This is a genomic window from Streptomyces wuyuanensis (genome assembly GCF_900103455.1).
Lineage (GTDB): Bacteria > Actinomycetota > Actinomycetes > Streptomycetales > Streptomycetaceae > Streptomyces > Streptomyces wuyuanensis.
The window spans coordinates 113966-342020 of the sequence record NZ_FNHI01000005.1 but is presented as its reverse complement, the minus strand read 5'-3'; the positions used below and the strand labels follow the sequence as shown (position 1 = coordinate 342020).

The window sequence follows — 228055 nt, the reverse complement described above, 5'->3', positions numbered from 1 at the left end:
CTCGGCCACGATCGGGCGGACGACGGAGCGTTTCTCCTTCAACGAACGAACGTCGCCGAGGAGCAGGTCGAAGGACAACGTCCCCACATACATGTATGTCCGGATGTCCCGCCGGTACGGGTTCGGTCTGCGTCCTGCCCGCTCTTGGCAGGTACATCAAGAACCGTACACGCACGGCCGGGGCCGATCGACGGGATTACCTCCCGCCGACCGGCCCCGAGCACCGGTGTGCGTGTCAGCCGCGGGGCTTCTCGCGCATCTCGTACGTCGCGATGACGTCGTCGACCTTGATGTCGTTGAAGTTTCCGAGGTTGATACCGCCCTCGAAGCCTTCGCGGATCTCGGTGACGTCGTCCTTGAAGCGACGCAGACCCTCGATGTTGAGGTTCTCCGCGACGACCTTGCCGTCACGGATGAGGCGCGCCTTGGTGTTGCGCCGGACCTCGCCGGAGCGGATGAGAACACCCGCGATGTTGCCCAGCTTGGACGAGCGGAAGACCTCGCGGATCTCCGCCGTGCCGAGCTCGACCTCTTCGTACTCCGGCTTGAGCATGCCCTTGAGGGCCGCCTCGATCTCCTCGATCGCCTGGTAGATGACCGAGTAGTAGCGGACGTCCACACCCTCGCGCTCGGCCATCTGCGTGGCACGCCCGGCGGCGCGCACGTTGAAGCCGATCACGATGGCGTCGGAGCCGGTCGCCAGGTCGATGTCCGACTCGGTGACCGCACCGACACCGCGGTGCAGCACGCGGATGTCGACCTCCTCGCCGACGTCCAGCTGGAGCAGCGAGGACTCGAGGGCCTCGACCGAACCGGACGCGTCGCCCTTGATGATGAGGTTGAGCTGCTGGACCTCGCCCGCCTTGAGCACCTTGTCGAGGTCCTCGAGGGACACCCGGCGGGTGCGCTTGGCGAACGCGGCGTTGCGCTCACGGGCGGCACGCTTCTCGGCGATCTGACGGGCCGTGCGGTCCTCGTCGACGACCAGGAAGTTGTCGCCGGCGCCCGGGACGTTGGTGAGACCCAGGACCAGGACGGGAGTCGACGGGGTCGCCTCCTCCACGTTGTTGCCCTTGTCGTCGAGCATCGCGCGGACACGGCCGTACGCGTCGCCGACGACCATCGTGTCGCCGATGCGCAGGGTGCCTCGCTGGACCAGGACGGTCGAGACGGCGCCACGGCCGCGGTCGAGGTGGGACTCGATCGCGATGCCCTGCGCGTCCTGCTCCGGGTTGGCCCGCAGGTCCAGGGCGGCGTCAGCCGTCAGGACCACGGCCTCCAGCAGGTTCTCGATGTTCAGACCCTGCTTGGCGGAGATGTCGACGAACATGGTGTCGCCGCCGTACTCCTCTGCCACCAGGCCGTACTCGGTCAGCTGACCGCGCACCTTCGTCGGGTCCGCGCCCTCGACGTCGATCTTGTTGACCGCGACCACGATCGGCACGTCGGCCGCCTTGGCGTGGTTCAGCGCCTCGATCGTCTGGGGCATCACACCGTCGTTGGCCGCCACCACGAGGATCGCGATGTCGGTCGACTTGGCACCACGGGCACGCATGGCGGTGAACGCCTCGTGACCCGGGGTGTCGATGAAGGTGATGCGGCGCTCTTCCTCGTTGACCTCGGTCGAGACCTGGTACGCACCGATGTGCTGCGTGATGCCGCCGGCCTCGCCCGCGACGACGTTCGTCTTGCGGATGGCGTCCAGCAGCCGCGTCTTACCGTGGTCGACGTGACCCATGACGGTCACCACCGGCGGACGCGCGACCAGGAACTCCTCGCCGCCCTCGTCCTCGCCGAACTCGATGTCGAAGGACTCGAGCAGCTCGCGGTCCTCCTCCTCCGGGCTGACGATCTGAACCGTGTAGTTCATCTCGCCGGCAAGGATCTGGAGCGTCTCGTCGGAGACGGACTGCGTGGCCGTGACCATCTCGCCGAGGTTCATCATCACGGCGACGAGCGACGCCGGGTTGGCGTTGATCTTCTCCGCGAAGTCGGTGAGGGAGGCACCGCGCGACAGACGGACGGTCTCGCCGTTGCCGCGAGGCAGCATCACACCGCCGACCGACGGGGCCTGCATGGCCTCGTACTCCTGGCGCCTCTGCCGCTTCGACTTGCGGCCACGACGGGCCGGGCCGCCGGGACGGCCGAACGCGCCCTGCGTGCCACCACGGCCGCCGGGACCACCCGGACGTCCGCCGAAGCCGGGACGGCCACCGCCGCCACCGAAGCCGCCACCGCCGCCACCGGGACGCGGGCCGCCGAAGCCGCCACCGCCGCCACCGGGACGACCGCCGCCGCCACCGCCGCCACCGGGACGACCGGCGAAGCCGGGACGACCGGCACCGCCGCCGCCACCGGGACGGCCGCCGGGACCACCGGGGCCTCGGCCGCCGGGACCGGGACGCGGGCCGGCAGCGGGACGCTGCGGCATCATGCCCGGGTTGGGACGGTTGCCACCGGGGCCGCCGCCGGGGCCACCGGCTCCACGCGGAGCCTGCGGACGCGGCATGCCGCCCGGGGTGGGACGGGAACCACCGGGAGCCTGCGGACGGGGACCGCCCTGGCCGGCGCCCTGCGGACGCGGGCCACCGGGGGCACCCTGACCGCCGGGACGCGGCGCACCGCCCGGACGGGGCGCCTGCGGGCGCGCCATACCGGTCGAGCCGCCGGAGGTGAAGGGGTTGTTGCCCGGACGCGGGCCCGCGGGACGGGCACCGGGACGCGGGGCCTGGCGCTCGCCACCGGGGCGCGCGGCACCGGGACGGGCACCGCCGCCCTGTCCCTGGCCGGGACGGGCGGCCGGACGCGGGCCGGGAGTGGCACCGGGCCGGGGACCGGCAGCCGGAGCGGCCGGGGGCGCGGTGAACTCCGGCGCGGCCGGAGCGGCCGGGGCGGGCTTCGGGGCCGCCGCGGGCTTGGGGCCCGGGGTCGGCCGCGGGCCGGGAGCCGGGGCCGCGGGAACGCTCTTGGGAGCCTCGGCAGCGGCCGGCTTGGGGGCCGGTGCGCCGGGCTTGGGGGCAGCGGGACGCGCCGCCTGCGCCGGGGAGGGCCCGGCGGGCGTGGGGGCGCCACCCGCACGGCTTGCCGCCGCGGGGGAGGGCGCGGACTTGCGCGGTGCCGCGGGCTTCCCGGCAGAGCGCTTCGCGGGGGCAGCCCCGGAACCCTGCTGGAAAGCATCAGTCAGTTTGCGTACAACCGGCGCCTCGATCGTCGAGGACGCCGAACGGACGAATTCACCGAGTTCTTGGAGCTTGGCCATGACGACCTTGCTCTCGACGCCGAACTCCTTGGCGAGTTCGTATACCCGGACCTTAGCCACTTCGCTCCTTTTAGGTCCGGGTTGTCCGCCGGACCGTCGCTACTTCATGGGCGTACTCATCGCGTACTCATCGAGTGCTCATCGCAATCTCGACCTACTTCCGACTCGCGAGGTACCTGACCGCACGGGGATCCGTGCGGTGCTGCTTCCTTCTTCTTACGGTGCTGCCTGCGCCGCCGTCGCCTCGACGGCTCGTCGTACATCCGCCGTGTCGAGCGGCCCCTGGACCCTGAGGGCCCTCGGGAACGCCCGGCGGCGGACCGCCAGGTCGAGACAGACCGAGGCGGGGTGCACGTAAGCACCCCGGCCGGGCAGCGTACCGCGATGATCGGGGACACATACGCCCTCGACCGCCACGATGCGCAACAGATCGTGCTTGGCCGCTCGCTCCCGGCACCCCACGCAGGTTCGCTCAGGGCATGCGCAGGCATGCGTCCGACCAGACATGACCTAGTCTACCTCCCCGTACCGACCTCACCCCTTTGGGGCAAGAATCGAACAGTTGATGGCTCAAAACTCTTGGCGATCTCGTGGTTACACAACGAGCATGCGCCGTGTTCCATTCCCCGGCACCCCGACGCCCCCCACCCCGGCATCCCGCCGTCCCGGGCCCGGGGCGGCGCGCCGGTGGCGCCGCCCGGGCAGGGGTCAGCTCTGCTCGGCGGGCTGCTCCGTGTCCGGGCGGATGTCGATCCTCCAGCCGGTGAGCCGTGCGGCGAGACGGGCGTTCTGCCCCTCCTTGCCGATGGCCAGTGACAGCTGGTAGTCGGGCACCGTCACCCGGGCCGACCTGGCGCCGAGGTCGACGACCTCGACCTTGGACACCCGGGCCGGGGACAGCGCGTTGGCGACCATCTCCGCAGGGTCGTCCGACCAGTCCACGATGTCGATCTTCTCGCCGTGCAGTTCGGCCATGACATTGCGCACCCGGCCGCCCATCGGGCCGATGCAGGCGCCCTTGGCGTTCAGGCCGCTGCGCGTGGAACGCACGGCGATCTTGGTCCGGTGGCCGGCCTCGCGGGCGATGGCCGCGATCTCCACCGAACCGTCGGCGATCTCCGGCACCTCGAGAGCGAAGAGCTTTTTCACCAGATTGGGGTGGGTCCTCGACAGGGTGACGGAAGGACCGCGCACTCCCTTGGCCACCCGTACGACGTAGGTGCGCAGCCGCAGGCCGTGCGAGTACTCCTCGCCCGGCACCTGCTCCTGCACCGGCAGGATGGCCTCCAGCTTGTCGTCCAGCTTCACCAGCACGTTCTTCGGGTCCTTGCCCTGCTGGACCTGGCCGGCCACGATGTCGCCCTCGCGGCGGGCGTACTCGCCGAAGGTGACGTCGTTCTCGGCGTCGCGCAGCCGCTGCTGGATGACCTGGCGGGCGGTGGACGCCGCGATCCGGCCGAAGTCGTGCGGGGTGTCGTCGAACTCGCGGGGCTCCTGGCCCTCTTCGAGGTCCGACGGGTCCTCCTTCGCCCACACCGTCACGTGCCCGGTCTGGCGGTTCAGCTCGACCCGGGCATGCCGGCGGCTTCCCTCGGTACGGTGGTACGCGATGAGGAGGGCCGACTCGATGGCGTCGACCAGCAGGTCGAAGGCAATCTCCTTCTCCTGTGCCAAGCCCCTCAGGAGCTTCACGTCGATGTCCACGGCTACGCCTCCTCTTCTTTCTGAATGCCGTTCTTGTCCTTGCGGTTGAACTCGAGCTCCACCCGTGCCCGGGCGATCTCGCCGAAGGCGAGTCTGCGGGCGGTGGGCTTGCGCCCCTTCACGCCCGGCACCTCCAGGTCGAGGCCGTCGTCGTCCACGCCGAGGATCCGCGCGACCAGTTCCTCGCCGGGCTTGCCCTCCGGGCCGGTCAGCTGGAACCGGGCGAGTCTGCCCTTGGCGCGCACGTAGTGGCGGGGCTCCTTGAGCGGGCGCTCCGCTCCGGGGGAGGTCACTTCGAGCTGGTACTCGCCCTCGCCCATGGCGTCGCTCTCGTCGAGCCGGTCCGAGATGACACGGCTGAGCTCGGCGCAGGCGTCGAGATCGACGCCTTCCTCTGAATCCACGACGACGCGGAGCACACGGCGACGGCCGGCCCGGGACAGTTCGATCTCTTCCAGATCCAGGTCCGCGGCGCTGACGAGCGGTTCGAGCAGTCCGCGCAGCCTCTCGCTCTGGGTGGTGCTCATCCGGGTGACTCCTCGGCCGCGTGTGCTGTTGTGGGTTTCGTCGTGTGTCAGCACAAAGGGTATCCGGTCGCGGGGGGTGTTGCCGTCCACCCACCGATGACCCGCAGGTACGCTCGCCTGCGGTGATCACATCAAGGCGTCGTCCACCCGATCGGGTGAACGCGTCACAGGGCCCGAGGAGAGACCAGGTGGAGCGCACGGGAACGACGCGCAGACGTGCGCTCTTCGCCGGCGGGGCGGCCGCCGCCGCGGTGCTGACCGGGTGTTCCTCGGACGAGACCGGCCCACGGCGCGCCACGACCCGCAGCGAGTCGGCGGAGACCTTGCTGCGTCGCCGCAGCGCCGAACTGAGCGCTGCCCTCTTGCGGCGGTACGACGCGGTGCTGACGGCGCATCCGGCGCTCGCGGCCCGGCTGTCACCGCTGCGGGCCGAGGTCGTACGGCACGTCGAGGCGCTCGCGCCCACCGGCTCGCGGCCCCTGCCGGGAACCTCGCCGGCCCCTTCGGCGTCCAGTCCCCCGTCGTCCCCCGCCTCGCCCGCTCCGGCCGCGTCCGGTCCGGCGCGCCCCGGCCCGTCGTCAGCGGCGAGCCCCGCCGCGCCCCCGGTGCCCGCCGACGCCGGGGCGGCCGTGCGCGAACTCGCCGCGGCCGAGCGGACCACCGCGGACGCGCACACCGCCGCACTGAGCAGCGCCCCGCCGGAGTACGCACGGCTGTTGGCCTCGGTCGCCGCGGCCGGTGCGGTCCACGCCTATCTGCTGACGGAAGGGTCCCGTTGATGAGCGACACCCTGGCCGCGGCGCAGGCCGCTCTCGCGGCCGAGCACGCCGCCGTCTACGCCTACGGCGTGGTCGGCGGCCGGGTCGGCGAGGCCCGCCGCGCCGAGGCGGCGGCCGCGTACGCGGCGCACCGGGCCCGACGGGACGCCCTGGAGCGCATGGTCCGCGATCTCGGCGGGAGGCCCGTCGCCGCACAGGCCGCCTACACGCTGCCGTTCGCGGTACCCGACACGGCGGCCGCGGTACGGCTCGCCGCGGTGCTGGAGGACCGGGTCGCGGGCGTCTACTCCGACCTCGTGCGGGCCGCGCGGGGCCCGCAGCGCCACGACGCCGCGGTGGCGTTGCGCGAGGCGGCGGTGCGGGCGGTGCGGTGGCGCGGCACCGGCGTAGCCTTTCCGGGACTTGCCGAGCGAGCCGCGGCGCGGTGAAGGGGAACAACGCACGCATGGATTTCGAACCGCCCCAGCGTCTGGTGCGGGCGCTCGGCGACGACGAATGGATCGGGCAGCTGCCGAAGCTCGTCGAGGAGACGGCAGCCCGCGGCGGTCTGGAGATCGAACGGGTGCTGGCGCCCGGTGGCCGGAGCAGCCTGATCGTCCTCGTGCGGCGGCAGGACGGCACGGCCGCCGCGCTCAAGCTGGTGCCGCCGTCCGCGGCACCGGAGCCGGAGCGCGCGGCTCTCGCGCACTGGAACGGATTCGGTGCGGTTCGGCTGCTGGGCGGCTCCGGGGGCGCACTGCTGCTGGAACGTCTGCACCCCGAGCTGTCCGTGCGCTCGCTCCCGGAGGCCAAGGCGCTGCTCGAGGCTGCGGGCACGGCGCGGCGGCTGTGGGTGGAGCCGCCGTCCGGCCATGCCTTCGAGACGGTTGCCGAGCGCACGGCTCGTCAGGTGTCCGCGCTGTCGGACCGCGCCGGCACGGCGCCGCAGGCGCTGGTGGACGACGCGCTGGCCGCGCGTGAGGAACTGCTCGCCCACTGCCCCGAGTCGCTGCTGCTGCACGGGAACTTCCGTCAGAGCAAGGTGCTCGCGGGCGACCGCACGCCTTGGCTGGCGGTCGGGCCGGAGCCGCTGGTGGGCGAGCGCGCGTACGACCTCGCGCGACTGGCCCGGGACCGGGTCGAGGATCTGATCGCCACCACCTCCGGTGCCTCCGCGGCCCGTCGCCGGGTGAACAGGCTCGCCGACTCGCTGGACGTCGACCGGGAGCGGCTGCGCGGCTGGACGCTCTTCCGCGCGGTGGAGTCGGGCACGAGGGCGATCGCCGAGGGGCGGCGCGCCGAGGGCGAGGTGTCGCTGGAGTTCGCCGGCTGGCTGTGACCCGCCGGAGTGCGCACGGCCGCCTCGCCCGGTCGCCGTGGTCCGACGGGGCCCAGGACGGTACGCCGGGAACACAAACGCCCATGGGAGCGGGGCGGCCCGGTGCGCACCGGGCCGCCCCGCGTCCCGTCGCGGCCCGGGGCCGCAGCGCTCAGGCGGTGAGGCGCGCCAGGGCCTCCTCGACCGTCAGCTCCTCGCGCTCGCCCGTGCGGCGGTCCTTGAGCTCGAGGACGCCCTCGGCGGAGCGGCGGCCCGCCACGAGGATCTTCGGGACGCCGATCAGCTCGGCGTCGGTGAACTTCACGCCCGGGGAGACACCGGCCCGGTCGTCCACGAGCACCCGCGCGCCCGCCGCGCCGAGCTTCTCCGCGACGTCGAGCGCGAGCTCGGTCTGCAGCGCCTTGCCCGCGGCGACGACGTGGACGTCGGCCGGGGCGACCTCGCCGGGCCAGCACAGGCCCTGCTCGTCCGCGTGCTGCTCGGCCAGGGCGGCCACCGCGCGGGAGACGCCGATGCCGTACGAGCCCATGGTCACGCGGACCGGCTTGCCGTTCTGGCCCAGGACATCGAGCTGGAAGGCGTCGGTGTACTTGCGGCCCAGCTGGAAGATGTGGCCGATCTCGATGGCGCGGTCGAGCTTCAGTCCGGTGCCGCAGGTGGGGCACGGGTCGCCGTCCTCGACGACGACCACGTCCAGGTAGTCGTCGACCTCGAAGTCGCGGCCCGCGACGACGTTCCGCGCGTGCTTGTCCTGCTTGTTGGCGCCGGTGATCCAGGCGGTGCCCGGGGCGACGCGCGGGTCGGCGATGTAGCGGACCTTCTCCAGCCCCTGCGGGCCGACGTATCCGCGCACCAGGTCGGGGCGGCCGACGAAGTCCTCGGCGGTGACCAGCTCGACGGCCGCCGGGGCCAGATGGTCCGTGAGCTTGCCCAGGTCGACCTCGCGGTCACCGGGCACGCCGACGGCGACGATCTCGCCGTCGACCTTCACCAGCAGGTTCTTGAGCGTGGCGGACGCCGGCACCCCGAGGTGGTCGGCGAGCGTCTCGATGGTCGGGGTGTCGGGGGTGTCCAGCTCCTCGACGGGCCCGTGCTCGCCGGAGACCGGCTTCAGCTCGAAGGTGACGGCCTCGGTGTTGGCCGCGTAGTCGCAGGAGGGGCAGTAGACGAAGGTGTCCTCGCCGGCGGCGGCCGGGGCGAGGAACTCCTCGGAGGCCGAGCCGCCCATGGCGCCGGAGACGGCGGAGACGATGCGGTGCTCCAGGCCGAGGCGCTGGAAGATCTTGACGTAGGCCTCGCGGTGCAGCCGGTATGACTCCGCCAGACCCTCGTCGGTGGTGTCGAAGGAGTACGAGTCCTTCATCTGGAACTCGCGGCCGCGCAGGATGCCGGAGCGCGGACGGGCCTCGTCGCGGTACTTCGTCTGGATCTGGTACAGGATGACCGGGAGGTCCTTGTACGAGGTGCACTGGTCCTTCACCAGCTGGGTGAAGATCTCCTCGTGCGTAGGCCCGAGCAGGTAGTCCGCGCCCTTGCGGTCCTGGAGCCGGAACAGCTCGGCGCCGTACTCGTCCCAGCGCCCGGTCAGCTCGTACGGCTCCTTGGGCAGCAGCGCGGGCAGCAGGACCTCCTGGGCGCCGATGGCGTCCATCTCCTCGCGGACGACCCGGGCGACGTTCTCCAGGACCCGCATGCCGAGGGGCAGCCAGCTCCAGATGCCCGCCGCGTTCCGGCGGACGTAGCCGGCGCGGACCAGCAGCTTGTGGCTGAGCGTCTCGGCGTCCGCCGGGTCGTCGCGCAGTGTCTTGACCATCAGACGGGACATGCGCTGGACCTGGGCTGCCATGGATTGTCTCCTGCGTACAAGTGCGTACAAGAAAGGGTGATGTCCAGGAGGTTAGCCGGGCGGTGCCAGCGGGCGGAAATCAGTTCCGCTCCTTACGCCCCTCGCGCGTCCGTGCGGCAGGCCCTGACGCGCCGCGCAGCAGGGGCAGCGGTGCCCCCATCACCGCGTACGGCTTCGGGGCGCTGGGGAAGAGGACCTGGCGTGCGAGGTCCTGGTAGCCGAGGGCCCGGTACAGCCCGCGGGCCGGGCTCTCCGTGTCGATCGCGGACAGGATCGAGCGGGGCTGGTCGGCCCCGTCGGTGATCGTGGTGATCAGCCGGCGGCCGATGCCTCGTCCCTGGTAGGCGGGGTGCACATGGAGTTCGGTGATCACGAACGAATCGTCCAGCCAGTCGTCGGAGCCGTTGCCGCGCAGGTACGGCTCCACGACCGTGGACCACCAGTGGGTGCGGTCGTTCGGCATCCCGTACACGAACCCCACGAGACGGCCGCCGCGGGTGGTGGCGCCGAGTGCGTGGGCGCCGGGGCAGAGCAGGTGCCGGAGCACGATGTGGCGGCGGATGCCGATCTCTTCCTCGGTGAGGCCGAAGGCGAGGGCCTGCACGGAGAGGGCGTCGTCCACGCGCGCGGCGAGGTTGACCGGCGCGACCTCGACATCGTGTTCCATGCGGGAACCCTACTTCTCCGCCGGCCGCTCAGAACAGCACGCTCATGAACGCACCGACCTCGCGGAACCCCACCCGCCGGTACGCCGCGCGGGCGGCGGTGTTGTAGTCGTTCACGTACAGGCTGACGACCGGTGCGACATCGGCGAGGGCATAGCGGATCACGGCCGCCATCCCGGTTTCGGACAACCCCCGGCCGCGGTACTCGGGAGCGACCCAGACGCCCTGGATCTGGCAGGCCAGCGGGGTGGCGGCGCCGATCTCGGCCTTGAAGACGACCTTGCCGTCGTCGATACGGGCGAAGGAGCGGCCCGTGCCGACGAGTTCGGCGATCCGGGCCTGGTAGAGCAGTCCGCCGTCGCCGGCCATCGGGGAGACGCCGACCTCCTCGGTGAACATGGCCACGCACGCCGGCATGATCACGTCCATCTCGTCCTTGCGGATGCGCCGCACGTACGGGTCGGGCTCGATGTCCGGGGGCATGGACTCGGTGACCATGAGCGGCTGGTGGGCGCGGACTTCGCGGGCGGGCCCCCAGCTGGGCTCCAGCAGCTTCCACAGCATGGACGCGGTCTCCGCCGGGCCCACGATCGACGAGCAGCGGCGGCCCGCTCTGCGGGCGCGGTCGGCGAAGGCGCGCACGGCCTCGGGGGTGGCGCAGATGGGGACCAGATTGGCGCCCGAGTAGCAGAGCGAGCGGAGCCGTCCGTCCGCGTACCAGCCCCACATCTCGCCACCCAGGCGCCACGGGTCGAGTCCGGCGACCTGGACGCGGGCCGTGACGAAGGCGTTGGTGACGGGTTCGCTCTCCAGGAGCGCGAGGGCCGCCCCGAGGTCTTCGGGGTCGAGGACCCGGGTGGTCGTCTGCGTCAACACGAGAGGGCCCTCCATCACTCCTTGCGGGCAACGACAGGTGCCGCTCGGTCGGCCGGCCCCTGCGCGTACCCGTGATGGTGTACGGCCTGCCGGTCTGTGCACTGTACCCGGATACCCGGGACCGGGCCCCTCACGCGAAAGGGCCGGGCCGCCTGCGCGGACCCGGCCCCGACGGCGGGTGGTCAGCTGACGGAGACCTCGGGCTCCCCGGAGGCCACGCCGTCCTTCTCCATCTGCTCGGCGATCTTCAGCGCCTCCTCGATGAGGGTCTCGACGATCTTCGACTCGGGCACCGTCTTGATGACCTCGCCCTTGACGAAGATCTGGCCCTTGCCGTTGCCGGAGGCGACACCCAGGTCGGCCTCGCGGGCCTCGCCGGGACCGTTCACGACGCAGCCCATGACGGCGACGCGCAGGGGCACCTCCATGCCCTCGAGGCCCGCGGTGACCTGGTCGGCCAGCTTGTAGACGTCGACCTGGGCGCGGCCGCAGGACGGGCAGGAGACGATCTCGAGCCGGCGCTGGCGCAGGTTCAGCGACTCCAGGATCTGGATGCCGACCTTGACCTCCTCCGCCGGGGGCGCGGACAGCGACACACGGATGGTGTCGCCGATGCCCTCGCTGAGCAGTGCGCCGAAGGCGACCGCGGACTTGATGGTGCCCTGGAAGGCGGGGCCGGCCTCGGTCACGCCCAGGTGGAGCGGGTAGTCGCACTGGGCGGCCAGCTGCCGGTAGGCGTTGACCATGACGACCGGGTCGTTGTGCTTGACCGAGATCTTGATGTCGCGGAAGTCGTGCTCCTCGAAGAGGGAGGCCTCCCACAGCGCCGACTCGACGAGCGCCTCGGGGGTGGCCTTGCCGTACTTCTGGAGCAGCCGCCGGTCGAGCGAGCCCGCGTTCACACCGATGCGGATGGGAGTGCCGGCGTCCTTGGCCGCCTTGGCGATCTCCTTGACCTTGTCGTCGAACTGCTTGATGTTGCCGGGGTTGACGCGGACCGCGGCACAGCCCGCGTCGATGGCCGCGAAGACGTACTTCGGCTGGAAGTGGATGTCCGCGATCACCGGGATCTGCGACTTCCGGGCGATGGTGGAGAGCGCGTCGGCGTCGTCCTGCGTGGGGCACGCGACGCGGACGATCTGGCAGCCGGACGCGGTGAGCTCGGCGATCTGCTGCAGCGTGGCGCCGACGTCGGAGGTCCGCGTCGTCGTCATCGACTGCACCGACACGGGCGCGTCGCCACCGACGGCGACCGTGCCGACCTGGATCTTGCGGCTGATCCTCCGGTCGGCGAGCTTGGTCGGAACGGACGGCATTCCGAGAGAAATCGCGGTCATCTGCTGTGCAACCCCAAGGTGTGGATCGAGGCCCTGACAGGGCGGGCTCCAGGCTTCGACATTACGCCACGGGCCCGGAGCCCAGCACACCGCGGCGGCAAACCACCCGAAGAGACGCGGCCGGACGCCACACGGTGTCCGGCCGCGGTTTCCACCCGGGATCCGGGCGGCTTCCTCCGGGGAAACACGCTCCCTGGGAGATCCCTAGGAGATCTTGACCGGGTTCACGATGTCCGCCACCAGCACGAGGAGCGTGAAGCAGATGAAGATCCCTGCGACCACGTAGGCCACGGGCATCAGCTTCGCCACGTCGAAGGGGCCGGGGTCGGGCCGGCGGAACAGCCGGGCGACGTTGCGGCGCACCGATTCCCAGAGCGCCCCCGCGATGTGCCCGCCGTCGAGCGGCAGCAGCGGCAGCATGTTGAACAGGAAGAGCGAGAGGTTGAAACCGGCGAGCAGCATCAGGAACGTCGCGACGATGTTCTGGGTGGGGGCGTCGAGGTTGAGCACCTCTCCGCTGATCCGGGCAGCGCCGACCACCCCGACCGGGGAGTCGTCCTTGCGCTCGCCGTCGGCGAAGGCGGCGTCCCACAGGTCCGGCACCTTGGCGGGGAGCGAGATGATCGACTGGACGCCGTTCTCGAACATGTCGCCCATGCGGTCCAGGGACTGCCCGAAGGTCTGCGGCACGATCTCCGTCCTCGCCGCGAAACCGAGGTAGCCGGCCGGCACGAACTCGCCGGGGACGACCTGCCCGTCGGCGTCCTTCTTGGCCACCATGTTCTTCAGCAGGGTCGCCTCGAGGACCTTCTCCTCGCCGCCGCGGTCGACCGTGATGGTGGCCGGGCCGATGGTGTCGCGGATACGGCTGGACAGGTCGCCCCAGTCGTTCACCGGCACCCCGTTGAAGGCGACGATCCGGTCGTCCTTGAGCAGTCCGGCGGCGGCCGCCGGGGACTCGGGGTCGGAGGACTTGCAGGTGCTGCGTTCCTCGCTCTGCGGAATGACGCACTGCTGCACACCGGCGACCTGGGTGGTCTGGGTCGCGAAGCCGAACGACATCGAGATGCCCAGGAAGATCGCGACGGCGAGCACCAGGTTCATGAACGGGCCCGCGAACATCACGATGACGCGCTTCCACGGCTTGCGCGTGTAGAAGAGCCGGGTCTCGTCTCCGGGCTTGAGCTCCTCGAAGGCCGCGGTGCGGGCGTCCTCGATCATGCCCCGCCACGGGGAGGTGGACCGGGCCTCCACCCGGCCGTCCGGGCCGGGCGGGAACATCCCGATCATGCGGATGTAGCCACCGGCCGGGATGGCCTTGATCCCGTACTCGGTCTCGCCCTTGTGCCGCGACCAGATGGTGGGGCCGAAGCCGACCATGTACTGGGGCACGCGGATACCGAAGAGCTTGGCGGTCGAGAGATGGCCGAGCTCGTGCCAGGCGATGGAGAAGAGCAGTCCGACGGCGAAGAGCGCTATGCCGAGGACCGTCAACAGAATCGTCATGCGCGAGCCTCCGCTGTCGCCTTCTCTGCCAGTGCGGCCAGTTCCCGGGCGCGGGCGCGCGCCCAGGTCTCCGCTTCCAGGACGTCCGGGACCGTCAGCGAGGTTCCCCGGCCGGGGGTGCCGTGTTCGCCGACGACTGCAGTGACCGTATCCATGATTCCGTTGAACGGCAGCCGTCCCCCGAGGAATGCGTCGACGCATTCCTCGTTCGCGGCGTTGAACACCGCCGGGGCGGTGCCGCCCAGCTCGCCTACGTGCCGGGCCAGTGCCACGGACGGGAAGGCCTCGTCGTCGAGCGGGAAGAACTCCCAGGTGGAGGCCGTCGACCAGTCGAAGGCGGGGGCGGCGTCCGGCACCCGCTCGGGCCAGCCGATGCCGATGGCGATGGGGCCCCGCATGTCCGGCGGCGTCGCCTGGGCGAGTGTGGAGCCGTCGGTGAACTCCACCATCGAGTGAACGTAGGACTGGGGGTGGACCACGACCTCGATGCGGTCGAACGGGATGTCGTAGAGCAGGTGCGCCTCGATGACCTCCAGGCCCTTGTTCACCAGGGTGGCGCTGTTGACCGTGATCACCGGGCCCATCGCCCAGGTGGGATGGGCCAGGGCGTCCTCGGGGGTGACCCGGGAGAGCTCGGCCCTGGTGCGCCCGCGGAACGGGCCGCCGGAGGCGGTGACGACGAGCTTGCGGACGTCGGCGCGGGTACCGGCGGCGAGCGCCTGGAACAGCGCGGCGTGCTCGGAGTCGACGGGGATAATCTGGCCGGGCTTCGCCAGGGCCTTCACCAGCGGGCCGCCGACGATGAGCGACTCCTTGTTCGCGAGCGCGAGGGTGCGGCCCGCTTCGAGCGCGGCGAGGGTGGGGGCGAGGCCGATGGATCCGGTGATGCCGTTGAGGACGGTGTGGCAGTCGGAGGCGGCGAGCTGGGTCGCCGCGTCGGGCCCGGCCAGGATCTCGGGGAGCTGCTCGCCCGTTCCGTACCGCGCCCGCAGGGCCTCGCGGAGCTCGGGGACGGCCTCCTCGCGGGCGACGGCGACCGACCGCACCCGGAGCCGGTGCGCCTGCTCGGCGAGCAGGGCGATCCGCCCGCCGGCGGCGGAGAGTGCGGTGACGCGGAAGCGGTCGGGATTGCGCAGGACCAGGTCGATGGCCTGCGTGCCGATGGACCCGGTGGAGCCGAGGACGACGATGTCCCGGCGGCCTTCGGAGGGATCGAAGGCGATGTGCGGATCGGCGAGAGGGGCTGGGCTGTCGCTCATGCCCCCATTGTGGCCGCTGCCGCCGCGGGCCCCGACAGTGCGTCCCCTGCGCGCCGCCGGTGCGGGCGCCGCCCGGAGGCGACGGCTCGCACCGGCGGCCGCGCGCCCGTACGTCAGCGGAACGGGCGGTGGACGTTCTCCCGCATCGACGGGCCGGGGGTCGCGTCCGCGATCCAGGGGCCGTCGCCGCTCGGGTCGAGTACGCCCTCCTCGAGCCAGGTGTAGGAGCCGGCGAGGACGTCCTTCACCACCGAGCGGTCGAGGTCGTCGGTGTTGGTCCACAGACGTCCGAAGAGTTCCTCGACCCGGATGCGGGACTGCCGGCAGAAGGCGTCGGCCAGCCGGTAGGCCTCCCGGCCGTGCTCCCCGGTCCTGCGCAGCAGTTCGGCCCGTACGCAGGCGGCGCTCATCGCGAACAGCTCCGCGCCGATGTCGACGACACGGCCGAGGAAGCCCTGCTTGGTCTCCATCCGGCCCTGCCAGCGCGACATGGCGTAGAACGTGGAGCGCGCGAGCTTGCGCGAGGTGCGCTCCACGTACCGCAGGTGCACGGAGAGGTCCGTGTGCCCGCGCGGGTGGAACTCGGCGTACGAGCGGGGCAGCTGGCCCGGCCCCGCGACCAGCTTGGGCAGCCAGCGGGCGTAGAACGCCGTGGCCGCAGCACCCGCCCTGGCCTTGTCGCCCAGCGACTTGTCGGGGTCGATGATGTCGCCGGCCACGGAGAGGTGCGCGTCCACCGCCTCGCGCGCGATCAGCAGATGCATGATCTCGGTGGAACCCTCGAAGATGCGGTTGATGCGCAGGTCGCGCAGCAACTGCTCGGTGGGTACGGCCCGTTCGCCGCGAGCGGCGAGGGACTCCGCCGTCTCGAAGCCGCGTCCGCCGCGGATCTGGACCAGCTCGTCGGCGATGAGCCAGGACATCTCGGAACCGTAGAGCTTGGCGAGGGCCGCCTCGATGCGGATGTCGTTGCGGTCCTCGTCGGCCATCTGGGATGCCAGGTCGACGACGGCCTCCATGGCGAAGGTGGTCGCCGCGATGAAGGAGATCTTCGCGCCGACGGCCTCGTGCTTGGCGACCGGCTTGCCCCACTGCTCGCGGACGGCGGACCATTCGCGGGCGATCTTCAGGCACCACTTGCCCGCGCCCACGCACATCGCCGGCAAGGACAGACGGCCGGTGTTCAGCGTGGTCAGGGCGATCTTCAGCCCGGCGCCCTCGGGGCCGATGCGGTTCGCGGCGGGCACCCGGACCTGGTGGAAGCGGGTCACGCCGTTCTCGATGCCGCGCAGGCCCATGAAGGCGTTGCGGTTCTCGACGGTGATGCCCTCGTCGCCCGCCTCGACGACGAAGGCGGTGATGCCGCCCTTGTGGCCCTCGGACTTGGGGACGCGGGCCATGACGACGAGGAGGTCGGCGACGACACCGTTGGTCGTCCACAGCTTCACGCCGTCGAGCACGTAGTCGTCGCCGTCCGGCACGGCCGTGGTGGCCAGGCGCGCCGGGTCGGAACCGACGTCGGGCTCGGTCAGCAGGAACGCCGAGATGTCGGTGCGGGCCAGGCGCGGGAGGAACTTCTCCTTCTGCTCCTGGGTACCGAAGATCTTCAGCGGCTGCGGTACGCCGATCGACTGATGCGCGGACAGCAGCGCTCCGATGGCGGGGCTCACGGAGCCGACCAGGGCCAGGGCCTTGTTGTAGTACACCTGGGTGAGGCCGAGGCCGCCGTACTTCGTGTCGATCTTCATGCCGAGCGCGCCGAGTTCCTTGAGGCCCTCGATCACCTCGTCGGGGATCCTGGCCTGGCGTTCGATCAGCGCCCCGTCGATCTTCGTCTCGCAGAAGTCGCGCAGTTTGGCGAGGAACTCCTCGCCGCGCTGCACGTCCTCGGAGGCCGGCAGCGGATGGGGGTGGATCAGGTCGAGCCGGAAACGGCCGAGGAACAGCTCCTTGGCGAAGCTCGGCTTGCGCCAGCTCTGCTCGCGCGCGGCCTCGGCGACCTGGCGTGCCTCACGCTCGGTGACCTTTGGTGCCCCTGTGGCCTCGGGGGACACGGAGACCTTCGGGGCGTCCTGCGGAGTGGATGGTGCGGACATGAGGGACTCACCTCGCCGCTGTCGGAGGGCGGCCGGACCGGAATTACCGTCCGGTGCTACTCGTCCGTATCTACCCGAATACCGGCCGCCTCACCAGTCCTGCGGGGCAGCCGGGTGGATCCCGTCCGGCTACCACAGAAGGGCCGTCGGAGCCTCCGCGCGGGAGGACGCAGGGCAACGACAAGGGCTCCGGCTCCGGCTCCGGCTCCGGCTCCGGCTCCGGCTCCGGCTCCGGCTCCGGCTCCGGCTCCGGCTTCGGCTTCGGCTTCGGCTTCGGCTTCGGCTTCGGCTTCGGGGGCACGCTTCCGCAGCGGGGCCCGGAGGCGGTAACCCCGCCCCCACGACCGGATCGATGCCCTCGGCATCCGCAGCCTGATCGACCGCATCGACAGGATTCCGAAGCACTCAAATGAGACATCAATGTCCCAAACCAAGATGGCAAGCTCTTGAATTGGATGAGCATTTGCTAGCTTCGGTGCATGGATGGCGCTGTTATGGAGTCCGGAACGCGTAGTCGCACACGCCGCGCCATCCTGGGCGCGGCCGCCGAGGTGCTGGCCCGGGACCGGGCCGCGACGCTCGCCGACATCGCCAGGGCCGCCCAGGTCGGTCGCAGCACGCTGCACCGCTACTTCCCGGACCGGGACGTGCTGGTCGAGGCAGCCGTGGCCGACGCCTATCTGGTGATCCAGCAGTCGATCCAGGACGCGGCGGTGGACGAGGGGCCTCCTCTGGCGGCCCTGCGCCGACTGGTCACGGCCATGGTCGACGCCGGCGACCGACTGCTGTTCCTGTACGGCGACTCCAGCGTCCTCGAAGGCTACGAGGCGGGCGACGAACCGGACTCCGTGGCACAGATGATGGCCGACCTGATCAAGCGCGGACAGGCGGAGGGGGTCTTCGACCCCGACCTCGCCGTGCAGTGGATCCAGGACACGCTGTGGGCACTCGTCTACACCGGCTGCGACTCGGCCGGCCGCGGCGTCCTGCCGCGGCACGGCGTCGCGACCGCGGTCATCCGCATGCTCGAGAACGGCATCCGAGTGCAGAGTCGAGGGGACGTGGAGTCCAAGTGACGATCTTGGTGACCGGAGCGACCGGGAACGTGGGCCGGCATGTGGTGGCCGAGCTGCTGAAGGCCGGTGAGAGCGTGCGGGCCCTGACGCGCCGGCCGGACACCGCCCGGCTGCCCGCCGGCACACAGGTCGTCCCGGGTGACCTGGAGCGGCCCGGGACGCTGCCGGACGCTCTGGCCGGGGTGGAGAGGATGTTCCTCTTCCCGGTCCTCGAAGCGGCCGAGGAGGTCGTGGACCTGGCGGTGAGGGCGGGGGTGCGCCGGATCGTGCTCCTCTCGTCCGCCGCCGTCACCGCCGGCTGGGACACCGAGTACCACCTCCCGGTCGAACGGGCCGTGGAGGCCTCGGGCCTGGAGTGGACCCATGTCCGGCCCGGCGAGTTCGCCGTCAACTCCCTGTACATGTGGGGTCCGTCGATCCGCGCCGACCGCACCGTCGTCGAGCCGTTCCCCGAACGTACCGGCGCCCCGGTCCACGAGTGGGACATCGCCGAGGTCGTCGCCACCGCGCTCGTCGAGGACGGGCACGTCGGCACCGCCCCCACCCTGTCCGGTCCGCAGACACTCACCGCCCGGGAGCAGGTGGCGGCCATCGCCGAGGCCCTCGGTGAGGAGATCCGCCTCGACCACACCACCGTCGACCGGGCCCGCGCCTTCTACCGCGCACAGGGCGGATGGGCCGCGGCGAACGCCGACTTCCTCCTCGGATACGAGGACTACTCCGGGGCGGAGTCCGTCCCCGACGAGGACCACTCCGGAGCGGAGTTTGTCCCCGAGCCGTCGGGCGAGGAGCGGACCGGACCCCAGGACGCCCCGGGGCCGGTCACCGCCGACGCGGTCACCGGCCGGCCGCCGCGCCCGTACGCCATCTGGGCTCGCGACCACGCGGCCGACTTCCGCTGACCCGTTCCCCCCGCCTTCGCGGAGCCTCCTGCTCGACCGGGCCGAGGACACGGTGGTCGACGAACGCAAAAGGACGGCCGGAGCCCCCGCACAGTGGGCTCCGGCCGTCGGTCCCGGACCTACGGCTTCCGTCGGTCCGGGTGGTTCTACAGGGCGAGTCCGGTGAGGACCAGCACCCGCTCGTACGTGTAGTCGTCCATGGCGAACTTCACGCCCTCGCGGCCCACGCCGGACTGCTTGGCGCCGCCGTAGGGCATCTGGTCGGCACGGTAGGACGGAACATCGCCGACGATCACTCCACCGACCTCCAGCGCCCGGTGGGCGCGGAAGGCGGCCTGCAGATCGTGGGTGAACACGCCTGCCTGGAGGCCGTACTTGGAGTCGTTGACCGCAGCGAAGGCCTCGGCCTCGCCGTCGACGCTCGTCACGGTGAGGACCGGCCCGAAGACCTCCTCGCAGGCGAGCGTGGTGTCCGCGGGCACGCCGGTGAGCACGGTCGGGGCGTAGGAGGCGCCGTCGCGCTTGCCGCCGGCGTGGAGCCGGGCACCGGCCGCGACCGCCTCGTCGACCCAGGACTCGACGCGCTTGGCGGCGTCCTCGCTGACCAGCGGGCCGACGTCGGTGGTCGGGTCGGACGGGTCGCCGGTGCGCTGCGCCTCGACCGCGGCGACGATCTTCGGCAGCAGCCGGTCGTACACGGAGGCGTCGGCGATCACGCGCTGCACGGAGATGCAGGACTGGCCGCCCTGGTAGTTGGAGAAGGTGGCGATACGGGTCGCCGCCCAGTCCAGGTCCTCCTCGGAGGCGAAGTCGGCGAGCACGACGGCCGCGCCGTTGCCGCCGAGCTCCAGGGTGCAGTGCTTGCGCGGCACCGAGTCCATGATCGCGTAGCCGACCTTGTCGGAGCCCGTGAAGGAGATGACCGGGAGGCGCTCGTCCTGGACGAGGGCGGGCATCTTGTCGTTCGGAACCGGAAGCACCGACCAGGAGCCGGCGGGCAGCTCGGTCTCGGCGAGCAGCTCACCGAGGATCAGACCGGACAGCGGGGTGGCCGGAGCGGGCTTGAGGATGATCGGCGCGCCGACGGCGATGGCCGGGGCGATCTTGTGGGCGCACAGGTTCAGCGGGAAGTTGAACGGCGCGATGCCGAGGACGACGCCCTTCGGGAAACGGCGGGTCAGGGCGAGGCGGCCCTGGCCGCCGGCGTCCGTGTCGAGGCGCTGCGCCTCGCCCCCGTTGAAGCGGCGGGCCTCCTCGGCGGCGAAGCGGAATACGGAGACCGCGCGGCCGACCTCGCCGCGGGCCCACTTGAGCGGCTTGCCGTTCTCGGCGGAGATCAGCTGGGCGATCTCCTCGGTGCGCTCGACGAGACGCCGGGAGACGTGGTCGAGAGCGGCGGCGCGGACGTGGGCCGGGGTCGCCGCGAAATCGTCCACGACCGCGTGGGCCGCGGCAACGGCCTCCTCGACCTGTGCATCGGTCGGGACGGAGACCGTGCCGACGAGACGGCCGTCCCAGGGGGACGTCACGTCGAAGGTCGTCTCGCCGGTGGCCTGGCGGCCGGCGAGCCAGAAGGCGTGGGTGGAAGTCATATGGGGTCCCGGCCCTTCCGAAGTAGTGGGTTCCTCTCCTCACACGGTAGGGCGGCCGGGCCGGATCGTGGGTTGTCCGCCTTGGAGTGGTCGGCCGGGTCGCTCTGCCGCTTTGGCGAGTGCACCGAACGCCGCCGCCGTCAGCGGCGGCGTTCGGTGCTGACGATCAGACAGACGCCGGCGACGACGACCGCACCGCCGACGGCGATCGGCCAGGTCAGCTGCTCGCCGAGGACCAGCGCGCCGAGGAGTACGGCGACGACGGGGTTGACGTAGGCGTAGGTGGCCACGAGTGACAGCGGGGCCGAGTGCAGCAGCCAGGCGTAGGCCGTGAACGCGATCAGCGAGCCGAAGACGACGAGATACGCGAGGGCGGTCCAGGAGCGGCCGGACACCTCGGCGAGCACGAAACCCTGCTGTTCACCGCGGCCCAGTCCGACGAGCAGACAGCCGATGCCGCCCGCGACCATCTCGAAGGCGCTCGCGGCGAACGGGTTGCCGGGCATGGGGATGCGGGAGGAGGAGAAGGAGCCCACCGACCACATGACGGTCGCGGCGACCACGGTCAGCACACCCCAGAGGCGGACGTCGCCGCTCAGGCCCGGCAGGGTCAGCACGGCGAGTCCCGCGAGCCCGAGGAGGACTCCGCCGTACGCACCGACGCCCGGGCGCTCGCCCGACGCACGCCGCAGGACGACGACCCAGGCCGGGACGACCGCGACCAGGAGCGCGGCGAGTCCGGAGGGAACGGCGGTCTCGGCGAGGACGACGAGTCCGTTGCCGCCGAGGAGCAGCAGCAGTCCGACGACGGCGGCGGAGACCAACTGCGCGCGGGTGGCGCGGAGGGCGGACGGCCCCTGCCGCCAGGCGACGATCGCGGCGAGGATCAGCCCTGCGGTGACGAAGCGCGCTCCGGCCGACAGGAACGGCGGCATGGTCTCCACGACCACGCGGATGCCGAGGTACGTGGAGCCCCACACGACGTAGACGATGGCGAGCGCGGCCCAGACCGGGCCCGATATCCGGCGGCCGGGCGCGGCGGCCACCTCGTCCTCCACGGCGGACGCGGCACCGGGTACGGCGGTGAGGGCTGAGCCTGGTTCGGCGCCGGCGTCGGTGCCGGGCGGGGTGCCGGGTTCCGGTCCGCTCGCGCCGGGTGTGCCGGGAGCGGGTGTGCCGGCACCTGCTGCGGGTGGTGTCATCGGTCCTTCTCGTCTTGTGGACGGCCGGGCGGGAGCCTCCCCGCCCGACTGGTGATCACGAGGCAGGACCCTAAGGAGTCCAGCAGCCGAATGCCATGCTTTCTGCCCGAGTTCGGGCAGCAGGACGAGAATTCCCCGGCCGGATCAGCCTGAAGCGCGGCTTTGCGTGACGACGGCCCCGGCCCGGGTGCCGTCGCGGCCGTATGCCGTGGTCCGGGTTTCCCGGGGCCGGGAACGGGCCGGGGATCGGGCCGGGACCGGAGGCCGGGGCCCGACGCCCGAGGCCGGGCCGGGGCTCACGGGCGGGGCGCCGGCCGCACGGCCGGGAATGGGGCGCCTACTCCGACTCCGCCACCGGGCCCGTGACCGGGAGCGGGCTCTCCGTCGCCTTGAGCGCCAGCCAGAGCTCCATGCGCACGTCCGGGTCGTCCAGCGAGCGGCCGAGGATCTCCTCGACGCGCCGCATCCGGTAGCGCAGGGTGTGGCGGTGGACACCCAGGTCGGCGGCGGCGGCGTCCCACTGGCCGTGGCGGGAGAGCCAGGCGCGCAGCGATGCCACGAGGTCTCCGCGACCGGTCGCGTCGTGCTCCCGCAGGGCTCGCAGCATCCCGTCGGCGAAGGCGCGCACCGCGTCGTCGGCGAGCAGCGGCAGTACGGAGCCGGCCGCGAGCTCCTCGTGCTCGACGAGCGCCCTGCCCCGCCTGCGGGCGACGGAGAGCGCCTGTTCGGCCTGCTTGTACGCCGAGGCGGCCGCGATCGGCCCGGCCGGGGCCGACATGCCGACGACGACCCCCGCCTCCTCCGTCTCGCGTTCGGTGTACGGCTCGCAGGCGAGCGCGACCGCTCCCCCGTCGGCTGCGAGCACCACGAGCCGGTCGTCGCTCTCCGACACGGTCAGCACGGACTCGCCGGCCCGGGCGGCGGCGGACTCCAGCACTTCGGCGAGGGCGTGCAGGGGGTGTTCGGCCGCCGGGTCGGGCTCCCCGGCCGGTTCGCCGATGAGCAGCCGGAACGGGGCGTCCAGCAGACCTCCGTACAGGTCCCCGGCGACCGTTCTGGCGTGGTCCGGCTGGCCGGAGAGCATCATCCTCAGCACCGCGGCGCCGAGCCGCTGCTCGGCGGCCTGCAGCGAACGCGACCGTTCGGTCGTCAGCGTCAGCAGGGCCACCGCGGAGTGCACGGCGTAGCGCTCGGCCGTGCCGAGCGTCGCGCCCGTGCCGACCGCGAGCGCGCCCCGGACCCTGCGCCCCGTGCCCAGCGACTGGAGTTCGACGCGGTCCTCCGTCCCACCGACGACCGCGCTGGCGGGTGCCGGCCGCTCCCGGAGGCGCTCCACGTCCCCCGTGAGCCGGGCCGCGCGCCGGGTGGCCCACTCGGGAGCGGCGGCGACGACGGCACCGGAGGCGTCGTAGAGCGCGGCCCAGCCGTCGACGTGCGAGGCGAGCCTGGCGAGCAGGGCCGCGGGGCCCTCGGCGAGCGCGGCGCGCGTCAGCTCCCGCTGGGCCTCGAAGCCCGCGGTGACGGCCCGGTACTGATCGGCCGCGATGGCCGCCGAGACCGCCTTGCTGATGGCCAGGAAGGGCGTGCGCCGGGGCACTTCCAGGAGGGGGAAGTCCTCGGACTCGGCCGCCTCCAGCAGCGCGTCGGGGATGTCGTCGTAGTTGACCCCGACGGCGAAGCCCAGCCCCACGACGCCCGCGCCCGCGAGCCGCCGCACATAGCGGCGCATCGCCTCGCGGTCGGCGGCGTCGAGCGTCATCGCGGTGACGAGCAGCAGCTCGCCGCCCTCCATGTACGGCACGGGGTCCGCCAGCTCGCTGGCGTGCACCCAGCGCACGGGCGTCCCCAGCCGGTCCTCCCCCGCGCGCACGGTCAGCTTGAGCGCGGAGTGCTGGACGAGGGACGCGAGGGTGACCGGCATGTGACCGCGGACTTTCGGCAGAGGATGAGGGCTTCTGGGGCCATTTCGCCGTCCCGTATGAACGGCGCACCTCGATTCTGCCACCGCGTACGGTTGCCCGGCTCGGTTCCGCGGAACCGCGGAGCCACGCCAGCCTCAGTTCCGCAGATCCACCAGGAGCGGAGGGGTGTGCTCGCCCCGCACCGACGTCAACGAGAGGACGGCGTGCCCGGCCGGCACGGCGTGTGCCAACTCGGACGCCGACCAGCGCTCCCGCTCGACCTCGCGGACCGTCACCGCCTCGGCCGTGGCGGCCTTGCCCGTGACGACCCGCCGCATGAAGTGCAGCGCCTTGGTCAGCGGCTCGTCGGAGACGATCTGCCGGTTGGTCACGTCCTTGGTCTGCACCCACTCCTTGCCCCAGGACTCGGCGAACCGGCCGCCGTCCCACGGGCCGATGCCGGCGAACGCCATCCGGCAGCCGACCGCGCCCAGCAGCGGCCCGCGCAACGGCTCCGGCACGTCCTCCAGGGTGCGCAGCGCGAGCACCACCCCCGCGTGCGCGGAGCGCAGCCGCTGCACGGCCCTGATCGAGTCGGGCGTCACCGTATGGGTGGCGTCGTCCAGCACCAGGCAGGCGAACAGCGAGCGGTCCGAGCGGGCGAGTACGGCCTCCGTGAACTGGGCCAGCACGAGGCGGGCGATGATCCGCGACGCCTCGGCGTGGCCCCGCTCCGGGAGGTCGATCCTGACTCGCAGCGGGTGCTCGACGGCCCGGAGCGAGAACGGCCGGGCCGACTCTCCGGTGCGGAAGAACCGCGCGAACGCCGGCCGGTCGAGGAACGCGATCCGTTCCGCGAGCAGCACCCCGATGTCGTCGGAGCGCTCGGCCTGCCGTGCCCGCGCGTCGAGTTCCCTCAGCTGCGACGTCTCGCCCGCGGCCTGCAGGAGGGTGCGCAGCCCGTCCAGCGCGCCGGGCGCACCGCCGAGGAGGTCGCGCAGCTCGGGCACGGCCGGGAAGTGGCCGTGGGCGCCGCGGTAGGGCCCGATGAGCTGCGCGAGGGCGGTGGCGGCCCGCCGGCCGTCGGCCGTGAGGTCGCCGGCGAGCGCCTCGGCGACGATCCGGGCGGCCTCGTCGGGGTCGTCGCTGCCGCCGTAGAGGTCCAGATCGTGCGTGGAATCGGGCCGCCCCGGGGCGATGACCAGGTCGAACGCGTCGTCGGGGGCGAGCCCGGTGCCGTGCGCCGTGACCGCCACGACGGCGGCCCGGTTCGCGAGGGCCTGCAGGCACATGGCCTCGACCACGGGCCGCACGAGCCGCACGGTCTTGCCCGACCCGGACGGCCCGACGGCGAGCAGCGACGTGCCGAGCAGTGCGGGTTCGAGGGCCACTCCGGTGGTGCGGCGGGCGTAGGGGTTGCGGGGGTGGTCGGCGGCGGTGCCGATCCTGACCTGGTTCGCGGCGAGGTCGTGCACGGCGGTCCGGACCGGCAGATCCCGTTCTCCGGAAGGGTGCGCGCAGGCCGCCGCGCCCTCCGCGCGCACCACGTCGGTGAAGGCCGCGAGCCGCTCGGGCCTGGTCCGCACCCCCTGCCAGGCGCGGCGGATCCGCGCGTAGTCGACATCGCCGAGCGAACCCTTGCGCGTCGCCTCGGCCAGGGTGCGGGCCGTGTCGTCCAGTCCGGCGCTGCGCAGGTCGGGCCAGTCCGCGGGGTCCTCCTTCGGCGGGGGCGGCGGAGCGGGCACGGCCTTCCTGCGGGAGTAGCGATGCCAGATCTCCGGCACGTGGCCGATCCGGGCGAAGAGGACGAGGAGCCCGCCGCCGACGAGGGCGTAGTACACGTAACTCGCCGTGGCCCACATCGCGGGGTCGGTGCGCCAGGAGTCCGGGGTCAGCACGAGCAGCGGCCAGAGCCAGTAGCGGCCGAGGTAGCCGTTCCACAGCAGGGACCAGAGCAGCCAGCCCGCGAGCAGGGCGACCAGTGCACCCGTGAACAGCCTTCTCGCCGGGACGAGGTCCGGCTCCTCCTCGGGGCGCGGCCGGTGTCCCAGCCGCCAGACGCCCGGTTCGGCGTCGGGCCGGGGCGTACGGAGCCAGTCGGCGACGGAGACCCCGGCGGCCGCCGGGGCGTGCGACGGGACGGGCGGGGCTGCGGGCGGCAGCGGCGGGGGGCCCGCGGGGCGCGGGACGGGCCGCGCGCTCCCGGTGCCGCCGGATCGGCCGCCGCGTGCGTCGTACGTGCCTTCGGTCTCCATGAACCCCTGCCCCCTGACCAGCCAGGTCCGCGCGTCTGTGCCACCGTCAATCTAGTGCCCGGCGCCGGGGAGTTCAGCGATCCCGCACCGATCCCGCGGGCGGGAGTACGGCACGTGCCGGCCTGCCGCCCCACCGCCGGTCCGGGCCGGCACGGACCGGGGCCGCGAACCGGCCGGCGCGGGCCGGGAGGCACCGCCGCGGGGCCGCCCCGGCCCGGGACGGGGGCCTACGGAAAACCGGCCGCGGCCCGGCCGGCGCGCACGGCCCGGGACCCGGGCGCCCCGGCTGCGGGGCCGCCCGGCCCCGCCGTCGCTCCGCCATCCGCGCGCCTATGTCCTTCGCGGACAAGGACACGCCCCCACCACTACCGAACGGAGCATGCCGGACCCCCCGGCCCGGACCTAGCCTGCGAAGAAAGAAGAAGTGCGTCCGGAAACACCCCCAGGAGCCCTCATGAGCGCAATTCCGCAGGAGCGCCGCGTCGTCACCGCCATCCCCGGCCCCAAGTCGCAGGAGCTGCAGGCCCGCCGTCTCTCCGCGGTCGCGGCCGGCGTGGGCTCCGTGCTGCCGGTGTTCACCGCCCGCGCCGGCGGCGGCATCATCGAGGACGTCGACGGCAACCGCCTGATCGACTTCGGTTCCGGCATCGCCGTGACCACCGTGGGCGCCTCCGCCGAGGCCGTCGTACGCCGCGCCTCCGCGCAGCTCGCGGACTTCACCCACACCTGTTTCATGGTCACGCCCTACGAGGGCTACGTCGAGGTCTGCGAGGCCCTGGCCGAGCTCACGCCGGGCGACCACGCCAAGAAGTCGGCGCTGTTCAACTCCGGCGCCGAGGCCGTCGAGAACGCCGTCAAGATCGCGCGTGCGTACACCAAGCGCCAGGCCGTCGTCGTCTTCGACCACGGCTACCACGGCCGCACCAACCTCACCATGGCGCTGACCGCGAAGAACATGCCGTACAAGAACGGCTTCGGCCCGTTCGCCCCCGAGGTCTACCGCGTCCCGGTCGCCTACGGCTACCGCTGGCCCACCGGCCCGGACAACTGCGGCCCCGAGGCCGCCGCCCAGGCCATCGACCAGATCAGCAAGCAGATCGGCGCCGACAACGTCGCCGCGGTCATCATCGAGCCGGTCCTCGGCGAGGGCGGCTTCATCGAGCCCGCCAAGGGCTTCCTCCCGGCGATCGCGCAGTTCGCCAAGGACAACGGCATCGTCTTCGTCGCCGACGAGATCCAGTCCGGCTTCTGCCGCACCGGCCAGTGGTTCGCCTGCGAGGACGAGGGCATCGTCCCGGACCTGATCACCACCGCCAAGGGCATCGCCGGCGGTCTGCCGCTGTCCGCGGTCACGGGCCGCGCCGAGATCATGGACGCCGCGCACGCCGGCGGCCTCGGCGGAACCTACGGCGGCAACCCCGTCGCCTGCGCCGGTGCGCTCGGCGCCATCGAGACCATGCGCGAGCAGGACCTCAACGGCAAGGCCAAGCGCATCGAGGAGGTCATGAAGGGCCGCCTGTCCGCGATGGCCGAGAAGTTCGACATCATCGGCGACATCCGCGGCCGCGGCGCCATGATCGCCATCGAGCTGGTCAAGGACCGCGCCACCAAGGAGCCGAACCCGGAGGCCGCCGGCGCGCTCGCCAAGGCCTGCCACGCCGAGGGCGTCCTCGTCCTCACCTGCGGCACCTACGGCAACGTGCTGCGCTTCCTGCCCCCGCTGGTGATCGGCGAGGACCTGCTCAACGAGGGCCTGGACATCATCGAGACGGCGCTCGCGGGCGTCTGAGCCGGAGGCGCGGGGTGTAACCGCCCGTAATCGCGCGCTCTCTGTGAAGAACGTGTGGGGGGCCAATGGCGGGATGGCATTCCCGCTGTCGGTCCCCCCTGCCACTGCCGTACGGTTTCCGCAGATGAGAGAAACACCCCGCCCGCAGGGGACTGCGGGCGACTCCATGGCGTGGCCTCCCCAGCCCCGCCCTGGCCGTGCCCTCGCGCACACCACCGGAGCTTCGCGCTCCGGATCTCCTCTCCGATCGGATGGCCGCCCGCCCCAAACCCCCCGGGGCGCGCGGCAAACCGGTCCTCACGGCCGCCCCGGAACCACCCCCCCTGTTCCGGGGCGGCCGACCTCCTTCCCGGGCCCGCTCCGCGGCCCCGCCGCCGTCGCGGCCGCGTGCGCCGTCCTCTTCGCGCTGATCACCTGGCAGGTCGTGGACCACGGGCCGCTGCGCGCCCTGGACGAGCGCGTCGACCGGGCCGTCGTGGGCGGCGGCCCCGCGGGCCTCACCGAGTTCCTCGCCGACCTCGGCAACCCTCAGGTCGCGCTGCCGGTGCTGGCAGCGGCCGTCGGCCTGGCACTGTACCGGCGCCGGCGAATCCCCGCGGCGGCCCTCGTCGTCGCCATGGCCCTCGTGCCGGCGCTCGTGGCACCGCTGAAGGCGCTGACCGGCAGGCCCGGTCCGCTGACCCCTGAGACGGGGTACTTCCCGTCGGGCCACGCCGCGACCGCGATGGTTGCGTACGCCGGGGCCGCCCTCCTCGTCGGACGGTGGCTGATGCCCGTCGCCGTGCTGCTCACGGCGGCGACGGGCATCGGCCTGGTGCTGCGCGGCTACCACTGGCCGCTTGACGTTCTCGGCAGCTGGTCCCTCTGCGGGGTGCTGCTGGCCGGAGCGGTCCTGGTCAGCTCCAGGGATACGCGTCGAAGTTGCGCTGGAACTCCCAGCCGCCGAACCGGTCCCAGTTGATCGACCAGGTCATCAGCCCGCGCAGCGCGGGCCAGGTGCCGTGGGTCTGGTAGGAGCCGCAGTTCGTCTTCCTGGTCAGGCAGTCCAGGGCCTTGGTGACCTCGGCGGGCGGGGTGTGCCCGTTCCCGGCGGTGGTGGTGGCCGGCAGGCCGATGGCCACCTGGTCGGGGCGGAGGGCGGGGAAGAACCGCTCGGGGTTGCCGGCGACGGGGAATCCCGTGAGCAGCATGTCCGTCATGGAGATGTGGAAGTCGGCGTTCCCCATGGTGTGGTACTGGTTGTCGAGGCCCATGATCGGGCCCGAGTTGTAGTGCTGGACGTGCAGCAGCGTCAGGTCGTCGCGCAGGGCGTGGATGACGGGCAGATAGGCGCCGGCGCGCGGGTCCTGGCCGCCGAACGGGCCCGAGCCGTAGTACTGGTAGCCCAGCTGGACGAAGAAGGTCTCCGGCGCCATCGTCAGCACGAAGTCGCTGCCGTACCGGGCCTTGAGGGTCTTCAGGGCGGAGATCAGGTTGACGACGACCGGCGAGGTCGGGTTGCGGAAGTCGGTGTCACCGGTGTTCAGCGACAGCGAGTGGCCTTCGAAGTCGATGTCGAGACCGTCCAGGCCGTACTCGTCGATGATCTTCGAGACGGACGAGACGAAGGTGTCCCGGGCGGCGGTCGTGGAGAGCTGGACCTGGCCGTTCTGGCCGCCGATGGAGATCAGGACCTTCTTGCCCGCGGCCTGCTTGGCCCTGATGGCGGCCTTGAAGTCGGCCGCGGACTCGACGTTCGGGCACTCGGCCGCCGGGCACAGGCCGAAGCGGATGTCGCCGGAGGTCACCGAGGTGGGTTCGCCGAAGGCGAGGTTGATGACGTCCCAGGAGTCGGGGACGTCGGCCATGCGGGTGTAGCCGGAGCCGTTGGCGAAGCTCGCGTGCAGATAGCCGACCAGGGCGTGGGCGGGCAGACCCGGCCCCGGGCCGGTTCCCGCGCTCGTCGTGGCGGTGACGGCCGCGGACTTCGGGGACTCGCCGGCGCTGTTGGCGGCCGTGACCTGGAAGCTGTGGGAGGTGGCCGGAGCCAGCCCGGTGACGGTGGCCGAGGTCCCGGTCACCGAGAGGACCTTCGTGCCACCGCGGTAGACGTGGTAGCCGGTGGCGCCGGACACCTGCGACCAGGACAGCGGCACGGTGGAGGACGTGGGCGTGCCCGCGGCGAGTCCGGTGGGCGCGGCGGGCACCTGGACCGGGGTGCCGCCCGGGCCGTACAGGGACAGGTCGTCGGCCTGGTAGGCGCCGGTCCCGTACCAGCCGTGGATGTGGATCGTGACCGACGTGGTGCCGGCGCCGGTGCGGAACGTCGTCGTCAGCTTCTGCCAGTCGGGCGCCGACTGGGTCCAGGTCGAGACGTCGGTCGCACCGGTGCCGCTGGCGCCAAGGTACACATAGCTGCCGCGCACCCAACCACTCAGCGTGTACGAGGAGTTCGGCTGCACGCCGACGGTCTGGGAGCACTTGGCGTTGTCGCTGCCGGCCGGGGTCGCCTGCAGCGCCTTCGTGCCGCCGTGCACGGGCAAGGAGACGACCGCGCCGCTGCCGGCCGTACAACTCCAGCCGTCCAGGCCGGACTCGAAGCCGCCGTTGCGGGCGAGTTCGGCGTCCGCGGCCGCGGCGCCGCCGGCCGTGGCGACGAGCGCGCCCGCCGCGAGCACGGCCGCGACGGCGACGGCGAGGGGTCTGGTGCAGTCCACAACTGCCTCCGGGGAGTGGGGGGATGAGGAGTGGAGCGGGCACAACATGGTCCAGACCAATCAGGTTGTCAAGACCTCTGGCAGACCCTCGACGCCCCTTTCCTCACTCCTCCTCCGTACCGGCGGCGACGGCGGCCGCCTCGTGCATCGACAGCTCCAGCAGCGCGGGGTCGGTGAGGGTTCCCGACCCGTCCGGGAGAAGCAGCCAGCGCACGCCCCCGGCGGTACGGCCGGGGTACGGCAGCACGACCCAGGCGCCGGCCCCCGCGGCGTGCGTGCCGGTGCCGACCCAGCGCTCCGACGTGCCCGGCGGGACGAAGAAGCCCATGCGCGGCGCCGGATTGCGGCCGTGCGGTGTGGGGCCGAAGTCCGCGAGCACCGGTCCCGGCCGGTCCGTCAACCGCGTCAGCACGTCCAGCGTCGGCCCGGCGATCTCGCCGGGCAGGACGAGCACGTCCCAGTGCCTGCCCGTCGGGAGCAGCGCCAGCCCCCGGGGATGGCTCTCCCACCGCCGGCGCCAGTCGTCCGGGTCGGGCGCCACCGACACCAGCCAGTCCACCGCCGCGCCGGCCATCCGGCCCCCGGTTCCCTTCATGTCCCCTGCCTCCGTTCCCTGCGCCTCGCCGCGTGCGCGGTCCGTGCGTCACCCGGGGAGAGCGGGAACGGCCCGCGCTATGACGCGGGTTCGGGCAGCCGGTGGAAAAAGTTGACCGGCACGCGGGCCGGCGGGTGGCGGGCCGGCGGGCACGCGGGCCGGCGGGAGGCACCGGAACCGGGAAACCGTGGTCCGTGAAGCCGTGAAGGGGAGACACGGCACGGCCGGGCTCCCGGGAGCCCGGCCGTGCGGCGGAGGTGGGGCGGCGTCAGCTGTCGAAGCCGAGCCCGAGGCGGTCCATCGTCCTCAGCCACAGATTGCGCCGCCCTCCGCGTGCGTCGGCGCGGGCCAGCGACCACTTGGTGATGCCGATCCCTGCCCAGGCCACCGGTTCCGGCGGGAAGGGCAGCGGCTTCTTGCGGACCATCTCCAGCTCGGTCCGCTCGGTCCGCTCGCCGGCGAGCAGATCGAGCATGACGTCGGCGCCGAAGCGGGTGGCGCCGACGCCGAGTCCGGTGTACCCGGCGGCGTAGGCCACCTTGCCGCCGTGCGCGGTGCCGAAGAACGCCGAGAAGCGCGAGCAGGTGTCGATGGCTCCGCCCCAGGCGTGGGTGAAGCGCAGACCCTCCAGTTGCGGGAAGCACTCGAAGAACTGCCCCGCCAGCTTCAGATAGGTCTCCGGCCGGTGGTCCAGCTCGGCGGTGACCTTCCCGCCGTACGGGTAGATCGCGTCGTAACCGCCCCACAGGATCCGGTCGTCGGCGGTGATCCGGAAGTAGTGGAACTGGTTGGCGCTGTCGCCGAGGCCCTGTCGGTTGCGCCAGCCGATCGCGTCCCGCTGCCCGGGCGAGAGCGGTTCGGTCATCAGCGCGTAGTCGTACACCGGCACCGTGTACGGGCGGATCCGCTTGACCAGCGACGGGAAGACGTTCGTGCCGAGCGCGACCCGGCGGGCGTAGACCCGGCCGTAGGACGTGCGCACGGCCATGCCGGCGCCCGCCGGGGACAGGTCCAGCGCCCTGGTGTTCTCGTAGATCCGTACGCCGAGGCCGAGGCAGGCCCGCTTGAGGCCCCAGGCCAGCCTGGCCGGGTTGAGCATGGCAACGCCCTTCCGGTCCCACAGCCCGCCCAGGAAGGTCGGCGAGTCGACCTCCGCGCGCACGGCGTCCCGGTCCATCAGTTCCAGCCCGCCGAAGCCGAGCCGGCCCGCCTCCTCGTGCATCTCCCGGAGTTCCTCGAGCTGGTGGGGCTCAGTGGCCACGTCGATCTCGCCGGTGCGCTCGAAGTCGCAGTCGATGCCGTGGCGGGCGACGGCGTCCTCGATGGCGTCGAGGTTCCGCGCGCCGAGCTCCTCCAGCCTGGCCATGTCGCCCGGCCAGCGGGCCAGGCCGTTGGCGAGGCCGTGGGTCAGGGAGGCGGCGCAGAAGCCGCCGTTGCGGCCCGAGGCGGCCCAGCCCACCTCGCGGCCCTCGATGAGGACGACGTCCCGCCGCGGGTCGCGCTCCTTGGCGAGGAGCGCGGTCCACAGTCCGCTGTAGCCGCCGCCGACGACGAGCAGATCGGTCTTCTCGTCACCGGTGAGGGCGGGCAGGGCGGCGGGCTTGCCGGGGTCTTCCAGCCAGAAGGGGACGGGCTGGGCGTCGGAGAGCGATGAGGCAAAGGTCATGGCTGCTGGGGCCATGGTTTCCACTCCTTCGGGGTGCTACTTGGGCAGTGCGGACTTCCTGCGCCGGCCGCTGATGATCTGGCCTGCGACGACGACGATGACCGCGAGGGCGAACATGGCCGTACCGATGACGTTGATCTGGACGGGTGTGCCGCGCTGGGCCGAGCCCCAGACGAACATCGGGAAGGTGACGGTGTTGCCCGAGTTGAAGTTGGTGATGATGAAGTCGTCGAACGAGAGCGCGAAGGCGAGCATGGCGCCGGCGGCGATGCCGGGCGCCGCGATCGGCAGCGTGACTCGCAGGAAGGTCTGCACCGGTCCCGCGTAGAGGTCCTTGGCGGCCTCCTCCAGCCTCGGGTCCATCGACATGACCCTGGCCTTCACCGCCACCACGACGAAGCTGAGGCAGAACATGGTGTGCGCGATGAGGATCGTCGTCGGGCCCAACTCAGCCCCCAGGTTGAGGAAGAGCGTCAGCAGCGAGGCCGCCATGACGACCTCGGGCATCGCCATCGGCAGGAAGATCAGGGAGTTGATCGCCCCGCGGGCCCGGAAGCGGTAGCGGACGAGCGCGAAGGCGATCATCGAGCCGAGGAGCGTGGCGCCGATCGTCGCCCAGAGCGCGATCCACAGCGACAGGCTGAGCGAGTCGCACATGTCGGCGACACCGCACGGGTCCTGCCACGCGTCGGTGGAGAACTCCCGCCAGGAGTAGTTGAAGCGCCCGGCCGGCTTGTTGAAGGAGAACACCATCACGATGATGTTCGGCAGCACCAGGTACGCGAGGGTGAGCAGGCCCGCGATCACGACCAGGTTGCGTCGTATCCACGTCGTTGTGAGTCGCAGCATCAGACCAGATCCTCCGTACCGGCCCGGCGGATGTAGACCGTCACCATGATCAGCACGACGGCCATGAGAATGAACGACAGCGCGGCCGCGGTCGGATAGTCGAGCACCCGCAGGAACTGCGACTGGATGACGTTGCCGACCATCCGGGTGTCGGTGGAGCCGAGCAGCTCGGCGTTGACGTAGTCGCCGCTCGCCGGGATGAAGGTCAGCAGCGTCCCGGAGACGACACCCGGCATCGACAGCGGGAAGGTCACCCTGCGGAAGACGGTCGACGGCCTGGCGTAGAGGTCTCCCGCCGCCTCGTGGAGCCGCGGGTCGATCCGCTCCAGCGAGGTGTACAGGGGCAGGATCATGAACGGCAGGAAGTTGTACGTCAGACCGGTGACGACCGCGAGCGGAGTGGCCAGCACACGGTTGCCCTCGGTCATCCCGAGCCAGCCGGTGACGTCGAGGAAGCCGACGGTGTTGAGGACGTCCACCACCGGTCCGCCGTCCGCGAGGATCGTCTTCCACGCGAGCGTCCGGATCAGGAAGCTGGTGAAGAACGGTGCGATGACCAGCACCAGCAGCAGATTGCGCCAGCGTCCCGCCTTGAACGCGATCAGGTACGCCAGCGGGTAGCCGAGCAGCAGGCACAGGATCGTGGCCGTGCCTGCGTACAGCAGCGACCGCAGGAACTGCGGGTAGTACTCGCTCAGCGCGTCCCAGTAGGTCTGGAAGTGCCAGGTGACCTGGAAGCCCTTCTCCAGGGAGCCGGTCTGCACGGAGGTCGATGCCTGGTAGACCATCGGCAGGGCGAAGAAGACCAGCAGCCACAGGATGCCGGGCAGGAGCAGCCAGTAGGGCACCAGCTTCCGGCGCACCGGCTGCTTGCGCAGGACCGGCTCGGGGGCGGCCGGCGCCGGCGAGGCGGGGGGTGCCTCGGTGACGGTCATGCGGTCTCCTCCACCGTCTCCACGCCCGCGTCTATGTCCTGAGCGGCGTCGAGGCCGAACGTGTGCTCGGGATTCCAGTGCAGGACGACCTCGGCGCCGGGTACCAGGCGCGGGTCCCGCTCGATGTTCTGCACGTACACCTCCAGCTCCGGGCAGACCGGGCTGTCGATGACGAACTGGGTGGAGACACCGATGAAGCTGGAGTCCGCGATCTTCCCGGTGAACCGGTTGCGGCCGTCGGCGATGTCACCGGCGTCGTCGGCGTGGGCCAGGGATATCTTCTCGGGCCGGACTCCGACCAGGAGCTTGCCTCCGGTTCGGGGCTGGGTGGCACAGCGCGCGGCCGGAAGCCGCAGCTTGGCGCCGGCTGCGGTGACGACGACCTGACCTCCGGCGGCCTCCGCGACCTCGGCCTCGATGAGGTTGGAGGTGCCGAGGAAGTTGGCGACGAACGTCGTCTGGGGGTTCTCGTAGAGCTCGGACGGGGCGCCGAGCTGCTCCACCCGGCCCCCGTTCATCACCGCGACCGTGTCGGCCATGGTCATGGCCTCCTCCTGGTCGTGGGTGACGTGGACGAAGGTGATGCCGACCTCGGTCTGGATGCGCTTGAGCTCGAGCTGCATCTGGCGGCGCAGCTTGAGGTCGAGGGCGCCGAGCGGCTCGTCCAGCAGCAGCACCTGCGGGTGGTTGATCAGCGCGCGGGCGACGGCGACGCGCTGCTGCTGGCCGCCGGAGAGCTGGTGCGGCTTGTGCTTCGCCTTGTCGCCGAGCTGGACGAGTTCCAGCATGTCGTCGACCTGCTTCTTCACGGACCTGATGCCGCGACGGCGCAGCCCGAAGGCGACGTTCTCGTAGATGGTCAGGTGTGGGAAGAGGGCGTAGCTCTGGAAGACGGTGTTCACCGGGCGCTTGTACGGCGGCAGGTCGGTGACGTCCTTGTCGCCGAGGAACACGGAGCCGGTGGTCGGGTCCTCCAGACCGGCGATCATCCGCAGCGTGGTGGTCTTGCCGCAGCCGGAAGCGCCGAGCAGGGCGAAGAACGAGCCCTCGGGCACGGTCAGGTCCAGCGGGTGCACGGCGGTGAACGAGCCGTAGGTCTTGCTGATCCCGGTGAGGCGGACGTCCCCGCCTGCTTTCTTGTCAGTCATGGATCGCGGTCCCAGGTGTCGAGAGGGGAGCAGGAAGCAGGAACGGTCAGGCGCCGATGAGCTTGGCGAACTTCTCCTCGTACGCCGTCTCTTCCTCGCTGCTGAGCGAGCGGAAGGCATGGGACTTCGCGGCCATGGCCTTGTCCGGGAGGATCAGTGTGTTCTTGGCGAGCGCCGGGTCGATCTTGGCGAGCTCGGGGCCGACGCCCTCGACCGGGCAGACGTAGTTGATGTAGGCGGCGAGCTGGGCCGCGACCGGGAGCTCGTAGTAGTAGTCGATGAGCTTCTCGGCGTTGGTCTTGTGCCGGGCCTTGGCCGGGACCATCAGGTTGTCGCTGGAGGTCATGTAGCCGGCGTCGGGGATCACGAACTGGATGTCGGGGTTGTCCACGCGGAGCTGGACGAGGTCGCCGGCCCAGGCCAGACACGCGGCGATGTCGCCCTTGTCCAGGTCGGAGGTGTAGTCGTTGCCGGTGAAGCGGCGGATCTGCTTGGTGTCCACCGCCCTCTGGACCTTCGCGATCGCCGCGTTGTAGTCGTCGTCGGTGACCTTGCCCGGGTCCTTGCCCATGTCGAGCAGGGTCATCCCGATGGTGTCGCGCATCTCGGACAGGCAGGCGACCCGGCCCCGCAGCGACTTGTCCTCGAGCAGCTGGGAGACGCTCTCGATCTTCCGGCCGCCGGTCGCCTTGGAGTTGTAGGCGATCACGGTGGAGATACCGGTCCAGGGGTACGAGTAGGCCCGCCCGGGGTCCCAGTCGGGGCTGCGGAACTGCGGCGACAGATGGGCGTACGCGTGCGGCAGGTTGGCGGGGTCGAGCTTCTGCGCCCAGCCGAGGCGGATGATGCGGGCCGCGAGCCAGTCGGTCACGTTGATCAGGTCGCGGCCGGTCTCCTGGCCGGCGGCGAGCTGCGGCCGGATCTTGCCGAAGAACTCGACGTTGTCGTTGATGTCCTCGGTGTACTTGACGCTGATCCCGGTGCGCTTGGTGAACGCGTCGAGCGTCGGGTGGCTCTTCTCGTCCTCGCTGATGTCGATGTACTGCGTCCAGTTGGAGAAGGCGATCTGCTTCTCCTCGGCCGAGTGGTCGTCGGAGGCCGCCGCCCCTTCGCCCTCGCGCTTGGCGGGCGGGATTCCGCACGCGTTCAGCGCGCCCATGCCACCTATGGTGAGCGCTCCTACGCCCGTCGCTCGCAGCAGGGAGCGGCGGGAGAGTGCGCCCCGGCCGTTCCTCAAGCTCCGCCGCATAGCGGCCAGCTGGGCCTCCGAGAGGCGCTCGGGCTGGTACTGCTTCATGCGCTGTGTTGCCTTTCGGGATGGGTCGCCGTCGGTCGTACGGCTGTGGCTGCTATCGGTCCCCGAAGATCGTGCGGTGCCAGTCCTTCCTGACCACCGCGGTGTTGTCGTGCATCACGTGCTTGACCTGCGTGTACTCCTCGAAGGAGTACGCCGACATGTCCTTTCCGAACCCGCTGGCCTTGTAGCCGCCGTGGGGCATCTCGCTGATGATCGGGATGTGGTCGTTGACCCATACGCAGCCCGCCTTGATCTCGCGGGTGGCACGGCCCGTCCGGTACACGTCACGGCTCCAGGCGGAGGCGGCGAGCCCGTACGGGGTGTCGTTGGCGAGCGCGATGCCCTCGTCGTCCGAGTCGAAGGGCAGGACCACCAGGACGGGTCCGAAGATCTCGGACTGGACGACCTCGCTGTCCTGGGCGGCGCCGGAGATCAGCGTGGGGAGGTAGTAGGCGCCCTTCGCCAGGTCGCCGCCGGGTGCCTTGCCGCCGGTGACGACGGTGGCGTATGAGCGGGCCCGGTCGACGAAGCCGGCGACCCGGTCGCGCTGGGTGTGCGAGACGAGCGGGCCGAGGTCGGTGGACGGGTCGAAGGGGTCGCCGAGCCGCACCGTCGCCATCAGGTCGGCGACTGCGGAGACGAACGCGTCGTAGAGGGGGCGCTGGACATAGGCGCGGGTGGCCGCGGTGCAGTCCTGACCGCTGTTGATCAGCGCGCCGGCGACCGCCCCGTGCACGGCCGCGTCGAGGTCCGCGTCGTCGAACACGACGAACGGGGCCTTGCCGCCGAGCTCCAGGTGGAGGCGCTTGACGGTGGCCGTGGCCACCTCGGCGACCCGCTTGCCCACGGGGGTCGACCCGGTGAACGAGGTCATGGCCACGTCGGGGTGCCCGACCAGGTGCTCGCCGGCCTCCCTGCCGGTTCCGGCGACGACGTTGAGGACGCCGTCGGGGATGCCCGCCTCGGTGGCGGCCCGGGCGAACATCAGCGAGGTCAGCGGGGTGATCTCGGCGGGCTTGAGGACGATCGTGTTGCCCGCGGCGATGGCCGGGAGGACCTTCCAGGCGGCCATCTGGAGCGGGTAGTTCCAGGGGGCGATGGAGCCGACGACGCCGATCGGTTCCCGGCGTACGTACGACGTGTGGTCTCCGCTGTACTCGCCCGCGGACTGGCCCTGCAGATGGCGTGCGGCCCCCGCGAAGAAGGCGGTGTTGTCGACGGTCCCGGGGACGTCGAACTCCCGGCTGAGCTTGATCGGCTTCCCGCACTGGAGCGATTCCGCCTGGGCGAAGTCCTCTGCCTGCTCGGCGAGCACGGACGCGAAGCGGTGCAGGGCGTCGGAGCGCTCCCCCGGCGTCGCGCCCGCCCAGCCGGGGAACGCCGCTCGGGCCGCGGCGACGGCCGCGTCGACGTCGTCGCTGCCCGCCAGGTCGTACGCGAGCACCTGCTCCCCGGTTGCGGGGTCTACGATTGCGTGGTTACGTCCCGATGTGCCGGGGCGCAGCTCTCCGTCGATGTACTGTGCGCCGTCCTTGAAACGGTCCTGCACCTGGAAGCGGTTGCCCATGACGCTCTCCGTAGTTCCAGCTCGAAGTGAGTGCCGATCCTGACAGAGGCGAACTTCGTCAACAAGTGATTCCGTAGTTGCCTTTTGGTTACGCGACGGAATCGGTCGACCATGTGTCGCGTCAGGACGGAAATCCCCGTACGGAGTGTCAGTGGTGGATGCCAGACTCGCGTGCATGGGAATCACCGGCGTATCGGCCGAGGCTCTGACAGAGCAGGTCAGGAACGGTAGACGGGTCAGATATCTGCACTTCTGGGGCCATCGGCCGCGGCCCGACGGTGCCGTCGGCGCCAGTTGCCTGAGCCAGTGGTGGCCCGCGCCGTTCACGGTGGACGGAATCGAGTACGCGACGGCCGAGCACTGGATGATGGCCCGCAAGGCGCGCCTCTTCGGTGACGAGGAGGCGGAGGGCAGGGCCGTGGCGGCCGCGAGCCCGGCCCAGGCGAAGAAGGAAGGCCGGCTGGTGCGCGGCTTCAGTGACGTGACGTGGGAGCGCGAGCGCTTCGGCATCGTCGTCGAGGGCAACGTCCACAAGTTCTCGCAGCACCCCGAACTGTCCGCGTTCCTGCTCGGCACGGGCGAGCGGGTGCTGGTGGAGGCGAGCCCGATGGACCGCATATGGGGCATCGGCCTCGCGGCCGACGACGAGCGGGCGCACGACCCGGCGCGCTGGCGCGGGCTGAACCTGCTGGGCTTCGCGCTGATGGAGGTGCGGGAGCGGCTGAGGACGGGCCGCACGGAGTGAGGCGCCCCGGGTCCCGGGACGCGTGTCCCTCGGGGCCGACGGCCTCTGTTCCGGCGGTCGGCGGGACCGGGCGGCGCGGGGGGCCGCCCGGTTCAGCGCCTCGCCGTGGCCACGGTCGTCGTCGTCGACCAGAGGTCCTCTTCGCTCCCGTCGCGGAACCGCTCCTCGTTGGCGATCGCCCAGATCAGAAAGCCGAGGAACGCGGCGCTGACCACGATGCCGATCGCGCCGAGGATGATCCCGGCGAGCGCCATCCCGCCGTTGTTCGCCTCGCCGCGCCGGGCACGGGCGCGCCCGATGAAGCCGAAGATCAGCGCCAGCACGCCGAGGACGATCCCGAGGCCGTACAGGCAGAACCCCACGACGGCGATGATGCCGAGCACCAGCGCCGTGATGCCCATGCCGTTCGCCGGGGCAGGCGCCCAGCCGCCGGCACCGTGGCCGGGATAGCCCGGGTAGCCGGCGTGCGCGCCGTAGGGCGAGCCGCCGAACGTACCGCCCGGCGCTCCGGCCTGGTAGCCGTACGGGCCCGGCGCGGTCTGACCGGGCCCGCCGGGGGCGATCGGCGGCGGGGGCACGGCGCCCCCGTCGCTTCCGGCGCCCGCCCCGGCACCTGGAGCCGCGAAGGGATCACCCGCCGGCATGGAGGTGATCGTCGGCTGGTCGTGCACGCCGGGCGGGCCGCTCGGCGGCGTGCCGCCGGGCCCGTCCTGCTTGCCCAGCTCCACCTTGTCCTGCGGGGCGCGGCGCTCCGGCGGAGCCCACGGATCCTCGGGCCCGTCCCCGCCCGGCCGCTGGTCGCTCTGGTCTGACATGAGCCTCCCCCATCATGGATTGTCATGCTACGGGCACCGCTCCGTGCGGAACCCGCCCCGCCTACGATGATCCCTGACCGGCACGGCCAGCACACACGGAGGACCCGGTGACCGATCTGCTTCCCTTCATCGAGGGCCTTCCCAAGGCCGAGCTCCACGTCCACCACGTGGGCTCGGCGTCACCGCGCATCGTGTCCGAGCTGGCGGCCCGGCACCCGGACTCCAAGGTCCCCCTCGACCCCGGGGCGCTCGCCGAGTACTTCACCTTCACCGACTTCGCGCACTTCATCGAGGTCTACCTCTCGGTCGTGGACCTGGTCCGCACCCCCGACGACGTCCGCCTGCTGACGTTCGAGGTGGCCCGGGACATGGCCCGGCAGAACATCCGTTACGCGGAACTCACCGTGACCCCGTTCAGCTCGACCCGCCGCGGCATTCCCGAGCAGGGGTTCATGGAGGCGATCGAGGACGCCCGCAAGGCCGCCGAGACCGAACTCGGCGTCGTGCTGCGCTGGTGCTTCGACATCCCGGGCGAGGCGGGCCTCGACGCCGCCGAGGAGACCGCCCGGCTCGCCGTCGACCTGCGCCCCGAGGGCCTGGTGTCGTTCGGTCTCGGCGGGCCCGAGGTCGGCGTGCCCCGGCCGCAGTTCAAGCCGTACTTCGACCGCGCTCTGGCGGCCGGGCTGCGGTCCGTTCCGCACGCCGGCGAGACCACGGGCCCGCAGACCGTGTGGGACGCGCTCCACGACCTGCGGGCCGAGCGCATCGGCCACGGCACCAGCGCCCCGAAGGACCCGGAGCTGCTCGCGTACCTCGCCGAGCACCGGATCCCGCTGGAGGTCTGCCCGACCTCCAACATCGCCACCCGGGCCGTCGCCACGCTCGACGAGCACCCCATCAAGGAGATGGTCGCGGCCGGCGTGCTCGTCACCGTCAACAGCGACGACCCGCCGATGTTCGGGACCGATCTGAACAACGAGTACGCGGTGGCCGCCCGGCTGCTGGAGCTCGACGAGCGGGGCGTCGCCGGCCTCGCGAAGAACGCCGTGGAGGCGTCGTTCCTCGACCCGGCCGGAAAGGCCAGGATCGCGGGCGAGATCGACGCGTACACCGAGCAGTGGCTCGCGAAGTGAGGCCCGGCGCATGCGCCCCGTCACGGTCGTAGGACATCGCGGCGACCCGTACGCCGCGCGGGAGAACACCCTGCCGTCGCTGCGGTCCGCGATCGGCCGGGGCGCGGACGCCGTCGAGGTGGACGTCCGGCTGACCCGCGACGGTGTGCCGGTGCTGCTCCACGACGACACTCTCCGGCGCCTGTGGGGCCACGACCGGCCACTGGCCCTGCTCACCCACGCGCAGGTCACCGAGGTGACCTCGGGCGGGGTGCCGACCCTCGAGGAGGCGCTGGTGGCGGTCGGCGCCCATCGGCTCATGCTGGACCTGCCGGGCGCGGACGAGGCGGCCGTGCGCACGATCGTCGGCACGGTCCACGAAGGCGGCGCCGCCGACCGGGTCTACTACACGGGCGGTCCCGTCGGCATGCTGGCGGTCCGGGACGCCGACCCGGACGCGGAGATCGCGCTGACCTGGACGTCGCTCGCCCCACCGCGTCCCCTGCTGCTCGCGTCGCTGCGGCCGCGCTGGCTCAACTACCGCTTCGGCCTGGTGAGCCGGGAGCTCGCGGACCGGGTCCACGCGAGCGGTTATCTGCTTTCCGTGTGGACGGCGGACACGCGTGGGACGATGCGCAGACTCGTGGGTCGCGGAGTCGACTCCATCACCACGAACCGCGTGGACGCGCTGACCCGCGTGCTGCGCGGTTCCCGGACCGGGAGAGGACGCACGTCGTGACAGGGCCCGAGGACACCGGCCAGGGCAGGATCCGCACGGACATCGCCCACAACGCCCGCGTCTGGAACTACTGGCTGGGCGGCAAGGACAACTACCTGATCGACCGTCAGGTGGGCGACATGGTCACCGGGATGTACCCGAGCATCGGCCATGTCGCCCGCGCGGACCGGGCGTTCCTCGGCCGCGTCGTGAACCACCTCGCCGGCCCCGCCGGAGTGCGCCAGTTCCTCGACATCGGGACCGGGCTGCCGACCGTGGACAACACCCACGAGGTCGCCCAGCGCGTCGCCCCCGCCTCTCGGATCGTCTACGTCGACAACGACCCGATCGTGCTGACCCATGCGCGAGCCCTGCTCACCAGCACCCCCGAGGGCCGTACCGAGTACATCGACGCGGACGCCCACCGCCCCGACGACATCCTGCGCGCCGTGGAGCGGACGCTCGACCTGTCGCAGCCGGTGGCGGTGATGATGCTCGGCATCCTGAACTTCGTCCTCGACACGGACCAGGCCCGCTCGATCGTCCGGCGGGTCATGGACGCCGTCCCGTCCGGCAGTTACCTCGCGCTCACCCACCCGACGCTGGAACTCGGCGGCGAGGGCAACGCGGAGGCGATGGCGTTCTGGAACGAGAACGCGACGCCGCCGATCACTGCCCGCACCCGTGCCGAGTTCGCCGGCTTCTTCGAGGGGCTGGACCTGCTGGAGCCGGGCATCGTCTCCTGCGCCCGCTGGCGCGACGGCGGGGCGACCACCGTGGAGGTGGCCCAGTTCGGCGCCGTCGGACGCAAGCGCTGACGACGGTGCCGGCCGCTCGGCCGGCACCGCGCACCGCCGCTCAGACGGCGGCCGGCTCCACCGCCCGGGCCGCCGGGGCGCCCTCCGTGAGCGCCTCCAGCCGCTTGATCATCCGCCGTACGACGAGCAGCGGGATCACCCCGAACACCCCGAAGGACATGTCGATGACGGTCCAGCCGAACGGGATGCCGCGGATGGGCCCGCAGATCAGCGCCAGCGGGATGATCCCGGCGCAGGCGATCATGCCGAACTCGACGACCCAGATGTTGCGCACGGGGTCCCGGTACGGACCGTAGAAGGCGACCGCGATGACGAGATGGGCGAAGGCCAGCCAGTCGGTGCCGTAGAGGAGGAAGGGATGGCTCCCGTCGGCGGTCTCCAGTCCCTCCCGCACCCGCTCCGTCCACGCGAGCAGACCGGGGAACGCGTCGGCGACCGGTGTCGCCCAGGACGTCAACGCCTCCTGCAGCAGGCGCACTTCGGTGACGAGCGGAAACGCGGTCAGCCCGCTCAGCACCAGACACACGATGAAGACGGCCAGCCACACCCGTATGCGCCGCAACAGCGCTCTGCCCTCGCTCATGGCCGCAGCGTACGCCGGGCTCCGCAGCGCCCCGACGGCAGGTGGGGCGGCGGTCGGCGCGCAGGACGCAGGGGGCGCCGGAGGGAGAGTTCCGGTCCGGGACGCGCCCGGGCCCGTCCCGTTCACACGTGGGCGACCGCGGCTACAGCCCCACGATTCCGTTCCATCGCTTCGTGAACTCCCGCCGCTCCGCGGACGTGATGTCCCGGGCGATCGCCAGCCGCCGGCGCATCGCGTCGTCGGGGAAGACCAGCGGGTCCTCGGCCAGCACGGCGAGTTCCGCGTCGCCCGAATCGGCGAGGACGTCGCGGGCCGCGGGTACCGGGCAGACGTAGTTGACCCACGCCGCGAGCTCGGCCGCGACCTCGGGATCGTAGTAGTGGTCGACGAGCACTTCGGCGTTGCGCTTGTGGCGGGCGAGGTTGGGGATCATCAGGGACTCCGCCCAGAGTTCCGCGCCCTCCTCCGGCACCACGAACTCGATGGCGGGGTTGTCGGCCTGGAGCTGGATGACGTCGCCCGAGTAGGCCTGGCAGGCGAGGACGTCGCCGGTGGAGAGGTCCTTGATGTAGTCGTTGCCGGTGAAACGGCGGATGTGCCTGCGGTGCACGAGCTCCTCCACCTGGTCGCACACGGTGTGGAAGTCCTCGGAGGTCCAGCGCGTGACGTCCACGCCGTTGCCCTGCATCAGGAGCGCGAAGGACTCGTCGAGCCCCGACAGGAGGGTGATCCTCCCCCGGAGGTCGGCGGCCCACAGGTCCTCGGTGCTCCGGATCTCGCGGCCGAGCCGGGCGCGGTTGTAGGCGATGCCGGTGATCCCGGACTGCCAGGGGACGCTGTGCCGCCGGCCCTCGTCGAAGGCGGGTGAGCGCAGCTGGGGGTCCAGATGCTCGGTGACGTTCGGCTGACGGTCCCGGTCCATCTCCTGCACCCAGCCGAGGCGTACGAAGCGGGCGGCCATCCAGTCGCTGACGACGACGAGGTCCCGCCCGGTCACCTGATGGTTCATCAGCGCCGGGCTGATCTTGCCGAAGAACTCGTCGTTGTCGTTGATCTCCTCGGTGTAGCGGACGGAGATCCCGGTGCGCTCGGTGAAGGCGTCGAGGGTCGGGCGGCGGGAGGTGTCCTCCCCGTCGGTGTCGATGTAGAGCGGCCAGTTGGCGAAGTCGAGGGTGCGGTCGCGGCCGGAAAGGTCGCGAGCGGCGCGGTCGCCGGGCGGGACGTAGGCCGGGGGCACTCCGCAGCCGGTGAGGGAGAGGCCCGCGGCTCCGGCGCCCGCGGTACCCAGGGCGCGCAGCACGGAACGGCGGGACAGGAGGGATGTACCGGGCATCGGGGAACGCTTCGGCTTGGCGGGCACGGTCGGCAGGATGCCGGGCGCGGGGAGCGGGCGGCAATGGACGGTGCGTCGAGCGGGCGCCCGGAGCACGGACACCCTGTCGACCACAGACAGCTGTCTATAATCTCTGGACACATGTCCAAGTGTTTGGGAAAACGGAGGAGCGCGCCGTGACAGCGACCGCTCATGTCCTCGTGGCACTCGTGGCCGTCCTGCACCTGTATTTCCTGGTGCTGGAGATGTTCCTGTGGCAACGGCCGCCGGGGCGGCGGCTGTCGGGCTTCGACGCGGAGACCGCACGGGCCACGGCCCCCCTGGCCGCCAACCAGGGGCTCTACAACGGCTTCCTGGCCGCGGGGCTGGCCTGGGGCCTGGTCGCAGCGCCCCCGACGGGCCATCGGGTCCAGGTGTTCTTCCTGGTGTGCGTCCTGATCGCCGGGCTGTACGGCGGCGCCACCGCGAACCGCCGCATCTACGCCGCCCAGGCGCTCCCCGGCGCCCTGGCACTGGCGGCCGTACTGGCGGCCGGATGAGCGGGCCCCCCGGGGCCGGGACGGGCGGGGCCTCCGGCACCGGGGCGGGCGGGGACCCGCGGGCCGTGCGCACCCGGGACCGGTTGCGCCGCGCGCTCCTGGACGAGTGCCGGAAGCGGCCGCTGGCCGAGGTGAGCGTGGCGGGGCTGGTCCGGCGGGCCGGAGTCGGCCGGGCCACGTTCTATCTGCACTACCCGGACCTGGGCGCGCTCGCGGTCGACGCGTGCGCGGAGATCGTCCGGGACGCCGTGGAGGCGCTGCACGCCTGGCGCGGGGTGCCGGACCCCGCAGCGCCGCCGGCCTCGCTGACGGACTTCTTCACGGGTGTCGTCCCGCACGCCGCCCTGTACCGCGCTCTCCTTCGCGAGGGCGGCGGCGGCCCGCTCGGCGACCTCCTGCACCGCGAGTTGAGGGAACGGAGCCGCCGTGAACGGGAACTGGTGGGCGCGGCCGCCCCCGACCTGGTCGCCTCGGCAGTCGCCGCCGCGTTCACCGGCCTCCTCGCGGACTGGCTGCACGGCATTGTCGACTCCGGCCCGGAGGACATGGCGGCCCGGGTCTGGCGCCTGCTGCTGGCACTGCACACGACGCCGCTGGAGCCGCCGCCCCGCACGACGCCGCCGGAGTGACGGCCCGGTCGGGCGCCGGGTGAGGACATGCACGAGGCCACCGGGGCTGCTGCTCCGGTGGCCTCGTGCGGTGCCGCGGCAGGCGCGGCGCGCCCCGCGGGGTTCGCTACGCGTCCAGGGACGTCATCACGTGCTTGATGCGCGTGTAGTCGTCGAAGCCGTACGCCGACAGGTCCTTGCCGTAGCCGGACTTCTTGAAGCCGCCGTGCGGCATCTCGGCAACCAGCGGGATGTGGGTGTTGATCCACACACAGCCGAAGTCCAGCACCTTGGACATGCGCATCGCACGGGAGTGGTCCTTCGTCCACACCGAGGACGCGAGCGCGTACTCCACGCCGTTCGCGTACTCGACGGCCTGTGCCTCGTCGGTGAAGGACTGGACCGTGATGACCGGGCCGAAGACCTCGTTCTGGATGATCTCGTCGTCCTGCTTGAGGCCGGAGACGACGGTCGGGGCGTAGAAGTAGCCCTTGTCGCCGACGCGCTGACCGCCGGCCTCGACCTTCGCGTGGGCCGGGAGGCGGTCGATGAAGCCGGAGACCTGCTTCAGCTGGTTCTCGTTGTTGAGCGGGCCGAAGAGCACGTCCTCGTCGTCGGGCATGCCCGTCTTGGTGTCCTGCGCGGCCTTGGCCAGCGCGCTCACGAACTCGTCGTGGATGGACTCGTGCACGAGCACCCGGGTCGCGGCCGTGCAGTCCTGGCCCGCGTTGAAGAAGCCGGCGACCGAGATGTCCTCGACGGCCTTCGCGATGTCGGTGTCCTCGAACACGACGACCGGCGCCTTGCCGCCCAGCTCCAGGTGCACGCGCTTGAGGTCCTTCGACGCCGACTCGGCGACCTGCATGCCGGCCCGTACGGAGCCGGTGATGGAGGCCATCGCCGGGACCGGGTGCTCGACCATCGCCCGGCCGGTGTCGCGGTCGCCGCAGATGACGTTGAAGACGCCCTTCGGCACGATCGAGCCGATGATCTCGGCGATCAGCACGGTGGAGGCCGGGGTGGTGTCCGACGGCTTCAGCACCACGGTGTTGCCGGCGGCGAGGGCCGGGGCGAACTTCCACACCGCCATCATCATCGGGTAGTTCCACGGGGCGACCTGTGCGCAGACGCCGACCGGCTCACGGCGGACGATGGAGGTCAGCCCCTCCATGTACTCGCCCGCCGAGCGCCCCTCGAGCATCCGGGCCGCGCCGGCGAAGAAGCGGATCTGGTCGACCATGGGCGGGATCTCTTCGCTGCGGGTGAGTCCGAGGGGCTTGCCCGTGTTCTCCGACTCGGCCGCGATCAGCTCCTCGGCCCGCTCCTCGAAGGCGTCCGCGATCTTCAGCAGGGCCTTCTGGCGCTCGGCCGGCGTGGTGTCGCGCCAGGCCGGGAAGGCCGCGGCCGCGGCCGCCATGGCGGCGTCCACGTCCGCCTGGCCGGACAGCGGGGAGGTCGCGTACGCCTCGCCTGTGGCCGGGTTGACCACCTCGATGGTCCGCCCGTCAGCGGCGTCCCGGAACTCTCCGTCGATGTAATTGCGCAGACGACGCAGTTCGGTGGTCACAGCCACCCCTCCTCAGATGTCCGATGGGTGAGACACCCCCACACTACGCGGCCCAGGCTAGCCCGACGAGTGACGCTTTCGACAGACCCAACACCGTTCCACTTCGAAATCGGTGACTTTTCAGTCACTTAACAACGAATTTCATCGCTCACAGGTTGCGGAATCTACGACTCCGGTGCACAGTGTGCTCGTGGCCAGTCGAAGCACAGACTCCAGGACCGGGGGCGGTACCTCCCCCACGATCGATGCCGTCTCCCTGGCGATCATCGAGCAGCTGCAGGAGGACGGGCGCCGTCCTTACGCCGCGATAGGCAAGGCCGTGGGCCTTTCCGAGGCGGCGGTCCGGCAGCGCGTCCAGAAGCTGCTCGACCAAGGCGTGATGCAGATCGTCGCCGTCACGGACCCGCTCACCGTGGGCCTGCGGCGCCAGGCGATGGTCGGGATCAACGTCGAGGGCGACCTGGACCCGGTGGCAGATGCGCTGACCGCGATGTCCGAATGCGAGTACGTCGTCATGACGGCGGGCTCGTTCGACCTGATGGTGGAGATCGTCTGCGAGGACGACGACCACCTGCTTGAAGTGATCAACCGGCGCATCCGCACCCTCCCCGGTGTGCGCTCCACCGAGAGCTTCGTCTACCTCAAGCTCAAGAAGCAGACCTACATGTGGGGAACCCGATAGCCGTGAGCAAGGACCGCAGCGACCTCTCCAAGTCCGCCTACGACCACCTGTGGATGCACTTCACCCGCATGTCGTCGTACGAGAACTCCCCCGTGCCCACCATCGTCCGCGGTGAAGGCACGTACATCTACGACGACAAGGGCAAGCGCTACATCGACGGCCTCGCCGGCCTGTTCGTGGTCCAGGCGGGCCACGGCCGCAGGGAGCTGGCCGAGGTGGCCGCGAGGCAGGCCGAGGAGCTCGCTTTCTTCCCGGTGTGGTCCTACGCCCACCCGATGGCGGTCGAACTGGCCGAGCGCCTGGCCAACGAGGCCCCCGGCGACCTCAACAAGGTCTTCTTCACCACCGGCGGCGGCGAGGCGGTCGAGACCGCGTGGAAGCTCGCCAAGCAGTACTTCAAGCTCACCGGCAAGCCGACCAAGTACAAGGTGATCTCCCGCGCGGTCGCCTACCACGGCACCCCGCAGGGCGCCCTGTCCATCACGGGTCTGCCGGGTCTGAAGGCCCCGTTCGAGCCGCTGGTGCCGGGTGCGCACAAGGTCCCGAACACCAACATCTACCGCGCGCCGCTGTACGGCGACGACCCCGAGGCCTTCGGCCGCTGGGCCGCCGACCAGATCGAACAGCAGATCCTCTTCGAGGGTCCCGACACCGTCGCCGCGGTCTTCCTCGAGCCGGTGCAGAACGCCGGCGGCTGCTTCCCGCCGCCGCCCGGGTACTTCCAGCGGGTCCGCGAGATCTGCGACCAGTACGACGTACTGCTCGTCTCCGACGAGGTCATCTGCGCCTTCGGCCGCCTCGGCAAGACCTTCGCCTGCGACAAGTTCGGCTACGTGCCGGACATGATCACCTGCGCCAAGGGCATGACCTCGGGCTACTCCCCGATCGGCGCCTGCATCGTCTCCGACCGGCTCGCCGAGCCGTTCTACAAGGGTGACAACACCTTCCTGCACGGCTACACCTTCGGCGGCCACCCGGTCTCCGCGGCCGTCGGCCTCGCCAACCTCGACCTGTTCGAGCGCGAGAAGCTCAACCAGCACGTCCTGGACAACGAGGGCGCGTTCCTCTCGACGCTGCAGAAGCTGCACGACCTGCCGATCGTCGGCGACGTCCGCGGCAACGGCTACTTCTACGGCATCGAGCTCGTGAAGGACAAGAACACCAAGGAGTCCTTCAACGAGGAGGAGACCGAGCGGGTCCTCTACGGCTTCCTCTCCAAGGCGCTGTTCGACGCCGGCCTCTACTGCCGTGCCGACGACCGCGGCGACCCGGTCGTCCAGCTCGCCCCGCCGCTGATCTCCACCCAGGAGACCTTCGACGAGATCGAGCAGATCCTGCGCGGCGTCCTCACCGAGGCCTGGTCGAAGCTGTAGGACCGAGTCCGGCCGAAGCCCTCTCGCGGCCCGGACGCCTCCCTTCGGGTGAGAAGGAAGGCGTCCGGGCCGCGTGCTGTGCGTACACCCGGCTCCGAGTCCCTACGGTGCTGTGACCGATCGGCCTCGGGGTCGTTCGCCCGTGCGGGGGAACGGAACCCACGGATCTGAACCGAGGTGTACGCCATGGTGGTCCCGCCGGACAACGATGTGCTCTGGGCACGGTCCCTGAACCACGCCTTCGGCGGCTCGCCCGCCCTCTGCGGAGTCTCCCTCGGGGTGCGTGAGGGCGAGATCCTCGCCGTGAACGGCCCCCGCGGCAGCGGGAAGACGACCCTGCTGCGCTGTCTGTCGGGCCAGATCGTGCCGCAGCAGGGCGAGGTGTGGTTCAACAGCACACCCGTACACACCATGGGAGCGCTGAACCGCGAGCGGCTGCGGCGCGAGCGCTTCGGCTGGATCGGACCGGACCCCCAGCTGGTGCCCGAACTGACCGCCTGGGAGAACGCGGCGTTGCCGCTGCTGCTGCGCGGCTCCTCGCACCGCAAGGCCAGGGCCGCCGCACTGGAGTGGATGGAGCGGCTCGACATCGGCCGCTGCGCCCGCAAGCGCCCCCGCGCGCTGCTGCAGTCGCAGCGGCAGCGGATCGCCCTCGCCCGCGCCCTGGTCACCACCCCCGCGGTGCTGTTCGCCGACGAGCCGACCGCGACGCTGCACACCGCCGACCGGGCCCAGGTGCTGCGGACCCTCACCACCGCCGCCAGGTCCCACCGCATCACCCTCGTGCTGGCGAGCCATGACGAGGAGGTCGCGACGCTCGCCGACCGTGGTGTGTCGCTGGTCGACGGCCGGCGCATCACCTCGGTGCACGACGCGGAGACGGAAGGCCGGGCCGAGTGCTCGCTCTCCGTCTGAGCCGCGGCTCCCACCCCCTGGTCCTGCTGCGCCGCCTCCTGGTGGCGACGGCCTCGGCGGGGGTGGGCTTCCTGCTGCTGTGCACGCTGGCCTACGCGGTGTCCGGCCCGCACCCCTCCGATCCGGCGCTGCAGCGGCTGGCGTGGTGTCTCGCCCCACTGGCCGCCACCGTCCAGTTCGCCGTGGCGGTGGCCCGTACCGACCCGGCCACGCGGCCCCGCCAGGGCCTGTCCGCCGTCGGGCTCGGGCCGGTGCGCATGAGCGCGCTGGCCGCCGCGTCCACCGCGGTGTCCTGCGCCCTCGGCAGCACGGTTGCCCTGCTGTTCTTCATGCATCTGCGCGGAGATCTGAGCGGAATGCCGTTCGACGGCGACGCGGCGGAACTGCTCGCCGCGGGCGAGCCGTTGCCCCTGGGCGCGGTGGTCCTGCTCCTCGCGCTCGTCCCGGTCGTCGGGGCCGGGGCGGCGGCAGTGGCCCTCCGCCCACGCCGCCGGAGGGACGGCGAACTCCTCGACGACGAGCCCGAATACGCGGCGGCGCCCCCCGGCGGCCTTCCCTGGGGCGTAGCGCTCACGGCCGTGGGCGTCGCGATCGAGGCGTACACGGGCCGGAGCACGGAGGGCCCGGGCGGCACCCCCGGCGGCGTGCTCGCCGGCTGGACGCTCACCGCGGTGGGGCTCGCGATGGCCGGCCCCGGCATCGTCCACGTGTGCGGGCGGGTACTGCAGTCCCTACGGCCCGGAGCCATGCGGCTGCTCGCCGGGCGGGCGCTCATGGACGACGCACGCCGGATCGGGCGCCCCCTCGGAGTCGTGTGCGCCGTGGTGTCCGCCCTGATCGCGGCCTCCGCGCTCGCCGGGGAACGCCCCGAGCCCTTCGGCCCGCTGACCGCCCTCGGGGCGACGCTCGTCGTGGCCTGCACCGTGGCGACGCTGCTCACCTCGGCCGTGGAGGCGCGGCAGGCCCGCACGGCCACGCGGGCGGGCCTGCTCGAACTGGGCGCCTCCGCCGCCCTGCTCCAGGCCACCGCGATGCTCCGGGCCGTGGTCCTGCTCGCCGTACTCGCTCCGCTCACCTGGGCGGTGGCGGAACTGGCGGCCCTGCCGCTGCGGCGCTGACCCGGGCACGGGGGCCGCCGACCCGGGGCATATCGTGGCGGCCATGGGTAACGGACAGAGGCCGCTGCTGGGTTCGTCGTTCGACGACGACCGGGAGATCGAGACGCTCGAGGAGTTCGACCAGGTCGTCGCACGGCGGGGCAGCCTCGCTGGGCACCGCGTCCAGTCCGTCGACCTGACAGGGCGCACCCTCGCCCTGCTCTCGTCCGACGCGACGGCCGCCGCCTTCCTCGGCTGCGCCATGGAACCGGACGCCACGGCCAAGGTCCGCGCGGACGGCGCGCTCGTCTTCCCGCCCATACCGGACCTGCCGTTCGACCCGTACCGGGGGCTCCTCTACACCCCCGATGAGCTCTTCGACGGCCTCGACGACGGCGGCTACGAGAACACACCCGACGCACTCGCGTACGACTGGTTCCAGCTGACCAAGGCGGACCGGGACATCTACGCCTCGATGCTGCGGGCCCTGCACGACGACGCGGTCTCCGACGCCCTGGACGAACTCCTCGACGGCGTGCCGGTCGTCGGCGTGATGGGCGGCCACGCCATGAGCCGGGGCACCGACGAGTACGCCGGAGCGGCCCGGCTCGGTCGGGCCCTCGCCCGGACGGGTCTGACCGTGGCCACCGGCGGGGGTCCCGGTGCGATGGAGGCGGCGAACCTGGGCGCCTACGCGGCCCCCCACCCCGACGAGATGCTGGACGAGGCCCTCGAACTCCTGGCCAAGACGCCGTCGTTCACCCCCTCCGTCACCGACTGGGCGGCCGCCGCCTTCGAGGTCCGCTCCCGCTGGCCGCGGGGCGGCGACTCGGTCGGCATCCCCACCTGGTTCTACGGGCACGAGCCGCCGAACCCGTTCGCCGGGCACATCGCCAAGTACTTCGCCAACGCCACCCGCGAGGACGGGCTGCTCGCCCGCTGCACCGCCGGGGTAGTCTTCCTCCCCGGTGCCGCGGGCACGCTGCAGGAGATCTTCGACAACGCGACGCCGAACTACTACGAGTCGCGGGGCGAGCCCACGCCGATGGTCCTCGTCGACCGCGCCCACTGGACGGAGAGGCTGCCGGCCTGGCCGCTGCTCCGGTCCCTGGCCGAGGGCCGGGCCATGGAGACGCGCATCGCCCTGGTCGACTCGGTGGACGAAGCCCCCGGAGCACTGGCCCGGCTGACGGCCGCCGCACGGCCGGCCGGCTGAGACCCGGCGGCCGGCGGCCCCGGCCGGATCAGTCCCCGGCGTCCGGACGCAGGACCACCACGTCCTCCGCGGCGAAGGCGGCCCCCACCTCCGCTCCCGCTTCGGGCGCGTCCCTCAGCCCGCACTCGGCCTCCAGCGGCGGCGCGCCGTCCGGCCGCAGCCGTACGGCGACGTGGTGTCCGCGGAAGGTCAGCGACTCGACCACGCACGGCAGCCCCACGTCACGCGGGCCCAGCCGTACCGCGGACGGCCGCACCAGCAGCCGGCACGCGCCCTGGGGGGAGCCGGCGGGGACCGGGACGCCGCCCCAGGGTGTGTCGGCGGTGCCGCCGGTGACCGTCGCGGGCACCACATTGGCGAAGCCCAGGAACCGGGCGACGAATTCCGAGGCGGGGCGCTGCCACACGTCCCGGGGCGTGCCCGACTGCGCGACGCCTCCGTCCCGCATGACCACGACGCGGTCGGCGAGCGCGAAGGCCTCCCCCTGGTCGTGCGTCACGGCCAGCACCGTCGTGCCCAGCCGGCGGAACACCGCACGCAGTTCGACGACGAGCCGCTCCCTGAGGGTGCGGTCGAGCTGGCCCAGCGGTTCGTCGAGCATCAGCAGCCGGGGGCTGGGCGCGAGTGCCCGGGCGAGGGCGACGCGCTGCTGCTCACCGCCGGAGAGAGCACCGACGGCCCGCCTCGCGGCGCCGGGGAGCCCGACCAGTTCCAGCAACTCCTCCACCCGGCTCCGCTGTTCGCCCTTGGGCACGCCGTGCATCCGCAGCCCGAAGGCGACGTTGCCCCCCACGTCGCGCTGCGGGAAGAGCTGGTGGTCCTGGAACATCAGCCCCACACCACGCCGGTGCACCGGCACTCCGGCCTGGTCGGCGCCGCCGAGCAGCACCCGGCCGCCGTCCAGGGGCTGAAGCCCGGCGACGGCCCTCAGCAGGGTCGACTTGCCGCTGCCACTCGGTCCGAGCACGCACACGATCTCGTGGTCGGCTACCTCCAGATCCACCGCGTCCAGCGCCGCCCGCCGCCCGAAGCGTACGGTCGCGTTCTCCAGCGCCAGCATCAGAACTCCCCTGCGGAACGGTCGGGACGGAGCCGGTCGAGGAGCAGCAGGGCAGCCGCGCAGACCAGCATGAGAATCGTCGAAAGCGCCATCGCCTGGCCGTAGTTGAGCTCGCCCGGGCGGCCGAGGAGCCGGGCCACGGCGACCGGGAGCGTCGGGTTGTCCGGGCGGGCGATGAAGACGGTGGCGCCGAACTCGCCGAGGGAGACCGCGAAGGCGAAACCGGCGGCCACGAGCAGCGCCCTGCGCACCAGCGGCAGGTCGACCTCGCGCCATGCGCGCAGCGGCGAGGCGCCCAGCACGGCCGCCGCCTCCCGCAGCCGCTCGTCGACCGCCCGCAGCACTGGCAGCATCGTCCGCACCACGAACGGCACTCCGACGAGGGCCTGGGCCAGCGGTACGAGGATCCAGGAGGTACGCAGTTCCAGGGGTGGCTCGTCGAGGGTGATGAGGAAACCGAAACCCACGGTGACGGCGGAGACCCCGAGGGGCAGCATCAGCAGCGCGTCGAAGCCGCGGACGAGCCGGCCGGCCCTGGGGGCCCCTCCGGACGAAGTCCGGGGAAGGGTGAGCGCCGCGGCCGCGAGACCGCCGATGACGAGCGCGATCGCGGTGGCGGCGAACGCGTACTGGAGGGAGTTCCACACGGCCTCGACCGGCGGGACGAGGAAGGTGCCACCGCTCGCCTCGGCGGACTGCAGCGCCTCGTAGAAGGTGAGACCGTACCCGCCGGGTCCGTCGACCGACCGCTCGATCAGCACCGCGAGCGGTGCCACGATCAGCAGGACGACCGTGGCGAGCACCGCGCCGAGAAGGGCCCATTGTCCGGCGCCGCTCGGGCGGTGCGCGGTGTGTGCGGGATCGACGAGGCGCAGCGCGCTCTCCCGGCGCCGCACGGTCCAGGCGTGCACGGCGAGGATCGCGCCCACGGCGGCGAACTGCACCAGGGTGAGCACGGCGGCCGTGGAAAGGTCCAGCACCTGGGCGGTCTGCCGGTAGATCTCCACCTCGAGCGTGGAGTACGCCGGGCCGCCGAGGATCTGCACGACACCGAACGAGGTGAAGGTGAAGAGGAACACCATCAGCGCGGCCGCGGCCACCGCCGGGGTCAGCGCGGGCAGGGTGACGCGCCGCCAGGCCGTGAAGCGGCCTGCTCCGAGGACCCGTGCCGCCTCTTCCTGGCGCGGGTCCAGCTGGGACCACAGACCGCCCACGGTCCGCACCACCACGGCGTAGTTGAAGAACACGTGGGCGAGGAGGATCGCCCAGACCGTCGTGTCGAGCCGTACGCCCCACAGGTCGTCGAGGAGCCCGCCGCGGCCCAGGAGGGCGAGGAAGGCGGTGCCGACGACGACGGTGGGCAGGACGAACGGCACGGTGACGACCGCCCGCAGGACCTGCTTCCCGGGGAAGTCGTAGCGGGCGAAGACATAGGCGCCCGGCAGCGCGATCAGCAGGGTCAGTCCCGTCGAGGCGAGCGCCTGCCAGAGGGTGAACCAGAGCACCTGCAGGATGTCGGGACGGCCGACGACCTCGGCGATCCCGCCGAGTTGCCAGGAGTCGCCCACCCGCAGCCCGCGGCCCACGATCGAGGCCACGGGGTAGGCGAAGAAGAGGGCGAAGAACGCGACGGGCAGCGCCATCAGCGCGAACCGCACCGCGGAGCCGCGACGGGACGCCGGTCCGCGCACGGGGTTCCTCCCGTGCGGGCCGGCGCTCCCGCCGGAGGGCCCGGTTACTTCAGGACGAGCGAGGACCACGACTGGATCCACTGGTCACGGTTCTCGGCGATCTTCTCCGGAGCCATCGTCCGCGGCTCGGCGATCACCTCGCCGAACTCGGTGAACAGCGGGGGCAGCTTGGCGTCCTCGGCCACCGGGTTCACGAACATGTTGAGGGGCATGTCCTCCTGGAACTTCCGGCTGATGAGGAAGTCCAGCAGGGCCTTGCCACCGGCCTCGTTCCGCGCGCCCTTGAGCAGGCCCGCGGCCTCGGTCTGTCGGAAGCAGGTACCGGTGGAGACGCCGGTCGGCGCCACCTTCGGCTGCGGCTTGGCGTACAGCACCTCGACCGGCGGGCTGGAGGCGTACGAGACGACCAGCGGCCGGTCGCCCTTGGCCGCCCTGCCGCCGGCGGACCCGGAGAACTCCTGGTTGTAGGCGATCTCCCAACTGTCGACGACCTTCACGCCGTTCGCCCGCAGCTTCTTCCAGTAGTCCTGCCAGCCCCCGTCCCCGTACGCGGCCGCGGTGCCGAGGAGGAAGCCGAGGCCGGGCGAGGACCGCTCGGCGTTCTCGACGACGAGGAGGTTCCGGTACGCGGGCTCGGCGAGGTCGTCGAAGCTCTGCGGCGGAGCGAGCTTCCTGTCGGCGAAGTACTTCTTGTCGTAGTTGACGCAGATGTCGCCGCTGTCGATCGGCGTGACCCGGTGCTCGTCCTTGTCGAGCCGGACGGCTTCGGGGACCCGCTCCAGGCCCTTGGCCTCGTACGGGGTGAAGAGGTCGTTGTCGAGGGCCCGGGACAGCGTGGTGTTGTCGACCCCGAAGAACACGTCGCCCTGCGGGGAGCCCTTGGTGAGGATCTCCTTGTTGAGCGCCTCGACGGCGTCGCCGCTCTTCAACACCTTGACCGTGTACCCGGTCTGCTTGGTGAACTCCTTGAGCACGGCCGGCGAGGCGTTGAAGGAGTCGTGGCTGACGAGCGTCACGGTCTTGGAGCCGCCGCCGTCCGCTCCGGCGGAGTCGTCCCCGGACGACCCGCCGCAGGCCGCGAGCGTGCTCGCGCCGAGGGCCGCGGCGAGCGCGGTGAGGGTGATCTTCTTGGTGGTGCTCACTGATTCCTCCTGGGCATGACCAGGAAGAGACGCGGCCCTGCCCGGCTGCGGAATCTCGCGATCCGGTGGCCGGGCAGGGCGCAACAGCTTGAGTCTCGTCCGAACTTCCTACCCGGAATGACCCGGGCGAGGTTCAGAGGGTCTGCGGTCTGACGGTCACCGCACTCTCAGCGCTGTGGCGCTCCCCTGTCGGAATATGCAGATGTTCGGGCCAGCGTACAGGGACCCTTCGGGCCCCCGGTGTGGGCCTTGCCGGTCCCCTGCCGGCCCGGGGCTAACGCTCGGAGGCGGCGAGCTGGCCGCAGGCGCCGTCGATCTCCTGACCCCGGGTGTCGCGGACGGTGACCGGGACGCCATGGGCGGCGATGGCCTCGATGAAGGCCTTCTCGTCCTCGGGCCGGGAGGCCGTCCACTTGGAGCCCGGAGTCGGGTTCAGCGGGATCAGGTTGACGTGCACCCGCTTGCCCTTGAGGAGACGCCCGAGCAGGTCACCGCGCCATGCCTGGTCGTTGATGTCACGGATGAGGGCGTACTCGATCGAGATCCGGCGGCCGGACTTCTCCGCGTACTCCCAGGCCGCGTCCAGGACCTCCCGCACCTTCCAGCGCGTGTTGACGGGGACGAGGGTGTCGCGCAGCTCGTCGTCCGGGGCGTGCAGGGAGACGGCGAGGCGGCACTTGAAGCCCTCGTCGGCGAAGCGCAGCATCGCCGGGACGAGGCCCACGGTGGAGACGGTGATCCCGCGCTGCGACAGGCCGAGGCCGTCCGGCTCGGGATCGGTGAGCCGGCGAACGGCCCCGACCACCCGGTTGTAGTTGGCCAGCGGCTCGCCCATGCCCATGAACACGATGTTGGACAGCCGCGCGGGGCCCCCGGGGACCTCGCCGTCGCGCAGGGCCCGCATGCCGTCCACGATCTGGTGCACGATCTCGGCGGTGGACAGGTTCCGGTCGAGGCCGGCCTGGCCCGTGGCGCAGAACGGGCAGTTCATCCCGCAGCCGGCCTGCGAGGAGATGCACATCGTCACCCGGTCCGGGTAGCGCATCAGCACCGACTCGACGAGCGTGCCGTCGTGGAGCCGCCACAGCGTCTTGCGGGTGGTGTCGTCGTCACAGGACACGTGCCGGACGACGGACATCAGGTCGGGCAGCAGCTCCGACGCGAGCCGCTCGCGCGCGGCGGCGGGGATGTCGGTCCACTGCTCCGGGTCGTGCGCATAGCGCGCGAAGTAGTGCTGCGACAGCTGCTTCGCCCGGAACGGCTTCTCGCCGATCGCGGCGACGGCGTCCTTCCGCTCGGCGGGCGTGAGGTCGGCGAGGTGCCGCGGGGGCTTCTTGGCTCCGCGGGGGGCGACGAAAGTGAGTTCTCCGGGCTTAGGCATGGCCGTACCAGTGTCGCAGATCCAACCGGGTGCCCCGGGGGCTGTCACTCGCCACGGCTGCCGTCGGTGGTCGTCACCGGTCGCCACCGAGCGGCCCCGGACGGCCCGGCTGCGATCACCCACCGGCGGCCCGCCACTCGCCGAGCCGGACCCCGACCTGGTGGTTGTGGCGTCGTGCCAAACTCCGCTGCGCCGGAAGCCCACGGGGTCCCGATGCCCTACCGGACCTGAGCACTGAGCCCGGGCCCCGGCGCCCCGGGTCCAGCCGGCAGTCGCCTGCCGTCGTTCCGGGGCCTCCGGGGCGGGTGCCCCGGAACCGGTCGGACGCGCCGGCAGTCTCTTTGTGCGGAAGCACCGGACCTTTTGCCGGAGGACCGACCGAGCCGTACGGCGCGACCGGACCGCCTCGTACGGGCCACCGGTACGGCACCAGGGCCGGACAGACATCGGGCAGTGGGCGGACGCACGGGTCCGGACCGCTCGCCGAACGACCGAGGGGAACCAGCCGTATGGGCGTCACGCTGGCCGAGGAGATCATGCTGCTGTCGCTGGACGACGAGTCCGGTGCGGCGAAGGAACGCCAGGCGGCCGGCTGGGCGGTGGCCGGAGGGATCCTGCTGGAGCTCGTGATGGCTGGGCGCGTCACCGTCGCGGACGGCCGCCTGGAGGTGACCCGCGCCGCGCCCACCGGAGTCGCGCTGCTCGACGGGCGGCTGGAGCAGCTCGCCGCATGGGCGAGGGACGGACGCAGGCGCAAGGTGTCCGACTGGCTGACCAAGGACCAGCCCAGGGCCGTGGCCGCGACCGTCGAGAGCCTGTGCGCGCGCGGTGTCGTCACCGAGGAGCGGCACAGGGCACTCGGAGTCTTCCCCGTGCGCCGCTACCCGGAGGCCGACGGGTCGGTCGAGCGGGAGCTGCGGGCCCGCCTGAGGTCGGCGGTCGTCGACGGCGCCGACCCGGACGGCCGCACCTCCGGGCTGGTCGCGCTTCTGCACGGCGCGGGGCTGCACCGGCAGGCCTTCCCCGATGTGCCCCGGAAGCAGGTGGAGCCCCGGATGGCGAAGATCGCCGAGGGTCACTGGGCCGGTGCCGGCGTCCGCGACGCCATCCGGAACATGCAGGCGGCGATGGCCGCGATCACGACGGCCGTGGTGGTGACCACGGTGATGTGACGCGCGGCGGCAGGGGCGGCCGGTCGCCTGCGCGTGGGCGAACAGGCGGCGGCGGACGTACGGGCGCTGCCCGGCGCCCCGGCCCGCGTCAAGTGAGAGGCGGCAGCGCGTCGTACACCGCGGCGAGGTCCGCGGGGATGTCCGTGCCGTCGTCGACGGAGGTGTGGCCGTCGTGGACCAGCACTCGGGTCAGGCCGTCCATGATCGGCGGTCCGGTGGGCCGGGTCGGCAGACGGGAGAAGTCGACGCCGTCGAGCGCCTTCCGCAGCTTCGCGAGGGCGGCCGGGGTCATCCGGCCGGGACGGTCCTTCCTCCCCGGTGCGACCCGCAGGTACGTTCCGTCGTCGTACACGACGACGGAGTCGTGCCGCCCGTCGATGCCGCCGCTCTCGGTGAGGGTCACGAGCGCGGACACCTCGTCGGGCGTCGTCGCGGAGGGGGTGGCGGCCGGCGGGGTGCCGGTCGCCGTCGGCTCGGTGGTGGGGCTCGGCGACGGCGGCTGCGAGCGCGTCGGCTCGGCCGAAGGTCCGGGCCCGTTCCCGGACGGACCGGTGTCCGTCGCCCCCTCGCCTCCCCCGCACCCGGTGACGCACACGAGCACCAGCAGCAGAGCCGCTCCGACGACCTTCGGCCTCATGTTCCCCCCTGCCCCGGTCCCGACGTCCCGCCCAGCATGCAGTGTCCGGGGCCCGACAGACAGACCGCGGGCACCGACTCGTACCCCGGTCCGGCCCGAACACGGCGGAAGGGCCGCCGTCCCGTGGGACGGCGGCCCTTCCGACCGCGACTCTCCGGACGTCAGCCTGCGCCGACGAACACCACGAAGAGCAGCCACACCACCGGTGCGGTCGGCAGCAGCGAGTCCAGCCGGTCCATGATGCCCCCATGGCCCGGCAGCAGCGTGCCCATGTCCTTGATGCCGAGGTCGCGCTTGATCATCGACTCCCCGAGGTCCCCCAGCGTCGCACTGACCGCGACCGCGAGGCCGAGGATCAGGCCCTGCCACCAGGTGCCGCCGTCGATCAGCAGCGGCATGCAGACGGCTCCCGCCACCATGCCGAACGCCACCGCCCCGAACAGGCCCTCGCGGGTCTTGCCGGGGCTGATGCGCGGCGCGAGCTTGTGCTTGCCGAAGCGCCAGCCGATCGCGTAGGCGCCGGTGTCGCTCACGACCGTCAGCAGGAGGAACGCGAAGACCCGCTGCGGGCCGTCGTCCGCGGTGAGCATCATCGCGACGAACGTGGCGAGGAACGGCACGTAGAAGGTGGCGAAGAGCCCGGCGGTGACGTCCTTGAGGTACCCCTCGGGCGGTTCGGTCATCCGCCAGACCAGTACCGCCAGGCCGGTGAGGGCGGTGGCGACCCAGGCCCCCTCGGCACCCCGTACGTAGCCGGCCACGACCATCGCCGCGCCGCCCACCGCGAGAGGCACCAGGGGCGCCTTGATGCCCTTGCGTTCCTGGAGTCGGGAGGTGAGCTCCCACAGACCGACGACCACGGCGACGGCGATCACACCGACGAACACGGCCTTGACGACGAACAGCGCCGCGACGATCACCGCACCGAGCCCGACGCCGACCCCTATGGCAGCACGGAGATCGCGGCCTGCGCGCTTCTTCGGCGGCGGCTGCGGCTCCGACGGCTCGGAGGCCGCAGGCGGCGGAGGGGTGGGCATGGGCTCCTGCGGCATCTCGTCGCGGAACGGGGGGCCGCTCAGCCGAGCGGCCCCCCGGTCACGGTCTTCGCGGCCGACTGCGTCTCTACCTGCGTCGGGATCGTCCGGCACGATGGGCATGGGCCGAGTCTGCTGGGCGTCAAGCTCATCGTATGCGGGACCCGCCGGGGCAGCCCCCTGGTCGGGCGGGCCCCAGTAGCCGGCACTCGTCGGGGCCCCCCAGGAAGAGTCGTTCATCAGACCTCGAGCAGCTCGGCTTCCTTGTGCTTGAGCAGCTCGTCCACCTGCGCGACGTGCTTCGCGGTGGTGTCGTCGAGCTCCTTCTCCGCACGACGGCCCTCGTCCTCGCCGACCTCGCCGTCCTTGATCAGCTTGTCGATGGCCTCCTTGGCCTTGCGGCGCACGGAGCGGATCGAGATCCGGGAGTCCTCCGCCTTGCCCTTGGCGACCTTGATGAACTCGCGGCGGCGCTCCTCGGTGAGCTCGGGGAACACCACCCGGATGATGTTTCCGTCGTTGCTGGGGTTGACGCCCAGGTCGGAGTCGCGGATCGCCTGCTCGATGTTGCGCAGCGCGCTCTTGTCGAACGGGGTCACCACGGCCATGCGCGGCTCCGGCACCGAGAACGAGGCCAGCTGGTTGATCGGCGTCAGCGCACCGTAGTAGTCGGCCACGATCTTGTTGAACATCGCCGGGTGCGCACGCCCGGTGCGGATCGCGGCGAAGTCCTCCTTGGCGACCACGACGGCCTTCTCCATCTTCTCCTCGGCCTCGAGGAGGGTCTCTTCGATCACCACTTGCTCCTGCGTGTCTTGGTAGTCCCGGCGTGTACGAGTGGCGGCCCGGCCCGCCGAACCCGTGGTGCGGGTCCGCGGACCGGTCCGTGTCACGCGTACGAGACCGGCGAAACTTGGCGGCGTCTTCCCTGCACGGTGTCCGACCGGCAGGGCTTTGTCCATCCCGGGGCAGTGCCCCCGGGTCAGGCCCGGGTGCCCTGGTCGCTCACGAGCGTGCCGATCTTCTCACCCCGGACGGCCCGCGCGATATTGCCCGCGGCGAGCAGTTCGAAGACGAGGATCGGCAGGGAGTTGTCGCGGCAGAGGGTGATCGCGGTGGCGTCGGCGACCTTGAGGTCGCGGGCGAGCACCTCGCCGTACTCCAGCGCGTCGAACTTCACCGCGTCCGGGTTGGTCTTGGGGTCGGAGTCGTAGACGCCGTCGACACCGTTCTTGCCCATGAGCAGGGCCTCGGCATCGATCTCCAGGGCACGCTGGGCCGCGGTGGTGTCGGTGGAGAAGTACGGCATGCCCATACCGGCGCCGAAGATCACGACGCGCCCCTTCTCGAGGTGGCGCACCGCTCGCAGCGGAATGTAGGGCTCCGCGACCTGGCCCATGGTGATGGCGGTCTGGACGCGGGAGTCGATCCCCTCCTTCTCCAGGAAGTCCTGGAGGGCGAGGCAGTTCATGACCGTGCCGAGCATGCCCATGTAGTCGGAGCGCGCCCGGTCCATGCCGCGCACCTGGAGCTCGGCTCCACGGAAGAAGTTGCCGCCGCCGATGACCACCGCGATCTGTGCGCCGTCACGGACGACCGCGGCGATCTCGCGTGCGATGGCGTGTACGACGTCGGGATCGACGCCCAGGCCGGTGCCGCCGGAGAAGGCTTCCCCGGACAGCTTCAGCATGAAGCGGCCGGCTTTCGTGCCGGTGTGGTCGCTCTTGTCGTCGGCAGCCGGATTGGCGTCCGCGCCCTTGTTCATGGAGATCTCCTCGTGCACATACGAAGAAGGCCATTGCCGGTGGGTGCTGGTGTCCCTGCGGCAATGGCCTCCTCGTCAGATCTGCGGTCGTCCGGCGTTTCACGCGGCCGACGACTGCTGGAAAACCCTATCGGGCTCCCGTGTCGATCGCGTACCGGCTCAGATGCCGACCTTGATGCGCGAGAAGCGCTTCAGGGCGACACCGGCCTCGTCCAGGATCTGCTGGACGGACTTCTTGTTGTCCAGCGCGTACGGCTGGCCCAGGAGGGTGGCGTCCTTGAAGAAGCCGTTGAGGCGGCCCTCGACGATCTTCGGCAGGGCGGCCTCGGGCTTGCCCTCGGCGCGGGTGGTCTCCTCGGCGACGCGGCGCTCGGACTCGACGACCTCGGCCGGAACGTCCTCGCGGGACAGGTACTTCGGCGCGAAGGCGGCGATGTGCTGGGCGACGCCCTTGGCGACCTCGGCGTTGGGCTTGTCGAGCTCGACGAGGACACCGATCTGCGGGGGCAGGTCGGGCATCGTGCGGTGCATGTACGCGGTCACGTAGGCACCGGAGAACTGCGCGAAGCGGTCCAGGACGATCTTCTCACCGAGGTTGGCGTTGGCCTCGTCGACGTACGCCTGCACGGTCTTGCCGGGCTCGATCTCCGAGGCGAGCAGGGCCTCGATGTCGGCCGGGCCCGTGGCGGCGACGTGGGCGGCGAGCGCGTTGGCGACGGCCTGGAACTTGTCGCCCTTGGCGACGAAGTCCGTCTCGCACTTCAGCTCGACGATGACACCGGAGGTGTTGTCGTCGGCGATGAGGGAGACGACGGCGCCGTTCTCGGCGGAGCGGCCCTCGCGCTTGGCGACGCCCTTCTGGCCCTTGATGCGCAGGGCCTCGACGGCCTTGTCGACGTTGCCGTCGGCCTCGTCGAGCGCCTTCTTGCAGTCCATCATGCCCGCGCCGGTGAGCTCGCGGAGCTTCTTAACGTCAGCGGCGGTGTAGTTCGCCATGTCTGTGAATCTCTCTGAAGTCGAAGAGCTGAGGTCGAACGATCTACGGGCCGACGGCGGGGGCTTCATGGGCCCCCGCCGTCGGCTACCGAAACCTGGGCGTCAGGCCTTGTCGGCGTCCGCGGCCGGGGCCTCGGCGGCGTCGGCCGCCTTCTCGGCCTCGGCCGGCTTCTCGGCCTCGGCCGGCTTCTCGGCCTCGGCGGCCGGGGTCTCGTCGGCCTTCTTCTCGCCCTCGAGCAGGTCGCGCTCCCACTCGGCCAGCGGCTCGCCGGCGGCCTTGTCGCCCGGCTTCGAGTCACCGGTGGCGACGCCGGAGCGGGCGATGAGGCCCTCGGCGACGGCGTCGGCGATCACGCGGGTGAGCAGGGTGACGGAGCGGATCGCGTCGTCGTTGCCCGGGATCTTGTAGTCGACCTCGTCCGGGTCGCAGTTGGTGTCGAGGATCGCGACGACCGGGATGCGGAGCTTGCGCGCCTCACCGACGGCGATGTGCTCCTTCTTGGTGTCGACGATCCAGACGGCGCTCGGCACCTTCTGCATCTCGCGGATACCACCGAGCGTCTTCTCCAGCTTGGCCTTCTCGCGGGAGAGGACCAGGAGCTCCTTCTTGGTGAGACCGGAGGCGGCCACGTCCTCGAAGTCGATCGCCTCGAGCTCCTTCAGACGCTGAAGGCGCTTGTAGACGGTGGAGAAGTTGGTGAGCATGCCGCCGAGCCAGCGCTGGTTGACGTAGGGCATGCCGACGCGGGTCGCCTGCTCGGCGATGGCCTCCTGCGCCTGCTTCTTGGTACCGACGAACATGATGGAGCCGCCGTGGGCGACGGTCTCCTTGACGAACTCGTAGGCGCGGTCGATGTACGACAGCGACTGGAGCAGGTCGATGATGTAGATGCCGTTGCGCTCGGTGAAGATGAAGCGCTTCATCTTCGGGTTCCAGCGACGGGTCTGGTGACCGAAGTGGACGCCGCTCTCCAGCAGCTCCCGCATCGTGACGACGGCCATGGCCGTATCTCCTTGAGTTTTCTCGGTTGTGTCCTGACGCCCCGACGCGCCGTGCCGCAAGGGACCGAGAGGCGCGGCCACCGACCGAGGAAGAGGGTGGTGGCGGGGCGTGCGAAGTCGACCCGGGTGACCCGGATCGCCAGAAGAAGTGTACGGGACCGCCGAGGTGCCGGGTGACGGCGATGTCCACAACGGGCCGGTCGTCCACAGATCCGGACCATGATCAGCGCGGAGGCGGGTGGCTGAGGGACCGTCGGCGTCATGAATCGCGGACGACGAGTGGTGACGACGGCGCTGGTGGCGGCGCTGCTGGTCCTGGTGTGCCCGGTCGCTGCACGGGCGGCGGCCTGGCCCGTGGGACCGCCCCGCCCGGCGGTGGTGCGGGGCTGGGAGCCGCCGCCCTCCCCGTACGGCCGGGGCCACCGCGGGGCGGATCTGGCCGCGCCCCCGGGCACCGAGGTGCGCGCGGCGGCGCCGGGCCGGGTGTCCTTCGCGGGGCCGGTGGCCGGACGCGGGGTCCTCTCGATCGAGCTGGCGGATACGGGCGACCCACCGCTGCGCACGACCTACGAGCCGGTGCGCCCGCTGGTCGCCCCTGGCGCGCTGGTCAGCGAGGGTGAGGTCGTGGCGGTGGTGGCGGAGGGGTCCGCGCACTGTCCGCGGGGGTGCCTGCACTGGGGGCTGCGGCGCGGCGCGGAGTACCTGGACCCGCTCTCCCTCCTGCCCGCTTCGGCCTTGCGCCGCGGCCCGTCCCGGCTGCTTCCGGTCTTCGGGGTGCCCCGGCCGGCGGCGGCTCCGGAGGCATCCGCCCGACGGCTCGCCGACGCGACGGCCTCCCCCTCCCGGGCGGGCGCGGACGCGGTCCAGGCGCTGATCCTCGCGACGGCAGCAGTCCTCTCCCGCCGGGCCCTGCGCCCCCGGCGGGAGGGAGCGCTCCGGCGAAGCGGACGACGGTGGGCCGTGTGCGGCGGCGCCCGGCGCGGGGCGGCGGCACCCATGGGCCGGCGCTGGGGCCGGACGCGGGCACCGGCGGACCCGGCACGGCAGAGCCGGGCACGGCCCGGGCCCGGTGCCGGGCGGGGGCGCGCGGCGCGGGCATCGGGCGCGAGGCTCGGGGCACGGGCGGTCCCGACACGACAGAGCCAGGCGCAGGGAGGAGGCGCCGGGGCGCGGGGGAGGCGGAGGAACCGGACGTGGGGGCGGGGGCGGGTGGCGAGCGGAGGCGATGGGCAGGGACGTCCTGCACGACTCGGCCGGGCACGGGCAGACCCGGGCGGGGCGCGGGGCGGCGCCGGGCAGAGTCTGACTCTGCACATCAGAGCCGCATGGCGGATCCCCGCGCCGCACGGCAGGCCCCGGCTCCGGACGGGAGAGGCCGCATGCCACGCACGATCCGGCCGAGGGTCGTGGGCGCAGGCTCGTGGTGTGGGTGAGGAGGGATGGCCCGTCTCGGTCAGCGGGTAGGGCCCGATGCTCGCGGGCCGGATCGGCCCGGGGCCCGGTCGGGCCGGGGACGAAGCACGGGATCGGGCGGGCGGAGCCGGCGCCCGCTCAGTCGCCCAGGACTCCGCGGAGCGCCATGGAGACCGCGGCCTCCGCAATGGAAGAGGGGTCCTCGGCGGCGCCCAGCTCGATGCGGCGCACCGCCGCGTCCACGACCCCCTGGAGGAGCATGGCCGCCAGACGGGGCTGCTGGTGCCCCAGTTCCCCGAGCGCCTCCACGATCATGGCGATCAGCCCGCCGTGCGCCGCACGGATCTTCTCCCGGGCTCCGTCGTCCAGCTCGCTCGCGGAGATCGCGACGACGGCCCGGTGCCGCCGGTCGCCGACGAGTTCCAGCTGACGGCGCACATACGCCTCGACCTTGCCCTCGGGGGTGTCCGAGCCCGCCATGGCGGTCTCGACCTCCGCGGCCCACACCGGGAAGTCGACCGCACACAGCTCCTCGACGACCGCGGCACGGGAGCGGAAGTACTCGTACACGGAGGACCTGGCCAGGCCGGTGCGTTCGGCGAGGGCGGGGAAGGTCAGCGCGTCCGTCCCGCCTTCGGACAACAGGGAGCGCGCAGCGTCCAGCAGGGCGGCACGCTGCATGGTCCGGTGCTCGGCCACGGAGGCCGCTCGAATCCTTGGCACGGGACCACTTTACGGCGACGGCGGCACGCACGGGCGGGACAGTGACGGTTCCTCCCCGGCCGCTGCCGGCTCCCCGTGTCCTGCCGCCCGCCGGGCCGCCTCACCGTGCGACGTCGGCCAGCTTCGCCCTGAGCTGCAGCACTGACTTGGTGTGGATCTGGCTGACCCGGCTCTCGGTGACGCCCAGGACGTTGCCGATCTCGGCCAGAGTCAGGCCCTCGTAGTAGTAGAGCGTGACGACGGTCTTCTCCCGGTCGGGGAGGGTGTTGATCGCGCGGGCGAGAAGGCGCCGCAGCTCGCGGTCCTCGGCCACCTCCACCGGGTTGTCGGCGGCGGTGTCCTCCAGCGTGTCCATGAGGCTGAGCCGGTCGCCGCCCTCGCCCCCGACGTGGAGCAGTTCCTCCAGTGCGACGACGTTGGCCAGGGACAACTGGCTGAAGACGGAGTGCAGTTCCTCGAGCGAGATGCCCATCTCAGCGGCGACCTCGCTCTCCGAGGGGGTGCGCCGCAGTTGCGCCTCCAGCGTGGCGTACGCGCGCTCGACGTTGCGAGCCTTCTGCCGCACTGAGCGCGGAATCCAGTCCAGTGCCCGCAACTCGTCGATCATGGCGCCGCGGATCCGGGTGATCGCGTACGTCTCGAACTTGATCGAGCGCTCGATGTCGAACTTCTCGATCGCGTCGATGAGTCCGAAGACCCCGGAGGAGACGAAGTCGGCCTGCTCGACATTGGACGGCAGCCCGACGCTCACCCGTCCCGCGACGTACTTCACCAGCGGTGAGTAGTGCAGGATCAGCTGCTCCCGCAGCCGGTCGTCGCCGGTTGCCTTGTACGACCGCCACAGCTCTTCGAGCGACGAGGGCGCGGACGGCCGCACGGAACCACGGGCAGCGGGGGGAACTGCCGCGTGGTCAGACCCGGAGGTGTGCTGGGGCATGCGTTGCCTTTGAGCCGTTCTGCTGTGGGGCGTGACGGGACGGGTTGGGCCGGTGGCTGGGCGGTGAACCTGGTGAGCGTAGCGTGACTGGGGGATTGCGGTGCGCGAACGACGGCGGATCGCGCCTCGGTGGGTGTGTACCGTCGGCCACATCTTCGAACGGGGGCCGGAGCTGCGGGCACCGGCCCCCAAGGTGTCGCGGAAGTGCCGCCGGGGCCACCGGGCTCACCCTTTCACCCGAATGCCCCTGGTCAAGCACCGCCTCGCCGTGCGTTCGAGCCCGTTGTGGCGGCTGTGGCCAACTGCCAGCGGTCCCCGTGGCGTTCGACGAAGCCCAGGGAGTGCAGTTCGTACAGCCTCGCGAGGGCGTCGTCGGGCGTGGTGCCGGCGCGATCCGCGATGTCCCGGCCGTCGAGGGCACCGCTGACCGGGAGAGACTCCAGGACACGCGCGCATCCGGGGCCGAGGAGGTCCCGTGGGACGACCGGCCCACGGCGCGCAGGGGCCAGATCGCCGATGTCGCCGACCAGTTCGACCACTTCGTCGGCGTCGGTGACCAGCACCGCGCCGCTGCGCAGGAGTTCGTGCACCCCTGCGGAGAGCCCGCTGGTGACAGGGCCGGGAACGCCCATGGTGAACCGGCCGAGGCGCTCGGCGGCACGGGCCGTGGCGAGTGAACCGCTCCGGTACTCGGCCTCCACGACGACCGTGCCGCGGGACAGGGCCGCGATGACCCGGTTACGCAGCACGAACCTGCTGCGGGTGGGGTGGGATCCGGGCGGCAACTCGGCGACGATCAGGCCCTGTTCCACCACTCGGCGGATCAACTCCGCGTGACCCCGGGGATAGACGGCGTCCACTCCGCACGCGAGCACGGCGACCGTGGCGCCCTCCGCGGACAGAGCACCTCGGTGGGCGGCGGCGTCGACTCCGTACGCCGCGCCGGAGACGACCACCCAGCCGCGCTCGGCGAGGCCCGAGGCGAGGTTTCCCGCCACATGCGCCCCGTACGGTGTACAGGCTCTCGCGCCCACCAAGGCGACCGAGCGCAGGGCCCATATCCGCAGGTCGGGACGGCCTCGGACCCAGAGCCCGACCGGCCGTGCGTCTCCGAGGTCGTCCAGCTGCCCCGGCCACTCGGGATCCCCCGGGCACAGGAAGCGGCCGCCCAGCTCGGCCACCCGCTCGAGATCGTGTTCGGGGCGGACCACCGCGGCACGCATCCGGTAGCCCTGGATCCTCCGCTCCCCCGCGCCGGGGAGGTCGCCCTCGGTCGGGACGGGTGCGGAGAGACGGGCCAGGAGTTCCACCGGGCCGTGCCGGCGCAGCCACCTCCCCGCACGTTCATCACCCGGTTCGACGACCCTCGTCAACGCGGCACGCGCCCTGCGCTCCTCGTCACTGGCGCCGGCACTCATGTCCGCGCTCCGTTCGCCGCGCTCGGGAGCCTGTCCGGGAGCCCGCTCGGGAGCCCGTCCGGGAGCCGGCTCGGCGCGGCCGTGCCCGCCGCGCTCACCGTTCGGCTCCGAAGCCCGCCGGGATGCCCCGGGCGATGCCCGTGCGCAGTTGGAGTGCGAGGTCCACGTCTGCGGCGTCGGGTCGGCCGTGCCCGGCGAGATCGGCGATCGTCCAGGCGACCCGGAGCACACGGTCCATGCCACGGGCCGTGAGCAGACCGCGCTCCATGTCGCGCTCGGCCGCGGCGAGCGCGCCGGGAGCGGAGTGCCAGCGGGTGCGCAGCTCGTGCCCCGGCACCTCGCTGTTGGCGCGCCACGGGGTGCCGTCCAGCCGGGCCGCTGCTCTGTCCCGGGCCTCCCCCACCCGGGCCGCGACGGACGCGGAGCTCTCTCCCCGGGCGCCCCGGCCCAGCAGGTCGGCCCGGCTGACCGGTTCCACCTCGACACGCAGGTCGACCCGGTCGAGCAGAGGGCCCGAGAGCCGCGCCTGGTACCGCCGGATCAGCGAGGCGGGGCAGTCGCATCCCGCGCCGTGCAGGGTGTGGCGCCCGCACGGACAGGGGTTGGCCGCCAGCACCATGAGGAAGCGGGCGGGGAGCCGCACGACCCCCGCACTCCGCGCGACGATCACATGGCCCGATTCCAGTGGCTGGCGGAGGGCGTCGAGAGCCTTGCCGGAGAACTCCGGGGCCTCGTCGAGGAACAGGACACCCCTGTGCGCCAGGGAGACGGCTCCGGGTCTCGGCATGCCCTGTCCGCCTCCCACGAGGGACTGCATCGTCGCCGAGTGGTGCGGGGCGCAGTAGGGCGGTGTGCGCACCAGCGGCTCACCGGGCGGCAGGACGCCGGCGACCGAATGGACGGCGGTGACCTCGAGGGACTCCTTGCGGGTGAGCGGCGGAAGCACGGACGGGAGCCGCTCCGCCAGCATCGTCTTGCCCGCGCCCGGAGGCCCCTGGAGCAGCAGGTGGTGGCCCCCGGCCGCGGCCACCTCGACGGCGGTGCGCGCACCGTGCTGCCCGGCCACGTCCGCCAGGTCGGGGAGGGCGCCCTCGTCCAGGCCCGTGCCGGCGGCGATCCCCGTGCCCACCCCGGCGCCGGGCACCGTCAGCCCGGCGAGCATGGCGTCGGGCCGGCCGTCGCCGTCGGGTTCCTCCTGCGGCACCGGCTCGTCGCCCAGCACGGCGATCAGCTGACGGAGACTGCGCACCCCGAGGACCGAGACGCCGGGCACGAGGGATGCCTCTCCCGCGGTCCGCTCGGGCACCACGACCTGCCGGTAGCCCGCCTCAGCCGCGGCGAGGACCGCGGGCAGGACTCCCCGTACGGGCCGCACCCTGCCGTCGAGACCCAGCTCGCCGAGGATCACGAGGTCCGCGATCGCCCTGGGATCGATGCGCTCCGCCGCGCCCAGGACCGCACAGGCGACGGCGAGGTCGAACCCGCTGCCGCTCTTGGGCACGGAGGCCGGACTGAGCCCGACCGTGAGCTTCTTCTGCGGCCACTCGGCGCCGGAGTTGACGACGGCCGCCCGGACCCGGTCACGGCTCTCCACGAGGCTCTTGTCCGGCAGCCCGACCAGTGCGAAGGCCGCGACCCCCGGTTCCAGGTCCGCCTGGACCTCCACGACCACGCCCTCGACGCCCACCAGTGCCACCGAGCACGTGCGCGCGAACCCCATCAGGCCACCCCCGTCACGTGCTCGACCCGGGGCGCGCCCCGCCGGGGCACGACCACCCCGACGAGATCGATCCGGACCCCGCCCGGGGGCGGTGGTCCGCCGTGCCGCTCCAGCCAGCAGGCGGCCAGGTGTCTGAGCCGGTCCGCCTTGGCGGGTGTGATCGCGGCCATCGGATGCTCGAAGGGCGTCCGCCCGTCCGGGCCGCCCCTGCGGGTCTTGACCTCGCAGACGACGATCGCGTCCCCGTCCCGGGCCACGATGTCGATCTCGCCGGCGCGTCCGCATCGCCAGTTCCGGGCGAGCAGGTCCATCCCGGCCGCGGCGAGCCGCCTGGCCGCCAGCTCCTCGCCGTACCGCCCCAGTGCCCCCGTCGTGTTCATCTCGGCACCACCTCCGGCACCGACTCTGCCGCCTTCGGCACCGGCGAGTGGATCTTGGTGGACAACCGCCTCGCTGTGGAAAAGCGGGCCACCCGTTCGGGTGAGGGTCAGCTCTGGGGGAGCTCCAGATCGCTCTTGTTCAGCTCCTCGATGTTCACGTCCTTGAACGTGAGGACCCGGACCTGCTTGACGAACCTGGCCGGCCGGTACATGTCCCACACCCAGGCATCCGCCATGGAGACCTCGAAGAAGACCTCACCCTGCACCGAGTGCACCTGCATCTCGTAGTCGTTGGTGAGGTAGAAACGACGCTCGGTCTCGATCACGTATTTGAACAGACCGACGACGTCGCGGTACTCCCGGTAGAGCTTCAGCTCCATCTCGGTCTCGTACTTCTCGAGGTCCTCGGCGCTCATGGCATGTTCCCCTTCAGCCGTGCGTCCCCCTATTGTGCGCCAGCCCCCTGCGTCCCTAGGCGATTTCCCGGGCCAGGACCACAGGCGCATTCGGAGGCCCCTCGTCGAGCAGCGTGCGAAGCAGCTCGGCGAGCCTGGTCGGATACACCGTCTCACGCGCCGCCGACAGTTCGGCGGAGGTCCACCACCTCAGCCCCGCGACACTGCGCCGCTCCAGCCGGGTCAGGCCGGCCAGGCTGGTCGCCGTCTGCCGGGTACGTGCCAGGTAGTACCACTCGTCCTGGTCCCAGCGCCGCCCGTCGAACGGGAAAGAGCACTCCCGCTGCCAGATCACCGGCCCCAGCTCGACGTCTGTGATTCCCGTCTCCTCGGCCAGCTCGCGCAGTGCGGCCTCCTCGCGGGACTCCGCGCCCTCGACCCCGCCCCCGGGTGTGAACCACCAGTCGTCGTCGGGATCGTCCGGCTCGAAGCCGTGCAGGAGCAGGACGCGGTCGTCGGGATCCAACAGGATCACCCGGGAGACGCGGCGCAGCGCACCCCCGGGCCGCTCCGCGGCCCTCTCCGGTGCCGGACCGTCCGCCGGATCCTCAGACATCCGCGGTGGCACTGCTCCGCGCGGCGGGCTGCTTCCGCCGGCCCGCGAGCTTCGCGAGCGGCCCGTACGCGGCACCGCCCAGGATCAGCGCGGCGCCGAGCGCCACCGACGCGAGCACCGGCCGGATGGGCCCCGGCTCCGAGATCCCGCCCGGCAGGGCGGCGAAGCTCCGCGGCCGTTCCAGGAACCCGCCCAGAGGCCAGGCGACGGCGTCCAGCCGGGCGCTCACGGCCCCCCTCGGCACGGTGCCCTGGCCGGCCTCCTGAAGGTGCGAGCGGGAGTCGACGGAGGTCCTGCGCTCGTCGCCGAGGAGGAAGAGCTTCCCCTCGGGCACGGACACGGTGAAGCCCATGGGGGAAGCGGGCTCCTCACCGCGCAGATACGGTTCCTCGACGGCCTCGCCGTTGACGGTCATCCGGCCTTCGGTGTCGCAGCAGACGACCTTGTCCCCGCCGATCCCGACCACGCGCTTCACCATCGGGGCGTCGGCCCACACCTTGTCGGTGAAGACGACGACGTCCCCGCGCCGGACCTCGGAGCCGTCGATCCGCTGCGCCAGTACCCGGTCCCCCGGCTCCACGGTCGGGGACATCGAGTCCGTCGGCACCGTGTATGGCTGGTAGAGCAGGGCCCCCCAGACGAAGCCGCCGAGGAAGAGCACACAGCCGACGGCCACGGCGAGCCCCGACAGCACACTGCCGAGGCGGCCGTGGCCGCTGCCTGTACGTCCTGTTCCGCTCATCGCAGCGCTCCCTGTCTTCAGGACCGTCGATCGCTGATCCGAGCGGCACCCTACCCGTCGGTTCGCCCGCGGGTCAGCCTCCTCCGGCGGACGAGCACGATCGGCAACGCGCCGGCCACGGCCAGTGCGCCCGGCGCGACGGTTCCGCCGATCAGGGCCGCGGAGTTCAGTCCGGGCTGGTCGAAGGTGTCCGGAACGGGCAGCGTGGACCAGCGGTTGAACGGCCAGGCCACCACCACGGCACGCCCGACGACGTCCTCGTTGCTGACCGTGCCGTTGTAGGGCAGCTCCTGGTGGTAGCGGGAGTCCAGGGAGTTGTCCCGGTTGTCACCCATCACCCAGATCCGGCCCTCGGGCACCCGGATCGGACCGAACGGCTTGTCGTCGCAGGGCGTACTGCCCGGGCGGATGTAAGACGTCTCGTCCAAGGCCTTGCCGTTGACCATGACCTTGCCTCCCTTCTTGCAGGAGACGGTGTCACCGCCGACCGCGATGACGCGCTTGATCAGGTCCTTCTCCTCCGACGACGGCATCAGGCCGATGAAGCTCAGGAACTGCTGCACCGCGTTGGGCTCGGGAGAGTGGGTGTCGTCCAGCCAGCCGCCCGGGTCGTGGAAGACCACGACCTCGCCGCGCTCGGGCTCGGAGCCGAACCACGGCGTCAGCTTGTCGACGAGCACCCGGTCGCCCCGCTGCAGCGTGTTCATCATCGAGTCCGACGGAATCGAGAACGCCTGTACCAGGAACGTCTTGATCAGCAGCGCCAGGACCAGCGCGATACCGACCAGCAGCGGCAGTTCCTTCCAGAAGGAGCGCTGCTTGCTCCCCCCGTGACCGGACGAACCGTCGCCGTCCGCCGGGTCACCGTCTCCCGAACCGCCGTCGCCCTGGGGGGGAAGGCCGCCGGAGCCACTGGAACCGGGGGAGGGCTTCACGTACCGCTCGGGCCGCTCCTCGGGCTCGTCGTGTCCGGATCGTGCGCCTACCGCCAAATCCCCCACATCCACTCCTCACTCCGTGCGACGGCCGGCGCCCGAGACGGCGCAGGCCCACTACTCCCATAACGAGCGGGAGTTCCGCAGGGCTCGGGAGCAGGACCAGTCCTTTGTGATCCTGGGAGGACACACTATGCGACGGTCCGGATGCGGTGGCCGTCCCGGCGCGCGCATCGGGGACCGAGGCGTACGTTCCCCTCTCCTCCAGTTTGCTCCAGTGGTCGAACGGCCAGGCGATGACCACGGCGCGTCCGACGACCTCCTCCTCCGAGACGGTTCCGCTGTACTCCTCGTCGAGATGGAAGCGGGAGTCCGCCGAGTTCGAGCGGTGGTCGCCCATCACGAAGTAGCGGCCCTCGGGGACCTGTACGTCGAACCTCAGTTTCGAGGGGGCGTTGCCGGGGTGCAGATAGGGCTCGTTCAGCGGGACGTCGTTGACCGTGACCTTGCCGTTCCGGTCGCAGCACTTGACCGTGTCGCCGCCGACGGCGACGACCCGCTTGATGAGGTCCTGCTCGTCGTCGGACGGCAGCAGACCGATGAAGCTCAGCACGTCCTTGACCTGCTTGACGACCACCGGGTCGTCCTTGCGCGGCGTCTGCTCCTCCTGGAGCCAGCCACCGGGGTCCTTGAAGACGACGACGTCGCCCCGCTCGGGCTTGGAGCCGAACCACGGTGTCAGCTTGTCGACCAGCACCCGGTCGTCGATCTGGATCGTCTGCTCCATCGAGCCGGAGGGGATGACGAACGCCTGCACGAGGAAGGTCTTGAGGACGAGGGCGATCATCAGCGCCACCGTGACGAGGAGGGGGATCTCCTTGACGGCGGAGCGCTGGCGCCGTCTCTTCACCTTCTTCGCGAGCCTGCGACGCTCGGCGCGCCCGGGAAGGGTCCGGCCGCCGTCGGTGGGCCGGGTGCCGGTGGGCAGCCTGGTATCGGCCCGGTGGCTCGCCCGCCGTCCGCGGCTACCCATGGGCACCGTCCGGCGCGGTCACGCGGTCGAACGCGCCGGTCGCCGGCAGCGTGGACCAGCGGTCCAACGGCCAGCCGATCCAGTCCGCGCGTCCGATCACCCGGTCGAGGGGCACGGTGCCCCCGCCGGGCTCGCCCAAGTGGTCGCGGGAATCACGCGACTTGCTGCGGTGGTCGCCCATGACCCACAGGGTGCCCTGCGGGACGACGATGTCGAAGGGCACGTGGGACGGGGCGTCACCGGCGTACAGATAGCTCTCGTCGACCGGTACGCCGTTCACCTGGAGTCTTCCCCTCTTGTCGCAGCAGACCACGCGGTCGCCGCCCACGCCCACCACACGTTTGACGAAATCGGTGTCGGACGGTTCCGCGAGCCCGAGAGCGGCCAGCCCTTCCCGGGCGGCGGCGCTGACCGGGTTCTCCACCACGTCCTCCGGTACGAAGGATCCGGTGCCGTCGAACACGACCACGTCCCCGCGCCGCGGCTCGGACCCGAAACGGTACGCCAGCTTGTTCACCAGCACGCGGTCGCCGACCTCGAGGGCGGGCTGCATGGAGGTGCTGGGGATCTGGAACGGCTGCATCACGAACTGGCTGAGGAGCAGCAGGAAGACGGCGCAGACGCCGCCCAGCACACCGGCTCGCCGCCAGGACATCCGCCGGGGAACACGCACGGAGCGCGACCGCTCTCCGGTGCCGGACCCATCGGTCTCGGGGGCGGAGGAGCGGTCGCGCTCCGTGTGCAGTGCTTCGGTGTCCATCGGGGCCAGATGCTATCCGGCCGCCATAAGAACCGTATGAGGCCTCTGCAGTGCGCGGGTGTGAGCCGTGGCTCAGTTGTCGCGCTTCTCCTTGATCTTCGCGGCCTTGCCGCGCAGCTCACGCAGGTAGTAGAGCTTGGCGCGGCGGACGTCACCGCGGGTGACGAGCTCGATCTTCTCGAAGATCGGGCTGTGCACCGGGAAGGTGCGCTCGACGCCGACGGAGAAGGAGACCTTGCGGACCGTGAAGGTCTCGCTGACGCCCGAACCCTGGCGGCGGATGACGACACCCTTGAACTGCTGGATACGGGAGCGGTTGCCCTCGATGACGCGAACGTGGACGTTCACGGTGTCACCGGGGCGGAAGGCGGGGAGGTCGGTCCGCAGCGAGGCGGCGTTGACGGCGTCGAGCACGTGCGACATGTTCGTCTGCTTTCTTCGCCGATGCCACAGGTCATCGACGGTATTCGGAGAGATGATCGAGGAGCCGCGGCGTCGAGGCGGGCGTCGTGTCCCCCTGTGGCAGGGGCGCACGCCGGACGTACGGCAGCGGCCTATTCTTCCACGGCCTCCGGCCTGCGCCAAAATCGGCCGTCGGGCGAGGGGGCCCAGCCCAGAATGGAGAGGATCTCCCGGTCCTTCTTGTCGAACGCGGACGGGTCGCAGCGCTCGATGAGGTCCGGCCGGTGCAGGGCCGTCCGGCGGAACGCCTCGTCCCGCCGCCAGCGGGCGATCTTGCCGTGGTGCCCGCTGAGCAGCACGTCCGGGACGCCGCGGCCGCGCCAGAGCGGCGGCTTGGTGTAGACGGGCCCCTCCAGGAGGTTGGCCATGGCACCGGGGGCGAAGGAGTCGTCGCGGTGCGACTCGGCGTTGCCGAGGACGCCGGGCAGCAGCCGTGCGACGGCCTCCGTCATGACGAGGACGGCCGCTTCTCCGCCGGCCAGCACGTAGTCGCCGATCGAGACCTCGTGGACCGGCATGCGGGCCGCGTACTCGTCGATGACACGGCGGTCGATGCCCTCGTACCGGGCCGGGGTGAAGATCAGCCAGGGCCGCTCGGAGAGCTCGACGGCGAGTTCCTGGGTGAACGGGCGGCCGCTGGGGGTCGGCACGACCAGCGCCGGCGCGTGGGCGCCCGCCTCGTAGCCGGAGGCGAGGATCTCGTCGAGCGCTTCGCCCCACGGCTCGGTCTTCATCACCATGCCGGGGCCGCCGCCGTACGGGGTGTCGTCGACCGTGCTGTGCCGGTCGTACGTCCACTCCCGCAGGTCGTGGACGTGGACGCCGAGCTGCCCGCGGGCCCGGGCCTTGCCGACCAGCGAGACGTTCAGCGGCTCCAGGTACTCGGGGAAGATCGTGACGACGTCGAGCCGCATCAGTTCCCGTCCTCGGCGTCCGCGTCCCGCTGCGACGCGACCTCCGCGCGGTCGTCGACGAGACCGGGGGGCGGGTCGATGACGGCCTTCTGCTCGTCCAGGTCGATCTCGGTGACGATCTCCTCGACGAACGGGATCATGACCTCGCTGCCGTCGGGCCGCTCGACGATGAAGAGGTCCTGCGACGGCAGATGGGAGATCTCCGTGATCCGCCCGATCTCCGTGCCGTCCGCGAGCACCACGTCCAGGTCCATGAGCTGGTGGTCGTAGTACTCGTCGGGCTCTTCCGGCCGCTCCTCCGGATCGACCTCGGCGATCAGCAGGGTGTTGCGCAGGGCCTCGGCGCCGTTGCGGTCCCGGACGCCCTCGAAGCGCAGCAGCAGACGTCCGCTGTGCACCCGGCCGGTCTCGATGGTCAGCGGGCCCGTGGAGGCCGGCTCGGTGGCCAGTACGGCTCCGGGGGCGAGCCGAAGTTCCGGCTCGTCGGTACGTACCTCGACGGTGACCTCGCCCTTGATGCCGTGGGCGCGGCCGATCCGTGCGACTACCAACTGCACGCTCAAAGCTCCTGTCGTACGACGACGGGCCGGGGCGGGCCGGTAAGCCCTCCCCGGCCCGCGCCGGTGATCAACTGTTCAGCGGACCTGGTCCACGTCGACGAGGTCGACACGGATACCACGACCGCCGATGGCGCCCACGACAGTGCGCAGGGCGCGCGCGGTGCGGCCGTTGCGGCCGATCACCTTACCGAGATCGTCGGGGTGCACCCGGACCTCGAGCACCCGGCCGCGACGCAGATTGCGCGAGGCGACCTGCACGTCCTCGGGGTTGTCGACGATGCCCTTCACGAGGTGCTCGAGAGCCTCCTCGAGCATGCTCAGGCCTCGGTGGACTCGGCGGGAGCCTCAGCCTCGTCCGCCTTCTTCTCGGTTTTCTTCGACTTCTGGGTGATGGCCTCACCCTTGCCCTCTTCGCCCTCGAGAGCCTTGGCGAACTCGTCGAAGGAGCGGCGCTTCTCTTCCTTCGTCGCCGGGGCGAGGAGCGGCTTCTCCGGGGCGGGCAGGCCCTTGTGCTTCTGCCAGTCGCCGGTGAGCTTCAGGATCGCGAGGACCGGCTCGGTCGGCTGGGCGCCGACGGACAGCCAGTACTGGGCGCGCTCCGAGTCGACCTCGATGCGCGACGGGTTGTACGTCGGGTGGTACAGACCGATCTCCTCGATGGCCCGGCCGTCACGGCGGGTACGGGAGTCGGCGACGACGATGCGGTAGTGAGGCGAACGGATCTTGCCCAGACGCTTCAGCTTGATCTTGACTGCCACGGGAGTGGAATCTCCTGGTTTTGACGTGGTTGGGCACAACGAGATGCCGCGTGGGGTTGCGGTACCCGATCGCCCGATGGACGCGTCAGCCGGAGGAGAGAGGGGTCCTGTGCGACTGTCGAGTACAGCTAGACATTGTGCCACACGGATCCCGGCCGGCTGACCCGAGGCCGTCGGGCCCCGGGCCGGACCGGTCGGTCACTCCGCGGTGCTGTCGCGGGCGACGGCCCGGTCAGCTCGCCGCGGCCACCGGTTCCGGGATGCGGAACGGTTTCCCGCAGCCGCCGCAGACGATCGGTGCCTGGGCGAGGACCGAGGGGACGACCCGGACGTTTCTCCCGCAGTCGCAGACCGCCTTGACCCGGACGCCGCCCCCGGACGAGCCGTGGCGGGCCGCCGGGCCGCGGAAGGTCCGCTTGGTGTCGGATGCCGTGGCGACCGTGTGCGCGGCGAGGGCGCGCTGGAGCCGCTCGATGGTCGGCCGGTACCGCCGCTTCGCCTCGGGGGTGAGCGTGACCAGGGAGAAGCCGCTGCTGGGGTGCGGCTCCTCCGGGTGGTCCAGGCCCATCTCCTCGGCGATCGCCAGGAACCGGCGGTTGTGGTACCGGCCGGCGCGCGAGGTGTCGCGGACTCCCCGGGCGGCGGCAATACCGTGGACTGCCTCGTGGAGCAGTCGCTCGAAGGAGAGTTCGTGCCCGCAGGCCGACGAGGACTCTCCGATCAGTGACTCTGGCGCGGCAAGATCGGGCAGCTCGGGGTGGTGCCGCTGAATGTCGGCCCACGCCTGTGCCAGCTCTGCGGCGAGAACAGGTGGTGTCGTGCTCACGTCGTGACAACGAGCCGGACACCCCTCGGGTTCCATTCCGGGGCATCCCAAATAATTTGCACGTACCCGTCAGTTGCCATTGATGCGTCCTGACGAGGGCGGGTGCGCTGATCTGCGGAGAAGCCTCGCAGCTCACAACAAGCCGGTACGTAGCCACGCGTCTAGGCAGCAATGCCGACGCCGGGCGAGCCGATGCGCGGTCTCGGACCGCACGCCGGGGCCGCGCGCCGGAGCGGGGGGCGCTCGGCGAGGCGTGACCGCTCCGAAGGGCGCCCGGCGCGGCTCCGCGCGCTGCGCGCCGCACCCGACGGGCTCAGGGAACGGTGCCCTTCAGCGGGCGCGGGCGACGATCGCGAGCGTACCGGGAGCGTCCTCGGACCCGGGCACCGACCCGTCCTCGGCCACGAGGCGCCGCACCGGCACCGACCGGTCGGCCGGTCTCGTCCCGCCCCGGTACCAGCGGGGGAAGTCCTCCGCCTCCGGTGTGACGACGGGCGGCTTTGCCATGGCGGGAATCGTGAGCGGGCTGCAATCTGGATGCGGAACGGTTCCGGGCGCGGGGGCGCACGACCGGGGCATCCGAGGCATTGCGGTGCGACCTCTGGACGTACCGAGCGAAGCGCAGTTCCCTGGCATACGGGGGGCGCGAGCGATACGACACGGGGGCTGTCCATCTGGGCAAGGCTGACCTCTTGGCGGATTGGGGCGCTTTTCGATGACACCTACGCTCGTCCCGCACCACCCTCGTACGTCCTCAGCGCCCCCGGCCGATGCCGGGAGGCGCGCCCGCGACTGGGCCGAGATCCAGGAACGGATGCTGGTGCCGCTCTACGAGGCGGTGTACGAGCATCTGGAGGTCGGCGCGGGCACTCGTGTGCTGGGCCTCGGCTGCGGCTCGGGCCTCGCCCTGCTGATGGCCTCGGCCCGCGGCGCGAGCGTCACCGGCGTCGACACGGACCCGTCGAGGATGGCGCTGGCGCGCGAGCGACTCGCACCAGAGCCGGAGCGCGCCGGTTCCGGGGACGCACCCGGGGCACGCCTGGTCGAGGGAGGGCCGGCGGAGGCCGCCGATCCCCGGCGCCCCCGGTTCAACATGATCACGGTCTTTCAGCCAATCGGTTGTACGGCCGGCGACTCCGACGGATTGGTGCCCGCGCTGGAGGCCGTGGTTCCGCTCGCCGAGCGCGGCAGCCCCGTGGTGCTGGCGGGCTGGGGCCCGCCCGAGCGGTGTGCCACCTCGGCGGTGCTGCGGGTGGCGAGCAGGCTCACCGAGCGGCTGCGCTCGGACGGAGGCTGGCGGCAGACGCTCCGGGACGACCTGGAGGACGTGGCGACCAGGGCGGGGATACGGCCCGACGGTTCGGGCCGGGTGTCGTGCCCCTTCGGGTACGCGGACCTGGACAGTGCCGTGCGCGGCCTGCTGTCGACCGGCCTGTTCGACGCGGCGGTACGGGCGACGGACCCGGCGCAGGTGGAGAAGGAGGTCAAGGAGGCGCTCCATCCGCATCTGCGGGCGGACGGGACGGTGTGGATGCCGAACGTCTTCCGGTATCTGATAGCCCGTATCCCCTGACCTCAGGCATCGTGAGTGAAGCGCCCGGAGCCCCGTCGCGGGCACCGGGCGCACCCGCGCCAGGGGCCCGCGCTCCCGGCTCAGTGGCTGTTCGTCTCCTTCTCGAACCGCCCGCTGCCCGGCCCATTGGCCCCGCGCTCCCGGCTCAGTGGCCGTTCGTCTCCTTCTTGAGCCGGGGGACGCCGGCGGCGCGGTAGGCCTCCTCCTCGTCCAGCGTCTCGCTGGCGAGCAGTGCCTCCGCCAGCGCGTCCAGCCGGTCGCGGTTCTCGCGGAGCTGCCGGCAGGCGCTCTCGTAGCACTCCTCGGCGATACGGCGCATCTCGTGGTCCACCGCGTCCAGCGTCGCCGGAGCGGCGCTGAGTCCGTACGGCTCCTGTCCGTCGCCCGACACCGCGGTGAAGCGGCCGACGCGCTCGCTCATGCCCCAGCGTCCGACCATGCCCCGCACCAGCCGGGTGACCTGCTCCAGGTCGTTCTCCGAGCCGGTGGTGATGATGCCGAAGACCACGTGCTCCGCCGCCATGCCGCCGAGCGCGCCGATGATCCTTCCGCGCAGGTACTCCTCGGTGTACGCGTATTTGTCGGCGTCGGGAGTGGAGAGGGTGACGCCGAGCGCCCGGCCGCGCGGGACGATCGTGACCTTGCGGACGGGGTCGGCGCCCGGCTGGAGCATGCCGAGCAGGGCGTGGCCGCTCTCGTGGTACGCGGTCCTGCGGCGCTCGCCCTCGGGCATCACGAGCGCGCGCTCCGCGCCGAGCTGGACCTTCTCCAGCGCGTCGGAGAGGTCCCGCTGGGTCACCTGGTCCTGCCGCCGCTTGACCGCGAGCAGCGCGGCCTCGTTGGCGAGGTTGGCGAGTTCGGCGCCGGTCATGCCCGGTGTCGTACGGGCCACCTGCACCAGGTCGACGCTCGGTGCCAGCGGGATGTCCCGGGTGTGGATCCTGAGGATCGCCTCCCGGCCCGCCCGGTCGGGCGGGCTGACGTGCACGATCCGGTCGAAGCGGCCGGGCCGCGTGAGAGCCGGGTCGAGGACGTCGGCGCGGTTGGTGGCGGCGATGACGACGACGCCCTCCGAGCCGCTGAAGCCGTCCATCTCGGTCAGGATCTGGTTGAGGGTCTGCTCGCGCTCGTCATGGCCCCCGATGCTCGCGCCGCCGCCGCGCACCCGTCCGATGGTGTCGATCTCGTCGATGAAGACGATGGCCGGGGCGACCTTGCGGGCCTCGGCGAAGAGTTCGCGGACGCGGGATGCCCCGACGCCCACGATCATCTCGATGAACTCCGACGCGGACGCCGAGAAGAACGGCACTCCCGCCTCGCCCGCCACGGCCCGTGCGAGCAGCGTCTTGCCCGTGCCGGGCGGACCGGCGAGCAGCACGCCGCCGGGCATCCGCGCGCCCATGGCCCGGTAGACCTGGGGGTTCTTCAGGAAGTCGACGACGTCGTCGAGCTCGCCCTGGACCTCGTCGATCCCCGCCACGTCGGCGAAGGTGGTGCGTCTGTGGGGTTCCAGCTCCACGGGGCGGGGCGGCGCCTTGCGGCCCAGAGGGCCGCCCAGGCGTGGCCCCAGGCGTCTCGCGAGGGCCACCCAGAGCAGCACGAGGATCACGATCGGCGCGAGGGAGAGCAGCAGATTGGTCAGCAGGCTGCGCTGGACGACGACCGGTTCGGCCGTGACGGTCACGCCCTTCTGGCTCAGCTGCTGCCAGAGGTTGTCCTCCGCGAACTCCGGCCGCTGGGTCCGGAAGGTGGTGTAGTCGCCCCCGCCGCCGGGGATCGGCTGCCCCGTCCTCAGCTCGCCCTCGATCGTGTCGCCCTTGGCGTAGATCTTGGTGACGTTGCCGGCCTCGACCTGCCTGCTGAACTCGGTGTACGAGATCGTCGGCTCGTCGCCCTTGGTGAAGTACGACAGGATCCCGTAGGCGACGAGGAAGAGGACCACGGCGGTCGCGACGAGCCCGATCCAGCCGCCGGGCGGCTTCTTGCGCGGCGGCGTGGGTGGCGGTGCCCCCTCCGATCGCCAGGGCTGGTCGGTGCGATCGCGCGGGGGTACGGGATTGGCCACTGCCTGCCCTCCGGTCCCTCGGCTGCTCCCAGATCTCTGCCCATGACCGCACAGAACGGGCCGCGCTGCCACCCGGGAGCACGGCTGCGGCGATGTGAGCGGCCCCGGCCGCCGGAGGTCCGGCACGGGCGAGGGCCCCGCGATCGGGGGCGATCGCGGGGCCCTCGGCCGTGCTCGGGGCCGACTCGTCAGCCCATGAACTTCTTGAACTCGTCCGGGAGCTCGAAGTCCTGGGCGCCCTGGCCGCCGGCCGGCAGCCCGAACGGGCTCCCCTGGCCGGCCTGCTCGCGGCGGGCCTGGGCGGCCTGCTCCTCGGCCTTGCGCTTCATCGGGTTGCCGGAGCGCTGCTTGCCCTTGGCCTGCTTCTGCTTCTTCTTCTGACGGCCGGGGCCACCGCCCATGCCGGGGATGCCCGGCATCCCCGGCATGCCGCCGCCCTGCGCCATGCGCGACATCATCTTGCGGGCCTCGAAGAACCGCTCGACCAGGTTCTTCACCGCGCTGACGTCGACCCCGGAACCGCGGGCGATACGGGCCCGACGCGAGCCGTTGATGATCGTCGGGTCGGTGCGCTCGCCGGGCGTCATCGACTTGATGATCGCCGCCGTGCGGTCGACGTCGCGCTCGTCGATGTTGTTGATCTGGTCCTTGATCTGGCCCATGCCCGGCAGCATCCCGAGCAGCTTGGAGATGGAGCCCATCTTCCTGACCTGCTCCATCTGGGCCAGGAAGTCGTCGAGCGTGAACTCCTTGGGGCCCTTCGCCAGCTTGGCCGCCATCTTCTCGGCCTCGGCCTGGCTGAAGGTCTGCTCGGCCTTCTCGATCAGCGACAGCATGTCGCCCATGCCGAGGATGCGGGACGCCATGCGGTCCGGGTGGAACGCGTCGAACTCGTCCAGCTTCTCGCCGTTCGAGGCGAACATGATCTGCTTGCCGGTGACGTGCGCGATGGAGAGCGCGGCACCGCCGCGGGCGTCGCCGTCCAGCTTGGACAGCACCACACCGTCGAAGCCGACGCCGTCGCGGAAGGCCTCGGCGGTGTTGACCGCGTCCTGACCGATCATCGCGTCGACGACGAAGAGGACCTCGTCGGGGCTGACCGCGTCACGGATGTCCGCGGCCTGCTGCATCATCTCCCGGTCGATGCCGAGCCGGCCCGCGGTGTCGACGATGACGATGTCGTGGACCTTCGACTTCGCGTACTCGATCGACTCCTTGGCGACCTGGACGGGGTCGCCCACACCGTTTCCGGGCTGGGGCGCGAAGACGCCCACGCCGGCGCGCTCGGCGACGACGGCCAGCTGGTTCACGGCGTTGGGGCGCTGCAGGTCACAGGCGACGAGCAGCGGGGAGTGGCCCTGGGTCTTGAGCCAGAGACCGAGCTTGCCGGCCAGGGTGGTCTTACCGGCACCCTGGAGACCCGCGAGCATGATCACGGTGGGCGGCTGCTTGGCGAAGCGCAGCCGGCGGGTCTCGCCGCCGAGGATGCCGATGAGCTCCTCGTTGACGATCTTGATGACCTGCTGGGCGGGGTTCAGCGCCTGGGACACCTCGGCGCCGAGCGCGCGCTCCTTGACCTGCTTGATGAAGGCGCGCACGACGGGCAGCGCCACATCGGCCTCGAGCAGCGCGATGCGGATCTCACGTGCCGTGGCGTCGATGTCGGCCTCGGACAGGCGGCCCTTGCCCCGGAGGTTCTTGAATGTCGCTGCAAGGCGGTCGGAGAGGGTGTCGAACACGGTGGTCGCGGATCCTCAGGTCTCGGGGGCGGGCGGACAGATGTCACCCAAGGGTATCCGGCCGCGTGGGATGGGGTCTGCCCCCTGGGCACGCGGCCGGACGGAGTCCCCGGGTCCGGGCGGTCACGCGGTGCGCAGCGCGGCCTCCAGCGCCCGGGCGACGTCCACGGCCTCCTCGGGCGGCAGCGGGGCTCCCTCGGGTCCTGTGACGTAGAACGCGTCCACGGCGTTCGCGCCGAGCGTCGACACCCGTGCGCTGCGCACGCTGACCTCCGCGGACTCCAGGGCGTGGCCGATCCGGTGCAGCAGCCCCGGGGCGTCCTGGGCCCGGACCTCGATGACCGTGGCCAGCCGGGAGGCCGCCGGGGCGACGGTGACCCTCGGCGGCGGTGCCTTGACCCCGCGCCTTCGCGGATGGGCGGCATCGCGCTCGGCGAGCCGGGCGGCCACGTCCAGGGACCCGTCGAGCGCCCGCACGAGATCGGAGCGCAGCCGGGCGGCCTGCGGGAGCGAGCCGTAGGCGGCGGCGACCCGCCAGTTCAGTACGAGGACGGTGCCCGGGCCCACCTCCTGCGGAAGCTCCACGGCGCGCAGGTCGGCGGCCCGGACGGTGAGCCGGTGCAGGGCGAGCACGCCGGCGACGGCGGGCAGCACGGCGGGCTGGTCGGGCACGGCGATGAGGAGCTCCACACCGACGGGCTCGGGTTCGCCGTCCGGCTGCGAGGTCTCGGCCTGCGCGGCGTGCAGGGCCAGGACCGGCCCGCCGGTGCGCAGCGCCTCGACGGCGAGCCGCTCCTGCTCGGCGCTCGGTGCGACCGGCTCCGGTTCCCCGGGGCTCTCCCCCGCGAGGACGCCCGCGACCCGCTTGACCAGGTCGGCGACGAGCGAGCCCCGCCAGGCGGACCAGGCCGCCGGCCCGGTCGCGAGGGCGTCGGCCTCGGTGAGGGCGTGCAGCAGTTCCAGCGTGCCGGGCGTGCCGACGACGTCCGCGACCGCCCGCACGGTCGCGGGGTCCTCCAGGTCGCGGCGGGTGGCGGTCTCGATGAGCAGCAGATGGTGGCGTACGAGGGTGGCGATCACGCCCACGTCCTGCTTGTCGAAGCCGATGCGGGTGGCGACGTCGCGCGCGATGGTCTCGCCGGCCACGGAGTGGTCGCCGGGCCAGCCCTTGCCGATGTCGTGGAGCAGGGCCGCGACGAGGAGCAGGTCGGGGCGGCCGACGCGGCGGGTGAGTGCGGAGGCGCGGACCGCGGCCTCGACGAGATGGCGGTCGACGGTCCAGGTGTGCACGGGGTTGCGCTGGGGCCGGCAGCGGACCCGCTCCCAGTCGGGGAGCAGCCGGGTGATCAGGCCCTCGGCCTCCAGCGCCTCCCACACGGCAACGGTCGGTTCGCCCGCGCCGAGCAGGGTGACGAGTTCCTCCCGCGCCTCGGCCGGCCAGGGCACGGGGAGCGGCTTGGTGGCGGCGGCCAGGTGGCGTACGGCGTGAAGGGAGAGCGGCACTCCGGACTGGGCCGCTGCCGCCGCGGCGCGCAGGGGCAGCACCGGGTCGCGCTCCGGCCTGGCGGTGCGGGCGATGACGGCCTCGCCGTCCATCTCGACGACGCCCTCGGCCAGAGGGGTGCGCTCGGGCTCGGGGCGGCGGCCGCCCCAGATGTTCCGCAGCCGGGGGCGCGCCGACCGGGCCTTGAGCACCCGGTTCACCTCGCGCCAGGTGACGTCGGCGGCGTACGAGACGGTCCGGGCGGCCTCGTACACCTGGCGCAGCAGCGCGTCGGCGTCCAGCAGGCCGAGGGCCCCGGCCACCTGGTCCTGTTCCTGGAGGGCGAGGCGGTCGGTGGCCCGTCCGGTGGTCAGATGGAGGGCGTCGCGGGTGTCGAGGAGGGTGCGGCGTGCCTCGGCGAGGCCCTCGCGCGGGGCGTCCGCGAGCCAGGACGCGGCGACGGCGCGCAGGGCGGTGGCGTCGCGCAGGCCGCCCCGGGCCTCCTTGAGGTCGGGTTCCAGCAGGAACTGCAGCTCGCCCTGGCGTTCGGCGCGCTCGCGGCAGAGCTCGTCGAGTTCGGGGAGCCGTTTGGGCGCCTGGTTGCGCCAGTCGGCGAGGACGGCCGTGCGCAGCCCGGCGACCATCCCGAGGTCTCCGGCGACGGCGCGGGCGTCGAGCAGCCCGAGCTGCACCTTGATGTCCTCGCCGGCGGTCCGGCGTGCCTCGGCCGGGGTCCGGACCGAGTGGTCGAGCGCCAGCCCGAGATCCCACACCGGGTACCAGAGCCGGTCGGCGAGGGAGGCGAGCGCGTCGGCGTCGGCGCTGCCGTCGTGCAGCAGGAGGAGGTCGAGGTCGCTGCGCGGCGAGAGCTCGCCGCGCCCGTAGCCGCCGACGGCGACGAGGGCGGCGCCGCCCACCCCGGTGTCCTCCTTGGCGGCGGCGAACAGCGCCGCGAGCCAGTCGTCGGTGAGCCGGGCCAGCGCGGCACGGCGCGGCGGCCCGGACCGCGCCTTCTCCTGGAGAAGGCGCAGCCGGGCCGCCGCATAGCCGCTGGGTCCCGAGCCCTCGGTTTCCGTGGTCAGATCGATGCTCGTCACCCAGAACTCCCGTCTACAGCGCGTCCGGGCCGCGTTCGCCGGTCCGGACGCGGACCGCGGTGTCGACCGGCACGCTCCACACCTTGCCGTCACCGATCTTGCCGGTGCGGGCGGCCTTCACCACCACGTCGATGAGCTGTTCGGCGTCGTCGTCCTCGGCCAGGACCTCGATCCGGATCTTGGGGACGAGGTCCACGGTGTACTCGGCACCCCGGTAGACCTCGGTGTGGCCGCGCTGCCGTCCGTAGCCGCTCGCCTCGGTGACCGTGAGCCCCTGGACTCCGAAGGCCTGCAGGGCCTCCTTGATCTCGTCCAGCCGGTGCGGCTTCACGACTGCGGTGATGAGCTTCATGCGTCCACCTTCTTGTTCTGCGGTGCGGCTGCCACGGTCTCGGCGGGTGCGGAGGCGGTCTTGCGGGAGCCGGCGCCGCCGCCCGCCCCGCTGAAGTCGTACGCGGTCTCGGCGTGCTCGACCTGGTCGATGCCCGAGATCTCGTCGTCCTCGCTGACCCTCATGCCGATCGTCTTGTCGAGGACGAAGGCGAGGATCGCGGAGACGATCAGAGAGTAGGCCAGGACCGCGAAGACACCGACGGCCTGCTTGCCGAGCTGGTCGAATCCGCCGCCGTAGAAGAGGCCCTTGGCGTCGGACTGCACGCCGCCGGTGGCGAAGAAGCCCACGAGCAGCGAGCCGACGACACCGCCGACGAGGTGGACGCCGACGACGTCCAGGGAGTCGTCGTAGCCGAACCGGTACTTCAGGCCGACGGCCATGGCGCAGAGCAGACCGGCCACGGCGCCGATGCCGATGGCGCCGAGCGGGGAGCAGGAGCCGCCGGAGGGAGTGATGGCGACGAGGCCCGCGACCGCGCCGGAGGCGGCACCGAGGGTGGTGAAGGAGCCGTGGCGGATCTTCTCGTAGGCGAGCCAGGCGAGCATCGCGGCGGCCGTGGCGACCTGGGTGTTGACGAACATGACCGCGCCCACGCCGTCGTCGTTGCCGAGCCACGAGCCGGCGTTGAAGCCGAACCAGCCGAACCACAGCAGACCGGCGCCCAGCATGACCAGGGGGAGGCTGTGCGGCCGCATCGGGTCCTTCTTGAAGCCGACGCGCTTGCCGATGACGAGGATGACGCCGAGGGCGGCGGCACCGGCGTTGATGTGGACCGCCGTACCGCCGGCGAAGTCGATGACGCCCATCTCGAACAGCCAGCCGCCCGCGCCCCAGACCCAGTGCGCGACCGGGAAGTACACGACGGTGGCCCACAGGGTGATGAACAGGGCCCAGGCGGTGAACTTCACGCGGTCCGCGAGGGCGCCGCTGATCAGAGCGGGCGTGATGATCGCGAACATCAGCTGGAAGACGGCGAATACGTACACCGGGATGGTGTATCCGTCCCAGAGCTGGGTGATCCCGATGCCGCTCAGGCCGACGTAGTCGGAGGACCAGCCGATGAGGGAACCGGAGTCGGTGCCGAAGGCGAGGCTGAAGCCGTAGAGCACCCACAGGATGGTGACGATCCCGAGGCTGATGAAGCTCATCATCAGCATGTTCAGGGTGCTCTTGACGCGGACCATGCCTCCGTAGAAGAAGGCCAGGCCGGGCGTCATGAGCATCACCAGCGCGGAGCAGATGAGCATGAAACCGGTGTTGGCGGCAGACAGCTCGGGGGCGTCTGCGGCAAGTGTGATGCCTGGGGGCATCGGCGTCTCCTCGTCGTCGTGCGGCCTGTGCGGGGCGGGAGCCTGGGCTGCCGGCAGCCGGTCCGGCTGGATCCGGTACGGCTGCCTGGGGAGTCGGCCCGTTATGGGGCATGAGGTTGGCGCGCCGCGGTTTCCGCCGATGCCGCACGATGTTTCGCCGCAGTGACGAAGAGGTCGGGCGTGTTACGCGCCCATGAACTGAAGGGTCACGGGTACATCACGCGCGTACCCTCCGCGGGCAGCGCGACCGGCGCGACGGCCGCCCGGTTGACCTGGCGTGGGGAGCCGAGTCGGGCAGTAGGGGCGGCCGTCGCGCCGGAGTCCTGGGACGGGCTGCTCAGACCGCTTCCGCGGTCTCGGGCAGCTGTGCGGTGATGAGGTCCGTGAGGTGGGCGACCTCGGGCACGTCCCCGAAGTCCCTGGCCGCCGTGTCGACGGTCTTGCGCAGCCGGGTGTTGACCCGCTCCGAGCGCACCCGCCTGGCGACGTGGAGCGCCTGCTCGGCGAGCCGGGTGGACTGCTCGGGCTCCCGCTTCAGCAGGTGCACCGTCGCCATGCCGACGAGGTTGAGTGCATACGAGCGCTGGTGCTCGGCGTCCTCGCCGAAGAGATGGACGGCGCGCTCCATGACGGGCTCGGCGAGCGAGGCGTACATGGGGCTGCGGCCGGCGACGTAGGCGAGGTCCCGGTACGAGTGGGCGTTCTCGCCGTTGAGCTCGGCCTCGGAGAAGAAGCGGATCCAGTCGGGCTCGGGCTCCCGGTCCTCCATCGCGTCCGCGAAGGTGTCCTCGGCCATGCGGACGGCGCGCTTGGTCTTGCTGGGCTGGCCCATGTTGGCGTAGGCGCGGGCCTCCATCGCATACAGCATCGCCTGCGTGCGCGGGGTGGCGCAGTCACGGCTGCCGTACTGGGCGAGGTGGATGAGCTCCAGCGCGTCCTCGGGACGGCCGAGGTGGATCATCTGCCGGCTCATGGAGGAGAGGATGTACGAGCCGAGGGGCTTGTCCCCCGCTTCCTTGGCGGCGTGCAGGGCGAGCACGAAGTACTTCTGCGCCGTGGGCTGGAGCCCGACGTCGTAGCTCATCCAGCCGGCCAGCTCGGCCAGTTCGGCGGCGCAGGTGAACAGCCTTCTGGAGGTGGCCGCGGGCTGCGGCTCCTGGAGCAGGTCCGTCACCTCGTGGAGCTGGCCGACGACGGCCTTGCGGCGCAGCCCGCCGCCGCACTGGGCGTCCCACTGGCGGAACATGGCGGTCGTGGACTCGAGGAGGTCCAGCTCCGGCTTGGAGAGCCGGGCGGGGCGCCGGACGCTCGCTGAGTCCGCGGGTCCGGGGTCGGAGGGCGGGGTGGGCACCAGCCAGCGCTGCATCGGTTCGATGAGCGCCGGCCCGGCGGAGAGCGCGAGCGACGTCCCGAGGAACCCCCGGCGGGCCAGCATCAGGTCGCTGCGCGAGAACTCGCTGAGGAGCGCCACGGTCTGCGGGCCGGCCCAGGGGAGGTCGACCCCGGACACCGAGGGCGACTGGTGCGCCGTGCGCAGGCCCAGGTCCTCGACGGCGACGACGGTTCCGAACCGCTCGGAGAACAGTTCGCTGAGGATCCGCGGGATGGGCTCGCGGGGCTGCTCGCCGTCGAGCCATCTGCGGACCCGTGAGGTGTCCGTGCTGATGTGGTGCGCGCCGATCTGCCGCGCCCGCCGGTTGACCTGGCGGGCGAGCTCCCCCTTCGACCAGCCGCTGCGCACGAACCACGAGCCCAGCTGCTCGTTCGGGCGCTTGCCGGTGCCCGAGCCGTCCGCGCTGCCGCCGCTCACAGGAACGCCCCCATCCGCAAGATGTCCTTGCATGCCTTGCCACGAAGTCCCGCCGCAAAGCCTTGCCCGGCGGAACGATGTCCGAACCCCTAGCAGAATGCCGTGAGTTACGGCCCTCCGTCCGGCGGTCGCCCCCCTTCGAACAGGAAACCGACTTGCCTCCGGCATACCCGCGGAAGCAGCGCCTCCCCAGGGTTCGTGTACCGAAAGTAATCCTACGATCACTGGTCCCGCCATGGCGATTCCAGAAACGCCACCATTCGCCACCCCTTCGAATGAACTCGCCTGCGGCCAGGCGCGATTCACTTGACACACGACGACCGGAAGCAGGCGGAGCGTTGCGCGGCGGGGCGCGCGGAGCGGGACGCGCCACCCCTAACGACACTCCGCACCGGCGAGCCGGGGCGACTGCGACACAGCGTCACAGCGAGACTCCTGGTCGTAACCACCGGCGAGTTCGACCCGTTGGAGGAGGCATGGGCTTCACGATCGGCGGCTCCCGGGTCCGGGAGATCCGGCCCGGCGCACGACGCCGCGGCCGCGCGACGGAGTGCACGGCCGTGGCCGAGTGCACAGGACTGTGGGGCTGGGACGTCGCCCCGGGCGCACGGGCCGCGGCGGGCCGCTGCTCCTGCGGGGACGCCGGCTGTCCGGCCCCGGGGGCGCACCCCCTGGACTTCGCACCCGAGGTCCCGGCCGGTGCGACCCTCGACGAGGTGGCGAAGGCGTGGGCCGAGGTGCCCGGAGCCTCGATCCTGCTCCCCGTGGGCCGCACGTTCGACGTGCTGGAGGTCTCGGAGGCGGCCGGGCGCCGCGCCCTGGTGCGGCTCGAGCGGATGGGTGTGCCACTGGGGCCCGTGTCGGCGACGCCGACGGGCCGCGCCCAGTTCTTCGTGGCCCCCGGCGCGGCCCCGGAGCTGCCGCACCTGCTGTACCGGATGGGCTGGGACGACGCCGATCTGGACCTGCGGTGCCTGGGCGCGGGCCACTACGTGACGGCCCCGCCCTCCGACCACGCCGGTCTCGGCCCGTCCCGCTGGCTCCGGCCGCCGGCCCTCGGCTCGTCCGGGACTCCGCCGCAGGCCCGGCTGCTCCTGGGGACACTCGCGTACATCTGCCACCGCTCCACGGCCCCCTGAGCACCGCCGGGAGCGGGCCTCCCGCCCCTCCGCGCGCGGTTCCGCCCGCGGCGAGCGCGCCGCGGACGCTGTTCCCGGCGCATCCGGCTCGTCGCTGCCGCGGCTGAGGGCCGGCCCGGGAAACGCGTCCGCCGCGCCGCGGAGGACGCGGCGCGGCGGAAAGCCGGACGGAGGGAGCGCCGGAGGGTTAGTCGCCGATCAGGGCGTCGACGAAGGCTTCCGGCTCGAAGGGGGCCAGGTCGTCCGGCCCCTCGCCGAGGCCGACCAGCTTGACCGGCACACCGAGCTCACGCTGGACGGAGATGACGATGCCGCCCTTGGCCGTGCCGTCGAGCTTGGTGAGGACGATGCCGGTGATGTCGACGACCTCGGCGAACACCCGGGCCTGGACCAGGCCGTTCTGCCCCGTCGTGGCGTCGAGGACGAGCAGCACCTCGTCCAGCGGGCCGTGCTTCTCGACCACGCGCTTGACCTTGCCGAGCTCGTCCATGAGCCCGGTCTTGGTGTGCAGTCGGCCCGCCGTGTCGATGAGGACGACGTCGGCACCCTCGGCGATGCCCTCCTTGACCGCGTCGTAGGCGATCGAGGCCGGGTCGCCTCCCTCGGGTCCGCGCACGGTGCGGGCGCCGACACGCTCGCCCCAGGTCTGCAGCTGGTCGGCGGCTGCGGCGCGGAAGGTGTCCGCCGCGCCCAGGACGACGCTGCGCCCGTCCGCGACCAGCACCCGGGCCAGCTTGCCGGTGGTCGTGGTCTTGCCGGTGCCGTTGACGCCGACAACCATCACGACGCCCGGGGTGTCCAGGCCGCTCTCGGTCTGCACCGCGCGGTCCGCGTCCGTACCGATGAGCCGGAGCAGTTCCTCGCGGAGCAGCCCCCTCAGCTCGTCCGGGGTGCGGGTGCCGAGGACCTTCACCCGCTCGCGCAGGTGGTCGACCAGCTCCTGCGTCGCCGAGACGCCGACGTCGGCGGTCAGGAGGGTGTCCTCGATCTCCTCCCACGTCTCCTCGTCGAGGTGCTCGCGGGACAGCAGGGTGAGCAGGCCCTTGCCCAGGGTGTTCTGGGAGCGGGCCAGGCGGGCGCGCAGCCGTACGAGACGGCCCGCGGTGGGTTCGGGGATCTCGATCGCGGGAGCCTCGGGCTCGGCGACGACCGGGTCCTCGACGGCGGAGGGCTCGGCGACCGCCTCCTCCGCGGTCGGGAGGTCGACCTCCTCGATCGTGCGGCGGGGTTCTTCCCGCGGGGTCTCCGCCTCCTCGCCGACGTGCGGCTCGGCAGGCGGAGCGGTGATGGTCGGCGTGCTCGACGGCGCCGAGGGCGGCAGCTGCTTCTTCCTGCGGCTGCTGACCACGAGCCCGCTGATCGCGCCGACCGCGACCAGGGCGATGACTACAGCAAGGATGACGATTTCCATAACGCCACCCAGTATCGGCCAAGGGCACCGGGGTCCAGCCCTCTCAGAGGATCACACGAGGGGTCGCGCCCATTTTTGGACCTTTTGCCGGAGACGTTACGATGTCTCCTCCGGCCTGACGACGCCCCATACCGCCGCGGTCGGCGCTCTCCCGGGGCCCGCATCCCCGGACTCCCCCCATCATCCCTGTACGGAGTCTTCTTCATGCCGCACGCCTCCGAGTCCGAAGGCGCGATAGAGACCCGTGGCCTCGAGCCCGTCCCCGACGGTGAACGCACAGGCCACGTCCGAGAGCTCTTCCCGACCTGGGTCGCCGCGAACATCAGCGTCCTGCTGCTGACCATGGGCGCGGGCCTGATCGTCTTCAACGGCCTCAACATCTGGCAGGTGCTGGTCGTCGGCGTCACGGCCCCCGTCGTCTCCTACGGGCTCGTCGGCCTCATCTCACTCGCCGGCAAACGCGGGGGCGCGCCCGGCATGGCGCTGTCCCGTGCGGTGTTCGGCCAGCGTGGGAACCTCCTCCCCGGCTCCCTCATCTGGGTGGCCCGCTGGGGCTGGGAGACCATCAACGCGGTGACCGGCGCGTACGCCCTGCTGACGGTGCTCGACCTGCTCTTCGACATCGAGCCGAACACCGCGCTGATCGTCGTCACGCTCGTGCTGTTCGTAGCGGCGACCTTCCTCGTCTCCGGTCTCGGCATCAACGCGCTGCGGGTGTGCAGCAAGTGGTCCACATATCTGTTCGGCGGGTTCTCCGTCCTGGTCCTCGGCCATTTGGTGGCCAACACCGACTGGCCGGCCGTACTGGCCAGGCCGGCCGGTTCGACGGCGATGCTGATCGCGGGCATCGGCACCATCGCCGCGGGCGGAATCAGCTGGGTTCCGTCGGGACCGGACTTCACGCGGTATCTGCCGCGCACTGCCTCCGGCCGCGCCGTGGTCGGCTCGACGGTCGGCGGCGCCGGGATCGTCGTACTGCCCATGGTGCTGATGGGTGCGGTGATGGCAGTGGCGACGCCGGACCTGGCATCCGCCCAGGACCCGGTGTCGTTCATCGGCGAGCTGCTGCCCGCCTGGATCTCGGTGCCGTACCTGCTCATCGCGCTGGTGGGCATGCTGCTGATCAACTCGATGTCGATGTACTCGGCGGGCTTCACCGCCCAGACGCTGGGCATCGACGTGCCGCGCGCCTGGGCCGTCAGCGTGAACGCGGCCATCTCGCTGGTGTTCGGCTTCCTGCTGATGGTGGTGGCGACGAGCTTCATCGGATCGTTCATCTCGTTCCTGACCCTGCTCGCCGTCGCGTTCTCCGCGTGGATCGGGGTGTTCGGCGCCGACATGCTGCGCGGGCGCGCCTATGACGCAGAGGCACTGATGGACACGGGCCGCAGCAGCGCCTACTGGTACCGGGGCGGGTTCGCCTGGCAGGCCATGACGGCATGGGGGGTCGCCCTTCCGGTGGGACTGCTGTTCACCAAGGTCGACTGGTTCGGCGGCCCGCTGGCCGGATCCTGGATCGGCAGGAACGGGCTGGGCTGGGCGGTGACGATCGTCGTGGCGGCCGCGCTGTACGCGGTACTTCCGCGGACGGCCGGCCCGGTGGCCGCCGAGCCGTCCGAGGACACGGCGGAAGAGCCGGTGCGCACGACTGTTTCCATCTGACGCAACGTCAGCTAGCGTCCCCCTTCGCCACTCCCACACCCCGGCGGAGGGGGACGTTCGTCATGGCCTTCACAGTCGTACGGTTCAACCTCGTCGATCCCGCGGCGACGCCCGAATCCCTCTCCTCGCGCTACCGGGTCGCCCTGGAGCTGGCGTCGTACGCGGACGGGCACGGGGTCGACACGGTCCAGACCGAGGAGCACCACGGCGTCGCCGACAACTGGCTCCCCTCCCCCTTCACCTTCGCCGGGGCCGTGTTCGGCGCGACGCGCAGGATCGCGGTGACCGTGTCGGCCGTCATCGGCCCGCTGCACGATCCGCTGCGGCTGGCCGAGGACATCGCAGTGCTGGACCTGCTGAGCGGGGGACGGCTGATCACCGTGGCCGGCATCGGCTACCGGCCGGAGGAGTACGCCGCCCACGGCGTGGACTGGCGGCGGCGGGGCGCGCTCCAGGACGAGCTGCTGGAGACCCTGTCGGCGGCCTGGACGGGCGAGGAGTTCACCTACCGCGGACGGCGGGTGCGCGTCACCCCCCGTCCGTACACGCAGCCGCATCCGCTGCTGCTCGTGGGCGGCTCGTCGATGGCCGCCGCCCGGCGTGCCGCCCGCTTCGGGCTGCCGTTCTTCCCCAGCGCCCATCTGCCCGAACTGGAGGCGTACTACCACCGGATGCGCGAGGAGTACGGGACCGAGGGGTACTGCATGATGCCGGCGGCAGAGACCCCGCTGCTGCACATCTCCGAGGACCCGGACCGGACGTGGGCCGAGTACGGCGAGCACTTCCTGCACGAGGCCCGCACCTACGCCTCGTGGCAGTCCTCCGGCATCCGCTCCGCGGTGAGGTCGTCGGCGACGACGGTGGACGAGCTTCGGGCGGAGGGCGTCTACCGGGTGCTGACCCCGGACGAGTGCGCCGGGCTCGGGGCGGAGAGCCTCGTGCTCCATCCCCTGTGCGGTGGCATGCCGCCCGACGAGGGCCGGCGGAGCGTCGAACTCTTCTGCGAACGGGTACTGCCCCGGCTCAAGGGCTGAACCGGGGCAGTGCCATGGCCGTGGGGCCGAGAGGAGAGGGGCAGCGGGGTTTTAGCCCATCTCCTCCAACGCCTTGCCCTTCGTCTCCGGCACCCATTTGAGGATGAACGGGATCGAGAGCACGGCGAAGACCGTGTAGATGACGTACGCGCCCGAGAGGTTCCAGTCCGAGAGGGTCGGGAACGTCACGGTGATCAGCCAGTTGGCGATCCACTGGGCCGAGGCTGCGACGCCCAGCGCGGCGGCGCGGATCTTGCCGGGGAACATCTCGCCGAGCAGCACCCACACCACCACGCCCCACGAGAGTGCGAAGAAGAGCACGAAGAAGTTGGCGGCGAAGAGGGCGACGGTGCCCTGGAGACTGGGCAGCGACACCTGGTCGCCGACCTCCGTCTTGTACGAGAACGCCCAGGCGGCGAGCCCCAGCGAGAGCGCCATGCCGACGGAGCCGATGAGCACGAGCGGCTTCCGGCCGATCCGGTCGACGAAGAGCATCGCGATCACCGTGCCGATGATGTTCACGATCGACGTCTCGAAGGAGTAGAGGAACGAGCTCTCCGGGTTCACGCCGACCGACTGCCACAGCGACGAGCTGTAGTAGAAGATCACGTTGATGCCGACGAGCTGCTGGAAGACGGACAGCCCGATACCAATCCAAACGATCGGCAGGAAGAGGAACCTGCCGCCGAGCAGGTCCTTGAAGGAGGGCTTGCGCTCGTGGCGCATGTTCTCCTCGATCTCGACGACCCGCTTGTCCAGGTCCACGGCCTTGCCCTCGACGTCGCGGAGCACCGTGCGCGCCTGGGCGTACTGGCCGATCGAGATCAGGTAACGGGGCGACTCGGGGATGACGAAGGAGACCAGCCCGTAGATCACGGCCGGGACGGCCTCGACGCCGAGCATCCACTGCCAGGCCTCCAGCCCGCCGATCTCACCGCGCTGGTCTCCGTCCGCGATGGTCAGGATGCTCCAGTTGACCAGCTGTGACACGGCGATGCCGGTGACGATGGCGGCCTGCTGGAAGGAGGCGAGCCGGCCGCGGTAGACGGACGGGGAGACCTCGGCGATGTAGGCGGGGGCGATGACCGAGGCCATGCCGATGGCGACACCGCCGACGATGCGCCACATGGCCAGGTCCCAGAGGGCGAACGGCAGTGCGGAGCCGATCCCGCTGGCGGTGAACAGCACGGCGGCGATCTGCATGACCCGGATGCGGCCGATGCGGTCGGCGATCCGGCCGGCGGTGGCCGCGCCGATCGCGCAGCCAATGAGGGCGGCGGCGATGACCTGCGCGAGCAATTCGGGGCCCACCTCGAAGCGGTCGCGGATGCCCACGACGGCTCCGTTGATCACTGCGCTGTCGTAGCCGAAGAGGAAGCCTCCCATCGCGGCCGACGCCGCGATGAAGATGACATGGCTGAGGTGCTCCGGCCTGGCCTTGCGGCCTTCGGACGCCTGCGCCTGCGGTGTGCCTGTCACGGTGTACTCCTGGGGCCACCCGGCGACGGTGCCGGGGGTGGGGGGGCGAGCTCTTCCAGTGGCGCACAACATGACGCCGCCCACCACTTGAAGGTAATAGCAACGTTGCAGAGACTATGCGTTCAAGTTTCGAAGTCAAGAGGCGTCAGGAAGTCACAGGAACCCCACGGTGGGCACGATTGTGTACAAGTATTGAAGATCGGAGGGCTGACCTCGCCTCAAAGGCGACAGACGATCCGGAGAGCCCGCCCGCCTCCGCGGATGAACCGGGCTCAGCGGAGCCGCTGGCTGATGACCTTCGACACGCCGTCACCCTGCATGGAGACGCCGTAGAGCGCGTCGGCGACCTCCATCGTCCGCTTCTGATGGGTGATCACGATCAGCTGGGAGCTCTCCTGGAGCTCCTGCATGATGCGGATCAGTCGCTGGAGGTTGGTGTCGTCGAGCGCGGCCTCGACCTCGTCCATCACGTAGAACGGGCTGGGCCGGGCCTTGAAGATGGACACGAGCATCGCCACGGCGGTCAGCGAGCGCTCGCCGCCGGAGAGCAGCGACAGCCGCTTGACCTTCTTGCCCGGGGGCCGGGCCTCCACGTCCACGCCCGTGGTGAGCATGTTGTCGGGATCGGTCAGGATGAGCCGTCCCTCACCGCCCGGAAAGAGCCGCGAGAACACGCCCTCGAACTCCCTCGCGGTGTCCCGGTACGCCTCTGTGAACACCTGCTCGACGCGCTCGTCTACCTCCTTCACGACCTGGAGGAGGTCCGCGCGGGTCTTCTTCAGGTCTTCGAGCTGTTCGGACAGGAACTTGTGCCGCTCCTCCAGGGCCGCGAACTCCTCCAGGGCGAGCGGATTCACCTTTCCGAGTTGCTGGTACGCCCGTTCGGCGGACCGGAGCCGCTTCTCCTGCTCGGCGCGGACGAAGGGCCGCGGCTGGTTGCGCGGGTGCCCGGGGTCCTCCGGGAGCTCCTCCCCCTCGGCCGGCGGCGACGGCGGTACGAGCTGGTCGGGACCGTACTCGGACACCAGCCCGGCCGGTTCGACGCCCAGCTCCTCCAGCGCCCTGGTCTCCAGCTGCTCGATGCGCAGCCGCTTCTCGGCCCCGAGAACCTCACCGCGGTGGACGGAGTCGGTGAGCTTGTCGAGCTCGCTCTTGAGGTCGCGGCCCGCCGCACGGGCGGCGGTGAGCTCACGCTCGCGCTCCGCCTTGGCCGCCTCGGCGGCGGCACGTTCCCGCTCCGCTCGGACGACGGACACCTCGACATGCGCCAGGAGCTGACGGGCACCGGCCGCCACCGCCTCCGCCACGGCGGCCTCGTGGCGGAGCCTGGCACGGCGCCGCTCGGCGCGCGCCCGGGCCTCGCGCTCGGCGCGTGCGCCGCGATCCAGCGCGTCGGCACGCCCCGCGAGCGCCTTCACCCGCTCCTCGTGCGTCCGCACCTGGAGCCGAGCCTCCATCTCGGTCTGCCGGGCGTTGGCGCCGTCGGCGGCGAGCCGGTCGCGGGCCGAGGTGTCCGGCTCCTCGTCGACGGGGGTCTCCTCGGCGACCGCCAGCCTCTCCGCCAGTTCCTCCGCCTCGTACAGGGCCTTCTCGAGCGCCTCCTGGGCGCGCTCGGCCGCAGCCGTCGTGCGCTCGGCCTCCCCGGCTGCGCCGCGGGCCTGGCCGGCGAGCCGGCCCAGCTGCTGGGCGACGCCGGCCTTCTCCTTCTCGGCGGCCCGTCTCCGCTCGCCCAACTCCTCGACGAGGGAGGCACAGGCCGTGCGCCGCTCGGCGGCCTCGCGCTGACCCGCGGCGAGTTCGTCGCACCGCACGGCCAGCTCCTCCAGCTCGGCGGCGGCCTCGTCGACCGACGCCTGCACCTCGAGGAGACTCGGCACGCCTGCCGAACCCCCGTGGGCGAAGTGGGCGCCGAGGACATCGCCCTCGGCGGTCACGGCGACGAGCCCGGGCTCCGCACGGACCAGGTCCTCGGCGTCCTCCAGGGTCCCGACGACCACCATGTCCCGTACGAGCCTCGCCACGGCGGGCATCAGCTCCTGCGGCCCGCCCACCAGGTCCACGATCCGGGGCGGCCGCGTCCCCCCTTCGCCGCCGTCGGCGGGCGGCCGGGCGGTGGCCGGGGCCGCGGCCGCGGGCGGGCCGCTCTCCGGTACAGCGCCGTCGTCGTCAGCGGGGCGGGCGCCGCCCTGTCCGGGCACGGAGAGGAGCAGGGACGCACGGCCCGCGTCCTGCTTGCGGAGCAGCCGGATGGCGTCGGCCGCCGTCGAAGGGTCCGCGACCGCGACCGCGTCGGCCGCCGCCCCGAGCGCCGCCGCGACGGGGAGTTCGTGGCCGGGAGCCACCGTCAGCAGCTCGGCGGCGGGGCCCAGCAGGCCGGAGAGCCGGTCCCGGGCGGACAGCAGCGCCCCGGTGCCGTCCTTGCGGCGAAGCCCCTGGGCCAAGGCGTCGTGGCGGGCGGCGACGGCGGCCCGCTTGCGTTCGGCGGCCGTGGCCTCCTCACGGGCGGACGACAGGGCCGCCTCCGCCTCGGACAGTTCCCGCCTCGCCGCGTCGTGCCGGTCCGCGAGCGCGGTGTCGTCCGCGTCCAGCCCGTCGACCTCCGACTTGAGCTGCTCGTACTCCTCCTGCGCCGAGGCGGCTCGCTCGCGCGCCTCGTCACGGGCGGCCGCCAGCCGGTCGATCTCGGCCTGGGCCGAGGCGGCGCGCGAACGGGCGGCGTTGACCTGGCCGTTCAGCCGTGCCAGCCCTTCGCGGCGGTCGGCGATCGCCCTGGCCACGTCCTTCAGCCGGCGCTCCTCGACCGCCAGTTCGCGCTCCAGTTCGGCACGGTGGGCGACCGTGTCCTCGAGCGCGCGCTGGGCCGCCTCCAGCGCGGCCTCCAGTTCCGCCTCCTGCTCGCGGATCCGCGCCGCCTCGCGCTCCATGTCCTCGGGGTCACGACCGCGCCGTTCCTCGGCGGGGACCGAGGTGGCGCTCTTCACCCGCGCCTCGGCCAGTGACACCGTGCCGCGCACCCGTTCGGCCAGCTGCGAGAGCTCGTACCAGGTCTGCTGGGCCCGCTGGAGCCGCGGCGCCAGCCGGCGCACCTCGTCCTCGAGGTCCGCCTCACGGGCCAGGGCCGCCTTGAGTTCCGCATCCGCGCTCTCCTTGCGCTCCTTGAGGGCGGCCTCGTCGGCCACCTCGGTCCGGAGCGCCTCACGCATGCGTACGAGGTCGTCGGCGAGGAGGCGGAGACGGGCGTCGCGCAGATCCGCCTGGATGACCGCGGCCCTCCGGGCCACGGCGGCCTGCCGTCCCAGCGGCTTGAGCTGCCGCCGCAGTTCGTCGGTGAGGTCCTGGACACGGGCGAGGTTCGCCTGCATCGCATCGAGCTTCCGCAGCGCCTTCTCCTTGCGCTTGCGGTGCTTGAGGACTCCCGCGGCCTCCTCGATGAACGCCCGGCGTCCCATCGGGTCCGCGTGCAGGACGGAGTCGAGCTGGCCCTGCCCGACGATGACGTGCATCTCCCGCCCGATACCCGAGTCGGAGAGCAGTTCCTGAATGTCCAGCAGACGGCAGGTGTCGCCGTTGATCTGGTATTCGCTGCCGCCGTTGCGGAACATGATCCGCGTGATCGTGACTTCGGCGTAGTCGATGGGCAGTGCCCCGTCGGAATTGTCGATGGTGAGCGAGACTTCCGCGCGGCCGAGCGGTGGGCGCCCGGTCGTCCCGGCGAAGATGACGTCCTCCATCTTTCCGCCGCGCAGGGACTTCGCCCCCTGTTCACCCATGACCCAGGACAGCGCGTCCACGACATTGGACTTGCCGGAGCCGTTCGGCCCCACGACGCAGGTGATGCCGGGCTCGAAGCGCAGCGTCGTCGCCGAGGCGAAGGATTTGAACCCGCGGAGGGTCAGGGCCTTGAGGTGCACGCCGCCGGACTCTACCTCCAGGTGCCCGGAGATCGCCGCCTGCGCAGGGCTTCCGGCCCGCCACGACATGGGCGCGCTGCGGTTTCATCCCTGAATATGCAGGGCACATCAGACGGTAAGCAGTGCGCTACAGAGGGGGAAACAAAGAAAGAAGGGACGCCGAAGCGTCCCTTGCATACATACCTGCCGTGCGAGAGAGTTTCTCACCGGATCCCCACAGGATCTGGGATCAGGTGAGCGCCGGCTCGCCCTTGGGTACGTCGATGTCGATGCCTTCGAGCAACGACTCGCCATGGTGCTGTGCGGCGGCAGCGCTCAGCGCGTCATTCTCGGACTGGATCCGTACGAGCTCGGACTCCAGGTCCTGGACGCGCTGCTGAAGCCGTCGCATCTCGGCGAGGAGTCGCGGGTCGGAACCGCCGACGTAACCGAGAAGCGCCTTTGCCATGATGGATGGTCCTCCACACTGAGTGACCGACCGATGCGGTTGGGTCGTGAGGGATTTCGCACCCGCGGTGCTCGGCAGCGCTTGTGCTCACTGCGATTTTTGCTGCCAAACAGCTAGGGTGCGCGGGGCTTCCAGCGTCTCACCAAAAAGTTTGACGGTCAACACGATCACGCCCCGTATCGGGGGCTGGCCGCGGGCTCACGGCCGTGGAACACACGGCGGTGGCTCTCCTGCGGGCCCCGGGGCTCGGAGATCATCGTTACTGGCGCAGCCTGGCACGGCGGGACCGTTATTGGCAACCACCAGCACGTTTCTTTCGAACACGCATGCTGTGGGCAGTCGGATGAACACATCGTGTGCCCGTGTTCCGGGTCTTCCGATCAGCGGATCGCGAATCCCTCGTAGACCCCTCGCGGATCACCCCAGATTTCGGTGACACCGAGGACGGCACCGGGCGTGTCGGACGACCTCAGCCACTCCAGGAGACGGTGGCAATTCTCACGTGGACCTTCCGCCACGATCTGCACCCTGCCGTCGTCGAGATTGAGCGCGAAGCCGCGAAGACCGCCGATCTCCAGAGCGTTTTCCCTGGTGAACCAGCGGAATCCCACTCCCTGTACGCGACCGCGTACCCATGCGGTCATACGTGCGTGCTCATGCATGCGCGAAACCTACACGGACACGCATCGGTCAATGCCAGTCGGGTCACATCGCCCGATCCCGACATCGCGTACAGTCGCGACGCAACGGACTTCGCCCGTTCGGGCGAGTCCTTCCACTTATCCAGCTGAAGTCGAGACCGGAAGGGCGAGCGGATGGGACGCCACCGCCGGAAGAAGCGGGTTCCCGGGCCCGTACGCACCGGACTGCTCGGGATCGCCGCCGCCGCCGCGGTGGGCACCGTCGCCGTCGCGGCCGGGCTGCTGCCCGGCGGGGACGTGTTCACCGCCGGAAGCGAGAAGACCGCCGCGCAGCACGTGCGCCAGGCGGCTCCCGGTGACCTCGCCGCCCAGGGCGGCGCCTCGGTGACCCCGTCGGAGCGCACCACGGCCGAGGCGGCACCCCGCCCGTCGAAGGGCATGTCCTCCACGACGGAGAAGTCGAAGCAGGGGTCACCGTCGGCGAGCGCGCCGAAGCCGAAGCCGCCGGTGAAGAAGGCGCCCGCGGCCAAGCCCCCGGCCGCGCCCCGGAGCGCCGAGGCTTCCGGGGACAAGGCGGCGGAGCGGAAGACGGCACCCACGCGCCGTGCCGTACCCGCCCCGGCAGAGCCGCGGCCCAAGGCACCGTCGGGCGAGACCGCGGCAGAGGCCGAGGTGCTGGCCCTGGTCAACAAGGAGCGCGCCAAGGTGGGCTGCGCCCCGGTACGCCCGGACTCCTCGCTGGCCCGTCTCGCCGGCAGGTTCAGCTCCGACATGGCGGCGCGCGACTTCTTCGACCACACCGACCCGGAGGGCGACGGCCCCTGGGACCGGGCCGCGCAGGCCGGCGTCGGCGGACTGGGCGGCGAGAACATCGCCCGCGGTCAGGCCGATGCCCGGACCGTCATGAACGCCTGGATGAACAGCGACGGCCACCGCGCCAACATCCTCAACTGCGATTACCGGACGCTGGGCGTGGGGGTCTCCTTCGCCCAGGGCGGTCCCTGGTGGACGCAGGACTTCGGCTTCTGAGAGCACCTCGCGGGTCGGCGACCCGCACACCCTCCGGGCCGCCCCGGGGCCGTCTTCGGCCACCGGGGCGGCCCGGACGGCGTCCACTGGGGTGCCGCGTGAGCCCGGCCGGCAGGCACCGGGGGCGTACCGTCCACGGCGTGGAACCCGCGTCGGCCCCGGACCGTCGGGACACCGCCGAACCCGCCCCACCGGCCTGAGTCGTCAGTGGCAGTCGAAACGCCAGTCCCAGGGCAGGCCGGGGCACCGGCGGCAGTGGAAGAAGTAGACGCCGCCGCAGTCGCCCAGCTGGATGTCGCCGGTGATGGTCAGCAAGTGCTCCATGCGGTGTCCGCACTCGCAGTCCGGCCAGTCGGCGGGCTGCGTCCAGGCCGGCCACCCGCCGACCTTCGTCCCGATGATGTTGGCGTCGGGCGGCCGGACGATGCCGCCCGTCGGCTCCCGAAGCCGGAGTTCCCATGCCTCCCGCATGTCGTCGGGCAGATCGTGCCACCGCGGACAGTCCTCAGCGGTCGTCGGGGACAACGTGGACGGTTCCGGCATGTTGTCCTCGTCGTACTCCCCCTCGCTCACCCCGGGCATCTCGGACAGCAGCCCTCCGGCCAGGATCTCCGCCTCGTTGCGCCAGTACAGCTGCGGCATCACCGGCCCGGGGTCCTGTTCGTGGATCAGCGCGCACCACACCAGCTGCAGCAGGTCCTTCCCCTCCGGGAAGTCCAGCCCCGGCACGTCCTTGGCGAACAGCTGGAGGATCGGCACCATCGGTACCGCACCCGGGACGATCTCGGTGCGGTTGCGCCAGTCGGACCCGTACGTCCAGTGGTCCTCCTGCGCGCAGTACGGCCACGACTCGTCCGCAGGCCACAGCAACTCGCCTCCCAGCGAGCTCTCCCGCACGCCGGGTTCGCCGGGCTCCGGGTTGAGGAGGGTGGTCTCCCGGGCAAGACCCGCGTACTCCGGTATCAGGGAACGCAGATCCGTCGCGGGCGGCTCGGGGGTATGTCCGGGCATCGTGGCTCCTCCGGTGTACGAAGATCGACGGACGGTGTCGGGCACGCTAGTACGCGTCACCGACAGCCCCGTACAGCCGCGGCCGTCCCTGCTTTGCGGGGCACAGCGCTCCCTGTGGGTGAGCGCTTCCCGGGCGTAGGGTGGCGGGCATGGACGACGCCCTCGCCTTCGACGTGTTCGACCGGCAGTGCCCGTCGCGCGGCACTCTGGAGCATGTGACCGGGCGTTGGGGCAGCCTGACGCTGGGCGCGCTGTACGAGAGCGGGTCCCGCTTCAACGAACTGCGGCGGCGCGTCGACGGCGTCAGCGAGAAGATGCTCTCGCAGACGCTGCACGCGCTGGAGCGGGACGGGCTCGTCCACCGCGAGGCGCAGCCCACCAACCCGCCGCGGGTCGACTACGAACTCACCCCGCTCGGCCGGGAGGTCGCCGAGCGGCTCCTCGGTCTGATCCGTCTCGTGGAGGGGCGGATGCCCGAGGTGCTGGATGCGCGCGGACGCTACGACGCGACGCGCGGCAGCGAGCGGGGCGGCCGCGGCGGGCGCTGACAGCGCGGGCAGAAGTAGCTGGAGCGGTTCATCCAGGGACGCCGGCGCATGGCCGTACCGCAGCGGCGGCAGGGCTCGTCCTCGCGCCCGTACGCGTCGAGCGACCGGTCGAAGTACCCCGACTCGCCGTTCACATTGACGTAGAGGCTGTCGAAACTGGTGCCGCCGACGGCGAGGGCGGCGTTCATCACGTCCCGTACGTGGCCGAGGAGTTCGGCGGACCGCGGGCGGGTCAGACCGGCCGTGGGGCGGTCGTAGTGGAGCCTGGCGCGCCACAGGGCCTCGTCGGCGTAGATGTTGCCCACACCGCTGATCAGGGACTGGTCGAGCAGGGCGCGCTTGATCGTCGTCCGGCGCAGCCGGAGTGCCGTGTGGAAGGCCGCGTCGCCGAAGTCGGGGTCGAGAGGGTCCCGGGCGATGTGCGCGATCGCGTCCGGCAGTCCGTCCGGGGTGGTGTCGTGGAGCGAGAGACCGCCGAAGGTGCGCTGGTCGACGAAGCGGAGTTCGGTGCCGAGGTCGTCCTCGAAGCGGATCCGGATCCGCAGGTGCTTCTCGTCCGCGGCCGCCTCCGGCTGGACGAGCAGTTGCCCGCTCATGCCGAGATGACCGAGGACGGCGCTCCCGCCGTCCTCCAGCGGCAGCCAGAGGTACTTCCCGCGCCGCCGGGCGGTTCCGATCCGGTGCCCCCGGAGCCTCGCCGCGAAGTCCGTCCCGCCGCCCAGGTGCCGGCGCACGGCCCGCGGGTGCAGGACCTCCACACCGGCGACGGTCCGCCCGGAGACCCACTGCTCGAGTCCCCGCCGCACCACTTCCACCTCGGGCAACTCGGGCACGTATCTCCTCCGGATCTCGACCGACTCGACGTTCGCAGCGTACCTCCGCGCCGCCTTGGCCCGGGCTGCGGGCCCGGCCGCCGGAAGGACGGCCGCCCGCCCGGAACACGGGCCCTCGTACGCACGGCACGTAGGCCGCGGAGCACGCCGGAGGAGGCGTGTGCCGTCGGCGGTAAAGGCCGCGGGAAAGAAAGGACCCCGCCGCGCGAGGCGCGGCGGGGTCCGGAAGCGAACCGTCAGGCGGTGGCGCGGGGTGAAGGGGTGTCGGCGGCCCCTTCGGCCTCCGCGGCCTCCTCGGCCCCGGCGGCTTCGGCGGCCTTCGCCGCCGCCGCGCGCTCGTCCGCGGCGGCGCGGATCGCGCGCCACGCGGACTCCGCCGCCTGCTGTTCCGCTTCCTTCTTGCTGCGGCCGGTGCCGGTGCCGTACGAGACACCACCGACGCGGGCGGCAGCAGTGAAGGTCTTCTCGTGGTCCGGACCCGTCTCGGAGACCAGGTACTCGGGCACTCCGAGCCCTTCGGCGGCCGTGAGTTCCTGGAGACTGGTCTTCCAGTCCAGGCCGGCACCGAGGTTCGAGGACTTCTCGATCAGCGGGTCGAAGAGCCGGTGCACCAGCTCGGACGCCGCGTCGAGGCCCTGGTCGAGATAGACCGCGCCGATCACCGCTTCCAGGGTGTCGGCGAGGATGGACGCCTTGTCCCGCCCGCCCGTGCCCTCTTCACCCCGGCCGAGGCGGATGAAGGACCCGAGTTCGAGGCCACGGCCGACCTCCGCCAGCGCACGCGAATTGACCACCGCGGCCCGCAGCTTGGCCAGTTGGCCTTCGGGCAGGTCGGGGTGGGTGCGGTACAGCGTGTCCGTGACCACCAGGCCGAGCACCGAGTCCCCGAGGAACTCCAGCCGCTCGTTGGTGGGCAGACCGCCGTTCTCGTACGCGTACGAACGATGGGTCAGCGCACGTACCAGAAGGGCGGACTCGAGGTGATACCCGAGCCGCCCTTCCAGAAGCGTGTGGGACGAGGCAGAACTGATGCTGTCGGACATCGTGCCTCTCACCAGCCGCTCAGACCTCGAGGACCTGGCGCTTGTTGTAGGTGCCGCAGCTCGGGCACGCGATGTGCTGCAGCTTCGGCTCCTGGCAACGCTCACACGAAACCAGGGTGGGGACCGCAGCCTTCCACTGCGACCGGCGGTGGCGCGTGTTGCTGCGCGACATCTTCCGCTTCGGAACAGCCACGGCTACTTCTCCTGCTTCTCGTCGACGCGTGCTGATCGAGGCGCGTCGCCGCTCTTCTTGTCCTTCTCACCGGTTCCGAGTGAATCGGCGAGTCCCTGCAGTGCCGCCCAACGAATGTCGACGGCGTCGTGGTGGTGGTCCGGGTCGTCGTTCAGGTTGGCCCCGCAGTCGGAGCACAGCCCTGCACAGTCCTCCCGGCACACCGGCTGCATCGGCAGTGCGAGCACCACCGCGTCACGCAGCACGGGCTCGAGGTCGAACAGTCCGTCCTCGAGGAAGATCATGTCCTCGTCCTCGGCGTCGTCGCCGGGCTCCGGCGCCTTGGCGCGGCCCCGGTCGTCGGCGTCGGGGTACGAGAACATCTCCTGGAAGTCCGCCACGGCCTCATGGCGCAGCGGCTCCAGACACCTTACGCACTCCCCCTCGGCCGTGGCACGGGCGGTGCCTGTGACGAGCACCCCTTCCATGACGGACTCGAGGCGGAGCTCAAGCTCCACAGGCGCGCCCTCGGGAACGCCGATGACCCCTTCGATGCCGAGGACCGCCGGCGCGGCGGGCGCCTGAACGGAACGGGAGACCCGCTGGAGCGCACCGGGCCGCCGGCCCAGCTCGTGCGTGTCGAACACGAGGGGGTTGCGGTGGTCGAGGCGGGCGTTCAGGGCTCTTCCTGCTTTCGGATCGAGTGTGGGAGGCCACGATTCCAGCGCAGCATCAATCCACGCTCGCGCGACCGAAGAGCCAGGATACTGGACCGTTCGCTTCAAGCCCAATCCGGTCCGTACCGGCTCAGCGGCCCTGCTCGTAGCGCCTCAGCTGCTCCATGTCGATCATGCCCGTGTCGAAGAAGCTCGTCTCGTCCAGCGAGGCGGGCTGCGCCTGGCCGGGATGGGCGTGCTGCGGCTGCTGCTGCTGCTGCGGGGCGCCGTAGCCTCCGGCGTACGGATCCTGGCCGTAACCCTGGGCGTACGCCGGGTCGTAGGCCTGCTGCTGTCCGTAGCCGCCCGCGTAGGGGTCCTGCTGGTACGCGTACATGTCCTGGGCCTGGGCCTGGGCCGCCGCGGGCTGGTAGCCGTACGGGTCGGCCTGCGCCGGGATCTGGGGCTGCGGGGCCTGCGGCTGCTGCATCTGCGGCTCCGGGGCCGCCAGCTCCGCGAGCCCGGCGAGGTAGTCGGCGTCGCTGGTGTGCTGCACGCTGCCGGCGGCCTCCTGAGCGGCCATGTGCGCGCCGAGATCGTCCGTCGCGATCCGGCCGTGCAGCTTCTGCCTGCCCCGGCCGACCGCCTCCAGCGTCTTGGAGAGCACCGCTTCGAAGGCGCCCAGCTTGGCGTCGACGTAGTCGTCCGCGCGCTGGATCAGCGTCTGCGGGTCGGCGCTGTACTCGGGGGCGTCGTCGTCGGCGGGGTCCGCGTAGCCCTGGTCGGCCGGCCCGGAGCCCCGCCCCAGCAGCTTCTCGCGGCCCCGGTCGACGGAGCCGATGGTCTTGTTGAGGACGACCTCGAAGTTGGCGAGTTTGGAGTCGACGTAGTCGTCGGCCTCGGCGCGGATCTCCTCGGCCTCCCGGCGGGCCTCGGCGAGGATCCGGTCGGCCTCCTCCTGGGACTGCCGGGCGATGTGCGTGCCGGAGACCAGCGAGCCCCGCTCGGAGTGGGCGGCCTGGATGATCCGCTCGGCCTCCTGGCGGGCCTGCTCCACCATCTGCTCCCGGTCGCCGATCAGCTCCTGGGCCTGGGCGAGCGAGCCGGGCAGGGCGTGCCGCACCTCTTCGAGCATGGCGAGCAGCTCGGCGCGGTTGACCACGCAGGAGGCCGACATGGGCATGGACCGGGCGTTCCCGACCGCCTCGACGATCTCGTCGAGCTTCTTCTGCACGTCCACCGTGTGCTCGCCACTCTCTACAGTCACTACAGCCGATTTGGAGCCGGACGCAACGACTGTACGGCCAGTCGGCGCCGGTCCGACACCGGGTGACGGCACGTCAGGACGGGGCCGTCCGTGCCGTCTCCCGCGTCACTTCTTCGGGAGCCGTTCGGTCAGTGCCGAGAGGACGGCCGGCGGCACCAGGTGGGAGACGTCCCCGCCCCAGGCCGCGACTTCCTTGACCAGGGAGGAAGACAGGAAGCTGTAGGTCGGGCTGGTCGGCACGAACAGCGTCTCGACACCCGACAGACCGTTGTTCATCTGGGCCATCTGCAGCTCGTAGTCGAAGTCGCTGACCGCCCGGAGGCCCTTGACGATGGCGGGGATGTCCCGCTCCTTGCAGTAGTCGACGAGCAGGCCGTGGTAGGCCTCGACCTCGACGTTGCCGTACTCGGCGGTGACCTCGCGGATCAGCTCGATCCGCTCGTCGACGGTGAACAGTCCCTGCTTGGACTGGTTGATCATCACCACGACGTGCACGACGTCGTACAGCTTGGAGGCGCGGGCGATGATGTCGAGGTGTCCATTGGTGATGGGGTCGAACGACCCCGGACAGACGGCGCGGCGCAACTGAAGTCCCTCGCTCTCCGGTCCGGTCATGGTGCGTCTTCGCACGAAGAGGCGGCGCGACCGTACCAAAGCGTCCCCTCGCCGTAGCGACGGGCCCGCAACGGCTCCATCCCGTCGGGCCAGGCGAACTCACCGCCCCTGGTGCTGCGCTCAACGGTGACGACGGCGTCCTCCGCGAGCCAGCCTCCCGAGCGGAGTGTGAGGAGAATCTCGCGAAGATCGTCGTCCGTGACGGCGTACGGCGGGTCGAGGAACACGACGTCGTACGGGTCCGCCGGCGGCGGTCCCTGGACGATCTGCTCGGCCCGGCCGGTGCGGACCTCGGCGCCGGGCAGGGCCAGGGTGCGCACGTTCTCCCTGACCGTGCGGGCGGCGCGGGTGTCGGACTCGACGAGCAGGGCGTGCGACGCGCCGCGCGACAGCGCCTCCAGGCCGACGGCTCCGGAGCCCGCGTACAGGTCCGCCACGCGCAGTCCGCGGAGTGTGCCGAGCAGTGACTCCCAGGTGGAGAACAGGCCCTCCCGCGCGCGGTCGGAGGTGGGGCGGGTGCCGTTGCCCGGCGGCACGGCCAGGCGGCGTCCGCCGGCCGCGCCGGCGATCACGCGGGTCATCTGGGTCCTTCGCGGAAGACGGGGCTCGATCGGCTCGACGGCCTGGTCGTGGCGATCGGACCGATCCGGTCACCTCCACGATATGGGCTCGGCGCGGCGCGGAGCCCGTCCGGACCCGGTGCGGCCCGCGGGCGCCGGGGCTCGGGACGCCGCGGGTGCCCGCCCTCCGCTCAGCCCTTGTCGAGGTACTGCTCGCGGTCCTTGTCCAGCAGTGCGTCCAGTGCCGTCCGCAGTTCCGGGAGCCCCTCCAGTTCCGGGTCGGCGGCGACGACGGACACCGCCTCGTCGCGGGCCGCGGCGATGATCTCCTCGTCCTCGATGACCGCGAGGACCCGCAGCGAGGAGCGCACCCCGGACTGGGCCTGGCCCAGCACATCGCCCTCGCGGCGCTGTTCGAGGTCGATCCGGGAGAGCTCGAAGCCGTCCAGGGTGGCGGCCACCGCGGCGAGCCGGCCGCGCGCCGGGCTCGCCTCGGGCATCTCCGTGACGAGCAGGCAGAGCCCGGGGGCCGAGCCCCGGCCGACCCGGCCTCGCAGCTGGTGGAGCTGGGAGACGCCGAAGCGGTCGGCGTCCATGATCACCATGGCCGTGGCGTTGGGCACGTTCACCCCGACCTCGATCACGGTCGTGGCGACGAGCACGTCCACCTCGCCCGCGGCGAAGCGGCGCATCACGTCGTCCTTGTCGTCCGGTGCCATGCGGCCGTGCAGCACCTCCACGCGCAGGCCCTTCAGCGGGCCGGCCGTGAGCTGCCCGGCCACGTCCAGCACGGCCAGCGGCGGCCGCTTCTCGGCCTCGTCCTCCGGCGACTTGCCCCGCGCCTCGGCGGACGGGTCGAGGTCGTCGCCGATCCGCGGGCAGACGACGTAGGCCTGGTGGCCGTTCTCGACCTCCTCGCGCACCCGCTCCCAGGCCCGCGCCAGGAAGTGCGGCTTGTCCGCGGCCGGGACCACGTGCGAGGCGATCGGCGAGCGTCCCGCCGGCAGCTGGTCCAGCACGGACGTCTCCAGGTCGCCGAAGACCGTCATGGCGACCGTGCGGGGAATCGGGGTGGCGGTCATGACCAGCAGGTGCGGTGGCTGCTTGCCCTTGCCCCGCAGGGCGTCGCGCTGCTCGACGCCGAAGCGGTGCTGCTCGTCCACGACGACCAGGCCCAGGTCGTGGAACTGAACCTTGTCCTCGATCAGCGCGTGGGTGCCGATGACGATGCCCGCCTCGCCGGTGACCAGGTCGAGCAGGGCCTGCCGGCGGGCTGCGGCGCCCATGGATCCGGTGAGCAGCACGACCTTGGTGGCCCGCTCGGCGCCGCCGAGCATCCCGCCCTCGGCGAGATCGCCCATCATCTCGACGACCGACCGGTGGTGCTGCTGGGCGAGGACCTCGGTGGGCGCGAGCATCGCCGCCTGCCCTCCCGCGTCGACGACGGCGAGCATGGCCCGCAGCGCGACCAGGGTCTTGCCGCTGCCCACCTCGCCCTGGAGCAGCCGGTGCATCGGATGCTCCGTGGCCAGGTCGCCGAAGATCTCGGCGGACACCTTCCGCTGGCCCTCCGTGAGTGTGAACGGCAGCCGCGCGTCGAAGGCGTCGAGCAGCCCGTCCGGCACCGGCCGGCGGGCGACGGCGGGAAGCTGTGCGTCCGCGTACCGCCGCCGGGCGAGGGCGACTTGGAGGACGAAGGCCTCGTCCCACTTGAGGCGCTGCTTCGCGTCCTCCACGTCGGCCCTGGTCTGCGGGCGGTGGATCTTGAGCAGGGCCTGCGGGAGGGGGACGAAGCCGCGGCCCTCGCGCAGCGCGGCCGGCAGTGGGTCCACGGCCTCCGTCGCGTGCGGGAGGACGGCGTCGACGGCCTTGGCGATCTTCCAGGACTCCAGGCCCTTGCAGGCCGGGTAGATCGGGATGAGCCTGCCGGCGAAGGCGCTGACCGCCCCTTCGCCGCTCTCTGAGTCGAGCCGTTCGTACGTGGGGTGGGCGAGTTGCAGCTTGCGGTTGAACATGGAGACCTTGCCCGCGAACATGGCGCGGGTGCCGGGCAGCAGGTCCTTGTGGGGCCGGTGAAGGCCGCGCCCGAAGAACACGAGCTGCAGCCGTCCGCTGCCGTCGGTGATGGTGACCTCCAGCCGCTGGCCTCGCCCGCCGTTGAACTTGAGCACGCGGGCGTCGGCGACCTGGGCGACGACCGTGACGTGCTCGTCCAGGGGCAGTTCGGCGAGCCGGGTCAGCTGGCCGCGCTCCTCGTACCGGCGCGGGTAGTGGTGCAGCAGATCACCGACGGTACTCAGGTCGAGGTTCTCGGCCATGACCTTGGCGGTCGCGGGGCCGAGCGTCTTGGTCAGCGGTTCGTCCAGCACGCGGTCCATTGCACACCACCGCACCGACAACCGTCTCCTGCCCGCGGGAACGGCGCGTTCCCCGGCACGTACGGGACCGCCGCCCCCGTGCGCCGGCCCGGGGGCCCGGCGCCACCGGCGTGGGCGGACGGTCACTCCACGCCGACGAGGAGCGGGGCGCCCGCGCCGCCGTGGTAGATCACCGTGTCCACGGCCAGGTAGCCCGCCCGCACGTGCGCCTCCAGCCGGTCGCCCAGCTCCGGCGGGGCGTCCTCGGGGAGCACCAGGGTGACGAGTTCGCCGCCCGCCGAGAGCATGCGGTCCAGAACCGTTTCGGCGGTGGTCGCGAGGTCCGCGCCGATCACCGCCACGTCGCCCTCGATGAGCCCCAGCACGTCCCCCGCCTGGCACACGCCCGCCGACGTGAAGGACTGCCGTTCCGCCACGGCCAGTTCGCCGTAGCGCGTCGCGCCCGCGGCCGAGGTCATGGCGACGACGTCCTCGTCGAAGCGGCGCTCGGGCTCGTGCACGGCGAGCGCGGCGATGCCCTGGACCGCCGAGCGGGTCGGGATGAGGGCGACCCGGACGCCCTCGGTGCGGGCCTGTTCGGCCGCGGCGGCCGCCGTGTGGCGCAGATCGGCGTCGTTCGGGAGGAGCACGACCTCGCGGGCGTGCGCCCGCCGGATCGCGTCGACGAGTTCACCGCTGGCGGGCGGCTCACCGGGCCGGGCGAGCACCGTCGTCGCGCCGGCCTCCGTGCACAGCCCGGCCAGCCCCTCCCCCGGCACCACGGCGACGACGGCCCGCTGGACCCGCTCGCGCGCCTCGGGGTGCTCCGCCGCGGCGAAGTGGGTGATCCGGATCCGGTACGGCCGGCCCGCCTCCACACCGGCCTCCACCGCCGCGCCCGCGTCGTCGACGTGCACGTGGACGTTCCACAGACCGTCCCCGCCGACCACGACCAGCGAGTCACCGAGCGCGTCGAGCCTGGACCTCAGCCGGGCCACGGCGCTGTCACCGGCCTCCAGGAGGTAGATCACCTCGAAGGCCGGACCTCCGTCGGCGCACGGCTCGGCGGCCGTCGTCACGGCCGGGTGGTGCCGTACGGCGGGGCGCACCGAGGCCTCGCCCGTGACCGCCTCCGCCAGGGCGCCCAGCACCGCCACCAGGCCCTGCCCTCCCGCGTCGACGACGCCGGCCCGGCCCAGCACTTCGAGCTGTCCCGGCGTCTCCTCCAGGGCCCGGCGCGCGCCCGCGTAGGCCGCCGCGACGGCAGCCGCGTCGTCCCCCGGCGCCGTGCCGTCCGCGGCCCGGGCGGCGGCGGAGGCGACGCTCAGGATCGTGCCCTCCACGGGGTGCGCCACCGCCTCGCGGGCGGACTCCGCCGCCCGCAGGAGCGCCTCGGCGGCCCCTCCGTCCCGCTGCCCCAGCACCTCGGCCATACCGCGCAGCAACTGCGCGAGGATCGTCCCCGAATTGCCCCTCGCCCCGATCAGCGCCCCGTGCGCCATGGCCCGCACGGCGTCGGCGAGGGCGGGGGCGGCCGAGCCGGTCTCGTACGCCGCGAACACCGCCTCCACCGCGGTGGCCGCGGACTCGACGGTCAGATAGAGGTTGGTGCCGGTGTCACCGTCCGCGACCGGGTAGACGTTGATCGCGTCGATCTCCTCGCGCTCCCGGCCCAGCGCGTCCAGAGCGAGTGAGCACCAGGTGCGGACCGCCAGGGCATCGAGGGGCTGGGGCAACGAGGTCCTCCTTCGGCAGTCCCTCCACACCGCGGGGCGGACGTGGGCGGGAGGCTGGGCTGCACCGCAGGGTAGACCGGTCCGTGCCCGGGGCCGGGGTGGGGGCGTGGGTGACCGTGGTAGTTTCGTTCCACGGGCGCAGCCGTTGTATGCTGCTCCGGTTGCCCGATGAAAATCGGGCCATTCCCCCGGCAAGCCACTTCAGACCACTGATTCCGGCACGCCGGATTTCACTGTAAGTGCATCTGAAGTCTTTGGAGTGACCCGTGGCTGCCAACTGCGACGTCTGCGGCAAGGGGCCGGGCTTCGGCAACAACATCTCCCACTCGCACCGCCGTACGTCCCGTCGCTGGAACCCGAACATCCAGCGCGTGCGTGCCGTGGTCGGTCGGACGCCGAAGCGGCTCAACGTCTGCACCTCGTGCATCAAGGCCGGCAAGGTCTCGCGCTAAGAGATGCTCCCCGCGTTCGTGCGGGGATGATCCCGCCGACGTTTCGTCGTAGCGCAGCCCTCCGGTTGCCTTGAAAGCCGGTCCACCTCTCGGTGGGCCGGCTTTTCGCCGTGCCCGTCACCGTGCGCGGCGCGGTCCGCCCGTCGGCGAGCGCCGCGCACGGAAGGCGTCGTCAGCGGGCGGGCCGGTGCAGTTCCCAGGCGTGGTCGACGGGCCCGATCCCCCCGCCGAGCGCGAAGCCCGCGGCGATCGCGCCCGTCACGTACGTCTTGGCGGCCGACACGGCCTCCGGGACGTCCCGTCCCTTGGCGAGTTCGGCCGCGACGGCCGAGGCGAGGGTGCAGCCCGTGCCGTGCGTGTGCCGGTTGTCGTGTCGCGGGGCGCGCAGCCAGTGCTCCGCGGTGCCGTCGGTGAGCAGGTCCACCGCGTCCCCGGCGAGATGACCGCCCTTGATCAGCGCCCAGCGCGGCCCGAGGGCGAGCAGCGCGTCGGCGGCGCGGCGCAGGTCGGTCTCGCCCCGCACGCGCACGCCGGTGAGCTGGACGACCTCGTCGAGATTGGGGGTCGCGACGGTTGCCGTCGGCAGCAGCTTCGTGCGGACGGATTCGAGCGCGGAGGCGGCGAGCAGGGAGTCACCGTGCTTGGAGACGCCGACCGGGTCGACGACCACGGGGGCGTCCGTGCCGGCGAGCAGTTCCGCGACGGCCTCGACGAGTTCGGCCGAGGCCAGCATCCCGGTCTTCACGGCCTGGACGCCGATGTCGTCCACGACGCTCCGGTACTGGGCCCGTACCGCCTCGACCGGCAGCTCCCAGGCTCCCTGCACTCCGAGGGAGTTCTGCGCGGTGACGGCGGTGACGACGCTCATCCCGTGCACCCCGAGCGCGAGCATGGCCTTGAGGTCGGCCTGGATGCCGGCGCCGCCGCCGGAGTCGGATCCGGCGACGGTCAGCACCCGCGGCGGTGCCTGCCGCGTCACGCGTCCTCCCCGAAGTGGTCCCAACCGCCCTTGCTGGTCCAGGGCGCCCCGTCGACGGTGACCTGCGGCAGCGCCGACGGGTTGAGCACCTCGCCGATCACCTTCCAGCGGGCGGGCAGCTTCGCGTCGGGCGGGAAGGTGGCGACGATCGCGTGGTCCTCGCCGCCGCTGAGCACCCACTGGAGGGGGTCCACGCCGACGGCCTGACCGATGTCGTTCATCTGCGAGGGGATGTCGATGAGTCCGGACCGCAGGTCGATGCGGACCTTGCTGGCCTCGGCGATGTGCCCGAGGTCGGCGACGAGGCCGTCGCTGACGTCGGTCATCGCGGTGGCGCCGAGCCCCGCGGCGGCCGGGCCCGCGTGGTACGGCGGTTCGGGGCGGCGGTGCGCCTCGACGAACGCGCGCGGCGAGCGGAACCCGCGGGAGAGCACCGCGTGTCCGGCGGCGGACCAGCCCAACCAGCCGGTGTACGCGACCACATCGCCGGGCTGCGCGCCGGCCCTGGTCACCGGGTCGTGGTTGCGCAGGTCGCCGAGGGCGGTGATCGCCAGGGTGATCGTCTCGCCGCGGACCACGTCGCCGCCGACGACGGCCGCGCCGGCGACCTGGCACTCGTCGCGGATGCCGTCCATCAGCTCGGTGGCCCAGGTGACAGGGAGGTCGGCCGGGACCACGAGGCCCAGCAGCAGCGCGGTCGGCACGGCGCCCATGGCGGCGATGTCGGCGAGGTTCTGGGCGGCGGCCTTGCGGCCCACGTCGTAGGCGGTGGACCAGTCGCGCCGGAAGTGCCGTCCCTCCAGCAGGAGGTCGGTACTGGCCACGACCCTGCGGTCGGGAGCGGCCACGACCGCGGCGTCGTCGCCGGGTCCGAGCCGTACCGCGGGAGTGGAGGTGAGCCTGGAGGTGAGCTCCCTGATGAGCCCGAACTCCCCCAGCTCGCCCACAGTGCCCTTCATCTCGTCATGCCCTTCGTCGCCGCGGTGCCGCCGGACGGCCCGGCCCACCTGTTCTTCGTGCGGTCGCGAGCCGTCACCGCTGTAGGTACCGTCGAGTAGGCCCCGTCGGCCGTCAACTTCTGTGCCCGGTACGCCACGCTGCGCACGCTCCGGAACGCGCGGGTCTCCCCGCGGCCCGCGGCGACGCGATACCGTGGCGTCCCTTCTCCCCACATGATCCTCGTGGCCGCCCTGGAGGTTCCGTGGTACAGGCGTACATCCTCATTCAGACCGAGGTGGGCAAGGCGTCGACGGTCGCCGACACCATCTCCAAGATCCCGGGAGTGATCCAGGCCGAGGACGTGACGGGTCCCTACGACGTGATCGTGCGCGCCCAGGCCGACACCGTCGACGAGCTGGGCCGCATGGTGGTCGCCAAAGTCCAGCAAGTGGACGGCATCACCCGTACGCTCACCTGCCCCGTCGTGCACCTGTAGCCCCCGTCTACGCTTGGCCGGTGATGACTCACCGCCGGCTCCCGTTCCTGCCCCTCGCCGCCGTGTTGCTGGCCGCCGCGGGCTGCTCCTCCACGGACGCCCCCCGGTCGGTCGCGGTTCCCGCTCCCCCCGCCGAGGAGAAGTCCCTGTGCCTGGCGCTGCACGAAGCGCTGCCGGAGTCGGTGGCCGGTGAGAGCCGCCGGGACCCCGAGCCCCGTTCCGAGCTGACCGCCGGGTGGGGGGACGCCGCGATCGTACTGCGCTGCGGCGTTCCCCGCCCCGCGGGGCTGCAGAGTGAGAAGGCGGACGGGGTGGAGGTGAACGGCGTCGACTGGTACTCCGAGGAACTGGAGGACGGCGCCCGGTTCACCACCACGTACCGCAAGACCTACGTCGAGGTGACCCTGTCGGGCCGGTTCACGGACATGGGGCCGCTGACGGATCTGGCGGGACCGGTCGCCAAGACGGTCCCGCCGCGTTTCGCCCAGACCCCGTAGGCGCCCGGACCCCGTAGGGCCGGGCGCACGCGAGATCCCCGGCTTTCCCGCACCCGGTGACGGATGCGGGGCGGCTCAGCGCAGGCCGGTGGAGCGGCGGAGTGCCGCCTGGATCAGACGGTCGACGAGCTCCGCGTAGTCGACCCCGGACTCCTGCCACATGCGCGGGTACATCGAGATGGGCGTGAAGCCCGGCATGGTGTTGATCTCGTTGATGACGAACTCGCCCGCCTCGGTGAGGAAGAAGTCCGCGCGGACCAGACCCTCGCAGGACGCGGCCTCGAACGCCTCGACGGCGAGCCGCTGCACCTCGGCGGTCTCCCGGTCGGTGAGGGGCGCGGGGACGAGTCCGGCGGCCGAGTCGATGTACTTGGCCTCGAAGTCGTAGAAGTCGTGCGAGGAGACGGGCGGGATCTCGGCCGGCACGCTGGCGCGGGGCCCGTCCTCGAACTCCAGCACACCGCACTCGATCTCGCGGCCGCGCAGCAGTGCCTCCACGATGATCTTCGGGTCGTGGCGCTGGGCCTCGGCGACGGCCTCGTCCAGTCCGGCGAGGTCGTCGACCTTGGTGATGCCGATCGAGGAACCGGCGCGGGCGGGCTTCACGAACAGCGGCCAGCCGTGCTCGCCGGCGAAGTCGACGATCTTCTTGCGGGCGGCGGAAGGATCCTGCTCCCACTCACGGGGCCTGACCACCGTGTACGGCCCGACCGGCAGTCCGAAGGAGACGAAGACCCGCTTCATGTACTCCTTGTCCTGGCCGACGGCCGACGCCAGCACGCCGGCTCCCACGTACGGGATGCCGGCGAGCTCGAGCAGGCCCTGGAGCGTGCCGTCCTCGCCGTACGGACCGTGCAGCATGGGGAAGACGACGTCGACCTCGCCGAGCGCCTTGGGCACGGAGCCGGGCTCGCTGTAGACGACCTCGCGGTTGGCCGGGTCGACGGAGAGGACGACGCCGCCGTCCGTCGATTCGGCGAGGTCGGCGACCGACGGCAGCCGCCGGTCGGCGATGGCCATCCGGTCGGGCTCGTCGGCCGTCAGCGCCCAGCGGCCGTCAGCCGTGATGCCGATGGGCAGGACGTCGTACTTGGTGCGGTCGATGGCACGCAGTACGGCGCCCGCCGTCACGACGGAGATCGCGTGCTCGGAGCTTCGGCCGCCGAAGACGACCGCGACGCGCGGCTTGCGGAGCGCCTCACCGCTGGTGGGGGCAAGGCCGGTGCTCTGGGACTGGTTCTCGCTCATATCGCGACGAGCGTACCCTGCGCCTCCGCCGGGTCGAAGGGGCGCGCGGCCACCGAACGGAAGAGTGCCCTCCGCCGGTCTTCCGTCAGTGGCGCTCGGGCTTGGCGCTCCGGGACATCAGCTCCTTGAGCGCGACGACCGGCGGCTTGCCCTCGTGGACGATCGAGACGACCGTCTCGGTGATGGGCATGTCGACGCCGTGCCGGCGGGCCAGATCCAGAACGGACTCGCAGGACTTGACGCCCTCGGCGGTCTGCTTGGTCGCGGCGATGGTCTCCTGGAGCGTCATCCCGCGGCCGAGGTTGGTGCCGAAGGTGTGGTTCCGGGAGAGCGGCGAGGAGCAGGTGGCCACGAGGTCGCCGAGGCCGGCGAGGCCCGAGAAGGTCATCGGGTCGGCGCCCATGGCGAGTCCGAGGCGGGTCGTCTCGGCAAGCCCCCGGGTGATGAGGGTGGCCTTGGAGTTGTCGCCGAGGCCCATGCCGTCCGCGATGCCGACGGCCAGGCCGATGACGTTCTTGACCGCGCCGCCCAGTTCGCAGCCGACGACGTCGGTGTTGGTGTAGGCGCGGAAGTACGGGGTCATGCAGGCGGCCTGGAGGCGCCGGGCGACGTCCTCGTCGGAGCAGGCGACGACCGCGGCCGCGGGCTGGCGGTCGGCGATCTCCTTGGCCAGGTTGGGCCCGGTGAGGACGGCGACCCTCCCCCGGACCTCGTCGGGGGCTCCCCCGGCGGGCGCCTTGGCGACGACTTCCTCGACGACCTCGCTCATCCGCTTGGCGGTGCCGAGTTCGACGCCCTTCATCAGGGAGACGAGCACGGTGTCGGGAGCCAGCAGGGGCGCCCATTCCGTGAGGTTGGCGCGCAGGGTCTGGGAAGGCACGACGAGGACGGTGAAGTCGGCGTCGCGGGCGGCCTCGGCGGGGTCGGTGGTGGCCCGGACCGCCTCGGGGAGCTGGACCCCCGGCAGGTAGTCGGGGTTGGTGCGGGTGCCGTTGATGGCGTCGACGAGCCCGGCGCGGCGGCCCCACATGGTCACCTCGCAGCCGGCGTCGGCGAGGACCATCGAGAAGGCCGTGCCCCAGGAGCCGGTGCCGAAGACGGCTGCCTTGACGGAACGAGTCACTTGGTCCCCTCCCCGGCGGCCCTGCGCCGCTGTTCGGCCCGCGCCTGGCGGTGGTCGTACGGCGTCGCCGGCGCGCTCTCGCCGCGGATCTGCTCGAGCTGCGCGGTGATCGCGGCCATGATGACCTCGGTGGCCTCGCGCAGGACGTCGGGAGTGGGCTCCATGCCGTGGAACCGGTCGAGGTCCACGGGCGGCCCCGCCTGGACGATCAGGGTCTTCCGGGGGAACAGCCGCAGCTTGTTCTCCTTGGCGTACGGCGGCATCGCCATGTTGGCGCCCCACTGCGCCACGGGAATGACCGGGGCCTTGGTGAGCAGTGCCACGCGCGCGGCACCGGTCTTGCCCGCCATCGGCCACATCTCGGGGTCCCGGGTCAGCGTGCCCTCGGGGTAGAAGGCGACGCACTCGCCCCGCTCGATGGCGTCGACCGCGGCGCGGAAGGCGTCGAGGGCGTTCGTGGACTCCCGGTAGACGGGGATCTGGCCGGTGCCGCGCAGCATCGTGCCGACGAAGGAGCCCTTGAAGAGCGCGGCCTTCGCGAGGAAGCGCGGGACGCGTCCGGTGTTGTACTGGTAGTGCGCGTAGGAGAGCGGATCCAGGTAGGAGTTGTGATTCACCGCGGTGATGAATCCTCCGTCGGCCGGAATGTGCTCCATTCCCCGCCAGTCCCGCTTGAACAGAACCACCAGCGGCGGTTTCGCGATGACCGCAGCAAGGCGGTACCAGAAGCCGATTCTGCGGCGGGACACTCGGACACCTTCCTCTTTGGACCTGACTGCTGCCCGGCTCGTGCCCGGCTGCTGGGGGTCAAGTGTCGCCCCAGGCCCCTGGTCTGTCGAGAACACCGTACGCCTCGCCCGTGAGGCCGGGTCGCCGGGCGGCCGTGATCGCGGGTGACAATGGGGCCGTGCACTGGTCACTGGTCGTCCCCCTGAAACCGCTGGCACTGGCCAAGAGCAGGTTGTCGGAGGCCACGGGTGGTGCGATGCGTCCCCGGTTCGCCCTCGCCTTCGCACAGGACACGGTCTCCCGGGCACTGTCCTGCCGCACGGTGCGCGATGTGGTGGTCGTCACTGACGATCCGCTGGCTGCGGCCGAGCTGACCGCCCTGGGCGCGCGTGTCGTGCCGGACTCGCCGGGGGCGGGACTCAACGCGGCGCTCGCCCACGGGGCCGCCGAAGTGCGTGCGCGGCGGCCGGCCGCCGCGCTGGCGGCGCTCAACGCGGACCTTCCTGCGCTGCGCCCCGACGAATTGGAACGGGTGCTCGCCATGGCCCGGCAATTTCCCCGGGCTTTCCTCGCGGACGCGGCCGGAATTGGCACGACTTTCCTGTCGGCGGCCCCCGGCACGGAATTGCGTCCCGCATTCGGCGGGCACTCTCGGCACCGGCATTTGGCCTCGGGGGCCGTGGAAATCGAATTGGACGGGGTGGAGTCGATACGCCGCGACGTGGACACCGGGGACGATCTGCGGGCCGCTCTCGCACTGGGAGTCGGCCCGCGTACGGCGGCCCGGTGCGCGACCGCGCCGGCCGCCTGGGGCTCCTGAACCCCCGAGCCGCGACCCCGAACGGCCGCCGATGGCGGTGGTCCCGTGGGCGGCCCTGTGGGGAACGCCCTGTGCGGGCGCCGGATAGGGTCGGGGCATGCAGGCGACCGCGTACACGTACGACTCAGCGACCCGCAGCGGGAGTGTGCTGCTCGACGACGGGACTCCGGTGGGGTTCGACGCCGCGGCGTTCGACGCCGGGGGGCTGCGACTGCTGCGCCCGGGCCAGCGGGTGCGCATCGAGACCGAGGGCGAGGGCGACGCCCTCCGGATCACCCTGGTGACCCTGCAGACGTTGTGACCGGCACGGCCCGCACGGTGCGAGCGGTGCGGGAGAACGCCGCGGGCCGGGCTCCCCGGGGGGAGTCCGGCCCGTCGCGTGAGTGGCCCTGAACTGGTGCGCCGCTTACTTCTTGCGGGCTGTGGTCTTCTTGGCGCTGGTCTTGCGCGCGGTGGCCTTCTTCGCCGGCGCCTTCTTGGCCGTCGCCTTCTTGGCGGGAGCGGTCTTCTTGGCCGCAGCCGTCTTCTTGGCGGCCGTCTTCTTCGCCGCCGCGGTGGTCTTCTTGGCGGTGGTCTTCTTCGCCGCCGTCGTCTTCTTCGCGGCCGTGGTCTTCTTGGCCGTGGTCTTCTTCGCCGCCGCCTTCTTGGCCGTCGCCTTCTTCGCGGCGGCCTTCTTCGCGGCGGTGCCCATCTGGAGGCTGCCCTTCGGAGCCTTCTTGACGGAGACTTCGCCACCCCTGGGGAGCTTCTTCGTGCCGCTCACCAGGTCCTTGAAGCCCTGGCCCGCGCGGAAGCGCGGCACCGAGGTCTTCTTGACCCGTACGCGCTCGCCCGTCTGCGGGTTGCGGGCATAGCGGGCCGGGCGGTCCACCTTCTCGAACGAGCCGAAGCCGGTGACCGAAACCCGGTCGCCGCCGACAACCGCGCGGACGATCGCGTCGAGGACCGCGTCGACAGCTTCGGCGGCCTGCTGCCGGCCGCCCATCTTGTCGGCAATCGCTTCTACGAGCTGCGCCTTGTTCACGTCTTCCCCTTCGGAGACATCGCCGGAACGAAACTGTTCAAGCTATTTCGCACGTTAGGCAGATATATACCGCAAATCAAACACGAAACGGGCTAATCACCCTAGTGCCGCAACGAAGTCGACCGTCGCGGCCACGCGACCGCGCCGCATATCGACCCAGTCGCCGGGTGGTCAGTCACCTTGGGGGAATCGACCTTCATCGAGGTCCTTCATCAACCGGTCCAGGCGCCTTGCGGCGTCTGCGAGATCGTGCTTCGCCACGGCCGTCACTGCCAGCAGCTTCCGGGACAGCGCCATCCGCACGCCCTCCGGAACTTGCAGTTCGCGCACCCTTGTGTGTGCTTCCTTCAGTCGGGCCGCGACCGCCTCGTAGAGCTCGAGTTGGCTGTCGCGTTCCATGCACCGATTGTGCCATCTGGGGCGAGTTGTCGCCCCACAGGACCTCAACATACGGCTGCGCCCCCCACCGGACGGTGGAGGGCGCAGTTGGGAAAAACCGCTGCTCAGACCTCAATCGTACGAGGCTTGAAGGTCGGCCTGGAGGCTTCGTAGGCCGCGATGTCCGCTTCGTTCTGAAGGGTGAGGCTGATGTCGTCGAGACCGTTCAACAGCCTCCATCGGGCGTTCTCGTCAAGCTCGAAGTCGGCGGTGACGTCTGCCGCGCGGACCTGTCGCTGCTCCAAGTCGACGGTGACGTCGACGTCCGGATCGGCCTCGGTCAGCTCCCACAGCCGGTCGACGGTCTCCTGCGGGAGAACCACGGTCAGCAGGCCGTTCTTCAGCGAGTTGCCGCGGAAGATGTCGGCGAAGCGGGAGGAGATCACGGCCTTGAAGCCGTAGTTCTGCAGCGCCCAGACGGCGTGCTCGCGGGAGGAGCCGGTGCCGAAGTCGGGGCCCGCCACCAGCACCGTCGCGCCCTGCCGCTCGGGCCGGTTGAGGACGAAGTCGTCGTTCTTGCGCCAGGCCTCGAAGAGTCCGTCCTCGAACCCGTCGCGGGTGACCTTCTTCAGCCAGTGGGCGGGGATGATCTGGTCGGTGTCGACGTTGCTGCGGCGCAGCGGCACGGCCCGGCCGGTGTGTGTGGTGAAAGCTTCCATGGTGCTCAGACTCCGGCGGGCGTGGGGGTGGCGGACACGTCGGTCAGATCGGCGGGCGAGGCCAGGTGGCCGAGTACCGCGGTGGCGGCGGCGACCTGCGGCGAGACCAGATGGGTCCGGCCGCCCTTGCCCTGACGGCCCTCGAAGTTGCGGTTGGAGGTGGATGCCGAGCGCTCACCGGGGGCGAGCTGGTCGGGGTTCATGCCCAGGCACATCGAGCAGCCCGCGTGCCGCCATTCGGCGCCGGCCTCCTTGAAGACCTTGTCCAGGCCCTCCTCGACGGCCTGCAGCGCGACCCGCACCGAGCCGGGGACCACCAGCATCCGTACGCCGTCGGTGACTTTGCGCCCCTCCAGGACCGAGGCCGCCGAGCGCAGGTCCTCGATACGGCCGTTGGTGCAGGAGCCTACGAAGACGGTGTCCACCTTGATGTCGCGCAGCGCCTGCCCGGCGGTCAACCCCATGTACTCCAGGGCCTTTTCGGCGGCGAAACGCTCCGAAGCGTCCTCGTACGAAGCCGGGTCGGGGACGGAGGCGGACAGCGGGGCGCCCTGGCCGGGGTTGGTGCCCCAGGTGACGAACGGCGAGAGTTCCGCGGCGTCGATGAACACCTCGGCGTCGAAGACCGCGTCGTCGTCGGTGCGCAGGGTCTTCCAGTACGCGACCGCCGCGTCCCAGTCCTCGCCCTCGGGGGCGTGGTCGCGTCCCCGGAGGTAGTCGAACGTGGTCTGGTCGGGGGCGATCATGCCCGCCCGGGCGCCGGCCTCGATCGACATGTTGCAGATGGTCATGCGGGCCTCCATCGAGAGGTTCTCGATGGCGGAGCCGCGGTACTCCAGGACGTAGCCCTGGCCGCCGCCCGTGCCGATCCTGGCGATGATGGCGAGGATCAGGTCCTTGGCGCTGACCCCGTCGGGCAGCTCCCCGTCGACGGTGATCGCCATGGTCCTGGGGCGGGCCATCGGCAGTGTCTGGGTGGCCAGGACGTGCTCTACCTGGGAGGTGCCGATGCCGAACGCCAGCGCGCCGAAAGCGCCGTGGGTGGAGGTGTGGGAGTCGCCGCAGACCACCGTGGTGCCCGGCTGGGTCAGACCCAGCTGCGGCCCCACCACGTGCACCACGCCCTGCTCGACGTCGCCCAGCGGATGCAGCCGTACCCCGAACTCGGCGCAGTTCTTGCGCAGGGTCTCCAGCTGGGCCCGCGAGACCGGGTCGGCGATGGGCTTGTCGATGTCGAGGGTGGGGGTGTTGTGGTCCTCGGTCGCGATGGTGAGGTCGAGCCGCCGCACCCGGCGCCCGTTCTGACGGAGGCCGTCGAACGCCTGCGGACTGGTCACCTCGTGCAGGAGGTGGAGATCGATGAAGAGGAGGTCGGGCTCGCCCTCGGCGCGCCGGACGACGTGATCGTCCCAGACCTTCTCCGCGAGTGTCCTACCCATCGCTTTCCCTCCGGCCCGGCAGCGTCGCCGGACACCAACTAGAGATCGATTGCGCCGCCGTCCGCATGTCGGGCCGGGCGGAGAGCGCGGGCCCTTGTACGGCCGCACATCCAGAGTCGCAACTTCTCGGAGAATTTGAACTTGCGTTTCACAGAGTGAGACGTGAGTATCGTTGCATGGACAACTCTAGCGGCGTCGGCGTTCTCGACAAGGCAGCTCTGGTACTGAGCGCCCTGGAGTCCGGTCCGGCCACCCTCGCCGGGCTGGTCGCGGCGACAGGGCTCGCACGACCCACGGCACATCGCCTCGCCGTGGCCCTGGAACACCACCGGATGGTGGCGAGGGACATGCAGGGCCGGTTCATCCTCGGCCCGCGCCTGGCGGAGCTCGCGGCCGCCGCGGGCGAGGACCGGCTGCTGGCCACTGCGGGGCCGGTGCTGACGCATCTGCGCGATGTGACGGGCGAGAGCGCACAGCTCTACCGCCGGCAGGGAGACATGCGCATCTGCGTGGCGGCCGCCGAGCGGCTGTCCGGACTGCGGGACACGGTACCCGTGGGTTCCACGCTCACGATGAAGGCCGGCTCCTCGGCCCAGATCCTGATGGCCTGGGAAGAGCCGGAGAGGCTGCACCGCGGTCTGCAGGGCGCCCGGTTCACGGCGACGGCGCTGTCCGGCGTACGGCGCCGGGGCTGGGCGCAGTCGATCGGCGAGCGCGAGCCGGGAGTCGCCTCCGTCTCGGCGCCGGTGCGCGGCCCCTCGAACCGGGTCGTCGCCGCCGTCTCGGTCTCCGGACCGATCGAGCGTCTCACCCGGCACCCCGGCCGGATGCACGCGCAGGCCGTCATCGACGCGGCGGCGCGCCTCTCCGACGCCCTCCGCCGTTCGGGCTGACCCGGCCCGGCACCCGTTTCCGTCCCAGACACCGCCGCCGATGCGAGCGCGGCTCGCCAACGACCGAGGGAGGGGCTCGCCAAGAGCCCCTCCCCCCGCGTTTCGGGCCGCCCGGCGACCCGTGATCACGCCGAACGCAGTCGTTCCGCCGCCCGCTCGCCGCGGCGGGCGACCGGTACGACACCGGCCGCCGCACCCAGACCGAACCCGGGCATGTTCACGTAGACGTTCTCGTACGAGCCCGCCGGCACGATGTAGGTCTCGTGCCAGAAGCCGACCTTCCCCCTGCCCTCACGCATCCGCCTGTTGAACGCCGCCCAGGCCGGGCGGTGCTCCTTGTCCGGGGCCGTCGCGTAGGCGAAGAGCTTCTCCTTGGTGTCCCAGTACTGGACGGTGTAGAGGACCCGCGGGGCGCCCAGCAGCAGCTGGTAGCCGAGCAGCCCGCTGCCCTCGTCCTTCGACAGCTCCTTCAGCATCCGCGGCATGGCCCGGAACACCGGCCACCAACTCCGCACCGAGCGGAAGCTGTTGATACGCATCCCGATGAGGAAGACGACCACGTCGCCCTGCGCGTCGGCGGTCATACGGCCCTGGATCGGAGTGTTGCCCATCGTCGGTCCCCTTCGCCACGGTTGGATAGTCCCGCTATCTATGATTGGATAGTGACACTCTCCAAGGAAGGGCGCAAGTGCATGAGGCTCGCGGAACTCAGCGAACGCAGCGGGGTGCCGATACCGACGATCAAGTACTACCTGCGCGAGCGGCTGCTCCCGCCCGGTCACCGGATCAGCGCCACCCAGGCCGAGTACGGCGAGGGGCATCTCCGCCGGCTCCGTCTCGTCCGCGCGCTGATCCAGGTCGGCCGGATGCCCGTGGCGACCGCGCGCGAGGTACTGGCGGCCGTCACCGACGACAGCCTCGATCCCCATGTGCGGCTCGGCGCGGCGGTCTGGGCCATCCCGCACGGCCCGGAGCCCGACGGGGACGACCCGGCCACCGACACGGCCCGCCGCACTGCGGACGCGCTGCTGGAGCAGTTGGGCTGGAGGTTCGCCCAAGGAACCGGCGAGCAGTCTCCCGCCTACCGCATGGTGGTCTCCGGGATCGCCACGATGGTGCGCCTCGGGTATCCCTGCGACGTCGGGCAACTGCTGCCGTACGCCCGGAGCGCAGCCGAACTCGCCGTCGCGGACCTGGACTTGGTGGAGCGGTACGAACGCGGAGAGGAACAGGTGGAAGCGGCGGTGGCCCTGACCGTGCTCTACGAGCCGGTGCTCCTCGGCCTGCGCAGACTGGCCCAGGCCGAGGAGTCGAACCGGCGCTTCGGCTGACCGCGGCCAGGAGACGGCGCGGAACGCGAAGAGGCCCTCCCCGACTGGGGAGGGCCTCTTCCTTGCGTACCCCCGACCGGATTCGAACCGGCGCTACCGCCTTGAGAGGGCGGCGTGCTAGGCCGCTACACAACGGGGGCAAGATCTTGATCCATCGAGACGGATCAGCTGGCCTACCTGGACTCGAACCAAGACTAACTGAACCAGAATCAGTCGTGCTGCCAATTACACCATAGGCCACTGGTGGTTTAGACCAGTTGGTACCCCCGACCGGATTCGAACCGGCGCTACCGCCTTGAGAGGGCGGCGTGCTAGGCCGCTACACAACGGGGGCCCTGGACGATCCCCACCCGACGGAAGCCGGATGTTTGTCACTGCGATGCCACCGGGAGCGACCCTGGTGATCTCGCTGGAAGGATCTGTACCCCCGACCGGATTCGAACCGGCGCTACTGCCTTGAGAGGGCAGCGTGCTAGGCCGCTACACAACGGGGGCTTTGCAGATGAGCTCTGCGAGCTGGCCTACCAGGACTCGAACCTAGACTAACTGAACCAGAATCAGTCGTGCTGCCAATTACACCATAGGCCACCAAAACTCAACCCCCCTAAGGGGGTTTTGTTCAGGTTGTGCGCTTCCGGTTCCGGCCTTGCGGCTGCTCCCCTCGGCGCAGGAAGAACATTACCTGAAGGAGGACGGCGCTCCAAAACGGGTATCCGCCCGCAGCAGAGCGGGCAGCTCCGCGAGACCGGTGATCCGGATCAGCTCCGGTCTGCCGCCGAGCCCGCCGCGGTCCAGCCAGATGCCGGTCAGACCGGCGGCGACGGCTCCCTCCGCGTCGATGTCCGGGTGGTCGCCGACGTACGCCACTTCGCCCGGCGGCAGCCGGAGGGCGTCGCAGGCTGCGTGGAAGGCTGCGGCCTGGGGCTTGGCGACGCCGAGCTCGGCGGCGCAGACGACCGCCTCGAAGCGGTCGCGTACGCCCAGCAGGGTGAGCTTGCGGTGCTGGTTGCGGATGGAGGAGTTCGAGAGCACACCGTGCCGGAACCCCGTGGCCAGCAGGTCCAGGGCCGGCACGGCGTCGGGGAACAGCTCCCAGGCGGCTTCGTAGTGGGTGACGTAGCGGGCGAACCACGCCTCCGCCTCGTCGTCGCTCATGGCGGCGGCACCGAGGAAGTCCCGTACCCGGTCGCGACGCTGGGCTTCGAAGTCCACACCGCCGGCCTCGAAGCGGCGCCAGTGGATGCGGGTGAGCTCCTTCCAGCGGGCGAGGGCCTGGTCGACGGACCCGTGGATCCCGGCCAGCCCCTCGGCCCGGAGATGCCGCTCCATGCCGGTGCGGTCGGCTGCGGCGTAGTCGAAGATCGTGTCGTCGATGTCCCACAGGACGGCTCGGATCGGCATGGTCCGAGGCTACGCCGAAGGGGTGGCTCCCTACCCGGGGACGCCGGAGAAGCCGGTCGTGCGGCGGGCGGCCCCGAGGGCGACGGCCCCCGTCCGGCGGGTCGTCGCGGCGGGAGCGGAGCCCGGGGCAGAGCCGGGGGGCGGAGGCCGGGAGCGGAGAGGTCCGACGGGAACGCGTCCCGGGGTCCCCGGGACGCGGCCTTGGAGACGCAGGGAACGCGTCCCGGAGACGCCGGAGGGGCGGCAGCCGGTGGCTGCCGCCCCTCCGGGCATCCCGCGCCGGGTTACGCTCCGAGCTTCTCCAGCGCCGCGTCGATGCGCGCCAGCGACTTCTCGCGGCCCAGGATCTGCAGCGACTCGAAGAGCGGCAGGCCCACCGTGCGGCCGGTGACCGCGACCCGGACAGGGGCCTGGGCCTTGCCGAGCTTGAGGCCGTGCTCCTCGCCCGCGGCCAGGACCGCGTCCTTCAGCGCCTCCGGGGCGGACCAGTCGGCGGCCGCGAGCTTCTCGCGGGCCGTGCGCAGCAGGGCGTCAGAGCCCTCCTTCATCGCCTTCTGCCAGGACGCCTCGTCCTCGACCGGCTCCTCGCGGAAGAGGAAGTCGACGTTGGCGGTGATGTCGGAGAGGACCGTCAGCCGGGTCTGGGCGTAGGGGGCGATGGCCTCCCACGCGGCCTGGTCGAACTCCTCGGGCTCCCAGTTGGCGTGCGGGGCCCGCAGCCAGGGCTCGCAGGCCTCGGCGAACGCCTTCACGTCCAGCCGGCGGATGTGGTCCGCGTTGATCGCCTCGGCCTTCTTGAGGTCGAAACGGGCCGGGTTGGCGTTGACGTCGGCGACGTCGAACTTCCCGACCATCTCGGCGATGGAGAAGACGTCCTGGTCCGCGGAGAACGACCAGCCGAGCAGGGAGAGGTAGTTGAGCAGGCCCTCCGGCAGGAACCCGCGCTCCCGGTAGAGGTTCAGGGATGCCTGCGGGTCGCGCTTGGAGAGCTTCTTGTTGCCCTCGCCCATGACGTACGGCAGGTGGCCGAAGGCCGGGATCCGGTGCGCGACGCCGAGCTCGATCAGAGCCTTGTAGAGCGCGATCTGGCGCGGGGTGGAGGACAGCAGGTCCTCGCCGCGCAGCACGTGGGTGATGTCCATCAGCGCGTCGTCGACCGGGTTGACCAGCGTGTAGAGGGGCGCGCCGCTCGCCCGGACGATGCCGTAGTCCGGAACGTTGTCCGGGGTGAAGGTGAGCTCGCCGCGGACCAGGTCCGTGAAGGTGATCGGCTCGTCGGGCATCCGGAACCGGATGATCGACTCGCGGCCCTCGCGCTCGTAGGCGGCCTTCTGCTCGTCGGACAGGTCCCGGCAGTGGCCGTCGTAGCCGGAGGGCCGCCCGGCGGCGCGGGCCGCCTCGCGGCGCTCGTCGAGCTCGGTGACGGTGCAGTAGCAGCGGTAGGCGTAGCCGCCGGCCAGCAGCTTGTCGGCGACGTCCCGGTAGATGTCCATGCGCTGCGACTGGCGGTACGGCTCGTGCGGACCGCCGACCTCGGGGCCCTCGTCCCAGTCGAGCCCGAGCCAGCGCAGCGAGTCGAGGAGCTGGTTGTACGACTCCTCGGAGTCGCGTGCCGCGTCCGTGTCCTCGATCCGGAAGACCATGGTGCCCTGGTTGTGCCGGGCGAACGCCCAGTTGAACAGGGCGGTGCGGACCAGGCCCACATGGGGGTTGCCGGTCGGCGAGGGACAGAACCGTACGCGAGGGGGTACCCCCTGCTCGAGCGGAGCCGAGAGCTTGGGGGAGGGTCCGTTAGCCACGCTTGATCACCTTGTTGGTGAGAGTGCCGATGCCTTCGATGGTGACGGCGACCTCGTCGCCGACGTTGAGGGGGCCGACCCCGGCGGGGGTGCCGGTGAGGATGACGTCTCCGGGCAGCAGAGTCATGGCCTCGGTGATGTGGACGACCAGGTCCTCGATGGAGCGGATCATGTCGCTGGTGCGACCGAGCTGGCGCTGCTCGCCGTTGACCGTGCACTGGATGGTGAGGTCGCCGGCGCGCGCCAGGTCGATGCCGGTCTCCACCCAGGGGCCCAGCGGGCACGACGTGTCGAAGCCCTTGGCCCGGGCCCACTGCTTCTCGCGCTTCTGGGCGTCGCGGGCGGTGACGTCGTTGGCGCAGGTGTAGCCGAGGATGACGTCCTTGACCCGGTCGCGCGGGACGTCGCGGCAGAGCCGGCCGATCACCACCGCGAGCTCGGCCTCGTAGTGCACCTCGTCCGAGAACGAGGGGTACTCGATCGCGTCGCCGGTACCGATCACCGAGGTGGTGGGCTTGAAGAAGGCGACCGGCACCTCCGGGACCTCGTTGCCGAGTTCCGCGGCGTGCTCCGCGTAGTTGCGGCCGATGGCCACGACCTTGTTCGGGAGGACGGGCGGCAGCAGCCGGACCTTGCTCAGGGGGATCTTCGTGCCCGAGAGCTCGAAGTCGCCGTAGGGAATGCCCTTGATGACGTCGAGGACGAGGCCGGCCGGATCGCCGGTTCCCTCGCCCTCGACCGCGCCGAAGGCGACATTGCCGTCGATGGAGAATCTCGCGATCCGCACGGGTGCCTCGCGCCCCTCTGTTCCGCTGGCTGGAGTCTGACGCTCCAGGCTAACGCGCGAGAGGGGCCCGACCTGCCGTATTACGGGGCCGCTGGGGCGTCCACCAGGGTCGTGCGGCGGGGGTTGGCCGTCTGGGCGGGGAGCAGGACGGACGGTTCCGGCTGCGCCTCCGGCTGCAGTTCACCGGCGTCCTCGAGGTGCGCCAGGGTCGTGCGGCGGGGGTTGGCTATGTTGCGGAACATCATCGTCGTCTTCATCGCTCGCCTAGTCAGTGTGCCGGTGCTTGTAAAGCGTCAGGCTAAACAGCGATTTCCCTGCGAAAGCATGGAAGAGCCAACGATCTACGTGTGAGTTTGCTCACGACCTGAAGGGCAATTCCGTCATTCCGGACGACCAAACCTCCGCTCAGAAACGGACATTGCACACCTGAATGCGCCATTCCGCTCCTGATCATCGCGACTGGGACACCCCCCACCCGTAAGCGACTCGTGAATAAACGCCCGATTCCTCCGCGATCACTTTCTACGTCTCGTGACGTCTCGCTCACAACGTGTCACTCAGGTCACAGGCCGGTACACGGCCCTTGTTGGAGATCCGGCACTGTGCTGGAATTCCACGCACCGCCGCGGGTTTCCAACCGGCGCGCTGGGGGCGCAACGCAGCGCCGAGTGGCGGCGGGAAGGGGGAGAGCGCCGGCCACGACCACCTGGGGGCGCCTCCACCGCCCCTATGACGCCGACACCGTCCTTCCGTATCGCGGGGGACGCCTGGTCCAGAGGTTGCGACGCTAGTGCAGGGACGTTTCAAGAGGGATGGCATGGGGCGTCCCCAGGCCCGCCAGGGCCAAGGGGAAGCTGCCGCTGAACAGGAGCCGCGCGGCGCGAAAGACCGCGGCCCCTCGCCCCAGCACACCCAGAACCAGGGTCCGGCAGGCGACAGCGCTGACCGCGGAGCGCGCCCCGGCGCCGCCTCGGCCACCGCGGAGTCGGCGGACCGGCCCAAGGCCAAGGGCCCGTCCGACACGGGCTCCCGTATCGCCCTGCGCAACTGGCGCATCAGCACCCGGCTGGTCTCCCTGCTCGCGCTCCCCGTTGTCGCGGCGACCACCCTGGGTGGTCTGCGTATCAACGAGTCGATGAGCGACATCGAGCAGCTGGACCACATGCAGCTGCTCACCCAGCTCACCAAGGAGGCGACGGCCCTCGCCGAGGCGCTCCAGGAGGAGCGCGACCACGCGGCCGGCCCCCTGGCCAACAACGGCAACGCCGACGCCTTCGAGGTCACCCAGCCCCGCAAGGAGACCGACCGCCACCGGGATGCCTTCCTGGCCGCGACCGGCGACATCGGCGACACCTCGGGCGACGAGGCGCTGGAGAGCATCCACGCCAACGTCAGCCAGATCGCCCAGCAGGTCACGACGATCGCCAAGATCCGGGGCACGGCCTACGACGGCGAGGACTCGACCACGCAGACGATCAACCGCTACAACCGGCTGATCACGTCGCTCCTCACCCTGTCCCAGGACATGGCCCAGGCGACCAACAACCCGGAGATGATCAAGCGCACCCGCGCCCTGGCGGCCTTCTCGGCCGCCAAGGAGTACGCGTCGATCCAGCGCGCGATCATCGCGGCCGCGCTCCCGGCCAACTCCAAGACCGTCGGCGAGATGAACGAGAACGACCGGCTCACCGGCGACGACGCGGCCGAGAACGAGAAGCAGGCCCTCGCCTCGTTCAAGAACCTCTACGAGTCCCTCGGCGGCAACTCGGCGGAGCTGACCGCCCCGCTCGTGGACGGCAACTCCGAGATCGAGGAGGCGAACGACTACGCGGTCCGCGTGCTCAGCCGCCCCAGCGGTCTCGCGAGCGCCGAGCGCCGCGGTTACAAGGACTGGACCGACCAGGCCGACACCAAGATCGACGCGATGAACACCATCGAGAAGACGCTTCTCGGTGAGATGGAGAGCAAGGCCCGCGAGCTCAAGCAGGAGTCGCAGCAGGACGCCATCATCAACGGTGCGCTCATCCTGCTGGTCCTCGGTGTGTCGCTGATCGGCGCCTTCGTCGTCGCCCGGTCCATGATCCGCTCGCTGCGCCGGCTGCAGGACACCGCCACGAAGGTCGCCCAGGAGCGCCTGCCCGAGCTCGTCAAGCAGCTGTCCGAGGCCGACCCGCAGGACGTGGACACCACGGTCGAGTCCGTCGGTGTGCACTCCCGGGACGAGATCGGAAAGGTGGCCGCGGCCTTCGATGACGTGCACCGCGAGGCGGTCCGCCTCGCCGCCGAGCAGGCCCTCCTGCGAGGCAACGTCAACGCGATGTTCACCAACCTGTCGCGCCGCTCGCAGGGCCTCATCCAGCGTCAGCTGTCGCTGATCTCCGAGCTGGAGTCCCGCGAGGCCGACCCGGACCAGCTGTCCTCCCTCTTCAAGCTGGACCACCTCGCGACCCGTATGCGCCGTAACGGCGAGAACCTCCTCGTCCTCGCGGGCGAGGAGCCGGGCCGCCGCTGGACCCGGCCCGTCCCCCTGGTCGACGTGCTCCGTGCCGCCGCCTCCGAGGTGGAGCAGTACGAGCGCATCGAGCTGGCCGCCGTGCCGGCGACCGATGTCGCGGGCCGCGTCGTCAACGACCTCGTGCACCTCCTCGCCGAGCTGCTGGAGAACGCCACGTCGTTCTCCTCGCCGCAGACCAAGGTGCGCGTGACCGGTCACGCGCTTCCCGACGGCCGTGTGCTCGTCGAGATCCACGACACCGGCATCGGCCTCTCCCCCGAGGACCTCGCCGCGATCAACGAGCGGCTGGCGTCGCCGCCGACCGTGGACGTCTCGGTGTCCCGCCGCATGGGTCTGTTCGTGGTCGGCCGCCTGTCCCTGCGGCACGGCATCCGCATCCAGCTCCGCCCCTCCGACTCCGGCGGCACGACCGCGCTGGTCATGCTCCCCGTCGATGTCGCCCACGGCGGCAGGAAGGCACCGGGCAAGCCCGGCGCGGGCGGGCAGAACGGCGCCCCGCAGGCTCCCGCGGGTGCCGGCGGCGGCCGGGGTCTGACCGGCGGGCCCGGCGCGGCCGGCGGCGGACGCCCCGGTCTCGGCAGCGGACCCTCGGCGGGTCCGGGCGGCCGTCCCGCCCCCGGCGGACAGCGCGGGCAGGTCGGTGCGGGATCGTCTCCGCGCGCGGCGCTTCCCGGTCGCGAGGGCGTTCCGCAGCAGGGCGGCCCGGGCCAGGAAGCCGCCCAGCAGGACTTCACCCGCCAGGGAGGCGCTCCCGCGGGCGCGTTCGGCGCCGACGCCGGTCGCGGCCGTCCGGCCGGACCGGGTGCGCAGGACCGCGGCCAGGCCGACCGGAACTCCGGCCGTCCGGCCCAGCCCGGCAGCGGCGGCCGGCAGCAGCGCCCCCAGCCGGCGAGCTGGGGCGGCGAGCAGCCGCGTTCGGCCCACGACGCCCCGCGCGGTCACGAGGACCCCGAGACCACCGGCCAGTACGCACGGCCCGGTACCGCCCGCGGCGACGGCTACGGGGGCCGTCCCCCGGCCCAGGACCCCGCGGCCACCGAGCAGTTCGCACGTCCCGACTTCAACGCCCCGCGTCCGCCTGCGGCGGGCCAGGACGAGGGCCGGCCCGGGGCCCCGCGTCCGCGTCAGGGCGGTGGCGACTTCCGCGCACCGCGTCCGGCCGTGGGCAGCCTGCCCGCGCAGCCGCAGCCCGAGGCGCTGCCGCCGGCGTCCGGACCCGGCGACGGCCGTACGCCGCTGTACGACACGCTGGAGACCAACTGGTTCCACCAGAACCAGGGCGGGGCGAACGGCGCCGCGCAGGCACCGGCCGCTCCGCAGCAGCCGACGGGGCGTCCCGCCCCGTCGGGCCCGCCGCGCCGCCCGGCGGCCGGCCAGGGCCAGCCGGGTCAGAACAACCAGTCCGGTCAGCACAACGCGGGTGCCGCCTCCTGGCGGACCTCGCCCAACGACGAGCTGGTGCGCCAGGCCGAGCGGGTCCGCAAGCCCGCCGCCGGCGGCGTCACCACCTCGGGTCTGCCCCGACGGGTCCCGCGCGCCAACCTCGTGCCGGGCACCGCTCAGGAGCAGCCCCACCACACCGGTCCGCAGGTGTCCCGTGCGCCGGACGACGTGCGGGGCCGGCTGACCAATCTCCGTCGGGGCATCCAGCAGGGTCGTCAGGCGGGCGGCTCCGGAAACACCGGTAGCTTCAACGTCGGCCCCACTCACCAGCAGGAGCGTTAGTTGAGCCCGATGAGCCAGGCGGCGCAGAATCTGAACTGGTTGATCACCAACTTCGTGGACAACACCCCCGGGGTGTCCCACACGGTCGTGGTCTCCGCCGACGGTCTGCTGCTGGCGATGTCCGAGGGGTTTCCGCGCGACCGTGCCGACCAGCTGGCGGCGGTGGCGTCCGGACTGACCTCGCTGACCGCGGGGGCGTCCCGGATCTTCGAAGGCGGCGCGGTCAACCAGACCGTGGTGGAGATGGAGCGTGGCTTCCTCTTCATCATGTCCATCTCGGACGGCTCCTCGCTGGCCGTGCTCGCCCACCCGGACGCCGACATCGGCCTCGTGGGCTACGAGATGGCTCTCCTGGTCGACCGTGCCGGCACCGTCCTCACCCCGGACCTGCGTGCCGAACTCCAAGGGAGCCTTCTCCACTAGGAACTTTCAGGAAGCCCGCCGTTCGGGGGTGTGCGCCCCAGGTGCACCCCAGGTAACCCCTCGTCCGTCCACTCACCGTCCGGCCGCCCCATCCGGCCCCCCACCGGCCCAGTCAGACGGCACAGCCGACCACTTGCTGTCACGCCCGGAGGATTCATGACCCCGCCCCCCGCCTCTCACGATCCGTACGGTGTCCCCGTGGACACCGACTACGGTCATGAAGGCGACCAGCCGCTGGTGCGTCCGTACGCGATGACCGGCGGCCGGACCCGGCCGCGCTACCAGCTCGCCATCGAGGCGCTGGTCAGCACCACGGCCGACCCGGCGCACCTGTCGACGCTCCTGCCCGAGCACCAACGGATCTGCCACCTCTGCCGGGAGGTCAAGTCCGTTGCCGAGGTCTCGGCACTGCTGTCGATGCCGCTGGGTGTGGCGCGGATCCTGGTGGCGGACCTGGCGGAGGCCGGCATGGTGGCGATCCACCAGCCCGGCAACGGAGAGGCCGGCGGCACGCCGGATGTGACACTGCTCGAAAGGGTGCTCAGTGGACTTCGCAAGCTCTAGCGGCGGTTCTGCCCGGTCGACCACCAGCGCGAAGATCGTGGTGGCGGGCGGCTTCGGCGTGGGCAAGACCACGTTCGTCGGTGCCGTCTCGGAGATCAACCCGCTGCGTACCGAGGCCGTGATGACGTCCGCGTCGGCCGGCATCGACGACCTCACGCACACCGGGGGCAAGACCACCACCACGGTGGCCATGGACTTCGGCCGTATCACCCTCGACCAGGACCTCATCCTGTACCTGTTCGGCACCCCCGGACAGGACCGGTTCTGGTTCATGTGGGACGACCTCGTCCGCGGCGCCATCGGCGCCGTCGTCCTCGTCGACACCCGCAGACTCGCCGACTGCTTCCCCGCGGTCGACTACTTCGAGAACAGCGGCCTCCCGTTCGTCGTCGCCCTCAACGGCTTCGAGGGGCACCAGCCCTACACCCCCGAAGAGGTCCGCGAAGCCCTCCAGATCGGCTCGGACGCGCCGATCATCACCACGGACGCACGCCACCGCGCCGACGCCAAGAGCGCCCTCATCACCCTCGTGGAACACGCGCTCATGGCCCGTCTCAAGTAGAAGCGGGCATACGGCAGTTGTCGTAGACCTTTCATGGGCGGGCCGTGTCCTTTTGACACGGTCCGCCTCCATGTTCATAACGTTTCGACAGAGAATTCCCGGGGTTCGGACACCCGATGCAGCCGACTGGTACCGCTGCGCTCACACAGACCCCTCCTTTTGCCGGGGCTCGCTCTTTATGCCCGTTTTATCTTCGGTCCGGAGAGCTCGGAATGGCCAGATCCCACTGTTTGGAACCGACCCCCTTGGCGTGCTGAAATCAACGAACTCATGAGTAGTACGGCCCTGAACAATAATCGGCACAACCTAGGTGCCGACGCCGAGAGGTTGTTGGTCGAGTGAGGCGAAGCAAGACGAGCTCCGCGGAACAGCAGGCGCGGGGCAACTTCACCCCGCCCCCGCGCGCAGTGGCGTCGCCTGCGGATGTGCAGCCCGTGGAGCCCCCCACCACCGGTGGCAGTTCCAGCAAGCTGTCGCCGCGCAACTGGCGTGTGCCGACCCGGCTGAACGCGATCCTCCTCATACCCGTGCTGGTCGGTCTCGTCATGGGCGGCTTCCAGGTGAAGGGGTCGATCGACACCTGGAACGAGGCCCAGGACGCCGAGAAGACGGCGCTCATCGTGCGCGCCGCCGCGGAGTACGGCCAGGCCCTCCTCAACGAGCGGGACCTCACCGCGGAGCCCCTGCTGAAGGGCGACCAGAAGAGCAGGGTCGTCATCGAGGCGCGGGCCGCCACGGACGCCGCCAAGGCGAAGTTCGACGAGGCCGTCGAGGACATGCCGCAGAAAGAGGGCCTGGAGCGGCGCCTGAACCTCTTCCGTGCCGCGGAGCCGGGCCTGGAGCAGCTTCGCGAGGCCGCCTACACCGTGCAGTTCGAGACGGCGACCAAGTCGGAGGGCGAGGACCCCAACGACCCCTCCGACGACGAGCGGGGCCCGGTCGCCACTCAGGAGAGCTACGTCGGCGTCCAGCACTACCTGATGGAGTTCGCCAACGAGCTCGGTCTCGGCACCGGCAACGTCACGAGCTACGGCCGGATGGTGTACGCCATCCAGCTGGCCAAGGCCGCCGAGTCGCTGCAGCGCTCCATCGGTACGGAGCTGCTGGTCCGCCCGAGCAAGAAGAAGGACATCAGGGCCGGCCAGACCATCGCCTTCACCTCCTACGCCTACCTGGAGGGCATCGCCCTCGGTGAGTACCAGTCCGGCGGCACCCAGGCCGACGTGGACCGGCTGAAGGAGGTCATGGCCAAGAAGACGGCGGAGGGCGAGAAGGCGCTGACGGCCAAGGTGACCGAGGCCGCCGCCGCGGGTCAGTCGTTCAAGGTTCCGCCCAAGGACGAGGACGGCTCGGTCCTGGGCGGCATGGTCGGTGCGATCAGCACCGGTGCCGACCCCGACGAGCTCGCGGAGCAGGGCGTCATCCCGGAAGTCTGGATGGCCGCCGCCACCGCCAAGTTCGAGGGTTACAGCGAGGTCGAGAAGGAGCTCGTCGACAAGGCCGTCAACGAGGCCGCCCGGATCTCCGACGAGGCCAAGACCGACGCCATCGTCAACGGTCTGATCGTCATCATCGCCCTGCTCACCGCGTTCATCCTGGCCGGCATGGTGGCCCGCCAGATGAGCCGCTCGATGCGCCAGCTGCGCACCGCCGCCTTCGGCATCGCCGAGCAGCGGCTGCCGATGCTCGTCGACCAGCTCTCGCGCACCGAGCCCGGCCGGGTCGACACCCGGGTGCAGCCGATCCCGATCGACAGCAAGGACGAGATCGGCGAGGTAGCCCGCGCCTTCGACCAGGTCCACCGCGAGGCCGTGCGGCTCGCCGCCGAGCAGGCGCTGCTCCGCGGCAACGTCAACGCGATCTTCACCAACCTGTCGCGCCGCAACCAGTCGCTGATCGAGGGCCAGCTGACCCTGATCACCGACCTGGAGAACAACGAGGCCGACCCGGACCAGCTGGAGAACCTCTTCAAGCTGGACCACCTGGCGACCCGTATGCGCCGCAACGGCGAGAACCTCCTGGTCCTCGCCGGCGAGGAGCCGGGCCGTCGCTGGAACCAGCCGGTGCCGCTGGTGGACGTGCTCCGTGCCGCCTCCTCCGAGGTGGAGTCCTACGAGCGCATCGAGCTCACCGGCGTCCCGGAGACCGAGATCCACGGCCAGGCCGTGACCGACCTCGTGCACCTCCTCGCCGAGCTGCTGGAGAACGCCACGACGTTCTCCTCGCCGCAGACGAAGGTCCGGGTCACCGCGACCCGCCTGCCCGACGGCCGGGTCATGATCGAGATCCACGACAAGGGCATCGGCCTGACCGCCGAGGACTTCGCCGACATCAACCACAAGCTGGCCAACCCGCCGACGGTGGACGCCGCCGTCTCGCAGCGCATGGGCCTGTTCGTGGTCGGCCGTCTGTCCGACCGGCACGGCATCCGCGTCCAGCTCCGCCCCTCGGGCGAGCAGGCCGGTACGACCTCCCTGGTCATGCTCCCGGACGCGATCACCCACGGTGGCGGTGGCGAGGCCCTCCCCGAGGACGACTTCACCGTCTCCCAGATGATCCCGACGCAGCAGTCCTTCGAGAGCGCTCCGATGCTCACCGCGGCGGAGCTCGGCTTCGACGACTCCCGCTACGAGGACCAGCCGACCGACTCCCGGCAGCTGGACCCGGTCAACCGCTCGCTGATGCGCGAGGAGCGCCGTGCGGCGCTCGAGGCGCAGGCAGGCGGCGACCGCCCGCTGTTCCGCGACGAGACCGAGCAGGCCTACGCAGACCAGGGGAGCTACGCCGAGGAGCAGTACGAGCAGGGCTACGCACAGGAGCAGCAGTCCGCGTACGACCAGAACGGGTACGACCAGAACGGGTACGACCAGAACGGCTACGCGGCCGGCGCCTACGACGCCAACGGCTACGAGAACACGGGCGAGTTCCAGGTTTCCGGCGGTTACCCGGAGCGCCAGGACCAGCCCTATGCGGAAGCCTCCTACGACGGCTCGCAGGGTTCCGCACCGCAGTACGACAACGGGTACGCTTCGCAGCCCAACCAGGCGGAGTGGGCTGACCGGAACGCGTACCAGGGTTCGTACGAGCCGGAGTACCGGGCGGATGCGGAATCTGCTTCCGCCGCTCCCGCGAACGGCTCCGAGCGCGTAGGCTTCGAGCGTCCGGCCCCGGCCGGCGGGTCCGGTCACCACCTGACCGACGCCGGTCTGCCGCGCCGCGGCAGCAGCCAGCCGGGACAGCAGGCACAGCAGGAGCAGAAGTGGCAGTCCTCCGCCGGCAACGGCGGCCAGACGGGGGGACAGGCCAAGCAGGCTCCCCAGGGCGCCCAGGACGGGGACACGGAGTCGGACGGCTCCGGCGAGTGGCGTTCGAAGAACGACGAGCGCTGGCAGCGAGCCGAGAAGCTCCGCAAGCCCGCAGCCGGCGGAGTCACCTCCTCCGGGCTTCCCCGCCGGGTCCCCAAGGCCAATCTGATCGAGGGTACGGCCGAGCAGACCCCGCAGAACGGCCCTCAGGTGTCCCGCGCCCCTGAGGATGTGCGTGGCAGGTTGAGCAACCTGCGACGCGGTGTCCAGCAGGGACGCAGCGCGGGAACGGACACGAACGGATCGGGCTTCGGCCCGGGCAGTACCTACAACCAGGAGCGTTAGTGTGAGCCCGATGAGCCAGGCGGCGCAGAATCTGAACTGGTTGATCACCAACTTCGTGGACAACACCCCCGGGGTGTCCCACACCGTGGTGGTCTCCGCCGACGGACTCCTGCTGGCGATGTCCGAAGGGTTTCCGCGCGACCGTGCCGACCAGCTGGCGGCGGTGGCGTCCGGACTGACCTCGCTGACCGCGGGGGCGTCCCGGATCTTCGAAGGCGGCGCGGTCAACCAGACCGTGGTGGAGATGGAGCGTGGCTTCCTCTTCATCATGTCCATCTCGGACGGCTCCTCGCTGGCCGTGCTCGCCCACCCGGACGCCGACATCGGCCTCGTGGGCTACGAGATGGCTCTCCTGGTCGACCGTGCCGGCACCGTCCTCACCCCGGACCTGCGTGCCGAACTTCAGGGAAGTCTTCTCAACTAGCTGAACGGCAGTGCGTTTATCGCCACCGCACCATAGGGTGCGGTGGCGCGGCTCCACAGGGACATGGACCGGCGTACGGCACTCGGAGGAGGAATCGTGGCAACACCCCCAGGCGGACACCCATACGACGGGGCTCAGCAGTCTCCGGGTGAGCACGCTCAGAACCGCTTCAACTTCCCCTCTTCACCGAGCAGAGGCGGCGGTCCCCAGCCCTACCAGCGGCCGCAGCAGCCGTACGACCCGTCGTACAACCAGCCGCAGAGCCCCCGGATCCAGCCGGTGGCTCCCCGTCGGGCCCCGGAGCCGGCTCCCGCGTCGGGCAGCAGCAACCCGTTGGTGCGCCCCTACGCGATGACCGGCGGCCGGACCCGGCCGCGCTACCAGCTCGCCATCGAGGCGCTGGTGAGCACCACGGCCGATCCCGTACGGCTGCAAGGGCAGTTGCCCGAGCACCAGCGGATCTGCCGGCTGTGCTTCGAGATCAAGTCGGTGGCTGAGATCTCGGCGCTTCTCTCCATCCCCCTCGGCGTCGCCCGGATCCTCGTAGCCGACCTGGCCGAGGCCGGACTCGTCGCCATCCACCAGCCCGGCGGCGACGAGTCCGCCGGCGGCCAGCCAGACGTGACACTGCTCGAAAGGGTGCTCAGTGGACTTCGCAAGCTCTAGCGGCGGTGCAGCCCGCTCAACCACCAGCGCGAAGATCGTGGTGGCGGGCGGCTTCGGCGTGGGCAAGACCACGTTCGTCGGTGCCGTCTCGGAGATCAACCCGCTGCGTACCGAGGCCGTGATGACGTCCGCGTCGGCCGGCATCGACGACCTCACGCACACCGGCGACAAGACCACCACCACGGTGGCCATGGACTTCGGCCGCATCACCCTTGACCAGGACCTCATCCTCTACCTGTTCGGCACCCCCGGACAGGACCGGTTCTGGTTCATGTGGGACGACCTCGTCCGCGGCGCCATCGGCGCCGTCGTCCTCGTCGACACCCGCAGACTCGCCGACTGCTTCCCCGCGGTCGACTACTTCGAGAACAGCGGCCTCCCGTTCGTCATCGCCCTCAACGGCTTCGACGGCCACCAGCCCTACACCCCCGAAGAAGTCCGCGAAGCCCTCCAGATCGGCCCCGACGCACCGATCATCACCACCGACGCACGCCACCGCGCCGACGCCAAGAGCGCCCTCATCACCCTCGTGGAACACGCACTCATGGCCCGCCTGCGGTAGACCCGAGCGCCGTACCCGTCCCGTTCCCGGGAAGGCCCCGCACACCGTCACGGTGTGCGGGGCCTTCCCGTGTCCGGCGCCGCGTCCCCCGTTCCCCGGGAACGGCGAAGGCCCTGTCCGTTCCCGGGGGAAACGGACAGGGCCTTCGGGGCTTCCGGGAGGGGTTCAGCCCTGCCAGGAGTGCGGAGCGCGGAAGCCGGACTGGCGCTCCAGACGGCGCCACCCGGCGGTGCTGCGGCCGCGGTGGGCCGGCACTGCCTCCGGCTGCGATGCGGCGCGGGCGAGGAGCACGGCCGTGATGGCGGCCAGTTCCTCGGGGTCGGCGTGTCCCTTCTCGACGCGGAGCAGGGATTCGGCGGGCGTGGTCATGTGCAGCGTTCTCCTCGTGGGTTACTGCGGGGGGTTGCCGTGCTTGCGGGACGGCAGGTCGGCGTGCTTCGTGCGGAGCATGGCGAGGGAGCGGATCAGCACCTCGCGGGTCTCGGCCGGGTCGATGACGTCGTCGACCAGTCCGCGCTCCGCGGCGTAGTAGGGATGCATCAGCTCGGCCTTGTACTCCTTGACCATGCGGGCGCGCATGGCGTCGGGGTCCTCGGCGTCGGCGATCTGGCGGCGGAAGATGACGTTGGCCGCGCCCTCCGCCCCCATCACCGCGATCTCGTTCGTGGGCCACGCGTAGGTGAGGTCGGCGCCGATGGACTGGGAGTCCATGACGATGTACGCGCCGCCGTACGCCTTGCGCAGGATCAGCGAGATCCGGGGCACGGTCGCGTTGCAGTAGGCGTAGAGCAGCTTCGCGCCGTGGCGGATGATGCCGCCGTGCTCCTGGTCGACGCCGGGCAGGAAGCCGGGCACGTCCAGCAGCGTGATGATCGGAATGTTGAAGGCGTCGCACATCTGGACGAAGCGCGCGGCCTTCTCGCTCGCCTCGATGTCGAGCACGCCGGCCAGCGACTGCGGCTGGTTGGCGACGATGCCGACGACCTGGCCGTCGAGACGGCCCAGGGCGCAGATGATGTTGCGCGCCCATCGCTCGTGGATCTCCAGGTAGTCGCCGTCGTCGACGATCTCCTCGATCACCTTGTGCATGTCGTAGGGGCGGTTGCCGTCGGCCGGGACCAGGTCCAGGAGAACGTCCGAGCGGCGGTCGGCCGGGTCCTCGCTCGGCAGCTGTGGCGGGTTCTCCCGGTTGTTCTGAGGGAGCATCGACAGCAGGTACCGGACCTCCGCGATGCAGGTCTCCTCGTCGTCGTAGGCGAAGTGCGCCACACCGCTCGTCTCGGCGTGCACGTCCGCGCCGCCGAGGCCGTTCTGGGTGATCTCCTCGCCGGTGACCGCCTTGACCACGTCCGGGCCGGTGATGAACATCTGCGAGGTCTCACGGACCATGAACACGAAGTCCGTCAGTGCCGGCGAGTAGGCCGCACCGCCGGCGCAGGGGCCGAGCATCACGCTGATCTGCGGGATGACGCCGGAGGCCCTGGTGTTGCGCTGGAAGATGCCGCCGTAGCCGGCGAGCGCGGAGACACCCTCCTGGATACGGGCTCCGGCGCCGTCGTTCAGCGACACCAGCGGCGCACCCGCCGCGATCGCCATGTCCATGATCTTGTGGATCTTCGTGGCGTGCGCCTCGCCGAGGGCACCGCCGAAGATCCGGAAATCGTGCGCGTAGACGAAGACCGTACGGCCCTCGACCGTGCCCCAGCCCGTGATCACACCGTCGGTGTAAGGCTTCTTCGACTCCAGCCCGAAGCCCGAGGCACGGTGTCGCCGCAGCTGCTCGACCTCACGGAACGACCCCGCGTCCAGCAGCAGCTCGATGCGCTCGCGCGCGGTCAGCTTGCCCTTGGCGTGCTGCGCCTCGGTCGCCCGGTCACTGGGTCCGCGCCGCGCCTGCTCACGAAGGGCGTGCAGCTCGGCCACACGCCCCCGTGCGTCGGTCGGCTCGCCTGCGGTCTCGTCCAAAACGGTCATGTACGAACCCTACGGAGCCGACCAAGAAAATCCTGCCGTTGACTCCGTACAGTCTCGCGCCCGTTCTGCTGTCAGCCCCGCACAGAACCATTTCGCACTACAGGCGAAGTGCCAGTTGAACGGCCTGTCGTTTTGTCGTGGTCCGACAATGACGTCAGCCGATGGCCACCTCACAGCCATGTACGGCACCTGCCGTACCCGGAGTGACGCGCAGCCGCAGGCGGCGACCGGTGCCGAGCACCTCGACCGAGGGGCCGGCATGCAGGACCCGGCGCACCGGACGGTCCCAGACGAGTTCCAACGGCAGCCCGGAACGCATGGGTTCACCGATGTGGAGGGTAGCGGTCCGGGAGCGTCTCCGTACCAGCACGCTCGCCGGGGAGGTGACGGTGAGGGCACCCACCGTAGCGGGCCGCCAGAAGTTCGCCGCGGCCAGTCCGAGCGACCGGACGGCAACCGACTGACAGATGTCCGAATTGTCGAGGATCTCCAGCCAGCCCCGGTCGGCGGCGCGGGCCGCCACGGCCCGCCGGGAGGCCCCGGGCATCAGAATGTAACCGTACGACGAGTTCACCGGATCGGTCCCGTGGTCGAGCCACAGGGTCTGGTAGTGGCGGATCCGCCGTTCGGGGGTGCTGGTGGTGTTGATGTCCCGCCATGCCCCGGCCCGCGCCTCGCGCAGGGTGCGCAGCCGCGTCCCGACAGTCGCCTCCGGCCCGTCCCCGAGATCCGCACCGTCCGGGAGGACGACCCAGCCGCCGTGTCCGTCCAGATGGGCCCAGCGGCCGTGACGCCCGGTGGTGAGGGCGGCGGCGGGCTGCTCGCCGAGGTTCCTGTTGTCGACGACCGTCTCCACGGGCACGCCGTCCGTGCAGGTGATCCCCGCGCCGAGGCAGACGACCGCGTCGTCGGCGCAGAACCAGGACTTCCGCGCTTCGAGGGTCGAACCGAGCCCCTTGAGGTGCTGGCCCACGGCGGCGTACTCGCCGTCCGTCGCACCGCCGACCCACTGCACGGCCGGCTTCGGCTTGCCCCATTCGCCGCCCTCCCGGTCGGCGAGGCGCCTGGTCGACACCGTCGTCCCGGGCAGCCGGTACCAGTCGACCGTCGGCCAGAACCAGTCGGTGTACTGGTCGCCGTGGCCCGCGCCGGGCCACCAGTAGAGCATTCCGGCGCCGGTGTGCCAGCCGCGCGGGTTCTCGCCGTTGCCGCACTCGTACGCCGAGATCCGCTCCGAGGCCATCGCGATGTTGGCGGTCCAGCCGGGGCGGCGGTGCACGGCGCGGTCCATGGAGGTGAACAGCTTGTGCCCGACGGGCTCCGGCGCGGCGGGGACGGGAGCGGCGGCCACGGCGTGCAGCCGGGCCAGGTCGGCCACCCCGAACTGCCGGTCGGTGAGGACGGGGCTGACGGTGTCCCGTTCGATCCAGCCCTTGATCATGGAGTGCCAGCGGGTCCGCTCGGCGTCGGACGCCCCGCCCGCGAGCAGCGCGATGGCCGCGATCAGGGCGTGGCCGTGGAAGTGGTCGCTGCGCATGACCTGGCGGCTGTCGCCGGAGAGGTAGCCGCGGCTGATCGCCCGGCCGTTGACGCTGTCCATCATCAGCCCGTCGTGGATCAGCGGGGCGAAGGCGTTCTCGACGCTGTCGAGGATCGTGGCCCGGCCGGGGTCGGTGACGTCCCAGGCTGAGCCGGCGAGGAGGGCGAAGAGCCGGCCGAGCCCGTCGAGGAGGACCTGTCCGTACGTGCCCGAGTAGGCGACCCAGGTGTGCTGGACGAACGACCCGTCGGCGTAGAGGCCGTCGCCGGCGGTGACGTGGGGGAAGACGGGGGACAGCGCGTCGCGGGCGAGGGCCGTCTTGGCCGGCTCCGCGCCGTTGATGCCCCGCAGCATGACCGAGCGGCACAGGTCGACCCGGTTGGCGCCGGTGCTGGTGCCCGTGTAGGAGCCGAGCATGCTGTCCGGTACGAAGTGGTCGACGGCGGCGCAGGCGGCTTGGAGGCGCTCGTCGGTGAGCTCGTCGTGGAGGGCCGCCACGATGTCCATCAGCAGTCGCGGGCTGCCGATCTGCCACTCCCACCAGTTGCCGTAGCGGGTGGTGGAGGGGTTGTAGATCCGCTCGGAGAGATGGTCGAGGCCGCGGACGACGTCGGCGAGCAGCGTCCCGTCGCCGGTGGATCCGGTGCCCGGCTGGAGGCAGGCCTGCGTCATGGTCCACAGCCGGCTGTAGCTCGCCGTGATGCCGGACGGCGGGTCGAAGCGGAGCCCGGGGAAGAGCGAGTCGGCGGCCGGGGCCATGGCGTCGCGGAAGGTCCGGGCGAGCCGCCCGGTCTCCGCCAGCCGGGAGGCATACGGCTCTGCGGCGGGGTCGTAGCCGGTGCCGAGCTGGAGGTCCAGCCAGCGCCGGCGCAGTGCGGCGTACTCGTCGTCGGCGCCGCCCGCTCCGGCCGGGGCGCCGGACGCGGGGGCGGGCAGTGTCAGGGACAGTGCGCCTGTGGTGGAGACGAGCAGAAAGGCGCGGCGGGACCAGGCGGGCAGGACGGGCAACGGGGGCCTCCCGGGGACGAAGTAATGGAGCCCGGCCGGGGGTTGATCCAGGCCGTGTGTGACACACGGCGCCGTCCGCCCGCAGGGCGGGGCCCGCGGCGTCTGGTGCGTGCGGTCGCAAGGCGGAGGGTCATCCTCGTACCGGGCGTACTCGGATGGATCCGGCAACGCAGCGAGTGCGCGTGCCAGGAGTCGCGGGCCAGGCGGGATGTGTCAGACACGGCCTAGCACCTGGGACCGGCCGCCACAACGCCTCGATCAGGCCGTTGCCGGCGGTGGTGCGACCCGGTCGGCGGTGCTCAGCCGGCGCAGTGGAACCGCGCGCCGCCCCAGTCCGCGTGGTCGTTTCCGTTCCCGTCGCCTCCGTCGGTGACGGTCAGTTCGACGTACCGGGCGCCGGTGACGTCGGCGGTGAGCCGCCATGCCGCGTCGGCGGCGCCCAGGACGGGCGACTGCACCTTCTCGGACCCGTCGGCGGCCACGGCGAACCGCACGCTGCCGCGCGTGGTCTGAGCGTCGTCGACGCCCACCTCCGCGGTGAAGGACGTGCACCGGCCGCCGAGGTAGTAGCGCACCTTCGCGGGGGCGTGCGTACCGAGGCCCTTGGCATAGGCCACTCCCCCGATCCTCATGGGGCTGCCGTCGCCGGTGCCCGTCTCCCCGTTGGAGAGGTCCCGCTCGACCGGTCCCCAGCCGTTCTCGGCGGACGTCCAGTCCAGGTCGCTCGCCCAGGCGTCGGCGGTCGGCGGTGGCGGCAGCGTCCGCACGGTCGTCCTGGCCCCGAGCGTGCGGTTGCCGCCCGGGACGCTGTACGAGGCCGTCGACGCGAGCTCGTACGGCCGGTACTCGGCGTCCACGGGCGGGGTCACCTGCCATGTGGCGGTGGCCGTGCCCCCAGGGGCGACCGAGGCGAAGGTGATCGGACCGGCGGGCTCCGCGGTCCAGCCGGGGGGCGGTTCCAGGGCGATCGAGACCGACGTGGCCGGGGTCGGCTCGTCGTTGGTGAAGACCGCGGTGACCTCGTTCGCACGCCCGGGCTCCAGCGTCCCGGCGGACGCGGCGACGCCGAGCGTCCCGCAGGCGGGTGCCGCCGGGGCGGGCCCCAGATCGGTCACCGTGAAGGCGTCGAGCACGAAGTCCGCGCCCTCGGGGGCGCCGGCGCGCTTGCGAAGTCCGGTCCAGGTGTCGCCGCAGCCCGCCGTCACGGTCTCCGAGAAGCGACCGGTGCCGTGCTGGGCCCCGATCGGGGTGCGCCGCGTCTCCACGGAGCCGCCGCCGCGGCGGTCGTAGCCGGTGACCCAGTCGTACGCGCCCGCATGGCTGGACTGGTGGTCGAACGCGACCCGGTAGCGGCGGCCGTCCTTCATGGGGACCGTCCAGGGAGCCGTCCGGTACACCAGCCCGCTGTTCTCGTCGTGGGACTTCAGCGACTCGGCGCCGGTCAGCACGTCGTCGACGAGCTTCCCGTTCCACCCGGCCTGGGTGAAAGGGGCGTGCAGACGGCTGATGTGGGTGCGCGGGTCGGTGACCCCGCCGGCGTCGCCCTTGAGGAACGGTCCCCAGCCCTGGTCCACCGCCTCGAAGTCCTCGTGCACGAGCGTGCCCTGCTTCGCCGCGGGCGCGTTCCCGACGAGCCGTACGTCGTCCACCCGGACCGGGGCGGGCGAGCCCCCGGCGGCGTCGAGCCTCAGGGTGACCGCACCGCCGGGCGGGGCGGTGAAGGCGACCTTGGCGCGCTGGAAGTGGGTGGAGTGCCAGTCGGAGGCCGCGACCTCGTTGCGCACCGTGGAGCGTTCGACGCTCACCGAGCGCCCTCCGACCGAGAGGACGGTACGGCGTGTGTCGCCGGGCCGGACCTCGATCCAGGCGGACGCGGTGTACCGCCGGCCCGCCGTGAGCCCCGTGACGCGCTGGGAGAGGGACGCGGCGTCCGGGCCCGCGAGCCGGGCGCTGTTGCGGCCGTGGTCGTCGGTGTCGCGCGTGATCGTGCCGGTCCGTGTCCACGTCCCGAGCCGGGCGTCGTTGAAGCCGGGGTCCCGGACCGTGCCGCCTTCGCCCCAGTTCGGTTCCTGAGGTGCGGGCGCGTGGCCGGGGTAGAGGACGTACGGCCGGCCGGCCCCGGCGGTGAGCGTGATCCTGCCGTCGGCGGGGCGGACGGTGCCGGTCTTCACCCGGCCGTTGTCGGTGAGTTCGTACACGGTGTAGGCGCCCTTGCCGGGCACCGCCCAACTGCTGGTGCCACCCGCCTTGTTGTAGTGGTAGAGCTTCCTGCCGCCGTCCCACGGCAGCAGATACCGGTCGCCGTCGAGCACCTTGCGCCCGTCGACGCGGAAGGTGCGGCGCCCGTCCTCGACCGTGCCCCGCAGCCCGCCGGTGAAGGTGATGTCGTTGCCGTCCCACCGGGTGATGCGCTCGTGCTGAAGGAACTTCGCGGGGAGGTTCCGCTGCCAGACGTTCGCGGTGAAGGCGTTCCAGTCGGTCTCGCCGGTCCAGCCCTCGAAGTCCTCCAGGGCCGTCTGGCCGAGCACCGGGTGGTCGTTCCAGACGTCCTTCTCGCCGTTGCGGATGAAACGGATGATCTGCGAGTTGAGTCCCTTGTTGGTGGCGCCGCCGTAGTCCAGGTCGTTGGCCCAGTGTGACCACAGGGACGCCCGCTCGAACTTGTCGGACCACTCGGTGCCGACGTTCCAGCCCTGATCCTGGACGGCCCGGATCGTCTTGTCGGCGATCCAGCCGTGCGTGTAGTAGACGTCGATGTACAGGAAGCCGAGGTTGCGGTCCGTCTCGTCGCGCAGCTGCCGGAACCGGCGGGCGAGATCCCCGCTGTTGAGGTCGCGCCGCTGGTCGATGTAGTAGCTCTGGTTCAGCCAGTTCCACCCCGGCTTCGTCCGGTCGACGAGGGTGTCGCTGAAGTTCTTCGCCTCCGGGTACGCCTCGGTGGCGTTCACGTGCACACCGAACGTCGCGCCCCACTTCCTGCCCGCCTTCAGCAGCTTGTTCAGGTCCCGGAGCCCGCCGGCGCGCTCGTTGTGGTTGCCGCCGTAGTCGGGGTGGGCCGAGTCGTGGCCCTCGGCGCCGTAGCCCTTGAGGAGGGCGAGCTGCCCGAGGCCGTCGGTGGCGAGCGAGATGCGCTTGACGTCGTCGAGGGTCCGCAGGAACGGGTGGGTGGCCTGGCTGGCGAAGTTGAACGGGATGTGCGTGACGACCCGGTCGGGTGTTCCCTCGGCGCCCGGTGCCTTGACGCCGATCGTGCGGAAGGCGATCGCGCCGTCCTGCCAGTCCGTCCGGCCGTCGCCGTTGGCGTCGGGGGTGACGACGACCTTCGCCCACGGCAGGTCCCGGCCGCTCTCGGGGCGGGGGGCGCCGGCGCCGCGGTAGGTCCACTGGCCCGACCGGACACCGACCCGCACGGACCCGTCGTCGGCGGTGCGGGCCTGGTGCCAGAAGCGGGCGTCGTCGCCGCCGGTGGCTCCGGAGGGCTTGTCGTAGCTGGAGTTGGACTCGACGGCGGCGGCGAGCGCGTCCGTGTTGACGAGGGCGTACGAGGCTCCGACGGGCGCGCTGTCGGCGGGGGTCGCCTCCGTGACCCGGCCGAAGACGTCGGCGGTCCGCGTCGAGTCCGGATCGAGCCGGGTGAACGCGGTCGCGGCGCCGCTCTCCGTGCTTCCCACCGAGACGAGGTCGTGCCCCGGGATGTCGAGGGTCCCGACCCGGAAGTCCTCGCTGTCCCGCACGGCGGTGACCTTGAAGGCGGTGGCGCGTCCCGACAGGGACAGCGTCGCGTCGATCTCCACACCGGGGAGGCCTGGGAACGTCAGGGTGTACGCGGCGCTCGCCGCCCGTACGCGGGGCGCGTCCTTCAGCCGAACGGTGCGGGCCGTGCCGTTGAGCGTCATCTCGGTGACCGGGCGGGTGCTGCCGAGGAGACGGGCGCCGGTGGCTCGGTCGGTGTAGGAGAGCACGCGGGGGAAGTCGCCGGCGACGGTCACGGCGAGGCTGTCGGAGGTGAGCACCGGCGCATCGGCGAGCGCGGCCGGGCCCGGGGCAGCGGCGGCCGGACCGGCCGGGGCTGTGAGCGCGGCCGTGACGACGGCGACCACGCATACGGAGCGGGGCCTTCTGAAGAGCGACATGGGGACTGGGTAGTGGCCGCGCCGGGACCGGGTCAACGAAGTCGTCCGCGGGCGGCACGGCCAGTCCAACAACACCGGTCGCTCAGTCCAAGTGCGCGGTCCGGGCGCCCGGGCCCGCCGAAGGAGTGCCGGGCACCCCGGCAGGCCCACGGGAGAAACCGGAAAGAAAAGTTGAAACTTGAACGGGAATGCTTCTATGGTGGGTGTCGTTGAAGCTTCAACGAGTGGCCGGGAAGGCCACCACCCCGCCCGACCACATCCCCGAGGAGCAATCATGGGCCTGTTCAACCGCAAGACCAACGACGTCGCCCCCGCCGCCGCCCCCACCGCGGTGAACCCGGCGCTGGCCGCGCTGACCGGCAATTACGCCATCGACCCGGCCCACAGCAGCATCGGCTTCACCGTGCGCCACGCCATGGTCACCAATGTGCGCGGCACGTTCGGCGAGCACGAGGGCACGCTGCAGCTGGACGGCTCCGACCCGTCCCGCTCGGCCGCGACCATCGACGTCAAGATCGCCAGCATCGACACCGGCATCGCCGACCGCGACGGCCACCTGCGCAGCGGCGACTTCTTCGACGTCGAGACGTTCCCGGTGATGTCCTTCCGCTCGACCACGGCCGAGCAGCTCGGCGGCGAGAAGTACCGCATCAGCGGCGACCTCACCATCAAGGACGTCACCCGCCCGCTCTCCATCGACCTGGAGTTCAACGGCGCGGCGACCGACGTCTACGGCAACGAGCGCGTCGGCTTCGAGGGCAGCGCCGAGATCCTGCGCTCCGACTGGGGTCTGACCTGGAACGCCGCGCTGGAGACCGGCGGCGTCATGGTCAGCGACAAGGTGAAGCTGAACTTCGACATCTCGGCGATCAAGCAGGCCGCCTGACCGCGAGTCTCCGCTCGGCCGGCGAACCCCCGTCCCGGTGGACGGGGGTTCGGCATGAACGCACCCCGCACCCCTCACCGGGTGCTCTCACACTGCTCGCCGGTAGGCGCTTCCGTCCCTGGCACGGGTCAGCAGGCCGGCCTCTACCAGATAGCGGCGCAGCGCCGGGCAGTCGTCGTGGACCGTGCGGATCGCGTCGTTGACCTCGCGCTCGGTGTAGTCCCGGCCCTGCTGGAACAGGGTCCGGGCGAGATGGTCGAGCAGCTGCGCGCGGCGGGCCGCCTTGCGCGGGATCGCCGTCAGCCGGCCCTGGGAGAAGAGTGCGGACACGGCCCGCGAGCCGCCGGATTCGTTGTCTGACATGCCCCGCAGCCTCATGCACCCCGACTGGCTGTGCAACGCGTTTTCACCGCGCTCCGCTACAGCGGTATCTCGATGTCGAGGACCGGGCCGGTGGCCCGGGCGGGCGGCGCGTCCAGGTTCTCCAGGACGTGGAGCATCGGCACGTTGGCCGCGGCCACGGCCGCCGTCAGGGTGTGGTGCCCGTCTCGCCGGGCGACGTCGGCCGCGTGTGCGGCGAGCGCCGTCCCCAGGCCCTTGGACTGCCAGGCGTCCTCGATCAGCACGGCGAACTCGCCGACGCCCTGCTGGTCGGTGCGCATGACATTGGTCATGGCGATGATGCGGTCCGTCGCCTGGGCGGTGGTGGTGACCAGGGTGGTGCCGCGCTCCGGATCGCACAGCAGCCGCCAGCGGGCCGCGGACAGCCCGGGCGTACCCGCGTGGTAGCGCATGGCTCTGCTGCCCGGCGAGCAGCGGCGGTGCAGCGCCTGGACCGGACCCAGGTCGGCGGGAATCGCCTCACGCGTACGAGTGGGTGTGCCGTCGGCCAGGGTGATCCGGTGTCCTGTGCGTCGCGTGCCGGATTCGGGCATACGGGGGCCTCCTCGGAAAGGGCCGGGTACCAGTGGAGTGCCGCAGACCCCCGTGCGGGCGGACACCCGTCTCGGCACAGGACAAAGTCTTTTGCGGTCACGAGGCCCGGCTCAAGAGGGGTTCACGCCATCCTGACTACGCTTCGCACAGGACACGTCACCGAACGGAGCTGGTCGGCGCTGGCGTGATCGGACCGGTGCGCGCCGGGGTGCCGCGCGCCGCGCCGGGGCCGGGGGCGGCCGCTCATCCTTCGCGGAGGCGGTGCACCTGCTCGCCCGTGCGGGACTCGATCTCCGCGGCGACCTCGTGGAGCAGAGAATGGCTCACCCCGTTCAGGGCGCGCGCAACGGCCAGTTCATCGCCGATGTGGGGGATGTCCCGGTCGGCGCGGTTGCGGTGCGCCGTGCCCTCACCGACGTACAGCTCCGCGTTCTGCCCCCGCAGGCGCGCCTCCGCCTGGGTGGTGCGGTCGCTCTCGGTGATGACGATCTCGACGTTCCACTTCTTGGTGCGCATCAGAAGCCACCGCCTCCGTCGAAGCCGCCTCCGCCGCCCCAGTCGCCGCCGAAGCTGCCACCGAAGTCGGAGGAGCTGAAGTCGGCGCCGGAGAAGTCGCCGCCGGTGAAGTCGCCGCCGCCGTACTCGGAGGCGTACGCGGGGGTGGACAGTGCACTGCCGAGCAGGGTGCCGGCGAGCAGGCCCGGCAGCAGTCCGCCGCCGAAGTAGCCGCCCGCCCAGGGCCCGTAGGCCGGTCCGGCCTCCCAGTACGGGCGACGGCCGGATTCGGTCTCCACGGTTCGGGCCATCGGGTCCTCGCCGTCCTGGAGCCGGGCCGCGTCGGCGGCGCAGACGGGCACCTCGCGGGGAGTGCCGGCCGCCGGGGTCCAGGCCGCGTCGGTCACGGACGGGCCGTGGCGCGGGTCGAAGAAGCACGGGGCGCGGCGCTCCGGGAGCGGAGCGCCCTCCCTGCGCGCCGCGAGCGCCGCCAGCGCGTAGCGGCCCTCCTCCAGTGCCTCGGTGACGGCCCTGACGTCATGCGGGTGTTCGGCGGCCGCCATCGCGGACTTGGCCTCCTCGTAGGAGTCCAGGGCGCGTTCGTAGTCGGCGCGCATCGCGTCGTCCGCGCCCGGCTCGGACGGCCGGAAGTCGAGCCGGTCCAGCTCCTCGCCGTAGGCGGTGATGTCCTCGTCGACCACCACCCGCAGCTTCTCCAGCGCCGCCCGCTCCTCCTCGGCCTTGCGGCGGCGGTTGCGGCGGACGACGGCGTAGGCGCCGGCCCCGCCCGCGACGAGGACGGTGCCGACGGCGATCAGCGAACCCGTGCTGCCGCCGGTCGGGTCGGACCCGTCGCTCCAGGACGCCGGTGCGCTGCCGCGGACGGTCGGGAGCGCCTGGTCGACGAAGTTGTCGAGCTGCGCGGCGGCGTCGGCGCCGGGGGCGTTCACCCCGGAGACGAGGTTCCGCACGGCGTTGCGGGGCATCACGCTCCCGTCGGCGCCCGCGTCGAAGCGGTCGCCGAGGCGGATGCCGTAGAGCCCGGTGATCCCGGTGGCCGTACGCAGATCGCGCAGCACGCTGTCCGCGGGGAACTGCGGGCTCTCGGGCAGGACGGCGACGAACACGGGCTTGTCCGCGTCCAGGATCTTCCGCTCGAGGGCCTTCTCGTCGGCCTGGGAGAGCTGGGCGCGGGCGGCCGGATCGACGTAGACCGGGCCCTGCTTCAGGGCGGCGGCCGCGTCGGAGACGCCCGTGGTTCCGGCGCCGGCGCCGGGAGCAAGGGCAAGCAGCAGAAGCAGTGTCAGCCCGGCGAGGGCAGCCAGCAGGGAGAACGGCCTGATCCTCATAGCATCGAAGCTACCCGAACCGTATGAAATAGGACATAGCCCCTGATGAGGCCACCAGGGGCCGGTGCCTAGTGCCGTACCGGTCTACTCGGCGGGCTCGACGCCCGCGCGCAGCAGTCCGTACGTGTACGCGTCCTCGAGGGCCTGCCAGGAGGCGGCGATGATGTTGTCGCCGACGCCGACGGTGGACCATTCGCCGGTGCCGTCGCCGGTGGTGATGAGGACCCTGGTGGTCGAGCCGGTGCCGTGGCGGCCCTCGAGGATGCGGACGCGGTAGTCGACCAGTTCGAGTTTGGCCAGCTGGGGGTAGATCCGCTCCAGGCCCACGCGAATCGCCCGGTCCAGCGCGTTGACCGGTCCGTTCCCCTCGGCGGTGGCGACGATGCGCTCGCCCTTGGCCCACAGCTTCACCGTGGCCTCGTTGGCGTGGCTGCCGTCGGGCCGGTCCTCGACGATCACCCGCCAGGACTCGGTACGGAAGTAGGTGAGTGCGCGCCCTTCCGCCTCCGCGCGCAGCAGCAGCTCGAAGGAGGCGTCGGCGGCCTCGTACGTGTAGCCGCGCAGTTCGCGCTCCTTGACCCGGTCGACGACCCGGCCGACGAGCTCCCGGTCGCCGCCGAGGTCGACGCCGAGCTCCCTGCCCTTGAGCTCGACGGAGGCGCGGCCGGCCATGTCGGAGACGAGCATCCGCATCGTGTTGCCGACCCGCTCGGGATCGATGTGCTGGTACAGGTCGGGATCGACCTTGATCGCGGAGGCGTGCAGTCCGGCCTTGTGGGCGAACGCGGAAACACCCACATAGGGCTGGTGGGTGGACGGCGTGAGGTTGACGACCTCGGCGATGGCGTGCGAGATCCGGGTCATCTCCGTCAGGGCGCCCGGGGGCAGCACCTGCTTGCCGTACTTGAGCTCCAGGGCGGCCACGACGGGGAAGAGGTTGGCATTGCCGACGCGCTCGCCGTAGCCGTTCGCGGTGCACTGGACGTGCGTCGCACCCGCGTCGACGGCGGCGAGCGTGTTCGCGACGGCGCACCCGGTGTCGTCCTGGGCGTGGATGCCCAGGCGGGCGCCGGTGTCGGCGAGGACCGTGGCGACGACCGCCTGGACCTGGGCGGGCAGCATGCCGCCGTTGGTGTCGCAGAGGACGACGACGTCGGCCCCCGCCTCGTGGGCGGCGCGGACGACCGCCTTCGCGTAGACGGGGTTGGCCCGGTAGCCGTCGAAGAAGTGCTCGCAGTCGACGAAGACGCGTCTGCCCTGCGAACGCAGATGGGAGACGGTGTCGCGGACCATCTCCAGGTTCTCGTCGAGGGTCGTGCGCAGCGCGAGTTCGACATGGCGGTCGTGGGACTTGGCCACCAGCGTGATCACCGGGGCCCCGGAGTCCAGCAGCGCCTTGACCTGCGCGTCCTCGGCGGCAGTGGCACCCGCGCGGCGGGTGGCTCCGAAGGCGACGAGCTGGGCGTGCTTGAGGTCGATCTCCTCGCGGGCCCGGGCGAAGAACTCCGTGTCCCGGGGGTTGGCGCCCGGCCATCCGCCCTCGATGAAGCCCACGCCGAACTCGTCGAGGTGCCGGGCGATGGTCAGCTTGTCCGCGACGGTGAGGTTGATGCCCTCGCGCTGCGCTCCGTCGCGCAGCGTGGTGTCGAAGACATGGAAGCCGTCGTCGAGGACCGTGTGCCTATCGGTGTCCGTGGCCTCTGTGGTCATGGCTGTTGTGACTCCTGTCGGATGAGTGGCTCCGGAATTCCTGGCTCCACTTGCCCCCATCTTCGCGCGCCTCGGTCTCCGGCCGGGGTGAGGCCGTAAAACGAAAAAACCCCTCGCGGGTGCGAGAGGTCTGCGCGCGGGTCTGGGGCACGGTGCCGCTGCCGCGGGGGGTTGCTGTCCACGGGTCAGCGGTCACTGCGGACCGGCGCGCTGCTGCCGATAATCATGGCGAATGCGAGCACGGTGGCAGTCTGCCACATATGCGTGCCAGCATGGACAGGGGTCTCAGTATGCGGGCGGTGTGCCGACCGCGGGGGTGTTCGGGCCCGTTCCGGCACCCGATCGGCGGGCGGGGGGCCGCCCGGCCGAGTGGTAGGGGAATCCCCATGAGCTCACAACCTCCCACGGGGCCGCCCTCAGGACCCGTCCCCCGGCCCTCCGGACCGGCCCCCGGTCCGCCGCCGCCTTCGGGCTCCGGGGCTCCCCGCGGAGGCCGGCGGCGCAAGCGCACGCTGATCGGCGCCGGCGCGGCGGCGGTGGTGCTGGCGCTCGTCGTCGTGCTGGTGGTGTCGCTCGGCGGCGACGGTGACGACGACGGCGGCGGGAGTGCGGTCTCGCCCGCGCCGACCGACACGAAGGCGGCGGAGGCCGCGGCGCACGCCGTCGCCACGCGGGTGGCACTCGCGCCCCCGGACTGGGGATCCGGCTTCACCCAGCACAAGCCGTACGAGGTGGATCCCGCGCCGGAGTCCCTGGTGCGGGAGAACTGCGAGTTCGCGAGCCGCCCGAGCCGCATCGGCACACTGGCCTCGCTGCAGCGCAACGTGACCGAGACGGCATCCGGCATCGCGGGGACGTCCGAGGTCAAGGTGTTCGCCGACGAGGCCACCGCGAAGCAGTACCTCGCCGACGCGCGGGACAACATCCACCGCTGCCCGGACCAGTTCCGCGGCAAGGAGCGCTGGAACGGCGTGCGCGAGGCGAGCCCGCCGCAGCTGCCGGGCTTCGACGAACTGGTCTCCGAGGAGGGCCGGCAGGTCGTCTCGGCGAACGGGGCCACGGTGAACGACCTCTACGTCATCGCCACCGGACGGGACGGCCGGAACATCCTCAGCGCCTACGTGGTCGGGAAGGCCGATCTGGACGCGCAGATCCAGAAGTACGCGACCGACTCGCTGCAGAAGATGCACCAGCGCCTCGGGCAGCAGCCCGAGGCGGCCGCGGGGCGGTGAGGACCCCGGCCGCTCGGCAACGGCGGCGGCGGTCGGGTGCACGGCGCGGGCACGTGTACGGCGCGGGCAGCCGGCCGGCGCCGCGGAAGGCACGCGGGGCCCCGGAAGGCACCCGTGGCCCCGGGCGCCTACGGGTGGCGGGCGGTCGTCACGGAATCAGGGAGTCGGCGATGAACTCCGCCACGTGGGCCAGGACCTGTGGCCGGCCGGTTCCCGGTATGCCGACGGCCACGTGCACGCTGAAGCCGTCGAGCAGGGCACGGAGTCGTGCGGCATAGCGGTCCGGGTCGACGGCGCGGAACTCGCCCCGCGAGATGCCCTCGGCGAGGAGGGCGACGAGATCGCGGTGCCAGGCGCCCTCGATGGCGGCCTGCCGGGCACGGGCGTCCTCGTCCGCGTTCTGCGAGCGGTTCCAGACCTCCAGCCACAGCGTCCAGTGCGGGTCGCGGTGGCCGTCGGGGACGTACAGGTCCACGTACGCGTCGAGTCGCTCGCGGGCGCCGGCCGGCCGGGACAGCAGCGCGCTCCGCTCGGCGCCGAGCCGGCCTTCGCTCCACTCCAGGGTCCGCAGCAGCAGCTCGTCCTTGGTGCGGAAGTAGTAGAGCAGGTGCCCGCTGCTCATCCCGACCTCGCGGCCGAGACCGGCCATGGTCAGCCCGTCGAGCCCGCGCTCGGCGATCGTCGCCATCGCCGCGGCGAGCACCTCCTCGCGGGGAGGTGCGGTGTTGCGGCGTCGGGGGCCCGAGGGAACGTTCACCCGTACGTTCTACCCGATCCCCCGGCGACCCGGTGGCGGCCCCGGGGCATACCGGCGGGCCGCCACTCCCGGGGCACCCCGGCGCGGGCGGTGCCGGCCGTGCGGGCGGGCACCGGGTCAGACCTTCGGCTGCTGCTGGGTGATGCAGTGGATGCCCCCGCCGCCCGCGAAGATCGTGCGGGCGTCGACCGGGGTCACCGTCCGCTCCGGGAAGAGGCGGCGGAAGATCCCGGCCGCGATCTCGTCGTTCGGGTCGTCGAAGGTGCACAGCACCACTCCCCCGTTGCAGAGGTAGTGGTTGATGTACGAGTAGTCGACCCACTCCCCGTCCTCGTCCTTGAGCACGGTCGGGGCCGGGACCTCCACGACCTCCAGCGTGCGGCCGCGGGCGTCCGTCCGGCCGCGCAGGATCTCCGCGTACGTCCTGGAACGCTCGTGGTCCGGGTGGGCCGGATCCTTCTGGCTGTGGACGAGGACCACACCGGGCCGGGCGAACGCCGCGACGATGTCGACGTGCCCCTGTGTGCCGTACCTGCCGTAGTCGCCGGTCAGCCCGTGCGGCAGCCAGATCGCCTTGCTCGTGCCGAGCCTGGCGTGGATCTCCGCCTCGACCTGCTCGCGCGTCCACTCGGGATTGCGCCCGGCGCCGAGCTGCACGGTGTCGGTCAGCAGCACCGTTCCCTCGCCGTCGACGTGGATCGCGCCGCCCTCGTTGACGAGCGCCGAGGGGAGGACGGGGACTCCCGCCAGGTCGGCCACATGGCGGGCGATCTTCGAGTCGTGCTCCCACCGGGCCCAGCCCTGGCCGCCCCAGCCGTTGAACACCCAGTCCACGGCGGCGAGACCGCCCTCGCCGTCGGTGACGAAGGTCGGGCCGATGTCCCGCATCCACGCGTCGTCCAGCTCGCGCTCCACGATCTCGACCTCGGCGCCCAGCAGTTCGCGCGCGCCCTCCGACTGCCCCGGGCCCACCACCATGGTGACCGGCTCGTAGCGGCGTACGGCACGGGCGACGGCGGCCCAGGCCGCACGTGCCTCGGCGAGTTCACGGTCGTCTGTGAAGGTCGGGTTGGGGCCGGGCCAGGCCATCCAGGTGCGCTCGTGCGGGGCCCACTCGGGCGGCATGCGGAACGTCATCACAGGTCCTTGTGCTGAGGGTTCGGAGCGGGTCTCGGGAACTCGGGCGGACTCAGAGGAAGTACAGGCGGTTCAGGGACATGGACTCCACCGGATCGGAGCGCAGCGGATCGCCGTCGAGCGTGACGAGTCCGCTGTGCGCGTCCACGGCCACGTCACCGACGCGCGAGTTGAGGAGCAGGTTGCCGGGGCCGATGCCGCGGGTGCCGCGCACCCCGACCCGGCGCCTGCGCGTGGGCAAGGAGTCGCTGCCGAGAGCGGCCGCGGCCTGGGACACGAACGCCACGGAGATCTCGGCGGGGGTCGCGCCGTGCGCCCCGAACTGCGGTCCGAGGACGAGCGGTTCGCAGGTGTCGGTCGCCGCGTTCGGGTCGCCGGTCACCCCGTACGCCGGGAAGCCCGACTTCAGCACCAGCTGCGGCTTCGCACCGAAGAACTGGGGCTTCCAGAGCACGATGTCGGCGAGCTTGCCCGGCTCGATCGAGCCGATCTCGTGCGAAAGGCCGTGGGCGATCGCCGGGTTGACGGTCAGTTTGGCGATGTACCGCAGGACGCGCGCGTTGTCGTCGTGCGCGCCGTCGCCCTCCAGGGGGCCCCGCTCGGCCTTCATCTTCCCGGCCATGGCGAAGGTGCGCCGCACGGTCTCGCCCGCGCGGCCCATGCCCTGGGCGTCGGAGGAGGTGATGCCGATCGCTCCGAGGTCGTGCAGCACGTCCTCGGCCCCCATCGTCCCGGCGCGGATCCGGTCCCGGGCCATGGCCGCGTCGCCGGGCAGGTCGGTCTTGAGGTCGTGTACGGAGACGATCATCCCGTAGTGCTCGGCGACCGCGTCCCGGCCGAAGGGGAGGGTGGGGTTGGTGGAGGAGCCGATGACGTTCGGCACGCCCGCCATTCTGAGCACGTTCGGTACGTGTCCCCCGCCGCAGCCCTCGATGTGGAAGGCGTGGATGGTCCGGCCCTCGAGGACCTTCAGGGTGTCCTCGACGGACAGGCATTCGTTGAGGCCGTCGCTGTGCAGGGCGACCTGGACGTCGTACTCCTCGGCCACCCGCAGGGCGGTGTCGAGCGCGCGGGTGTGGGCGCCCATGTCCTCGTGGACCTTGAAACCGGACGCGCCGCCCTCCGCGAGCGCCTCGACGAGCGGGGCCTCGCCGGAGGACGAGCCGCGGGCCAGGAAGCCGACGTTGACGGGCCAGGCGTCGAAGGCGCCGAAGGCGTGCTTGAGCGCCCACGGGGAGTTGACGCCGACGCCCCAGACCGGGCCGAACTCCTGCCCGATGATCGTCGTGACGCCGGAGGCGAGCGACGCCTCCATCACCCGCGGCGAGAGCAGGTGGACATGGGTGTCCACGGCACCGGCGGTGGCGATGAGCCCTTCGCCGGAGACGATCGTCGTGCCGGTCCCGACGACGACGTCGACGCCGTCGAGGGTGTCCGGATTGCCGGCGCGGCCGATGCCGGAGACGCGGCCCTCGCGGATGCCGACGGACGCCTTGCGAATGCCCTGGACGGCGTCGATGACGAGCACGTTGCTGATGACCACGTCGCAGGTGTCGCGGACGGCGGCCGCCTTGAGGTGCAGCCCGTCGCGGGCGGTCTTGCCGAAGCCCGCGAGGAACTCGTCCCCGGGCTTCTGCGAATCGGACTCGACACGGACGACCAGGCCGGAGTCGCCGAGGACCACCCGGTCCCCGGCGCGCGGGCCGTGCACGCTCGCGTACTCGTGCGGGTCGATGCCCGTCATCGGTCCTCCTCCGGTCGGCAGGGCGCCTGCTGTCGGGATTCCCGCGGGGCGGGGTGCAGCCCGGCGGGGTCGTGCGGGGCCGGTTCCTGCGGAGCCGCTTCCGGCCGGCCGCCGGCGCCGCGGTAGCCGCAGGCGGCGGCGCGGCGCAGGGCCTCGGCCTTCGCTCCGGGAGCGTCGAGCGGGCCGTCGACCAGGCCCGCGAAGCCGATGGCGACGCGGTCGCCGCCGATCGGCACGAGCCCGACCTCGGCCTCGTCGCCCGGGCCGAAGCGGACGGACGAGCCGGCGGGAACGCAGAGCCGCATGCCGTAGGCCGCGGCCCGGTCGAAGTCGAGCCTCGGATTGGCCTCGAAGAAGTGGAAGTGGGAGGTGACGCTGACGGGCACGGCCGCGGTGTTGCGCACCGTGAGGCGCAGTGCCGGCTCGGGCTCGGCATCCGCAGGTCCGGGCAGCACGGCGCCGGGCGCCGAGCCGTCGAGGCTGCCGTCGCCGATGGGGTCGGAGACGACGGCGAGCCGTGAGCCGTCGTCGAAGACGGCCTCGACATGGACCTCGGTGACCACGTCGGCGACTCCCGGGAGGACGTCCTCGGGGCCGAGCACGGAGCGGGCCGCCTCGACGGCCTCGGCGAGCCGGCGGCCGTCCCGGGCCGCCTCGCAGACCGTGTCGGCGATCAGGGCGGTCGCTTCGGGGACATTGAGCTTCAGCCCTCGGGCACGCCGGGCCCGGGCCAGTTCGGCCGCACCGAACAGCAGCAGCCGGTCCCGCTCGGTCGGGGTCAGTCGCACGTCACCACGCCTCCCTGGGGCCCACCCGGCCCTCCCACTGGATGCATCGCTTTCGGAATCTCACGGTCCGACTCCAGATGTTCGAACGCCACTCTAACCTTGATACCTCTGATCGGGAAGCATTGACACGGGGGCAGCACCAAGAACGCCAGCCGATCTTTGAGCAACACTCGAAAAGCGTGTCCGACGGGTGGGAGAGTCCGACGCCGGTCCGACCCGTGCCCGGCGCCGTCGGAAAACGGAGAACCGCGCGGCCCGGACGGGGGCCGCGCGGTTCCTGCGCCCGCTGGGACGGGGCGCTCGCTGCGCCTGGTGGGGCGGGTCGGTCAGCCGAGCTCGTGCATCCAGCCGTGCTTGTCCTCGGCCTTGCCGGTCTGGATGTCCAGGAGGGCCTTGCGCAGTTCCATGGTGACCTTGCCCGGCTCACCGTTGGACTGGGTCCACTCGCCGCCGGTGGACTTGACCGTGCCGACGGGCGTGATGACGGCGGCGGTGCCGCAGGCGAAGACCTCGGTGAGGCTGCCGTTCTCGGTGTCGCGCTTCCACTGGTCGGTGGTGATCCTGCCCTCCGCGGACTCGTAGCCGAGGTCGCGGGCGAGCGAGAGCAGCGAGTCACGGGTGATGCCGGCGAGCAGCGAACCGGTGAGCTCGGGCGTGACGATCTTGTCCCCGTACACGAAGTACAGGTTCATTCCCCCCATCTCCTCGACGGTCCTGTGCTCCAGGGCGTCGAGCCAGACGACCTGGTCGCAGCCCTTGGCGGCCGCCTCGGCCTGCGCGAGGAGGGAGGCGGCGTAGTTGCCGCCGGTCTTGGCGAAGCCCATGCCGCCGGGGACGGCGCGGACGTAGTTCTCCGACAGCCAGACCGAGACGGGCTTGACGCCGCCCGGGAAGTACGGGCCCGCCGGCGAGGCGATGACGATGAACAGGTACTCGTTGGCCGGACGGACGCCCAGGCCCACCTCGTTGGCGAACATGAACGGACGCAGGTAGAGCGAGGCCTCGCCGCCGTGCTCCGGGACCCACGCCTTGTCCTGCTGGACCAGGGCGTCGCAGGCGTCGATGAACGTCTCGACCGGCAGTTCCGGCATGGCCAGGCGGCGGGCGGAGAGCTGGAAGCGCCGGGCGTTCGCGTCGGGCCGGAAGGTGGCGACCGAACCGTCGGGCCTGCGGTAGGCCTTCAGCCCCTCGAAGATCTCCTGCGCGTAGTGCAGGGTCATGTTGGCCGGGTCGATCGACAGCGGCGCGTACGGGGTCAGCTGGGCGTCGTGCCAGCCGCGCCCCTCCGTCCACTTGACCGTCACCATGTGATCGGTGAAGTGGCGGCCGAATCCCGGGTTGGCCAGGATCGCCTCGCGCTCCGCGTCGGACAGCGGGGTCGAGGAGGGCTTGAGCTCGATCGAGGGCGTCGTCATGTCTGCGTGTCCTTCACCGTTTGTTTGTGACGGACCGCGCTCACGTCTGTACGTCTGCTCGCCCTGCGTACGGCTGTACTAGGACGTCCGAGCTTCCCCGCATGAAGCGGCCCCACGTCCGATTATCGCAGTGCGTGGGGGCCGGGACGGAACAGCGTGGACTGCGGCCCATGGCTTGATGGTGGCACCCGGAGGCCGCACAGGAGAAGCCGCCGGGTGCGTGTGCGACCCGGCGGCTTCGAGAGTCGACAGGTCAGCCCGCTACTCGTACGGCGAGCGCGTCGCCGATCTCGTCTGTGGTGCGGGGGGTGCCGTCCCGGTCCGCCAGATCGGCGGCGACGGCGTCCTCGATACGGACGGCCTCGGCCTCGTGACCGAGGTGGCGCAGGAGGAGGGCGACCGACAGGACCGTGGCCGTGGGGTCGGCCTTGCCCGTGCCGGCGATGTCGGGAGCGGAGCCGTGGACGGGCTCGAACATCGACGGGAATTCACCCGTCGGGTTGATGTTCCCGGACGCGGCCAGGCCGATACCGCCGGTCACGGCAGCGGCGAGGTCCGTGAGAATGTCACCGAAAAGGTTGTCGGTGACGATGACGTCGAAGCGCTCCGGCTGGGTGACGAAGAAGATCGTCGCGGCGTCGACGTGCAGATAGTCGGTGGTGACCGCGGGGTACTCCCGGGCGACCTGGTCGAAGATCTTCTTCCACATGTGGCCCGCGTACACGAGGACGTTGTTCTTGTGAACCAGCGTCAGCTTCTTGCGGGGACGGGCGTCGGCCCGCGCGAACGCGTCCCTGACGACCCGCTCCACGCCGTACGCCGTGTTGACGCTGACCTCGGTGGCGACCTCCGCGGGCGTACCGGTGCGCAGGGAGCCGCCGTTGCCGGTGTAGGGGCCCTCGGTGCCCTCGCGGACCACCACGAAGTCGATCTCGGGACGGCCGGCCAGCGGGGTCGCGGTGTTCGGGAAGAGCTTCGACGGACGCAGGTTGACGTAGTGGTCGAAGGCGAACCGCAGCTTCAGCAGCAGCCCCCGCTCCAGGACGCCGGAGGGCACGGACGGGTCGCCGATCGCCCCGAGGAGGATCGCGTCGTGCTCCCTGAGGGAGTCGAGCTCCGCGTCCGGCAGGGTCTCGCCGGTGCGGTGCCAGCGCTTCGCGCCGAGGTCGTACTCCTTCGTCTCCAGCTTCACATCCTGGGGGAGCACGGCCGAGAGGACCTTCAGGCCCTGGGCCACGACCTCCTGGCCGATGCCGTCACCGGGGATCACTGCGAGATTGAGGCTGCGAGACATATCCGCACCGTACTCCGCGTCCCATCGAATGACACACGATGTCCACCATGCGGACGCATCGCGCGTCCGCCCCACCCCTCGCACCGGCTCGGCCCTCACCACGGGCGGCCGGTACTGAATCCGGGCATGCCGACGCCGCGTTCTCGGGGCTTCGTCCCGACGCGGACCCACGGCCGAGACGTACATCGGGAACGAACGACGGCGCGGCGAGGCGCTTCCTTCCTGCACCTTGCCGCACCGGGGCGCTTGCTTCCGGCGCCTTGCGGCACCGGGCCGGAACGCCCGAGGCAAGGGCCGGGGGGCCGGTGACCCCCGGGCGTCACCGGCCGGTTCCGCCGGTCAGTGGCCGGTCTCGCCGCCGTTGTCCCTGCGGTCGAGGGCGCGCTGCAGGGCCGCGGCGGCGTTCGCGGCGGCGCTCCTGCGGTCGGACTCGCTGACGCGGGGCGTGTGACGGACACGGCGACGGAGAAGGGTCTGCTCGGACATGGTCGTCGACTCCTTGAGATCGGGAACGATCGAAGGCGCCGGAAGGGGCGGGGAGCGGGCCGCAGGGGTTGCCTGCCTCGGGCACCGGCTCAGGCCGCCATTCGCTGGATCGAGCGAGACGTTCGGCTCCTACAAAAGTAAGGGAGCGGAGCCTCGCTGTCTCCACAGTTAGTCGGACTTCCTACTATCTGAGACGCGATCTTGGAGAACCGCAGGTGGGAGCCGCGGGTCCGGAGACGGTCCGGGCGCGTTACCACCAGCGGGCGACGAGGATTCAACTGGGCCCGTCCGTCCGGCGGGTGACGGCTCAGAGGACGTCGCCGTCCCGCCAGTCGAAGAGCAGGGAGGTCGCCGCGGGATCCGGCAGAAGGAGTCCGGGGGGCTGCCGGAGGAACGTGGAGTCCTCCTCGTCCGGGAGGGGGACGACGCCGTCGGGGCCCAGCACCTCGATCCGGCCGCGCCACGGCTTCCAGCCTCGGGAGCGGTACAGCGCCGCGCCGTCGTCGGAGGCCGAGAGCGCCCCGAGTTCGTACGCACCGTCGATCACCCTCTCCAGCGCGCCCATCACCCGCCCGCCCAGGCCCTGGCGCCGGCGGTCGGCCCGGACGGCGACCGCCTCGACGTAGCCGACGCGGTACGAGCGTCCGCCGTGCACCACCCGGCGCATGATCACGCTGCCGTGGGCGGCGAGGCCTTCCCGGTCGCGGACGAAGGCGTGGACGCCGCCGAGCCCGTGGGACCAGTCGTCGTCGTGGAAGTCGCCGTCGAAGGCGGCGTCGAGCAGGGCACGGATCTCACCGAGGGCCGCTTCGGACAGCTGGTAGGTGTGGGCCGTGCGGAGCGACCCGGTCGTGGTGTCCGTCATAGGGGCAACTCTGTCAGGCGCGGGCGGCCGCGCCCCCTCCGAGGCCCGTGGCAGCGTCGGGAATCCGCCACCTCCGGGGGGAGTTGGGCCGCCGCCGGCTGCGTGGCCGGCGGGCGGACGGGCCGCTCGGCCGGGACGGGGACGCCCCGGCCGATCCGGCTGTGCCGGCCTTCGCGTCAGTACACGTTGACGCCGTACGCGGCCAGTGCCTCACGCACCGGCTGGTGGATCGCAAATCCGTTCGCCCCGGTGCAGCCCGAGCTGCCCGAGTGGATGCCGAGGGCCACCGCGCCCGCGAAGTGGGCGCCGCCGCTGTCGCCGCCGGCCGAGCAGGCGGTCGTCCGGACCATGCCGTACACCGGCCCGTCGCTGTAGTTGACCGTCACGTTGACGGCGGTCATGGTCCCGCTCGTCACCTTGGTGGTCGAGCCGCTCTTCCGGAGGGAGAGGAGAGCGGACGACCGGCGCGCACACGGATTGCGCGTCTCATGCGAGGGGTCTCCTTCGACGGTTCCGTGCGGGGACGCACCGTCAGAAGAATTTGACATGACCACATCATCAAGGCAAGGGTCTGGACCAATCCCATCGGAAAGGCGGGCCCGGACACGGCCGTGCCCCCGGCCGGACGGCCGGGGGCACGCGGGGCGGCGGTCTAGTGCCCGGTGGCCTTCTCCAGCCGGTGGGCGACCCGCCCCGTCCAGTCGGTGAACTCCTCGCGACGGTGCGCCTCGCCGCCGCAGAGCGCCGCGACCTGCGGATCCGTGATCCGGTCAGGTCCCGCCGCCTCCAGGAGCCGGTGCAGTTCCCTCATCACGGAAGCGAGTCGCTGCGCATCGGGATGCTCGATGGCGTCGACCCCGTGGCCGGGGCCGAGTGTGGTGGAACCGGGCATGGTGTGCCTCCTCGCGCGAGCCCCCTCCACAGCAGCGTAAGCCCGCCCCCGGACCGGCGCCGGACGCGAGCCGGGGGCCGGACGTGAGCCGCCCCCGGCCGGTCTGTGGGGAACCGGCGGGGGGCGGTGTTCACGGGACCGGGCCCCGCGGGCCCGGCGGGGGCGTCAGCCCATGTGCGGGTAGCCGTACTCGGTCGGCGGAACCAGCGTCTCCTTGATCGCGCGGGTCAGGGTCCAGCGCATCAGGTTCTGCGGGGCGCCGGCCTTGTCGTTGGTGCCGGAAGCACGGCCGCCGCCGAAGGGCTGCTGGCCGACGACGGCGCCGGTCGACTTGTCGTTGATGTAGAAGTTGCCCGCGGCGTAGCGGAGCTTGTCCATCGTGTACGCGGTCGCCGCGCGGTCACCGGAGATGACCGAGCCGGTCAGCGCGTACGCCGACACCGACTCCATCTGCTCCAGCATCTCCTCGTACTTGTCGTCCTCGTAGACGTGGACGGCGAGGAAGGGGCCGAAGTACTCGGTCGTGAAGACCTCGCTCGAGGGGTCCGTGCACTCGACGACCGTGGGGCGGACGAAGTAGCCGACCGAGTCGTCGTAGGTACCGCCGGCGACGATCGTGCAGGTCGGGTCCTCCTTCGCGCGGTCGATCGCGGCCTTGTTCTTGGCGAAGGCGCGCTCGTCGATGACGGCGCCGATGAAGTTCGTCAGGTCGGTGACGTCGCCCATCCTGATGCCGTCGACCTCGGCGGCGAACTCCTCCTTGAAGCCGGAGTTCCAGATGGAGGCCGGGATGTACGCGCGCGAGGACGCGGAGCACTTCTGGCCCTGGAACTCGAAGGAGCCGCGGGTCAGTGCGGTCTTGAGGATCGCGCGGTCGGCGCTCGGGTGCGCGACGACGAAGTCCTTGCCGCCCGTCTCACCGACGATGCGCGGGTAGGAGCGGTACTTCTCGATGTTGTTGCCGACCGTCTTCCACAGGTGCTGGAAGGTCTTGGTCGAGCCGGTGAAGTGGATACCCGCCAGGTCGGGGTGGTTCAGCGCGACCTCGGAGACGGCGATGCCGTCACCCGTGACGAGGTTGATGACGCCCTTGGGCAGACCGGCCTCCTCCAGCAGCTCCATGAGCAGCACGGCGGCGTGGGTCTGGGTCGGGGACGGCTTCCAGACCACCACGTTGCCCATCAGGGCCGGGGCGGTGGGCAGGTTGCCGGCGATGGCCGTGAAGTTGAACGGCGTGATCGCGTAGACGAAGCCCTCCAGCGGACGGTGGTCCAGCCGGTTCCACACGCCCGGGGAGTTGGCCGGCGGCTGCTCGGCCAGGATCTGGCGGGCGTAGGCGACGTTGAACCGCCAGAAGTCGATGAGCTCGCAGGGCGTGTCGATCTCGGCCTGCTGCGCGGTCTTCGACTGGCCCAGCATCGTGGAGGCGGCCAGGGTCTCGCGCCAGGGGCCGGAGAGCAGCTCGGCGGCGCGCAGGATGATCGCGGCGCGGTCGTCGAACGACATCGCGCGCCACGCCGGGGCGGCGGCGAGGGCGGCGTCGATCGCGTCCTGGGCGTCCTGCCGGGTGGCGCCGCGGAAGGTGCCGATGACGGCCTGGTGGTTGTGCGGCTGGACGACCTTGAACTCCTCGCCACCGCCCATGCGCTTCTCACCGTTGATGGTCATCGGGAGGTCGATGGGGTTCTCGGCCAGCTCCTTGAGCTTGGCCTCCAGCCGGGCACGCTCGGCCGATCCGGGAGCGTAGCCGTGCACCGGCTCGTTGACGGGGGTGGGGACCTGGGTCACAGCGTCCATGAGTTCCGTAACTCCTTTGTGAGAGAGGTGGGAGGGCTCAGTCCTGGGGCCCTGTGGTCAGTTCTTGGTGATCATCGACCGCACGAAGAACAGCAGGTTGGCCGGCTTCTCGGCGAGACGGCGCATGAAGTAGCCGTACCAGTCGGTCCCGTACGCCGTGTACACCCGCATCCGGTGGCCCTCGGCCGCCAGCCGCAGGTGCTCGTCGCTCCGGATCCCGTACAGCATCTGGAACTCGTACTCGTCCAGTTTGCGCCCGGCGCGGCGCGCGAGCTCCTGGCTCACGGAGATCAGTCGCGGGTCGTGGGACCCGATCATCGGGTAGCCCGTGCCGTCCATCAGGGTCCTCAGGATGCGCACGTAGGCCTTGTCGATCTCGCCCTTGTCCTGGTGGGCGACGGAGGCCGGCTCCTTGTACGCGCCCTTCACGATACGCACGCGGCTGCCGTTGGCGGCGAGACGGCGGGCGTCCTCCTCGGTGCGGAAGAGGTAGGCCTGGATCACGCAGCCGGTCTGCGGAAAGTCCTTCCGCAGCTCCTCGTGGATGGCGAACATCGAGTCCAGGGTGGTGTGGTCCTCGGCGTCCAGGGTGACCGTGGTGCCGATCGCGGCGGCGGCCTCGACGACCGGGCGGACGTTCTCGAGCGCCAGCTCGTGGCCGCCCTCCAGGGACTGGCCGAACATCGACAGCTTGACCGACATCTCGGCCCTGGTGCCCAGGTCCAGGGGCTCGAGGTGCTCGATCAGCCGCAGATAGGCGTCGCGTGCGGCGGCGGCCTGCTCACGGGTGGTGATGTCCTCGCCCACCACGTCCAGGGTGACCTCGAGACCCTTGTCCGTGAGATCGGTCACGATCGGGATGACCTGATCGACCGTCTCCCCGGGAATGAAGCGGTCGACGACCGGCTTCGTCATCGGCGCCGCCGAGACGAGACGACGCATCCTGTCGCTGCGCGACGCGGCGAGGATCACGGGACCCAGCACGGGCACCTCCACGGAACACGGGTAGCAGGGGGCCGGAACCGACTGCGCGGTGTACGGCACGGATAACCACCGTGAAACCTAAATATCGCTCCGGCGCCGGGCCATCGACACCTGTCACGCATCCAGCCGCACCTCTTCAGACATTTGTCTGAAGAGGTGTCCGTCCGATGGGAGAATGTCCGGGTGAAGGGCGATTACCAGGAACTGGTGGACGAGATATCCGGACTGCTGGGCGTCCCGGCGACCCTGGAGAACCGGGATTTCGAACTGATCGCCTTCGGCGCGCACGACAGCGACGACGACAGCGCCATGGATCCCGTGCGCACCCGCTCGATCCTCACCAGGAAATCCACCCCCGCGGTGCGTTCCTGGTTCGAGGGCTTCGGCATCACCCGGGCGACCGGCCCGGTGCGGATCCCGGCCGCCCCGGAGGCCGGTGTGTTCCGGGACCGGATCTGCCTGCCCGTCCGCCACCGCGGGATCGTCCTCGGCTATGTGTGGCTGCTCGACGCCCGGCCCGGGCCGACGGCCGACCAGCTGACCTCGGCCATGCAGGTGACCGACCGGATCGGGGCGCTGCTCGCCGACGAGGAACGGGCGGGCACGGATCTGTCCCGGGAGTTCCGCGCGGTGCTCACCGCCGAGCGCGGCTGGCAGTACGACATGGCCCTGGCGGCCCTCCGCACGGCGCTCGGCCCGGCCGCCGACGGGCTCCACACGGTGGTCTGCGTGGCCCCGTGGGCTTCCGTGGACGCCCCGTCGGCCCGCGCCGTCGTCGGGGCGTCGGCCCTGTGCACGGTGCCCTGGCCCTGGTCGGCCGGCGCCGCGTACTCGCCGGCCGCGGCCTCGCCCGGACGGACCCGGAAGGGCGGGCGCGGCGGACCGAAGCCGGAAGAGCCGCCTCGCGCCGTCACCGACCCGGCCGGCGACGGCACCGAGGGGCAGGCACTCGCCGTGCTGGTGCGCCTGCGCGCGGCCGACGTGCTCGCGCCCGCTCTCACCGCGGCGGGCCGGCTCGCGGAGGCCGCCGGATCCGCTGTCGCGGGCATCGCGCTCCCCCGCCGAGGCACGGGCGGCCTCGCCGCCTCCTGGCGGGAGGCCGCCTCCGCGGCACGCGCCGTCCTCGCCGAGCCCGGGCTCGGTCCGGTCGCCGACTGGGCCGCGATCGGCCCGTACCGGCTGCTGACGGCACTCCCGCCGGCCCCCGCCCCGGACCCGGCGACCGCCGCCCTGCTCACTCCGGCGAACGCCGAACTCGCCCGGACCACCGAGGTGTTCCTGGACTGCGCCGGGCAGGCGGGCCGCGCTGCCTCCGCCCTGGGCATCCACCGCCAGACCCTCTACTACCGCCTCTCCCGGGTGGAGCGGCTCACCGGGCTCGATCTGGACGACGGCGAGGACCGGCTGCTGCTGCACATGGCGCTGAAGGCCGCCCGGCTGTGACCGCGGCCGCCGGGACGCGGGCCATGGCCAGGGGAATGCTCCCCGTCCGGGTCTCTGAGCTGCAGAAACGCTCCTCCGGAGAGGGTGCCTCCCCCTTCGGGTGAACGGCGCATGACGGTGATCGGGGCAGGGCAGCTTGATCGCGTCCTCCCGTCGCACAGGGACGGGGTCCTCCACCGCACTCCGGGAGTCGCCATGCTCCGCAGGTCCGTCCTGTCCGCCGCCGTGCTCGCCGCCCTCTCCCCCGCTCCGCTCCACGCCCCGGCGGTCGGGGCCCCCGTCGCGCCCGCCGCCCCCGGCCAGGTCTGCTTCTGGACCGGGGCCGGACAGCACGGCACCGGATGGTGCTACGGCCCACCGGGCTACCGGGACGTCCCGGACTTCCTGCACGACAACGCGGCGTCCTTCCGCTCCGACGTCAACCGCGACGTGTACGCCATCGACTGGGCGCGCGGCACCTGCTACGCCCGGCTGATCCGCGCCTACGACCACAGCGACAACTGGTCCTGGGGGTCCCGGATCGACGGTGTCGCCGACACCGACCAGGGCTGCGAGGCCGGCTGAGCCGTGCGCAGCCTGCGAACCGCGTGCGCGGCCGTCGCGGCCCTGGTCCTGGCCGGCTGCGCCGCCGAGCCCTCCGGGCCCGCCCCCGTCCCGCCGGCCACCGAGCGGGACCAGGACGCCCTGATCCGGTACGCCCAGCGCGTCCTGGTCGACGGATGCCTGGACCGCCAGGGCCTCGCCGTGGCGAGGGAACCCTCGTCGCCGCAGGAGAGCAGACGGCTCCGGGACGCGCTATTCGGTGCCGGTCCCACGGAGTTGTCCCTCGCGCTGCCCACCGGTCACACCGTCCGCGCCCACACCGACGGCTGTCTGGCCGCCGCCCGGCACGCCCTCTACGGCGACCAGCGCCGCTGGTTCCGCGCGGAGGTGACCGTCAACAACCTGAGCGCCGAGGCCGCTGCGCGCATGCGGGCCGATCCGGCCCACCGTGCGGCCCGGGCCCGGTTCGCACGGTGCTTGGAAGCGGCGGGTCCGACTCGAACGCCCGGTCCGGAGCAGGGCGTTGAGCAACGATGCGCACGGGAGAGCGGGCTGGCCTCGGTGGAGGCCAGGCTGCGGCCGACGCGGCTCGCCGAGGTCCGCTTGCTCCGGCGCGACCAACTGACCACCCACACGCGGCTGCGCACCCGCGCGCTGCACCGCGCGGCGGAGATCTCCGCCGCGTACCCCCACGGGAACACCCCAGAGAAAGGCTCCGCATCGCCATGACCCTGAAGCGCACCCTCGCCTCCGCGGCGACCGCCGTCCTCCTGCTGACCGGCGGGCTCGCCGCGGCCGCCGCCCCGGCCGGCGCCGCCGAATGCCCGAGCGGTGAGTTCTGCGCCTGGGAGAACGCCGACTTCTCCGGCCAGCGCGCCAACTGGTCGGGGGACGACCACTGGTGGGAGAGCTGGATCGCCGACGAGGACTCCTCGTGGGCGAACCACGGCATCTCGGGCCCGGGCATCAAGGACCACGTCAGGGTGTACTCGAGCGCCAACCTGGGCGGGCACATGACGATCTGCCTGGCCCCGGGCCAGGAGGTCAACTACAACGGCGCCGCCAACGACGACGGCGACTCCCACACCTGGGCGATGAGCTGCTGACCCACCACTGTCGGTGCCCCCGGGCCGGGCTCGGGGGCACCGGTTTCCGGCCAGGGTCCGGGCACCCCCCCGAACGCGCCGCACCCGCCCCCTGAACGCCCGTGCGGGACGAGCGTTCGGGAGGCGGGTGCGGGACGCGTTACGGAACGGGCTCAGGCGGTCGGGTACACCGAACGGGCCGACGCCTCAGGCGGTCAGGTTCACCGAACGGGCCGACGTGGCACCGATCTCCTCGGCGATCTCGTTGAGCACGTTCTGCGGCACGGTGTCGTCCACGGTGAGGACGACCAGCGCCTCCCCGCCCTCCTCCTGGCGCGCCACCTGCATACCGGCGATGTTCAGCCCGGCCTCGCCCAGGATGCGGCCCACCGTGCCGACGACGCCCGGCCGGTCCTCGTAGCGCGCGACGACCATGTGGTCGGCCAGCGCGAGGTCGATGTCGTAGTCGCCGACGGCCACGATCTTCTGCAGGTGCTTGGGCCCGGCCAGGGTGCCGGAGACGGCCACCTCCTCGCCGCCCGCGAGCGTGCCGCGCACCGTCACCACGTTCCGGTGGTCCGGGGACTCCGAGCTGGTGGTGAGGCGCACCTCGACGCCGCGCTCCTGCGCGAACAGCGGGGCGTTCACGTACGACACGGTCTCGTCGATGACGTCCTCGAACACGCCCTTCAGCGCGGAGAGTTCGAGCACCTTCACATCGTGCTGGGTGATCTCGCCGTACACCTCGACGTCGAGCCGGACCGCGACCTCGCCCGCCAGGGCGGTGAAGATGCGGCCGAGCTTCTCGGCGAGCGGCAGACCCGGGCGGACGTCCTCGGCGATGACACCGCCCTGGACGTTGACCGCGTCCGGGACCAGTTCGCCGGCGAGCGCGAGACGGACGGACCTGGCGACCGAGATACCGGCCTTCTCCTGGGCCTCGTCGGTGGACGCGCCGAGGTGCGGGGTGCAGACGACCTGGTCGAACTGGAACAGCGGGGAGTCGGTGCACGGCTCCTTCGCGTACACGTCCAGGCCCGCGCCAGCGACCCGGCCCTCCTTGAGCGCGCTGGCCAGCGCCTCCTCGTCGACGATCCCGCCGCGCGCGGCGTTGACGATGCGGACGGTCGGCTTCACCCTGTGCAGCGCCTCGTCGCCGATGAGGCCGATCGTCTCGGGCGTCTTGGGGAGGTGGACGGTGATGAAGTCCGAGACCTCGAGCAGTTCGTCCAGCGAGAGCAGCTTGACGCCCATCTGCGCGGCGCGCGCGGGCTGGACGTAGGGGTCGTACGCGACGATCTTCATGCCGAAGGCGGACATCCGCTGGGCCACGAGCACGCCGATGCGGCCGAGGCCGACCACGCCGAGGGTCTTCTCGCTGAGCTCCACGCCCGTGTACTTGGAGCGCTTCCACTCGCCGTTCTTCAGGGCGGTGTTGGCCTGCGGGATGTTGCGCGCGGTGGCGACGATCAGACCGCAGGCGAGCTCGGCGGCGGTCACGATGTTGGACGTCGGCGCGTTGACGACCATGACACCGGCCTTGGTGGCGGCGGAGACGTCCACGTTGTCCAGGCCGACACCGGCGCGGGCGACCACCCTGAGCTTCCTGGCTGCGGCGACGGCCTCGGCGTCGACCTTGGTGGCGGACCGCACCAGGATGGCGTCGACATCGGCGATGGCGGGGATCAGCTCGGCGCGGTCCGCGCCGTTGCAGTGCCGGATCTCGAAGTCCGGACCGAGCGCGTCCACGGTGGCGGGCGACAGCTCTTCGGCAATGAGTACAACGGGTTTACGGGGCGCAGTGCTCACGTGAGTCCTCACTGGTCCAATGCGGACGGCCGTCCCGACGGCCGCTGGCGGTGGAGGGGCTAGCCGCGTGGAAGACGCACGACGCTGTGGGCCTGACCTGACGCGTATGTACTGACCACTCTAGTGGTGTGGGAGGGCGTCTTTTCCGCCTTGGCGGAAGGATCACCCGTCCGGGTTGGACTTGCTGTCCAACGGCGGTCCCGGGATGCGGCGGAAGAGGCTCCGGGGACCGCGGCCGAGCCCTGGGACGACGAACGGCGGGCCCCGGAGGGCCCGCCGTACCGAGGCTCACGCCTCGTCGTTGTCCACCCAGCTCATGAGCTTGCGGAGCTCCTTGCCGGTGGTCTCCAGCAGGTGGTTCTCGTCCTGCTTCTTGTACTCGTTGTACTTCTTCAGACCACCGTGGTACTCGTCCATCCAGTTCTTGGCGAAGGTGCCGTCCTGGATCTCGCCGAGGACCTTCTTCATCTCGGCCTTGGTCTGGTCCGTGATGATGCGCGGGCCGGTCACGTAGTCGCCCCACTCGGCGGTCTCGGAGACGGACCAGCGCATCTTCTCCAGGCCGCCCTCGTACATGAGGTCCACGATCAGCTTCAGCTCGTGGAGGCACTCGAAGTACGCGATCTCCGGCTGGTAGCCGGCCTCGACCAGGGTCTCGAAGCCCGCCTTGACCAGCGCGGCGGTGCCGCCGCAGAGCACGGCCTGCTCGCCGAAGAGGTCGGTCTCCGTCTCCTCGGTGAAGGTGGTCTTGATGACGCCGGCGCGGGTGCCGCCGATGCCCTTGGCGTACGAGAGCGCCAGCGCGAAGGCGTTGCCGGTCGCGTCCTGCTCGACACCGGCGATGCACGGAACGCCGCGGCCCTCCTCGTACTGGCGTCGCACCAGGTGGCCGGGGCCCTTGGGGGCGACGAGCGCGACGTCCACGCCGGCCGGGGGCTTGATGAAGCCGTACCGGACGTTCAGGCCGTGGCCGAAGAAGAGCGCGTCGCCGTCCTTCAGGTTGTCCTTGACGGACTCCTCGTACACCTGGGCCTGGATCGGGTCCGGGACCAGGATCATGATGACGTCGGCCTCGGCGGCGGCCTCCGACGGCGTCACCACGCGCAGGCCCTGCTCCTCGGCCTTGGCCTTGGACTTGGACCCCTCGTGCAGACCGACGCGGACGTCCACACCGGAGTCACGGAGCGACAGCGCGTGGGCGTGGCCCTGGCTGCCGTAGCCGATGACCGCGACCTTGCGGCCCTGGATGATGGACAGGTCGGCGTCGTCGTCGTAGAACAGCTCGGCCACTGGGTTTCTCCTTGGGTGTTCCGGTGTTGCGTCCCACCGTACGGCGGGGAGCGATGAGGGGGTCTGGGGGTCTCGCCATCCGGGCGGCCCGGCCGGATGCCGGCCGGGCCCCGCGGCTCAGGCGCTGCGCTCGAGGGCGCGCAGGCTGCGGTCCGTGATGGACCGGGCGCCGCGCCCTATGGCGATCGTGCCGGACTGGACGAGCTCCTTGATGCCGAACTGCTCCAGCATCTTCAGCATGGCCTCGAGCTTGTCACTCGAACCGGTGGCCTCGATGGTGACGGCCTCGGGCGAGACGTCCACGGTCTTGGCGCGGAACAGCTGGACGATCTCCACGATCTGGGAGCGGGTCTCGTTGTCCGCTCGGACCTTCACCAGGACGAGTTCGCGCTGGATCGCGGCGCTGGGCTCCAGCTCGACGATCTTCAGCACGTTGACCAGCTTGTTCAGCTGCTTGGTGACCTGTTCCAGCGGCAGGTCCTCCACATTGACCACGATGGTGATCCGGGAGATGTCGGGGTGCTCGGTGACGCCGACGGCGAGCGAGTCGATGTTGAAGCCGCGGCGGGAGAAGAGGGCCGCGATCCTGGCGAGGATGCCGGGGGTGTTCTCCACCAGGACGGAGAGCGTGTGCTTGGACATGGTCGTCGTGTCTCTCTCTTCGCTCAGTCGTCTTCGTTGTCGCCGAAGTCGGGGCGGACGCCGCGCGCGGCCATGACCTCGTCGTTGGAGGTGCCGGCGGCGACCATCGGCCACACCATGGCGTCCTCGTGGACGATGAAGTCGATCACCACGGGGCGGTCGTTGATGGCGTTGGCCTCGGCGATGACCTTGTCCAGCTCGGCCGGGTCCTCGCAGCGCAGGGCGACACAGCCCATGGCCTCGGACAGTTTCACGAAGTCCGGGATGCGGGTGCCCTTGCGGGGGGTCTGGCTGGCACCGACCTGCGAGCCGATCGTGCGGTGACCGGTCTCGTCGGAGTGCAGGACGGTGCTGGAGTAGCGCTCGTTGTAGAACAGGGTCTGCCACTGGCGCACCATGCCCAGCGCGCCGTTGTTGATGATCGCGACCTTGATCGGGATTCCGTTCAGGGCGCAGGTGACCAGTTCCTGGTTGGTCATCTGGAAGCAGCCGTCGCCGTCGACCGCCCACACCGTGCGGTCCGGCATCCCCGCCTTGGCGCCCATGGCGGCCGGGACGGCGTAGCCCATCGTCCCGGCGCCGCCGGAGTTCAGCCAGGTGGCCGGCTTCTCGTAGTCGATGAAGTGCGCGGCCCACATCTGGTGCTGGCCGACGCCGGCGGCGAAGATCGTGTTCTCCGGCGCGAGCTGGCCGATCCGCTGGATGACCTGCTGCGGCGAGAGGCTGCCGTCCTCCGGCAGGTCGTAGCCGAGCGGGTAGGTCTCGCGCCAGCGGTTGAGGTCCTGCCACCAGGCGGTGTAGTCGCCGGTGTTGCCCTCGCTGTACTCGGCCTGGACGGCCTGGACCAGGTCGGCGATGACCTCGCGGGCGTCACCCACGATCGGAACGTCCGCGGCCCGGTTCTTCCCGATCTCCGCCGGGTCGATGTCCGCGTGGACGATCTTGGCGAACGGTGCGAAGCTGTCGAGCTTTCCGGTGACGCGGTCGTCGAAGCGGGCGCCGAGGGCGACGATCAGGTCGGCCTTCTGCAGCGCGGTGACGGCGGTGACCGAACCGTGCATGCCCGGCATTCCCACGTGCAGCGGGTGGCTGTCGGGGAACGCGCCCAGCGCCATCAGGGTGGTGGTGACGGGGGCGTTGGTGAGCTCCGCGAGGACCTTGAGCTCGGCGGTGGCGCGGGCCTTGAGGACCCCGCCGCCGACGTACAGGACGGGGCGCCTGGCCTGGGTGATCAGCTTCGCCGCCTCACGGATCTGCTTGGCGTGCGGCTTGGTGACCGGCCGGTAGCCGGGCAGATCGGTCTGCGGCGGCCAGCTGAACGTGGTCCGCGCCTGGAGGGCGTCCTTGGCGATGTCGACCAGGACCGGACCGGGGCGGCCGGTGGAGGCGATGTGGAAGGCCTCGGCGATCGTCCGCGGGATGTCCTCGGCCTTGGTGACCAGGAAGTTGTGCTTGGTGATCGGCATCGTGATGCCGACGATGTCCGCCTCCTGGAAGGCGTCCGTACCGATGGCCTTGCTGGCCACCTGGCCGGTGATGGCGACCAGCGGGACGGAGTCCATGTGCGCGTCGGCGATCGGTGTGACCAGGTTTGTGGCCCCCGGGCCGGAGGTGGCCATGCACACGCCGACCTTTCCGGTGGCCTGCGCGTAACCCGTGGCCGCGTGCCCCGCGCCCTGCTCGTGCCTGACCAGGATGTGGCGCACCCGGGAGGAGTCCATCAGCGGGTCGTACGCCGGAAGGATCGCACCGCCGGGAATGCCGAACACCGTCTCGGCCCCGACCTCCTCGAGAGAACGAATGAGGGACTGCGCGCCCGTGACGTGCTCAACGGTGGCGGAGGTCTGTCCGCCGGTGCGGGCCCGCGGCTGCGGATGGTGGGCCCCGGTGGCCTGCTCGGTCATCGGCATTCTCTTCTCGAAGCTGAGGGTTTTTGCGGTTCTCGAAGCTGGGGGTTTTGCGGGGTTTTGTTAGTGCCAGTGCAACAAAAAACCCCTCGTGCCGGGAGGCAAGCGAGGGGAGCGCGCCGGTGCGGTCTGCAGTGCCCGTGCAGGGCCATGCTTCAGCCGACGCGCTTTCCAAGTACGAGAATTCGGGTGCGCATGGCACTGACCCTCCCCCCGGCGGACCATGACTGTCAAGTGGGTGGGACAGGCGTCTCATTATTTGAGCGCATCGGGGGACGGCCGACGATCTCGGGAGCGGCCGGGGAGCGCCGGGCCGGCAGCGCCCGGCCGGACAGGACCGGCAGGGCGGAGCCGCCGGGCACCGGGAACTCGCCGCGCGCCAGCACACGGCGCAGCCGGTGCTCGTCGAGGGGCCCGGAGAAGGCCATCCCCTGGCCGTGCGAGCACCCCATGGCGCGTAGGGCCATGACCTGCTCGGGCACGTCCACCCCGTCCGCCACGGACTGCATTCCGAGGTCCCGGGCGATCCGCAGCAACCCCGCGGTGATCTTGTGCAGCCTGGCCGACTCCACCACGCCCTCGACCAGACCGCGATCGAGTCTGAGCACGTCGATCGGGAGCCTGCGCAGGGCGATGATCGCCGCGTAACCGCTGCCGAAGCCGTCCAGCGCGATCCGTACGCCGAGTCTGCGCAAGGCCACCAGACGCTGCTCCAGTTCGTCGAAGGAGATCCGCGGGTCGCTGTCGGCCAGTTCGATCACCAGGGAGCCCGAGGGCAGCCCATGGCGGGTGAGCAGGCTCTCGATGGAGCCGAGCGGCGTGGACCGGTCCAGCAGCCGGCGGGCGGGGATGCGCACCGACACGGGGATGCGGTGACCGAGCCGGACGCGCTCCGCCGCCTGCTCGACGGCCTCCTCCAGCAGCCGGTGGCCGAATCCCGCGGTCGGATCGCCGTCGTCGGCGACCCGGCGCAGCTCGTCGGGGGTGAAGAGAATGCCCTGGGACGATCTCCAGCGCGCCTGGGCCGCCACGGCCGCGATCCGGCCGTCCGCGAGGCCGACGACGGGCTGGTGGAGCAGTGTGAACTCGCCGTCGTGGAGTGCGGGGCGCGACCGGGCGGACCGGTCCGAGAGCAGGGCCGTGTCGGTCTGCATCTGCGGCGCGTAGAGCTCGACCCTGTCCTTGCCGCCGGCCTTGGCCCGATACATGGCCAGGTCGGCGTTGCGCAGCAGGTCTCCGGCGCTGATGCCGGGCTCGGCGAAGGCGACCCCGATGGACGCGGCGACCCTCAGCTCGTTGCCCTCCACCCGGTACGGCTGGGAGAGCATCAGCCTCAGCCGGTCGGCGATCTCCTGCACCTGGCGCTCCCGGGCTTCCTGGTCGCGCGAGCCGTCGCCGAGGATGAGCGCGGCGAACTCGTCGCCGCCGAGCCGGGCCGCGGTGTCCCCCGCCCGCACGGATTCGTGGAGCCGGCGGGCGGCCTGGATCAGCAGCTCGTCGCCTGCCTGGTGGCCGTGGCGGTCGTTCACTCCCTTGAAGCCGTCGAGGTCGATGAAGAGCACGGCCGTGCCGGCGTCGCCGGCCCGCCGGCCGCCGAGCGCCTGCCGCACCCGCTCGGTGAACAGGGCCCTGTTCGGCAGGTCGGTGAGCGGGTCGTGCTCGGCGTTGTGCTGCAACTGGGCCTGGAGACGCACCCGTTCGGTGACGTCCCTGCTGTTGAAGATGAGCCCGCCCTGGTGGCGCTTCACCGTGGACTCGACGTTCAGCCACTGGCCGGTGCCCGACCTGAAGCGGCACTCGATCCGGGTGGTGGGCTCCTCCGCGGGGGCCGCCGCCAGGAATCTGCGCACCTCGTGGACGACGCGCCCGAGGTCCTCGGGATGGATGAGCGACGACAGCTCGGAACCGATGAGCTCGTCCGCGTCGCGGCCGTAGACGCCGGCGGCGGCCGGACTGACGTAGCGGAGTATGCCCGTCGGCGCGGCGATCATGATCACATCGCTGGACCCCTGCACCAGGGAGCGGAAGTGGTTCTCCTTCTGGGCGAGTTCATGCGTGAGGGCGATGTTGTCGAGCAGCATGATGCCCTGCCGTACGACGAGGGCGAGGACGACCGCGCATCCGGTGAAGACCACCACACGGTCCACTCTCCGGCCCTCGATGACGTTGTAGAGGATGCCGAGCGTGCAGACGGCGGCGGCCAGATAGGGGGTGAGGGCCGCGAGCGAGCCCGTGATGGGCCGCCCGGTCGGCCGGGGGCCGCGGACCGGGGCGGCGGGCGGCTCCGTCCGGCGCACCCCCCACGGCGCGTAGGCGAGGAGGAGGGAGGCGGCGAACCAGCCCGCGTCGAGCAGTTGTCCCGAGCGGTAGCTCTCACGCAGCAGCGGTGAGGTGAACAGCGCGTCGCACAGCACGGTCAGGGCGAGAGCGGCGATCGCGGTGTTGATGCCGGACCTGTTGACGTGCGATCGCCGGAAGTGCAGGGCCAGCACCATGCTGACGAGAACGATGTCGAGCAGCGGATAGGCGAGCGAGAGCGCCGCCTCGGACACGCTCTCGCCCTCGAAGTGCGCGGTGTGGGCGAGGGCGAGGCTCCAGGAAAGCGTGAGCAGCGAACCGCCGATGAGCCAGGCGTCCAGGCCCAGGCACACCCAGCCGGCCCTGGTGACGGGCCGCTTGGCGAGGACGAGCAGCCCGACGATGGCGGGCGGGGCGAAGCAGAGGAAGAACAGGTCGGCCGGGGAGGGGCTGGGGACCGGCCGGTCGAGGACCACCTCGTACCACCCCCAGACCGCGTTCCCGCAGGCCGCCATGGCGGAGGACACGGAGAACAGCATCCAGGCGGGGCGGAAGCGGCTGCCGCGCGCACGCGCGTAGAGGAAGCAGGAGACCGCGGCGAGTCCGGCGGCGAAGCTCAGCCCGAAGTCGCCCATGATCAGCGCCAGTTGCTCGGATCCCCAGCCGAACGCCGCACCGATGGCGTAGCCACCGCTCGCGAGGACCAGCAGGACCTGTGGCAGCAGCCCCGTCCCGCCGCCGTTTTCCTGCACCTGGCGGCGGGCGAGGAGCGCCGCGGGGGCGATCACCGTGCCGCCCCTGACAGCGTTTTCATCCGGCTCCGCCTGCGGGGCCGGCCGTGCGGGCCACTCCGGAAACGCCTGCGCGGCACGTCCGGCGGACCGGGGCGGGCCGGGACGGCCGGCCCTCGCATCGGAGCGTGCGAGGGTGGTCGGCGGCGCTCCCGCCGCGTCGGATGGTTCGTCCACTGGCCGTGCATCGCCCGTCGACCCCCCTCGAAGTCTGGTCGCTCCGCAGCGCCGTTCCCGAACCCGACGCAGCCCCCAAGTCGGGACGATACACCAGACTCGTCACTCAGGGACATAGGTCATCTACGCTCAGTGACGGCAAGACTGTTTGTCGACACGGGGCGCATCCGACCGACTCCGCAGGGTGTCCGGCGCGTACCAGTGTGGCGTCTACCCGGTCGTGAGGACCACGTTTCGCAGAGCCTCACCCGCCGCGTAGCGGGTCAGCTGTGCGGCCAGCAGCCGCTTGGCGCGGGGCAGGAACGCCGATGTGGAGCCGCCGACATGGGGGCTGACGAGGACGCCGGGGGCGTGCCACAGCGGATGCCCGGCGGGCAGCGGCTCGGGGTCGGTGACGTCGAGCGCCGCGGTGATCCGGCCGGTCTCGACCTCCTTGAGCAGCGCTTCGGTGTCGACGACCGGCCCGCGCGCCACGTTCACCAGAAGGGCGCCGTCTTTCATCCGCGAGAGGAATCCGGCGTTGGCGAGATGGCGCGTGGCCGGCGTGAGCGGGGTGGAGAGGATCACCACGTCGGCCTCCGGAAGCAGCGCCGGCAGATCGGTGAGTGCGTGCACTTCGCCGCGCTCAGTGGTACGGGCGGAGCGCGCGACGCGCGCCACCCGCGCACACTCGAACGGCACGAGCCGGTCCTCGATGGCCGCACCGATCGCGCCGTAGCCCACGATGAGCACCGACTTGTCGGCGAGCGCCGGGTAGAAGCCGGCGTGCCACTGCTCCAGCCGCTGACCCTCGACGAAGCGGGGGATGCCGCGCAGGGAGGCCAGGATCAGGGCGAGGGCGAGTTCGGCCGTACTCGCCTCGTGCACCCCCCGGGCGTTGCACAGCCGCACGCCCGGCGGCAGGGAGCCGAGGCCCGGCTCGACGTGGTCGATGCCCGCCGAGAGGGTCTGCACGACCCGCACGTTCGTCATCGCGGCGAGCGGCCGCACGGCGACGTCCGTGCCCTTCATGTACGGGACCACGTAGAAGGCGCAGTCCGCGGGATCCGCGGGGAAGTCCCGTCCGCCGTCCCAGAAGCGGTAGTCGAGCCCCGACTCCGAGGGAGCGGGGAGCCCTTCGATCTCGTCGGCCGGAATCGGGAGCCACACGTCAGCAGTCATGGCCAGGAGGCTAACCGCCGGGAGGCTGGGCGCGGCGCGGCGGGAGGCAGACGTTAGTTTGGGGGGCGGCACGAGGAGGGGTACGGGCAGGTGGACCGCAGGACAATCGGTGCGGCGGCGCTCGGCGTGGGCGCGATCGGCCTCGGATGCATGCCGATGAGCTGGGGGTACACCGGCTCGCAGCAGCGCGGCGACCGGTCGCTGCGGACCGTGCACGCGGCACTGGACGCCGGGGTGACGCTGCTCGACACGGCCGACATGTACGGTCCCTTCACCAACGAACTCCTGCTCGGCAGAGTGCTGAAGGAGCGGCGGTCGGACGCCTTCGTCTCGACGAAGGTCGGACTGCTCGTCGGGGACCAGCACGTCGTCGCCAACGGCCGGCCCGGATACGTGCGGCGGGCCTGTGACGCGTCGCTGCGCCGGCTCGGCACCGACGTCATCGACCTCTACCAGCTCCACCGGGCGGACCCGGAGGTCCCCGTGGAGGAGACCTGGGGTGCCATGGCGGAACTGGTGTCGGCCGGGAAGGTCCGGGCGCTCGGCCTGTGCGCGGTGGGGGCGCGCGCCTCGCGCAGACCCGGCGCCGGGCGCCATGACGAAACGATCCGGCAGCTGGAGCGGGTGCAGCAGGTCTTCCCGGTGAGCGCGGTCCAGGCGGAGCTGTCGGTGTGGTCGCCGGAGGCGCTCGACCCGCTGCTTCCCTGGTGCGAGGCGCGCGGTGTGGGGTTCCTGGCCGCGATGCCGCTGGGCAGCGGATTCCTCACCGGCACGCTGACGCCCGGGGAGGGTTTCGAGCCCGACGACCTCCGGGCCCGGCACCCGCGCTTCACGGCGGAGATGATGGCCGCGAACCAGCCGGTGGTGGCGGGGCTGCGGCGGGTCGCCGAGCGGCACGGCCCCGGCACGACCCCCGCCCAGGTGGCGCTCGCCTGGGTACTGGGGCAGGGACGGCACGTCGTACCGGTACCCGGTGCCAAACGGGAGCGGTGGGCCGTGGAGAACGCGGCGGCGGCGCGGCTGGAGCTGACGCCGCGGGACGCCGCCGAGATCGCGGCACTGCCGCCGGCCAGGGGATCCTGGGACCAGTAGGTTCGCGAGGATCGGGAACCCCGGGCCGGGCTGCGGTGTAAGAACAGTAGGCGTGCGGCTCCCGCGGTTCGCGCGCCGCCCAGTCCATCCGGCGAAGGGAACCAGGACCGTGCAACGTTCAGTGGTGACGGCCGTGCTGGCAGCTGCCGCGCTGATGCTCTCCACCGGGTGCTCGTCCGACGGCGGGGCGGACGCGCCGGCCGGTCGCGACAGCGCTCCCTCCCGCCCGGCGACGCCGTCGAGCCCGGCCGGCGACGCCTCGGTCCCGGCACCCCCGGCGAAGGGGTCGGTGAAGGTCGCGGCCACGCTCACCCGGGATCTGAAGTCGCCCTGGGGCCTCGCGGCCCTCCCCGACGGCGATCTGCTGGTGTCGTCGCGGGACGAGGGCACGATCACGCGCATCGACGCGCGGTCCGGGAAGAAGACGTTGATCGGCTCGGTGCCGGGCGTGGCCCCGGCCGGCGAGGGCGGGCTGATGGGCCTCGCCGTCTCGCCCTCCTTCGCCTCCGACAATCTGGTGTACGCCTACTTCACCACCGCGTCGGACAACCGCATCGCCCGCATGCTGTACGACGAGCGCAAGCCGGCGGGGCAGCAGCTCGGCGCACCCGACACCATCCTGCGCGGCATCCCCAAGGGCCGCATCCACAACGGCGGGCGGATCGCCTTCGGCCCGGACAAGATGCTGTACGCGGGCACCGGCGAGACGGGTGAGACGGGTCTGGCCCAGGACAAGGAGTCACTGGGCGGCAAGATCCTCCGGATGACCCCCGACGGCCGGCCCGTGCACGGCAACCCGTCGGCCGACTCCGTGGTCTATTCGTACGGCCACCGCAATGTGCAGGGCCTCGCCTGGGACTCCCGGAACCGGCTGTGGGCCTCGGAGTTCGGGCAGAACACCTGGGACGAGCTGAACCTCGTCGAGCCCGGGAAGAACTACGGCTGGCCCGATGCCGAGGGCAAGGCCGGCAAGGCCGGCTTCGTGGACCCGGTGGCGCAGTGGCGTACCGAGGAGGCGTCACCGAGCGGGATCGCCTATGCCGCCGGATCCATCTGGATGGCGGGGCTCAGGGGCGAGCGCCTGTGGCGCATTCCGCTCGCCGGCACCGAGCCGTCCGCGGCCCCTCAGGCGTTCCTCGAGGAGGAGTACGGCCGGCTGCGCACGGTCCTGCCGGTCGCCGGGGCCCCGGGCGGCCGGGACGTCTGGCTGGTCACCAGCGAGACGGACAACCGGGGGACGCCCGGGGCCGGGGACGACAGGATCCTGCGGCTGACGGTCGGGTGACCGTCGCCCCCCGGTGACGGCAGGCGGCGTCCGGCGTTGCCGGTCCGCACGGGGTGGGAACCGGCGGAGGGTTCAGGCAGACGCCGGGAAGAGCCGAAGACGGTGCGCGAGAGCCGCCGCCTCGCCCCGGCCGGTGACGCCGAGTTTGGCCAGGATGTTGGAGACATGGACGCTCGCGGTCTTGGGCGAGATGAAGAGCTCCTCGGCGATCTGACGATTCGTGCGCCCGGCGGCGACGAGGCGGAGGACATCCTGTTCGCGAGGGGTCAGCCCGAGGTCTTCGGCAGGGGCCGGCGCCGGCCCGGACGGCGGCTCGGGCTCGTGCAGCCGCAGGCGGGCGCGCTGGGCGAGGAGCTCGATGTCCTCGGCCAGGCGGCGCGCCCCGAGCGCCCGGGCCGTCGTGTGGGCGCCGCGGAGCAACTCGGCCGCCTCGTCGCGGTGTCCGCCCCCGGCGAGCAGCGCGTCCGCCGTGCGGAGCCGGACAAGGGCCAGCTCGTAGGGGCGGTCCAGGGGCTCGAAGGCGGCCGCGGCCTCCCGCCAGCGGTCGCCGCTCTCCCGGCCCTCGGCACCGAGGAGTTCGGCGCCCGCCTGGAGGGCGTGGGCCCGCCAGAGTTCCACCGGCGTGACGAGGCGCCTCGCGGTCGTGCCGATCAGCAGGAGGGCTTCGGCCCGCCCTGCCTCGGCGGCGGGGAGACCACGCGCGCCGGCTTCGGCGGTGGCGGCGAGGACCACGAGCGGCCAGGCGTAGCGATGGGTGCCCGTGGGGAAGCCGTCCCGCGCGACCCGTGCGAACTCCCGGCGGACATCGGCGACACGGCCCTCCGCGACGGCGACGGCCAGGGATACCTCCGCGAGCAGGAGGGAGTTCTGGGGCATCGGATCGTGCGGCCCGTAGTGCTCCTGGGCGTCGGACAGGTGGCGTGCGGCGGCGTCCGGCCGGCCACGGCGTACGGCGATCCGTGCGAGCAGACAGCTCGCCGCCCCGCGCGGCTTGGAGCTGTGCGCGGTCGCCAGGAGCCGGCGGGCGGCCTGTTCCGTCTCCTCCCAGAGTCCGAGCGAGAACTGGGCCGCGGCGAGGTTGCCGAGGACCCAGTCGGCGTTGTCCACCAGACCGTGCTGCCGGCAGAACTCCAGCCCCTCGGCGCCGATGGCCACCGCTTCCCGGGACTGGCCGATGGACTGGAGCACGGAGGCGAGGTTGGTGTAGGCGCGGCCGGCCTCGGCGACCAGGCCCAGCCGCCGGGCGCGTTCCAGCACGGCGTGCATCTCGGCGAGACCGTCGTCGATGTCACCGGCGTCGACCATGAGACCGCCGAGGGTGAGCCGCGCGTCGAGTTCGATCTCCTCGGCCCCGACGACCCGGGCGTACTCGACGGCCCGCTCCGCGGCGACGAGGCTGTCGGGGCCGGGCGCGTGGAGCATGCCCCAGCCGGCGGCGGTGGCGAGGACCTGCGCATGGACGGCCGACGGCGGCAGCCCGCGCACCAGCTCCCGAGCCGCGGCGATCTCCTCCCAGCCGTCACCGCGGCCGAGGTTCTGCACCAGCCTGGAGCGTTCGGTCCAGAACCAGGCGGACCGCTGGAAGTCGGTGCCCCCGGGGCCGCAGGAGGAACCGGGCTCCCCCGCCTCCAGCAGGCGCAGCGCCGTCTTCACGATCTTGAGTGCGCGCTCGCGTTCGCCGCAGAGCCGGGCGGCCACGGCGGCCTCGGCCAGCAGGTCGAGGAACCGCAGGGACGTCGTCGCGGGATCGCAGCCGCAGGGAGGGTAGGCGCCGGCGTAGTCGATCGGCCGCAGCGCGGAACGGACCGCGGCGGGTGCGTCCTCCCAGAGCTCCATGGCCCGTTCCAGCAGTCTCAACTGCTCGGCGTAGGCGTGGCGTTTGCGAGCCGCCGCGGAGGCCTCCAGCACGGCGGGGAGGGCCTTGGCCGCGTCGTGGGCGGAGTACCAGTAGCTGGCGAGGCGGGCAGCGCGCTGGTCGGCGGGGACGAGACCGGGAGCGGCTTCGAGGGCTTCGGCGTAACGGCGGTTGAGTCGCGACCGCTCGCCGGGCAGCAGGTCGTCGCTGACGGCCTCGCGCACCAGGGAGTGGCGGAAGCGGTAGCCGTCGCCCTCGGGTGTGGCGAGGAGCAGGTTGGCGCCGACGGCGGCGCGCAGTGCCGTGTCGAGCTCGTCGTCGACGAGTCCCGCGACGGCCGCGAGCAGCGCGTGCTCCACGGTGGAGCCTCCCTCGGCGACGATCCGGACGACGCGCTGGGTGTGCTCCGGCAGCCCTTCGACGCGGACGAGCAGCAGATCGCGCAGGGAGTCGGTCAGTCCGGTGGGGCAGCCTTCGTGCGCGGCGACGGCCAGTTCCTCCACGAAGAAGGCGTTGCCGTCGGAGCGTTCGAAGATGTCGTCGACGAGCGAGGCGGCCGGTTCGGCCGCGAGGATCCCGGCCATCTGGCGGGCGACCTCGTCGCGGCTGAAGCGGGGCACTTCGACGCGCTGGACGGCCCTCAGCCGGTCGAGTTCGGCGAGCAGCGGGCGCAGCGGGTGCCGCCGGTGGATGTCGTCGGAACGGTAGGTGGCGAGCACCACGAGCCGGCCGGTGCGCAGGGTGCGCAGCAGATAGGCGAGCAGGTGCCGGGTGGAGGCGTCGGCCCAGTGCAGGTCCTCCAGCACGAGGACGACCGTCCGCTCGGCTGCGACCCGCTCGAGCAGCCGGGCGGTGAGCTCGAAGAGACGGGCTGTGCTCTCCTCGTCGGGCCGCCCCTGCTGCCGGACGGGGGCCTCCCCCAGTTCCGGGAGCAGCCGGGCCAGTGCCTCCTCCTGCCCGGCTGCCGCTGCGGCGAGTTCGTCCGGCAGCTGCCGGCGCAGGGCACGCAGGGCGGTCGAGAAGGGCGCGAACGGCAGGCCGTCGGCACCGATCTCGACGCAGCCGCCGAGGGCGACGACGGCGCCGGCCCGGCAGACCTCCCCGTGGAACTCCTCGACGAGGCGGGTCTTGCCCACCCCCGCCTCGCCCGCGATGAGCAATGCCTGCGGCTCTCCCGCGGCGGCGCGGGAGAGCGCCTGGCCGAGTGCGGTCAATTCGCCGGTGCGGCCGACGAAGACGGGGCTGAGGGACCTGGTCTCCACGCCGCCGAGCATCGCACAGGCGTCCGGCCCGGCGGCGTGGTACATCGGGATGACCGTCATGGACCCGTCCCGTCAGGCGGCCCGGGTGAAGCGGACCCGGCCGCCTCCGCTCCTCCCCTCGCGACTGTCCACCCGCCCCTCGGGGGCGCGTTGGGGTGCGGCGCGGCGTGCCGCTCGGCGAGCGGCACGCACGTCGCGGGCCAGCCGCTCGTCGTCTGCCCGGCGCAGCATCTCGGCGTGCCGGATGGTGTGGAGCTGGTACTCGAACACGATGTTCTCCCTGGGGGACGGGGCGAGGAGGCTGGTCGCCCTCGCCGCGGTCGATGCCTCGACTCTCGTCCCCCAGGCGGCGGTTCCGCATCGGGAAAGTTCCGCATCTTCACGCGGCCGGGGGCCTTAGAACGGACCGCATGCGGCCGCGACCGACCTGAGTACCCCAAGCGCCCCCAGCGCTGGGGCAGTTCGTCGAGGTGCCGGGGTCCCGAGCCGCCAAGGGACGGACCGTGCCCGCCGGAAGGCCGTACCGGCCGCGCCGGGAAGACATAGCCTGGCCGGATGATCACCACTGGGACCACGGGGAACTGCGAATGGCCGGACGGGGAGGGCCGTACCGCGACCGGCGCCTGGGTGGCGGACAACCTCGCCGAGGGCGAGCACGTCACCGGCGCGGCACGGCTGCGTGGCGGCTGGACCTCCGAGATGAGGCGGCTGGCCGTGACGGGTCCGGCCGGCGAACGAACGCTCGTGCTGCGCTCGTTCGTCAAGCCCTTCTTCGTACGCCATGCACCGGGCCTGCTGACGCGCGAGGCGGACGTCCTCCGGCTGCTCGCGCCCACCGACGTCCCGGCGGCGTCATTCGTCGCCGTCGACGCCACGGCCGAGCACTGCGCCCACCCCTCCCTGCTCATGTCGCTGCTGCCGGGCGAGGTGCGCGTGGACGACGACGAGGATGCCGGACGGCGGGCGCGCCTGCTCGCGGACCAGCTCCTGCGCATCCACAGGGTGCCGGTGACCGGGGCGACACGACCCCGTGCCTATCAGGCGTGGACCTCGGCGGCACGCGTCACCCCGCCTTCGGGCACGCTGCGGCCGGGGCTCTGGCGGCGCGCGGTGGACGTCATACGCCAGGCGCCGCCGGTGCACCGGGGGTGCTTCCTCCACCGCGACCTCCATCCGGGCAACGTGCTCTTCACCGGCACCGGCGACGATCTGCGGATCAGCGGGGTGGTCGACTGGGTGGAGACGTCCTGGGGACCGGCCGATCTGGACGTGGCGCACTGCTCCAGCGCCCTGGCCCTTCTGTACGGCGCACCGGCGGGCATGCGATTCGCCGATCTGTACGCGACGGCCGGGGGAACGCTCGCCGACGACCCGTCGGCGCATCTGTACTGGCGGCTGCTGGACGCACTGGCGTTCACGCCCGACGCGGAGAAGGTGGCCGGGCCGTGGCGGGAGCTGGGCCGTACCGACCTGACTCCGGACCTGCTCACGGACAGGCTGGAGGACTACGTCCAGGCCCTCTTCGACCGTTACGCCTGAGCCCTCCTCCCGCTCCTGCGCCTCCCCCGCGGCCGGCGTCCGGGGAGCGAGCGGCCGGCGCGAGCGCTCGGCGGCACCTGGAGCACGACGGGAACGGCGCGGCGCGGCCAGGGGACCGGCACGGGCCGGTACGGCGCCGGGGCCTCAGCGGTGGTCGGCGGCGCGGCGCGCCCGCCACTCGGGGGCCAGGACCGACCAGACCTCCATGTCATGGCGAACGCCCTGCCACGGGAAGCTCTCGCGCAGCACCCCGTCCCGGCTCATCCCGAGCCGCTTGGCGACGCCGATGGAGCGGTGGTTGGCGGAGGAGGCGAGCCACTCGACGCGGTGCATCCCGCGCTCCTCGACGGCCCAGTCGACGAGCACCTCGACGGCTCGGCTGATCAGTCCCCGCCCGGCGGCGGACGGCTCCAGCCAGACGCCGACCTCGCAGGACTCGGTCGACGTGTCGAAGATCCGGAAGAGCACACCGCCGACGAGCGTGCCGTCCAGCCGGACGGCCCAGAGCCGGCCGGTGTCCGCGGCCTGCTTGTCGGCGTAGTTCTGGAGCACGGCACGGGCCGACTCGACGTCCTTCACGTTCACCGTCAGCGGCACCCAGGGCCCGGCGTACTCCCGGGCGCGCTCGATGTGCTCCAGGAACTCCTCGGCCTGCCAGGGTTCGACGGGCCGCAGTTCGGCGCCGTCCCCCAGGGATATCGCGAACATCCCGCTCCTTACGCCTTGTGGCGCGCCGCGCGTGGCGGGCCGCCTCGTGATCCTCGCACCGGGCTACCGCGCGAGCGTGCTGTCCTCGCTCACGCGCATCCCGGCGATCTTCGCATGCGCGGTCGAAAGGCTCTCGGGAGTTTCGATGCTGATGCGCGGCAGGCGGCGGTCCAGCCAGCCGGGCAGCCACCAGTTGGCGCTGCCCAGCATGTGCATGAGCGCCGGCACCAGCAGGGTGCGCAGGACGAACGCGTCGAGGGCGACGGCCGCGGCCAGGCCGATGCCGAACATCGCGATGACCCTGTCGCCGCTGAGGACGAAGGCGAGGAAGACGGAGATCATGATGACCGCCGCCGAGTTGATCACCCGGCCGGTCTCGGCGAGGCCGACCCTTACGGCACGCCGGTTGTCCCGCGTCTCCAGCCACTCCTCGTACATCCGGCTGACCAGGAACACCTGGTAGTCCATGGAGAGCCCGAAGAGCACCGAGACCATGATCACGGGGAGGAAGGGCTCGATCGGACCGGCGCTGCCGAGTCCCAGCAGCTCGGATCCCCAGCCCCACTGGAAGATGGCGACGACCACGCCGAAAGCGGAGGCGACCGCTACCACGTTCATCAGCGCGGCCTTGAGCGGGATGCCGACCGAGCGGAAGGCGAGCAGCAGCAGCACACAGCCCAGGGCGATGACCGCACCGACGAACATCGGCAGTTTCCCGACGATGACGTCGGCGAAGTCGTCGTAGCTCGCGGTCACTCCGCCGACGTGGACCTCGAGCGAGGTCCCGCTCTCGGCCCCGGGCAGCACGTCGGCGCGCAGCCGGTCGACGAGTTCGCTGGTCCGCTGCGACTGGGGCGGGGAGTCGGGGACGACGGTGACCACGGCGGTGTCGGCCCGGCTGTTGAACGTCACGGGGCTGACGGAGGCGACGCCCTCGGTGGCCCGGAGGGCCGCGGGCAGCTGCTGCATCGCCAGCCGGTCGTCGGCGCCGTCGAGGGCGGCGACCAGCGTGAGCGGACCGTTGGTGCCCGGCCCGAAGCCCTCGGCGACCAGGTCGTACGCCTTGCGGGTGGTACTGGAGGCGGGCGCGTTGCCCTGGTCGGAGGTGCCGAGGTGGAGCGAGAACGTGGGCAGCGCGAGGACCGCCATCACCGCCGTGGCGACCAGTCCCAGCAGCTTGGGCCGGCGCTCGACGAACGCCGACCAGCGGGCGGCGAACCCGGTCGGGAGCTCGGGCCGGGGTCCCCGCCGGGCGAGCCGGCGGCGCTCGGGCCGGCCGAGTGCGCGCATCCCGATGAAGGACAGCAGCGCGGGCAGCAGGGTCACGGACGCGGCGACCGTCAGGAGGACGGTCAGACAGGCGGCGATCGCCACTCCGTTGAGGAAGGACAGCCGCAGGACCAGCATCCCGAGCAGCGCGATGCAGACGGTGAGACCGGCGAAGACGACCGCCCGCCCCGTGGTCGCCACGGCGTTCTCGGCTGCTTCGGCGACCGGCAGCCCCCGCCGGAGGCCCTTGCGGTGCCGGGTGACGATGAACAGCGCGTAGTCGATCCCGACGCCGAGTCCGATCAGCAGCCCGAGCACGGGCGCGAAGTCCGCGACGTCCATGACGTGGCCGAGCAGCACGATGCCCGCGTACGCGGCACCGACGCTGACGAGTGCCGTGGCGATGGGAAGGAGGCTCGCGGCCAGTGAGCCGAAGGCGAGGAAGAGGACCACGGCGGCCACGGCGACGCCGACGATCTCCGCGAGGTGCGAGGTGGGCGTCTCGGCGAGCGCGGTGGCGCTTCCGCCGAGTTCGACCTGGAGTCCGTCGTGCGCGGCCGCCTTGGCCGTGTCCACGACGGCGCGTGCCTGGGCCTCGGGGACGTCCGCCGCCTTCGCCTCGAAGACGATGGTCGCATAGGCCGTGCGGCCGTCCTCGCTGATCTGCCCGGCCGCGCCCTGCCCTGTTCCGGCGTCGCCCTCCCCGCCGCCGGCCTTCCCGGCGGAGCCGGTCCCGGCCGCGCTCTTCCCGTCCGACCGCGCCTTCGCGTCCTTCTTCGAGTTCTTCTTCGAAACCTTCTTCGAGTCCGCCTCGTCCGTCCTGTCCGGTTTGCCGTCCGAGGACTTGCCCGAAGCCTTCCCGGACGGGGACTGCGGGGAGGTGTCGTACGGGCCGGTGACCGAGGCGACGCCGTCCAGCCGCTCGACCTTCTTCAGCACGGCGGTCATCCGCTGCTCGACGGCGGCCGCCCGCACACTGCCCCGAGTGCTGTGCCAGACGATGGTGTCGCCGCCGTCGAACCTGCCGTGGAAGCCGTTCTGGAGGAGTTCGGTGGCCCGCCCCGATTCGGTGCCGGGAACGTCGTAGTCGTTCGAGTACGCCGTGCCCGCGAGGACCGCCGCGACCGAGACGCCGCAGAGGGTCGACAGCCAGAGCATGACGGCGACGAGTCGGTGCCTGATGCACCACCGGGCGATGGCGGACAACGGACGGGCTCCCTGGTGGTTCGTGGATCTTCACTGGGAACTGCCCGTAAAGAACACATGACCTGCAGGGCAACACTGTCTCAGGAGAAAGTGATCGTTAGGGCGCCTTCGCCCGGTTCGTGGCCATACTCACAGAGGTGGAGGGAATTCGGGGGCGGCCGCTCCCGAACCTCCCTCCCCTCACGGCAATCCGGTATGTCCGCAATGCCCGGCGCCCGTTCGTCCGCGACGTCATCCGGAGACGCTGGGCCTGCCGTTCTCGATGTGCCCCATCAGACGCCTGCGGAAGCCGCTCCCGTCGTCCGTCGTCACCTCGACGTCGTACCAGCCGTGGGCGTCGGCGGCGGAGTGCACGACGCTCCGGCTGCGGCCGGGCTTCACCGTGATCCTCCGGGTCCAGTCCCTCAGGTCCTCCTCGTCGACGTACCCGAGCGGCCGGAGGGTGAAGGTGACGGCGCGGTCCTTGCCGTTGCGGAACGTGAGGTGCAGATCGCGGTCGTGGTGGTCGATCCGCGAGACGACCTCGGGGCCCGCTCCCGTCGCCGGTCCCTCGAACTCCCGGCGGAAGCCGTTCGGCCCGGTGATCGTGAAGCGGTAGGAGTCCCCGGCGAGAGGCACGCTCCACTGCGCCGCGCCCCTCACGTCCTTGTGCTGCGGGACGGGGAACTCACCGGCGTACGGATAGAGCGCGAGGTGAGCGCTCGCGCGTCCCGTGTTGGCGAGCGCGACCGTCACCTCCCCCCTGCCGGCCTTCGCCCACGCGTCGGGCTGGTACGGCAGCGGTCGGGCCGGCCGGGTGCCCGGCTCCTGTACGGGCATGCGCTGGACCGCTGGCGGCTGCGGCCGCCAGCGGCCGGTGAACGGCGGGATCGCCCCCGGCCGCTCCACCGCGGGAAGCGGCCGGCCGTGCCGGAAGTCGAACGCCGAGGTGAGGTCGCCGGTGACGGTGCGCCGCCAATCCGTGATGTTGGGCTCCTCGATGCCCGTCCACTTCTCGAGGAAGCGGATCACCGAGGTGTGGTCGAAGGTCTCGGAGCAGACCCATCCCCCGACGGTCCACGGGGAGACGACGAGCAGCGGGACCCGGATGCCGAGGCCGGTGGGCCTGCCCTGCCAGCGCTCGTCGGTGTTGCCGGCGGGCGGGACCGGCGGCGGCACATGGTCGAAGAACCCGTCGTTCTCGTCGTAGTTGATCAGCACGACGGTGTGCCGCCAGACGTCGGGGTGGGAGCCGAGGGCGTCCAGCACCTTGTAGACGAGGGTGGCGGAGGCGATCGGCGAGGACGAGCCCGGGTGCTCGGAGTCGATCGCGCTCGGCACCAGGTACGAGACCTCGGGAAGCGTGCCGGCCGCCACGTCGGCGCGGAACCGCTCGGCGAGACTGCCGGTCTCGCCGCGCCGCAGCCCCCGCTCGAAGAGCGACCTCTCCCGCGCTGTCAGCGTCGCGACGCCCTCCTCCAGCGCGGCCAGCAGGCGCTCGCGCTCGGCCGGGTCGGCGCTGTCGCGGACCTTCGCGTAGAAGGCCTCCATGTACGTGAAGTCGCCGGCCGCGGCGAGCGCCTTCCGCGCGATCCGCTTGAAGACGGTGAAGAACTCGATGTTGTTGTCGGTGAAGTTCTCCCACTCCTGGTACGTCTTCCAGCTGCGGCCCGCCTTCTCCAGCCGCTCGGCGTACGTGGGCCACGGGTAGCCGGGGTGGGTGCCCTCGGCGTACGCGGCGTTCGTCACGGCGCGGCTGCCGTCGGCCTCGTGGCCGGTCCAGCCGCTCCACAGATGGTTGCGGTTGGGGCTCGTCGACGTGTGGACCGAGGAGTGGTAGGCGTCGCAGACGGTGAACGTGTCGGCGAGCTCGTAGTGCAGCGGGATGTCGCGACGGTCGTAATAGGCCATGGTGGCCGCGGTCTTCGCGGAGATCCAGCCGTCCATCCAGCCGTCGCGCCACGCCTCGGCCCCGCCGTCCCACGAGTGGTCGAGGTCGCCGATGTACTGCAGGTCCTTCGTCTGCGTCTCGGCGGCGCCGCGCACCGGGAAGGGCAGCACGGTGCCGAGCGGCCCGGGCTGCTCGAAGACGGAGGTGCCCGAGGGGAGTTCGACGGCGTTGCGGTCGCCGAATCCGCGTACCCCTCGCAGGGAGCCGAAGTAGTGGTCGAAGGACCGGTTCTCCTGCATCAGGATCACCACGTGCCGGATGGCGCGCAGTCCGCCGGCGGGCGGTTCGGCGGCGAGTGCCGCCTGCAGGGAGGGCGGCAGCAGGGACCCGGCCGCGGCGGCGCCGAGAGCGCCTCCGCCGAGTGCGAACAGCCGTCGCCGTGAGATGTCGGTGGCCAAGTGATCCTCCTGAGTCCCTCGTTACGCCCGGAAGCTAATGAGGCCGGATGGCGGAGGAAAGGCCCGCGGACGACCGCGGGATGAACGTCCAAGAGGGCGTCGGGAGAGTCCAGTCGAGATCCCGCCAGTGGCCGACCGGCCGTCGGGGCCTATTCGGTGGCGTTGTCCGTGCGGACTGTCACCATGGGCTCATGACCAGTCCGGGGGAATCGCAGACCGCCATCGCCGCCACGGCCACGACGGCCGCCGCGGCCGCCCGGCTCGCCGAGCGCCTGCACGGGTCGCCCGGGGAGTACCTGGGCGGTGCGCCCGTCGCGATCGTGCACCATCGCCCGGAGGCGACGCGGCTGGAGCGGCGCGAGGCGTTCCGGGAGGTCTACGGGCCGATCGTGGCCACGATCGGGGAGCCGACGCTGTACGGCGGGTCGGCCTGGGGGCCCAGTGTCCGCTGGCGCGACGAGGACCGGCTGGTGCTGCTCTCGGGGGACCGGTTCCGCGTCACGCTGTCGGTGCACCGGCCGGAGGAGCTGGAGCGGGGCGAGCACCGGTGCTTCACCTGGGGCGGTGCCTGGTCGGCCGACGAGCCGCACGACTTCGACCTGCTGCCGTACAGCTGGCAGTTGTACCGCGGCGGACCGGGCGAGTGGCCCGGCGAGCGCCCCGACCACCGGCTCGCGGGCGACTGGGAGCAGTTGGAGAGCGCGCTGGAGCTGCTGCTCGCCGCCTGGGCGGAGCAGCTTCCCGTGCAGGTCCCGGGCGACTGGGCCGGCTTCACGGTCGTGGCCGACCGGGACCCCGGCCGCGATCTCGTCGTCTCGTACAGCCCGGGTGAGGGGCTGGAGGTCGCCGTCGACGACCGGGACGCGCAGCAGGGCCCCGAGCGGGACCGGCTGATGCGGGAGTGCGGCTGGCAGGGCCACGACCGGGGCTGGTGGCATTCGGCCTTCCCCGAGGCCGACGAGAACTCCGCGGCCGCGGCCGCGCGGCTGGCCGTCACGGAGCTGCGCTCGCGGGGCGCGGCCGGTCCGCAGGAGCTGACTGCCCGGGAGTCCGGCGTCGACGACCGCGGCGAACTGTGGCTGCCGGGCCTGGGCATACGGGCGTACTGAGGTCGGCCGCGGGGACGGCGCAGGGACCGGCGCCTGCGGGGTCGGCGCGGGGACCGGCGCCGCGCACCCTGCCCCGCCGTCTGTCCCGTCTCCGTCCCGCCCGGCTCCTCGAACGGCCCGCCCGGCGCGCCGTCGCCCGGCCCGCCGGACCGGCCGGGTACGCGTGAGGGGCGGGACACCGGTTGGGTGTCCCGCCCCTCACGTTCGTACGGCCGGGGTTCAGCCCTCGGACACGCCGAGCTTCTCCAGGATCAGCTCCTTGACGCGGGCCGCGTCGGCCTGGCCGCGGGTGGCCTTCATGACCGCCCCGACCAGCGCGCCGACCGCGGCGACCTTGCCGCCCCGGATCTTGTCGGCGATGGCGGCGTTGCCGGCGATCGCCTCGTCGACGGCCACGCCGAGCGCGCCCTCGTCGGAGACGACCTTCAGACCGCGCTTCTCGACGACCGCGTCCGGGTCGCCCTCGCCGGCCAGAACGCCCTCGATGACCTGACGAGCCAGCTTGTCGTTGAGCGAGCCGTCGACGACCAGGGCCGTCACCCGGGCGACCTGCTCCGGCGTGATCGGCAGCTCGTCGAGCGACCGGCCGGACTCGTTGGCGTTACGGGCCAGCTCGCCCATCCACCACTTGCGGGCGGAGACGGGGTCGGCACCGGCCTCGATCGTGGCCACGATCGGGTCGATGGCGCCCGCGTTCAGGATGGACTGCATGTCGTGCTCGGAGATGCCCCACTCCTCGCGGAGGCGGTTGCGGCGCACTCGCGGCAGCTCGGGCAGTGCGGCACGCAGCTCCTCGACCCACTCCCGGGACGGGGCGACGGGGACGAGGTCGGGCTCCGGGAAGTACCGGTAGTCCTCGGCCTCCTCCTTCACCCGGCCCGAGGTCGTCGTGCCGTCGTCCTCGTGGAAGTGGCGGGTCTCCTGGACGATCGTGCCGCCGTCGCCCAGCACCGCGGCGTGCCGCTGGACCTCGAAGCGGACGGCCCGCTCCACGCTGCGGAGCGAGTTGACGTTCTTGGTCTCGCTGCGCGTGCCGAACGTCTCCGAACCCTTCGGCATCAGCGAGAGGTTCACGTCGCAGCGCATCTGGCCCATCTCCATACGGGCCTCGGAGACACCGAGGGCCCGGATGAGCTCGCGCAGTTCTGCGACGTACGCCTTGGCGACCTCGGGGGCACGGTCACCGGCGCCCACGATGGGCTTGGTGACGATCTCGATGAGCGGGATGCCGGCCCGGTTGTAGTCGAGCAGGGAGTGGGACGCGCCGTGGATACGGCCGGTGGCGCCGCCGACGTGCGTCGACTTGCCCGTGTCCTCCTCCATGTGGGCGCGCTCGATCTCCACGCGGAAGACCTCGCCGTCCTCCAGCTGGACGTCCAGATAGCCGTTGAAGGCGATCGGCTCGTCGTACTGCGAGGTCTGGAAGTTCTTCGGCATGTCCGGATAGAAGTAGTTCTTCCGGGCGAAGCGGCACCATTCGGCGATCTCGCAGTGCAACGCGAGACCGATCTTGATGGCGGACTCGACGCCGACCGCGTTGACCACCGGCAGCGAGCCGGGGAGGCCCAGGCAGGTGGGGCAGGTCTGCGAGTTGGGCTCGGCACCCAGCTCGGTCGAGCAGCCGCAGAACATCTTGGTCCTGGTGCCGAGTTCGACATGGACCTCCAGGCCCATGACGGGGTCGTACGACGCGAGTGCGTCCTCGTACGACACCAGGTCAGTCGTGACGGTCACGGTGAAACTTCCCTCTCAGCCCAGCAGGACGTCGTCGTCGCCCAGGCGCTTCAGCTCCCGGTAGAGGATCGCGAGTCCGGTGACGATGGCGGCGGCGGACACGGCGGCGTCGATCAGCCGGAGCGTGTCCTGCTCCAGGCGGGCCTTCTTGGCCTGCTTCGCGACGCCGATGGCTCCGAACGCGGTGGCGGCCATGGACACGTACGTGCCGGTCCGGGACTTCGTGAAGCCCTTGGCCTTCTGCAAGCTACTCACAGTGACGGTGCCTCCTCCAGCAGCGGGTGGCCCCAGCGTGCCACGAAGGCCGCCTCGACGGCCGCACCCACCTTGTAGAGCCGTTCGTCCTTCAGGGCGGGCGCGATGATCTGCAGTCCGACCGGGAGGTTGTCCTCCGGGGCCAGGCCGCAGGGCAGCGACATCGCGGCGTTGCCGGCCAGGTTGGTCGGGATGGTGCACAGGTCCGCGAGGTACATCGCCATCGGGTCGTCGGCACGCTCGCCGATCGGGAAGGCGGTGGTCGGGGTCGTCGGGGAGACGATCACGTCGACCTGCTCGAAGGCCTTCTCGAAGTCCTGCTTGATGAGCGTGCGCACCTTCTGGGCGCTGCCGTAGTACGCGTCGTAGTAGCCGGACGACAGGGCGTACGTACCGAGCATGATCCGGCGCTTGACCTCGTCGCCGAAGCCCTCCTCGCGGGTCAGCGAGGTGACGTCCTCGGCCGAGCGGGTGCCGTCGTCGCCGACGCGCAGGCCGTAGCGCAGGCCGTCGAACCGGGCGAGGTTCGAGGAGCACTCGGAAGGCGCGATCAGGTAGTAGGCGGAGAGCGCCAGGTCGAAGGAGGGGCAGTCGAGCTCGACGATCTCGGCGCCCAGCTCCTTCAGGAGCTGGACGGACTCGTCGAACCGCTGCACCACACCGGCCTGGTAGCCCTCGCCGCGGAACTGCTTGACGACACCGACGCGCATGCCCTCGACCGAGCCGTTGCGCGCGGCCTCGACGACCGGCGGGACCGGGGCGTCGATGGAGGTGGAGTCGAGCGGGTCGTGCCCGGCGATCACCTCGTGCAGCAGCGCCGCGTCCAGAACCGTGCGGGCGCAGGGTCCGCCCTGGTCGAGGGACGAGGAGAAGGCGACCATGCCGTAACGGGAGACCGCGCCGTAGGTGGGCTTCACGCCGACCGTGCCGGTGACGGCGGCGGGCTGGCGGATGGAGCCGCCGGTGTCCGTGCCGATGGCGAGCGGGGCCTCGTAGGAGGCGAGGGCGGCGGAGGAGCCACCGCCGGAGCCGCCCGGGATCCGGGTCAGGTCCCAGGGGTTGCCGGTCGGGCCGTAGGCGCTGTTCTCGGTGGAGGACCCCATGGCGAACTCGTCCATGTTGGTCTTGCCGAGGATGACGACGTCGGCGTCCTTCAGCCTGCGCGTCAGGGTGGCGTCGTACGGCGGGATCCAGCCCTCGAGGATCTTGGAGCCGACCGTGGTGGGGATGCCCTCGGTGGTGAAGATGTCCTTCAGTGCCAGCGGCACACCGGCGAGCGGGCCGAGCTTCTCGCCGCGCTCGCGCTTCTCGTCGACGGCGCGGGCCTGCGCGAGGGCGCCGTCACGGTCGATGTGCAGGAAGGCGTGGACCTTCTCGTCCACCGCCTCGATCCGGGCGAGGTGCGCCTCGGTGACCTCGACGGCGGTGAGCTCGCCGGATGCGATCTTCGCGGCGATCTCCGCCGCGGTGAGCTTGATGATGGGGCTGTCCGTCATCGCAGGTCAGTCCTCCCCCAGGATCTGCGGCACCTTGAAACGCTGCTGCTCCTGTGCCGGGGCGCAGGAGAGCGCCTGCTCGGGGGTGAGCGAAGGACGGACCTCGTCCGCGCGCATGACGTTGGTCAGCGGCAGCGGGTGGGAGGTCGGCGGTACGTCTCGGTCGGCGACCTCCGCGACGCGGGCGACCGCGCCGATGATGTCGTCGAGCTGTCCGGCGAAGTGGTCGAGCTCTTCGGCCTTCAGCTCCAGACGTGCCAGCCGGGCGAGGTGGGCGACCTCCTCGCGCGTGATGCCAGGCATGCAGCGATCCTCAGGGGTGAGTGTGATGGTTTTGGCCCAATCCTATGGGCCCGGCCAGGGTGCCCGCGAAACCCTTTGTCCACGGGGGACCGGCCGGCGCCCTCGACGGGGTCCGGCCGACGCCCGCGCCCGGCGCTGAGGCGGGGTGCGGCGAAGCGGCTACGGGCGGCCGGTGATCGCGTTCCGGGCATGGCCACGGTCCGGTACGGGCCCCTTCGGCACGGGCGACGTCCGGTGCGCCCGGTCCGGTACGGGCGACGTCCGGTGCGCCCGGTCCGGTACGGGCCCGTCTGATGCGGCCGGTCCGGTGCGGCCACCGCCGGTGAGGCCTCTTCGGTGCGGGAGCACTCCTCGCTGCGGGCCCTCTTCGGTGCGGGAGCACTCCTCGCTGCGGGCCCTCTTCGGTGCGGGCCGCCTCCGGTCGGACCCCGTCGGCTACGGGCCCGTCCGGCACGGTACGGGCCGGACGGGCCCGGCCACAGGCGGGCCGTGACGGCCGGGCGACGCCGTCCGCCGGATCGATCCGGCAGCCGGTGCGTCGGTCGGTGCTTCGCTTCGGTCGGTCCGTGGCCGTGTCCGCCTGCCGGCCGGCTCTTCCGGCCCCCGGCAGGCCCGCCGCGCCACCACTCGGCCGACGGTGGACCGGGATGGCCGCAGGCGCCCGGCACGGCGCGCCGTGCCTAGTTCACGAGCCCCGACGGGCGGTCCACCTCGGACGGGGCGGCGGCGGGGAGCTCACCCACGGGGCGACGCCAGCCGTGCTCGCCCCGGGCCCGCAGCCAGGCCGTGGTCTCCTGCGGCGGCATCGCCGCCGCCACCAGCCAGCCCTGCACCGCGTCACAGCCCAGGTCGCGCAGCCGCTCCCAGGTCTCGTCGTCCTCGACACCCTCGGCGACCACGAGCAGCCCGAGGGAATGCGCGAGGTCGACCGTGCAGCGGACGATCTCGGCGTCCTCCGCGTCGATCGCCAGCCGGGCGACGAACGACCGGTCGATCTTGAGCTCGCTCACGGGCAGCCGGCGCAGATGGACCAGGGAGGAGTACCCGGTGCCGAAGTCGTCCAGCGACATCTTCACGCCGTGGCCCGTGAGCGCCGCGAGGGTGTCCCCGGCCCGCTGCGGATCCTCCAGCAGCACATGCTCCGTGATCTCCAGCTGCAGCGCGCCCGCCGGGACGCCGTGCCGTGCGAGCCGTGCCGCGACGGAACCGGCGAAGCCCGGGGTGTGGACGTCCCGCGGCGAGACGTTGACGGCGACCGGCACCTCGAGGCCCTGGGAGCGCCACTCGGCGACCTGGCCCAGCGCCGTCTCCAGCACGTACTCGGTCAGATGCGGCATCAGCCCCGACGACTCGGCGATGGCGATGAACTCGTCCGGAGGGACCCGCCCGCGGTCCGGGTGCACCCAGCGCACCAGTGCCTCCAGCCCCGCGACATGGCCGTCGAAGCGGACCTTCGGCTGGTAGTGGAGCTCGACGTCGCCCGCGTCGAGCGCCCGGCGCAGATCGCCGAGCAGTCCGAGCCGGTCCGGGGTGTTCGAATCGCGTTTGGACTCGTACACCTCGACGCCCGTGCGGTCGCGCTTCGCCTGGTACATCGCCACATCCGCCCGTCTGAGCAGCCCTTCGGCGTCCAGGGCGTGGTCGGGGAAGACGGCGAGGCCGGCACTGGCCTCCAGGACCAGCGTCAGCCCGTCGAGGTCGAGCGGTGAGGACAGCTGGCCGACGAGGTGCCGGGCGACCCGCTGGGCGCTGGTGGTGGAGTCGGTCGTGGGCAGCAGCACGGCGAACTCGTCGCCGCCCAGGCGCGCGGCCTCCGCTCCGCGCGGCAGTGCGAGTTTCAGCCGCTCGGCGATCTGGAGCAGCAGCCGGTCGCCCGCGAGATGACCGAGGGTGTCGTTGACCGAGCGGAACCGGTCGAGGTCGATGAGGACGAGCGCCGAACGCGCTCCGACCCCCTCGGCCTCCTCCAGCGCGGTCCAGGTGCGCTCCAGCAGCCACTGGCGGTTGGGGAGTTTGGTCAGCGGGTCGCGCAGCTGCTCCTCGGCGCGGGCGCGGGCGATCCACAGCGTGGAGTCGAGGGCTATCAGCGGCACGGCGAAGAGCGGCAGCACGATGGGCAGGGCCGTCGCGACGACGCAGATCAGCGGGGCGATGCCGAGCAGGGCGACCGCGACGAGCCCCTGCCGCAGCAGGGCGGTCCGGGCGACGGTGGGCAGTCCGCTGCCCTGCGGCGCCAGCGCGTACCAGAGCAGCACCCGGGTGACGGCGAGATACGCGGCCGCGGCGAGCACCACCTCGGGGATCGCGTCCGGCCCCCATTGCAGGGGCTGCCAGGGGTGTTCGACGGTCGGTGCCTCACCGAACGCGGCGAGGACGAGTGCGGCGCCGCCGATGCCCAGGATGTCCACCGCGCCGTGCAGGACGCCCTGTCGCCAGCGGTGCCGCCGCGCGGCGCCGACCAGCACCACCACGGCGAGGCTGACCATGCCCGCCGGCACCCAGCCGTACAGCAGCAGCACGGCGAGTGTCAGCGCGGCACCGGAGCCCGTGCCGCCCCACCAGCGGTCGCGTCCGAGGGCGACCAGGTGGCCGACGATGACGCCGGTCAGCACGGCGAGGGACCAGCCCTCGGTACCTCCGGGGAAAAGCGCGTGGCCCTCCCGCAGGACGCCGAAGAGCCCGGTCGCCAGGGCGAGTGCGGCGATTCCGATGACGACGAACGGCAGCGTCGACGCGATGCCCGCGACGAACGCGAGCCCCGCGAACCCACGCGGCCGTGAGACCGGGGCGGCGCTCTCGGTCGGTTTCATTCCCGTCCCTCTCACAGCCGGCGGTGCCGATGCCACGTGGTGGCTTCCGTGTCATGCGACCACGGCCGAAACCTCACCACGCGGCCGTGCACGACAGGCGCATGCCTCAACAGTAGGCCGCCGGGGGCTCTGACGGGCAGCGCTCTACAGCTCTTGCCCGAATGCGACCCGGCCACCCTTATCCATCCGATATGCGCCGAACGAGTGATCCTGACGGGGAGTTGGTCCGCACGGCCGTGCTATGCCTCGACCGGCGCGGCCACCTCGCGGGCCGCGTCAGGGCCTTGCTCCAGCAGGACCGCGAACCCGTCCTCGTCCAGCACGGGCACCTTCAGCTGCATGGCCTTGTCGTACTTCGATCCGGGGTTGTCACCCACGACGACGAATGAGGTCTTCTTCGAAACGGAACCGGTCACTTTCGCTCCACGACTCTGGAGCGCATCTTTTGCGCCATCTCTCGTGTGGTTCTCGAGCGTTCCCGTGACGACGACCGTGAGGCCCTCGAGCGGGCGCGGCCCTTCGTCCTCGCCGGAGCCCTCCTCCTCCATCCGGACGCCCGCGGCACGCCACTTGCGGAGGATCTCGCGGTGCCAGTCCTCCTCGAACCACTGCTTCACCGAGGCGGCGATGGTGGGCCCGACGCCCTCGACAGCCGCCAGCTCCTCCTCGGACGCCTGCTCGATCCGCTCGATCGAACGGAACTCACGGGCCAGTTCCTCGGCGGCGACGGGGCCCACGTGACGGATGGAGAGACCGGTGAGGATGCGGGCCAGCGGGCGCTCCTTGGCGGCCGCGATGTTCTCCAGCATCGCCAGGGTGTTCTTCTTCGGCTCCCCCTGCTGGTTGGCGAAGACCGTGACGACCTTCTCCTCGCCGGTCTTCGGGTCGCGCTTGGGCAGCCCGCTGTCCTGGTCCAGCACATACGCCTTGATGGGGAGCAGCTGTTCGACCGTGAGGTCGAACAGGCCACCCTCGTCGGCCAGCGGCGGCTCGGCGGGCTCCAGCGGCTTCGTCAGGGCCGCCGCGGCCACGTAGCCGAACGCCTCGACGTCCAGGGACTTCCGTCCGGCCAGGTAGAACAGACGCTCGCGCAATTGGGCGGGGCAGCTGCGGGCGTTGGGACAGCGCAGATCGACGTCGCCCTCCTTCATCGGCCGCAGGGGCGTGCCGCACTCGGGGCACTCGGACGGCATGACGAACTCGCGCTCGCTGCCGTCCCGCAGATCGACGACCGGGCCGAGGATCTCGGGGATGACGTCGCCCGCCTTGCGCAGCACGACGGTGTCGCCGATGAGGACGCCCTTGGCCTTGACCACGTCCTGGTTGTGCAGGGTCGCGAACTCGACCTCGGAGCCCGCGACCGTCACCGGCTCCACCTGGGCGTACGGGGTGACCCGACCCGTACGGCCCACACCGACGCGGATGTCGACCAGCCTGGTGTTGACCTCCTCCGGCGGGTACTTCCAGGCGATCGCCCAGCGCGGCGCCCGCGACGTCGAACCCAGCCGGCCCTGGAGCGGGATCTCGTCCAGCTTGACGACCACCCCGTCGATCTCGTGCTCAACGGAGTGCCGGTGCTCGCCGTAGTACGCGATGAAGTCCCGGACCTCTTCGAGCGAGTCGACCACCTTGAAGTGCCGGGCGGTCGGCAGGCCCCACTCGTGCAGGAGCTCGTACGCCTGCGACAGCCGGCCGATCTCCAGGCCCTCGCGCGCGCCGATGCCGTGCACCACCATGTGCAGCGGGAGGGTCGCGGTGACCTTCGGATCCTTCTGCCGCAGCGAACCCGACGCCGAGTTGCGGGGGTTGGCATAGGGCTGCTCACCCGCGGCGACCCGGCGGGCGTTGAGCTCCTCGAAGGCCTCCATCGGGAAGTAGACCTCGCCCCGGATCTCCACCAGATCGGGTACGCGCTCGCCCTTCAGGCGGACCGGGATGTCCGCGATCGTCCGGACGTTGGGAGTGATGTCCTCGCCGGTGCGGCCGTCGCCGCGGGTCGCGGCCCGGGTCAGCCGGCCCTTCTCGTAGGTCAGGTTGACGGCCAGGCCGTCGACCTTCAGCTCGCACAGGAAGTGGTGCGCGGAGGTGCCGACCTCCTTGGCGACCCGGTCCGCCCAGGCTGCGAGCTCCGCGTCGTCGAAGGCGTTGTCGAGGGACAGCATCCGGTCGCGGTGCTCGACCGCCGTGAACTCCGTCTCGTACGCGACCGAGACCTTCTGGGTCGGCGAGTCGGGCGTGCGCAGCTCCGGATACTCCTCCTCCAGCGCCTCCAACGACCTCATCAGCCGGTCGAACTCGGCGTCGCTGACGACCGGCTGGTCCTTCACGTAGTACCGGAAGCGGTGCTCCTCGATCTGCTCGGCCAGCCGGGCGTGCGTGTCCCGTGACTCCGCCGGCACCGGCCCCTGCTGTTCGACAGCCACCGTTACGTCCTCCCGTTACCTCAGCCCTCAGTCCATCACTCAGGGTTGTCCGCGAGCGATCTCGCCGCCCGGACGCTGTGCGCGAGGGCGGCACGGGCGTAGCCGGGCGAAGCGCCCGCGAGCCCGCACGACGGGGTGATCACGACGGACTCGGCGAGAGTCCCCGGATTCAGCCCCAGCCTGCGCCACAGCGTCCTGACACCCATGACGCTACCGGCAGGGTCCGACAATGGGCCGTCGGTGGACGGCACGACTCCCGCGAAGAGCTTCGTGCCGCCCTCGGCCGCCTCGCCGATCGACTCCTCGTCACGCTCGGTGAGCAGCCCGAAATCGAACGAGATACCGGCGACTCCGGCCCGGCGCAGCAGGGCGAACGGCACCTCCGGAGCGCAGGAATGCACGATCACCGGCACGCCTGCGGCGTCCACGACCTCCCGCAGCGCGCTCTCCGCGAGCTGCCGGTCCACGGCGCGGTGCGTCCGGTAGCCGCTGGCGGTCTTCACCCGGCCGCGCAGAACGGCCGTGAGGGAGGGTTCGTCGAGCTGGAGCACCGGCCGGGCGCCCGGCACGCGGCGCCGTACCTCGGCGAGATGGCCGCGGAGGCCTTCCGTGAGCGAGCCCGCGAGGTCCCGGCACGCGCCGGGGTCGGCGAGAGCCGCCTCGCCGTTCCTGAGCTCCAGGGCGGCCGCCAGCGTCCACGGCCCGACGGCCTGGACCTTCAGCGGTCCCTCGTAGCCCTGGGTGAACTCCTCCAGTGCGTCCAGGTCCTCGCCGAGCCACGACCTGGCCCGCCTGGTGTCCCGGCCGGGCCTGTCGCTGATCCGCCAGCCGCTCGGCTCCACGTGCGCGTAGAGCTCCACCAGGAGTCCGGCGGTGCGGCCGATCATGTCGGCGCCGGGACCGCGGGCGGGCAGCTCCGGCAGGTGGGGGAAGTCCTCGAAGGACCCGGTCACGGTCTTCGCGGCCTCGCGCGCGTCCCCCCCGGGCAGGGAGCCGACTCCGGTGGCGGGGCCCCACACGATGTCGCTCATCGCCCCGGCCGGACGGTGAGGTCGTGGATGTCGGCGTCGCGCGGGAGGTCGAGGGCCGTGAGGATCGTCGTCGCGACCGACTCGGGGTCGATCCACCGCGTCGGGTCGTACTCCTTGCCCTCCTGCTGGTGCACCTTCGCCTGCATCGGGCTCGCGGTGCGGCCGGGGTACACCGACGTGACCCGGACGCCGTGCTCCTTCTCCTCCTGGCGCAGTGCGTCGGCCAGTGCCTTGAGGCCGTGCTTGGAGGCGGCGTAAGCGCCCCACTCGGCATGGGCGTTGAGCCCGGCACCCGAGTTGACGAAGATCACCGTGCCCCGGGACACGCGCAGTTGGGGCAGCACGAGCCGGGTGAGCTCCGCCGGGCTCACCAGGTTGACGTTGAGCTGCGCCTGCCAGGTCTTCGGGGTGAGGTCGGCGACCCGGCCGAGGTCCACGACGCCCGCGATGTGCAGCAGCGAGTCGACGCGCTCTGGCAGCGTCTGGTGGGAGAACGCCCAGGAGAGGCGGTCGGGCGTGGAGAGGTCGCCGACGAGGGTGCGGGAGCCGGGGTATGCCTGGACCAGCTCCCGGGCACGGCCTGCGTCACGGGCCAGCAGCACGAGGTCGTCGCCGCGCTCGTGCAGCCGGCGCGCGACGGCCGCGCCGATGCCGGATCCCGCTCCGGTGATCAGATGTGTAGCCATACCGGCCATGCTCGCATCACCGCACCCCCGCGCTCTCCTCGAGGTGGGCGAGCGCGCCCACCGCGTCCTCGGCGAAGAAGACCAGGTCGGTGAGGGGCACCGGCAGGAAGCCCTCGTCGTCCATCCGCTGGAACTGCTGCTTCAGCCCGTCGTAGTAGCCCGCGGTGTTGAGCAGCACCACCGGCTTCGCCGTGTGGCCGTGCTTCTTCAGCTCCAGGATCTCCGTGGCCTCGTCCAGCGTGCCCGTGCCGCCGACCATGATCACGACCGCGTCGGACTTGGCGAGGAGCAGCGCCTTCCGCTCGGCGAGGTCGCGCGCGACGATCATCTCGTCGGCGACCGGCCTGGCCTTGTCCTGGAGGAACTCCACCGAGACCCCGACCAGGCGGCCGCCGGCCTCGTGCACCCCGTCCGCGACGACCTTCATCAGACCGACGTCGGAGCCGCCCCAGACGAGCGTGTGGCCGCCCTTGCCGAGCAGCTCGGCGAATTCGCGGGCGGGGCGGGTGTACCGGTCGTCGAGGTCGGCGGCGGAGAGGAAGACGCAGATGTTCATGGAAGTCACGGTACGGGCCGCCTCCGACACCCGGCCCGTCCGGTCGGAGGCCGAAAAAGAATGGCCGGGAATTCCCGTCGCGCACCGATGAGTTCGGCGGGCGGGCACGGTCTGCACGGCATGGACAACCCGAACCCGACGATGAGCAGGACCCGCGGCACCGTACGGTCGCAGGACGGCACGGTGATCGCGTACGAGCGCCGCGGCGACGGGCCGCCCGTCGTGCTGGTGGGCGGCGCGCTGGCCACAGCCGCCGACCAGGCACCGCTGGCGAACCTGCTCGCGCACCGGTTCAGCGTGATCGCCTACGACCGGCGGGGCCGCGGCGCCAGCGGGGACACGGCCCCCTACGCGGTGCGGCGGGAGGTCGAGGACCTGGCCGCGGTCGTCGGGGAGGCGGGCGGGCACGCCTGCGTCCACGGCACCGCCTCGGGCGGGGCGCTGGTGCTGGAGGCGGCCGCGGCGGGACTCCCGGTGGCCCGACTCTCCGTGTACGAACCTCCGTTCGTCACCGACCCGGCCGGCCGCGCGGAGAGCGCGGCCCGCCGCGAGCGCGTGGAGGGCCTGCTCGCCCGGGACCGGCGGTCCGACGCCCTGGAGCTGTTCCTGTCCAAGGCGCTGCCGCCCGGGGCGCTCGACGGGCTCCGCGGCTCACCGCTGTGGGCGGAACTGGAAGCACGGGCGCACACCCTCGCGTACGACCACGCCGTGCTGGGCGACGCGGGTGTGCCGGCCGAGCGGCTTCGCGAGGTCGCCGTGCGCGTGATGGTGGTGGACGGCGGCGCCAGCCCGCGCTGGCGGCGGGAGTCGGTCCGGGCGGTCTCACGCGCCCTCCCCCGCGGCCGGCACCGCACGCTGACGGGCCAGACCCACGAGGTGGCTCCGCATGTGCTGGCGCCGGCGCTGGAGGGGTTCTTCGCGGACGCCGCCTGACCACCGGGGAGGCGGGCAGGGGGCGGCGCGCCGGCCTCAGGCCGTGACGTGGCTCTGGCGGCGCGTCGTCGCCGCGATCGTCGCCGAGCCGACCACGCGGGTGCCGTCGTACAGCACGATCGCCTGGCCGGGGGCGACACCGCGGACGGGTTCGGTGAACGCCACCCGCAGCTCGCCGTCCACCAGCTCGGCCGAGACCTCGGTCTCGCCGCCGTGGGCGCGCAGCTGCGCGGTGTACGTGCCCGGGCCGGAGGGTGCCGTGCCGCACCAGCGGGGCTTCACGGCGGTGAGGGCCGAGACCTCGAGGGCCTCGGCGGGTCCCACCGTCACGGTGTTGTTCACCGGCGAGATGTCCAGGACGTAGCGCGGCTTGCCGTCGGGCGCGGGACGGCCGATGCGCAGGCCCTTGCGCTGGCCGATGGTGAAGCCGTAGGCACCGTCGTGGGTGCCCACCTTGGCGCCGGACTCGTCGACGATGTCGCCCTCGGCCCTGCCGAGCCGCCCGGCCAGGAATCCCTGGGTGTCGCCGTCGGCGATGAAGCAGATGTCGTGGCTGTCGGGCTTCTTCGCCACGGCGAGACCGCGCCGCTCGGCCTCCGCGCGGATCTCGTCCTTGGTGGTGAGGGTGTCGCCGAGCGGGAACATGGCGTGGGCGAGCTGCCTCTCGTCCAGCACGCCGAGCACGTACGACTGGTCCTTGGCCATGTCGCTCGCCCGGTGGAGCTCGCGGGTGCCGTCCTCCCGGAGTACCACCGTCGCGTAGTGGCCCGTGCACACCGCGTCGAAGCCCAGCGCCAGCGCCTTGTCCAGGAGCGCCGCGAACTTGATCTTCTCGTTGCAGCGCAGGCAGGGGTTGGGGGTGCGGCCGGCCTCGTACTCCGCGACGAAGTCCTCGACCACGTCCTCGCGGAAGCGCTCGGCGAGGTCCCAAACGTAGAACGGGATGCCGATGACGTCCGCGGCGCGGCGGGCGTCGCGGGAGTCCTCGATGGTGCAGCAGCCGCGCGCTCCGGTGCGGAACGACTGCGGGTTGGCCGAGAGCGCCAGATGCACTCCGGTCACGTCGTGGCCCGCTTCGGCGGCCCGGGCGGCGGCGACGGCGGAGTCCACGCCGCCGGACATGGCGGCGAGGACGCGGAGGGGACGCTGGCGTGTCTCAGTCATAGCCCTATCAGGGTACGGGGCGCCGGGAACCGAAAGCTCGCGAGTAAACGTTCGGCAGGTGATCGGGTGCGAAGAGGGGTGGCATGGGCGGCAGGAAGGCACAGCGCGGCGTCGGCAGGCGAGCCGTGCTGATCGGCGGCGGGGCCGCGCTCGTCGGGGCGGGCGTGGTGGCACAGGACGAGCTGAGACGGCTGTGGTGGCGGCTGCCCGGCATGGAGAAGAAGCGGGTGGAGGGGGAGCTCGACCACGCGGGCGCGGTGTGGACGGCGGCCTCCCGCGCGAACTGGCGGCGGGCGGACCGGCCCGACGACTACACGGTCGACCGGGTGGTGATCCATGTCGTGCAGGGCAGCTACCGGACGGCCCTGAGGGTGTTCAAGGACCCCGGGCACGGCGCTGCCGCGCACTACGTGGTGGGCAAGGACGGACGGGTCGCGCAGATGATCCGCGAGCTCGACGTCGCCTTCCACGCGGGGAACCGGGGCGTCAACGAGCGGAGCATCGGTATCGAGCACGAGGGGTTCGTCGACCGTCCCGAGGACTTCACGGACGCGATGTACGCCTCGTCGGCACGGCTGACGGCGGACATCTGCCGGCGGTACGGCATCCCGGTGGACCGGGAGCACATCATCGGCCATGTCGAGGTGCCCGGGACCGACCACACCGACCCCGGACCGCACTGGGACTGGGACCGGTACATACCGATGGTGCGGGAGGCGGCGGCCGCCCGGCCGTCGCCCGGCACGACGACGGCTAGCTGAGCCCGGCCGTGCGGGCCCGCTCCACGGCGGGTCCGATCGCCTTGGCGACGGCCTCGACGTCCTCCACGGTGGAGGTGTGGCCGAGGCTGAAGCGGAGCGTGCCGCGGGCCAGGTCCGGGTCGGTTCCCGTGGCGAGGAGGACGTGGCTGGGCTGGGCGACACCCGCCGTGCAGGCCGAGCCGGTGGAGCACTCGATGCCCTGGGCGTCCAGGAGCAGCAGCAGCGAGTCGCCCTCGCAGCCGGGGAACGTGAAGTGGGCGTTGGCCGGGAGCCGGTCGTCCGGGTCGCCGCCGAGGATCGCGTCGGGCACGGCGTCGAGTACGGCGCCGACGAGCCGGTCGCGCAGGGCGCCGATCTCGCGGGCGAAGTCCTCGCGGCGCTCTGCGGCGAGCCGGCCGGCCACGGCGAAGGCGGCGACGGCGGGTACGTCCAGCGTCCCGGAGCGCACATGGCGCTCCTGGCCGCCGCCGTGCAGCACGGGCACGGGGGTGTACTCGCGGCCCAGCAGCAGCGCGCCGATGCCGTACGGGCCGCCGATCTTGTGGCCGCTGACGGTCATCGCGGCCAGCCCCGAAGCGGCGAAGCCGACGTCGAGCTGTCCGACAGCCTGGACCGCGTCGGAGTGCAGCGGAATGCCGAACTCTGCGGCGATGTCGGCGAGTTCACGGACCGGCATCACGGTGCCGATCTCGTTGTTGGCCCACATGACGGTGGCGAAGGCCACGTCCGACGGGTCGCGCTCGACGGCCTCCCGGAACGCTTCCGGGTGCACCCTGCCGTAGGAGTCGACGGGCAGGTACTCGACGTTCGCGCCCTCGTGCTCGGCGAGCCAGTCCACGGCGTCGAGGACGGCGTGGTGCTCGACCGGGCAGGCGAGTACGCGGTTGCGGCGCGGGTCGGCGGCACGGCGGGCCCAGTAGAGGCCCTTGACGGCCAGGTTGTCCGCCTCGGTGCCGCCGGAGGTGAGGACGACCTCGCTGGGGCGCGCCCCGAGCGCCTCGGCGAGGGCCTCGCGGGCCTCCTCGACGGTACGGCGGGCCCTGCGGCCCGCTGCGTGCAACGACGAGGCGTTGCCGGTGACGGCGAGCTGGGCGGTCATCGCCTCGATCGCCTCCGGAAGCATCGGAGTGGTCGCGGCGTGGTCGAGGTAAGCCATGGTGGACACGATTCTACGAGCCGCCCGGAGCCCGGCTTCCGCCCCGGGGGCCCGGACGGGTCAGCCGACCGGACTCCAGACGACCACGCCGTTGCCCACGACGAGCGTGGCGAGCACGACGAGGTCGGCGATGCCGAGCGCCAGCCCCAGCAGGGCGCGTCCGCGCCGTGCGGTGCCGCGCCACAGCGCGAGGGCGGCGAGGACGACGGCGACGGGCCCGAGCACGATGTTCATCACGAGCAGCCCGACCAGTCCGAGGACGAACGACGCGACGGCCATGCCGTCCGCGTCGCGCGTGCCGGTGAACCGGCGGGCGGGTGCGGTGAGTTCCACGGTGGTCCCTCCCCTCCTCGGGTCAGCGGGCGGCCCGGCGCGCGTGGCGCTCACGCGCGGCGAACACGAGCAGCCAGACGCCGATGACGGCGGCGGCCGCGGCGGACACGGGCAGCGGGATGTGGGCCACGGCACCCAGGACGACGCCCAGTAAGGCGACCGCGGCGACGAGGGCGATCATCTTCCTCGACCTTCCTTTCGGAGAAGAACTCGGAGCCGACCCGGAGACGCCCCGGAGAGAGAACTCAGAGTACGACTGTTCACTGACTACCCAGTCTAGGCTTCCGTATACCAGAGAACAGCTGTTTACTGAATGGCATGAGTCACACCGTCGGCATCCGCCAGGCACAGAAGTTGAAGACCCGTCAGGCCCTGCTGGACGCCGCACTGCGGCTGCTGGAGCACCAGAGCCTGAGCAGCCTCGGACTGCGCGAGCTGACGCGCGCGGTCGGGGTGGCGCCGACCGCCTTCTACCGGCACTTCGCGGATGTGGCCGAGCTGGGCGTGGCCCTGGTCGAGGAGACGCTGGGCAGTCTGCACGGGCTGATCGGGGCGATCCTCGCGGAGACCGGCGATGCCGAGGTGCGGATCGCCCGGACCGTGGACCTCATCGCCCGTCATGTCCGCGAGCATCCCGCCCACTTCCGCTTCATCGCGCGCGAGCGGCACGGCGGCGTCGGGCCGGTGCGCGCGGCCATCGCCGCCCAACTCGACGCCTTCACCGAGGAGGTGGCCACCGCGCTCGGCCGGGAGCCGGTGTCGGCGGGCTGGAGCGAGGAGGACCTGCGCATGCTGGCGGGCGTGTACGTGGAGCACATGGTGATGACGGCCTCGGCCTTCCTCTCGGCCCAGGAGACCGGGGAACCGGGCGCGCCCGAGGGGCCCGCCGAGGAGCAGGTCGCCCGCACGGCCCGCGACCGCCTCCGCCTGGTGTCGCTCGGCCGTCTCCACTGGCCGGGACGCGACGCCGGACGCTGACGCACGGGGCGCCGTCGCCGCTGAACGCGGCGGACCTCCACCCGGTGCCCCACCACACGGTGCGCTCCGGCCCGCCCCCGCCGAACCCGGCGGCCTGAGCGCCCAGCGCCCTACTCGTCCCCGGCCGGGCGCCCCTCCCCCGCCATGAAGCGCCACACGAGGCCGTGACCCAGCACCACCAGCAGGATCAGCAGTACCCCCTCCGCCTGGATCGGTGCGAGACCGATCACCCGCGCGACCTCGGGCACGGCCCCCACCACCGCGATCAGCAGGTAGAGCAGCGCCGCCGCGCCCATGATCACGGCCAGGAACGGCGACGAGCCGTCCCTGCGCCCGTAAGCGAGGAGCCGCAGCGTGGACACACAGCCGATCACGGCGAGCAGGGCGAAGCTCGCCCGCCAGAGCCCCGGGGTGGAGTCACCGCCGACCTGGGCGAACAGCCCCATCAGCGCCGGCAGCAGGAACGAGAGGTAGACGCCGCCGACGACGCGGCGCAGGGCCGGCCGGCGCATCCAGTCGTCGTGGCCCTGGACCACGTTCCACCAGAGGCCGACGAGCGTGAAGCAGGTGGCTGCGAACAGGGCGTAGAACGTGCTGACATCCATCCGGCCTCCCGCGTCGGGGCGGCCCCGCCGTGGTCCGGGACCGCACCGGGGTCCGCGCCTCGGACACCCGGAACCGATCCGCGGACGCGGACCGTCCGGTGACGCACCCCGCCCCGGCGTGGGCGAGCGTCCCACGCCGGCGAAGCCGTACCGCGGCACCGACACTCCCCCGCCACCCGGGCGGGTGCGGGAGCGCGTCGCGGCGGCTCGGGGACGCCGGGCCGGGGTACGGCGCGGCGCCCCGGAAGCACGGCGGCGCCGTCGGGCCGGCATCCCGTGGACGGCAGGCGAAGGATCAGCCGTGCGAGAGCGGCGCCTTCGCCAGCTGGCGGGACTGGGCGACCAGACGGTCCGCGCTGTCCCAGACCTCGGCGTCCTCCTCCAGGAAGCCGCCCGCGAGATTGCGGGTGGTGATGGAGACGCGCAGCGGCCCCGGCGCCGGCCGGCAGCGGATGTGGGTGGTGAGCTCGACGGTCGGCGTCCAGCCCTTGAGCCCCAGTTCGAACGAGGTCGGCGGGAGCGCGTCGACGGTGAGGAGCAGCGAGAGCGGGTCGGCGTCACGGCCGTCGGCGAGACCGAACCAGCCCCGCATCTCCCCCTTGCCCGAGGGCATGCCGACCACCCAGCCGACGGTGGCGGGGTCGAGCCTGATGTTCAGCCGCTCGGTGATCGCGGAGGAGCCCGGGATGGCGGGCGCCGGTCCGTCGGACGGGCCGAGGCAGTCCCGGTAGGCCGGGATGGCCGGGGGCAGCGCGGTCGTCCGGACGTCGTCGGGCAGTGCGTCGAGGTCGCCGTAGGTGGCGAGGACGCGGATGCGCTCGACCTCGGTGCCGTCCGCCGCGTACTGGACGAGGGAGGCCTGGCCGGTGGAGAGCGTGCGTCCTGCACGGATCGTCTCGGTGCGGATCACCGCCGGCCCGGGCTCGGAGGGACTGAGGTAGTGCGCCGAGACCGTGAACGGGTCGGAATGCGGAAGCGCGTCCCCGAGGGCGCGGCCGAGCAGCGCCAGCAGATAGCCGCCGTTGACGGCGGTGATGATCGTCCAGCCCGCGGAGAGCTCCGCGTCGTAGACGCCGGGTACGCCCGGGTCCCGGAGGGTGACAGCGGTGTCGCGGTCGAACTCGCTGTTACCGATGGTTGCCTGTGCCACCTGTGCCATGGGTGAACGGTACAACAGATAACTACTAAGCGGTAGCTTTGCCGAATCCCTCGTTCCCGGGCTCGGTCGCACTGGACCTTCGGTTCCAGGCACGTGGCGCCCGCCAGTGGAACCGCATGGCGAGCAGGCGCATGAGGAAGGCCGTCAGGACGGCGAGCCCGCTGGTCAGCCCGTTGAGCATCTCGAAGCGGATGAAGAGGACGACCATCGTGGCGCCGACGATCGCGGGCACGGCGTACAGATCGCGGTCCCAGCGCAGCAGCGATGGCACCTCGTTCGCGAGGACGTCGCGCAGCACACCGCCGCCCACGGCCGTGGCGAGCCCGAGCGTCGCGGAGGCCGTCAGACCGAGTCCGTACTCGTACGCCTTGGTCGTGCCGGTGACCGCGAACAGGCCCAGGCCCGCCGCGTCGAACACGTTGACCGAGCCCTGGATCCGCTCGACCTCGGGATGGAGGAAGAAGACCAGCACCGCCGCCACGAGCGGCATCACGAAGTACCCGAGGTCGGTGAACGCCGCGGGCGGGACCGCGCCGATGACCAGGTCGCGGAACAGCCCGCCGCCGAGCGCGGTGACCTCGGCGAGCACCGCGATACCGAAGACGTCGAAGTTCTTCCGCACGGCGAGCAGGGCGCCGGAGATGGCGAAGACGAAGATCCCGGCGAGGTCGAGGGCGTGTTGGACGGAGGGCGTGAACAGTTCCTGGAGCACCGCCCAATTGTGCCGTCTCCGTCCGGGCGCCCGGACGGGCGCCGGCCGGGGCTCCCCGGGAAACGGCACCGGGGCGCGGGCCGTCGGCCCGCGCCCCGGTGCACGTACCGCTACTTGCCCGCGGGAGCCTCCGAGGCCTTCCCTTCGGAAGCCTCGTCCTCCTTGTCGAGCCTGACGGGCTCGTCCTTGTCGAGCTTGCCGTCGGACGCCTCCGCGGCGTCGCCGTCGGCCGCACCGGCGGGCGCCTCAGGATCCGCGGCGTCGTGAGCCTCGGCGTCGGTGCTCTCGCCCCGCGGCGAAGGCACGGCGATCTCCCCGGCCTCGGCCGCGTCCGCCGCCTCCGCCGCGTCGTCGTGAGCCTCGGCCACCGACCCCGAGGTGGCGACGACCTCCGGGTCGACGTCCTCGACGCCCTCACGGACCGCCGGGACGACCTCGCCCGAGGTACGGGCGATCTCGCCCGCCGCGATCTCCGCCGCGAAGTGGCACGCCACCTTGTGACCGCCACCGAGGTCCGTCAGCTCGGGGCGCTCCGTGGCGCACAGCGTGTCCTGCTTCCACGGGCAGCGCGTGTGGAAACGGCAGCCCGCAGGGGGGTTCGCGGGGGACGGCAGGTCCCCCAGCAGCAGAATGCGCTCGCGGCGGTCCTCGACCTCCGGGTCCGGCACCGGAACCGCCGACATCAGCGCCTTGGTGTACGGGTGCTTCGGCTCCTCGTACAGCGCGTCGCTCGGGGCCTCCTCCACCAGCGAACCGAGGTACATGACCCCGATGACGTCGGAGATGTGCCGGACGACGGCGAGGTCGTGGGCGATGACGAGATACGTCAGGCCCATGGACTCCTGGAGTTCCTCCAGCAGGTTGATGACCTGCGCCTGGATGGAGACGTCCAGCGCGGAGACCGGCTCGTCGCAGATGATCACGTCCGGTTCGAGCACGAGCGCGCGGGCGATGCCGATGCGCTGGCGCTGACCGCCGGAGAACTCGTGCGGGTAGCGGGAGAGGGAGTTCCCGGGAAGGCCGACCTTCGCCAGGATCTCCTTGATCTTCTCCCGTCGTTCCTTCTGGTTCGCCCCGATGCCGTGCGCGGCCATGCCCTCGGACAGGATCGACTCGATGTTCTGCCGGGGGTTGAGGCTGCCGAGCGGGTCCTGGAACACCATCTGGAGGCGCCGCCGGAAGCCGCGCATCTCCTTCTCGGGCAGCTTCGCCACGTCCGTGCCGTCGAGGACGACCTTGCCGTCCGTGACGTCGACGAGCCGCAGCACCGCGCGGCCGAGCGTGGTCTTGCCGCAGCCCGACTCGCCGACGAGCCCGTACGTCTGGCCGGCCTCGACGGACAGCGAGATGCCGTCGACGGCGTAGACGTGCCCGACCGTGCGGTCGAAGAGGATGCCCTTCTTGACGGGGAAGTGGACCTTCACTCCGTCGAGTTCGAGCAGGCTCATGCCGGGACCTCCGTCGTGGCCAGGACCGGGTTGACGCAGCGGGCCTCGTGTCCGGCCTCGCGGGGTTCGGTCAGTTCGGGCGTGCCGGTCAGGCAGCCCATCTCGTAGCGGTCGCAGCGGGGCGCGAAGGCACAGCCTTCGGCCCAGGCGATCTGGTCGTTGATGGACCCGCGGATGGGGTTGAGCGGCTCGCCGCGCGGGGCGTCGAGCCGTGGGATGGAACCGAGCAGCCCGTGGGTGTACGGGTGCGTCGGGTGCGCGAACAGCTCCCGCCGCCCGGACGACTCGACGACCTTGCCCGCGTACAGCACGTTGACCTGGTCGCAGAGACCGGCGACGACACCCAGGTCATGGGTGATCATCAACAGGGCGGTGCCCTCCTGGTCGACGAGTTCCTTGAGCAGTTCGAGGATCTGCGCCTGGATGGTGACGTCGAGCGCAGTGGTCGGCTCGTCGGCGATGAGCAGCCGGGGCGCACAGGCGACGGCCATGGCGATCAGCGCCCGCTGCCGCATACCGCCGGAGAGCTGGTGCGGGTACTCCGTCAGCCGCCGGTCCGGGTCGGGGATGCCGACGCGGTCCAGCAGGTGCGCGGCCTCCTTGCGGGCGGCCTCGCCCTTCATGCCGCGGTGGCGCTGGAGGATCTCGGTCACCTGGACGCCGATCGGGACGACCGGGTTCAGGGAGGACAGCGGGTCCTGGAAGATCATCGCGAGCTTGCTGCCGCGCAGGTCCCGCATCTTGCGAGGGCTCATCGACAGCAGATCGGAGCCGTCGAAGTCGGCCCGTCCGCCGAGAGTGACGCCCTTGCGCGGAAGGAGTCCCATCAGCGCGAGCGAGGTGACGGACTTGCCGCAGCCCGACTCGCCGACGAGTCCGACGACCTGGCCCTCGTCCACGGAGAACGAGACGCCGTTGACGGCCTTGACGTCCTTGCGGCCGCGTCCGCCGAAGGTGACGGTCAGTTCGTCCACATTGAGCAGTGGCATGACATCAACCTCGCAGCTTCGGGTCGAGGGCTTCGCGCATGGCCTCGCCGAGCAGGGTGAAGCCCAGGGCGGTGACGATGATGGCGACCGCCGGGTACATCGACATCATCGGCGCGTTGTCGAAGAAGCGCTGCGCCTGCGAGAGCATGACGCCCCACTCCGGCACGGCCGGGTCGGGGTTGCCGAGACCGAGGTAGGACAGCGCCGCCGCCTCGATGATCGCGGTGGCGAGGCTGAGGGTCGCCTGGACGATCACCGGGCTCAGCGAGTTGGGCATGATCTGGGTGAGGACGATGCGCCGCTTGCGGATGCCGAGGGACCGCGCGGCCAGCACGTAGTCCTTGCCGCCCTGGGCGAGCATCGAACCGCGCAGGAGCCGGGCGAAGATGGGGATCTGCACCACACCGACGGCGATCATCACCGTGGTCAGCGACTGGCCCATCACGGCGGCCACGGAGACCGCGAGCAGCAGCGACGGCAGCGCCAGCATGAGGTCGGTGACCCGCATGATGGCGTCGTCGAGGCGCCGTCCCGCACGCCCGCCAAGGGTGGCCGCCGCGCCCGACAGGGCCCCGACCAGGGCGCCCAGGATCAGGCCGATGAGCATCGAGACCACACCGACCAGCAGTGTCTGCCGCGCTCCCACGAGCATGCGGGAGAACATGTCGCGGCCCAGGTGGTCCAGGCCGAACCAGTTCTCGCCGCGGGCACCGATGAACTTGCCCTGGTTGGGGAAGACCTCGCCGCGCCACGTCTGGGCGGTCGGGGTGTGCGGGGCGAACCACGGCCCCACGATCGCGACCACGACGAACACCGCGATGACGACCGCGCCGATGATCGCCATCTTGCTGCTGCGCAGCCGGCGGAACGCCTCACGCCACAGGCTGGCACCGCTCGACGTCTCGGTCTTCGCGGTGAGCTCGGCGAGCCGGTCGATCTTCGATGTCTTGGTAGTTGCCAGGCTCATCAGTGCACCCGCACCCTCGGATCGATGACGCTGTACGCGAGGTCGACCAGCAGGTTGATCAAGACGTACACGGTCGCGATGAACATGATGAAACCGACGAGCACCGGGTAGTCACGGGCGTCGATAGCCGTGCGGATGAAGGAGCCGATGCCGCCGAAGGAGAAGACCGACTCGGTGAGCACGGCGCCCGACAGCAGGCTGCCGGTGAGCAGACCGATGGTGGTGACCACGGGAAGCAGCGCGTTGCGCAGGATGTGCCGGCCGCGGACGGTCTTGCGCTCCAGGCCCTTGGACTCGGCGGTGCGGATGTAGTCCTCGCCGAGGACCTCCAGCACGCTGGCCCGGGTCATGCGCACGATGACGGCGAGCGGGATGGAGGAGAGCGCGAGCGCGGGCAGCACCAGGTGCATGATCGCGTCCCAGGATGCGTCGAACTCGCCGGTCAGGACGCCGTCGAGGACGGCGAAGCCGGTCACGCTGGTGGCGTCGAGACCCGTGTCCATCCGGCCGTAGCTGGGGAAGAGGCCCAGGTTGACGGCGAAGACGCCCTTGAGGATGAGGGCGAGGAAGAAGACCGGGATGCAGATCCCGACGAGTGACCCGGAGACCGAGGCCACGTCGAGCCAGCCACCGCGCTTGCGGGCGGCGAGATAGCCGAGCGGAATGCCGACCGCCACGGCGATCAGCATGGCGGCGACGCTCAGTTCGACCGTCGCCGGGAACCGGAGGACGAACTCGTCCCACACCGGCTGCCCCGTCTGGGTCGAGGTGCCGAGGTCGAGTTCGAAGATGCGCTTGAGGAAGCGTCCGTACTGGACGTAGAGCGGCTGGTCGAGTCCGAGCGCGCGGTTGATGCGTGCCACTTCGGCTTCGGTCGCCCGCTCGCCCAGGATCGCTGAGGCGGGTCCGCCGGGCAGCCGGTTCAGCCAGATGAAGAGCAGAACCGACAGGCCGAGCAGGGTGGGTATCAGCTGTAGCAGTCGTCGTACGACGAGTCGCAACACCCCGCATGCCCCTTTCTTGCGTGTGTTGTACGAGTGGTACGGAAATGGGATGCGGGTCCGCCCGGCCACGTGTGTTCCGTGGCCGGGCGGACCCCCATGCGGTGTGCTACTTGAAGGAGACCTCGGCGAAGTTCTCCTGCGTCAGCGGGGAGACGTTCGGCGGGTTCACGTTCTTGCCGAAGGCGATGGCCGGCGGCGAGGAGGACAGCGGCACGCCCGGCAGGTACTCCATGATGGCCTCGTTGGCCTTCTTGTAGAGGTCCGTGCGCTTGGTCGCGTCGGCCTCGAGGGAACCGGCCTTCACCGCGGTGAAGACCTTCGGGTCCTTGAAGCCCCACTGCTTGTCGTACTCGGCGAACCAGGTGCCGATGAAGTTGTAGCCGTCGTTGAAGTCACCGGTCCAGCCCAGCATGTGCAGCGAGCAGGAGCCGGCCTCGGTGGCGTCCAGGTAGTCCGGGGCCCACTTCATCGGCTTCGGGGTGACCTTGATGCCGGCCTTCTCCAGGTCGGCCTTGATCAGCTCGAAGATGTCCTGCGGGGCAGGCATGTACGGGCGGGTGACCTCGGTCGGGTAGCAGAAGTCGATCGACAGGCCGCTCGCACCGGCGGAGGCCAGCAGCGACTTGGCCTTGGCCGAGTCGAAGGGGTACTTCTTCACGTTCTCCGAGAAGCCGGCGACGGTGTCGGGCATGAACTGCGTCGCGACCTTGCCGCCCTCGGGCAGCTGGGTCTTGACCAGGTTCTCACGGTCGATGGCGTGCGCGATGGCCTGACGCACGGCGGGCTTCTTCAGCGCCGGGTTCTTCTCCTGGGACATACCGAGGTAGAAGAGGTTGAAGACGTCACGGGTCGGCACGTTGAAGCCGGCTCCCTCGAGCGTCTTGATGTCGGCGGGGGCGACCAGGTCGTAACCGTCGATGTCACCGGCCTGCAGCGCCTGACGGCGGCCGTCCTCGGTGTCGATCGTGCGGAAGACCAGGTTCTTCACCTTGGCCTTCTCGCCCCAGTAGTCGTCGAAGCGCTCGAGGGAGACTTCCTTGTTGCCCTTGTTCCACTTCGTGATGCGGTACGGGCCGGTGCCGGCGACCGTGCCGGCCTCCTGGCTGTACTTGGGGTACGTGATGGCGTCGCCCTTGGCGGTCGCCTCCTGCTTCTCGTACTCCTTGAGCGCCTTCGGCGAGTGGATGGCGAGGGCCTGCAGCGAGAAGCCGCCGGGCAGGTTCGCGGAGGTCTCGTTGACCTCGATGACGGCGGTGCTGTCGTCCTTGGCGGTGCAGGACTTGTAGTTCGCCTTCGGCGTCTCCTTGTCCTCGTTCGCCTTGAAGCCGCCCATGATGGTCTGCCAGTAGTAGGAGACCGCGCTCGACTGGTAGGTGCCCTTCCAGTTGAACCAGTGGTCGTAGTTGGCGCAGACCGCCGCGGCGTTGAACGCCTCGCCGTCGTGGAACTTCACGTTCTTGCGGAGGTTGAACGTCCAGACCTTGCCGGCCGGGTCGCTCGACCACTTCTCCGCGAGACCTCCGACCAGCTTGCTGCCGCCGGACTCGTGCTCCAGCAGGGCCTCGAAGGCCTGACGGGTGACGCGGAAGGTCTCGCCGTCGCTCGCGAGGGCCGGGTCCAGGGAGCCCGGGTCACCCGGGGCACCGAAGACAAAGGTGTCCTTGTCGCCACCCTTGTCGCCGTCCTTGCCGCGCTCGCTCGCACAGCCCGTGGCGACGAGGCCGACGGCGACGGCCGCTGTGATCACTCTGACGGCTCTGGACTTGAATATTGGCATGGTCCACCCCTGGAATCCGCCTGTGGAGGAGGTCTTGACCGGCCGAACACTACAGACGAGTCCCGAACGGGAGAACAGTCCGCATAGCGGTGATGCACAGTCGAGACCCGGACACTCGCCAAAACGGTCCGATCCGGGACATCGGGCCTCGTCCGTTAACTTCCGGGACACACGGCCCCGTTGGCACGGGGGCCGCGGCGGCTCCTGCGGGCCTCAGCGGGGGAACTGGGCGGGCGGGTATCCGTAGCCGGACTGCTGGGACGGACCCGCGTGGGCCTCCCGGTCGTAGAACGGCCGGGCGTTGGCGCGCAGCCACATGGCGACCGGGTCGTACTCGTCGGACATCGCGACGGTGGACACCGGAAGACCGTCCGGTACGGCGGCGATCGACTGCTGCATCATGGCGCGCACCGACTCCACGGACTGCCGGCCCGTGTCGTAGAGGTCGAGGCCGACGGCGAGGTACGGGGCGCCGAGCGAGGGCTGCACCCAGGCCCTGCGCAGTGAACGGACGGCCGGGGTGCGGTGCGCGTTCTGCGTGAGCAGCGCGTAGAACTGGGGGATCTCGATGGCCGGTTCCGACAGCCGCAGGGGCCCGGCGGGCATCCGGTCGAGGCCGGTGGCGATACGGCGCAGATCAGGCCAGGGGATGCCGACGCCGCCGCCCGGCGCGTGGGGGTTGAGCCAGATGCCCCAGCGGTCGGGGTAGAGGGCGCGGGCGATGTCGGCGCCGGCGACCACCTCGTGGGCCCTGGTCCAGCCGGAGGTGGAGAGCTCCTGCGCGGAGGTGACGCACGGCGCGTAGCCCAGGCCTTCCACCTCCATGTTCCCGTACTGCGCGTCGGGGGATCCGGGCTGTCCGTGCCAGAGGAGCATCCATACCCGGCCGTCGGCGAGAGCCTGCAGCAGCGCCTCGTACGCGTCGTAGCGCCCGGGCGTCACCTGGCGCAGCATGTGCTCGACCTGCCCGGCCGCCGCGGTGCCTGACGCACTCACTCTGGGTCCCGCCCCTCTTCGATCCGCCGTTCCCTCGCGCCGCCCTGGGCACGCGAGTGCGGCGACCACGTCATCAAACCAGCTTAAACGGCCGTACTGACACCGACTTGACGTCTACGCGTACTGCCGGGTGTAGAAGGGCCGGACCCTGGTCAGCATCCAGTCGCCGACGGGGTCCTGGGCGATGTCCAGCAGGACCAGGTTGACCGGCCACTTCACGGCGACCCTGCCGAGGGCACGGCCGAGGGCGTCCATGGGGGCGTTGCGGTCGGGTCCCTCGAAGGCGGAGAGCTGGACGCCGACGAACAGGACCGGCGGGCCGCCCTCGATGCTGGCCAGGATCCTGCGGGCGGTCTGGACGACCCGGGTCGACTCGAACTCGCCGGCCGCGGCTGCGAGGAAGTCGACCGGCTCCTCCTGCCAGTCCGGCTCGAAGAGCCGCACCCGTCCGCCGCTCGCCTGGCCTCCGGCATGGGAGGCATCCCCGAGCGGCGTGCGGCCCGCGCGGCACAGCTCGGCGACGGCGGGCGGCGGCAGCGGTACGCCGACGGCGCCGCCGGGGTTCACCGCGATGCCGAGCTGCGGGGGCAGCCCCCGGGCGAACTCGACGGCGGGCGCGACGGTGCGCGACATGTGCTCGCCGGCTCCGACACGGAACTGCTCCTGGGAGCTGAATACGGGGACGTAGGGGGCGCCGTCGATCTCCACCGTCGGCAGGTCCAGGCCGGCGCTGTCGGGCCCGCCGCCGTTGGGCAGCGGCACCCACAGGGCGCTCCGCCCCAGCACCTCCACGATCCGCCACCCGGCCGAGGGGTTCCCGACCGATGCGGCCAGCACCTCTTCGAGCTCATTGGCGGGCCATGTCGTGTCCACTGTGATCCCTGCTTCCCCCGCCGCCCCCAGCCGGGCGGCCGTGACGTCCTGCGACAGCAGCGTAGCGGGCGCGGCAGGGGCGTGCCGCGGGCGCGGACCCCGGGGGCACCAGGCCCGGACGGGCGGACGGGAAGACGGGCGTACGGGCGGCGACCGGACGCGGGGGCGGAGGCGGGCGTACGGACGGGTCGAGGGGTGCGCGGTACGCGGCGAGGGAGGACGCGCGCGCTGGGTGTCGGCGAGCACGGCGGACAAAGAGCTCACGGAAGGCGCGGCCGCAGGCGCGAGGCGGGCGCGGGCCGGCGTGGCCGTTCCGGGCAGGGCGCCCGCCACCCGCTCCCCCGGAGCCTCGCCCCGTGCCGCGCGACCCGCGAGCGCACGCCGTCCAAAGGGGGGCACCGGCGCGCCCCGCACACCGGCCGGACGGAGCCGTCCGGTACCACCGTTTGGCCCGCACGGGCGGGCCGCCGGACGCCACGGGCGTCGGTACGGGAGAGGAGCCGGCCGAAGGCTCCCGACGCGCGGAGAGACGGCTCGCGGGTCCGTGCGTCGCCCGGGGCGTGCTCGGGGGCGTGCTCGGGGGCGTGCTCGGGGCGACCACCCGCCGAACGGCCAAGCCGACCAGCGTGCGCGCCCGCGCCGGCAATCCGGAAACGTCCCACCCGCGGCCCGGCGCCCCAGGCCCGTCACGCGCCCCAATCCGACCCGGCTCCGTCCCCGCGCACCGGCCGCGAAGCCGACCGGGCCGGCCCGGCCACCCCGTCGGTCCGGCCGGCCCGCCCACCGCGCCTCGCCCGGCGTCAGGACCTCATCAGGACGCCTCGGTGAAACCGATCCGCGTCAGCACCGAGGCCGCCGCGCGGTCGAGGAGGGTCGCGGAGGCGCAGCCGGCGGGGAGGTGGCCGCGTTCGGCGGCGCGGAGGAGGCGGGAGACCGCTCGGCGATGGCGGCTGAAGGCGTAGCCGGAGACGCCGCGGCCGCGCTCCCGCTGGCCCTCACGGGCGGTTTCCGGGGTGACGTCCAGCAGGAGCAGATGCAGGCCGCGCCCCCGTCTGCGGGCCTCGCGGGCCAGCCAGCGCCGGACCCAGGACTGGGTGCCGCAGTCGTGCACGACCACGCTCTCCCCGGAGCGCAGCGCCCGCCGCAGCCCCGCGTAGTGCGCCAGTCGGACGAGCGGGCGGTAGAGGGCGTACGGCACGGCGCGGGGCATGCGCCGGTCCCAGCGGTCCCGGGTGTCCTGGGAGTCGATCCCGCCGCCGTCGGCCGCCCGCCGGATGAGCGTGGACTTGCCGCTGCCGGGCAGCCCGGAGATCACGACCACGTCCCCGCGGCGGAAGACCAGGGCACGCGGCCCGCGCCCCTCGCGTTCCCGCAGGTCACGCACGACGGGCTGGGCCGAGGCGAGGCCGACCGGCAGGCCGCCACGGGCGGCCCCGGCGGCTCGCGCGGGGACTCGGGGCCGGGCGGGCACCCCTGCGGTCGCCGGATACGCACCGGACTGCTGCAACGTCATCAACTCACTCTCCCCCTGTCGGGTCTACGAGACCCTGCCCAAGAAGCTTAAAGAAAAGGTAATGACCAACAAGTGATTTGCCGACGACAGCGCCCGTGCAATGATGTCCGCGCAAACTGCATACCGGCCGCTTGAATCCGCGCGGGAGAGTCCTGGCCACTGTGTGGGCCGGGCGCCGAAGGAGCAAGTCCCTCCCTTGAATCTCTCAGGCCCCGTACCGCGCGCGACGAGGCAGATCTGAAAAGCGATCCGCAGCTCCTGCGGTTCCACCCAAGGTGCAAGTCACGCCCTTCGCGTACATCCGCTACGTGTGGTCGTGATGAACCTCTCAGGTTTCGATGACAGATGGGGAGGATCGTCCTCGCCAGTCATGCCCTGGGAGCCCCATCCATGAGCAACGCCCCCCGTCTCACCGCCCTCGATGCCCTGCATCGGTCGCTGGGCGCGACCATGACCGACTTCGCCGGCTGGGACATGCCGCTGCGGTACGCGAGTGAGCGCGACGAGCACAACGCCGTCCGGACGAAGGCCGGTCTCTTCGACCTCTCCCACATGGGCGAGATCACCGTCACCGGGCCGCAGGCCGCCGCCCTGCTGGACTACGCGCTGGTCGGCAACATCGGCGGCGTCGCCACCGGCCGCGCCCGTTACACGATGATCTGCCAGGAGGACGGCGGCATCCTCGACGACCTGATCGTGTACCGCCTCGGCGACACGGAGTACATGGTCGTCGCCAACGCCTCCAACGCGCAGATCGTCCTCGACGCCCTCACGGAGCGCGCCGAGGGCTTCGACGCCGCTGTACGCGACGACCGTGACGCATATGCGCTCATCGCCGTACAGGGCCCCGAGTCGTCCGGCATCCTCAAGTCGCTCACCGACGCCGACCTGGACGGACTGAAGTACTACGCCGGCCTCCCCGGCACGGTCGCCGGCGTCCCGGCGCTGATCGCCCGTACCGGCTACACCGGCGAGGACGGCTTCGAGCTGTTCGTCGAACCGCGGCACGCGGAGACGCTGTGGCAGGCGCTGACCGAGGCCGGCGCGCCGGCCGGTCTCGTGCCCTGCGGCCTGTCCTGCCGCGACACGCTGCGCCTGGAGGCGGGCATGCCGCTGTACGGGCACGAGCTGACCACGTCGCTCACCCCCTTCGACGCCGGTCTCGGCCGGGTCGTGAAGTTCGAGAAGGAGGGCGACTTCGTCGGCCGCAAGGCCCTGGAGGCCGCCGCCGAGCGAGCCGCCACGAACCCGCCGCGCAAGCTGGTCGGCCTGGTCGCCCAGGGCCGCCGGGTGCCGCGGGCCGGCATGGCCGTCGTCGCCGGCGGCGAGGTCGTCGGCGAGGTCACCTCCGGCGCCCCGTCGCCGACCCTCGGCAAGCCGCTCGCCATCGCCTACGTGGACGCGGCGCACGCCGCGCCCGGCACCGAGGGCGTCGGCGTCGACATCCGCGGTACTCATGAGCCGTACGAGGTCGTGGCGCTCCCCTTCTACAAGCGCCAGAAGTAGTCACTCCGGCATCCCCCATCAGCAGCACTTCCTCGCGTACAGGAGAATTCAGGTCATGAGCAACCCCCAGCAGCTGCGCTACAGCAAGGAGCACGAGTGGCTGTCGGCCGCCGAGGACGGCGTCTCGACGGTCGGCATCACGGAGCACGCGGCGAACGCCCTCGGCGACGTCGTGTACGTCCAGCTCCCGGAGGTCGGTGACACGGTGACCGCGGGCGAGACCTGCGGCGAGCTGGAGTCGACCAAGTCGGTCAGCGACCTGTACTCCCCGGTGACGGGTGAGGTCGTCGAGGCCAACCAGGACGTCGTGGACGACCCGTCGCTGGTGAACTCCGCCCCGTTCGAGGGCGGCTGGCTGTTCAAGGTGCGGGTCGCGGAGGAGCCGAAGGACCTGCTCTCCGCCGCCGAGTACACCGATTTCGCCAGCTGACCAGGACTCGACCCTAGGGATCGCGTGATGTCGCTTCTCAACACCCCTCTCCACGAGCTCGACCCGGACGTCGCCGCCGCCGTCGACGCCGAGCTCCACCGTCAGCAGTCCACCCTGGAAATGATCGCGTCCGAGAACTTCGCGCCGGTCGCCGTCATGGAGGCGCAGGGCTCCGTCCTCACCAACAAGTACGCCGAGGGCTACCCCGGCCGCCGCTACTACGGCGGCTGTGAGCACGTCGATGTCGTCGAGCAGATCGCCATCGACCGCGTCAAGGAGCTGTTCGGCGCCGAGCACGCGAACGTACAGCCGCACTCGGGCGCCCAGGCCAACGCGGCGGCGATGTTCGCCCTGCTGAAGCCGGGCGACACGATCATGGGTCTGAACCTCGCCCACGGCGGGCACCTGACCCACGGCATGAAGATCAACTTCTCCGGCAAGCTCTACAACGTGGTCGCGTACCACGTGGACGACGCCACCGGTCAGGTCGACATGGCCGAGGTCGAGCGGCTCGCCAAGGAGTCCAAGCCGAAGCTGATCGTGGCCGGCTGGTCGGCGTACCCGCGTCAGCTGGACTTCGCCGCGTTCCGCCGGATCGCGGACGAGGTCGGCGCGTACCTGATGGTCGACATGGCCCACTTCGCAGGTCTGGTCGCCGCCGGGCTGCACCCGAACCCGGTGCCGCACGCCCATGTCGTGACCACGACCACCCACAAGACGCTCGGCGGCCCGCGCGGCGGCGTGATCCTCTCCACGGCCGAGCTGGCCAAGAAGATCAACTCCGCGGTGTTCCCCGGTCAGCAGGGCGGCCCGCTGGAGCACGTGATCGCCGC

The 228055-nt window shown here is 71.7% G+C and carries 203 protein-coding genes, 5 tRNA genes, 1 pseudogene and 1 riboswitch (2 of these 210 cut by a window edge); of the genes and pseudogenes, 57 read left to right on the top strand and 152 right to left on the bottom strand.

Annotation, left to right across the window (positions count from 1 at the left end; genetic code table 11):
* The 5 genes from BLT82_RS10535 to rimP form a co-directional block, all read right to left on the bottom strand.
* Positions 1–93 carry the start of a DUF503 domain-containing protein gene (locus BLT82_RS10535; RefSeq protein ID WP_093653624.1) on the bottom strand. Its footprint begins 201 nt before the window's first position, so only the first 93 of its 294 coding nucleotides appear in the window; the start codon lies at positions 91–93; its stop codon lies beyond the left edge, outside the window.
* A 142-nt stretch (positions 94–235) separates the two neighbouring features.
* A complete protein-coding gene (gene infB, locus BLT82_RS10530; protein ID WP_093653623.1) occupies positions 236–3319 on the bottom strand; it encodes a translation initiation factor IF-2 in 3084 nt (1027 codons plus the stop codon).
* Between the two features lie 156 nt (positions 3320–3475).
* Entirely contained in the window at positions 3476–3766 is a 291-nt protein-coding gene (locus BLT82_RS10525; protein ID WP_093653622.1) for a YlxR family protein, read from the bottom strand.
* A gap of 201 nt (positions 3767–3967) precedes the next feature.
* Positions 3968–4963, bottom strand: coding sequence for a transcription termination factor NusA (gene nusA / locus BLT82_RS10520; protein ID WP_093653621.1), 996 nt, complete (start codon positions 4961–4963; stop codon positions 3968–3970).
* Positions 4964–4965: 2 nt separating this feature from the next.
* Entirely contained in the window at positions 4966–5490 is a 525-nt protein-coding gene (rimP, locus tag BLT82_RS10515; protein WP_093653620.1) for a ribosome maturation factor RimP, read from the bottom strand.
* 188 nt (positions 5491–5678) lie between these two features.
* Here rimP and BLT82_RS10510 point away from each other — a divergent pair, with 188 nt between their 5' ends.
* From BLT82_RS10510 to BLT82_RS10500, 3 genes are read left to right on the top strand one after another with little or no spacing between them, the layout of a single operon-like run.
* Positions 5679–6269: a hypothetical protein gene (locus tag BLT82_RS10510; RefSeq protein WP_093653619.1), complete on the top strand. Its 591-nt coding sequence runs from the start codon at positions 5679–5681 to the stop codon at positions 6267–6269.
* Complete coding sequence (locus tag BLT82_RS10505) at positions 6269–6697, top strand: DUF4439 domain-containing protein (RefSeq protein WP_093653618.1); 429 nt, start codon at positions 6269–6271, stop codon at positions 6695–6697. Before BLT82_RS10510 ends, BLT82_RS10505 begins: the two co-directional genes overlap by 1 nt.
* A gap of 17 nt (positions 6698–6714) precedes the next feature.
* Entirely contained in the window at positions 6715–7587 is an 873-nt protein-coding gene (locus BLT82_RS10500) for an aminoglycoside phosphotransferase family protein (protein WP_093653617.1), read from the top strand.
* 151 nt (positions 7588–7738) lie between these two features.
* On the opposite strand, the gene BLT82_RS10495 is transcribed toward BLT82_RS10500, so the two are convergent.
* From BLT82_RS10495 to BLT82_RS10465, 7 genes are all read right to left on the bottom strand, one after another.
* A complete protein-coding gene (locus BLT82_RS10495; protein ID WP_093653616.1) occupies positions 7739–9433 on the bottom strand; it encodes a proline--tRNA ligase in 1695 nt (564 codons plus the stop codon).
* Positions 9434–9512: 79 nt separating this feature from the next.
* Positions 9513–10100, bottom strand: a complete 588-nt coding sequence (locus BLT82_RS10490) for a GNAT family N-acetyltransferase (protein ID WP_093653615.1) — start codon at positions 10098–10100, stop codon at positions 9513–9515.
* Between the two features lie 28 nt (positions 10101–10128).
* Entirely contained in the window at positions 10129–10989 is an 861-nt protein-coding gene (locus BLT82_RS10485; RefSeq protein WP_093653614.1) for a GNAT family N-acetyltransferase, read from the bottom strand.
* Positions 10990–11156: 167 nt separating this feature from the next.
* Positions 11157–12311 (bottom strand): flavodoxin-dependent (E)-4-hydroxy-3-methylbut-2-enyl-diphosphate synthase, encoded by a 1155-nt coding sequence (gene ispG / locus BLT82_RS10480; RefSeq protein WP_093653613.1) that lies wholly within the window; start codon positions 12309–12311, stop codon positions 11157–11159.
* A 204-nt stretch (positions 12312–12515) separates the two neighbouring features.
* Positions 12516–13817 carry a M50 family metallopeptidase gene (locus tag BLT82_RS10475; RefSeq protein WP_093653612.1) on the bottom strand — a complete coding sequence of 434 codons (1302 nt, stop codon included), beginning with the start codon at positions 13815–13817 and terminating at the stop codon, positions 12516–12518.
* Positions 13814–15076 carry a 1-deoxy-D-xylulose-5-phosphate reductoisomerase gene (gene dxr / locus BLT82_RS10470; RefSeq protein WP_093653611.1) on the bottom strand — a complete coding sequence of 421 codons (1263 nt, stop codon included), beginning with the start codon at positions 15074–15076 and terminating at the stop codon, positions 13814–13816. Before dxr ends, BLT82_RS10475 begins: the two co-directional genes overlap by 4 nt.
* Before the next feature lie 113 nt (positions 15077–15189).
* Positions 15190–17172, bottom strand: a complete 1983-nt coding sequence (locus BLT82_RS10465; protein ID WP_093653610.1) for an acyl-CoA dehydrogenase family protein — start codon at positions 17170–17172, stop codon at positions 15190–15192.
* A gap of 479 nt (positions 17173–17651) precedes the next feature.
* Here BLT82_RS10465 and BLT82_RS10455 point away from each other — a divergent pair, with 479 nt between their 5' ends.
* Together BLT82_RS10455 and BLT82_RS10450 are read left to right on the top strand one after the other, a co-directional pair.
* The gene (locus BLT82_RS10455; RefSeq protein WP_093653608.1) at positions 17652–18248 is read left to right on the top strand and encodes a TetR/AcrR family transcriptional regulator; all 597 of its coding nucleotides are present in this window, start codon (positions 17652–17654) and stop codon (positions 18246–18248) included.
* Complete coding sequence (locus BLT82_RS10450) at positions 18245–19150, top strand: SDR family oxidoreductase (RefSeq protein WP_093653607.1); 906 nt, start codon at positions 18245–18247, stop codon at positions 19148–19150. The genes BLT82_RS10455 and BLT82_RS10450 overlap by 4 nt, the downstream gene beginning before the upstream one ends.
* Positions 19151–19296: 146 nt before the next feature.
* Here BLT82_RS10450 and BLT82_RS10445 read toward each other — a convergent pair whose 3' ends face one another.
* The 4 genes from BLT82_RS10445 to BLT82_RS10430 all read right to left on the bottom strand — a co-directional run bounded on the left by BLT82_RS10445 (position 19297) and on the right by BLT82_RS10430 (position 26100).
* Complete coding sequence (locus tag BLT82_RS10445) at positions 19297–20742, bottom strand: aldehyde dehydrogenase family protein (RefSeq protein ID WP_093653606.1); 1446 nt, start codon at positions 20740–20742, stop codon at positions 19297–19299.
* A gap of 140 nt (positions 20743–20882) precedes the next feature.
* Positions 20883–21944, bottom strand: coding sequence for an EamA family transporter (locus BLT82_RS10440; RefSeq protein WP_093653605.1), 1062 nt, complete (start codon positions 21942–21944; stop codon positions 20883–20885).
* Positions 21945–22281: 337 nt separating this feature from the next.
* A complete protein-coding gene (locus tag BLT82_RS10435) occupies positions 22282–23865 on the bottom strand; it encodes a PucR family transcriptional regulator (protein WP_093653604.1) in 1584 nt (527 codons plus the stop codon).
* Between the two features lie 135 nt (positions 23866–24000).
* Positions 24001–26100 (bottom strand): type IV secretory system conjugative DNA transfer family protein, encoded by a 2100-nt coding sequence (locus BLT82_RS10430; protein WP_093653603.1) that lies wholly within the window; start codon positions 26098–26100, stop codon positions 24001–24003.
* Between the two features lie 454 nt (positions 26101–26554).
* Between BLT82_RS10430 and gabT the strand changes: the two genes are divergently transcribed.
* Complete coding sequence (gabT, locus tag BLT82_RS10425; protein ID WP_093653602.1) at positions 26555–27889, top strand: 4-aminobutyrate--2-oxoglutarate transaminase; 1335 nt, start codon at positions 26555–26557, stop codon at positions 27887–27889.
* Between the two features lie 424 nt (positions 27890–28313).
* Positions 28314–28850 carry a phosphatase PAP2 family protein gene (locus BLT82_RS38660; RefSeq protein WP_342029401.1) on the top strand — a complete coding sequence of 179 codons (537 nt, stop codon included), beginning with the start codon at positions 28314–28316 and terminating at the stop codon, positions 28848–28850.
* On the opposite strand, the gene BLT82_RS10415 is transcribed toward BLT82_RS38660, so the two are convergent.
* From BLT82_RS10415 to BLT82_RS10380, 8 genes are all read right to left on the bottom strand, one after another.
* A complete protein-coding gene (locus BLT82_RS10415) occupies positions 28786–30633 on the bottom strand; it encodes a chitinase (RefSeq protein WP_093653600.1) in 1848 nt (615 codons plus the stop codon). The two genes, BLT82_RS38660 and BLT82_RS10415, sit on opposite strands and share 65 nt — an antisense overlap.
* 55 nt (positions 30634–30688) lie before the next feature.
* On the bottom strand, positions 30689–31180 hold the full coding sequence (locus tag BLT82_RS10410) for a bifunctional DNA primase/polymerase (protein WP_093653599.1): 492 nt from the start codon (positions 31178–31180) through the stop codon (positions 30689–30691).
* Between the two features lie 268 nt (positions 31181–31448).
* Positions 31449–32861, bottom strand: coding sequence for an NAD(P)/FAD-dependent oxidoreductase (locus BLT82_RS10405; RefSeq protein WP_093653598.1), 1413 nt, complete (start codon positions 32859–32861; stop codon positions 31449–31451).
* A gap of 21 nt (positions 32862–32882) precedes the next feature.
* Entirely contained in the window at positions 32883–33695 is an 813-nt protein-coding gene (locus BLT82_RS10400) for an ABC transporter permease (RefSeq protein ID WP_093653597.1), read from the bottom strand.
* The gene (locus BLT82_RS10395; RefSeq protein WP_093653596.1) at positions 33695–34630 is read right to left on the bottom strand and encodes an ABC transporter permease; all 936 of its coding nucleotides are present in this window, start codon (positions 34628–34630) and stop codon (positions 33695–33697) included. Before BLT82_RS10395 ends, BLT82_RS10400 begins: the two co-directional genes overlap by 1 nt.
* Positions 34627–35778 carry an ABC transporter ATP-binding protein gene (locus BLT82_RS10390; protein WP_093653595.1) on the bottom strand — a complete coding sequence of 384 codons (1152 nt, stop codon included), beginning with the start codon at positions 35776–35778 and terminating at the stop codon, positions 34627–34629. Before BLT82_RS10390 ends, BLT82_RS10395 begins: the two co-directional genes overlap by 4 nt.
* Before the next feature lie 46 nt (positions 35779–35824).
* A complete protein-coding gene (locus BLT82_RS10385; RefSeq protein ID WP_093653594.1) occupies positions 35825–37075 on the bottom strand; it encodes a polyamine ABC transporter substrate-binding protein in 1251 nt (416 codons plus the stop codon).
* 52 nt (positions 37076–37127) lie between these two features.
* On the bottom strand, positions 37128–38642 hold the full coding sequence (locus BLT82_RS10380; protein ID WP_093653593.1) for a gamma-aminobutyraldehyde dehydrogenase: 1515 nt from the start codon (positions 38640–38642) through the stop codon (positions 37128–37130).
* Between the two features lie 175 nt (positions 38643–38817).
* Here BLT82_RS10380 and BLT82_RS10375 point away from each other — a divergent pair, with 175 nt between their 5' ends.
* Positions 38818–39387, top strand: a complete 570-nt coding sequence (locus tag BLT82_RS10375; RefSeq protein ID WP_093653592.1) for an NADAR family protein — start codon at positions 38818–38820, stop codon at positions 39385–39387.
* Positions 39388–39479: 92 nt separating this feature from the next.
* On the opposite strand, the gene BLT82_RS10370 is transcribed toward BLT82_RS10375, so the two are convergent.
* Positions 39480–40202, bottom strand: a complete 723-nt coding sequence (locus BLT82_RS10370) for a DUF4190 domain-containing protein (RefSeq protein ID WP_093653591.1) — start codon at positions 40200–40202, stop codon at positions 39480–39482.
* 107 nt (positions 40203–40309) lie between these two features.
* Between BLT82_RS10370 and BLT82_RS10365 the strand changes: the two genes are divergently transcribed.
* Genes BLT82_RS10365 through BLT82_RS10355 form a run of 3 tightly spaced genes read left to right on the top strand, consistent with a single transcriptional unit; the run spans position 40310 to position 42850 of the window.
* On the top strand, positions 40310–41335 hold the full coding sequence (locus BLT82_RS10365; RefSeq protein ID WP_093653590.1) for an adenosine deaminase: 1026 nt from the start codon (positions 40310–40312) through the stop codon (positions 41333–41335).
* Between the two features lie 10 nt (positions 41336–41345).
* A complete protein-coding gene (locus BLT82_RS10360) occupies positions 41346–42053 on the top strand; it encodes a glycerophosphodiester phosphodiesterase (protein ID WP_093653589.1) in 708 nt (235 codons plus the stop codon).
* Positions 42050–42850: an SAM-dependent methyltransferase gene (locus BLT82_RS10355; protein WP_093653588.1), complete on the top strand. Its 801-nt coding sequence runs from the start codon at positions 42050–42052 to the stop codon at positions 42848–42850. Before BLT82_RS10360 ends, BLT82_RS10355 begins: the two co-directional genes overlap by 4 nt.
* Before the next feature lie 40 nt (positions 42851–42890).
* On the opposite strand, the gene BLT82_RS10350 is transcribed toward BLT82_RS10355, so the two are convergent.
* Together BLT82_RS10350 and BLT82_RS10345 are read right to left on the bottom strand one after the other, a co-directional pair.
* A complete protein-coding gene (locus BLT82_RS10350; protein WP_093653587.1) occupies positions 42891–43433 on the bottom strand; it encodes a hypothetical protein in 543 nt (180 codons plus the stop codon).
* Between the two features lie 142 nt (positions 43434–43575).
* Entirely contained in the window at positions 43576–44766 is a 1191-nt protein-coding gene (locus tag BLT82_RS10345) for a polyamine ABC transporter substrate-binding protein (RefSeq protein ID WP_093653586.1), read from the bottom strand.
* Positions 44767–44942: 176 nt separating this feature from the next.
* On the opposite strand from BLT82_RS10345, the gene BLT82_RS10340 reads away from it, so the two are divergent.
* Both BLT82_RS10340 and BLT82_RS10335 read left to right on the top strand, forming a co-directional pair.
* Positions 44943–45305 (top strand): DUF1304 domain-containing protein, encoded by a 363-nt coding sequence (locus tag BLT82_RS10340; protein ID WP_093653585.1) that lies wholly within the window; start codon positions 44943–44945, stop codon positions 45303–45305.
* Positions 45302–45934, top strand: a complete 633-nt coding sequence (locus tag BLT82_RS10335) for a TetR/AcrR family transcriptional regulator (protein WP_093653584.1) — start codon at positions 45302–45304, stop codon at positions 45932–45934. The genes BLT82_RS10340 and BLT82_RS10335 overlap by 4 nt, the downstream gene beginning before the upstream one ends.
* 106 nt (positions 45935–46040) lie before the next feature.
* Here the strand turns inward: BLT82_RS10335 and BLT82_RS10330 are convergent, their stop codons facing one another.
* Positions 46041–47480 (bottom strand): gamma-aminobutyraldehyde dehydrogenase, encoded by a 1440-nt coding sequence (locus tag BLT82_RS10330; protein WP_093653583.1) that lies wholly within the window; start codon positions 47478–47480, stop codon positions 46041–46043.
* Between the two features lie 190 nt (positions 47481–47670).
* Between BLT82_RS10330 and BLT82_RS10325 the strand changes: the two genes are divergently transcribed.
* From BLT82_RS10325 to BLT82_RS10305, 5 genes are all read left to right on the top strand, one after another.
* Positions 47671–48162: an Lrp/AsnC family transcriptional regulator gene (locus BLT82_RS10325; protein WP_244291906.1), complete on the top strand. Its 492-nt coding sequence runs from the start codon at positions 47671–47673 to the stop codon at positions 48160–48162.
* On the top strand, positions 48147–49535 hold the full coding sequence (locus BLT82_RS10320; protein WP_167745992.1) for an aspartate aminotransferase family protein: 1389 nt from the start codon (positions 48147–48149) through the stop codon (positions 49533–49535). Before BLT82_RS10325 ends, BLT82_RS10320 begins: the two co-directional genes overlap by 16 nt.
* Before the next feature lie 186 nt (positions 49536–49721).
* A complete protein-coding gene (locus BLT82_RS10315) occupies positions 49722–50450 on the top strand; it encodes an ABC transporter ATP-binding protein (protein WP_093653661.1) in 729 nt (242 codons plus the stop codon).
* Positions 50432–51568: a hypothetical protein gene (locus BLT82_RS10310; RefSeq protein WP_093653580.1), complete on the top strand. Its 1137-nt coding sequence runs from the start codon at positions 50432–50434 to the stop codon at positions 51566–51568. Before BLT82_RS10315 ends, BLT82_RS10310 begins: the two co-directional genes overlap by 19 nt.
* 43 nt (positions 51569–51611) lie before the next feature.
* Positions 51612–52763: an LOG family protein gene (locus BLT82_RS10305; RefSeq protein WP_093653579.1), complete on the top strand. Its 1152-nt coding sequence runs from the start codon at positions 51612–51614 to the stop codon at positions 52761–52763.
* A gap of 28 nt (positions 52764–52791) precedes the next feature.
* Here the strand turns inward: BLT82_RS10305 and BLT82_RS10300 are convergent, their stop codons facing one another.
* From BLT82_RS10300 to rlmN, 4 genes are all read right to left on the bottom strand, one after another.
* Positions 52792–53823: an ABC transporter ATP-binding protein gene (locus tag BLT82_RS10300; RefSeq protein ID WP_093653578.1), complete on the bottom strand. Its 1032-nt coding sequence runs from the start codon at positions 53821–53823 to the stop codon at positions 52792–52794.
* On the bottom strand, positions 53823–55466 hold the full coding sequence (locus tag BLT82_RS10295; RefSeq protein WP_208867821.1) for an ABC transporter permease: 1644 nt from the start codon (positions 55464–55466) through the stop codon (positions 53823–53825). Before BLT82_RS10295 ends, BLT82_RS10300 begins: the two co-directional genes overlap by 1 nt.
* Positions 55467–55558: 92 nt before the next feature.
* The gene (locus BLT82_RS10290) at positions 55559–56656 is read right to left on the bottom strand and encodes a thiamine ABC transporter substrate-binding protein (RefSeq protein ID WP_093653576.1); all 1098 of its coding nucleotides are present in this window, start codon (positions 56654–56656) and stop codon (positions 55559–55561) included.
* A gap of 274 nt (positions 56657–56930) precedes the next feature.
* Positions 56931–58037 carry a dual-specificity RNA methyltransferase RlmN gene (gene rlmN, locus BLT82_RS10285; RefSeq protein ID WP_093653575.1) on the bottom strand — a complete coding sequence of 369 codons (1107 nt, stop codon included), beginning with the start codon at positions 58035–58037 and terminating at the stop codon, positions 56931–56933.
* Positions 58038–58546: 509 nt separating this feature from the next.
* Here rlmN and BLT82_RS10280 point away from each other — a divergent pair.
* Positions 58547–59209 carry a GOLPH3/VPS74 family protein gene (locus tag BLT82_RS10280; protein WP_093653574.1) on the top strand — a complete coding sequence of 221 codons (663 nt, stop codon included), beginning with the start codon at positions 58547–58549 and terminating at the stop codon, positions 59207–59209.
* Between the two features lie 88 nt (positions 59210–59297).
* Here the strand turns inward: BLT82_RS10280 and BLT82_RS10275 are convergent, their stop codons facing one another.
* From BLT82_RS10275 to rpsB, 6 genes are all read right to left on the bottom strand, one after another.
* A complete protein-coding gene (locus BLT82_RS10275; RefSeq protein ID WP_093653573.1) occupies positions 59298–59846 on the bottom strand; it encodes a hypothetical protein in 549 nt (182 codons plus the stop codon).
* 161 nt (positions 59847–60007) lie between these two features.
* Entirely contained in the window at positions 60008–61120 is a 1113-nt protein-coding gene (locus tag BLT82_RS10270) for a phosphatidate cytidylyltransferase (RefSeq protein WP_093653572.1), read from the bottom strand.
* Complete coding sequence (gene frr, locus BLT82_RS10265; protein WP_093653660.1) at positions 61120–61677, bottom strand: ribosome recycling factor; 558 nt, start codon at positions 61675–61677, stop codon at positions 61120–61122. The genes BLT82_RS10270 and frr overlap by 1 nt, the downstream gene beginning before the upstream one ends.
* A 185-nt stretch (positions 61678–61862) precedes the next feature.
* The gene (gene pyrH / locus BLT82_RS10260; protein ID WP_093653571.1) at positions 61863–62645 is read right to left on the bottom strand and encodes a UMP kinase; all 783 of its coding nucleotides are present in this window, start codon (positions 62643–62645) and stop codon (positions 61863–61865) included.
* Positions 62646–62804: 159 nt separating this feature from the next.
* Positions 62805–63641, bottom strand: a complete 837-nt coding sequence (gene tsf, locus BLT82_RS10255; protein WP_093653570.1) for a translation elongation factor Ts — start codon at positions 63639–63641, stop codon at positions 62805–62807.
* Between the two features lie 102 nt (positions 63642–63743).
* The gene (gene rpsB, locus BLT82_RS10250; RefSeq protein WP_093653569.1) at positions 63744–64643 is read right to left on the bottom strand and encodes a 30S ribosomal protein S2; all 900 of its coding nucleotides are present in this window, start codon (positions 64641–64643) and stop codon (positions 63744–63746) included.
* Between the two features lie 261 nt (positions 64644–64904).
* Between rpsB and BLT82_RS37830 the strand changes: the two genes are divergently transcribed.
* Positions 64905–66107 (top strand): M23 family metallopeptidase, encoded by a 1203-nt coding sequence (locus BLT82_RS37830; RefSeq protein WP_244291905.1) that lies wholly within the window; start codon positions 64905–64907, stop codon positions 66105–66107.
* 87 nt (positions 66108–66194) lie between these two features.
* Here the strand turns inward: BLT82_RS37830 and BLT82_RS10240 are convergent, their stop codons facing one another.
* From BLT82_RS10240 to BLT82_RS37105, 18 genes are all read right to left on the bottom strand, one after another.
* A complete protein-coding gene (locus BLT82_RS10240; RefSeq protein WP_093653568.1) occupies positions 66195–66755 on the bottom strand; it encodes a TetR/AcrR family transcriptional regulator in 561 nt (186 codons plus the stop codon).
* A gap of 124 nt (positions 66756–66879) precedes the next feature.
* Positions 66880–67716: an RNA polymerase sigma factor WhiG gene (whiG, locus tag BLT82_RS10235; RefSeq protein WP_093653567.1), complete on the bottom strand. Its 837-nt coding sequence runs from the start codon at positions 67714–67716 to the stop codon at positions 66880–66882.
* Positions 67717–67967: 251 nt separating this feature from the next.
* Entirely contained in the window at positions 67968–69134 is a 1167-nt protein-coding gene (gene dprA, locus BLT82_RS10230; protein WP_093653566.1) for a DNA-processing protein DprA, read from the bottom strand.
* Between the two features lie 94 nt (positions 69135–69228).
* The gene (locus BLT82_RS10225; RefSeq protein WP_093653565.1) at positions 69229–70854 is read right to left on the bottom strand and encodes a YifB family Mg chelatase-like AAA ATPase; all 1626 of its coding nucleotides are present in this window, start codon (positions 70852–70854) and stop codon (positions 69229–69231) included.
* A complete protein-coding gene (locus tag BLT82_RS10220; protein ID WP_093653564.1) occupies positions 70854–71234 on the bottom strand; it encodes a YraN family protein in 381 nt (126 codons plus the stop codon). Before BLT82_RS10220 ends, BLT82_RS10225 begins: the two co-directional genes overlap by 1 nt.
* A 107-nt stretch (positions 71235–71341) precedes the next feature.
* The gene (locus tag BLT82_RS10215; RefSeq protein WP_093653563.1) at positions 71342–71650 is read right to left on the bottom strand and encodes a DUF2469 domain-containing protein; all 309 of its coding nucleotides are present in this window, start codon (positions 71648–71650) and stop codon (positions 71342–71344) included.
* Between the two features lie 55 nt (positions 71651–71705).
* Positions 71706–72245 carry an NUDIX hydrolase gene (locus tag BLT82_RS10210; protein ID WP_093653562.1) on the bottom strand — a complete coding sequence of 180 codons (540 nt, stop codon included), beginning with the start codon at positions 72243–72245 and terminating at the stop codon, positions 71706–71708.
* Positions 72238–72987 carry a signal peptidase I gene (gene lepB, locus BLT82_RS10205; protein WP_093653561.1) on the bottom strand — a complete coding sequence of 250 codons (750 nt, stop codon included), beginning with the start codon at positions 72985–72987 and terminating at the stop codon, positions 72238–72240. The genes BLT82_RS10210 and lepB (BLT82_RS10205) overlap by 8 nt, the downstream gene beginning before the upstream one ends.
* 50 nt (positions 72988–73037) lie before the next feature.
* Complete coding sequence (lepB, locus tag BLT82_RS10200; RefSeq protein WP_093653560.1) at positions 73038–73922, bottom strand: signal peptidase I; 885 nt, start codon at positions 73920–73922, stop codon at positions 73038–73040.
* Positions 73849–74955, bottom strand: a complete 1107-nt coding sequence (gene lepB, locus BLT82_RS10195; protein ID WP_093653559.1) for a signal peptidase I — start codon at positions 74953–74955, stop codon at positions 73849–73851. The genes lepB (BLT82_RS10200) and lepB (BLT82_RS10195) overlap by 74 nt, the downstream gene beginning before the upstream one ends.
* The gene (lepB, locus tag BLT82_RS10190; RefSeq protein ID WP_093653558.1) at positions 74948–75715 is read right to left on the bottom strand and encodes a signal peptidase I; all 768 of its coding nucleotides are present in this window, start codon (positions 75713–75715) and stop codon (positions 74948–74950) included. The genes lepB (BLT82_RS10195) and lepB (BLT82_RS10190) overlap by 8 nt, the downstream gene beginning before the upstream one ends.
* A 72-nt stretch (positions 75716–75787) precedes the next feature.
* A complete protein-coding gene (gene rplS, locus BLT82_RS10185) occupies positions 75788–76138 on the bottom strand; it encodes a 50S ribosomal protein L19 (protein ID WP_093653557.1) in 351 nt (116 codons plus the stop codon).
* A 131-nt stretch (positions 76139–76269) separates the two neighbouring features.
* A complete protein-coding gene (gene trmD, locus BLT82_RS10180; RefSeq protein WP_093653556.1) occupies positions 76270–77091 on the bottom strand; it encodes a tRNA (guanosine(37)-N1)-methyltransferase TrmD in 822 nt (273 codons plus the stop codon).
* Entirely contained in the window at positions 77091–77648 is a 558-nt protein-coding gene (gene rimM / locus BLT82_RS10175) for a ribosome maturation factor RimM (RefSeq protein ID WP_093653555.1), read from the bottom strand. The genes trmD and rimM overlap by 1 nt, the downstream gene beginning before the upstream one ends.
* A 78-nt stretch (positions 77649–77726) precedes the next feature.
* Complete coding sequence (locus tag BLT82_RS10170) at positions 77727–77966, bottom strand: RNA-binding protein (protein WP_017947632.1); 240 nt, start codon at positions 77964–77966, stop codon at positions 77727–77729.
* A 2-nt stretch (positions 77967–77968) separates the two neighbouring features.
* Positions 77969–78409, bottom strand: coding sequence for a 30S ribosomal protein S16 (gene rpsP / locus BLT82_RS10165; protein ID WP_018891857.1), 441 nt, complete (start codon positions 78407–78409; stop codon positions 77969–77971).
* A 232-nt stretch (positions 78410–78641) separates the two neighbouring features.
* Positions 78642–79235 carry a hypothetical protein gene (locus tag BLT82_RS10160; protein ID WP_093653554.1) on the bottom strand — a complete coding sequence of 198 codons (594 nt, stop codon included), beginning with the start codon at positions 79233–79235 and terminating at the stop codon, positions 78642–78644.
* A 330-nt stretch (positions 79236–79565) separates the two neighbouring features.
* Positions 79566–79742: a hypothetical protein gene (locus BLT82_RS37105; RefSeq protein WP_167745989.1), complete on the bottom strand. Its 177-nt coding sequence runs from the start codon at positions 79740–79742 to the stop codon at positions 79566–79568.
* Positions 79743–79950: 208 nt separating this feature from the next.
* Between BLT82_RS37105 and BLT82_RS10155 the strand changes: the two genes are divergently transcribed.
* Complete coding sequence (locus BLT82_RS10155; RefSeq protein ID WP_208867803.1) at positions 79951–80808, top strand: class I SAM-dependent methyltransferase; 858 nt, start codon at positions 79951–79953, stop codon at positions 80806–80808.
* Between the two features lie 145 nt (positions 80809–80953).
* Here BLT82_RS10155 and ftsH read toward each other — a convergent pair whose 3' ends face one another.
* From ftsH to nsdA, 6 genes are all read right to left on the bottom strand, one after another.
* Positions 80954–82873: an ATP-dependent zinc metalloprotease FtsH gene (gene ftsH / locus BLT82_RS10150; protein WP_208867802.1), complete on the bottom strand. Its 1920-nt coding sequence runs from the start codon at positions 82871–82873 to the stop codon at positions 80954–80956.
* 188 nt (positions 82874–83061) lie between these two features.
* Positions 83062–84612 carry a signal recognition particle protein gene (gene ffh, locus BLT82_RS10145; RefSeq protein ID WP_093653552.1) on the bottom strand — a complete coding sequence of 517 codons (1551 nt, stop codon included), beginning with the start codon at positions 84610–84612 and terminating at the stop codon, positions 83062–83064.
* 123 nt (positions 84613–84735) lie between these two features.
* Positions 84736–87192 carry a [protein-PII] uridylyltransferase gene (locus BLT82_RS10140; protein WP_093653551.1) on the bottom strand — a complete coding sequence of 819 codons (2457 nt, stop codon included), beginning with the start codon at positions 87190–87192 and terminating at the stop codon, positions 84736–84738.
* A gap of 13 nt (positions 87193–87205) precedes the next feature.
* Entirely contained in the window at positions 87206–87544 is a 339-nt protein-coding gene (locus BLT82_RS10135; RefSeq protein WP_093653550.1) for a P-II family nitrogen regulator, read from the bottom strand.
* Positions 87541–88896: an ammonium transporter gene (locus BLT82_RS10130; protein ID WP_093653549.1), complete on the bottom strand. Its 1356-nt coding sequence runs from the start codon at positions 88894–88896 to the stop codon at positions 87541–87543. Before BLT82_RS10130 ends, BLT82_RS10135 begins: the two co-directional genes overlap by 4 nt.
* 337 nt (positions 88897–89233) lie before the next feature.
* The gene (gene nsdA, locus BLT82_RS10125) at positions 89234–90739 is read right to left on the bottom strand and encodes a transcriptional repressor NsdA (protein ID WP_244291904.1); all 1506 of its coding nucleotides are present in this window, start codon (positions 90737–90739) and stop codon (positions 89234–89236) included.
* A gap of 443 nt (positions 90740–91182) precedes the next feature.
* Here nsdA and BLT82_RS10120 point away from each other — a divergent pair, with 443 nt between their 5' ends.
* Complete coding sequence (locus BLT82_RS10120; RefSeq protein ID WP_093653547.1) at positions 91183–91845, top strand: bifunctional DNA primase/polymerase; 663 nt, start codon at positions 91183–91185, stop codon at positions 91843–91845.
* Positions 91846–92032: 187 nt separating this feature from the next.
* Here BLT82_RS10120 and ftsY read toward each other — a convergent pair whose 3' ends face one another.
* Entirely contained in the window at positions 92033–93256 is a 1224-nt protein-coding gene (gene ftsY / locus BLT82_RS10115) for a signal recognition particle-docking protein FtsY (RefSeq protein WP_093653546.1), read from the bottom strand.
* Positions 93257–93460: 204 nt separating this feature from the next.
* Between ftsY and BLT82_RS10110 the strand changes: the two genes are divergently transcribed.
* Entirely contained in the window at positions 93461–94918 is a 1458-nt protein-coding gene (locus tag BLT82_RS10110; RefSeq protein ID WP_093653545.1) for a cytosine permease, read from the top strand.
* A gap of 62 nt (positions 94919–94980) precedes the next feature.
* Complete coding sequence (locus BLT82_RS10105; RefSeq protein WP_093653544.1) at positions 94981–95952, top strand: LLM class flavin-dependent oxidoreductase; 972 nt, start codon at positions 94981–94983, stop codon at positions 95950–95952.
* A 51-nt stretch (positions 95953–96003) separates the two neighbouring features.
* Here BLT82_RS10105 and BLT82_RS10100 read toward each other — a convergent pair whose 3' ends face one another.
* The 4 genes from BLT82_RS10100 to BLT82_RS10085 form a co-directional block, all read right to left on the bottom strand.
* Complete coding sequence (locus BLT82_RS10100) at positions 96004–97431, bottom strand: sugar porter family MFS transporter (RefSeq protein WP_093653543.1); 1428 nt, start codon at positions 97429–97431, stop codon at positions 96004–96006.
* A 272-nt stretch (positions 97432–97703) separates the two neighbouring features.
* Positions 97704–101342, bottom strand: a complete 3639-nt coding sequence (gene smc, locus BLT82_RS10095) for a chromosome segregation protein SMC (RefSeq protein WP_093653658.1) — start codon at positions 101340–101342, stop codon at positions 97704–97706.
* A gap of 229 nt (positions 101343–101571) precedes the next feature.
* Entirely contained in the window at positions 101572–101790 is a 219-nt protein-coding gene (locus BLT82_RS10090) for a hypothetical protein (RefSeq protein ID WP_093653542.1), read from the bottom strand.
* Between the two features lie 380 nt (positions 101791–102170).
* On the bottom strand, positions 102171–102452 hold the full coding sequence (locus tag BLT82_RS10085; RefSeq protein WP_093653541.1) for an acylphosphatase: 282 nt from the start codon (positions 102450–102452) through the stop codon (positions 102171–102173).
* 153 nt (positions 102453–102605) lie between these two features.
* On the opposite strand from BLT82_RS10085, the gene BLT82_RS10080 reads away from it, so the two are divergent.
* Positions 102606–103460, top strand: coding sequence for a CAP domain-containing protein (locus BLT82_RS10080; RefSeq protein WP_093653540.1), 855 nt, complete (start codon positions 102606–102608; stop codon positions 103458–103460).
* Between the two features lie 204 nt (positions 103461–103664).
* Here BLT82_RS10080 and BLT82_RS10075 read toward each other — a convergent pair whose 3' ends face one another.
* Positions 103665–104471 carry a YwqG family protein gene (locus BLT82_RS10075; RefSeq protein WP_093653539.1) on the bottom strand — a complete coding sequence of 269 codons (807 nt, stop codon included), beginning with the start codon at positions 104469–104471 and terminating at the stop codon, positions 103665–103667.
* A 149-nt stretch (positions 104472–104620) separates the two neighbouring features.
* Between BLT82_RS10075 and BLT82_RS10070 the strand changes: the two genes are divergently transcribed.
* A complete protein-coding gene (locus tag BLT82_RS10070; RefSeq protein ID WP_093653538.1) occupies positions 104621–105019 on the top strand; it encodes a winged helix-turn-helix transcriptional regulator in 399 nt (132 codons plus the stop codon).
* Here the strand turns inward: BLT82_RS10070 and mutM are convergent.
* From mutM to BLT82_RS10025, 9 genes are all read right to left on the bottom strand, one after another.
* On the bottom strand, positions 104971–105852 hold the full coding sequence (gene mutM, locus BLT82_RS10065) for a bifunctional DNA-formamidopyrimidine glycosylase/DNA-(apurinic or apyrimidinic site) lyase (RefSeq protein ID WP_093653537.1): 882 nt from the start codon (positions 105850–105852) through the stop codon (positions 104971–104973). The genes BLT82_RS10070 and mutM overlap by 49 nt on opposite strands.
* Before the next feature lie 236 nt (positions 105853–106088).
* Entirely contained in the window at positions 106089–106895 is an 807-nt protein-coding gene (gene rnc / locus BLT82_RS10060) for a ribonuclease III (protein WP_093653536.1), read from the bottom strand.
* Between the two features lie 19 nt (positions 106896–106914).
* The gene (gene rpmF / locus BLT82_RS10055; protein WP_003965982.1) at positions 106915–107088 is read right to left on the bottom strand and encodes a 50S ribosomal protein L32; all 174 of its coding nucleotides are present in this window, start codon (positions 107086–107088) and stop codon (positions 106915–106917) included.
* A gap of 2 nt (positions 107089–107090) precedes the next feature.
* Positions 107091–107714, bottom strand: a complete 624-nt coding sequence (locus BLT82_RS10050; protein ID WP_093653535.1) for a YceD family protein — start codon at positions 107712–107714, stop codon at positions 107091–107093.
* 160 nt (positions 107715–107874) lie between these two features.
* On the bottom strand, positions 107875–108963 hold the full coding sequence (locus BLT82_RS10045) for a cell division initiation protein (protein ID WP_093653534.1): 1089 nt from the start codon (positions 108961–108963) through the stop codon (positions 107875–107877).
* 132 nt (positions 108964–109095) lie between these two features.
* A complete protein-coding gene (gene coaD, locus BLT82_RS10040; protein ID WP_093653533.1) occupies positions 109096–109605 on the bottom strand; it encodes a pantetheine-phosphate adenylyltransferase in 510 nt (169 codons plus the stop codon).
* Positions 109602–110186, bottom strand: coding sequence for a 16S rRNA (guanine(966)-N(2))-methyltransferase RsmD (gene rsmD, locus BLT82_RS10035; RefSeq protein WP_093653532.1), 585 nt, complete (start codon positions 110184–110186; stop codon positions 109602–109604). The genes coaD and rsmD overlap by 4 nt, the downstream gene beginning before the upstream one ends.
* A gap of 170 nt (positions 110187–110356) precedes the next feature.
* Positions 110357–112543, bottom strand: a complete 2187-nt coding sequence (gene recG, locus BLT82_RS10030) for an ATP-dependent DNA helicase RecG (protein ID WP_093653531.1) — start codon at positions 112541–112543, stop codon at positions 110357–110359.
* A gap of 122 nt (positions 112544–112665) precedes the next feature.
* A complete protein-coding gene (locus BLT82_RS10025; RefSeq protein WP_093653530.1) occupies positions 112666–114258 on the bottom strand; it encodes a DAK2 domain-containing protein in 1593 nt (530 codons plus the stop codon).
* 266 nt (positions 114259–114524) lie between these two features.
* Here BLT82_RS10025 and rpmB point away from each other — a divergent pair, with 266 nt between their 5' ends.
* Complete coding sequence (rpmB, locus tag BLT82_RS10020) at positions 114525–114710, top strand: 50S ribosomal protein L28 (RefSeq protein ID WP_003957616.1); 186 nt, start codon at positions 114525–114527, stop codon at positions 114708–114710.
* A gap of 172 nt (positions 114711–114882) precedes the next feature.
* Here rpmB and thiD read toward each other — a convergent pair whose 3' ends face one another.
* The gene (gene thiD, locus BLT82_RS10015) at positions 114883–115689 is read right to left on the bottom strand and encodes a bifunctional hydroxymethylpyrimidine kinase/phosphomethylpyrimidine kinase (protein WP_093653529.1); all 807 of its coding nucleotides are present in this window, start codon (positions 115687–115689) and stop codon (positions 114883–114885) included.
* The gene (locus BLT82_RS10010; protein ID WP_093653657.1) at positions 115686–116648 is read right to left on the bottom strand and encodes a thiamine-phosphate kinase; all 963 of its coding nucleotides are present in this window, start codon (positions 116646–116648) and stop codon (positions 115686–115688) included. Before BLT82_RS10010 ends, thiD begins: the two co-directional genes overlap by 4 nt.
* A 242-nt stretch (positions 116649–116890) precedes the next feature.
* Here BLT82_RS10010 and BLT82_RS10005 point away from each other — a divergent pair, with 242 nt between their 5' ends.
* Together BLT82_RS10005 and BLT82_RS10000 are read left to right on the top strand one after the other, a co-directional pair.
* A complete protein-coding gene (locus tag BLT82_RS10005; protein WP_017947604.1) occupies positions 116891–117124 on the top strand; it encodes an Lrp/AsnC family transcriptional regulator in 234 nt (77 codons plus the stop codon).
* A 23-nt stretch (positions 117125–117147) separates the two neighbouring features.
* Entirely contained in the window at positions 117148–117621 is a 474-nt protein-coding gene (locus BLT82_RS10000; protein ID WP_093653528.1) for a DUF3515 domain-containing protein, read from the top strand.
* A 75-nt stretch (positions 117622–117696) separates the two neighbouring features.
* On the opposite strand, the gene BLT82_RS09995 is transcribed toward BLT82_RS10000, so the two are convergent.
* The 3 genes from BLT82_RS09995 to BLT82_RS09985 all read right to left on the bottom strand — a co-directional run bounded on the left by BLT82_RS09995 (position 117697) and on the right by BLT82_RS09985 (position 120741).
* Entirely contained in the window at positions 117697–118869 is a 1173-nt protein-coding gene (locus tag BLT82_RS09995; RefSeq protein ID WP_093653527.1) for a D-alanine--D-alanine ligase family protein, read from the bottom strand.
* Positions 118870–118954: 85 nt separating this feature from the next.
* Positions 118955–119992, bottom strand: coding sequence for an NAD(P)H-dependent glycerol-3-phosphate dehydrogenase (locus tag BLT82_RS09990; RefSeq protein WP_093653526.1), 1038 nt, complete (start codon positions 119990–119992; stop codon positions 118955–118957).
* Positions 119989–120741 carry a lysophospholipid acyltransferase family protein gene (locus BLT82_RS09985; RefSeq protein WP_093653525.1) on the bottom strand — a complete coding sequence of 251 codons (753 nt, stop codon included), beginning with the start codon at positions 120739–120741 and terminating at the stop codon, positions 119989–119991. Before BLT82_RS09985 ends, BLT82_RS09990 begins: the two co-directional genes overlap by 4 nt.
* 158 nt (positions 120742–120899) lie before the next feature.
* Here BLT82_RS09985 and cofC point away from each other — a divergent pair, with 158 nt between their 5' ends.
* Positions 120900–121541 carry a 2-phospho-L-lactate guanylyltransferase gene (cofC, locus tag BLT82_RS09980; protein WP_342029400.1) on the top strand — a complete coding sequence of 214 codons (642 nt, stop codon included), beginning with the start codon at positions 120900–120902 and terminating at the stop codon, positions 121539–121541.
* 97 nt (positions 121542–121638) lie between these two features.
* The gene (locus BLT82_RS09975; RefSeq protein ID WP_093653523.1) at positions 121639–121842 is read left to right on the top strand and encodes a hypothetical protein; all 204 of its coding nucleotides are present in this window, start codon (positions 121639–121641) and stop codon (positions 121840–121842) included.
* Between the two features lie 105 nt (positions 121843–121947).
* Here BLT82_RS09975 and BLT82_RS09970 read toward each other — a convergent pair whose 3' ends face one another.
* From BLT82_RS09970 to leuC, 4 genes are all read right to left on the bottom strand, one after another.
* Positions 121948–122565 carry an HU family DNA-binding protein gene (locus BLT82_RS09970; RefSeq protein ID WP_093653522.1) on the bottom strand — a complete coding sequence of 206 codons (618 nt, stop codon included), beginning with the start codon at positions 122563–122565 and terminating at the stop codon, positions 121948–121950.
* Positions 122566–122736: 171 nt separating this feature from the next.
* Positions 122737–122964, bottom strand: coding sequence for an SCO5555 family protein (locus BLT82_RS09965; RefSeq protein ID WP_093653521.1), 228 nt, complete (start codon positions 122962–122964; stop codon positions 122737–122739).
* A gap of 104 nt (positions 122965–123068) precedes the next feature.
* Entirely contained in the window at positions 123069–123662 is a 594-nt protein-coding gene (gene leuD, locus BLT82_RS09960; protein ID WP_093653520.1) for a 3-isopropylmalate dehydratase small subunit, read from the bottom strand.
* 5 nt (positions 123663–123667) lie between these two features.
* Positions 123668–125101, bottom strand: a complete 1434-nt coding sequence (gene leuC, locus BLT82_RS09955) for a 3-isopropylmalate dehydratase large subunit (RefSeq protein ID WP_093653519.1) — start codon at positions 125099–125101, stop codon at positions 123668–123670.
* A gap of 176 nt (positions 125102–125277) precedes the next feature.
* Between leuC and ndgR the strand changes: the two genes are divergently transcribed.
* Positions 125278–125994 (top strand): IclR family transcriptional regulator NdgR, encoded by a 717-nt coding sequence (ndgR, locus tag BLT82_RS09950; protein ID WP_017947593.1) that lies wholly within the window; start codon positions 125278–125280, stop codon positions 125992–125994.
* 125 nt (positions 125995–126119) lie between these two features.
* Here the strand turns inward: ndgR and BLT82_RS09945 are convergent, their stop codons facing one another.
* A complete protein-coding gene (locus BLT82_RS09945) occupies positions 126120–126605 on the bottom strand; it encodes a DUF4188 domain-containing protein (RefSeq protein ID WP_244291903.1) in 486 nt (161 codons plus the stop codon).
* A gap of 81 nt (positions 126606–126686) precedes the next feature.
* Between BLT82_RS09945 and BLT82_RS09940 the strand changes: the two genes are divergently transcribed.
* Positions 126687–127325, top strand: coding sequence for a MerR family transcriptional regulator (locus BLT82_RS09940; RefSeq protein WP_208867817.1), 639 nt, complete (start codon positions 126687–126689; stop codon positions 127323–127325).
* 67 nt (positions 127326–127392) lie between these two features.
* Here BLT82_RS09940 and BLT82_RS09935 read toward each other — a convergent pair.
* The 9 genes from BLT82_RS09935 to BLT82_RS37100 form a co-directional block, all read right to left on the bottom strand.
* Positions 127393–127465, bottom strand: a tRNA-Glu gene (locus BLT82_RS09935).
* A 28-nt stretch (positions 127466–127493) separates the two neighbouring features.
* Positions 127494–127565, bottom strand: a tRNA-Gln gene (locus BLT82_RS09930).
* Between the two features lie 18 nt (positions 127566–127583).
* Positions 127584–127659: transfer RNA gene (locus tag BLT82_RS09925), tRNA-Glu, on the bottom strand.
* A gap of 88 nt (positions 127660–127747) precedes the next feature.
* Positions 127748–127820: transfer RNA gene (locus BLT82_RS09920), tRNA-Glu, on the bottom strand.
* Positions 127821–127841: 21 nt separating this feature from the next.
* Positions 127842–127913 (bottom strand) — tRNA-Gln (locus BLT82_RS09915).
* Between the two features lie 90 nt (positions 127914–128003).
* Positions 128004–128726 carry an HAD family hydrolase gene (locus BLT82_RS09910; RefSeq protein WP_093653517.1) on the bottom strand — a complete coding sequence of 241 codons (723 nt, stop codon included), beginning with the start codon at positions 128724–128726 and terminating at the stop codon, positions 128004–128006.
* A 284-nt stretch (positions 128727–129010) separates the two neighbouring features.
* Positions 129011–130525 carry a glutamate--tRNA ligase gene (gene gltX, locus BLT82_RS09905; protein ID WP_093653516.1) on the bottom strand — a complete coding sequence of 505 codons (1515 nt, stop codon included), beginning with the start codon at positions 130523–130525 and terminating at the stop codon, positions 129011–129013.
* Positions 130518–131312 (bottom strand): fumarylacetoacetate hydrolase family protein, encoded by a 795-nt coding sequence (locus BLT82_RS09900; RefSeq protein WP_093653515.1) that lies wholly within the window; start codon positions 131310–131312, stop codon positions 130518–130520. The genes gltX and BLT82_RS09900 overlap by 8 nt, the downstream gene beginning before the upstream one ends.
* Positions 131313–131392: 80 nt before the next feature.
* Entirely contained in the window at positions 131393–131569 is a 177-nt protein-coding gene (locus BLT82_RS37100) for a hypothetical protein (RefSeq protein ID WP_093653514.1), read from the bottom strand.
* A gap of 560 nt (positions 131570–132129) precedes the next feature.
* On the opposite strand from BLT82_RS37100, the gene BLT82_RS09890 reads away from it, so the two are divergent.
* From BLT82_RS09890 to BLT82_RS09855, 8 genes are all read left to right on the top strand, one after another.
* The gene (locus BLT82_RS09890) at positions 132130–135552 is read left to right on the top strand and encodes a nitrate- and nitrite sensing domain-containing protein (protein ID WP_093653513.1); all 3423 of its coding nucleotides are present in this window, start codon (positions 132130–132132) and stop codon (positions 135550–135552) included.
* Positions 135553–135561: 9 nt separating this feature from the next.
* A complete protein-coding gene (locus tag BLT82_RS09885) occupies positions 135562–135975 on the top strand; it encodes a roadblock/LC7 domain-containing protein (RefSeq protein ID WP_017947585.1) in 414 nt (137 codons plus the stop codon).
* Positions 135976–136131: 156 nt separating this feature from the next.
* Positions 136132–136539, top strand: coding sequence for a DUF742 domain-containing protein (locus BLT82_RS09880; RefSeq protein WP_093653512.1), 408 nt, complete (start codon positions 136132–136134; stop codon positions 136537–136539).
* Entirely contained in the window at positions 136520–137101 is a 582-nt protein-coding gene (locus BLT82_RS09875) for a GTP-binding protein (protein WP_093653511.1), read from the top strand. Before BLT82_RS09880 ends, BLT82_RS09875 begins: the two co-directional genes overlap by 20 nt.
* A gap of 338 nt (positions 137102–137439) precedes the next feature.
* Positions 137440–140751 carry a sensor histidine kinase gene (locus BLT82_RS09870; RefSeq protein ID WP_093653510.1) on the top strand — a complete coding sequence of 1104 codons (3312 nt, stop codon included), beginning with the start codon at positions 137440–137442 and terminating at the stop codon, positions 140749–140751.
* Positions 140752–140761: 10 nt separating this feature from the next.
* Positions 140762–141175 (top strand): roadblock/LC7 domain-containing protein, encoded by a 414-nt coding sequence (locus BLT82_RS09865; RefSeq protein ID WP_030980891.1) that lies wholly within the window; start codon positions 140762–140764, stop codon positions 141173–141175.
* Between the two features lie 96 nt (positions 141176–141271).
* The gene (locus BLT82_RS09860; protein WP_093653509.1) at positions 141272–141841 is read left to right on the top strand and encodes a DUF742 domain-containing protein; all 570 of its coding nucleotides are present in this window, start codon (positions 141272–141274) and stop codon (positions 141839–141841) included.
* Entirely contained in the window at positions 141822–142403 is a 582-nt protein-coding gene (locus tag BLT82_RS09855) for a GTP-binding protein (RefSeq protein WP_093653508.1), read from the top strand. Before BLT82_RS09860 ends, BLT82_RS09855 begins: the two co-directional genes overlap by 20 nt.
* 165 nt (positions 142404–142568) lie before the next feature.
* Here BLT82_RS09855 and BLT82_RS09850 read toward each other — a convergent pair whose 3' ends face one another.
* The 4 genes from BLT82_RS09850 to BLT82_RS09835 all read right to left on the bottom strand — a co-directional run bounded on the left by BLT82_RS09850 (position 142569) and on the right by BLT82_RS09835 (position 151058).
* Entirely contained in the window at positions 142569–142772 is a 204-nt protein-coding gene (locus BLT82_RS09850; protein WP_093653507.1) for an acyl-CoA carboxylase subunit epsilon, read from the bottom strand.
* 21 nt (positions 142773–142793) lie between these two features.
* Positions 142794–144377 carry an acyl-CoA carboxylase subunit beta gene (locus BLT82_RS09845; protein ID WP_093653506.1) on the bottom strand — a complete coding sequence of 528 codons (1584 nt, stop codon included), beginning with the start codon at positions 144375–144377 and terminating at the stop codon, positions 142794–142796.
* Between the two features lie 154 nt (positions 144378–144531).
* Positions 144532–146925 (bottom strand): polysaccharide lyase 8 family protein, encoded by a 2394-nt coding sequence (locus BLT82_RS09840; protein ID WP_244291902.1) that lies wholly within the window; start codon positions 146923–146925, stop codon positions 144532–144534.
* 299 nt (positions 146926–147224) lie between these two features.
* On the bottom strand, positions 147225–151058 hold the full coding sequence (locus BLT82_RS09835; RefSeq protein ID WP_093653505.1) for an endo-alpha-N-acetylgalactosaminidase family protein: 3834 nt from the start codon (positions 151056–151058) through the stop codon (positions 147225–147227).
* A 274-nt stretch (positions 151059–151332) separates the two neighbouring features.
* Between BLT82_RS09835 and BLT82_RS09830 the strand changes: the two genes are divergently transcribed.
* Complete coding sequence (locus BLT82_RS09830) at positions 151333–151944, top strand: YceI family protein (protein ID WP_093653504.1); 612 nt, start codon at positions 151333–151335, stop codon at positions 151942–151944.
* A gap of 87 nt (positions 151945–152031) precedes the next feature.
* Here BLT82_RS09830 and BLT82_RS09825 read toward each other — a convergent pair whose 3' ends face one another.
* From BLT82_RS09825 to cimA, 5 genes are all read right to left on the bottom strand, one after another.
* Positions 152032–152307 carry a DUF2087 domain-containing protein gene (locus tag BLT82_RS09825; protein ID WP_093653503.1) on the bottom strand — a complete coding sequence of 92 codons (276 nt, stop codon included), beginning with the start codon at positions 152305–152307 and terminating at the stop codon, positions 152032–152034.
* Positions 152308–152363: 56 nt separating this feature from the next.
* Entirely contained in the window at positions 152364–152879 is a 516-nt protein-coding gene (locus tag BLT82_RS09820) for a GNAT family N-acetyltransferase (RefSeq protein ID WP_093653502.1), read from the bottom strand.
* Between the two features lie 244 nt (positions 152880–153123).
* Positions 153124–153396: a DUF1876 domain-containing protein gene (locus BLT82_RS09815; protein ID WP_093653501.1), complete on the bottom strand. Its 273-nt coding sequence runs from the start codon at positions 153394–153396 to the stop codon at positions 153124–153126.
* The gene (locus BLT82_RS09810; protein ID WP_093653500.1) at positions 153396–154724 is read right to left on the bottom strand and encodes a hypothetical protein; all 1329 of its coding nucleotides are present in this window, start codon (positions 154722–154724) and stop codon (positions 153396–153398) included. The genes BLT82_RS09815 and BLT82_RS09810 overlap by 1 nt, the downstream gene beginning before the upstream one ends.
* An 84-nt stretch (positions 154725–154808) precedes the next feature.
* Positions 154809–156434: a citramalate synthase gene (gene cimA, locus BLT82_RS09805; protein ID WP_093653499.1), complete on the bottom strand. Its 1626-nt coding sequence runs from the start codon at positions 156432–156434 to the stop codon at positions 154809–154811.
* 386 nt (positions 156435–156820) lie between these two features.
* Here cimA and BLT82_RS09800 point away from each other — a divergent pair, with 386 nt between their 5' ends.
* Positions 156821–157666 (top strand): hypothetical protein, encoded by an 846-nt coding sequence (locus BLT82_RS09800; RefSeq protein ID WP_244291901.1) that lies wholly within the window; start codon positions 156821–156823, stop codon positions 157664–157666.
* A gap of 148 nt (positions 157667–157814) precedes the next feature.
* Here the strand turns inward: BLT82_RS09800 and BLT82_RS09795 are convergent, their stop codons facing one another.
* From BLT82_RS09795 to BLT82_RS09745, 12 genes and pseudogenes are all read right to left on the bottom strand, one after another.
* A complete protein-coding gene (locus BLT82_RS09795) occupies positions 157815–158354 on the bottom strand; it encodes a TetR/AcrR family transcriptional regulator (protein ID WP_342029402.1) in 540 nt (179 codons plus the stop codon).
* Between the two features lie 186 nt (positions 158355–158540).
* Entirely contained in the window at positions 158541–159560 is a 1020-nt protein-coding gene (locus BLT82_RS09790; RefSeq protein ID WP_093653497.1) for an agmatine deiminase family protein, read from the bottom strand.
* Positions 159561–159612: 52 nt separating this feature from the next.
* Positions 159613–161304, bottom strand: a complete 1692-nt coding sequence (locus tag BLT82_RS09785) for an urease subunit alpha (RefSeq protein WP_093653496.1) — start codon at positions 161302–161304, stop codon at positions 159613–159615.
* Entirely contained in the window at positions 161301–162092 is a 792-nt protein-coding gene (gene ureA / locus BLT82_RS09780; protein WP_093653495.1) for an urease subunit gamma, read from the bottom strand. The genes BLT82_RS09785 and ureA overlap by 4 nt, the downstream gene beginning before the upstream one ends.
* A gap of 326 nt (positions 162093–162418) precedes the next feature.
* Positions 162419–163507, bottom strand: coding sequence for a branched-chain amino acid aminotransferase (locus BLT82_RS09775; RefSeq protein WP_093653494.1), 1089 nt, complete (start codon positions 163505–163507; stop codon positions 162419–162421).
* A gap of 253 nt (positions 163508–163760) precedes the next feature.
* Positions 163761–164801, bottom strand: coding sequence for a 3-isopropylmalate dehydrogenase (locus BLT82_RS09770; RefSeq protein WP_093653493.1), 1041 nt, complete (start codon positions 164799–164801; stop codon positions 163761–163763).
* Between the two features lie 339 nt (positions 164802–165140).
* A complete protein-coding gene (locus BLT82_RS37095) occupies positions 165141–165287 on the bottom strand; it encodes a hypothetical protein (RefSeq protein ID WP_167745991.1) in 147 nt (48 codons plus the stop codon).
* A 307-nt stretch (positions 165288–165594) separates the two neighbouring features.
* A complete protein-coding gene (locus tag BLT82_RS09765; protein ID WP_093653492.1) occupies positions 165595–166152 on the bottom strand; it encodes a GNAT family N-acetyltransferase in 558 nt (185 codons plus the stop codon).
* A 176-nt stretch (positions 166153–166328) separates the two neighbouring features.
* Positions 166329–166688 (bottom strand): annotated as a pseudogene (locus BLT82_RS09760) (S1 family peptidase); the annotation flags it as partial.
* A 116-nt stretch (positions 166689–166804) separates the two neighbouring features.
* Positions 166805–167044, bottom strand: a complete 240-nt coding sequence (locus tag BLT82_RS09755; protein WP_093653491.1) for a hypothetical protein — start codon at positions 167042–167044, stop codon at positions 166805–166807.
* Positions 167045–167209: 165 nt separating this feature from the next.
* Complete coding sequence (pruA, locus tag BLT82_RS09750; protein WP_093653490.1) at positions 167210–168841, bottom strand: L-glutamate gamma-semialdehyde dehydrogenase; 1632 nt, start codon at positions 168839–168841, stop codon at positions 167210–167212.
* Between the two features lie 57 nt (positions 168842–168898).
* Complete coding sequence (locus tag BLT82_RS09745; RefSeq protein ID WP_093653653.1) at positions 168899–169825, bottom strand: proline dehydrogenase family protein; 927 nt, start codon at positions 169823–169825, stop codon at positions 168899–168901.
* A gap of 183 nt (positions 169826–170008) precedes the next feature.
* Here BLT82_RS09745 and BLT82_RS09740 point away from each other — a divergent pair, with 183 nt between their 5' ends.
* From BLT82_RS09740 to BLT82_RS09725, 4 genes are all read left to right on the top strand, one after another.
* The gene (locus BLT82_RS09740; protein ID WP_093653489.1) at positions 170009–171268 is read left to right on the top strand and encodes a PucR family transcriptional regulator; all 1260 of its coding nucleotides are present in this window, start codon (positions 170009–170011) and stop codon (positions 171266–171268) included.
* A gap of 195 nt (positions 171269–171463) precedes the next feature.
* Positions 171464–171832 carry a hypothetical protein gene (locus BLT82_RS09735; RefSeq protein WP_093653488.1) on the top strand — a complete coding sequence of 123 codons (369 nt, stop codon included), beginning with the start codon at positions 171464–171466 and terminating at the stop codon, positions 171830–171832.
* 3 nt (positions 171833–171835) lie between these two features.
* Positions 171836–172540, top strand: coding sequence for a hypothetical protein (locus BLT82_RS09730; RefSeq protein ID WP_093653487.1), 705 nt, complete (start codon positions 171836–171838; stop codon positions 172538–172540).
* A complete protein-coding gene (locus BLT82_RS09725; RefSeq protein ID WP_093653486.1) occupies positions 172537–172917 on the top strand; it encodes a peptidase inhibitor family I36 protein in 381 nt (126 codons plus the stop codon). Before BLT82_RS09730 ends, BLT82_RS09725 begins: the two co-directional genes overlap by 4 nt.
* A gap of 186 nt (positions 172918–173103) precedes the next feature.
* Here BLT82_RS09725 and serA read toward each other — a convergent pair whose 3' ends face one another.
* The 6 genes from serA to BLT82_RS09695 all read right to left on the bottom strand — a co-directional run bounded on the left by serA (position 173104) and on the right by BLT82_RS09695 (position 182971).
* Positions 173104–174705: a phosphoglycerate dehydrogenase gene (gene serA / locus BLT82_RS09720; RefSeq protein ID WP_093653485.1), complete on the bottom strand. Its 1602-nt coding sequence runs from the start codon at positions 174703–174705 to the stop codon at positions 173104–173106.
* Between the two features lie 288 nt (positions 174706–174993).
* Positions 174994–175995, bottom strand: coding sequence for a ketol-acid reductoisomerase (gene ilvC / locus BLT82_RS09715; protein ID WP_093653484.1), 1002 nt, complete (start codon positions 175993–175995; stop codon positions 174994–174996).
* Between the two features lie 117 nt (positions 175996–176112).
* Positions 176113–176637 (bottom strand): acetolactate synthase small subunit, encoded by a 525-nt coding sequence (ilvN, locus tag BLT82_RS09710; protein WP_093653483.1) that lies wholly within the window; start codon positions 176635–176637, stop codon positions 176113–176115.
* A 23-nt stretch (positions 176638–176660) separates the two neighbouring features.
* Positions 176661–178547, bottom strand: coding sequence for an acetolactate synthase large subunit (locus BLT82_RS09705; protein ID WP_093653482.1), 1887 nt, complete (start codon positions 178545–178547; stop codon positions 176661–176663).
* Positions 178548–178774: 227 nt separating this feature from the next.
* A complete protein-coding gene (locus tag BLT82_RS09700) occupies positions 178775–181630 on the bottom strand; it encodes a putative bifunctional diguanylate cyclase/phosphodiesterase (protein ID WP_093653481.1) in 2856 nt (951 codons plus the stop codon).
* A 390-nt stretch (positions 181631–182020) separates the two neighbouring features.
* Entirely contained in the window at positions 182021–182971 is a 951-nt protein-coding gene (locus BLT82_RS09695; protein WP_208867800.1) for a 2-hydroxyacid dehydrogenase, read from the bottom strand.
* Between the two features lie 90 nt (positions 182972–183061).
* On the opposite strand from BLT82_RS09695, the gene BLT82_RS09690 reads away from it, so the two are divergent.
* The gene (locus BLT82_RS09690) at positions 183062–184063 is read left to right on the top strand and encodes an aldo/keto reductase (protein ID WP_093653479.1); all 1002 of its coding nucleotides are present in this window, start codon (positions 183062–183064) and stop codon (positions 184061–184063) included.
* Positions 184064–184217: 154 nt separating this feature from the next.
* Entirely contained in the window at positions 184218–185348 is a 1131-nt protein-coding gene (locus BLT82_RS09685; RefSeq protein ID WP_244291910.1) for a PQQ-dependent sugar dehydrogenase, read from the top strand.
* Positions 185349–185420: 72 nt separating this feature from the next.
* Here the strand turns inward: BLT82_RS09685 and BLT82_RS09680 are convergent, their stop codons facing one another.
* Both BLT82_RS09680 and BLT82_RS09675 read right to left on the bottom strand, forming a co-directional pair.
* The gene (locus tag BLT82_RS09680) at positions 185421–188477 is read right to left on the bottom strand and encodes a helix-turn-helix transcriptional regulator (protein WP_093653651.1); all 3057 of its coding nucleotides are present in this window, start codon (positions 188475–188477) and stop codon (positions 185421–185423) included.
* 60 nt (positions 188478–188537) lie between these two features.
* Positions 188538–188735, bottom strand: coding sequence for a hypothetical protein (locus tag BLT82_RS09675; protein ID WP_093653478.1), 198 nt, complete (start codon positions 188733–188735; stop codon positions 188538–188540).
* A gap of 285 nt (positions 188736–189020) precedes the next feature.
* Between BLT82_RS09675 and BLT82_RS09670 the strand changes: the two genes are divergently transcribed.
* Complete coding sequence (locus BLT82_RS09670; RefSeq protein ID WP_093653477.1) at positions 189021–190004, top strand: phosphotransferase family protein; 984 nt, start codon at positions 189021–189023, stop codon at positions 190002–190004.
* Between the two features lie 144 nt (positions 190005–190148).
* Here BLT82_RS09670 and BLT82_RS09665 read toward each other — a convergent pair whose 3' ends face one another.
* The 3 genes from BLT82_RS09665 to BLT82_RS09655 form a co-directional block, all read right to left on the bottom strand.
* Entirely contained in the window at positions 190149–190712 is a 564-nt protein-coding gene (locus BLT82_RS09665) for a GNAT family N-acetyltransferase (RefSeq protein WP_093653476.1), read from the bottom strand.
* Between the two features lie 63 nt (positions 190713–190775).
* Positions 190776–193187: an MMPL family transporter gene (locus BLT82_RS09660; RefSeq protein ID WP_244291899.1), complete on the bottom strand. Its 2412-nt coding sequence runs from the start codon at positions 193185–193187 to the stop codon at positions 190776–190778.
* Between the two features lie 231 nt (positions 193188–193418).
* The gene (locus BLT82_RS09655; RefSeq protein WP_093653475.1) at positions 193419–195515 is read right to left on the bottom strand and encodes a phosphocholine-specific phospholipase C; all 2097 of its coding nucleotides are present in this window, start codon (positions 195513–195515) and stop codon (positions 193419–193421) included.
* Positions 195516–195706: 191 nt separating this feature from the next.
* On the opposite strand from BLT82_RS09655, the gene BLT82_RS09650 reads away from it, so the two are divergent.
* Positions 195707–196624 (top strand): hypothetical protein, encoded by a 918-nt coding sequence (locus tag BLT82_RS09650; protein ID WP_093653474.1) that lies wholly within the window; start codon positions 195707–195709, stop codon positions 196622–196624.
* Between the two features lie 219 nt (positions 196625–196843).
* Here BLT82_RS09650 and gatB read toward each other — a convergent pair whose 3' ends face one another.
* From gatB to BLT82_RS09605, 9 genes are all read right to left on the bottom strand, one after another.
* The gene (gatB, locus tag BLT82_RS09645) at positions 196844–198358 is read right to left on the bottom strand and encodes an Asp-tRNA(Asn)/Glu-tRNA(Gln) amidotransferase subunit GatB (protein ID WP_093653473.1); all 1515 of its coding nucleotides are present in this window, start codon (positions 198356–198358) and stop codon (positions 196844–196846) included.
* Between the two features lie 15 nt (positions 198359–198373).
* Positions 198374–198613, bottom strand: a complete 240-nt coding sequence (locus BLT82_RS09640; RefSeq protein WP_167745990.1) for a hypothetical protein — start codon at positions 198611–198613, stop codon at positions 198374–198376.
* The gene (gene gatA, locus BLT82_RS09635) at positions 198610–200109 is read right to left on the bottom strand and encodes an Asp-tRNA(Asn)/Glu-tRNA(Gln) amidotransferase subunit GatA (RefSeq protein ID WP_093653471.1); all 1500 of its coding nucleotides are present in this window, start codon (positions 200107–200109) and stop codon (positions 198610–198612) included. Before gatA ends, BLT82_RS09640 begins: the two co-directional genes overlap by 4 nt.
* A gap of 6 nt (positions 200110–200115) precedes the next feature.
* Positions 200116–200412 (bottom strand): Asp-tRNA(Asn)/Glu-tRNA(Gln) amidotransferase subunit GatC, encoded by a 297-nt coding sequence (gatC, locus tag BLT82_RS09630; protein ID WP_017946771.1) that lies wholly within the window; start codon positions 200410–200412, stop codon positions 200116–200118.
* Between the two features lie 680 nt (positions 200413–201092).
* The gene (locus tag BLT82_RS09625) at positions 201093–203222 is read right to left on the bottom strand and encodes a putative bifunctional diguanylate cyclase/phosphodiesterase (protein ID WP_093653470.1); all 2130 of its coding nucleotides are present in this window, start codon (positions 203220–203222) and stop codon (positions 201093–201095) included.
* Between the two features lie 239 nt (positions 203223–203461).
* A complete protein-coding gene (gene ligA, locus BLT82_RS09620; RefSeq protein WP_093653469.1) occupies positions 203462–205645 on the bottom strand; it encodes an NAD-dependent DNA ligase LigA in 2184 nt (727 codons plus the stop codon).
* Positions 205646–205680: 35 nt separating this feature from the next.
* The gene (locus BLT82_RS09615; protein ID WP_093653468.1) at positions 205681–206676 is read right to left on the bottom strand and encodes a methionine synthase; all 996 of its coding nucleotides are present in this window, start codon (positions 206674–206676) and stop codon (positions 205681–205683) included.
* The gene (locus tag BLT82_RS09610; protein WP_093653467.1) at positions 206673–207371 is read right to left on the bottom strand and encodes an SDR family oxidoreductase; all 699 of its coding nucleotides are present in this window, start codon (positions 207369–207371) and stop codon (positions 206673–206675) included. The genes BLT82_RS09615 and BLT82_RS09610 overlap by 4 nt, the downstream gene beginning before the upstream one ends.
* Before the next feature lie 7 nt (positions 207372–207378).
* Entirely contained in the window at positions 207379–207918 is a 540-nt protein-coding gene (locus BLT82_RS09605) for an LOG family protein (RefSeq protein ID WP_093653649.1), read from the bottom strand.
* Between the two features lie 120 nt (positions 207919–208038).
* Here BLT82_RS09605 and BLT82_RS09600 point away from each other — a divergent pair, with 120 nt between their 5' ends.
* Positions 208039–208851 (top strand): alpha/beta fold hydrolase, encoded by an 813-nt coding sequence (locus tag BLT82_RS09600; protein ID WP_093653648.1) that lies wholly within the window; start codon positions 208039–208041, stop codon positions 208849–208851.
* Between the two features lie 36 nt (positions 208852–208887).
* Here the strand turns inward: BLT82_RS09600 and mnmA are convergent, their stop codons facing one another.
* Positions 208888–210015 (bottom strand): tRNA 2-thiouridine(34) synthase MnmA, encoded by a 1128-nt coding sequence (gene mnmA / locus BLT82_RS09595; RefSeq protein ID WP_093653466.1) that lies wholly within the window; start codon positions 210013–210015, stop codon positions 208888–208890.
* 83 nt (positions 210016–210098) lie between these two features.
* Here mnmA and BLT82_RS09590 point away from each other — a divergent pair, with 83 nt between their 5' ends.
* Positions 210099–210776: an N-acetylmuramoyl-L-alanine amidase gene (locus tag BLT82_RS09590; protein WP_093653465.1), complete on the top strand. Its 678-nt coding sequence runs from the start codon at positions 210099–210101 to the stop codon at positions 210774–210776.
* Here the strand turns inward: BLT82_RS09590 and BLT82_RS09585 are convergent.
* Genes BLT82_RS09585 through BLT82_RS37090 form a run of 3 tightly spaced genes read right to left on the bottom strand, consistent with a single transcriptional unit; the run spans position 210769 to position 212446 of the window.
* Complete coding sequence (locus BLT82_RS09585) at positions 210769–211932, bottom strand: cysteine desulfurase family protein (RefSeq protein WP_093653647.1); 1164 nt, start codon at positions 211930–211932, stop codon at positions 210769–210771. The two genes, BLT82_RS09590 and BLT82_RS09585, sit on opposite strands and share 8 nt — an antisense overlap.
* 60 nt (positions 211933–211992) lie before the next feature.
* Complete coding sequence (locus BLT82_RS09580; RefSeq protein WP_093653464.1) at positions 211993–212265, bottom strand: DUF4190 domain-containing protein; 273 nt, start codon at positions 212263–212265, stop codon at positions 211993–211995.
* 22 nt (positions 212266–212287) lie between these two features.
* Positions 212288–212446, bottom strand: a complete 159-nt coding sequence (locus BLT82_RS37090) for a hypothetical protein (protein ID WP_093653463.1) — start codon at positions 212444–212446, stop codon at positions 212288–212290.
* A gap of 137 nt (positions 212447–212583) precedes the next feature.
* On the opposite strand from BLT82_RS37090, the gene BLT82_RS09570 reads away from it, so the two are divergent.
* Positions 212584–213243 carry a TetR family transcriptional regulator gene (locus tag BLT82_RS09570; RefSeq protein WP_093653462.1) on the top strand — a complete coding sequence of 220 codons (660 nt, stop codon included), beginning with the start codon at positions 212584–212586 and terminating at the stop codon, positions 213241–213243.
* Positions 213244–213353: 110 nt separating this feature from the next.
* Here the strand turns inward: BLT82_RS09570 and BLT82_RS09565 are convergent, their stop codons facing one another.
* From BLT82_RS09565 to BLT82_RS09515, 11 genes are all read right to left on the bottom strand, one after another.
* On the bottom strand, positions 213354–213848 hold the full coding sequence (locus BLT82_RS09565; protein WP_093653461.1) for a hypothetical protein: 495 nt from the start codon (positions 213846–213848) through the stop codon (positions 213354–213356).
* Positions 213849–214143: 295 nt separating this feature from the next.
* Entirely contained in the window at positions 214144–215007 is an 864-nt protein-coding gene (locus BLT82_RS09560) for a thioesterase family protein (RefSeq protein WP_208867799.1), read from the bottom strand.
* 25 nt (positions 215008–215032) lie between these two features.
* Complete coding sequence (locus BLT82_RS09555) at positions 215033–215719, bottom strand: trimeric intracellular cation channel family protein (protein ID WP_093653459.1); 687 nt, start codon at positions 215717–215719, stop codon at positions 215033–215035.
* A 110-nt stretch (positions 215720–215829) separates the two neighbouring features.
* The gene (locus BLT82_RS09550) at positions 215830–217167 is read right to left on the bottom strand and encodes an ABC transporter ATP-binding protein (protein ID WP_093653458.1); all 1338 of its coding nucleotides are present in this window, start codon (positions 217165–217167) and stop codon (positions 215830–215832) included.
* Positions 217164–218156 carry an ABC transporter ATP-binding protein gene (locus BLT82_RS09545; RefSeq protein WP_093653457.1) on the bottom strand — a complete coding sequence of 331 codons (993 nt, stop codon included), beginning with the start codon at positions 218154–218156 and terminating at the stop codon, positions 217164–217166. The genes BLT82_RS09550 and BLT82_RS09545 overlap by 4 nt, the downstream gene beginning before the upstream one ends.
* 4 nt (positions 218157–218160) lie before the next feature.
* Positions 218161–219123 carry an ABC transporter permease gene (locus BLT82_RS09540; protein ID WP_093653456.1) on the bottom strand — a complete coding sequence of 321 codons (963 nt, stop codon included), beginning with the start codon at positions 219121–219123 and terminating at the stop codon, positions 218161–218163.
* Positions 219123–220127 carry an ABC transporter permease gene (locus BLT82_RS09535; protein ID WP_093653455.1) on the bottom strand — a complete coding sequence of 335 codons (1005 nt, stop codon included), beginning with the start codon at positions 220125–220127 and terminating at the stop codon, positions 219123–219125. Before BLT82_RS09535 ends, BLT82_RS09540 begins: the two co-directional genes overlap by 1 nt.
* A gap of 106 nt (positions 220128–220233) precedes the next feature.
* Complete coding sequence (locus BLT82_RS09530) at positions 220234–221904, bottom strand: ABC transporter substrate-binding protein (protein WP_093653454.1); 1671 nt, start codon at positions 221902–221904, stop codon at positions 220234–220236.
* A 213-nt stretch (positions 221905–222117) separates the two neighbouring features.
* Positions 222118–222900, bottom strand: a complete 783-nt coding sequence (locus tag BLT82_RS09525; protein ID WP_093653453.1) for an enhanced serine sensitivity protein SseB C-terminal domain-containing protein — start codon at positions 222898–222900, stop codon at positions 222118–222120.
* A 114-nt stretch (positions 222901–223014) separates the two neighbouring features.
* Entirely contained in the window at positions 223015–223773 is a 759-nt protein-coding gene (locus BLT82_RS09520; protein WP_093653452.1) for an enhanced serine sensitivity protein SseB, read from the bottom strand.
* 811 nt (positions 223774–224584) lie between these two features.
* Positions 224585–225286: an AAA family ATPase gene (locus BLT82_RS09515; protein WP_093653451.1), complete on the bottom strand. Its 702-nt coding sequence runs from the start codon at positions 225284–225286 to the stop codon at positions 224585–224587.
* 132 nt (positions 225287–225418) lie between these two features.
* Positions 225419–225516: riboswitch (glycine riboswitch) on the top strand.
* A gap of 160 nt (positions 225517–225676) precedes the next feature.
* On the opposite strand from BLT82_RS09515, the gene gcvT reads away from it, so the two are divergent.
* The 3 genes in view from gcvT to glyA are tightly spaced (at most 55 nt apart) and all read left to right on the top strand, a layout consistent with a single transcriptional unit that may run on beyond the window.
* Positions 225677–226792: a glycine cleavage system aminomethyltransferase GcvT gene (gene gcvT / locus BLT82_RS09510; RefSeq protein WP_093653450.1), complete on the top strand. Its 1116-nt coding sequence runs from the start codon at positions 225677–225679 to the stop codon at positions 226790–226792.
* A 55-nt stretch (positions 226793–226847) separates the two neighbouring features.
* Positions 226848–227222, top strand: a complete 375-nt coding sequence (gene gcvH / locus BLT82_RS09505) for a glycine cleavage system protein GcvH (protein ID WP_093653449.1) — start codon at positions 226848–226850, stop codon at positions 227220–227222.
* 27 nt (positions 227223–227249) lie between these two features.
* On the top strand, positions 227250–228055 hold the 5' portion of the coding sequence (glyA, locus tag BLT82_RS09500; RefSeq protein WP_093653448.1) for a serine hydroxymethyltransferase. It continues 454 nt past the right edge of the window; only the first 806 of its 1260 coding nucleotides appear in the window; the start codon lies at positions 227250–227252; the stop codon falls past the right edge of the window.

Excerpts from the sequence above, each read along its gene's own strand:
- BLT82_RS10525 (WP_093653622.1), bottom strand. The coding sequence starts at position 3,766 with ATGTCTGGTCGGACGCATGCCTGCGCATGCCCTGAGCGAACCTGCGTG.
- rimP (WP_093653620.1), bottom strand. The coding sequence starts at position 5,490 with ATGAGCACCACCCAGAGCGAGAGGCTGCGCGGACTGCTCGAACCGCTC.
- BLT82_RS10505 (WP_093653618.1), top strand. The coding sequence starts at position 6,269 with ATGAGCGACACCCTGGCCGCGGCGCAGGCCGCTCTCGCGGCCGAGCAC.
- BLT82_RS10500 (WP_093653617.1), top strand. The coding sequence starts at position 6,715 with ATGGATTTCGAACCGCCCCAGCGTCTGGTGCGGGCGCTCGGCGACGAC.
- BLT82_RS10495 (WP_093653616.1), bottom strand. The coding sequence starts at position 9,433 with ATGGCAGCCCAGGTCCAGCGCATGTCCCGTCTGATGGTCAAGACACTG.
- BLT82_RS10490 (WP_093653615.1), bottom strand. The coding sequence starts at position 10,100 with ATGGAACACGATGTCGAGGTCGCGCCGGTCAACCTCGCCGCGCGCGTG.
- BLT82_RS10485 (WP_093653614.1), bottom strand. The coding sequence starts at position 10,989 with ATGGAGGGCCCTCTCGTGTTGACGCAGACGACCACCCGGGTCCTCGAC.
- ispG (WP_093653613.1), bottom strand. The coding sequence starts at position 12,311 with ATGACCGCGATTTCTCTCGGAATGCCGTCCGTTCCGACCAAGCTCGCC.
- BLT82_RS10475 (WP_093653612.1), bottom strand. The coding sequence starts at position 13,817 with ATGACGATTCTGTTGACGGTCCTCGGCATAGCGCTCTTCGCCGTCGGA.
- dxr (WP_093653611.1), bottom strand. The coding sequence starts at position 15,076 with ATGAGCGACAGCCCAGCCCCTCTCGCCGATCCGCACATCGCCTTCGAT.
- BLT82_RS10465 (WP_093653610.1), bottom strand. The coding sequence starts at position 17,172 with ATGTCCGCACCATCCACTCCGCAGGACGCCCCGAAGGTCTCCGTGTCC.
- BLT82_RS10455 (WP_093653608.1), top strand. The coding sequence starts at position 17,652 with ATGGATGGCGCTGTTATGGAGTCCGGAACGCGTAGTCGCACACGCCGC.
- BLT82_RS10445 (WP_093653606.1), bottom strand. The coding sequence starts at position 20,742 with ATGACTTCCACCCACGCCTTCTGGCTCGCCGGCCGCCAGGCCACCGGC.
- BLT82_RS10440 (WP_093653605.1), bottom strand. The coding sequence starts at position 21,944 with ATGACACCACCCGCAGCAGGTGCCGGCACACCCGCTCCCGGCACACCC.
- BLT82_RS10435 (WP_093653604.1), bottom strand. The coding sequence starts at position 23,865 with ATGCCGGTCACCCTCGCGTCCCTCGTCCAGCACTCCGCGCTCAAGCTG.
- BLT82_RS10430 (WP_093653603.1), bottom strand. The coding sequence starts at position 26,100 with ATGGAGACCGAAGGCACGTACGACGCACGCGGCGGCCGATCCGGCGGC.
- gabT (WP_093653602.1), top strand. The coding sequence starts at position 26,555 with ATGAGCGCAATTCCGCAGGAGCGCCGCGTCGTCACCGCCATCCCCGGC.
- BLT82_RS10415 (WP_093653600.1), bottom strand. The coding sequence starts at position 30,633 with ATGTTGTGCCCGCTCCACTCCTCATCCCCCCACTCCCCGGAGGCAGTT.
- BLT82_RS10410 (WP_093653599.1), bottom strand. The coding sequence starts at position 31,180 with ATGAAGGGAACCGGGGGCCGGATGGCCGGCGCGGCGGTGGACTGGCTG.
- BLT82_RS10405 (WP_093653598.1), bottom strand. The coding sequence starts at position 32,861 with ATGGCCCCAGCAGCCATGACCTTTGCCTCATCGCTCTCCGACGCCCAG.
- BLT82_RS10400 (WP_093653597.1), bottom strand. The coding sequence starts at position 33,695 with ATGCTGCGACTCACAACGACGTGGATACGACGCAACCTGGTCGTGATC.
- BLT82_RS10395 (WP_093653596.1), bottom strand. The coding sequence starts at position 34,630 with ATGACCGTCACCGAGGCACCCCCCGCCTCGCCGGCGCCGGCCGCCCCC.
- BLT82_RS10390 (WP_093653595.1), bottom strand. The coding sequence starts at position 35,778 with ATGACTGACAAGAAAGCAGGCGGGGACGTCCGCCTCACCGGGATCAGC.
- BLT82_RS10385 (WP_093653594.1), bottom strand. The coding sequence starts at position 37,075 with ATGAAGCAGTACCAGCCCGAGCGCCTCTCGGAGGCCCAGCTGGCCGCT.
- BLT82_RS10380 (WP_093653593.1), bottom strand. The coding sequence starts at position 38,642 with ATGGGCAACCGCTTCCAGGTGCAGGACCGTTTCAAGGACGGCGCACAG.
- BLT82_RS10375 (WP_093653592.1), top strand. The coding sequence starts at position 38,818 with ATGGGAATCACCGGCGTATCGGCCGAGGCTCTGACAGAGCAGGTCAGG.
- BLT82_RS10370 (WP_093653591.1), bottom strand. The coding sequence starts at position 40,202 with ATGTCAGACCAGAGCGACCAGCGGCCGGGCGGGGACGGGCCCGAGGAT.
- BLT82_RS10360 (WP_093653589.1), top strand. The coding sequence starts at position 41,346 with ATGCGCCCCGTCACGGTCGTAGGACATCGCGGCGACCCGTACGCCGCG.
- BLT82_RS10350 (WP_093653587.1), bottom strand. The coding sequence starts at position 43,433 with ATGAGCGAGGGCAGAGCGCTGTTGCGGCGCATACGGGTGTGGCTGGCC.
- BLT82_RS10345 (WP_093653586.1), bottom strand. The coding sequence starts at position 44,766 with ATGCCCGGTACATCCCTCCTGTCCCGCCGTTCCGTGCTGCGCGCCCTG.
- BLT82_RS10335 (WP_093653584.1), top strand. The coding sequence starts at position 45,302 with ATGAGCGGGCCCCCCGGGGCCGGGACGGGCGGGGCCTCCGGCACCGGG.
- BLT82_RS10315 (WP_093653661.1), top strand. The coding sequence starts at position 49,722 with ATGGTGGTCCCGCCGGACAACGATGTGCTCTGGGCACGGTCCCTGAAC.
- BLT82_RS10305 (WP_093653579.1), top strand. The coding sequence starts at position 51,612 with ATGGGTAACGGACAGAGGCCGCTGCTGGGTTCGTCGTTCGACGACGAC.
- BLT82_RS10300 (WP_093653578.1), bottom strand. The coding sequence starts at position 53,823 with ATGCTGGCGCTGGAGAACGCGACCGTACGCTTCGGGCGGCGGGCGGCG.
- BLT82_RS10295 (WP_208867821.1), bottom strand. The coding sequence starts at position 55,466 with ATGGCGCTGCCCGTCGCGTTCTTCGCCCTCTTCTTCGCCTACCCCGTG.
- rlmN (WP_093653575.1), bottom strand. The coding sequence starts at position 58,037 with ATGCCTAAGCCCGGAGAACTCACTTTCGTCGCCCCCCGCGGAGCCAAG.
- BLT82_RS10280 (WP_093653574.1), top strand. The coding sequence starts at position 58,547 with ATGGGCGTCACGCTGGCCGAGGAGATCATGCTGCTGTCGCTGGACGAC.
- BLT82_RS10275 (WP_093653573.1), bottom strand. The coding sequence starts at position 59,846 with ATGAGGCCGAAGGTCGTCGGAGCGGCTCTGCTGCTGGTGCTCGTGTGC.
- BLT82_RS10270 (WP_093653572.1), bottom strand. The coding sequence starts at position 61,120 with ATGAACGACTCTTCCTGGGGGGCCCCGACGAGTGCCGGCTACTGGGGC.
- pyrH (WP_093653571.1), bottom strand. The coding sequence starts at position 62,645 with ATGAACAAGGGCGCGGACGCCAATCCGGCTGCCGACGACAAGAGCGAC.
- tsf (WP_093653570.1), bottom strand. The coding sequence starts at position 63,641 with ATGGCGAACTACACCGCCGCTGACGTTAAGAAGCTCCGCGAGCTCACC.
- rpsB (WP_093653569.1), bottom strand. The coding sequence starts at position 64,643 with ATGGCCGTCGTCACGATGCGGGAGCTGCTGGAGAGCGGCGTCCACTTC.
- BLT82_RS37830 (WP_244291905.1), top strand. The coding sequence starts at position 64,905 with ATGAATCGCGGACGACGAGTGGTGACGACGGCGCTGGTGGCGGCGCTG.
- whiG (WP_093653567.1), bottom strand. The coding sequence starts at position 67,716 with ATGCCCCAGCACACCTCCGGGTCTGACCACGCGGCAGTTCCCCCCGCT.
- dprA (WP_093653566.1), bottom strand. The coding sequence starts at position 69,134 with ATGAGTGCCGGCGCCAGTGACGAGGAGCGCAGGGCGCGTGCCGCGTTG.
- BLT82_RS10225 (WP_093653565.1), bottom strand. The coding sequence starts at position 70,854 with ATGGGGTTCGCGCGCACGTGCTCGGTGGCACTGGTGGGCGTCGAGGGC.
- BLT82_RS10220 (WP_093653564.1), bottom strand. The coding sequence starts at position 71,234 with ATGAACACGACGGGGGCACTGGGGCGGTACGGCGAGGAGCTGGCGGCC.
- BLT82_RS10215 (WP_093653563.1), bottom strand. The coding sequence starts at position 71,650 with ATGAGCGCCGAGGACCTCGAGAAGTACGAGACCGAGATGGAGCTGAAG.
- BLT82_RS10210 (WP_093653562.1), bottom strand. The coding sequence starts at position 72,245 with ATGTCTGAGGATCCGGCGGACGGTCCGGCACCGGAGAGGGCCGCGGAG.
- lepB (WP_093653561.1), bottom strand. The coding sequence starts at position 72,987 with ATGAGCGGAACAGGACGTACAGGCAGCGGCCACGGCCGCCTCGGCAGT.
- lepB (WP_093653559.1), bottom strand. The coding sequence starts at position 74,955 with ATGGGTAGCCGCGGACGGCGGGCGAGCCACCGGGCCGATACCAGGCTG.
- lepB (WP_093653558.1), bottom strand. The coding sequence starts at position 75,715 with ATGGACACCGAAGCACTGCACACGGAGCGCGACCGCTCCTCCGCCCCC.
- rplS (WP_093653557.1), bottom strand. The coding sequence starts at position 76,138 with ATGTCGCACGTGCTCGACGCCGTCAACGCCGCCTCGCTGCGGACCGAC.
- trmD (WP_093653556.1), bottom strand. The coding sequence starts at position 77,091 with ATGCGGCTCGACGTCGTCACGATCTTCCCCGAGTACCTGGAGCCGCTG.
- BLT82_RS10170 (WP_017947632.1), bottom strand. The coding sequence starts at position 77,966 with ATGCTCGAGGAGGCTCTCGAGCACCTCGTGAAGGGCATCGTCGACAAC.
- BLT82_RS37105 (WP_167745989.1), bottom strand. The coding sequence starts at position 79,742 with ATGGCAAAGCCGCCCGTCGTCACACCGGAGGCGGAGGACTTCCCCCGC.
- BLT82_RS10155 (WP_208867803.1), top strand. The coding sequence starts at position 79,951 with ATGACACCTACGCTCGTCCCGCACCACCCTCGTACGTCCTCAGCGCCC.
- BLT82_RS10135 (WP_093653550.1), bottom strand. The coding sequence starts at position 87,544 with ATGAAGCTCATCACCGCAGTCGTGAAGCCGCACCGGCTGGACGAGATC.
- BLT82_RS10130 (WP_093653549.1), bottom strand. The coding sequence starts at position 88,896 with ATGCCCCCAGGCATCACACTTGCCGCAGACGCCCCCGAGCTGTCTGCC.
- nsdA (WP_244291904.1), bottom strand. The coding sequence starts at position 90,739 with ATGCAAGGACATCTTGCGGATGGGGGCGTTCCTGTGAGCGGCGGCAGC.
- BLT82_RS10120 (WP_093653547.1), top strand. The coding sequence starts at position 91,183 with ATGGGCTTCACGATCGGCGGCTCCCGGGTCCGGGAGATCCGGCCCGGC.
- ftsY (WP_093653546.1), bottom strand. The coding sequence starts at position 93,256 with ATGGAAATCGTCATCCTTGCTGTAGTCATCGCCCTGGTCGCGGTCGGC.
- BLT82_RS10110 (WP_093653545.1), top strand. The coding sequence starts at position 93,461 with ATGCCGCACGCCTCCGAGTCCGAAGGCGCGATAGAGACCCGTGGCCTC.
- BLT82_RS10105 (WP_093653544.1), top strand. The coding sequence starts at position 94,981 with ATGGCCTTCACAGTCGTACGGTTCAACCTCGTCGATCCCGCGGCGACG.
- BLT82_RS10090 (WP_093653542.1), bottom strand. The coding sequence starts at position 101,790 with ATGGCAAAGGCGCTTCTCGGTTACGTCGGCGGTTCCGACCCGCGACTC.
- BLT82_RS10085 (WP_093653541.1), bottom strand. The coding sequence starts at position 102,452 with ATGCATGAGCACGCACGTATGACCGCATGGGTACGCGGTCGCGTACAG.
- BLT82_RS10080 (WP_093653540.1), top strand. The coding sequence starts at position 102,606 with ATGGGACGCCACCGCCGGAAGAAGCGGGTTCCCGGGCCCGTACGCACC.
- BLT82_RS10075 (WP_093653539.1), bottom strand. The coding sequence starts at position 104,471 with ATGCCCGGACATACCCCCGAGCCGCCCGCGACGGATCTGCGTTCCCTG.
- BLT82_RS10070 (WP_093653538.1), top strand. The coding sequence starts at position 104,621 with ATGGACGACGCCCTCGCCTTCGACGTGTTCGACCGGCAGTGCCCGTCG.
- rnc (WP_093653536.1), bottom strand. The coding sequence starts at position 106,895 with ATGTCCGACAGCATCAGTTCTGCCTCGTCCCACACGCTTCTGGAAGGG.
- coaD (WP_093653533.1), bottom strand. The coding sequence starts at position 109,605 with ATGACCGGACCGGAGAGCGAGGGACTTCAGTTGCGCCGCGCCGTCTGT.
- rsmD (WP_093653532.1), bottom strand. The coding sequence starts at position 110,186 with ATGACCCGCGTGATCGCCGGCGCGGCCGGCGGACGCCGCCTGGCCGTG.
- recG (WP_093653531.1), bottom strand. The coding sequence starts at position 112,543 with ATGGACCGCGTGCTGGACGAACCGCTGACCAAGACGCTCGGCCCCGCG.
- BLT82_RS10010 (WP_093653657.1), bottom strand. The coding sequence starts at position 116,648 with ATGAAGGGCACTGTGGGCGAGCTGGGGGAGTTCGGGCTCATCAGGGAG.
- BLT82_RS10000 (WP_093653528.1), top strand. The coding sequence starts at position 117,148 with ATGACTCACCGCCGGCTCCCGTTCCTGCCCCTCGCCGCCGTGTTGCTG.
- BLT82_RS09995 (WP_093653527.1), bottom strand. The coding sequence starts at position 118,869 with ATGAGCGAGAACCAGTCCCAGAGCACCGGCCTTGCCCCCACCAGCGGT.
- BLT82_RS09975 (WP_093653523.1), top strand. The coding sequence starts at position 121,639 with ATGCAGGCGACCGCGTACACGTACGACTCAGCGACCCGCAGCGGGAGT.
- BLT82_RS09965 (WP_093653521.1), bottom strand. The coding sequence starts at position 122,964 with ATGGAACGCGACAGCCAACTCGAGCTCTACGAGGCGGTCGCGGCCCGA.
- leuD (WP_093653520.1), bottom strand. The coding sequence starts at position 123,662 with ATGGAAGCTTTCACCACACACACCGGCCGGGCCGTGCCGCTGCGCCGC.
- leuC (WP_093653519.1), bottom strand. The coding sequence starts at position 125,101 with ATGGGTAGGACACTCGCGGAGAAGGTCTGGGACGATCACGTCGTCCGG.
- ndgR (WP_017947593.1), top strand. The coding sequence starts at position 125,278 with ATGGACAACTCTAGCGGCGTCGGCGTTCTCGACAAGGCAGCTCTGGTA.
- BLT82_RS09945 (WP_244291903.1), bottom strand. The coding sequence starts at position 126,605 with ATGGGCAACACTCCGATCCAGGGCCGTATGACCGCCGACGCGCAGGGC.
- BLT82_RS09940 (WP_208867817.1), top strand. The coding sequence starts at position 126,687 with ATGAGGCTCGCGGAACTCAGCGAACGCAGCGGGGTGCCGATACCGACG.
- BLT82_RS09910 (WP_093653517.1), bottom strand. The coding sequence starts at position 128,726 with ATGCCGATCCGAGCCGTCCTGTGGGACATCGACGACACGATCTTCGAC.
- BLT82_RS37100 (WP_093653514.1), bottom strand. The coding sequence starts at position 131,569 with ATGAAGACGACGATGATGTTCCGCAACATAGCCAACCCCCGCCGCACG.
- BLT82_RS09890 (WP_093653513.1), top strand. The coding sequence starts at position 132,130 with ATGGGGCGTCCCCAGGCCCGCCAGGGCCAAGGGGAAGCTGCCGCTGAA.
- BLT82_RS09885 (WP_017947585.1), top strand. The coding sequence starts at position 135,562 with ATGAGCCAGGCGGCGCAGAATCTGAACTGGTTGATCACCAACTTCGTG.
- BLT82_RS09880 (WP_093653512.1), top strand. The coding sequence starts at position 136,132 with ATGACCCCGCCCCCCGCCTCTCACGATCCGTACGGTGTCCCCGTGGAC.
- BLT82_RS09865 (WP_030980891.1), top strand. The coding sequence starts at position 140,762 with ATGAGCCAGGCGGCGCAGAATCTGAACTGGTTGATCACCAACTTCGTG.
- BLT82_RS09850 (WP_093653507.1), bottom strand. The coding sequence starts at position 142,772 with ATGACCACGCCCGCCGAATCCCTGCTCCGCGTCGAGAAGGGACACGCC.
- BLT82_RS09845 (WP_093653506.1), bottom strand. The coding sequence starts at position 144,377 with ATGACCGTTTTGGACGAGACCGCAGGCGAGCCGACCGACGCACGGGGG.
- BLT82_RS09835 (WP_093653505.1), bottom strand. The coding sequence starts at position 151,058 with ATGTCGCTCTTCAGAAGGCCCCGCTCCGTATGCGTGGTCGCCGTCGTC.
- BLT82_RS09830 (WP_093653504.1), top strand. The coding sequence starts at position 151,333 with ATGGGCCTGTTCAACCGCAAGACCAACGACGTCGCCCCCGCCGCCGCC.
- BLT82_RS09825 (WP_093653503.1), bottom strand. The coding sequence starts at position 152,307 with ATGTCAGACAACGAATCCGGCGGCTCGCGGGCCGTGTCCGCACTCTTC.
- BLT82_RS09820 (WP_093653502.1), bottom strand. The coding sequence starts at position 152,879 with ATGCCCGAATCCGGCACGCGACGCACAGGACACCGGATCACCCTGGCC.
- BLT82_RS09815 (WP_093653501.1), bottom strand. The coding sequence starts at position 153,396 with ATGCGCACCAAGAAGTGGAACGTCGAGATCGTCATCACCGAGAGCGAC.
- BLT82_RS09810 (WP_093653500.1), bottom strand. The coding sequence starts at position 154,724 with ATGAGGATCAGGCCGTTCTCCCTGCTGGCTGCCCTCGCCGGGCTGACA.
- cimA (WP_093653499.1), bottom strand. The coding sequence starts at position 156,434 with ATGACCACAGAGGCCACGGACACCGATAGGCACACGGTCCTCGACGAC.
- BLT82_RS09800 (WP_244291901.1), top strand. The coding sequence starts at position 156,821 with ATGAGCTCACAACCTCCCACGGGGCCGCCCTCAGGACCCGTCCCCCGG.
- BLT82_RS09795 (WP_342029402.1), bottom strand. The coding sequence starts at position 158,354 with ATGGCGACGATCGCCGAGCGCGGGCTCGACGGGCTGACCATGGCCGGT.
- BLT82_RS09790 (WP_093653497.1), bottom strand. The coding sequence starts at position 159,560 with ATGACGTTCCGCATGCCGCCCGAGTGGGCCCCGCACGAGCGCACCTGG.
- BLT82_RS09785 (WP_093653496.1), bottom strand. The coding sequence starts at position 161,304 with ATGACGGGCATCGACCCGCACGAGTACGCGAGCGTGCACGGCCCGCGC.
- BLT82_RS09775 (WP_093653494.1), bottom strand. The coding sequence starts at position 163,507 with ATGACGACGCCCTCGATCGAGCTCAAGCCCTCCTCGACCCCGCTGTCC.
- BLT82_RS09770 (WP_093653493.1), bottom strand. The coding sequence starts at position 164,801 with ATGTCTCGCAGCCTCAATCTCGCAGTGATCCCCGGTGACGGCATCGGC.
- BLT82_RS37095 (WP_167745991.1), bottom strand. The coding sequence starts at position 165,287 with ATGTCCGAGCAGACCCTTCTCCGTCGCCGTGTCCGTCACACGCCCCGC.
- BLT82_RS09765 (WP_093653492.1), bottom strand. The coding sequence starts at position 166,152 with ATGACGGACACCACGACCGGGTCGCTCCGCACGGCCCACACCTACCAG.
- BLT82_RS09755 (WP_093653491.1), bottom strand. The coding sequence starts at position 167,044 with ATGCCCGGTTCCACCACACTCGGCCCCGGCCACGGGGTCGACGCCATC.
- pruA (WP_093653490.1), bottom strand. The coding sequence starts at position 168,841 with ATGGACGCTGTGACCCAGGTCCCCACCCCCGTCAACGAGCCGGTGCAC.
- BLT82_RS09735 (WP_093653488.1), top strand. The coding sequence starts at position 171,464 with ATGCTCCGCAGGTCCGTCCTGTCCGCCGCCGTGCTCGCCGCCCTCTCC.
- BLT82_RS09725 (WP_093653486.1), top strand. The coding sequence starts at position 172,537 with ATGACCCTGAAGCGCACCCTCGCCTCCGCGGCGACCGCCGTCCTCCTG.
- ilvN (WP_093653483.1), bottom strand. The coding sequence starts at position 176,637 with ATGTCCAAGCACACGCTCTCCGTCCTGGTGGAGAACACCCCCGGCATC.
- BLT82_RS09705 (WP_093653482.1), bottom strand. The coding sequence starts at position 178,547 with ATGCCGATGACCGAGCAGGCCACCGGGGCCCACCATCCGCAGCCGCGG.
- BLT82_RS09695 (WP_208867800.1), bottom strand. The coding sequence starts at position 182,971 with ATGACTGCTGACGTGTGGCTCCCGATTCCGGCCGACGAGATCGAAGGG.
- BLT82_RS09685 (WP_244291910.1), top strand. The coding sequence starts at position 184,218 with ATGCTCTCCACCGGGTGCTCGTCCGACGGCGGGGCGGACGCGCCGGCC.
- BLT82_RS09680 (WP_093653651.1), bottom strand. The coding sequence starts at position 188,477 with ATGCTCGGCGGCGTGGAGACCAGGTCCCTCAGCCCCGTCTTCGTCGGC.
- BLT82_RS09670 (WP_093653477.1), top strand. The coding sequence starts at position 189,021 with ATGATCACCACTGGGACCACGGGGAACTGCGAATGGCCGGACGGGGAG.
- BLT82_RS09665 (WP_093653476.1), bottom strand. The coding sequence starts at position 190,712 with ATGTTCGCGATATCCCTGGGGGACGGCGCCGAACTGCGGCCCGTCGAA.
- BLT82_RS09650 (WP_093653474.1), top strand. The coding sequence starts at position 195,707 with ATGACCAGTCCGGGGGAATCGCAGACCGCCATCGCCGCCACGGCCACG.
- gatA (WP_093653471.1), bottom strand. The coding sequence starts at position 200,109 with ATGACGGACAGCCCCATCATCAAGCTCACCGCGGCGGAGATCGCCGCG.
- gatC (WP_017946771.1), bottom strand. The coding sequence starts at position 200,412 with ATGCCTGGCATCACGCGCGAGGAGGTCGCCCACCTCGCCCGGCTGGCA.
- BLT82_RS09625 (WP_093653470.1), bottom strand. The coding sequence starts at position 203,222 with ATGAAACCGACCGAGAGCGCCGCCCCGGTCTCACGGCCGCGTGGGTTC.
- BLT82_RS09615 (WP_093653468.1), bottom strand. The coding sequence starts at position 206,676 with ATGAGCGACATCGTGTGGGGCCCCGCCACCGGAGTCGGCTCCCTGCCC.
- BLT82_RS09610 (WP_093653467.1), bottom strand. The coding sequence starts at position 207,371 with ATGGCCGGTATGGCTACACATCTGATCACCGGAGCGGGATCCGGCATC.
- BLT82_RS09605 (WP_093653649.1), bottom strand. The coding sequence starts at position 207,918 with ATGAACATCTGCGTCTTCCTCTCCGCCGCCGACCTCGACGACCGGTAC.
- BLT82_RS09600 (WP_093653648.1), top strand. The coding sequence starts at position 208,039 with ATGGACAACCCGAACCCGACGATGAGCAGGACCCGCGGCACCGTACGG.
- mnmA (WP_093653466.1), bottom strand. The coding sequence starts at position 210,015 with ATGACTGAGACACGCCAGCGTCCCCTCCGCGTCCTCGCCGCCATGTCC.
- BLT82_RS09590 (WP_093653465.1), top strand. The coding sequence starts at position 210,099 with ATGGGCGGCAGGAAGGCACAGCGCGGCGTCGGCAGGCGAGCCGTGCTG.
- BLT82_RS09585 (WP_093653647.1), bottom strand. The coding sequence starts at position 211,932 with ATGGCTTACCTCGACCACGCCGCGACCACTCCGATGCTTCCGGAGGCG.
- BLT82_RS37090 (WP_093653463.1), bottom strand. The coding sequence starts at position 212,446 with ATGATCGCCCTCGTCGCCGCGGTCGCCTTACTGGGCGTCGTCCTGGGT.
- BLT82_RS09570 (WP_093653462.1), top strand. The coding sequence starts at position 212,584 with ATGAGTCACACCGTCGGCATCCGCCAGGCACAGAAGTTGAAGACCCGT.
- BLT82_RS09565 (WP_093653461.1), bottom strand. The coding sequence starts at position 213,848 with ATGGATGTCAGCACGTTCTACGCCCTGTTCGCAGCCACCTGCTTCACG.
- BLT82_RS09560 (WP_208867799.1), bottom strand. The coding sequence starts at position 215,007 with ATGGCACAGGTGGCACAGGCAACCATCGGTAACAGCGAGTTCGACCGC.
- BLT82_RS09550 (WP_093653458.1), bottom strand. The coding sequence starts at position 217,167 with ATGAGCCTGCTCGAACTCGACGGAGTGAAGGTCCACTTCCCCGTCAAG.
- BLT82_RS09545 (WP_093653457.1), bottom strand. The coding sequence starts at position 218,156 with ATGCCACTGCTCAATGTGGACGAACTGACCGTCACCTTCGGCGGACGC.
- BLT82_RS09540 (WP_093653456.1), bottom strand. The coding sequence starts at position 219,123 with ATGAGCCTGGCAACTACCAAGACATCGAAGATCGACCGGCTCGCCGAG.
- BLT82_RS09530 (WP_093653454.1), bottom strand. The coding sequence starts at position 221,904 with ATGCCAATATTCAAGTCCAGAGCCGTCAGAGTGATCACAGCGGCCGTC.
- BLT82_RS09515 (WP_093653451.1), bottom strand. The coding sequence starts at position 225,286 with ATGACGTTGCAGCAGTCCGGTGCGTATCCGGCGACCGCAGGGGTGCCC.
- gcvT (WP_093653450.1), top strand. The coding sequence starts at position 225,677 with ATGAGCAACGCCCCCCGTCTCACCGCCCTCGATGCCCTGCATCGGTCG.
- gcvH (WP_093653449.1), top strand. The coding sequence starts at position 226,848 with ATGAGCAACCCCCAGCAGCTGCGCTACAGCAAGGAGCACGAGTGGCTG.